Here is a 230,686-nt window from a genome sequence, read left to right as displayed (position 1 = left end):
AACTATAATGATATGCAGGCAACAAAACTGACAGCTGAGCATCAAATATTCCGAGAAACTCTACGTTCTTTTATTCAAAAAGAAATAATTCCCCATATTGATACCTGGGAAAAAGAAGGAGAGATAGACCGATCTATATGGAAAAAAATGGGCGACATGGGGTTCATGGGTCTTAATTATCCGGAACAATACGGCGGTATGAATCTCGACTTTTATTATTCCCTCATATTCTGTGAAGAACTGTCCCAATGTTTTTCTGGCGGCTTTACAATATCGGCGCTGGTTATACAATATATGTCTGCGCCCTATCTTCTTAAATATGCATCAGAAGAGCTCAAACAAAACTACTTAACAAAAGTTATCTCTGGCGACTTAGTCAGCGCCGTTGCTATTACCGAACCCGGCGCAGGTTCAGATGTACAGCAAATAAAAACCACAGCCGTAAAACAAGGGGACTACTATATTGTCAATGGTTCAAAAACCTTTATCACCAATGGTTATTATGGCGATTTTTTTATTACCGCTGTTAAAACCGATCCGACAAAAAAAAGCAAAGGCATCAGTCTTTTACTTATTGACCGTCATGCCGAAGGTGTCACGGCTTCAAAACTCAACAAGATAGGCTGGCGAGCCTCTGATACAGCAGAAATAGGCTTCAACCAAGTCAAGGTTCCTGCCACACACCTGATAGGTGAAGAAAACGAAGGTTTTAAATACCTCATGGCAGGCCTACAGTTAGAACGACTTACAGCTGCCATACATAGCTTAGCAACCGCTGAGTCAGCCATTGCATACACAATGGAATACATGAAGCAGCGTGAAGCTTTCGGGAAAAAGCTACAAGAATTTCAAGCATTACGCCACCGGGTAGCACAGATGCTTGCCAATATCGCCACTGTCAAAGCATTTGTATACCATTGCTGCGACTTACAAGCTCAAGAAGAATACGCCGTACAGGAGTGCTCTATCGCCAAATTACAGGCAAGCGAACTCGCCTGTGAAGTCGTCAATCAATGCATGCAACTATTTGGTGGTTATGGTTTTACCGAAGATTACAAAATAGCCACACTCTACCGGGATGTACGTGTAGGCACCATCATCGGCGGGACTTCCGAAATCATGCTGGAAATCATCGCCAAGATAGCTATTGACAACATTCAATATCAACCAAAAGAAAATATATAAACGATGAGAAATTTTGATGAAAAAGCTCCTTTTCAGACGCATATTCATGAAAATGGAATTGCGGTTGTCGAACCTAACGACGACGATCGTGAAACTAGTATTGGCTTTATACAGCATGCGTCCTCGTTTGTCGACCATATCAACACCTTACTAGCACAAGAGCAGGTGAAAGCCGTTATGTATTATTCGCTCTTCCCACATATACGGATGCGGTTTAAACGCCTTTTTGAAGAAGAAAAACGACACGACAACTATGAGGAACAGCTACATACCTTACTTCGAAAAATAAATGAGCTCCAAAAACAAAACAAACCACTGATCTCTGTTATCAGATATGTGTGTTCTGGAATTGATTTATCTGTGCATCTTTGGGCACATTACCGAATCATAGAAGAAAGGGTTTCCGTTAGATTTCCAGAGTCTCAACTGGGGTTATTTCCCAATTTAGGCGCAATTGGCAATACATTATCTTCCATGCCTTTGGCTGATGCCTATAGTTTTCTGACACAAAGCAACTACCTTACCGCTTCAGAAGCAGTAGCTAAGGGTTTATTTGATATTGTTATGGACAACTATACAGATCCTATGCCCATAGCCGAGCAGTTTGTCCGAAGCTATGAACCACACGTTAAAACTCCGACCTTCTCAAATGAAGATTTAGCATTATTTGAATCATTGGCTGCCAGCACAAGGAAAAGAACTCGAGGATTAATAGCGGGGACAAATGCTTCCTTAGAAATCATGGAAGCCGTACTTAAAAATACTAAAGATGACCTCTCCTCTAAAGAAGCACAATGTTATAGCAGGGTAGTTGGCGATAAGAAAACAGAGGCTATGGTCCGCACGGGGTACTATCATATGATTGACATCCGTCGTTTAGGAACTTTCCCCATATTTGAGCCAAAGCGCATAGGCATAATCGGTGCAGGTATGATGGGTGCAGGGATTGCTTATGAAGCTGCTAGGGCAGGAATGAAAGTTTTATTGAAAGATACAACGCTAGAGCATGCCGAGCGCGGAAAAACTTACGCAGAGCGTGCAGCTGAAAAACTTGAACAGCAAGGGCTGATTGAGAAAGGGACAGTAAACAAAATACTTGCTCATATTACACCTGTGGCTGATTATGACAAATTCCAGGACTTAGATGTGATCATTGAAGCTGTATTCGAAGATTTAAACCTCAAAAAATCAGTACTCCAAGAAGTTAATACCGCATTAAATGAAGATGGCATTTTAGCGACCAACACCACATCTTTACTGATCAGCGAGTTGGCCAAAGCCAGTAAGCACAAAAAAGACTTTGTAGGCATGCACTTCTTCTCTCCCGTAGAACGTATGAAACTTGTAGAAATCGTACGGGGTAAGCACAGCAGCAACGCAACGATAGAAAAAGCGATGCATGTAGCCAATAAACTGCAAAAAACAGTAATTGTTGTTAACGACGGACCTGCCTTCTATACCTCTCGCGTTTTTTTCAATTATCTGCTCGAAGCCATTACGATGCTTCTCGAAGGTATACCGGCTGCGGTGATAGAAGATGAAGCAAAAAAAGCAGGTTTTGGTCTTGGACCATTGGCTGTTTTGGACGAGATCTCCCTACCTCTTATGCTTCATGTTTATGATCAGTTGCCAACACTTCATAGCAGCCAGCAACGGGCTTATCAGTACCTTAGCACCTTAATTGCAGCTGGACGCAGTGGGCGCAAAACAAAGCAGGGTTTCTATAATTACGAAGAACCTAAAGAGATATGGCAAGATCCTTCCTTACCCCTATTACCAATAAGCGATTTAGCAGTAGAAAGAGGAAATATTTCTAAAAGACTTTTGCATATTATGGCCCTTGATAGCTATCGCTGCCTGGATGAAGGAATATTGGAAGACCCTAGTGACGGTGATATAGGCTCTACTTTAGGCATTGGCTACCCTAAACATACAGGCGGAGTGTTCAGCCATATGGAACAAGTAGGTCTATCGCTTTTTGTACAAGAATGTGAACAATTTGCAGATAAAGGCCAGCAGTGGGAAATACCAGATTCTTTGCGCAAACTTGCCGAGAACAATTTCACATTTTACAAAGGAACTAAATCAAATTGGAAGTAGCCCAGAGGGCTACTTCATCATTTTATCGACCAATGTATTCACGTTCATAGCTATGAATGTATCATAATCCATTGTTGCATCCAACACCTCTTGTTGCTGCTTTTCAGCAAAAACACGTGTTAGGTTAAGTTTATATTTTTCGATCAATTTCGGAATCCCTTCCGTTCTGCGACGGGGGTGCCCGATTGGGTAATCCACAGCTACTTCTTGCAAAGTTGTTCCATCTTTCAGCTTCACAGTCAATCCATTTGCAATCGACCTTTTCTGAGGATCGTGGTAATCTTTGGTAAATGACAAATCTTCCACACAGGTCATTTTCTCACGAAGTGCATCAATTCTCGGATCTTTTGCTACCGCATCTTCATAATCTTCGGCTGTCAAACGTCCATAAATAAGAGGCACAGCAATCATGTATTGCAAACAGTGATCTCTATCTGCCGGGTTGTGCAATGGTCCTTTCTTATCAATAATGCGTATAGCAGCTTCATGTGTTCGGATCGTGATATGCTCAATATCGTCGCTTGATTTACCTGCCTCCAGCAATAACTTATGTAAAGTCATGGCTGCTTCCACAGCTGTTTGTGAGTGAAATTCTGCTGGAAAAGAAATTTTAAACAAGATATTTTCCATCACATAAGTGCCATACGGTCTTTGGAATTTAAACTCCTGTCCTTTAAAAGACACATCATAAAAGCCCCATACCGGAGCTGTCAACACTGAAGGATAACCCATTTCTCCCTTTTGTGCTAACAACGCTAGGCGCACTGCCCTTGCTGTCGCATCTCCTGCTGCCCAAGATTTTCGGCTGCCAGTATTAGGCGCATGACGATAGGTACGTAAAGACTGTCCATCTACAAAAGCTAGTGAAACCGCATTAATCAGCTCCTCCCTAGTCAGTCCGATCAATTTACCCACCACTGCTGTAGAGGCTATTTTTACCAGAATAACGTGATCCAGCCCGACTTTATTAAAAGAGTTCTCTAATGCCAGTACACCTTGCACTTCATGCGCCATAATCATCGCTTCCAGCACATCTTTCATTTTCAGAGGCTTCGCCCCATTTGCTATTGCCGTACGGCTCAACCAATCTGCTGTTGCTAATATACCGCCTAAATTATCGGAAGGATGTCCCCATTCGGCTGCCAACCACGTATCATTAAAGTCCAACCAGCGCACTAAAGCACCGATATCAAAGGCTGCCTGTACCGGATCGAGCTGATAATTTGTTCCCGGTACTTTAGCTCCATTAGGCACAGTAGTGCCGGGTAGCAATGGGCCCAACATTTTTGTACAGGCCGGGTAAGTCAATGCTTCGAAAGCACAGCCTATACTATCTAAAAAACAATAATGTGCAGTCTTCCAAGCAAGATCACTTTCAACTTTGTAAGTTAACACATAATCCACTATATCCACCAGCACCTTATCCGGCTGCGGCCTGTCATTCGAAATCTTTAATGTCATTTTCTATTTAATAAATTTCAAAAACCTTATCTTATTTACTTCTTGAATAAACACAACAAATTAACGTTGAGACAAAGGCACATAAGGCCTGTTCTCCGGGCCTACATAATGGGCACTTGGTCTAATAATCTTTCCATCCTGCCTTTGTTCAAAAACATGAGCCGACCAGCCCGTTATACGCGCTAAAACAAAGAGCGGCGTAAACATCTCTGTTGGTATCCCCATTAAATGATAAGATACCGCAGAATACCAATCCAAATTCGGGAACATCCGTTTTTCTTCCCACATCACTTTTTCCAATCGCTCGGCTATCAGGTAAAGGCTCATATCGCCTGCCTCTTCCGAAAGTTCTCTAGCTATCCGTTTAATAACTTCATTCCTAGGGTCAGAAACTGTATATACGGGATGTCCAAAACCGATTATCACCTCTTTTGCTGCGAGCCTACGGCGGATATCTGCCTCTGCTTCGTCTGCATCTGCATAACGGCTTTGAATTTCAAAAGCCACTTCATTTGCCCCGCCGTGCTTTGGACCCCGTAATGCACCAATTGCTCCTGCAACACAGGAGTAAATATCCGAGCCTGTACCTGCTATAACCCGCGCAGTAAACGTTGAAGCATTAAATTCATGTTCCGCATATAGGTTCAACGATACTTCCATCGCTTTTACCCAGGATGCCCGAGGCGGTACGCCATGCAACAGATGTAAAAAATGTCCACCTATTGTGCTATCTTTTGTATCTACTTTAACCTCCCGCCCATGTTGACTGAAATGATACCAATACAGCAAAGCGGAACCCATTGACGCCAGCAACCTACTGGCTATATCCTTGGCCCCTGCTAAAGGCTGACTCTCTTTCTCGGGCTGCATACTACCGAATACCGACACATACGTGCGTAGCACATCCATAGCATGTGTTGTGGGCGGAAGCTGCTGCAATATCTGCTGTACAGCAGTGGGTATTCCCCGTTGACTGACCAACTGTGTCCGGTATGTTATTAATTGTGCTTCTGTTGGCAAGGCTCCATAAATAAGTAAATAGGCTACCTCTTCAAAGGAAGCATTATCAGCCAGTTCCAGAATATCATAGCCCCGATAATGTAAATCGTTACCACTTTTCCCAACTGTACTTAAGGAAGTATTTCCTGCCGCAACACCGGAAAGTGCTACACTTTTTTTGGGCTTAAAACCTGTTTCATTTGTTTGACTCATCATACTTGGTATTAAACAATTGATCCAATTTATTTTCATAAGCATAATAGTTTATGCTTTGATATAATTCTTCTCTGGTTTGCATAGTGTCTATAACAGCAGCTTGACCTCCATCCTTACGGATGTGACGATAGACATTTAAAGCTGCTTTATTTGCGGCACGAAATGCAGATAGAGGATAAAGAGCTATAGCTACATCAGCTTCTTGCAGCTGCTTGTCTGTAAACAAAGGTGTCTGGCCAAACTCTGTAATATTAGCCAGTACAGGTAATCCTGTGGCCTCGCTAAATCGCTTATAATCCTCTAGGCTATGCACAGCTTCTGCGAAAATAAAGTCTGCACCGGCTTCCTTATAGGCTACAGCACGCTCCAATGCTCTTTCTATACCTTCCGAAGCCAAAGCATCTGTTCGAGCTCCTAGCACAAAATTTTCATCTATCCGTGCATCCACTGCTGCTTTAATGCGGTCTGCCATTTCTTTTAAAGAAACCAGTTCTTTACCCGGTCTATGCCCGCAGCGCTTTGCTCCTACTTGATCTTCCATGTGTACAGCCGCCGCTCCTGCCTTCACCAATGATTTGATCGTTCGTCCAACATTAAATGCCGATGGCCCGAACCCTGTATCAATATCCACCATAAGTGGCAGTGCACATACATTTGTTATACGTTCCACATCAATCAATACATCCTGTAAATTGGTAATACCTAAATCAGGAATACCTAACGAGCCCGCCGCAACCCCACCCCCCGAAAGATAGATAGCCTTAAACCCTGCCTGCTCTGCTAACAAGGCATGGTTGGCATTCGTAGCGCCTACAACCTGCAATGGTTTTTCCTTTTTCATTGCTTCCCGAAAGAGAAGTCCTGGAGAGTTCATCATAAAATTGGGTTTAACTATTCAAAAGCCCGTCAAAAGAGCTTATGAAATTATTTTTCTAAGTATATAGTAGAATAACAGCTAAGTCACTGATATTATTACTTCTACAATATACAAATAATAATCACACGAGCAACCCCTACAAAACCATTATTAACAAATAAAGGGGGAAAACAAACAATAAAACAAACAAATGATATTATATCAGAATTATATTTAGACAAAAACCATCATTATGAATAAAAGTCAAAACGACCTCAATCAAGATAGAGACGTAGAATTGTGATTAATTTCCTGTATCTCTTACCTGTTCTACTCAAGCAATAATATGCGATAAAAAATACTGTTTTAGGACCTCGCCCACAAATCGGCATCATTCAGAACGCCACGTGAGGTTATCGGAAATAATATTCTATGACAAATGTTAGGATAAAATAATAGCAGTGTTAGAGCATGCTTTATATTTTATCTGAAGAGCTCAGGAAACCCTCCTGTTCCAATACTTGCTGTAACTCATTGGACTTTCTTGTTCCTATCAATAGTTTTTTCCCTCTCTTAAAAACAAGTTGTAGTCCCTTATTTCCCGACATGTTATAAGCAGTGCCATTTTTCACGCCTCCTATTCTCAATCCCCACCCCCCGTACTCCGTGATTGGTTTATATTTACGCACATAGACTTTTTCTAGCTCGCTCCACGGAAAATATCTCATCTTTATATGAAAGGGATAAAAACGTACATATACCCCATCTTCTTTTATAATCGTTTGCAAACGAAATAGTGCAAAAAGCAACGTGATACCCAATAACAATACTGTTGCAAACAACAAGCCAACATCACTGGCGGGCTTATCACCAAAAGGTTTACCCAAAATTAACTGTACGTATACACCGTATAAAAGCAAAATATCCAGACCAAATAAAATAACCCACACCCACCATACTGACCAATGAGTAAAACACTGATCTTCTTTAAAAAATATTCTTTGGTTCATGTCTTTTCAATTTAAGTTAAGCATCTAAAATTAACAATTATCGAAGTAAAACCAACATACTTCTATCACAGCACTACCTTCAATTTATAGCACTGCTTTAAACTGCAAAAAAACTCGCCACATGATTATAAATCGGATAAATGTTAAAAAACTGTTAAAAAGAAAGCCTATAGTAGCGAATTTCCTTCACCATACGTATTGTTTACAATTCATAATTTAGGTTAATAATTGGTTAGTTAGTTTAGAATCCTGGAGCTCCCCGCTTCAGGATTTTTTAATTTTAAAACATTCGCCTAAATGACATAAAAAGTGACAACTTAGATATAAAATTGCCATATTGACAATGTTAAATTCGGCAACAAACCATTCATACCGTCAATTATTCTAGAAGACACTCCTTATTATCGTTAAAAAAAGTTAAAAGAAATGGCAAAGCACGAATTCAATCATCTTGGCACAACCTTTGTAATTATATCAGTAATTCATAATTTAGGTTAATAATTGGTTAGTTAGTAAAATCCTGGAGCTCCCCGCTTCAGGATTTTCAATTTACACCCCTTTTTAAAGCTTCTAAGTGTATTATTTAGTACTTGAAAACCAATATTTGTCCTTAAAAGATATTATTTTATCATCAGCCTATAATTTGATATACCTCAATAGTATTTCCACAGTATATTTTTATTAAGCCTGTAGACGTTTGTTAAAAAAGTGTTAAAAATATATGTACAAACAACCTTGGCACAGGCTTTGCGATAATATCAGTAATTCATAATTAGGTTAATAATTGGTTAGTTAGTAAAATCCTGAAGCTCCCCGCTTCAGGATTTTTTTTATAAACTATATGTCCATTACTTTGCTGTTACGCCTGCCCCAGCCACAGTAGGCCAGCCTGGGTTTTGGTATATCACAGACTGTTCAATACTACCATCAGATGATGTTAATTGAAAATGTTCTACCGCTATAGGAGCCAAATAATGTGGCATTACGAAACGTGCGCCATTATACGATAAAGCATTGCTTCGAATTTCTTGAGGTCTTAAATACTCTCCCAATGCGGGGTCAGAAACAACTGCTTTTTCGTTGGTCGCACCATAAACCAACTGATCTTTTGTATACCAGTCTTTCATCGGCCCCCACAATTTAAAGCCTTCAAAATGCACAGCTGCATTAATTAACTGATCCATTGCTCTCCATCTTTTTAAATCCATTAATCGTAAGCCTTCTGCCATCAGTTCACTTCTACGCTCACGACGGATGTTATATAGAGTAGGAGAAACAAAATTTCCTGCTGAATACACTCCCCAATCTCTCTTTTCTTTGTTTATATCTGTTGCTGCAATCGTTTTATTAAAGTCCTCGGATACTGCTGCGCGTTTTCTTATCGCTATCCAATAATTCTGGGCCTTATTATCTAAACTACCATGCAGTTCATAGCAAGCCTCCATATAATTCAAATAAGCTTCAACGGCTCTATATGCTATACTCCCCGTGAACCCACTTCCATTATTTGTCTGTGCGCCATCGTAGGATATGCCTTTACGGATTGTATATCCTGAAGAATACATTTTCTCCACATTTGTTTCAAAAATACGAGGCTTAGGCTCTATAGGTGTTCCGTGTGTGCCCAAGCCCAAGTTAACTAAAATATTTTTCTGTCCTGGCTCTTTCAAGAATAAGACAAGACGACCGTCCCTATCCTTACGCACATCAGAAATGTAATCATCTCCATGATAACCAGAGCCAGCAGCATAAATAGGTAGTCCATTCTTCATCAGAAAGCTCTCCACCATACTGCGTGTTAAGCCTACGCCATAGTTTCCAAGTTGTGCATACACAGGAACGTTATGTGTACTTAGGCTTTCATTGTACTGTCTCCACAGCAAGACTTCACTATATCCTGACATATCCAAAGCGCCAAACATACTGAAATAAGGGTTTTCATTATTATGTGATTCTATAATTCCTGTATTATTCACTAAAGGCACATTATCAGCTACTACTTGACTAGCCGTCATCGCTTCTTTTAAGAAAAACTCGATTTCTGACTCTATACTACCCGATTGAAATTGATACCCTTTATTATACTCTTTAGAAGCTCCTGGCCAGTTTGTCCCATTCGGAACATAAGCCGTTCCTTTAAAGTACTTTAGCCATGTTCCTTCGTACAGTGCTACACGTGACTTCAATAAGTAAGCTACATTTTTTGAAATACGCTGTTTTGCTCCATCGGGAGACACCGTTTTTAAGAGTGTAATTGCCGAATCTAAATCCGACAGTATAAACCTTGCCACCTCCGTTCTTGGCGCTCTCTTACTTGTTTCGACTAATAATTGCGGATCTTTATCAGACATAGCCGTCCTGACAATCGGAAAATCGCCTAAAGACTGTAGCTTATTAAAGTATTCCACAGCCCTTAAGAAATACATCTCTCCAATATAATGAGCTATTCCTTCTGCAGAGCCCGTAATTTTATTCTCTTTCCATAAAGGTAACACACGGTTGAAGAAATAATTCATCTGATAAATATTACCAAAACTCCAATCGCCCCCCGATGTCCCAACACGCCATTCGCCAGGAATAAATCGATTATTCAAATCTGGCACTACCATATTATCTGTATTGGCATCAATTCCAAAAATACCAAAGCCCCAACCACCGTGGGAAGGAAGTAAGTCTGGATATCTTCCAACAGCATAGGCCGCAAGCTGAGACTCTTCTGTTAAGTAATCTTCTGGAGTAATCTGCGAAGGCGGCGAAATATCCATGTTTTTATTACATGACGTTACTATAAATATACCTAAAAGACCTGCTAAGCCGTAGGTAAACAAATTATATCTAATTTTCATCTGTTTAATTTTTAAAATGTTACACTTAAACCTGCCGACCATACCTTTGTCAATGGATAAACCGTACCATTTGAACCGCCATCAATGGTTTCCGGGTCGAACATTTTTGCTACACTGGATCCTTGCCACAAGTTTTCTCCAGACAAAAAGAAACGCACCTTAGATACCCCTTGGCTTAATTTGCCTGCTGGTACCCAAGTATATCCTAATTGTACGTTTTTCAATCGCACATAAGCAGCATTTTGCAAGTAACGTGTCTGTTCCACTTGATTTTTGCCACTTTCAAAAATAGGCCTAGCATAATAAGCGTTTAAGTTTTCTCCTAATGCATTATCAGCTGTTCTGAAGAAATCCTCATGATAAACTAAACCTGCTGACGCCCATTTATTAGATGTTGCTCCCCAAAAATAATAGCCGCCCTGCCAAATATCCCTCTTCATAACACCTTGCAAGAACACATTAAAATCAAAGTTTTTATACGAACCATTGAAATTAAAACCAAAATTATAACGTGGGGTTGTATTCCCGATTACTCTTCTATCACCGGGGTCTGACTCTGTTCCCGCTCCGCTATCTACTTTGCCATCTCCATCTAAATCACGGTACATAATATCACCTGCATCCCATTGACTTCCTAGCGCTGTTTGCCCACCATTTGGTAATGAAGCTAAATGTGCGTCCATTTCTTCTGTGGACTTTGCTATACCGATCGTTTCATAACCCCAAATTTCACCCAATCTTTGTCCTTTTCTATATACATCCAAAGACCCAAGTTCATTAGGATATTTTGTCACTGTTGTTCTGTAGTCTGATAACAATAACTTTACAGCATAGGAGAAACCGCCAGCAGTTTGATCATTCCATCCCAATGTTGCTTCAAAACCATTCGTTTTTAAGTCCGTATTATTTGCCTCAGGCACAGCTGTTCCTAATATTACTGGTAGTTGTGGTGCAGGGCCTACCATATCCTCTGTTTTTCTTTCAAAGACTTCAAAAGATCCGGTCAAACGGTTATCAAAAAGTGCAAAATCAGCGCCTATATTTAATGTTTTTATAGTCTCCCAGGTTAAAGCTGCACTCACCAAGCCTGGGGCGCCAGCAGTATTCGGTCTCGCATTTCCAATTAACCATGCTCCATCTGCCGTACCTGTTGGTTGCACAACATACGTGGGATACCACATATCGGTATTCTGATTACCCAGTTCTCCGTATGAAGCTCGTAGTTTGAACATATTTACAGTGGCCGAAATAGGTTCAAAAAAACTTTCTTTAGCTATATTCCAGCCCGCCGATACGGATGGAAAAAAGCCCCATCGAGTATCCGATCTAAAACGTGATGATCCGTCGTAACGCATATTTACCTCCAACAGGTACTTTTGATCATAATCATAATTAAAACGTCCAAAGAAACCCGCAGTTGCCCAATTTTGGTACTGTCCAGTTACTAAAGGCGAAACCGGCTTTCCATTCACATCGGTTCCCGAAGTTAAATCCAACACTGGCTGGCTTGGCATCATTATACCTTCCCGTTGCGCACTTAAGCTACGATAAGATGTTTCTTCAATCTGAAACCCAGCCATAGCCTTCATAGTATGTAAGCCTAACGTCTTCTCATATTCTGAATACAAATTGATATTGTAGTAATTTTCTTTCAATCCATACTCATGTACATTCGATGTGTTTTTATATAAGTAAGGGTTACCAGCAACATCATAATTATACAATTTATGCGAATCCCAATGTCTAAATTCAGTCTTCGTTCTATAATTAAAGTTTCCATAGGTTTTCCACCCTTTTATGGGTTCTAAAACTAACTGTAACTGCTGTGTAACAAAATCTTTTGTTGAATTATCATTTCCTCCCTCTTTCATGCCCAATACTGGGCTGGGGGAGCTAAAAAGATAACCGTTAGGATCGTACAAAGGCAATGTTGGCCAGCCTTGTCTTCCTAAATTGTCGTAAAAAGAATTTGTTAAATCTGCAGGCCTTTCATAATCTTCTCTTACTAATCGAGCTGTATACCCAACTGTAAAAATATCAGAAAGCTTAGAGTTGATCTTAGCAGCGATTGAATAACGGTCGTAATGGTCTGTATTGAAAGCCATCATTCCCTGTTGCTTCATGAAGTTACCTGACAAATAATATGTTGTTTTTTCAGTTCCACCGTTTAAGCTCAGATTATGTTCATGTGCAAATGCCTGATCACGGTACATTAACTTAAAGAAATCATTATTATCATTTCCATGATCGTAACCATCTGCCCATTTTTCCGGATTACTGGGATTAGGAATAATACTTGTCGTAATTTTTCCAGTTTGATAATCTAAAATACGCTGTAAATGCTCTTCTGAAAAATGAGGCGATCCGCCACCATTTACTTGTGCTTGGTTAAAATATTGTGCAAAAGTATACGAATCCATCATTTTAGGCATCAACGCTGGTTTATTTAATCGCATACTATTATTATAGTTAACCGTTGTTCGACCTGCCTTACCCGATTTTGTTGTTACTAAAATAACTCCAAAAGCCGCTCTCGACCCGTAAATGGAAGATGCACCAGCATCTTTTAAAATTGATACTGATTCTATATCCTGTGGGTTTAAAGCTGTTAAAGAACCTTCAGCGCCGTCTATTAAAATTAAAGGTGAAGATGACGACGTTCCGATTGTTCCTGTTCCGCGCACATTAATAGATGGATTACTTTCTAAAGATCCATTATTCTGTGAAATGTTCAGCCCAGGTGCTAATCCTTGTAGAGCCTGAATTGCATTTCGCACAGGGCGGCTTTCTAGTGATTTACTATCCACGATAGCTACCGAACCTGTTAAGTTTGATTTTTTTTGCGTACCAAAGCCTACCACAACCAAATCATCCAGGTAGCTGACAGCCTGTTGCATCACAATATTAACCAATGATCCAGTCAATGTTACTACTTGCGTTTCATAACCAAGCATATCTATCTGTATACGATCGCCGGCATTGGCTTTAATTTTAAAAACACCTTCTCGATCCGTACTGACTGCCAAAGCGTCCCTTCCCATCAACCGAACGGTCGCGCCTACAATTGCTTCACCTAAAGAGTCACGTATTGTACCTGTAAATTCTGTTTGCAGTTGTTCGGCAGGTTCTTCCCTTGTTTTTAATTTGTTTATTGGGCTTGAAGAAACTATTGTTGCACTTTTTGTGTTGCTTTCCTTTATCAGAATAGTTTTTTCTTTTAACTCATAAGTTAGTGGCAAGCCTTCAATAATTTTGCTAACTGCCTGGTCCAGGCTCACTCCTTCAATAGCTAAATCAATCTTTTTCTGACCATTTACAGACTTGGCCGCCCATAAATAGTTATAACCTGTTTGTTGTTTTATTGTTCTAAAAGCGTCTATCAATGTTACATTCTTTTGTTTAATTGTAACATTTTGAGCGATTCCCATTGCCGAAAACAAGCAAACTAAGAGAAACAACACACAAAAGTGCATTGTCTTGTATAATCTGGCAAGAATACGCCCTTGCCATGTTCGTACATGCGTATAATTTTTATACATTTGATTACAGTTTAATTTTTGGTTTAGTAAAAACCCTATATGGGTTAATTTCAATTTAATTGAGGTATTACTGAACTATCATATAATCAGGGGTGTTCCAGCACCCTTGATTTATTTCAACCTCCTAATTTTTCAATCTCTCATAGGCATCATATTTTAGTTTTACTTTCTGGTTATTTTCTTTTAACAATTATACTTTTACCATTTCTAACGAAGCCTACAGTGCCGCTTGTTGCTTCCAACATCTCCAATAATTTATCAATATTTTCAAACCGCCCGACTATCCCCACAAAACTCTCTTGCTTAAGGCTTTCATCTTCATAAACCACATCTACCTGATACCACCTCACCAACTGCTTCATTATTTGTTCTAAAACTTCATTATTAAACACAAATTCATCATATATCCAGGCAATTTCTTCATTTGCCAATACTATACGTTCTTGTAGATTTCCCTCTTTAATTATCGCCTGTCTATTAGGTTTTAAACGAATCGCATCTTTACTCGTCGCAACCTCAACTTCACCTTCCAGCAATGTGGTTTTCTCTATCGCATCATCTTCATAAGCACTCACCATAAATTTTGTTCCCAGAACTTGCACTCGTTGTCCCAAAGTTTTCACAATAAAAGGTTGGTCTTCATTTTTTGTAACAGCAAAAAAAGCTTCTCCTTTAAGCTCCACTTCTCTGCTATCCATCCCTCCAAAATGCATAGGATAACTTAATGAGGATGCTGCGTTCAACATCACTTCTGTGCCATCTGCCAGTTTTATTTTATACTGCCCACCGATAGGTGTTTCCAACACTACCCATTCAGCCGCATCGATCACGCCCCTTTCGACCACTTTTGTACCATCTGTATAATGAACCCCATTATCCCCCCACTCAATACCATCCTTATCACTATTAAGCTCCACTCTTTCACCATTTGCTAAGGTCAAAAAAGCACGGTTTGCTCCTGGCTCAACCCCTGACGCAGCATTATATTTCCAATAAAAAACAGATATGGCAATAAAACAAAGAACTGCTGCTGCAGCAACTTGATACTTCCAGATATACGATTTCTTTTTAACAGTTTTATGCAAGACAGTTGATCTAATATTCTCAGCAGATATATCAGACATCTCGCTTTTTGTTAGCTCATCGATCTTATGCCAATCCTCATCCAATAAAAATTCCAGCTCATGCCTGACAGATTGGTCATTGAGAAAAAGAAACCATTCTCTCTGCTCATCCGCTGTTAGCTTTTTTGCCTTATACTTTTCAAATAAATAGTGTAAACGTTCCGTTTTCATATTTTAAGAATGGTCGCTGTCTTAGTAATAAGACGTTTGTATTTCCCCATTTGGGTAATGGGTTTTAAAAAAAAAATTAAATAAACAACAACAACAGTAAACAAATAGTCTTATCGCTATACTTAAGCAGATAAGCCCGCAATTTACGTCTAGCCAATTTTAGATGTGTTTGCACCGTGGCAGGCGTTAACCCCAGTTCATTAGCCACCTCTTTATTATTAAACCCCTCCACTTCAATCAGCTGATAAACACGTTGCTGTTGTATCGGTAATCCAGCTATTGCTCTATTTAAAATATGCTGTAAATCTTTATATAAAATTTGCTCTTGGGTGGTATTATCTCTTAACTGTTCTTCACAAGAAAAATAACTCAGTTGATCGGACATATGCTTCTTCGAGCGCAAAATATCAATTGTTCGATTCCGAGTCATTACCCGCAGCCATTGGTCCAAATTTTTCACCTCCAACAAACGCTCCTCCATTTGCCATAATTTTATCATAACGTCCTGAACCACATCTTGTGCAAGAGCAGGCTCATGTAATATAGAAACACTAAATGTATATATCTTGTGCCTGTACTTTTCGAATACAATATCAAACGCGCGCTCATTTTTCTGAGACAACAAGACTAACAATTGACTATCTTCTAATTTATTATAGGTCATAAAAAAAACAACATCACGCTTGGAGGTTTATTACAATCAAATACAAATATTACAGCACATAATTAGTTTATACCTACGGTCACCGGTATATAATCTTTGCTTGTATTACCTAAAATATCCCAAACATAGAGAATTAACTGTAAAACTATTGACATTATATTATAACATATTGACACTAAATTATCAAAAACATGGACTATTAGCCGATTTACCAGGAAAATCAAGAGAAATAGGACCATTAAACACCTGACTTCAGGACAATCCGTTAAAAAGCGTTAAAAAACAAGATACATTGTACCAAAAGCCCAACAGCCGCCGTTTATATAGTAATTCATAATTTAGGTTAATAATTGGTTAGTTAGTAAAATCCTGGAGCTCCCCGCTTCAGGATTTTTTATTTCCAACGCTGTTCAATTAAATTGTAACGAGATCTTTAATTTTGATAGGCTTTCCCTGTTCAATACTTCTACGCGCTGCAATACCCACCATAATAGAAAGTACACCATCTTTTAATCCTGCTGCATGATTTAATGGATCGGGAGCTTCTGGATGCAAAAACAATTTGTCCTGCAGGCGCTTATCTCCGCCACCATGCCCTGCTCTTTCGCTCATTACATTTACTACCTTATAATCTTCCCAACTCTTGAATAAAATGACGGGTTCTACTACTTGGTCGGCAGACGCCACCTGATTCATCTCACTGGCGTGCAATGCTGATTGATCCAGGTTTTCATTATTCATCCAAGGAATATCCAACCAAGCTTCTATACGGCCTTTATGCCCATTAAATGCAATTTTCCACCCTTCAAATGGCGAATATGTAGTGAGGCTATAATTTACCACCGTATTTTTTCTATATTTTATTTGTGCCGACATTTTATCATAAATATCTATTTCTTCTCTAAACAAACAATTATCCCTCACATAGCCATCATACTGTTCGTTGTTCACATAAAGATTCATATCCATCTTACTCTTGGTAATATCCCAATAATAATTACAGGTCGTCTTGTGTACACATGTTCTGCAATTCTCCCCTCTAAAGGGTCCATTACTACCGTAGTGCTCCAATGCACCATACGCAAAGACTTCTTCCGGTTCATCAGCCAGCCACCAGTTTAACAGATCAAAATGGTGCGTTGCTTTATGCACCCATAACGAGCCTCCCTCCTCCATCAGTCCATGCCAGCGTCTAAAATAGGATGCTCCATGATGGACATTGAGATACCAATTAAAGTCGACCGAAGTTACCTCACCTATGATACCTTCATTTAGTAGTTCTTTAATTTTTGTGACATAAGGCCCCCACCGATAATTAAACCCGACAATCAAACGACGGTCTGATTTTTTCTCTGCGTCAATTATTTGCTGACATTTTTCTTCATCTGTCGTTAATGGTTTTTCAGTGAGTACATCACAACCATAATTCAAGCCTTTAATTATAAATTCGTGATGTGTAGAATCTTTGGTACATACAATAACTAAATCAACCTTATTCGCCCTCATCATTTCATCAAAATCTGTATAAAGCGGACAATCTACCCCCATATATTCCTTAGCATATTGCAACCTTCCTTTATTATGGTCGCATAAGCCTACAAATTGCAGCTTACTGGCATATTGATCAACCAGCCGTTTACCCCAAAATGTTATGCCGCGGACTCCTGTCCCGACCAATACTACCCGAAGCCTGTTGTTTAGGTCGAAACCTTTTAAGGGACTTGTAACAGCCAGTCCTCCCGCCAGCATACTCAAATTAAATAAAAAGCTACGCCGATCTTGATGTGCATTCTCTCTCTTCATATTGTTTTGGTTTAAAATGATTACTACAGCAGTGTATTGCCCGACCTATCAGGCGATAAACACACTGATGCAAACCTCTTATTTACAAAAGGATAAGTTTATAATTAAAGCTACAAAATCTATTTCATACTGCGTAATATATTTCCATCCACCCAAGGAAAGCGCATCGCATTAAAAACAAAAAAGGGGCATCAAGACCCCTTTTCAACGTTGATCTCTCAACGTTTGCAACCAACCTACTACCTATTATCGTGCCTGTGCCTGTCTAAAGGCTTCATAGCTTGATTTACTCTCAAAATAAGCAACTTCCCCACCCTTAGCGATCATAACAATATATGCCGTCGCTTTATCTACTTTTTGCATCGTATGTGGATCTATTGCATACCTTACACTCGCATCTTTAGGGATACGCTCTTTGCACATATCGCAACAACCATAATACATCTTACCGTCAACAGTTACTTCGATCTGTTCTTTTCCCATATACGCATCGTTCACCATACATACTAAATTGTTAGGCACCTGATCACCTTTCTGCGGCGATGCCTTAGAGCCAGTGAGCACATTATTATGTTGTTCTTTTTGCTCTTCAACTTTACTAACAGTTGTTTGGGCTGACTGTCCACAACCGATAAACAGTATGATGCCCAGTATAAAGACTGTTTTAATTATTTTATTAGTCATTGATAAATAATTTATTGCTGTATTCTTATTTCTAATGAAACTCATAAATACTTCTTTTTTCTTCCTGAGTTTCTATTCTCTTACATCTTCGTTTTAGGTATTTCCGTACCTTCCATGACCTCTTCATTTGCCATTTTCAATAGCATATCGCCCTCATTCAGTTCGCCAAATACTTCAAACTGCTCGGGCATCATTCTTCCTTTTCGAACTGATACATTCTTCGTTTTCCCTTGCTCCACACGGATGACATACACCCCCATCCCACTTTCCACAACAGCCGTCTTAGGTACAAAGAAAGTAGCTTCTGTATGCTGCAAAGGTATCTTGGCCTCAGCTATCATATAAGGTTTCAAACTCTTATCGGCATTCAGCACATCCGCCTCTAGACGCTCCGACCTTAACTGCACATCCATACTTCCTGTTTTACGACTTACCTGCGCTTTAAAGACTGTCTGCGGCTGCGATCTAACCTGAAAACTAATTGTATCTCCTATGCTTACGTATGACGCATTTGCCTCAGGTATGGACAAGTTCAAACGCAGCTTATCATTATCTTCCAGCACCAGTAGAGGTACTTTTATCATCGGACCGACATAGGCTCCTAAGTCCACCTGACGATCTGTAACCCTACCGCTGAATGGAGCACGTATTACCAGGTAGGCATCCATATCCTTCACTTCTCGGTACGTTGCTTCTGCCGCCTGCAGCTGTGCTTCATCAGCCAGTTTTCGCGCAGTTATCTGATCTATTGCATCTTTTGCAATTGCCCCTTTTGTTTCATTGGCCTTCATCATGCGGTCATAGGTTGCTGCTGTCGCTATATATGTAGCACGTTGCGCCGCTACCTTACCTTTCGCATTAGCCAGTTGCGCCTGCAATTCAGGCGCTTCCAATAATACGAGCACCTGGCCCTTCGTGACATAATCACCGATATCCACCCGCAATTCCTTGACATAACTGTTCACCTTTGCAAATAATTCAGTCTGTTGATCGGGTTTCAACTCACCAGCCAACTGTAGCATCACCTGCGGATTGCTTTTAACTATAGCCACTGTTTCGAAAGGATTCATCATCATCATTGCCGGCTTATCCTCCTTCATCTTTTCTTTATTTTCTTCTTTTGTATTGTCACAGGCGGTCAATAAAAACGCAACAGCAACAAGTATATATGTCCAATTCATATGTAATTAATTTATTTTTCTCATTTACTCTTCCATACTTCTATAGCGAAGTTTATCATCAGATTAACTCTTTGCTGGGTTATAGTATACACTTTCTTCATCTTCAGGATCCAATGACGGCGAAACGATACTTGTATTTTTCTGCACCCATGCATATAACAAAGGCAATATTAGCAATACTGATCCTGTCGAAAACACCAACCCTCCGATTACAGCACGTGCTAAAGGCGACACCTGATCAGCCCCCTCACCAAACCCTATTGCCATGGGAAGCATGCCTGCCATCATCGCTAACGTAGTCATAATAATAGGGCGTATCCGCAATCGCGCAGCTTCCATGGCAGCAAACACCGCATCGTTTGTCTCTTTACGCACCGTTTCTGCATTATTCACTAAAAGCACAGCATTAGCAATAGACACACCGATGGACATAATCAGCCCCATATATGACTGCAAGTTCAACGTGGAACCTGTCAGATTAAGCAAAATCAATGCACCAACAGCTACAAAGGGTACGGTTGTCAAAATAACCAGCGAAGCACGAAACGACTGAAATGTAGCTGCCAACATTAAGAAAATAACAACAATAGCGATCAAAAGACCGGAAGCTAAACTTGACATCGTTTCATCCAATACGGGAGCCATCCCTGCCACAGCGACGTTAATGCCTTTTGGCAGCTCGCCAAGCGAAGCGATTGCTGCGTTTACATCTTTCGTCGCACGTTCTAAATCGGTCTGATGTATATTTGCCGTTACAGTGGTGTATCCCATTGTTCCTAAGTTGTAACTCTCACCCAACTCTTTAACGGGTGTAACGGTAGCGACATCTCCTAATACAGTACGTTCGCCATTTTTGGCGATGGGCAGGTTAATGAGCTCCTCTTTACTATTCAGCTGGTGCTGCGGCGTCTGTACCTGCACATCGTAGGCAATGCCCATCATTCCTCCTACCCAAAAGTTCTTATTGGTATACCGTGTGGATGCAGTTGCTGGCACCAATGAGTGGGCAATATCCTGTGCGTCCAGGCCTAGTTGTGCCGCACGTGCACGGTCTATTTCAATCTGCAACGCAGGGTAGTCCATAGACTGCGGTATCTGCTGATCGCGCATATAATCAAATTCTTTCAGTTTTGCTAAAAGCTTATTGGCATACATGCGGTTCATTTTTTTCATCATCCCCGATACTCTGATCTCAATTGGTGTATTCGAGCCCTGGCTCAAAATCTTTTCGGTCAATTCTATGGGCTCAAACGACAATTGTAAATCAGGCATCTTTTCTTTATAAAATGCTCTTAGTTCGTCCTTCAGCTGATCCGAATTGCCACTAAATTCGTGCAAAGCCACTTGCATCAATGCCTCGTGAGGACCTGCATTGTATAAATATATCGGACTGACTGCAAAGGTGGACGGGTGCTGACCTATATAAGCCGATGTAATAGCTACATTCCCCTCTCCTACTTTTTCTTCTAGGTGTTGTAAAAACTTTTTCACCTTCATTTCTGTCACCTCAATACGTGTTCCTTCTGCTGCCTTCAGCCGCACTTGAAACTGACGAGAATTTGACGTAGGTAAGACATCCTTACCTGTCATTTGGTAAAGCGCAAATGCAGCCCCAAAAATGGCAAGCAGACTGACACCTACAATTAGCTTTCTACCTTTCATCAGATTATCCAACACCCGTACAAAACCATCCCTTATGCCATCAAACCAATGTTTTTTCTCTTCCTCGACTCTATGCTCTTTTCGTTTCATCATCCAATTGGCCATCACGGGCACAAATGTTTGCGACAAAAGGAAGGAAAATATCATCGAAAAACCGATGGCCATCGCTAAGGGCATAAACAGTGACCCTGGTATACCTGTCATCATAAATGCGGGAGCAAAAACCGCTAAAATACAAAGCATGATTAAAAGTTTGGGAAAGGCTATTTCCTTACAAGCATCCCATATGGCTTGTGTTTTAGTTTTATTCATGTCAAAGTGCTGGTGTATATTCTCTATAGTAACCGTACTTTCATCCACCAAAATACCAATGGCCAAAGCTAGTCCCGAGAGAGACATGATATTTATACTTTGCCCAAAGAGTTTTAGGAATAAAACGCCGGATATGATGGAAATGGGGATTGTCATAATAACAATCAGCGCAGCTCTTCTATCGTTTAAGAATAGCATCACCATCAGCCCCGTCAACAAAGCCCCCAACACGCCCTCTATAATCAGACTTTTCAATGCTGTGGAAATATATACCGATTGATCAAACTCATACGAAATTGTTACGTCATCCGGCATATTACGCTGAATATTGGGCAAGGAAGCTTTCAACTGGTTTACCACATCAAGCGTTGATGCGTTGCTTGCTTTCGCAATATTAATATACACTGACCGCCTGCCATCAATCAGAGCGTAACCTGTTGCTATATCTGCTCCGTCTTTCACGGTTGCAACATCCCGTATATATACATTATCTACCTGTCCTTTTAACAAAGGCACATCTCCCAGCTCTTCTACCGTCTTTACCGTATTATTTGTAGGTGTTAAATAATTGGTATCGCCGATATAAACATTACCAGAAGGCGATGTAATATTATTTCTACTGATTGCTTCCACGACCTGCTCGGCAGACATATTATGTGCACGCAGTTTTGCAGGGTCGACATTAATTTCGATCGTGCGCGGACTGCCGCCAAATGGTGGCGCTGTTGTCAGCCCCGGTATAGCAATTAAAAACGGGCGGGCGCCAAAATTGGCAATATCCTGCAACTGGTTATTTGTCTTTGTAGCACTACGGAACACCAACTGCCCTACGGGCTGTGAGGATGAATCAAAGCGGATAATAAATGGCGGTGGTGCTCCCGGCGGTAAGAAAACCTGCGAACGGGTCGATAAAGCATTAATCTGTGCAATCGCCTCCCCCATATTTGTCCCTTCATAAAAATTCACTTTCATGAGGGTCAGTCCCTGTGTATTTTTAGATTCAATACTTTTAATACCATTGGTAAACAAAAGCATATTCACATACATCTTTGTAAAATAGCCTTCCATTTGCTGCGGTGTATACCCGTTAAACGAGTGCGCTACATACACGACAGGTAAATCCATCTCCGGCAAAATATCTACCTTCACTTCTTTTGTGGCTTTTATTCCGAAGAATAACAAACCCAGCACCAACACCATAACCGATATAGGCTTGCGCAGTGCAAATCTTATTAAGTCCATATAGAATTTTAGTTTTTAATAGCCTCTAACAAAATGTCAATATCCCCTTGTGCAGCTGCCCATAAGAGCAAACTTTGCCAAACATTATTCTGTGCGATTTCAAAATCAATCTCTGCACGATTTAGGCTGTATAAAGCCTGTGTATAATCCACCAATGTGGTTAAACCATTTTCGTACAGGGCAGTGTGTTGTTTATAAGCCAACTCTGCCGCCGATAGTTGCACATTAGTTTCTTCCCAATTATCAAAGGCATTACGCACTTGCTGTTTTGCAAGCATACTTTGGGCTTGCAATTCTTTATCCGCTTCTTGGTAAGCGTGCTGCAAGCCTTGTGTATAATACTGCTGTTCTTTTGTTTTGATTGTCGATCGGAATAAACTTGTTATGTTCCAGCGCACAGAAAAACCCAGCAAATAATTTCCTCTATCGATCCCTACCCCTTTGAGGTAAGATCCAGAATAGGCCGTCGGGTCTTGCATATAGTTCCAATCGAAGCCTGAGCCACGCCCTTGAATGACCCCAAAAGCTGATACTGTAGGGAGCTTACCTGTTTCCATCAGTTTTTCTGTTTCTTGGCTTTCCAGAATGCGGCTTTGCTGCCATTTTAATAAAGGGTGCACCTCATCTGCCGAAGTCGTTCTTAGATCCCCGTTTGGCAACAGGGGTATAGTTGTAGTCAGACGGCTATCTAACGTATATTTCTGAAAATCATGATCCAGTAATACGGCCAACTGTTTGGACAGTTCCAACTCTTTATCGTCTGCTTTGATTAATAATGATTTTGCATTTGACATTTCTGCCTCTGCCAGCGAAGCATCTACCTCGGCAATCAAGCCACTTTTAGCCCGGCTATCCGTCATTTCATAAAAGATAGATGCTCTATAATGGTTCTGTTCCTGCACATATTTAATCCGCTGGCTCGCCAAAAGGTTTAAATATGCTGCGCCGACCTTCACCTGGAGCTTAAAGCGTTCGTGTAATAAATCGCTATCTGCTGTTGTCTCTTTTGCCGTTGCACGTTTGACCTGCTGTTTTAGCCTACCGAACGTAAACACATCCCAATTGATATTTGCAAAATATAAAGAGCCAAATGCGGCATCCCAGCTTTGTTTTTCGCCGGGCATAGATGTCGCAGCCGACCCTAAACCTCCAAAAGCATACATGGGGCCATGTTGTGCATTGATCGTGCCATAGCTTTGTTGCGCGGAGAGTGTAAGATCAGGCAAATACTCTTGTCTTTGGTAAATGGTATTTTGTGCTGTAGCCCGCACGATGTTCTCTTTTATTTTGATTCCATCGTAATTGTCAACAGCCTGTTGCAAAGCATCTGCCAAGTGTAATACTTGTGTCTGCCCAGTATAGGAAAGTCCAAATATTAAACTTACAGAAGCAATGAATTTTAGATTCATTGTATAAAAATTTAGAATAATAAAACTTAAAAAACTAAAGGTTCGGTTGGTCTATATACATAGCCAACGAACGCAATATAAATTAAGCTCAATCCTAAATTCTATAGACGCAATGAAAGATATAGAGCGGGTTTTGCTCTATGAGGGCAAGAGGGGTTGAAGTACTGTAAAGATGTTTCGATGCACGCTCTGCTACTGGGTCAAATACAGCACCCAACATACGGTTGGGAATAATGCCTCCCCACACTTTAACGGTAAAGTCAAAATTGGGGTTTGTCTTTGCCAATTCATCTGTCCGCAGCTGCGTAATTTCGAGCTTACAGCAGTCGTCTTTCTGCTGTGCCAGACCTTGTTCTAGGTTTGTACAAAGCGGACAAGGCTCGTCGCTACTAATCTGCAGACCTGTTAAACTATACTGCTGTACATCCGTCGTCATGCAGAGGTGCATGTACTGGCTGAAGCCAGTAGACAGCATCAGGTACATAACAGACAGACTTAGTATAAACAGTTTTTTCATACGTAGCAGAGCAAAAACAAGCAGTTCAACGTGTGTAATTTTATATATTTTTTGTTTCTACTGACATAAATTAACCGTATGTCCGTAAAACGATACAAAGCTAAATAAAATCACCTTTCTATCGTGGTGTTTTTCGTAGATACATTGGTATTATTCAATTATAGAGCTACGACCAGTGCATCAAAAAGACAGATCAGCCATTACCTTAATGCTCCGACATCGACTCTGTAATTTTCTGGATATTCAAACTATTCGCCATTGCACTAAAAATCTTATGGTATACGTTCTTTTTCTCGTACAACTCCTCGTGCGTCCCGGCTTCCACAACCTCCCCTTTTTCCATTACAATAATATGCGAGGCATCTATAATCTGCGATATACTGTGCGAGACGATAATCACCGTACGCCCTACTTTAATCGCATCCAGACTTTTTTTAATCTGCTCGGTAGCGATCGCATCTAAATTGGCAGTTGGTTCATCCAAGAATATGATCGGTGGATTTTTCAAAAACAATCGGGCAATAGCTATACGTTGCTGCTGTCCGCCCGAAAGCAGATTAGCTGCTGATTCGTATTGCTCGGGCAACTCCATTACCTGCTCATGTATATAGGCTTTTTTTGCTGCATTTATCACCTCTTCCATGCTTGCATCTGTCTTTCCGTAGCGGATATTTTCGGCAATCGAGCCTTTAAAAATATGGTTACTTTGCAATACCAGACCTATATTTTGCCTCAAAAAGTGTGTATCATACTCTTTCAGATCAACGCCGTCCAGATAGATTGCTCCTGCTGTAGGGTCATAAAACTTATCGAGCAGGTTTATCATCGTGCTTTTTCCGGCACCGCTAAGCCCAACTAATGCCGTAATATCGTTGGGCTTTATCGTCATACTGACATTTTTGATAGCTTTCGTTCCATTCGGGTATTCAAAATCTATGTTTTTAACTTCAATCAATCCTTTTATATCCGTTGGTCTATAAGTTCCAGAGCCTTCAACCTGTTGATCCGATTCTAATATCTCAAAGAACCCCTCTGAATAAATCAACGCATCATTAACCTCATCATAAATTCGATGCAATTGCCTGATCGGTGCCGACACATTATTAAACAACATCACATGAAACATAATAGCACCTAAAGTAATCTGATTGCTCATCACGAGGTAAGCAGTCAGGATGATAACTATAACCACGCCAATCTGCTCGACAAAACTTTTTATACTATCAAACGTAAAGCTTGTCTTACGGGTTGTCATTTGGTTTTCCGTCATATCATACTGTATCTGCCTATGCTTTTCAGCTTCTAGATCTTCCCGCACGAAAGACTTGATCACGGTAATCGAGCTGATCAGGTTAATGATCTGATTACTTTTATTCTCTCTATAATTTCGCATCTTGCGACGAAAGCCCGACAATTTCTGTGCTTGCCTTTGCGAAACATAAAAATAGATAGGTATCACTAATAGACCGACCAAGCCTACATAAAAATTGGCCATAAACATAAACACCAAAGCCACTATAGCATTAGCGAATAAAGGTAAAATATCGATAAAGAAATTTTGCACCAACCTGGTTAAGCTACTTATCCCGGCATCGATGCGTGTTTGCAACTTGCCGGACTCGTTGGTCGACGAAGTATAAAAAGCCAACCTATAGGTTAATATCTTTTCTACTATATCCTGTGCAAAGTCGCGGGCTATAAAAATCCTTAACTTTTCGCCAAAATACTTCTGTCCGAACTGCACAAAAGAATAAATAACTTCTTTAGTCAAGAGTATGACGGTGATAAAACCCAACAGGTGAAAGCCTGCTGAGAGCGGACTTTGCGCTACCAGCAAATCGCTAATTGAATCTACCGTATACTTTAAAATAAAAGCATTAACCTGTGCAGCAAACGAACCAACGACTGTCAATAATAAAGTGTAAAATATAAGGTGTCTATAAGGTTTAATGAAAGGAGTCAGCTTGCGCAGCAGTTGTGGTAAAGTCATATGCAATGATTTTGAGAAAAGCCAAATGGGCTCTTACTTTCTCTTAATAAAGGCCTGTACTAAGGTATATTAAGTACAGGCCCTTGATCAGTTGAACTATCTGCTTTACAATTTAGCGTAAATAAATTATACTTTACGAATAAAATATATTTTATTTTCATACGAGGACAAAGTATTACTTATCAAAAACACCATCCGGAAGGCTTTAATGGCCTATATGATAACATTATAAACAGGCTACTAATGCTTGATAATAATTATCTAATAAGTTCTCATCATTATTCAAAAACAAGTAAGGTTCTATCAATTCCAGCTCCATCAACCAAAATTTATTATCTATAATAACTCCATCTATTTAGAGCTAAAAAATGAAACTATGTACAGGCATTTTTTATATTTCGAATGTCATATAGATTGCTTTTTCAATGCCATCTTTGTTATATAAATTCGTCTTCAAACCTGTTATTTTAAAACCTTGCTTTTGGTAAAATTTGATTGCAGGAACATTTGTGTTTTGAGTTTCCAATTCGATAAGTCTGAAGTTTCTATTTTTTGCATGTTCAATTATATTTTGAATTAAGAGTTTACCAATACCTTTTTGTCGATCTTTTTGAGATACTATTAAATTTGAAAGATAAAGACTATTGTTCCACTTATGTTCCTCACAAATTGCAACTCCGACAAGTTCATTATTATAAGCTCCAAACGAATTTCCTTCAAGCACAATATTGTTATATTCATCAATATCCTCGAAGGTTGTTTCGTAATCTTTCACATACTTCTCCTTCAAATTTTCGAGTGCAATTTTAAATAAAAAAGAATTCTCATCACTATTTAATGTCAGATTGTAAATTTGATCTGATTCATATCCATCGTGACCCAAATTTTCAAATTGCTCTATAGTCAAACTGTATAAAATCTCTATTTTCATTCTTTATCTCTATTTTCTTATATCGGTTTACACTTCTTAATTACCTTATTTTTTTCAAAACTAGATACAAACACTCAGAAACATTCTAATAAAATCAAAAGACAGATGCAGAAAATCAAACTTACTCTGGCAACAAAGCGTCTCATACTTCAATATAAAAAGAGGCTATAATACTTAACCGCAACCTGTTACCATGTGAATCAAAAGACTATAAACATAAATATAAACCTTTGATCAGTATGCTAAATATAATACTTCCAATAATTATAGTTTACATAGTTTATTTTAATGTGTGTCCGCTTCCATTATTTCAACTTCTTCTGGAACAATAAATAAAATCTGACAGCCTGTTTCTGATTTAACTGAGTGCTTAAAGTTTTTAGGTGTAAAAAAGTAATCTCCCTTCACTAGTTTTAATTCATTAAAATAGACTTCGCCTTCTAAAATAAAAGCTTCTTCTCCACCAGGATGATTATGTAATGGATATGATGCGCCTTTTTCAAACTTCAAGATAAAACTAGATGGTCTTTGCTGTTTTTCATTATAATGCAAAACTTTATAAAAGATTCCCCTTGTATCAACATTGTCCTCTACCAAAGGTTTCCAATCAATTGATGATGTAGAAACTCTATATTTACTGAAATTACTTGATCCCATAATAATTCAATCTAAAATCTATAAAACTTATTTTTCGAAATTTAACTCTTCAAAATTCACAAAAAATTAATTGAATGAACCGTGACAAATGTCACAAACTAAATCTTAACCCCTATATAAGCTATACCCTCTACTCAACAACCTATAGTTACCTATCACCAACCCAATGTGGATAAATAAGTTTAGGAGCTGTAATCGCATTAAGTTCTGCAAGATTTGCTTCTGATAATGACCAACCGACACTACCTAAATTCTCGATCAGTTGTTGCTCATTTCTTGCACCGATCACAATATTGGAAACAGTATCCTGCTGTACCAACCAGTTTATTGCTACCTGCGAAATAGTCTTACCTGTTTCGTTTGCTATTCTTTCCAAAACATCTACAAGCATATACAGCTCTTCATCCTCTACAGGAGGAGAGCCTACTGCACCACCAGATTGTATCCGCCCATCCGCAATCGGTTGGTTTCTTCTTATTTTTCCCGTAAGCCTGCCCCAACCGAGCGGACTCCACACCATCAATCCCATACCCTGATCCTTTATCAAAGGCATCAGTTCCTGCTCATAATCACGGCCGATCAAGGAATAATAACCTTGGTAGATAACATATTTTTCGAAGTTGTACTTTTCTGAAATGGACAACGACTTCATCAGTTGCCAGGCCGCAAAGTTGGAACAGCCAATATACCTTACTTTACCGCTTGACACTAGATCGTCCAATGTCCGCAGCGTTTCCTCAATGGGGGTACTACTGTCAAAACCATGCATAAAATATATATCAACATAATCTGTTTTCAAACGCTTCAAACTATCATTGATCGCATTTGTGATATGAAAACGAGAGCCCCCTCTTTCGTTCACCCCTGTTCCCATAGTATAAGTGCCTTTGGTTGAAACGATTGTCTCGTTTCTTTTTCCTTTTAGGACCTGACCTAATATTTCTTCAGATACTCCCTGCGAATAAACATTGGCGGTATCAAAGAAGTTTACCCCATTCTCTAAACAGATATCAATCAACCGTGAAGCTTCTTTTACATCCGTCTGGCCCCAACGCTTAAAGAACTCATCCGTACCGCCAAAGGTACCTGTACCTAAGCTTAACACCGGTACTTTTAATCCCGAATTGCCTAATTTTCTATATTCCATCTTTTTTTGTTATTTAAAACCGTTTTTATTTGATAATGTCCAATCTCCTAAAGAAATCGCTTATGGCCGCCAATCTAGTAGCCTTCAAGCATAAATTGCTCCCACTCGACTATTTGATTCTAGAGCACTTCTTGCCCAATCATTTTTTATAAGAACATTATGAGACAAATTTCAGGAATGTTTTATTATCACCAAAATAACTTAAATTGTATATTTGTATTATAAAAATAATAGTTATGCAGTGGAATTTGGAATGGCTAAGGACTTTTAGAGCCATATATGAAACCGGTACATTATCATCTGCCGCTAAAGAATTATTTATCTCACAGCCGGGCGTTAGCCTTCACCTGAATTCTTTGGAGGCGTATGCGGGGTATAAGTTATTCGACCGTTCTCCTCGTAAAGTGGTGCCGACGGAAAAAGGCAAGATACTTTACAACTTCATCTTACAACCACTCCAAAAATTGGAAAGTGCGGAACAGTATTTCCATCGTCGTTCCAAACCCGAAAGAGCTACCATAAGTATCGGTATGTGCTTCGAAACGTTCCAATACACTTTAGAGGAACATGTTGCAAGCCTACCTTTCAATTTAATTATCAAATTCGGGCTTTATCCGCAAATGCAGGCTGACTTGGAAAATGGATTGCTGGATATGATCATTACACCACAAAAGGGCAACCAATCAAACCTTATATATAGACCGTTTTCCAAAGAACGTATTGTACTGATTGCCGGGAGCAAAACAGATACTTCCGAATTGAAATCCTTATTAGAAAATGGTGATGTTCTAGGTGTAAAAGACTTTCTCAAACAACAGCTATGGTACAGCACGGCAGGAGATATGGAACATCTCAAAAACTTCTGGTCAAAGAATTTCAATGAACATCCTGATTTCAGCCCAAATTATATTGTACCCAATATCAGTTCCATTATACGCTGCTTAAGTAACAATGACGGGTTTTCAATTGTCCCAGATTTCCTTTGTCAGGAAGCATTGGAAGTAGGAAAAATTAAATTGGTCTGGGAGGGTAACATCCCGTGGGAAAACACGCTATACTTCGGTACAAGGAAAAACACAATATACCATAACGAATTGGCCGAACTGAAAAAACTGTTTGAGGAAAAATGGGAACGGGAAATGGCTTGAAGTATCCCTTTCTCACTTGTATCTTCTCCTAAATTGGGATTGCTTTTATACTTGTCTGTCTGACCTCGATGCAAGCTTTAATCGGAATCAAATGATGGCTATTATGAAATCCATGATATTTTACAATTTCATTTAAACCCCGTTAGTTTGTTACAGACTGATTTCTTTAAAACGAAATCAAAATACGGTTAAAAATAATAAGTATGGTAAAGGTATATAAAACAAGCATTAATGATCCTCGTTTAGCTAAAAATATTCAAGCCGAACTGTCCGAGCTGATTCTAGACTCCATGGTTACTATCGATTTAGAAGACTGTGATAAGGTACTGAGAGTGCAGGCAAATAGATTTTGTTCTTCCACTGTTATTGAGCTTTTAGAAAAGAAAAGAATTAAAGTAGAAATAATGGACTGGTAATCACAAAATGGATAATAACAATCTTCTAATCAGCAATCAAAAGATAACTTGCAGCTGCATGACTAACCGAAGGCTAGTCTGCACTGGAAAGTTTCAAAGTTATACATCACGTTATAATATTTTCACCACATTTCCATAAGCATCTAACTACAAGGACATTAATCGATGACGGAAAATAAAATATCTTTTTTTGAGCACGACCTAAAAAATAGCAAAAGAAAAGAACTTAGGTTTTTACCTCACAAATTGCTCAAACCTTTCATTAAGGAGTATATGATCGTCCAGTGTACGAGCGAAATGGAAATGCATCTCTTTCCAAATCCTTCTATATCTTTTAATCATATCATCAATGGAAACATAGCGATGATAAAAAATGACGGTTCTAAGGTTGACCTACCGAAAGCTACAGTTTTCGGTATCTCCCAAAAACACCTTCAATTTAGTTTCACGGCGCAAACCAGCTTACTTACTACCATAGTCAACCCAGGCTTTGCTTCCTTTTTTATAAGAAAGCCCATCCACAATTTTTCTGGCACTTTTCTTCCATTAGATTATTTTTTTAGTCGTCAAAAAGTTTTGTCCTTAAATCAGCAGCTTTCAAATCAATCTTCTTACATAAAAATGCTTCAGCTATTAGAGGATTTCTTGATTTCAGAAAAAGAACCCAAGGTTATGGACACCCGAATTAAAGATGCTATCCACCGGATTAAAGAAAAAAAAGGGCTCGTTTCCATCAACGACCTTTCAAAAGAAATCAGTATAAGCCGAGATTCTTTCGAAAAAAACTTCAGAGCCAATGTAGGGACTACACCCAAACAATATTGTAAAATTATACGTTTCAGAAGTCTATTTGAAGAAGCACATTTGCAAAATAACCTCACAGATCTTGGTTTAAATGGAGGATATTATGATCAGTCCCATTTTATCCGTGATTTTAAGTCTTTCACCGGCGTACTTCCTTCTGATTTTTTTTGAACCATTTCTATGTTTACGAAAAAAAACATAGTTTATGTTCGAGTTTTTATGCGACGGAGTCAAATCATTATTTTATCTGTTATTTTCTGACTATATAGACTGATTTAACAATTTTAAGAGAAGTATCAATCTTAATAAAGAAAAATGAGTTAATATAATGGGTTACATTTTTAGTAGAAACGAATTAATCTTTGAAGTACTTAAGCGATAATATTAGCTCTATGGAAGATTTTGTTTCTAAACTTCTTAGTCAATCTTAATAAAAAAGTGAACTATGCAGATACCAAATAAAGATGAAAAATTTCCGATAGTAAACCACCGTACGCTATGTTTTCTTAAGAACATAATCAAGAATCCGAATATTATTGTGGGTGAATATACCTACTACGATGATTATGAAAATGTGGAAAATTTTGAGAAAAATGTAAAGTACCATTATGATTTTATTGGTGACAAACTGATTATAGGCAAGTTCTGTATGATTGCGTCAGGAATTACTTTTATTATGAATGGAGCAAATCATAAAATGGACGGAATTACCACTTATCCTTTTAATATTTTTGGCAAGGATTGGAAACGGATAGAACCTGAGATCGAAGAATTACCTTATAAGGGTGATACGGTTATCGGTAATGACGTCTGGATAGGAGCCAATGTCACTATCATGCCCGGAATAAAAATAGGTGACGGTGCAATTATTGCGACGAATGCTACTGTTACAAAAGATGTCGAACCATATGCGATTGTAGGCGGAAATCCAGCTACTCTTCTTAGAAAGAGGTTTCCCGAGCAAGAGATTGAAAGACTTTTAGATTTACAATGGTGGAATTGGGAAATTGAAAAAATAACAGAAAATTTGGAGTACCTTACAGGTAAAATATTTTAGTATGATAAAAGAACTTGAGATAGCGAAAGATAGTTCACCATACGGTATAGCCTTTGGAGATGACGACGCTTTTTGGTTCACTCAAAACAAGGCGAATAAAATTGGAAGGATAACATCAAAAGGAGAAGTTGTTGAATTTCCTGTGCCTACTGAAAACGCGGGGCTTTCGACCATTGTGAAGGGGGCAAACGAGCTGTGGTTTACAGAATCTTTGGGCAATAAAATCGGTAAAATTGATTACAAAGGTAATATCCAAGAATATGATCTAGAACATGAGAATTCTGGCGTATTTGGCATAGCCCATAACCCAAAAAATAATTCTGTTTGGTTCACCTTAATGAATGCCAACAGAATCGGACGACTTGATGCATCCAATAGGTATTCCGAGTTTGTAATTCCATTTGAAAGATCCTACCCTAGCTATATTACCATTGATAGAAATGAAAATGTTTGGTTTACGCTGAACCAAAACAATTCAATTGGAAGATTAGATAATAAAGGACGCTTTAAAAACATACCAATACCTACAGAGAATTCTGGACCAGTTGGGATTTGCGCAGGACCACAAGATTCTGTTTGGTTTGTGGAAATATTGGGAAATAAAATTGGAAAAGTCAATTCGGATGATACGATCGAAGAATATAAACTTCAAACACCCGATGCCAAACCACATGCCATAACCTATAATCGAAAAGACAAACTTTGGTTTACGCAGTGGGGAGCAAATAAAATTGCAAATATCGATCTGGATGGCAATATTCATGAATTTGATCTTCCAACAAAAAACTCTGAACCACATGGAATTGCAATAGGTCATGGTGAAATTTATGTGGCTCTTGAATGCGGGAAAATTGCAATTTTGAAAATTTTGTAATAGATGATAGGAAACGTTTTTAAAATCAATTTTTACAAATCACAATTAAAGTTAAAAACAGAATATATTTCTGCTGAGAGTACAATGTTTTCTGATGCCATTGTTGTGACGACCGCCCAGCTCGCTAAAGAGCTAGAATTTGACAGACTGATGTTCCCTTCGTCAATAAACCTAATTATAAGAGGGAGATAGATAGAAGTATCTTATATATAGCCTGTACGAGAGCAATGCAATAAATAATAATCCACAATGACCAACCTTCTAATTCTATAAACAATGTCATCAAGGACACATAGGAAATTAGATAATATTTTGGGTAACAGCATTTGTTAATTTCTCATAAAAACTATCTTTTTCATCAGTAATAGCTTGGGCTGATAAGACAAGGTTGGTCTCTCCCCACTTATCCATAAGGTATAATATTTCTTGTAGAGATGTACCCAGCTCGGTCAATTCATACTCCACTTTTGGAGGCACTTGCTGATGAACTATCCTATTTACGAGCCCATCTTTCTCTAACTCTTTTAATTTAGCTATTAACATCCTTTCAGAGATGCCTACCAGACGTTTTCTTAATTCATTATATCGGAGTTTATTTTCATTCAACAGGTAAGATAGAATATTAATTTTCCATCTGCCTCCAATTAAAGACAATGTATGAGCAATACCACAGTTCTTGTTCCAATATGCTTCATTTATACTGTTTGTGGAGCTTTCTTTTCTGTTTTCCATACACACTTACTTTTAAGTCAGTATCATACAATTTTGTAGGTTCTTTTATAAACACAAGTTAAGAAAGATATTTGTACAGTAACTAATTAAAATAGAAAAATGGAAAAAATCACAGCAATCATTCATTGGTTAAGTTTTACGTATTACCTCTATGTTTTTGGCTACGCATCGTTATTTAAAGTTTTTCAAAAAAAATCAATGATGGAGAGCATGCAAAATTTAGGTTTCAATAAAACATGGACTATACTTATAGGCATTGGAGAGTTGATAGGTGTTATCTTACTTATCATTGGATTATTTAAACCCCAATACAAAAACCTGGCTGTTTTGTTCTTATTACCTTTTGCAGTTGGAGCATTAACGGCCCATATGGCTCATCAGGAATATCACCACTTCTATAATTCACTAATAATGTGCATACTCACAATTGTATTACTATTAACGGATCAGAATTTTAAGATTATTTTGTAGATGGTATATTTAGAAATTAATTCCTATAAAATTGAAAGAGAACAAAAAAAACTCATGCATCTCAATACTGTAATTAACTGTGATAACCATGGTAGAAAAAAATGTTTTAAATTATCTTCGTTCGATTAGTCCATTTTCAGATAAAAGCTGGAAGTTACTTCAGCCTGCATTAAAGGAAGCAAGATTCGAAAAGGGAGATTTTCTTCTTAAGCAAGGTGAAATATGCAATTCATTGTTTTACATCGTGGGCGGCTATTGTAGATCATATTATGAAATTGATGGTGAAATTAAAAATACAGGCTTTTTTATGGAAAATGAAATTACTACCAATGTTCAAAGTTTTGGTACAGAGAAAAAATCCGATTATAATATTATAGCTTGTGAATCTTTAACTGCGGTTGTTTTCGCAAAAGAAAAGTTGTTTGAGATTGCGAAGCAGTCTTCAGAGATTGAGGCATTAGGAAGAATTTGTATTCGTCTGTTTGCAATCAGACAAGAAGAGCTTTCCAGTATTTTTCAACTCTATTCGGCGCAACAACGCTTAGAATATCTAGAGAACACAAGGCCAGAAATAATGCAAAGAGTACCACTCTCCCAAATAGCCTCATTTCTCGGTGTCAAAAGAGAAACATTAAGTCGCATTAGAAAACGTCGAACTTTACGTTAACTCAAAATTATGTGACAATTGTCACGGCCAAATCACACTATAATTGTCGTTTTTTGTATAAAACAATGTAAATACAAAATGCAAAAACTACGAAAAATTGATAAACAGACAAATGTTTTAACTTGGTTTGAAATCCCTGTATCAGATATTGATAGGGCAAAAAAGTTCTACGAAACAATTTTAGATATAGAAATGATTAAACGGGGAGATGGGGAAGATGAAGGCGTTTTCTTTCCTTTCGACCCAGATGTCGTACAAGCTACATCTGGCAGGGTTACAGGCGTACTCGCTAAATCAAACAAAAACAGACCATCTGGTGAAGGAACTGTGATTTACATAAATGCTAGCCCAAGTATTCAGGCTGTGCTTGATAAAGTAGTGCTTGCAGGTGGAAAAATTATCGAGCCCAAACAGTTGTTTGGTCCTGTAGGATTTATTGCGACAATTCTGGATAGTGAGGGAAATAAGATTGGTCTCCATTCGGAAAGGTGAATTAATTTTTTATCCTGATCTCAATAAAGGATCAGCCTTATGATAATTTGATAACATTAAAAAGAATCAGTATTAAAACAAAAAGAGATGACGATAAACCACTTAAATCTTATTGTTACAGATGTAATAAATAACGTAAAATTATTTGAAACTTATTTTGACTTCAATTGTGAGTTCATACAAGGAGAAAACGGGATTGCAGTATTAAAAAACATGAATAATTTTACGCTTGTTATAATGAATAATAAACAAAATGATATTATTTACCCTAAAGACTTTCATTTTGGATTTATAACTGATAATGCCGAACAAGTAGATAGTCTTTATAAAAAACTAGTTGATGGGGGACTTGAAATCATACATCCACCAAGAAAGATAAGAGACAGTTATACTTTTTATTTTCACTTTGACAAATTGTTTATAGAAATTGGACATTACTTGTAATAAAAATACTATAAACATTTAACACCACCACATCATGATTAAGCTACTCATCTTTATCACCTTATCCCTTACCTTACAGTCGACACTCGCCCAAATATCATCAGATACGCTCTATGATAAAAGCAAGGCCATCATTGCCGATTTGGATTCCATAGTGACACCTGAGGGAATCCAAGAAAACTTCCTACTGGATATCGGAGCGGTAAATCAATGGGTATTTACCAGAGGGAAGAGTAAAAAGAACCCTGTTATCCTTATGGTTCACGGTGGCCCCGCATCCCCCTTAGCTCCATTAGCATGGACATTTCAACGCCCTATTGAAGAATACTTTACCGTAGTCAATTATGATCAGCGGGGAGCGGGAAAAACCTATCACGATAATGATACTATTCAACTTGATAAATCCATTCATATCGATCAATACGTGGAAGACTGCATCGAGATCACGGAGCTGATACGGAAAAGGTACGATAAAGAAAAGGTATTCCTACTGGGGCATAGTTGGGGAAGCATCGTTGCCATGACAGCAGCACTTCGCCGCCCTGATCTGTTCTATGCTTACATCGGTGTGGGGCAAGTAATAAAAACTTTGGAAAACGAAAAATTGAGCTTTGAACATGGGTTAAGTAAGGCAAAAGAAAATAATAACCAAGAAGCCATCACAGAATTGATGTCTATCGCGCCATACCCGGGAACGGAGCCCTTGACCAGAGATCGAATTATCACTGCCAGAAAATGGGCTCAATATTATGGGGGACTAGCCGCCTATCGCAATGAATTCGACTTTTTTTTTAAGAGTCCCCTACTTTCTCCAGAATACAACATCAATGATGTCAGAGCAATCCACCAAGGCAATATTTTCACCTTGGAAAAACTTCTTGATGAGTTTCTTTCTGTAGACTTCACTCAAGTTACCACCTTCCCCATACCCGTTTTCCAATTCATGGGTAAACACGATTATTCAAGTCCAACCCAACCCACTGTGGAATGGATCGATCAGGTTAATGCCCCCTATAAAAAAGCCGTCTGGTTCCACGACTCGTCTCACTTATTGCCCATTGAGGAGCCTGGCAAATTTTTGTTGGAACTGGTTTCATCGGTCAGGCCCTTAGCTAAATAATGCAAAGGATGATAAGTACTGTGGAGTTATTTGAAACTTATTTTGACTTCAATTGTGAGTTCATAAAAGGAGAAAACGGAATTACAGCACTAAAAAAAGTTACACATAGTTTATTTTCACATTTTATAGAAATCAAAAATGATCAAATCGTATTGCAAATTGAGACAGGCTTCTGCATATAGAATTCATATTATAAATTTTTCTCTTCTTCACAACAGAAGAGTTAGAACGATCTAAAGAATAATACTAATCTACCTACAGCACTTCCAAATACCGTTTCATTTTTAAGCGATATCCATATAGCGTACCAGATAATATAAAGCCCAAGCCACAAAAACGATAACCGTAATCCATACCCATACAGGGATACTTTGAGGCGTTTCGCTACCGGCTATTAAAAACGATTTTTGATCACCTTTCCCGTAGGCATTTACCATCAGCGGAACGATACCATCCAACACAGCATTTTCTTTAATTCCTTCGACTGCTATCGCAGGGCCATTTCTCACTTCGAAAGGTATGATCCTTATCCCCTCTTTACCTACAGGATCTTTGCTTACAATTTTCAAAGTATGTTTACCGTCTATCAATTTTCGGGTATCCAGCTGCAATTTTACGGGCGTGTTCAATTCAGCTATGGGCTCTTGCTCATCATCTATAAAAATAAGCACTTTACTTTTAGCTTCCATATCTCTGTCTTTTTATTCGTCCAAAAATGTTCTTTTAATATGTTGTTCGCCTTTTTCGCCAGGTTTCACCAGATATTTAACACTCAAATATATGGTTATCACAACAATGACTGCGACAGCACCAATAATCAGATAATCCCACTGACTGTCCGGTCCTTGCCCATGCACGATTCCTCTGAGCATTTTAGGCTGATTACGCTCGCATACTTCACAACTCAGGACACTACCTATGCCGGCAATCCAAGCGAGTACACTGGCAATTATTATCTTCTTTGTCATAAGCTTATTATTTAATAGACTCAATATAATCCATCACTTTTTTCACTTCCTCCTCGGTGACGGGTACTGCTTTATTTCCCCAACTGCTCTTTTCATAGTTGATAATAGCGGTAACTTCTTTTTCTGTCCATCCTAGTACACTTCCTATAGGAGCCATCGGGCCATATTCTGGTCTCGAATCGTAGCCATTCATTATAATATCAACATACAGTTGCAGATCATCTCCCTCGACAATGCGGCTGCCTTTAAGAGGCGGAAACGCACCAAGCAAACCTTCACCGTTAGATTGGTGGCAAGCCTGACAATTGGCTACATAGAGTGCTTCACCATCGACGGTTGGCGCTGCGCCAACGGCATCCAGTGCTTTACGGGCTTTTTCCATCTTATAGAGAAAAGTCGGGGCCACCGTTGTCTCGGGCAGCGGATGTTGCTTCAATGCTTTAAGATAGGCTACCAAATCTAACGCATCTTGCGTAGCGACTACTTTCCCTTGCCGTCCTTTTAAATAATCGGCTGGCACATTCACCACAACATCCTCAGTAGCGGGATTTTCTTTCAGTTCAAACATCCAAGAATAGGCGGGCATAATCGACTCTTTGACCACAATACGTGGGTTAAAAAGATGCACCAAATGCCAGTCTGTACTGGGTTGCCTACTACCTACATCAATTAAGTCGGGCCCGGTGCGCTCTGTCCCCATGAGGGTTGCGGTATTCCGCCATATATCTACACGTGTTTGCGTAGCATAATCTGCCGCCATAGACGGCCTGCTGCCCCAAGGTCTGTCCATTTCAACATTCCTTACCTGCTGGGTATGGCAAGCCACACAGCCATTGGCAATAAACAAGTTTCTACCTCTTATTTCCTCCTCTGTAAAAGCCTTCACTCCCGGCAAGGGATGATTGTTCAACTGATTATCTATGGCCGGCAATATGGCAATCACAATAGTCAATACTACAAACAGTAGAGAAGCCAGTACAAATAGTTTTTTATGATTATTAAAAAGTTCCATCGTATATGCAGCTATTATCTTTTAATTACTCGTATTGAATTTATCTTCCAGTTTTTTCAATGCTATATGCGTGGTATCCACCTGTCCGCTTGGTTTTTGCAGCATTTTATACATATTGTAAGCAAAAAACAGATGGGAAGCCCACATTAACGATCCGCCAATTGCTCTCCACAACCAATAGGGCATCATCATGGTTATGGTTTCGACAAATGGTACATTATCCATCCAAGCCAGGCCACGCATTGTTCCGCCGTACATCAAGGGAATAGAATAAAACAATAAGCCTATCAGCGCCAGCCAGAAATGTGCGCCTACGGTAGATTGCGGTGCTTCCTGTCCGCTAAGCCGAGGCAGGAGTGCATAAATACCGCCCCAAAGTAGGAAGGTAATAATACCGTACATCGTCATGTGCGAATGCGCCACTGTAAAATCGGTAAAATGCCACAGGAGGTTGGTGTAACGAAAAGCCTCTGCTGTCCCCTGCAAAGAACCTGTAAAGTAAAAAATGATCCCGACGAGAAAGAAAGGCAATGTGTAGCTATCTTTTATCTTGTACCATGCTCCCTTAAAAGTAAGCAAGAAGTTTGTTGTACCAGCGACTACAGGAATAACCATGCCCACACTGGCTACTATCGCTACAGTCTGTAACCACCAGGGGATAGCACTAAATACAAAGTGGTGTGTGCCGATCAATGTATAGAATAAAATCTGTGTCCAGAACGCCATGATCCCTAGACTATAGGAGTAAATAGGGCGGTTAAGCTGTTGCGGCAAGAAGTAATAAACTATACCGAGCGTGAAGAGCATAAACCACATGCCTACTGCTTGGTGCATATAATAACCCTGCACGATAGTTTCGCCGAGACCATCCTGCCAAGTGGGAATATAACCTACAATAGCGGTTACGCTAATAAATATTGCGGCTGAGAGTATGTACCAATTCGATATATATATTTCGCCAGTCTTGCGCTGCGCAATTGTTTTATAATAGCTACCAATAGAGAGCCCCACTCCCAGTCCGAACAACAGCATGATTGGCCATATATACTCCCGGTATTCTCCTCCGCCATTATTGATTCCCATCATAAGACTGATCGATCCCAAAAACACCGATGCGTTAATCAGACAGAGTGCCCACCAGCCCCAAGCTATCCGTGCTAAGGGAGCGTTGCTCACTCGGGGGACAATATAATAGCCTAAGCCCAACATGCCCAATGAAGCCCAACCCCAAAACACAGCATTCGTATGTACAGGTCTAAGCCTACCGAAGCTCAACCAGCTTACACTATCTAAATCGGGCGCTAGAAACTTAACACCAAGATATTCGCCCACCGTTGTGCCAAACAAAAGCCAAAAGGTGGCCGAAATCAGATACCATTTTATTAAAAGAGCAAGCTTTGGGTCTATATCCGGCCTAGGCAGAGCTTTTTTCTTTATAGGCACTACCGGCAGCTGTGTCAGTTCCTGAAAAGCCAACAGCCCACGCTCGTCTCTTACCTGCTGTTTACCGCCCAGTTCGTCATTGTTCAGCGTATAGTCTAGACGTTCTTTTTTCTCTATCAATTCCCGCTTTTCTTCTTCTGTTAATGTCTCTAGGTAGGCGGCCAATACCTCTGCATCTTTATTTCCCCATCCCTGACTGTGCTTGTTAATGAGTTTTTTGACTTTTACAACCATCAGCACTAAGCCTACAATAATGGGTATCATAACCAAAACAACCGTAATGATTATACCGCCTTGTTTCCATAAAGGGCCGGGTTTTAGAGCGACAGGACCTTGGGCATAGGCAATCTCGCTCAAATTTAGAGCAGCAAGAAAAGCAAAAACAAGGATAAGCTTTGCTGTTCTTCCCATTTTTTTCCATATCGAGAACGCACGTTCCAATTGCTTTTTGTCAAAAGCATGTGTCATGGACTTCAATTGATTTTTGTCTTTAAACCGACTCCTATTCTTAAACTCTTCGGACCAACGTCGTATACCTTTCTCCAATAAAAGGACGATAGCCAATAGCACCAAAGCTAATAGCAAGGGTAAAAAACTTAACAAATGATGCTGTTCAAGGGATAAAGAAAAGGGAAGCATAGTGTCTGCTTGAAGAGGTAAGGTAAATATGAAGAACAATCCGAAAAAAACAATAGTGAGATTTTTCATATGTATAAAATTATTTCATGAGCTCGCAAGCTCGGTTTGTTTTTCAACTGCTATATGAAATACTATCCGTATTTCTATTTATTTCTAATGGCACTCACGCTATTTGGTAGTCATAGGGTGATTTTTTTCGCCACACGTGATTATTTCACGCATACGGCATTGCCTTACAGGATTTTCACCCTGTTCATTTATATGAGCAATAAGTAGTTAAGAGGGCATAAACACACCCATTTTTACGATCGGCTTATAGCCTACAGCCTGCTTACCATTTGGCAATGGGCGTTACGCCTCCTTTGGGTTTGTCGCCCAATTGGACAAGTATCTCTGCATCTAGAGGCAGTAAGACATCCATTCTAGACCCAAATTTTATAAAACCCATTTCTTTCGACTGTTCTACCTCCTGCGAAACCGTCAGGTAGTTTACAATACGTTTGGCCAATGCTCCGGCTATTTGTTTTGCCAGCAACTCTTTGCCGTTCTTATGCCTATATACCGAAATATAACGTTCGTTATCTGTTGATGATTTTGGATGCCAGGCTACTAAAAATTTGCCAGGACAATATTTTTTATGAATTACTGTACCCGCTATGGGGTTGCGGTTCACATGCACATTAAACACGCTCATAAAGATAGAAACCTGTATACGCTTGGCATGGAAATATTCCTCGTCGTACACTTCTTCTATGGCCACTACTTTGCCGTCGCAGGGGGCAATAATCAGCTGATCCATACTCGTTAGTACCCTACTGGGTATTCTGAAAAAAGATATAACAAGCAACAGTACCGCTGAAGTAAGGATTAATAAAACCCACCAAATGAAAGGATACCGATCGGCTATCAGCACATAAACGTTTATATTAATAAACAAAAATAAGAGGATCGAGTAAATAATCGATGGTATTCCTTCCCGGTGGATCTTCATGGTGCCTGTTTCTAATTATATATGAATCGCCTAAGCAAATTAAAATCTACATTAATGAGGTCGGAAGTGGATTCGAACCACTGTATAGGATCTTGCAAACCCTAGCCTTCCAGTCAGCCATCCGACCTTTTTTTAAAAGAACTTACAAACTTATAGAGGTCGGAAGTGGATTCGAACCACTGTGTAGGATCTTGCAAACCCTAGCCTTCCAGTCAGCCATCCGACCTAGTTATTTCACATTTTAATCAAATACATATTACACCCAACCGCTGCAAAGCGTTCATTACCCCTTCTTCATCCACCGTATCAGTCACGTAGCGTGCTTTGGCTTTTACTTCTTCTGCAGCATTTCCCATTGCTATGCCATGCTCCACGTATTGCAACATTTTCACGTCATTTCCGCCATCACCAAACGCCATTGTATGCGCTTTATCTATCCCAAATCTATCTAGCATCAGTTGTACGCCTGTAGCTTTACTAAACAAACTGTTATTGACATCTGCAAACAATTCGTGCCAACGTGTAAACTCGCAGTTATGCATGATCTCCTCGGCCAACATTTGTTCCTTATCCTTATCTACGTATACTGTCATTTGATAAATCGCTGTTTCCAAAAGCTTTTCTAAAGGTGCTTTTTTAGGCCGTTCGACATTAATGAGGTCGAAATGGTTGCACAGTTTCTCGTCCCAGTGGTTGGCGTATATCCCGCTTTCAGTCATATAAGACAATGAAAACATGTCTTTCTCCTGTTGCAGATAATCTACCAGATTGGCGATATCTTGCTCTGGCAACGTAGCTTGCTCTAGCACTATACCATCTTTTGTTAGGCTTTTAGAGCCATTAGAGGTGATAAATCCGTCAAAAGGAAAATCTGTCACCTTGTTCACCTGCTCGAAAGACCGCCCTGTTGCTATAAAAACTTTTATTCCTTGCTTTTTCAGTTGATGCAATGCCTTCATTGTAGGTATAGAAATACTATGCGACTTAAAACTCAGAAGGGTACCATCTATATCAAAGAAAACAGCTTTTATCATGTTATTTTTTACGTATTAAAATGTTTGAATGAAAGAATATATAGCTACCTAGGGTAGCTATATAGGAACGCACTACCCTTTTACATCTTCTATAGAAGCACCAAAGTTAATATGCAACACATTGCCGTTTTCAAGCACTAATGCTGGCACAGATTTAACACCTGCTGCTTCAGCTGCTGCAATTTTATTTTTATCTTCTCCAAGATGTATAACTTCCACATTTGCGGGATTGATTAAGCTAAGGATGTCGTGCTCTGCACTTACACACACTGGACAGCCAGCGTGATAAAAAATTGATTTTGCCATGATTTCAACTATTAAACTGTTATTAACTACTACAAATGTAAAGCACATTTAGGTCTAGTAGCTGATACAGTTTCAAGTTATACAGCTAGTCCAGTTGTTTTAAGCTTTGCCCTGGACTAGTTACTTTTGACGGACACGGGCTATGAGCCGCAAAAGGTAGTCTCTGTTCTTGGCCGCACTCACCCATTTGGGCAGACGACTTGCTAAGCTATTGTTTTGATGAGGCAGGCCATTACGCTCCCGTAGAGGGGCAGCAATATAATGTTCAATTATGGACAGATGTTCTTTGTTATAGGCCCACAGAATGCCATCGTTTGCCTCAAGAATATACCACAAGGTAAATCCAAAAAAAGGATCGATCGCTGTGTTGAGGTGCAATAATCTGCTATATTTAGGCACTCCTTTACTATTTACATATACTGTAAGTTTAGGAGTATTGGCGTATTTAATATTATAACCACAGCTCAGACAGGAAAAACTTACTTTTTCTTCCAAGTCGGCCATTGGCAAATAGAGGTGCGCACCTTTAACAAGTGCTTTCTTATCGCAGCGCGGACAAACAACATCTATATGATGGGTAAAGTCGCTATTCGTTACAGTATATGGATTTGGAGTTTTCAACGCTATCTTAATTTATATTTCAATGGCTATGTAGCATATCCAAACGACATCATGCGTATTTCTAATGATATACATGCTCGTTCGACATCATTCATATTTGCACAATCTCTTTTACATTTATACGTTAACTGGATAATCCTTTAACAGTAATACAGTCTTTTATGTCTACGTATGATCCTAACTAGAAGTAAAGATGCCTCTTACTTGGGCACCTTTACTAGAAAAACAACATTACTCGCACTATTTTATGTACTAAAAGGTTAATAGTCTATGTATAAATCGATACCGTATGCTTTACCTGTAAATCACTTTTAAACCTAATGATTGACAACTGAAAGCTCACTAGCCAAAAGTATAGACTGTATTCTGTATATAAAATACCCAACTCTAGGTATTTTCACTAGTTTTCAAAAGCTTATCCAGCCCTTAAAAGCCTGTTATACTTTGGGAAGGTGACAAAAGAGTTGTATCTTAAGGTCGCTAACCCAAAAGCTTAATGCTATGATTCTTCGTCACTCACTCGCTCTTGCTCCTCCTAAGAAACAATCAGGCGCCGCTCATAAGCCGCCTAAAGTGCGTTTTTTCAATTTTCTGCAACAGGATGATTTCCTGATCTGTAACTCGGGCTACTACTTAGCCAAACGTACAATAGACGAAATCAGTTTTATAGAAATGAAATGCCAGCATGCGGATGAGTGGTATCTCAGGCTTCACAACACAGAGCAGACCTTTTGGCTAGCCTTTCAATTGCTAGGCGAATCAACTATAGGAGCACCGCAGAAACAGCAGTTGCTGACATTCGAATACATTGGTTTTTTCAACCGAGATAATGAAGTACAGTTCCAACTTACTCCCGGCAAAATGTGGTTGATATGGATAGGACTAGAAATTAGCGATTTATCGGGCTTACAGAAGGAATGGAAATTATTTGCGCATGACCAAGATAACACCTTCCATATACTGCCGCCCGTAAAAATACTTTACCGTATCCGTAAAGTATTAGAACAAATTCAACAGCTTAAAGAGTCTCCGTTTGCATTGCGTTATAAACTATCGGCTCCCGTCATCCAACTTTTAGAAACCTACCACGGAGACTTAGTAGAACAGTCAAAAGCTATAAAGCATGCCGATGTTTCTCTTTTTCACTTAGCTAAAGAGTATATACGGGCACATTATATGGACGAAGGAATTAATATTTCCACTATGGCAAAAGAACTTCTGACCAGTGATCGCACACTTTATCGCGTTTTCAAAGAAAATGGACTTACCGTAAATTCGGCCATTCAGTCAATCCGCATTTATAAAGGAAGAGAAATGCTGAGGCGCACAGATTTATCCGTCGATATGATTGCCTTTAGGCTACATTTTTCGACCGCAAAATATTTCATTAAGCAGTATGTTAAGTATTTTGGGCACACGCCTGCTGCGGAAAGACAACTAAAGGAAACTCAGGAATTAGCAAAGTTTGAAAAAAAAGGAGTAGAAGAAAGAGAGTAAGAACTTATACACTTATCAGGATAAGGCAAGATAGTACTCCGAATAGAGGAAGAATATGAGATATACAGATGGAGAAGGATAAAACCCAGACGGGAAAAAGCAAAACCCAGACGGGAAAAAGCAAAACCCAGACGGGAAAAAGGAAAACCTAGACGGGAAAAGATAAAACCCAGACGGGAAAAGATAAAACCCAGACGGAAAAAAGGAAAACCCAGACGGGAAAAAGGAAAACCTAGACGGGAAAAGATAAAACCCAGACGGAAAAAAGCATTAACCAAAAACAAGATATAAATACAAAAACGCTCTTAGACCTCTTAAAAGATCGATTTCCGTGCTACTTTTCTAGATAAACAGTTTGAAACAGGGGTAATATTCCGCCAAAAAGTTTTTCGAGCTTTCCGAATTTTGGCGGAATATTACCCCCTCCATGTCATGAACGCTGTCGTATGTTTGTATCGTTGCTAGCACAATAAATATTTTGTAAACATTAAATGAAAAGACATGAGCAAATTAAAATTGTCGGAAAAAGAACAAACCGACGTTCAGTTGATGCAAACCGCTGAACAAATCTTTACTAAGATGACTTCTGAGTCAACTTTATTCGCAAGTCCAAGCCCTGAATTATCAGAGCTTGAAACAGCACTGGCTGAATTTCGCAACTCGGCAACTGAAGCTGCCTACCGTGACACACGTGCGATTATGATACGTAAACAAAAGCGAAAGGAACTTGTCTATATCCTCAAAGAACTAAGCAAGTATGTAGACACCATCGCTAATGGGGATGGCACGATCATACTCGCGGCGGGTTTTATGTTATATAAGCCCAACCAGTCTTATAGCGGATTAGTCCCAAAAGCACAGCGACCAGTCGCCGAGCCGAGCCAAATCGGGAGTGGGCGAATAATACTGCGCACCAATCGTTGGGTTGGAGCACGTATGTATGACTTTCAGTACCGTTTAAAAAACAGTACCGACGAATGGGTATCGCAACTGAGTTCGAAAAGCAGTTGTATTGTCGAGGGGCTGGAAGCATTTAAAGAATATGAGTTCCGCGCAAGTTATGTGGGTATTGACCCTACGCCAAATTACAGCGCCAGCACGAGTAGTTATGTACTTTAAATAACTACCCATCATTTATGGATTAACAGCTAACTTCCTCCGGGAGGAAGTATTTGATAACAGCCTTACACAGGCAAATAGCGTATTGTAACGCATGAATAGATTTGAAAATAACACCGCCATTCTGTATCTTGAAGCATAAAGTAATTTCATTGCTCATAGATTGCATATGGCGGTTGTTTTTTCTCAACCATTAACAGCATAAAAAGATGAAAGAAATCGTTCGAGAACATCCATTAAGACCTATCATACTACGTTTCGATTTTGAAAAACCTCAGTTGGATTTTGAAAAGCAAGGGTTAGCTTCGCACTACCTTATGCATGACCTTACTTGGAGCATGCAACAAGAGTTGAAAGCACATTATCAGATTCTAGAAAAATTAGACATGGAAATCACTGCGTTGGAGTTTCAACTGCTACCTATAGAGCAAGAAATGGATATCGTAGAAGTGTTCTTAAATATAAAACCACCGTCGATATTACCTCTTGATGAAATAGATGAAGATTTTGAGCTTAATATAGAAATGGCTGATTTGTTCAAAAACATTATCGATCACGGTGATCTACTGGAAGAAGTAGAGATTGAGATCAATGCCGAAAACACGTGGTATCAGAAACATTTTGATATGATTTATGAAAAGGAAAGCTGGATTGACGAAGATCTGTGGGATAATATCCATCAGATATATCGCAATTTCACAGAAGCTCAGGTAGATATCGTATCGCTAGATAGAGATCAGGAGGAGTTTAGAGAGGTTTTATCTGATGTGTTTGATTACCAGGATTTATATGCAGAATATGGGGAGACTGTTTTTGAAATGTACAATAATCTAATCCGCCGAGCTGATAAAAACTATAGACGGGCCGAAGTTATTAATAAGCATATCAAAGAGCTGTAGCGTTATGATCTGTGCTATACCCTGCTCTTACTTTGTATATGAGACACAGCAAAAGTAGGGAGAGGTTGATAGCTGGCGCTATCCTTTTTTAATTTTGCAGCATACTCGAAATTTTTGAAGTAGTTTCTTGATTAGCAGTTGGTATTTCCCTCTTTCGATAATGGTATCCTACATGTTTATGCTTGTATATAGGTCGAGGACAACCTCTCTTTCACGAAGATCCACAGTCTACGCACGTAACCCTAACAACAACACACCTATTAATACAACTGTTGACAGCGTTCTTTGAACAACCTATTTCATAATATTCCAACTGTTCTATTTTAATTAAAATCCCACCCCGAATTGCACAACAGGCTTTTCTTTAAAAAATTGAACTCCTGCTTTCAACACTAACCACCTACCTATCAAACCCTTAAAACCGACCTCTGGATAAACTTGCCATGTTTTTTCGCCAGTAAGCTTATAAGAGTCTGTGCCGTCTTCATAGGTTTGGTATCTGACACCAGCACCGGCATAAGCCCACAGCGGATAGGCAACTTTCATAGTGAACCCAAAGCTGGAGGCAGCAAAAGATTTCTTCAGATCCTCATCTCCGCTATAGACATCAAGAGACTCCAATTCCATTGGAGAAGAAAAACCTGGCAAAGGAAAGCTATAATTCACCCCCCAATAAACAGACAAACCATGGGACACCTTTAGCCTCCCCACTTCTACACCAAAACTTTTGTTTGTCCCATAACTCAACATATAGTATGTTTTATTGCGTCTGGCCGCTATAGCCGCTGTACGTTTTAGTCCGGACTGAGCCTGATTGAGTTTAGCTTGCGCCACTTTTACCTGACTACCTTGAGGGAAAATGGCTATATACTTCTCATACAGCGTCTCTGCTCTCTTATAGTCTTTTAAAAGTAGAGCCTGCTGCCCCTCTGCATTCAGCGTATTTTCATAAACAGTCATCACCTCTACTTTATTTGCCCCAGTCGGATAAGTATTTAAATACGTTTCACATTCGACTACAGAATTCGCGCGAACAACCTTCTCATAAGCCTTTTTCTCTTTTGCTTTATTCAACCCATCTGTTATAAGATTTTTGTGTTTACCATCATAAAACGTTTTCAAATAGTCTTCATATACTCCAATATCGTCTTTTACAAGGGCATTATTATACGCTCGTTCTTCTTGGCTTTCCAACAAATTTAACGCATTTTGCTTTCCTTGATGATTAGGATAGCTTTTTAAAAATCTTCTTATTGCGCTTACATCACCGCTCATAGCATCAGCATAGCTTTTGGCTTCAGCTTGTTCTTGTTTAATCTTCTCGTTGGCAAGTCTTTGCTCTATGACCAGTAACTCCTGCTCCAACCTGCGTTTATCGGCTAGACGTTTCTCTTCGGCGGCTTTTTCTTTTTCTTCTATTTTAACCAGATACCCCAACGCTTCTTCTTTAAGTTCAGGCTGTGCGGGGAGGTTACTAAAGATTTCTATAGAGCTTTTCACTTTATCATATTCACCTAATTCGTAATAACTTTTGATGCGCAAATGCTCAATGCGCGCATTTGTAGTTTTTAACAAATCGGTTACTTGTCGACAGTAATCTAGCGCTTGTAGATAATTTTTAATTTCAAAAGCTTTTAAAGCCTCCTGGTAATAAGCCTTTGCTTTGTCATCGGCAGTCTGTGCTTGTGCCAACGTAAAGGCAAAAAATAATATAAATATGTATAGTAATTTTTTCATGTTATTTGATGTAGATTTTACTTCTTTAAGTTGTAGGTAAGTCCAATAAAAAATGCAGGTTTATATCGTTCTATATATTTTATTTCTACACTGGATGACGTAAAATTAAGATCATTGTCTAAATTGGACGGATTAATTCGCTTTATGTTGACAAAAGATACCCCACTTGTTAAAACCAGTCTATTTTCTTGCATAAACGCTATGGACAATCCTCCGTAAAAATTCACTCTAGCTTCTGCATTGAGACTTATTCCTGCAGATATTCCATAATCTAAGGCTGTTCCGAAATCGTAAAAAGCATGAGTTAAACCACCCAAAGCATGAGAAAATTTCTCATCTTCTAACTTTGTTACACCAATCACTGCATCATTTTCATAGCGGATTCCATATTCTTCATTTCCAATAAACGACAGTAGATAACCTGCACTAAAATTCACACGAAGCTTGTTGGTTGGGATAATTGTGAAGTCAGGAAATGTATGTAATAGTTTCTCTCCTGTTTTATCATAAATTTTAGGGGTTATAACAACTTTGTCATCTCGAATTTGCCTTGCATCATCAAGATAAAAAAACGATGCATTTTGGACAAAATCCGATCGTTGTTCCAAATATTGTTTAACATCGTTTATATTTTTGACAAATTCCTCACAATACACTTTTTCCTTTTTTGATTGAGCATCTTTCCATTCTTTAGCATAGTATTCTTTAGTTGTGCCATTAGCATCTCTTAAAAAACTATATTTGTCTTCTAATTCTAGATAATAAGATTTAATATTTTTAATTGGCTCAGTAAATTGAATAACTTGACTTTTAAAGCTAGCAGTATCTTTTATAATAAGGATACTGTTTACATAATTAGCTTGCTGTTCTTTTAGTAAAAGTAAATTAGTAAGGTTAGAATAAGCAGCAAAAAAATCGTTATAGTAGTATGGAAAATTCTTATCTATGGGAGCTTTAAGAGGAAAATTCCCTTTTTCGGATTCTCCTAGATACATTTCAGCCTTTAAATCTTCTAAATTTCCTTTAAGAGCATCAATAGTGTTTTTTAAATCATTAAAATCATTATTAGAAGTAGCTACATCTACATATCCTTTTCCCATAAAAGGGTTAATATTGTTAATCTTAATTTTGATAGTGGAGTTATATCTAACTTTAAAACCTTTTGGGTATTTATTTATCCCAAATGGATTTATCTCAATAAGAGAATCTACTGTTTGCCCACATACCACACCCGAAATCAGCAGGGATAAAAGTGCTACTATTATTGTTTTCATAATTTCTATATTAATTAGTTTTCTAATTTTAAGATTTCTATCAGCTCTTCTACAGCAGCTTTTAAACCCTTAGCATCTTCTTCTGTGGAAACGAGAGTAAATAGGTTACCATGAGAATGTTCCCCCGTCCATCTTACAAAATATTCACCACTGCCCAATGCAAAAGATTTGTCTATGGTAATGCTTTTGAACTTCATTATTTCTTTTTTTTCGACATGATATCCACCATGACAAATAATCAACACCTTTCCATCAAGTGTTACTGATTCTATTTTACCTTTTACGGTTTTCTGTTCTTTTGGTATATCTTCATAACTACCTCCTACATCATAATGGGTTTTAACGTATACATCATTGATGTATTTAACTAATTCTGCTTTTTTGTCAGGAGGAGTATTGGCACTATTCAGCTTCGTTGCTGTAATTTTCGATTTTTCTTCAACTCCATTCCAAAAATCATCCTTGCCTTTAGAAACCGTACTTTTTTCCGTACTCCCACTCCAAAAGTCGTCTTTGGCACCTCCACTATTCTCCTTGTCAGAAGAAATGCTTTTATTTGCACTTCCATTCCAAAAGTCATCGTTGCGCATTCCAGTATTCCCCTTATCGGAGGAATTACTTTTGTCTGCACCTCTTGCTGTGCCTGTGACAATAATCGTTGAAGCTTGACTCTTCTTCTCCAACGCTGTGATAGCGGCCTTGAAAGACTGACGCTTTTCTTCCAATTTTTGGATAAAATACCTCAGATTTTGCTGCTTTTTAAAGTGATCAGAGATTTGGGAAATGGATTCCTTGCTTTTTATTTCAGCAATCATATTGTCAATTGTCGTAATCGATTCCTCTAGACTTTGCTTGTTATCATAATTAGTGCTCTTCCCTATTGCATCTACTCTCTTGCTCATTGCATCATAGTATTTCAGATACTCCACATAATTGGTGGCAGGATAGCCGTCAACCATCACCTGACTATCATTCAATTTTAATCCTGCTGGAAAAGGATAATCTTTTCGTAGGAAACGTTGACTATTATAACCGGTCATAGTTACAGTAGTGCCTTTATAATTAAACGACACCTCTGCTTTAAACATAGTAGCTTTTACAAACATCCAGTCTCCTCCTCCTTCAGAACCTTCTGCGCGAATGAAAATGCCTATCTGCTCGTTTCGATACACCTCGTTAGGACTCTGAGCCTGCACCGCAGTAGCAATGCACATACAGACGATTCCGAATAAACTAATAAAAAAATCAACTGCTTTCTTCATATCTATAATTTAGGGCACTACCAATCAGTAATAATCTTTTACAAAACTAGACCACTTTTATCAATCAAAAAATACCTAGCTCTAGGTATTTTCATGAACGTTTTGATACTTTATAACATATTTTATTTATCTTCGAATTGATTTATAGCACATTATAACCGGTTTAAAGAGCAGATGAATTACCTGATCGATTGAATAATATAGTATATGGTCGATCATTAAGTGAACCAAACAATTATTACAAGAAAACTATAGATTAAACATAGACAGTATGGATACGTTGGGCACCCAATTACACGGGATATCCAAAGGGCTGAAATACGGCAACTTTAACATTCCCGATATAGGCGATATTGTACCAGCATCGCTTATGATTCAAGATTTGGAAGGTATGCGACCTATTGGCTGTAGCTATATGAACAACTGGGGGTGCGAACACTTAGGCTCATCTGTAGATGAAGTCAATCAACTGGGCGAAGCCTACTACGAGCGCTACTTTGTGAAAGAAGAAACATACGGCATATTTCAAGGAATGAGCAACTATCTAGCTGCAGGTGATTTCGATAAGCAATATAATTTTTTCCAACGAGTCAAACTTTACCGTGACGACCACTATACCTGGTTCTATACGGTGGTAAAAATAGCACAAGTAGAAATTAACAAAGCATTAGAAAACAAAATTATTTTACTTTCCTCGCCCGTAATAGGCATGGATAACCTCATATCTAAAGTAAACAAGACTTTGGACCAAGATCAATATATCCGTAACCATTATAAACGCTTTGCTGACCTTACCAGTCGGGAAAAAGAGATTATCATCATGCTTGCTAATGGAAAATCGACTAATGAAATAGCCGAACAACTGTTTATATCTACACATACGGTATCTACACACCGTAAAAATATCACCCGCAAAATTGAATGTAGCTCATTTGCGGACTTACTACGATTTGCGATGGCTTTTGACTTGGTTTAGCAACCAATTGGTACAGAGATATGGATCTATTGAAATATAATGAAGCAAAAGAAACTTGGCAGGAAATAGCACAAGGAGCTGAAGAGGCAAATATTCCTTACTCTTTTGAATTAGAGATATACAAAAAATTATTATCGCGCTTTCATTTAGGCTCTTACTATTATTACATTTTTAATGTCGGCACTGTCGAAATGGAGTTTGTCAGTAATGAAGTAGAGTCTGTAATGGGGTGGGATAAAAGTGTTTTTTCGGTAGAGTATGTCATGGCTAATATCCACCCGAAAGATAGAGCCCACTTTATCCTGTACGAGCAGGAAGTCACTTCATTTTTCGCTAAGCTTTCACCAGAAGAGGTGCTGAAATACAAAGTAAGTTATGACTATAGAGTACGGGGCAAAGACGGTGTTTATAAATGGATATTACAACAGGTGACAACTATTCAGACCAATGAAAAAGGAGCTGTAATTCGTGTGCTAGGCGTCCATACGGATATCACACACTTAAAAACAGAAGACAAACCCGCTGATCTTTCTTTCATAGGATTGGAAGGAGCCCCTTCATACTTCAAAGTACTATCTGCCAAGGGTAAACGCAACATTACGGCTCATTCGTTATTTTCCAATCGGGAAAGAGAGGTCATCAAATTGGCATTAGCCGGAAATAGTACCGCAGAAATAGCCGCTTTATTACACCTTTCGCACCATACAATCAGTGTTCACCGAAAGCATATATTACGAAAATCTGATTGTAAGACTTTTGTTGAGTTGGGGACAAAAGCATTACGAGAGGGTTGGGTTTAGAAAACGCCTTCCAAAGACATTTAGAAGGCGTGATTTTATAGATACTATTTAGAAAAGGCTTCTGTTACGGCCTTTCCTCTCCAAGCCTGAGGTTGTTCAAGCCCTAAGATGGTTGCAATAGTAGCTGCGGTATCGTAAGCAACAATGGTGCTCTTTAACTCAGTATTCTTTTTTATACCTGGCCCGCTAATAATCCACGGCACCTGTACCTCATCCAATGATTTCCCGCCATGGCCTTTATCTATACCGCCATGGTCAGAAGTAACGAGAATGATAGTTTCCTCTGCGATTCCAGCTTTATTTACTGCATCTACGATCTTTCCTATACGCGCATCTACCTCTTTTAACACTGCATAATAGGCAGCTGTCTTATGTCCTTCACTATGCCCCGTATGATCTGGTTCGTCAAAATGTACAAAAGTAAAGCTCGGTTTATCTTTTAAAATAACGTCAACTGCTTTATCCACACAAACATCTTCATTATCCTCCGCCGAAAAAACAGTAGTTATAGCTTCTTTTTCCAAGAGATAACCTATTCCCGGCCAGCTATATATTGCCGCAGTAACTGCTTTGGGTTTTTGATCTCTAATGACACTAAATATAGAAGGAAATTTATTATACTTTTCGTGCTTTACAGCAGAAGGAATTTCAGGTTCTTGGCTACCCCACTCTGTATAGCCATGTAATGTTGGTGAGGCTCCCATCAGCATGGAAGCCCAGTTTACTGCACTAGAGGATGGTAGCACAGATCTAGCCTGTAAACTCCAAGCACCTGTTTGCATAAGTTTTTTTACATTAGGCATATCAGCTTGAGGCAATGCATATCCTCCAAAACCATCACAACCTATCACCACTATATGTTTAACTTTTTTAAACTGGGCACTAGCAGCTAATGTACATAACATCAAAATCATTAAATGAATTACTATTTTTCTCATCTTTTTATTATTTATTTAGAAAAAGGAAACTGTCAAAAAGAAACCCCTTATATTATTCAATAAACCAACAGCAATAATCTCATTATTAAAAAGATCATTTATTTACTTAAATACTCCCTGAGGTACTCTCCCTATCCAAGCCCGTGGGGCTTTTGCATTGAACAATTTTAAAATTACAGCACCTGTATTAATAGTATTGTTGGGTTCTTCGATTTTATATCCAGCCCTAACACGAGGACCACTTATACTCCACGGCACTAACATTTCATCAACAGTTACACCACCATGCCCGTAGCCTATTCCACCGTGATCTGACAGAAACATAAAATGAATATTTTTGTCTAAACCTTCTTTCTTCAAGGCTCCTAAAAATTCGCCTATTACTTTATCTGCTTCCTCTATTGATTTCAAATATCCATCTGTCTTCCACTGATGTTTGTGGCCAGCATTATCTGTATGCCCACTGTATAAAAATATAAGAAAGGAATTCTTCTTATTATCTTTTATAAAGTTAAAAGCCTTATGATAGTTTTCCTTATAACCATCATTTTCTAAAAAACTGGTCTCATCCAAGTACTTTTTATTATATGTATTAATTAAATCACCCCAGTTATAATAAAAGGCTGTCCGAACATGAGGCATTTGTTTTTTTAAAACTGAAAATACCGAAGGATAGTAGCCGTCTTCATCTTTTTCTGCCGGGGGCAACACATATTTATCAATTTTCCATCCATTATCTACTACTCCATGTTGCTCTGGCCCACTGCCTGTCAACATACTTGTCCAGTTTGGAAGGGTAATAGAGGGCATAACAACTCGAGTATCGAGCGAAAAAGCGCCAGCTTTCATTAATGAGTCGATAACAGGTGCATTTGCTCTTTCCACGCCATCCACAGACACACCATCTAATGATATCAATACCAATTGTTTAGTCTTTTGGGCTACAGCAGGCTGTAAACCAAAACAAAACACGATGTATAACAGACTTAATTTTACAATTTTCTTAATCTCTACTTTAATCATTTATTTTTTCTTATTTGTTGTTTTTAACAAGTTGTTTTAATGGAATATCCATGTTTTTAAACTGGATATTCCATTTTAATTTGAACCTGAACCCTTTAAACAGTCCCTACTATTTAATCAACCACATTACGCCATTTTGTGTATCGGCACCGCCATACTGTGTTTCCAAGGCTGATTTCAGATTTTGTTCATTCACCGTATATTCAGATACCGGATATGCCCATCGTGTCGGAATTTCATTATTATTAGCATTAGCAGGCCCGATATCAAATTTTGGCCAACCTGTTCTTCTATATTGAAAATAAGCTTGCTTACCTGAGTTTTGAAACATGGCTACATACTTTTCTTCCAAGATTTGCTGTAAGCCTTCCTTATTATTTCCTTTATAAGGATTATCGGTCAAGTATTCTGCAATGCGTTGTTCAGCAATGCCGTACCAGCGCATAGAAGCCGTTATACCTTTCTTATAATAATCTGCGGCATCTGCAGAAGTTGTCCAACCTCTATTTATACCCTCCGCTATATTTAAATAGGCCTCAGCTACCCCTAATTGTACGACAGGTACACCAGATGCCGAAGCCATCCAATAATCAAAGTTTATCATAGATAATTTGCCTTCGATTGTTTGTTGTTGCAATACAGACTGTAACTCACCTGTTTTGCCCCCTTTAAAAGAAGTAAAGCGGGTGGCAAAATCTGGGTCTCCAGATTCTCTGGCCGAATCTGTGGGCCAAGCTACCACAAACAACCTCGGATCTTTTTTTGCTTTTACAATATCAACATAGGTTGAAGCTAAAGTTGTACGCTCATCATTTTTGATAACCACTCCATCTGCCGGCCACAGTGGATAATGTGTATTTCTATTCGCCCCATCATAAGAAAACTGAAAGTCATCGCCTTGACTCGCTAACTGAGGGTATTTAGTGGGGTTTTTCATCATTTCGTCGAAAAGATCTTTGATTTTAAGTTCTGGACTATCATCAGCCCTTTTACTTAAAGCAACCAAGGTTCTCACTTTATAACTATTTACCAATTTAAGCCACTTATTAAGATCGCCTTTATAAAACAGATCTCCATCAAGACGATCTCCCCGATCTATACAAGCCTGTAAATCAACACTTGCTTCACTAAGTAGTCCTAAAGCTGATTGATAAACTTCTTTTTGACTGTCATACTTTGGCTGATACAATTGTTCTGTTCTTCCTTTTAATGCATCCTTCATGGGAATATCACCAAACATTTCGCTTAGTCTAACGAAAAAATATGCTTTATAAAATTTGGCTAAAGCCTCGTAAGGTTTTCCCAATGTTCCTTCTTCCTTTGCAGCTTCTATTTCCATCTGTATAACATTCCTCAATTGGTCATAAAGACCAAACGAACCTGTTTTCCATCCATATGCCTGATTGCCATAAAAATCGAAATTTAATACAGCATACTGATTATGTCTTTGATCTGTTGTCCATGGCTCTTCGAAAGTGCTTTGCTGTATCCCAGTAAGGATTAACTGTGGTTTAGCATTATATATAGCCGCAGAGTCTTTTTGTAAATCATCTATTTTCATACACGAACTCACTAGCACAAGCACACTGAGCAACCCTGTTATTAATTTTATCAATGTTTTCATTCTTTTCCTATAATCTTAAAATGTGGCATTAATATTCAATCCGAAACTCTTTACGGATGGTGTCTGAAAGCTAGCGCCTCCGATAAACTGATCCAGGTCCATATTCTTAGTGCCTTTACCCGTAAAATAAAGCAGATTACGCCCAACTAGCGATACTCCTAAGGTTTGTATAAATTTTGTTTTAGCAATCCAATCTTTTGGAGCATTATAGGATAATACGACCTCTCTTAATTTGACAAATGTACGGCTACGTGCCAACTCATATCCAGAGGTGTAATAATCTCTTGCCCATGTTTGCCAAAGCACTGGTACATCATTTGGAGCATATTCTCGTGTATCGGAAATAACCAGCCCATCTTGATCAGTATTCAGTTGTCCTTTGACAACCATTTGTCCATTGGTCATCACCGAACCTTTCCAACTCGCATCATCTCTGTTCTCCCAATCTAAATATCTATAGGCATTTGCTGACTCAGGCGCCGTCCCGGCACTCCATTGATAGTTGTCTACATAGTTACTTATTTTACCTCCAAACCTTCCATCCAACTGAAAATTAAGAGCCCAGTTTTGATAACGAAAACTATTATTTAAACTCAACACAAAGTTATTATCATGATAACCAATCTTCGTTTGGTAAGGGTTATAAGCCGGTCTTCCGTTTGAACCAACTAGCATTTGTCCATTTTCATCACGTTGAAAATCAGTGATAAAATATCCATCCGCTCTATCCCCCACTTTCGTCATTCCATCTCTATCTAGCACTCCGTCAATTTCATCAAGCCAACGATGGTTCATAGACCAGTTTGCCAACACATTCCAACTAAAGTCTTCAGTCTTTATAGGCGTACCGTCTACTGTGACTTCCCATCCCTTCCGCACATAGGTATAAGCATTTTTTTGGATAGAACTTACACCTGAACTAGGCGATACTTCTACATTGACAATTCCAGGCCCTTCAATGTTTTGATAATAAGCGACGTCTACACCTGCTCGATTATTCCAAAAACGAAATTCCGTTCCTAGCTCAAAGGTTTTCACTCGACTTGGTAGAATATCGGGGTTATACATGACACCACTATAGTTCAGCCCTACTTTATTATCCCAACGTGTACCATATGCGCTATACTGAGGAAATAACTTATAAATATTATAGGGATCTCCCTCATTTACTAAATCTTGAGCTACGTTCGCATAAGACCCTCTTAACTTCCAAAAAGTCAATGCTTGCGGCAAAGATATAATCTCGGACATGACAACACTAAGTGAAGCTGATGGATAGAAATATGTATTGTTCTTTTTAGGCATAGTGCTCGACCGATCGAACCTCCCTGTTAGATTTAAATACAAAAAATTATCATAATCCAAATCTAGTAAACCGTAAGCACTCGCGACCTGCCTCATCGCCCTGTCATTAACAGGAATACTTTTTTCTACAGAATTAGATAAATCATATACACCAGGCACAATTAAGCCCCCCGTAGTCGTACCATGCAAGCTATTGACACCTAAAGTCCTTAAGTTAGCAAAACCCGAAGCTTTAAAACCCAACTTATCAAATTGATCGGTATAACTTAAACTGAGCTCTGTATTGTTTTCCCAAAATTTATCGAATGTTTCAGAATACCCACCAACACGTCTATAAGGATCATAAAAATCTCCAGATATTGGATATTGCACAGTGCGTATGCGGTTCCAGCTGCTCACGTTAGTTCTGAAATTAAACAGTAGCTTTTCATTGAACTGGTAGTTCATCTGTGCATAGCCAAATACATCTTCCTTATGGTAACTTCTTAGATTTTCATAACTCACCAGCCAAGGGTTATTGTAGATAGTATACTCTCTATTATATTGTTGAATATTTTCTCTTCCCAGCTGCCAGTAGTTACGTAGATCGTCAACATCATAATCAGCACCGCCCCAAACTTGCATTAAATAAATCACGTTGTTAGGACCATAACCCAACGAAGGATAATTAGGAGTATACTGTCGGTTATAGTTTATAGAGGCATCAAAAGTCAACTTCTCGCCTGCTTTTAACGTCCCATTCATAGAAAAATTAGTACTTCCTATTTTCGTGTTAGGCATTTGCCCTTTTTGATTCATTTGTGATAACGACATACGCACACCTCCACGCTCACTCGAGGTAGCAATAGCTATGTTCGTTGTGCTCAATAGACCATCTCTCAAAAACTTTTTCAAGTTGTCTTTACCTCGGGCTTCCCAAGGAAGCGGAACTAATTCACCCGATGCGGGGTCTAGAGGGCTATTATATTGCGGTATGAGCTGTCCCTCAAAACGAGGCCCCCAGATATAATAATCATGATCATTGACTCCCCCACCTTTTCCGTCTTTAAAAGCATATTTATAATTGCTGCCCGGTCCATATTCTGTTTGCGCTTCGGGAATCGCATTAAACCCCGTTTGCAATTGTGTGCTTGAGTTGAATTCGACCGAAAAGCCTCTTTCTTTATCCTTACTTCCTTTTTTCGTCGTAATAACAAGCGCACCATTAATACCTCGTTGGCCATATAAAGCAGCTGCGTTAGCTCCCTTTAATACAGAGTAAGATTCAATATCATCTGGGCTCAGATTCCAGCTATCCGAGCTTATAGGCACTCCATCTACAACTATTAACACACCACTTCTACCACGTAGGTAAATTCCAGGATCTCCAAATAAATCTGCAGATGGGGTAATCGTTAAACCCGCCACCTTTCCGGTCAAAGAATTAATAGCATTAGGTTCACGAGCTTTTACTAAGTCTTCCCCTTTCACTTCCTGAACAGAGTAGCCTAATGATTTCCGTTCTTTTTTAATGCCTAACGCCGTAACCACTACTTCTTCAACTTCTTCTAATGTGGGTGTTAATAGGATCTGTATTTCACGCTGATCGCCCACTAGGAACTCTCTTTCTTCGTATCCTACCGAAGAAAATACTAAAACAGGACGATCGCCTATCAGGGGCATATTAAATACTCCTTTCTCGTCCGACATTGCCCTATTTGCCGTTCCTTTTTCCGTAATCGAAATATGCGCAAGTGCCTGCCCCCTAGTATCAGTTATTTGCCCTTTTATCATTTTTTGTTGCGCTTGTACAGTTTCCTGCTGTATTACGTTCTGTTTATCAGAAGATAAGGGACTAAGTATTACATTTTTATCGACAATTTTAAACCCTACTCCATGGTGTTTTAACAAATGGTTTAAAGTGACAGTCAGGTTAGTTTTGTTGAAATCTACGTCTACCTTTTTATCTTTAGATATCAATGATGCATCATAAAATATATTATAACCAGTCTGTTTCTGGATTTCCTTTAAAACAGATGTTAACTTTACACTATTCTTTTTAAGTGTAACTGTTTGAGCAAAAGTATTGGCAGAACTATATAAAGTCGCACAAAGAATTAAAACTATTATCAATGGCATGAATAATAAATTAATATACGTAGGGCAGCTCAGCCCCTTTAAAAAAAAGTACCTAGATTTTTTATACATTTGTGGTTCGGTTGATTTGTTTATAATTACGTTACAATCAGTCGAAAATTAAACTCTTTTCTATCGGGAACTCTCGAACAGTTCCTGATAGATCTTTATTATACGAACGTACTTTCCCCGTTAGCTTCTCACAATAACCCTCCTTCCTTCTATTTTAAACTTCAATGACTTCGTTAGTTCTATCAATTCAAGCACTTTTTCTATGTTTTCATAACGAGAAATTGTTCCTGTAAAACGTATATCATGTACATTAGCTGTATAAGAAATATCCACATCATACCACCGTGCCAATGTTTCCATAACAGTTGTAAGGGGGATATCTTCAAAAGCAAACACCCCAGTTTTCCAAGCTATAGTATAAAAAGGATCGACATCGTTAATATCCACGTTGGCTTTATTCTTATTGTAATAGGCCTGTTGGTTAGGCTTCAAATAATAGGTTTTATTATCCTTATAGGCTAGTTTTACAGAGCCTTCCACTAGGGTTGTTTGAATATTTTGGCCATAGCTATTCACATTAAATATTGTCCCTAGTACTTCAAGCTCTTGTCCTTCCGTATAAACACTAAAAGGTATTCGATTTTGTCCTAGAACAGCTTTTTTAACATCAAAAAAAGCTTCCCCCTCCAAGTCCACTTTTCTACCAGACTTATCAAATCCCAAAGGGTATTTGAGCGTAGAAGCTGCATTTAAGAAAATTTGTGTGCCATCAGGTAAATTAACAGCATATTCGCCACCTCTTGGCGTAACAAGTGTATTGTAAATGATTACATCAGACGCCTGTTTTTCGGATAAGGTGTAGGTTAATAATCCTTCTTTTTCTTTTTTTATTGTGTAGCCTGCTAAAATTAGAGTGGAATCAGTTGCTATCTTTTCTAAATCAATCACACTACCGTCATCTAACAATACGACAGCCTTTGAACTGCCTGGCATAATACTCTGATTGACAGCATCATTTTCGGCTACAACAACACTTTCATCAGGGCTTTGATTGTACAAAAAAGTTAATACGCATAACAAAACTGCTGCAGCTGCGCCTGCATACCAGAATTTTATTCTATGATTTGTTTTGCTAACTTTTTCGACATGATGTATTTTACTTTCTATCTTTGTAAAAATACGTTCGGAAACAGCAGAAGGGACAGCGCTTTTATCTCTTTCTTCGAAAAAATTTTCAAAAACATCTCCCAGAAGATTATCAGAAGGATCATTTGTATTTACATATTTCTGTAAAATATGTAATTCTTCTTCAGTAATAGTACCTTCTCGAAATTGTTTTATTAAATATGTCAGTCGTTCTTTAGTCAAGATTTATATAGTTTTATACTTATATAAATGTCTCAGAAATAAAAACGGACTAGTCTAGTAGAAAAAAAACAATAAAAAAGTTAAATAATATTTTTCGATCTTAGGTTTTATCTTTTTTGATGCGGCTATCAATTGATTCTTAACTGTATGAATAGAAACCCCTGTTAACCTAGCAATCTCTTTGTAAGACATACCATTGGTTTTATTGAGTTTATATATTTCTTTCTGTTTTTCGGGTAGCTGATCGACACATTTATCTACAAATTCTTGTAAGTCATTATAGATTATTTTTTCTTCAGTACTATAACAGCCTTCATCCCAACTGACCTCTAAGTGCTTGTTAAAACGAGCTTTAACAACCCGACTTCTAAAGCGCATTATAAGTAATCGCTTAGTTAAGGTAAAAAGATAAGGATATATTCCAGCAGGTTCATTAATTTTGTTTCTGTTATTAAAAAAAGCAATAAAGACTTCCTGTACAACCTCTTCTGCTTCAAAATCATCATTTGAAATCGTCTGCGCATACCTGTACAATATCTGATGATAAGAATCATAAATAACCCGAAAGGAAGATGCACACCCCTCCCTGAATGATTCAAATTCTTCCATACTAATATCGTAACAATGGCCTTGCATTTCTCTTTAAACCGATCTTTCTTTTTTACAAACTTAGCCTATATATGTAATCTATAAATTAATGTTAGGTCAAGTTATTGATAAATTAAAAATATGCCGAATACATCTATAATTGCGTTTGCCAAATTAGCAATTTTTAAATAATATCAGAAACCTCTTTCATAAAAAGTAACACAAAATCAGCGAAATAGCATCATTTTTCATTCCTTTAAACCGTAAAGCGATAATAAAATCTAAATCAGCCCCCACCGTTATACATATGTCTCAATGGACGCAATCGTTTGCAATTCAAGATAGCTCATAATATTACAGAAACTTTAAAAAAAACTTGCTTAGTGTACATATTACACTTATATTTGTGGTATCATAATTTAGGTTTATAATTGGTTAGCAAAGGTTTTCATTCTCCCCGTTTGAAAACCTTTCTTTTTTATTGAAAACGAACCAAAATAAAGAGCTGTAAATAACAAATTAAAATCATATCAACATCTAGACTTTCAAATACATAGTAATAACAAAATAAAAAAAAGCTGGGTTATACTATATAAACCCAGCTGTGTATTTAAATATGACCTTATTAGAAATATTAAATCGGACGTATTTTATAAGTCAAGAAGAAAACTTGCCATAACCGCCTTATGATCCGATGGCCATATGTTTTCAGGCACTAAAAAGACATCTTTACTATCTTTATCTTTTACTTCTCCTTTAACTATTGTCTCTACAGGACCTACCAGAAATACTTCTTTCAATCTGACACTTTTATCCGACCGATAGTAGATATAATCAATACGGTCCCTCTCATCGGCCAAAGGTGCCCAGGTCAACTTATTTATATCTACATCTTTATTGTAAGAAGGAAAAGTAAAACCCGGATGCGTAACAGGATTTGGGTAAGCAGATCGGAAAGAATCCACAAAGCCTGCTTTTTGCAATAGCACTGAGCAATCCCAAGGTACTACTACGCCTTGATGATCGAACAAAAACTTCGTTTCTTCAACCCAATCCAAATGAGAGGGCTCGTTAAAATCGCCCGCAATGATAACTAAAGTAGAGAGAGCAACGTTTTCGGTATCCAGAATAATATCTTGTATAGCATCATCCCGTAAACTTTGTCTATTTGCTAAAATAATCTCATCAGCATCTACAATAGGGTTTTCTAACCGTTTCCACGTCACCCCGCTATAACCTCTCGGTAGATAACAGGCATAATGTGTGTAATCTAAATGGACTGAATAGAATAAAACATTCTTTCCTGCTACAGTTAGTTCTGTTTTCAGAACCCCTCCCATCTTACTTTCGGATGAATATAATGGCGATTGTTGCACAATAGGATACTTAGCTATCAAGCCTACATCCAATGAACTATGGCTTGACTCGCCATAGTACTTTCTTCCTTTTTCTTCTAAATAGGACTTGATACGTGCAATAAAATCCGTCCCTTTATAATTCCTTACCTCTGAAAAAGTAACAATATCCGGATCTTTATCAATAATCTCTTGACCAATGGCTTCAAAACCTCCTGGCACCATCGTACCTTCTTGCCAAATATTGATCTGCAATACTTTTAGTTCTGTAGGGTCTTTTCTAAGATCAAAGGATGAAAACAAAAGACACAATAACAAACAAAGTCCTGAAATAATAAATGCCTGTGGTTTAAACTTTCTTAAAACAGATTTATAATGCATAATATATAATTAAACCTCTATTTTACTTGTTGAGTGTTTTTTTTACTTCTGTAATATCCACATCACCTGATTAACATCATCTATACCATTCCACTGATTTTTAACGGCTTGATTCACATTTTGTGAATTATGACCATATTCGGACTCAGGATACATCCATCTCACTGGCATCTTAGTATTTATAGTATTTTGATTTGTACTCGGGTTAATAGGAAATTTTGGATATCCTGTCCTTCTATAATCATAATAAGCATCCCACTCTCTTTGCATGAAAGAGGAAACATATTTTTGATATATAATGAGTTCTAAATCTTTTTCAAATTCACCAGTTAGTTTATTATTAACATGTTCAACAGCTGTAACAATATTGCCTTCTGTTATCTTTCTCCCATGGTGAAATTTCACATCATCTACAGTATTATCATCTATAAACTTCATAGAGGCACGTATCCCTTCACTATAATAATCCTTTGCAGCACCACTTATCCATCCTCTTAGAGCTGCTTCTGCTAATATGAATTGCTGCTCTGAATAACCTACCTTAACTACAGGCTCCCCGCTTGGATGATGTGTATATCTACTATTTATTCCAGAAAAATCTCCTGCTCCCCAGCGATCTTTGATTTCATCAAACGAAATAGATGGGTTGATACCCACATAAGCTTCAAAATCATCTTCAGTAACACCCTGAGCTAATTTAGCTGTAGAAGGCTTCCCGTAATAGAACAGCCTAACATCTTCTGTCTCTTTTAACTTATCTATTAAAAGGTCGCTAAGCATTGCATAAGGATTATGATTTAAACGTGTGTAATAAATTGGATAATATTCTTTTGCTACAGAAGAATAAGTACGCTGAAAATTATCTGCATTTGAAGTCATTAGATCCGTTGCTGCATATTGCTTAAAACGCTCAGCAATCTTCAAATCAGTATCATTTTCCTTAATAGACAGTTGCATAAGAATTTTCAACTGCATGGCACGAGTTAACACTCTCCATTTATTAACATCACCTTGATAAACAGGATCACCCTCCAACTTCCCACTTTTAGAAAATTCTGCGTAAGCCTTATCCAAATTATCCAATACAGCTATTAGTACCTCTTTTTGTGTATCATACTTCGGTTTTGTTAACCCCTCTTCCGCTCGAAAAGCCTCACTATAAGGAATATCACCTAACGACATAGTCAAATAGAACATTTTATAAGCTTTTGCGAAAAAATATAACCCTTCATATGCTGAACGATTTGACTCAATTGTCATTTCTAACATTTTCTCACCGTTGATTATAACAGCATAGTCGCCAAACCCTGTTCGCCCAAAAGAATTATATTGATTGCCATCTGCATTTTCAGCCCAGGCTAAATACTTACTAACAAGCTGATTACTATAGAATGTCTTACCACTGCTGCTGGAGGTCAAATTTAATATAACATTTGTAGCCAATAAGGATCGAGATGCTTTCGTAGAACCATCGGGATCTGTATTCAAGTCATCAAAATCACTACAGCTTATTAAGCTTAATAGCAATATAGACAACAGAACTTTTTTTATATAAAAAATAATAATATTCATGATGAAATAGGTTTAAAATTGAAGTTTAATATTCGCACCAATGTACCGGATAGACGCAGAGTTTAAATTATCAGATCCAACATCAGGATCAGAATATTTAAAATCTTTTGCCCACATCCACAAATTCTGCCCGATAAAAGAAACCGATGCATTTCTAGCTTTAAACTTTGAAGCAACTGCACTCGGAAGACTATATGTTAAAGAGATATCACGTAGTTTAATAAAAGTTTGCGAAAACATAAACTGCGAAGAAGGGCTACCAATATACGGCGCCATCTGTACAGCATAGGTTTCATAAGAAACAGGTGTGTCGTTGGACTCAAAAACACGGTCATCACGAACAATATTACCATATGAGTCATAATCAACAGATCCTGACACGACTTTCACACCATTACCAACATAGTTTTTCTTACCATTTACTACCATATCATAACGGTGTTCATTGTCACTATCCGGATGACTTCCCGAATTCCACATAGCTTGATCTGTAACCGAATGTGCGGTACCTCCAACACGTCCGTCAAATGACAAATTAAGCTCTAACATTTTATACTTAAAACTGTTAGACCACCCCCAAATAAAATTAGCTCCACTAAACCCAGCTACTGTTTCATATGAACTTCTACGTGGTAGGCCACCATAATGAATAATATTTCCTTGCGGATCTCGCTCCCAATCATAAACACCTACCCAATCCCATCGAGCTCCATTTGTCACCCAGGGTTTATCGGTAGAATAATCAGAATCAATCTTATCATATGTATATCTACTTCTAGACCAGTTAATACGTGACTTCCAAGAAAAATCGTCTTTCTTAATGATTTCACCGCCAACCATTATTTCGACACCCCTACGTCTTAAATCTTCATTAATATTAATTTGCGTTTTATTAAATCCAGAAGCTGAACTTATCGTTGCATCTCTCTGCTGATTATACGTAAGCATATCATAATAAGTGAAATCAATATCCATGCGATTTCCAAACAAATTCCAACCGGTTCCGATTTCCCATGAATCTGTCGTTACGGGTTTAATCGAACTATTACGCATAATATCTGGATAACTTGCAGTTCCGTAACCCTGCCAAACATCACTTGTAATTATATACTGTTGATTAATAGAATAGATTCCTGGAGCAAACTTAGTCTGAGTCCACGAACCACGCACTTTCCACATACTTATCTCTTCAGGCAGGGTTATCAAATCAGAAAGTACAACGCTTGAGGAAACAGAAGGATAAAAGAATGATCTATTATTCTTATCTAAAGTGGAGCTCCAATCATTTCTGCCAGTAACTTCTAAAAACACTGCATTCTTCCAAGATGCAGAAAAACGCCCGTAAATACTATTATCCTGTCTACGTGTTAAGCTCGAACTAGTTAAAGCTGGACTAACAGACGCTTTTAATGAATAAAACCCAGGAACACTCAATCCTCCCTGAGTAGTTCCTGACTGACTATCATTATTACGATAATTAAGCCCTGCCCCTACAAAACCTTCTAAATAAAAATCGCCCACATTTTTTTTAGCAGTAGCCATAAAGTCACCATTCACACTATAACCACCTTGTCTCTGTGTACTAAAGTACCCCAGCTTATTCCAACCTCCTATTGCACCTACAGGATTGCGCCATTTATCAAGCTGCGAAAACATATCAGCCCCCACCCGAACATTAAGTGTTAACCAGTCTGTAGTTTCAAAAGCAGTATTAAAATATCCATTTAACACGTTGTAATCATTGGAATGACGAATTTCGTTAACAATAAAATAGGGATTATCATACCAGGAGTTGTCCATCCAATTTTGTTTTTCATCAACAAGCTCCCAATAGTTTTTATAATCACGTATGTCATATTCTGTTCCAGACCACACATTTAAGTTATACAATATACCGCCGCCACCATAACCTGTAGCACCCATATTAGGATAAAAACGTTTATTGTAATTTATTCCCCCATCAAAACTAAATTTTCCTGCTTTCATATCTCCATTAATAGCATAGGTCAATTTGTTCAACTTATTACCTTCGTACTGTCCTTGATTAAATACATGCGTTAGCGATGCACGGACCCCACCATTTTCCCCCCTTTGAGAAATACTGATATTGTTATTAGTAATTAAACTTGATCTTTGAAAGTTCTTTAAATTATCCTTTCCTTTAGAAACAAGTACAGTCTCTTTTTTTTCAAAAGTAAAAGGATCATGAATTATCGCAGTTCTCCCGATATCAAGCTTATCTCCCCATACATAACTACCAGCCTGATATATTCCTCCTTGCCCAGTACTGTACGAGCTTTGAACTTCAGGTTTAACTAAATAACCGGCATCTGTCATCGTACTACTATTGATTTGCACATCTAACCCCTTACTTTTACTTTTTTTCGTCGTAATCATAATGGCACCAGCCCCTCCTCTAGAACCATACAATGCAGAAGCAGTAGCGCCTTTCAGAACCGTAATATCTTCGATATCATCTGCTGGAATATCTCTTAATGAAACAAATTGCGTAGCCACACCATCAATCACTATTAAAGGACTTTGACCACGTAATTCAATAGATGGCGTTGTATTAAACTCGGTACTATTTTTAATATTCAGACCTGCAACTTTACCAGTCAATGAAGTAGCGAAGTCGACTCCCTTAGCTGTAGAAAGTTCTGTTCCTCCGACTTTTTGTACAGCATATCCTAATGCTTTCTGCTCTCTTTTAATACCTAATGCAGTAACAACAACCTCATCTAACCCACCATAAGCAGTTTCTAAAATCACTTCAATTCGAAAGTTAGTACCTATAGAAATTTCTTTAGAAACAAAACCTAGCGAGCTAAAAATGAGAGTAGCATTCTCCTTCTGAACATCAATTGAGAACATCCCTTGTTCACTTGAACTAACTCCTATATTAGTACCTTTTAGGCGGACACTTACTCCCGAGAGGAGTTCACCATTTATGTCCTTAATAACTCCTGTAATGGTTCTAGCTTGCTGTTCAACTTCTGGTTGAGTCTGGCTTTTTGTTGCCGTTTTCTTCACTTCTTTACGAAAAATAGCGATAGATTTATCTCTTATCTGATAATCTAATGGCAAATTTGATAATAGCGCATCGAGAGCTTCTGTTATATTTGCTTGTCTTTTTTGGATAGAAATTGAATGACTGACATTTAAGTCTCTATCATCATAGGTAAAAGTATATCCCGACTGCTTACTAATATCAATTAGCACTCTCTTCAAAGGAACATTCACCTGATTAAGATTAATAAGCTGGGCATTGACATTTCCCAATGAAACAGCAACAGATGCAAAAAATATGACTAGAGTGAGTTTCATCTCCAAGCTGATTTTTGAATAATTTAGACACCACAAAAAATGTCTTACTTTCTTTAAATTCATTTTTCAATTTATTCTCTCAATACATACCTAAAAACCTATCTCTGTCTAGCATAGTAAATAGACAAAAATATTCAAGAATATTCTTAAGTTTGTATTGCTGGGTTAACACTGTTTTTTTAGTTAGTACTTACATAAACGATACTCAGCTTACTGCTCGAGGTGTTACGAGCACCTCGACAGTCTTTACTAAAAGCCGATATACCAAAACCTACAAGTCTAGTTTATCGCCATAACCCTCCTCTCTTCAATAAAGAATTTAACCCCTGTTTTTAACTCTATAGCCTGTAAAACTTCAGATAATTTAGCATTACGTGGGATGATAGCAGACAAACTTTCGTCAGCATAACTCCCCATATCTATTTGTACATCATACCAACGTTCAATCTTTTTCGCATACTGCGCTAAAGATGCATCATGTACTATATACAATCCGTCTTTCCATGAGCTTTCTTCGTCGACGTTTACTTTCTTAACTACAATCTTATGATCAGTTGAAACAATAGACTGTTCGCCTGGCTTTAATAACACATTACTCCTTATATCGTTCCTCTCCACTATAAGGCTACCCTCAACTAGGGTCGTTAATGTATTTCCATTGTCTCCATATGCATCTAAATTAAAACTAGTACCTATTACCTCTATACGCTGCTCAGTTGTTTCCACTATAAAGGGTTTGTTTTTATCAGGAGACACCTCGAAATACACTTCACCAGTAACAGTAACTCTACGTTCATCTTCTGCAAAAACTGTTGGGTAAGAAATTGATGACAAAGCATTTAACCAAACGACTGTATTATCAGGCAATTGCACTTTATACTGCCCTGCAACTGGCGTTGACAACTTAACTTGTCTTACACTCTCTAAGGCCTTAATTGAAGTACCATCACTATAACTTAAAAGATCACCGTCAGACACCAAAGCCTCCTGCCCCCCACTTAAGGAAATATCCGCCTCACCTTCAATAGAAAGTATTGCCTTATTACTCCCTGGTGCAAAATCCTGTGTTAATGTCACCTCTTCTTCTTTAATATTCCCATCCACCTTCCATTGCCAAAGTAAAACTGTCATAAATAAAACAGCAATAGCTGCAGCTGATGGTAATAAAAAACGCAACTTATTATAAGTCTTTATAGGTGCAATTGAAATTTCCCGTAGCTCAGCAAAATCTTCTAAGAGAGCAGATTCAGTCAAATCAATTGGTTCCGTACCTAAAGTAAGGTACCATTGCTCTATCAGAGCCTGTTCCTCCTCCGAACAATTTCCGTTCAGGTACTTTTCCAGTAAAACCTTTGCTTTATCATTAGCAGATTGATCCGTCATAATTATCCTTCTTATTATAGTTAGGACGGTTAAAGTGAGTGCAGGGGGGGTAAATTTTAAAAATATTTACAATATAGAACAAGCAACACCCAAGGAAGTACACCAAACTTAGCGCGTAATACGCGTAGAACACTTTTAATATAGCTTCGGACACTTTGTTCTGATAAATTCAACTTTTCAGAAATTTCTTTATGTGTTAAATAATGAACTCGACTCAGTTCGAAAACCTCTCTAAGTCGAGGCGACAAAGTGTTCAAAACACTATCAATTTGTTCTTGTAGCATTTTCTCCCTTACCTTATGATCGGTTAAGGAGTGATGTGTTTCTATATAATTACCTAAGGACGCTAAGTAACGATCTTTAGATTTTTCACGAGCAATATAATCGAGGACTTTATTACGGATACTAACATTTAAATAATGAGAAAATTTAGATTTTATTTCCAATGTTTCACGTCTGTCCCAAATAGTAACGAACAAATCTTGAACGATATCTTTTGCTACTTCACGATCACGCAAGATGCTATAAGCATGCAAGTACAAAACTTTATGATACATAGTATAAAGACGCTCAAATGCAGTATGATCACCGTTCTGCAACAAGCTAAGCAAACCAACGTCGTCTGTTATATTGACACTATGCATTAAGTAAAAATTATTATTCTAGCGAAAGTTAGTGAAATATGTGTAAAAGAAAAAAACCTCTTTTAAAATCAAAAGAATTTAAAGATAAGTTAACATTAATGTAACATTGTTTTTAAAAACTAAAAGACCTCCCACTCTTAACTTCCAATAAAAGACATAAGTAATGAACATCATTTCAAAGTATTATATATAAAAGTTAACATATGCTGATAAATTAAGCTTCATTATCTTACAGCCGAAGGCTGTAAATGAGCGATGGACACTAGAATAAAAAAATGGCACAATATTTGTAATAATATAAGTATTCATAATTTAGGTTAATAATTGGTTAATTGAAAAATACCTGAAGCTCCCCGCTTCAGGTATTTTTTCATACATTATTCAGAATCTTCTTAACCTACTATAAACTAGCCGAGAAGCAAATAACAACTTACTTTCCTAAGCGGCTAAGAATAGCTTCCATCTCGCTCATTACTTTATTAATTTTTGAAATCGTTAAATCAAAAGGTTCAGAAGTATTCATATCTACCCCCGCATCAACAAGCAAATCAACAGGATATTTTGTACTCCCTGCTGCTAAAAAATCAAGATAACGCTTACGATCAGTTGCTGTACCTCGCAATACTTTCTCGGACAACGCCGTAGAAGCTGTGAAAGATGTAGCATATTGATAGACGTAAAAGTTGTAGTAAAAATGAGGAATATAAGACCACTCAGATTTGACATAATCATCAACTATACAAACATTCTTATCATGCCCGTAATATTTTCTGGTAAGATCAAGATACATTGCATCAAAATCCTCACCTGTAAGTGCCTCGCCATTTGCTACCTTATCATGGATCATAAATTCAAATTCGGCAAACTGTGTCTGTCGAAACAATGTCCCCTTTGCTCCTTCTAGGTAATTACCAAGAATAGCAAGCCGCACATTATCATCCTTAATTTGTCTAAGCATATGATCATTTAAAAGTTCTTCATTCAGCGTAGAAGCTACCTCAGCAACAAAAATAGAATAATTCGCATTGGCAAAATGTTGTTTGCTATTCGTCAGGTAGCTATGCATAGTGTGCCCCAGTTCGTGGGTCAAAGTAGACATGTCGTTATATTGACCATTATAATTCATTAATATATATGGATGCACATCATATGCCGAACCATTGGAATAAGCGCCTGATCGTTTACCTTCGTTAGGGTACATATCTATCCATCGCTCATTAAATGCTTTTTTTGAAACCTCGACATAATCAGTACCTAGCGGATGCAAAGATTCCAAAATATTATCAACGGCTTCTTCAACCGTATACTCCAGATCGACCTCTGCTACCAACGGGGCATAAAGATCGTAATAATGTAAAGTGTCCACCCCCATCATACGCTTACGTAAATTCAAATAACGATGAAAGGTCTCCAGATTTCCATTTACATTTTTAACAAGATTATGAAATACATCCGTTGGAATATGATCGTCATCCAAAGCACGGGCTAATGTACTTTCATAGTTTCTTGCTTTTGTAGTAAATAAAGCGGCGTTGATATTGCCATAAAGCTGTGCTCCAAAAGTACGTTGGAATTCATTCAACTTTTCAAAATAGGTAGAAAACACCTTACTACGAATTGACCTATCTTCGCTTGTTCTATATAATGCAAAATTAGCAGCATTAAGTTTTACAGACTCCCCATTCAGTTCGATTTCAGGATAAGGGAACTCGGCATTCGAAAAGGTGCTGTAAATATTAGCTGCATTACCTGACATAAGCCCTGCATAAGCCATTACTTTTTCGACCTCTTCAGAACCTCTATGAGCACGTTTTCTCAAAAGATCCTTAAGATAGAACTCATAAACACGCAATCGGCTCTCCTGTTCAAGGAATGTATTAAGTTGACTTTCCTCTAATGTTAGAAGCTCTGGCTCTACAAATGAAGTTAAGGCACCATAGGTAGCAAAAAGCTGCTGCATTTCTTGAGTCAAACCTGCATATTTCGTAACCCGAGTATCCTGATCGGATTTCATAGAGGCATACGAAGAAAGCCTAACCATCTCTTTAATAAGGTCGCTATTTAGCTCCAGACCTTCGAGAAGCATACTGGCAGAGCCTGTAAGCTTACCTTTATATGAGGATAGCTGCTGTATTTCCTTTTGGATACGATTTTTTTCATCCTTCCAACTGTCGTCACTTGCATATAAAGGAGTTAAGTCCCATTTATATGTATCATCCAATTCTTCACGAACCTTCATCTGACTTACGGCGACCGTTGTTGAAAATAGCATCATAACGGTCATCAATTGTGTTGTTCTGCGCATAATCTATTACATATTTAGATACTGCTCACAATTTACTAAAAATATCGTTTTGATTTGTTCAGTAAAAAATTGAAAACATGTGTAATAACATGTAGTTAAAAAAATATAACTTTACACATGACTAATACCAATTGGACTTTCTCTCAAAAAACAAGTTTCAGATTTGCCTCTATTTTTATCATAACGTTTATTATACTTTTTAATAACGGCGCATATCCTTTATTCAATTATGTTATTCAGCCTATAGAACAAGAAATTTATAAATGCTTAACATGGTTCGCCAAAAATATAATAAGCTACTCTGGAGCAATAGAGACACAGAATACAGGAAGTGGAGATAGTACCTATGCATGGTTTACTTTAATTAGTATCCTGATAGTAGCCATTATCGGTAGTATCATCTGGTCTATTTTAGATCGCAACAGAAAAAATTATGATGTTTTTTATTATTGGTTAATTACATTTATTCGTTATTATATAGCCTTTATGCTGATAAACTACGGCACGATTAAACTTACACACTCACAAATGCTCCCTCCTGGTTTGAATAGATTGATGCAACCTTTGGGAGAATTTTCACCAATGGGGCTAGCTTGGACTTATTTCGGATACTCGTATGGTTATAATATTTTTGTTGGAATTGCCGAAATATTAGCAGGCCTTTTACTCTTCAGAAAAACAATTGTCTTAGGTGCTTTGGTCACAGCGGCAGTGAGCATAAATATAATGAGCACTAATTATTTCTTCGATGTCCCAGTTAAAATTACATCAACCGCACTTTTACTACTTTCAATCTTCATATTATTGCCTTATATACAATCTTTATATGATTTTTTCATTCGGGAGAAACCAGCGCAGATAATAAGTTATAAGCGACCGAAATATGATAAAAAGTGGAAAAACAAGTTAATATTGATCGTTAAAATAAGTGTTCTTGTTATTTTTGGTATACAACAAATAAATGGTCTGTTGAATAGACACAAATTCATTGAACATTATTTAAAAAAGTCTCCCCTTTATGGTATTTATCATATTGAGAAAGAAGGGACCGCGCCCCTTCCCAACGGATGGCAATCAATAATTTTTGAATACGAAGGAAATGCATCAGTCCGGGACACATACTATAAAAGCATCACAATAGCCCCAACAATTGATACCGTAGAAAAGAAACTATCTCTAAACAACCATACTTATAATTACGAAAAACTTAAAAACGGCGATATCCGACTCACGAAAACGATCGATAACCGCATCGAGGAAATAAAGTTCATTCGAAAAAAAGAACAAGACTTTGAATTAATGAAGCGCAAGTTTAACTGGGTACAGGATTATCCTTACAACCGCTAGGGAAAACCAATACAGACATCACCCTATAAGTTTATTCGCAAAGGTTAGATATGCATGGAGAGCGCTTTGTATAAATTGGCCATAAGATTCATTGATCAATACACCATTTTCGTCAAAACACTCTTGAATATTAGCTAAATAAACTTCCGGTTGCTGAAGTGTTGGCATATTTAGAAAAGTTAGCACCTGGCGCAAATGGTGATTGGCGCCAAAACCTGACAAACCACTGATCGAAGAAGAAATAATCATGGCGGGCTTACCGTCCCAGACATTCTGTCCATAAGGCCGGGAACCAACATCTAGGGCGTTTTTTAATGCTGCAGGTATGGATCTGTTATGTTCAGGTGTAATAAAAATAACAGCATCCAATGCCTTAATTTTTTCTCGAAAAGGCTTATAACTACCAGGTAGCCCTTCCTTATCATAATCTTGGTTGTAAATAGGAAGATCTGCTATAAATATACGTTCAAAATCGTATCCCGAAGGAGTTTGCTGCATCAAATAATCAGCAACCATACCTGTATAAGCTTTTTTACGAATAGAGCCTACAACTATACCTATCTTTCTATTAGCCATAATATTAGTTTTTTTAATTAGATGTTTATTAGATGTGTAACATCGATATAAAAAGAAACAACTAATTGACTCAAAATGTTTTGAATTTATTTTAATGCTTTTAATTTAAGCATTAAAATAAATTTAAAATCTACTACACAGCTTTATTCGTACTGATGGCTATTCTATTCCAGGTATTGATGGTAGCAATGCTCATGATGATGAGAGCTATATATTCAGCATCGAACAACCTTTCAGCTGCTTTATAAGTTTCATCACTTAATCCATTCTTACTGATTAAAGTAATCTCTTCGGTCATCGCTAAAACAACACGTTCTTCTTCCGAAAACAGAGTTGTTTCTCTCCAAGCGTTTAACAAAAAAATACGCTGCGCTGTTTCCCCCTGTTTTAATGCATCTTGCGTATGCATATTGATACAAAAAGCACAACCATTGATTTGTGAAGCTCGTATTTTTATAAGCTCAAGATGTGTTTTTGATAGTTTAGAGTTCTGAATAAAATCCTCCAGTGCCATCACTTTTTTATAAGCCCCAGAAGCTGCAGTAGAAATATCAATCCGCTTTTGCATACCCATATAATTTTAATAAACCTAAAGTACAAAAAAAGCCCCACTACTTGGGAAGAGGTTCCAATACACACATGGCCTCCATAAGCATACAGCCTGACAAATGAGCTGTTAGACTGACACCCCTACGTGATGTAGGAGCTGACCACCAGTTGCCACCGTACAACATACTTTCTTGATTCACTCCGTTTTCCCACATCACCTTAGCAGATAAGCTGATATAATCATGAAATTTTTTGCGCGTTTTAAGATCCAAATTAGGCTCATTAACCAACTTCACAAAATAACGAAAGAATATACCATTAAATAGCCCTCCATCACCTGAAGAAGCATCCTTCAAAACCCCGCTATTAGTTGACATTTGATCTACTACGTAGCTTGCAGCTTTCACCGCCTCCGATAAGTAAGCCTCATCCCCAGTAATTTTGTATAGCTCGTGGGCAGCGCCAATAAATGTACCCTGATTATAAGTGAAAACCATAGGACTAACCTCTCCTTTTAAGTTCATGTTATCATAAACCTTGCCTGTTTTTGCATTATACAAATTGTCCCGTAACCATTTATATATTTTTAGAGCCTCCTCTAGATAGGCATGCTTTGGTTTCTCACTCACATGAATGATGGCATCATACATGTTATAGATACGAGCAGCAATAATAGCCGCTGGCCCGTTAGAACATGCATTTTTTGATTTGCTTACATCAGTTTTCCAAGTAATACCTCCATTCCATGGTTTTTCATCTTCTGGTCCCCACGTCGTCCAAATCCAATCATCATATAGTTGCCTAGCTTTTAGCAAGTACTGTTCACGCTGTGTACTCTCATACATTCTTAATTGTGCTAAAGCAATCCATTCCATATCATCTACGAACTCATTCCACCAAGGGTCAGTATCTTTACCTGAAAAATTGAACTTCGGAGCACCTTCCCACCATAATGGATAAAAGTTAAGGTACTGTTGATTCGATGTCCGTAAATAAGCATCAACAATTACGTCCATTGCATGAGCTTGTGGCCAATAATGATTAGTGGACATATTAGAAAGATCACTCTCATAGTTAAAGTAATAACGATTTGGATAAGCTTCAAAACTTGCACCCCAAAAATGTTTAACCAAAGCATTTACCATTCCCTCGGCAACAGCATTCCAATTTACGACAGTATCACTAGTTGCCTCTTCAGCATGATATGTTGGTTGAGAAGTCTTCCATACCTCTCCCTTAGATACACCAAGAGGAAAAAGCAACCATATACATACTAGTACAAAAAATATTTTCTTCATTTATGCTCCTATTTACTCTCCTCCCATTAAAGGGTCTGTTTGACTTCCCCTTCCTGTCTCCACGTGACCTGCATAGCGTTGGTAAAAGGCTTTTTCAGTTTCATTTTTCACTTCAATATCATACCATCCATGCGAACTGTCTAAGCTGACTAATATCTCTTTACCTGCTGAAAGTTTATACGAATGGTTTTTACCTCCATAGGAAAGGGTTCGTACGGTCACTTCCGGTGAATTACTAGATAACTTTAATAGAATTGCTTGTTTTTTATTAGCAATCCTATGTTCCAGTATAAGTGAAGACCGCTTTGAGTTAATGACTTTAGCTCCCCTAAACTCTCTAAAAAAACCATTAGGGCCATAAACCTCTAGGTGATAATTATCTCCATTAAATTGATCAAGCGGCCAATGGTATTCTAATGGTTCCTGCTCTCTGACAGCAAAATTCCATACACGGCCAACTTCTTTGTCTGCACCGTAAGCTGTGCGGCTTATCACAATAAAAGGAATGCCTACTGTTTTAGTTTTTGGTAGCTTACCAGCGAGCTCAAACCTCACACACAACTCACTTTTATCGCCACGTGTCTTTATAAAAACATCAGCCTGAGCATCGTAAGGAATAGCACAAGCCGGCTTAGTTCCCGGCTCTTGCTTCGGCAACAAATGCTGGTATGCTGCCCCGCTTTTGATAGTTTCTAATTCTTGCGCATTGAGCAAATGAAAATTACCAGGAAGATCTTTATCTTTTGCTGCATGGATGCGTTCTACATAACTGTTTCGGTTGACTGCTTCCAAAACAGGCGAACTACTTTCTTCAACCGGCCGGAATATAGATGTTAAATTACCGCATACCAAACGGCGCCATGGGCTCACATTTGTTTCTATAATTTTCTTTCCTGTCTTTTTTTCCAAAAAATGCTCCAAAAACATTAAGGGTGAAGTAAGGTCGCAAACCTCAGAATTTACCCAGCCACCTTTAGACCAAGGCGATGCAACAACCAACGGCACCCGATATCCAAGGCCAATAGGACTATCAATTGTGGCGTCTGGATTGTTCGTGCGCTTTTTCTCCTGTTCAGCAGTAACGTATTCATCTCGAGTATCAATACCGCTTGCTACTGCTCCACTTTCAGGCCTAGTACTTAAAGGAGGAACAAAAGGCGAAATATGATCGAAATAACCATCATTCTCATCATAATTAAGAATAAATATCGTTTTTTTCCATACCTCAGGATTGTTAGTCAAAATATCTAAGGCTTCTGAAACATACCAAGCACCGTACCAAGGGTAGCCCGGGTGATCAGAGAAATATCCAGGAGCCACTAACCAAGAAACCGTAGGAAGATTACCATCATTTACATCTTTACGAAATTGATACAACACATCTCCCTTAGGCACTTTAACTTCATTTTTAACGCCTTGATTTTGGTAAGATATCGTCTCTAAACTGTGATAATCAGGATCACCTATATTCGTCAACAAAGCTCTTTCATGAATTTGCTTTTCGAAATCGGTTAACTTATCATAGTTTTCTTTACTAAATTGCAAGTGCTCTGTTTGCAAGACTGTCAATTCTTTCATCAACTTTTGACGGGTTTCGTCTGCTATATTTTCATCCTTTAACAAATCTTGTATTTCAGGAATTCTTTTTGCCCTAAACTGTCTCCTTGCCGGGTGAAAACGCACGCCATACTGCTTATAAAACTCTAAGTTATTATTTGTGAAGTTGGCCAACCAACCGTCCTCCTCTCCTTCAAAACCAATATCAATGCTTAATTCATTTTGATATACTTTCCAGTCTATACCTGCTTTTTGCAGACGTTCAGGATAGGTTGTCCAACTGACATCTCTATAGTTAATTTGTCCGTTATCTACATGGGCTGTAGAGTCGCCATTTCTCGGTTCTTCTCGTATTGCGCCACTCCAAAAGTAAGAACGATTGGCACTGGTTCCTGTAAGAGAAGAACAAAAATGTTGGTCACATACGGTAAATGCATCTCCAAATGCATAATAAAACGGAATATCTTGACGACTGTGGTAGCCCATAGTTAGAGGTAAGTGCTCATAGGCTTTATTGCGGGGCCGTTTCGCTTCAAGCCAGGTATCCATTTTACCATTATTACGAGCTTCCACCATATCTCTCCAACCATGTGGCAGTGACCCCATCCATGTTGTCTTTGTATTTTCTATATCTAAGCGAAAAGGGCCATAACTCTTATTTTCTGCATCCGTTTGAAACCAAACAGGAAAGCCATTTGGTAGTTTCATGGCTCGAGGGTCATTGAACCCCCTAACACCGCGCATTGTGCCATAGCAATGATCAAAAGAACGATTTTCCTGCATTAAAAAAACAACATGTTCTGCATCTAAATAAGTACTACCCACTGGCGCGTTAATAGCTAAAGCACGTTGTATAGATTCAGGCAGTAAATTACTCATCGTAGTCACTCCGGCTAAAAGTGACGCTTTCTTTAAAAATTCTCTCCTTGTATTCATAGAGTGGTTAATTTTAAATTAGGTCTAGAAAATTTATATTCTGAGTATGAAAGTACAAAGAATATACATCAGGATGAAATAATATATTATTTCATATCGACTCTACCTTTCAACAAGTTATAACCGAAAAGACTCTCCAACTGCCATTAATTACCAAATCTCTAACTACAGAGTGGCATATCCTGTATTTAATGCGAATTATCAACAAAACACAATTATTCTTATACAAAGCCACGATATACCTTGACTAATTTCTGACCTTCTTACCTTTGTAGTCAACAAAAAATTACCGTACCTTTGTACCACTTTGAACTTAGAATGCTTTACATTATAAAATAAGCTATTTATATACTCTAAGTAACACTCAAAGAAGTAAAGCTAGAAGAAAGTTTTAGTCTATGTAATATCCACTACACGAGATATGAAAACAAAATATTTATTATCTATATGCAGTATTTTCGTACTGTTCTTTCATACGACAGCAAACGCACAAAAAACAACAGAAAATCGTATTAAAAAGCAAGATACCACTGAACTTTCTTTAGTGGCAGATAGTATATCAGCTCTGCCTGATAGTAGCATCATCCTAAAAAAAGGTTTTTTCAAACGTGTAGCTCATTATTTTGAGGAAGCTAAAAAAGACAAGTCACAAAGTAAATTTGACGTTTCTTTTATTGGAGGGCCTAGCTACTCCGTAGATACAAAATTTGGTATAGGGCTTATTGCCTCTGGACTTTATAGAATAGATAAAGAAGATTTAAGCCTTGCGCCTTCGGATGTAGCTGTGTATACAAACTTCACAACAAGTGGATTTCTAGCTATTGGCATACAGAATACTACCATTTTTCCTAATGATAAGTATAGACTTAATTATGACATGAGCTTCAGGTACATGCCTAGTAAATTTTATGGTATTGGCTATGAAGCCGGCGCAAGAGATAACCCGACCGACTACGATGAGTATTACGTAGGGTTGCAAATGGATATCCGTAGAAAGATCTTACCCAATACTTACATAGGCTTTGCTTTTTCAGCACAAAATAACAAAGCAAAAAAATTTGAAGATATCGCCTTAAAACCCGATGGACCATCGAATAACACGGCCGTCGGAGCTGGTTTTATTTTATCGTATGACTCTAGAGATTTTATTCCAAACGCAAGTAAAGGTTTATTCATCCAATACGATCAGATGTTTTTCCCTACAGTGTTAGGGAGCAAAAACTACTTTGGGAACATCAACTTCACAGCTCGGGCCTATCAAGAAGTATGGCAAAATGGTCTTCTAGCATTTGATCTGAATGGAGAATTTAAAAATGGGGATGTTCCATGGACTATGCTGTCAAAATTAGGAGGCGCACGGCAGATGCGTGGTTATTTCAACGGACAATACAGAGATAGAAAGCAAATCAATAGCCAAATTGAGCTGAGGCAAAAAATAAAAGGCCGGCATGGAGTAGCTGCTTGGGCCGGTGCCGGGAATATTTTTGAAACAATTAACAAATTTGACTGGTCTCAAACCTTACCCACTTATGGTATAGGCTATAGATGGGAGTTTAAAAACAGAGTCAATGTACGCTTAGATTATGGGTTTGGGAAGCGACAAAACGGCTTCTACTTCAATATCTACGAATCATTTTAATGGATTTTCATGCCTAAGAATATACACATAACAAAAAAATACACAAAAGTAATAGACAATCCCATTGCTCTGTTTTGGTTTTATATTCTAGTGAATATGGCTCCAAGCCTATATTTTGCAATAACACAACCCATTGATATTATTGGCAAATTAGTCATAATCCTATTCCCTTTGGGACTATACATGACCATATTCTCTTTATTTAAAAACTCTGGTGCTTGGCTTCTTCTGTGTTTTCCTTTAATTTTTCTACATGCATTCCAAATCGTACTCTTCTACTTATATGGTGAAGATGTCATAGCGGCTGATATGTTCTTGAATGTTGCAACGACCAACACTTCAGAAATAAACGAACTATTAGGTAGTTTACTTCCTTCGATTGTGCTAGTTTGCGCTTTATATATACCACCCCTAGTATTGGCTATATTGCAATGGAAGAAAAAAAACTATTTGGACCGCTTCTTTAGAAGACAGACATTACGCCCCGCCCTATTATTGTTAATGGCATCTTTATTATTATCATTTTTTAGTGTGAATAAAAACACAGGTTCATTTGCGTTTAAACATGAAGTATATCCTATTAACACATTATATAATCTGCAATTCGCAGTAAATAAATGGAATAGGATAAAACAATACCCAGAGACATCAAAAGATTTTTATTTTCAGGCACATAGAAAAGATACACAACATACAGAAAGACAAATTTATGTGTTAGTAATTGGCGAAACAAGCAGAGCTGACAATTGGCAACTCTACGGCTATAATCGAAAAACTACACCCAATCTCCGGAACCAGAATAATCTTTATGTTTTTGAAGATGCTTTAACGCAGTCTAACACCACCCATAAAAGTGTTTCCATTATCCTGTCAGATGTTGAGGCTAAAGACTATAATAATATCTATCAGAAAAAGGGAATAATACAAGCATTTAAAGAGGCTGGCTTTAAAACAATATGCCTCTCCAATCAAGCAGAAAACGCCTCTTTTATCGAATTTTTCACTAAAGATGCAGATATTTACAAGACTATCCGGACAACAGATACCAAAACAGGCATAACAGTAAACCATTATGATGAAGAACTAGTAGCTTTAATGGAAGAAGAAATTGAACAAAATTCTGGTGATTTATTTATTCTATTACATACTTACGGTTCACACTTCAATTATATGGAACGCTACCCATCGGAGTTTAAGAATTTTGTTCCAGACCAAGTAAATAGCGTTAGCAGATCATATCGTAAAGAGCTGGTAAATGCATATGATAATACCATCTTATATACGGATTTCTTTTTATCAAAAACGATTAAAAGCCTAGAACAGACTCAGGCAAAAGTTGCTTTATTATATACGTCAGATCATGGAGAAGATTTATTTGACGATAATAGAAATAAATTTTTACATGCTTCTCCCACACCAACTTATTATCAACTTCGCATACCTTTTATCATGTGGTTTTCGGATGGATATATAAATCAAAATACGAGCCGGATGCATGCTGTAGGACAGAACAGAAAGAAACCCATATCTACCAACACTGTTTTCCACACCATGCTCCATGCCGCTCATATACAAACTGACTATCTGAAGCAAGAACTATCACTGGTAAGTGAAACGCTCGTAACAGAACCCCGCATGTATTTAAACGACCATGATATTGCGGTTCCTTATCTAAAAATGAATCTTAAAAAAGAAGACTTCGATATGCTCGAAAAAAACAATATACAAGAATAAAAAACATAGGCATGAAAACACAATTCAACATATTACTATTTATTACATGCTTGGCGCCGTTATTTGGTGTAGCACAAAGTGAACGAGTAGAACCCATACAATTAGGAAATATGAATCACTGGATGGTACGCGAAATAAAAGAGTCATTCGTCATTGGGGGAAAAACACAATATTTATACGAAATAACAGAAACAAAAGACACCCTCAAAAACAATACACCCTATAAAAACATGTCATCTCCCTGGGCTACATCCTCAGTACTAGCTACTGTGAACGGTGTTACTAAAGGTAGTGTAACTGTTTTTCCTGAAAAAAGAGACAACGGATATGCAGCACGATTGGAAACTCGCATTGAAAAAGTAAAAGTTTTGGGGGTAATTAACATCAATGTGCTGGCCAGTGGCACTATATTCCTAGGGGAAATGGTAGAACCTATCACAAATACTAAAAATGCACAAAGCAAATTAGTAACAGGAATTCCATTTACAAAAAAGCCTACAGCCTTACAGTTTGATTATAAAGTCACAACCGGGGGACCTTCTAAACGGGTAAACGGAATGGGAAGTGGATCTAATGCCAATCGAAATGATAAAGCAGAAGTTCAGATCCTACTACAAAAAAGGTGGGAAGATAAAGATGGAAATGTTTATGCTAAACGCATAGGTACAGGCTGGGAACTTATGGAGAAAACAGTAAGCAACTGGCAAAACAAGCACCGCTTAAAGGTAAATTATGGCGATATCAGCAAACAAAGCTTTTACAACAATACCATGGCGCTTAAAAACGGGGATAATGCATATTACACAAGAAACAGTAGAGGAAAAATGGTACCTATACAAGAGCAGAGCTGGGGCACTCAGGATGAAGAAGTCACTCATTTAATCGTGCAGTTCTCTTCCAGCAACGGGGGCGCCTTTATTGGAAATACGGACAGTCGCCTTTGGGTAGATAATGTAGGCTTGGTATACTAAATAAGACACAGCTTATTTACGAACTTCGTATTCTAGAATAAGCTGTGCATCAATATAATTATAAGCTGCGTTTAGATATTCATTTTTTGCTTGCTGGAGCATAAAATCAGCCTGATAAACTTCACTGATAAGGAGACGACCTTCCTTAAACTGCTGTTCTATCAACTCCTTATTATCTTTTACCAGGTTATAATTATCTTTCAAAAAAACATACTGTTCATAGGTAAAATCAACATCTTTTTTAGCCTGTAAAAAGCTTAGAGCTAACTGTCGTTGTTTATCCATATAAGCTGTTTGATTCGCCTGATGTTGATAAGAAATAATACTTCGTTGCTTTTTACTATGCAGCCAATCTGTAATAGGAACCACAACACCAGTTTTGATGTAAGAGTTTCCGTAAAAGTTTTGATCTTTGAAAGGGTCAAATGCGTTATTAAAATAGCTAGTCCCGTAATAACCTCCCAAAATAACCCGAGGCAAGTTCTTGGCTTTCTCTTCTTTTATTTTATACTGCAATACCTCACCCTGCTGCTCAATAGCTCGCAAAGACAAACTCATCTCTGATTTTTCTAAATCATTAAAAGAGAGAAACAGACTTTCTATGCTATCCTCAAATATAATATCAAAATGATCGTGCGGATTATGTCCCAACTCATACAACAGGCTCGAGATGGCCTTGTCAAAAATATTGTGCGCTTCTGCGGTTCGTGACTTTGCCAAATTATAATCACTCTGCCCCTCATTAAATGTTATTTTCGTAATTCTACCCGCTTCAAACCGCTCAGTTAAAACTCCTAGTACTTGTTTTTTAGCTATTAACTCCCGCTCATATAAAGCTACTTGCTCCTTGGCTAACAAAGCTGCGACATAAGCTTTACTAGCTTGGAAATACGCTTCATTTTCTGCAACCTTTTGATTTGTATTCGCAATATCAACTTCTAAACTTTTTATCTTTAGTTCACTTTTAGAACTGGGTTTAAAAAGTTCGTAATTTAAGTTTAATCCTGTATTTCCCGTCCATCTTGTCGAGAATTTCAAAGGTAATATGTCGTTCTCACCCGCGTGTTGGTTAAATGCTTTTGCTGGCACCGGTGTTACGGGGATAATAAGGTTTCGCTGCAAATTAAAGTCGCCAAATACTTCGGGATATCTTTTTGTTTTTTCTAAAGAAAGTTGTTCTTCTGCCTCCCAAAATTCATACTGTCTGATTTTTACTTCAGCATTATTACTAAGAGCTTTTTCTCTTACTTTGTCCAAACTCAGAACTAGTGTACCCTGCTGAGCCGAAAGTATATTTACGACTAATAATAGGACTATGATCAATATATAATTAATGTATTTCATTAATATGTCTTCTAAAAAGAATTATGTTTTGAGCACCTCTCCCCGTTTACTTTCATTTAATACGTACAGTTAAAAGACTGAGGCTGGTTCTACCTTCCTGATTTTAAAAACTGCAAATAGCGAACCTCCCACACTCATGAAAAGAGTAATAATAAATAATCCTAAACTAAATGGCCCATTGAAATCCAAGGTCATACCTACATTTTCTAAGCCTTTTTGAAATAAAATCAATAGTGCATAAGCAATAGCAAAACCTATACAAGCAAATAAAACAGCCTGCATAAGTATTAACCTACTGACGTAACTATTAGTAGCTCCGATAGCTTTCAACGTTCCATAATCTTGTAATCGATCTAAAGCAGATGAGTACAAGGTAAGTCCAATAATAAAAAAACCACTTATAATAGCAAAAACAACCAAAGAGCCAAAACTAACGCCTGTATTTGTCCTAACCAATATCTCATTTATAGTAATATCCCGTATATCTTTTGATCGCCAGGCACTAAGCCCCATAAATGTTCCATTGATTGTATCAATTACCTGCTGTATATCTACTCCTTTCGCAGGCCGGACAATAACCAAATTAATCTGGAAAGGAGGGTAATTACTATAAAAACGAGCATTATCTATATTAGTATACACATAGTTCCCGCCATAGCCCTGCGCATATTTTGTCTTTACTTTTACCGTTGCTGCTTTTTTATTTATTTCAATCGTCTCATTGATAGAAAGTTCAGTTTTCCAACTTCTTTCATTAAAATATTCTATCGATATATTCCCCGTACTGTTCAGTTCATCCCGGTTTCCTTCAAAAACCACATCAGATTTAGGGCCGGCAACAAATGAAGGTCCTTGACTTCCTATCAATAATACAGTCGCTGTCTTACCATCTTTAAACGTAGCTGGTGCGGAAGCAATAATAACAGGAAATGCCTCGAGTACACCTTCGATGCTTTTCACCTCTTGAACAAGCCTTTCATCAATTGGATTTAGCGCATTAATATTCTTAGACAATTCATCTACTATCCAAATATCATCTTCATTTGAATTCGAGTGGATTTCTATTCCTCCCATCAAATTTGTAAGAAAAAAGAGTGTAGATAGTTGTTGTCCAATGAGAAAAACACTAATGATTATACCCACTATTACCCCAATACTTTTAGGCTTATCATAACGCATAAACTTCAAGGCTGTTTTAATCATAACACTGTTTTTAGTTATACTAATACACCTTATGGTTTAATCTTGTAAATAAATCTCGCACTCAACCTTCTGATTAATCAATAGGTTCTCCTCACTTTTTAATGATGCTTTGAAACGCCGTACCCGCCGGTCGGATTGCTCGCCCGACTTTTCATAGAATAAAGATTTATCATCTAAAATTGCGGATAAATAATAAACTTTGGCCTGGGCAATAATCTTCTGAGTACCTGCAATCTTCACTACAACACTATCTCCTACATGAACACGATTGGCAAATATTTCGTCAATCTCACCATGCACGATAAGTTCGTCCGAAGGAATTAATGTGGCAAAAGACACAAGAGGAGAAATTGCGGTTCCTTCCTTGACATCCATTCGGATTAATCTTCCCTCCCAATCCGAGCGAATGCGTCTTGAAATGATTTCCTTTTGTGCCTTTCCCCGTTGTGACGCTAAAACAGAAAGATCAGCGCGCCCTGCCTCAACATTCTTACGAGCAGTGTTTAACTGCGCTAATAGTAAGTCATGATCACGCTTTTTATTATAGACCGCATACTGCGTTTCAGCTCCTGTTTCGGCTAATCTTTGACTAACCTCAAGATCACGTTTGAGCTCTGCTATTTCGACTTCATACTGTTTCATAGCTGCTAAATCAGCTTCTACTTTCAATCGTTGCACTTCGACCTGATTGGAAGCTATCTTTTCATCAACTTCTTTGCTATCCGACTTCAATTCAAAAATCACTTCTCCAACTGCAACTACATCTCCTTCTTCTTTAAAAAGCTTAGAGACAACACCACTTTCGTCAGTAGCTAAATCAACAAATCCACGTTGAGGTTCAATCTTCCCTAAGGCAGAGACTTTAGCTACATTTTCTGGAACAGAAAGGTCTTTAGCCTTAATACGATGTAACCTTTCTTCTGCTTTTTTATTGCCACAGGACAACAAGAAGAAAAGTCCAATAATTACGACTGGTAACCTAAGTATATTTTTTATAACCCACATAAACTTATTCGATCTGTTTAGGATTGCTATTTATTTAACACTTCACTATTAGAACTGCACGACACCTTCCCCTCTTCGACATAAATTATTTCATCAGCATATTGCTTAAGCCTAAGGTCATGGGTCACGACAATCACCGCTTTCCCTTCCTGGCTTAAAACTTTTAGATCACTCATTATTATGCCTGCACTTTTTGCATCTAACGAAGCCGTCGGTTCATCACATAACAAAATTGGCGCATCCGTCACCAGCGCGCGTGCAATAGCAACACGCTGTTTTTGTCCACCACTTAATTTTCGGGGCAACATCTGCTTACGATCCAGCATATTTACTCTTTTCAGCACATCTTCAGCCCGTAGTTTGGCTTGTTTTGCATCATCACCCTTTAAAAGAAGAGGCTGCATTACATTCTCTAACGCTGTAAGTGGCTGCAACAAATTAAAATGCTGGAATACAAATCCCACTTTATCGAGACGGACCAACGCCAATTGCTTTTCATTTAGACCGGTAACCTCTTGGCCATCGATAAAAATTCTTCCCGATGTTGGATACACCACACAACCTATTAACGATATTAATGTTGTTTTTCCAGAGCCCGATGGCCCAACTATTAGTGTCAATTTATTACTATAAATATCCAAGCTTGTACTATCCAGCGCAACAATCGAAGTATCACCTGTTTGGTATACTTTATTCACCTCCCTTAAACTAACAATTATAGACATTTATGTTTCTTTTACCCCTACTCAATTAAACTTTTTAACACAACTTAGCTCACATACCAGACCAGTACTGAATAGCATGCGAATAAAATTACTACAAATTGGTTTCAAAAAGAAAACGATCAAGTATATTGTACTATACTTGATCGTTTATCTAGCAATTTAACACATAAAGTGTTTACTTCACCTCCACTCCTCTTATTATCTTACGGCCATACGGAATACTTCAACTATCATTATGCATATTCCATCATTAGCAATAAAATAATACATTTAGTCAGTCTTAAATCTAAGATAATATTCCAGGTCACATCTTTGCATCCATCAACCGATCGCTTTTTGAATTTGGAGCTCCCATCTTGATTTTAATAACAAAAGCTCTATCCGACTGAAAGCTCTTAGGAAGAGTGATGTCATAATATGTATTCTTATCCAGATCAAGCCCTATATCGGCATGTTTAACGCCTAATGACTGTAGTCCATCCAATAAGAGCGCCGCTACCGGCACCTCTGTTGCTACCTTCGGAACGGTAATACGAACGTTATTATTAACCGGCCTATTAATAACAGTTAAATATAAATCTTCTCCCTTTTGTGTATAGTATCCCAACTTTGAGACGGGTAGATCTGAATGACGTACACCATAAACTGCTTCACCATTAATTTTCATCCAATCGCCCAGCTCCTTCGCAATAATATCTTCCCCTGGATGCATTAATCCGTTTCCGTCTGGCCCGAAATTCAATACAAGGTTTCCATTCATGGAGACAGATTGCATCATTAAATCGATAATGTCATCAGTCGTTTTAGTATATAAACCTGTCCAATCTTTCATATACCCCCAGCCGTTTGGCGGGATTGTCATAACCGCATCCCAATCATTGCCATCAAGCCAAGCATAATCCTGAGGAAATTTTCGTTCCCAGCCTTGTTCATAATCACCTAAAAGCGCACCATTACTATCAAAATGTCTAGCGCCATTTTCATCATTTCTAAAGCGTGATCCTATCACCAAATCTTTATGTTTATCCCTAAGTTCTTTTTCCAGCTGATAAGTAAAATCATAAGCAGATTTCCACGAAGCATCCCATGTACCATCAAACCAAAGCCCTTTTACCTGAGGATAGTTATCTAAAAGCTCAAGCAACTGATTTCGTGTATACTTTAAAAAACGATTGAACTTTTCGTTTTCCTCTGTAGTTTTTGGTTCAGCATAGAGGTAATCCGGATTATTCCATTCTAAAACAGAAAAATAAAGGTAAACATCAATGCCTTCTGCAGTGTAAGCGTCGACCACTTCTTTAACGATATCTTTTTTATACGGAGATTTTGTGATATTATAATCCGAATATTTGGTTGGCCATAATGCAAAACCGTCGTGGTGCTTAGTGGTAAAAATCAAATACTTTGCCCCCATTTCTTTTGCTTGCTTTGCCCATTTTTTTGCATCAAAATCTTTCGCCTCAAACTGCTTATAAAGATTATCGTAAATGTTCTGCCAACCTTTTGGAGCAGTAGGCCCTCTCCAAGTACGAATCCACTCAGAAGCTGCAGCACCACCACGCGCGCTTACCCCCTCCCACTCATTGCCCGGTATCGCATAAACACCCCAGTGTATAAACTGACCCAAACCATAATCTCTGAAAGCTTCCATATTGGCATCCTTACGATTTGTAGGCGTTATAGGACCATATTTTAATTCTACCTGCTCTGCAGGTTTCTTTTTAGGTCCGGTCCATTGAGCCCAAACACACGAACATGTGCTTATAAAAAGTGTCGATAAGGCTATACGTTTAATTATGTTTCTCATATACATTTACTAATACTTTTTTTAATAGTTCATTCCTTTCTAGGTACATATATAATACATCTCCATTTTCTCGTAGAAAAAAAGAAACACTACTTATAAAAAATAGAGCTATAGATTTATAATCACCCAAATGAAGTGTACATAAAGGTATAGATATAATTGAAAAATGGGTTTAACAATCGTTTGTTTCAAAAACGAAATCGTTTTCGAAATAAACGATATCAATATACATTTCTTAAAATATAACCTTAAGACCAAAATTACCGAGCAGATGCAGAGCACGATCCATAAGGTTAAAAATAAACGATTCGCTATTTAACCTTTAGAGAGCTCTTAAAATATCTAGGAAAATTATATAAACATAATATCAAACTAATTAAAGCTAAACTACCGGCCAACAAGAAAGGCATACCAGGGAAATAAAAAGTAGCATCATCATTTGTAAAATAAGAAAAAATGCTAGTCATTATGGGAGGAGCAATAAATGTTGTAAGCCCAAGCAAACAACCTAATGCACCCTGTAAAGCTCCTTGCTCACGAGCTGATACTGCAGATGAAATTATGCTTTGCATAGCAGTTCCCTGTATTCCACCTAGAATAAAAATAATAATGCCTATGTAAATCAATATCGGGAACGAAGCCAATGCAAATAAAAAGAAACCTACGCAGGTAAGAAACAACCCGAGAAGCAACATTTTATACTCGCCTATTAATTTAATTACATACCCAACTCCCCATATCTGTACGAAAATAGACAATGCGCCAATGACAGCTAAAGAATAACCCACATCTATGTTACTCCAATTAAATTTTTCGATTGTGAAAAACGCCCATACACTCTCCATACTATGATTGGCAATAGAAACAAAAACCATAGAGAGTATGAGTTTCCATACTATAGGAAATTTCTTCAATTGCCCTAATGCTCCCAACGGATGCACTCGCTTCCATTCAAATTTTCGTCTATTTTCTTTAGCTAAAGACTCTGAAAAGAGAAAATAGCCAAATATGAAGTTCAATAAACTGAGTATAGCTGAAAAAATAAAAGGAACTTGGCTTCCCCATTGCCCTAGAACACCACCAATCGCTGGTCCTAAAATAAAGCCAGCACCAAATGCGGCATTAATAAATCCAAAATTTTTCGTTCGGTTATCGTCTGTGCTAATATCACCTATACACGCCGAAGCAACTGAAAAACTAGCACCCGTTACCCCCGCAATGATCCGACCAATAAAAAGCCAAAAGATACTAGGGGCAAAAGCCATGAAAACACAATCAATACTAAACCCCAACAAAGAGCTCAATAACACAGGGCGCCGACCATATCTATCACTTAAATTACCTAAAAGTGGCGCACATATAAACTGCATGAATGCATAACTAAAAGCAAGCCAGCCCCCGTATTTTGCGGCAGTGCTCATACTAGAAGATAGTAAAGTGGACAATAATTGAGGCAAAACTGGAAAAATAACACCAAAACTCATGGTGTCAATAGTAACTACTATTATAATAAAAAAAAGTGTATATCTCTGTTTCGGTTTCATCTTATGAGACAGTTTTGGTTGCACAGGTCTATAACCTATACAGCTTTGATAAAAAATAAAAAAACATGCAAAATTTTCCGATAGGAACTATCGAAAAATATAATTTTCTAGAAATGAAAATTTACTATTGCCTCATAATGCTACAAATATAGAAATATTTGAAGCATACCCAATGATATAACGAAGAAATTAACTAAAAAAACAATTGTATTAGATCATTTTAAACGAAAAACGCCCTTTATTTATCCATACTGGATAGTAATTAAGCCCCCTTTTTATTAATAGTTCTTAATGCCTTTTTTACAATATATTGTGTTTCTTTTGTATCACTTTCATTAAGCCAACGATCACACAACTCTTGCACAAAATGAGGTTGTGTTTTGCTAGCATCATTTAACCAATTTGCCACACTATCTTGAACATATTTTGCAGGATCGGACCTTAATGGTTCTAGAATAGCTAGCGCTTGTCTAGGGTTTTCTTTTAACGCATCAATATGCACCGACCATACACCTCGAGGTCTTGTTGCTTCTGTTGCGAAACGCCTAATATTTTCATCATGACTTTCGGTCCATTCGGCGAGTATCATTATGCTCTGTTTCAGATTATCAATGATTTTCTTACGAATGGCCATCCAACTGATTTCTCGTACACCGAAATGCTTATCGGCAGCAAAATCCTTTATTTGTTCAAGACTATCGAAAATACCCAAGCTTTCATCCTTACCTATAATATAAGTAGCCCAACAACGCACAAGATCTGCAGTATGTCCAGATATAGTAGCTAAAAAGTCCTTATCGTTATGTGCAATAGCTAATTTAAAAAGTGTTTCACCAATTGTTTGATTTATACTATTTATAGTAGGCTTACTTAATATATCAATCTGATTCAAAACTGGCTGCAAATAAGCTATGCGCTGACTTTCTATAAGGAGGTTTTCTAACAACATTTTTTGATCTACAGCAAGCCATTCCACTAAATTCACTGTTTCTATCTCACCTCTATTTAGTTTTTCTAATACATCAGCAGGAATATCTTTTATACGTCGGGCACCTTTTCTTTTTACTTCAGACATGATTACATAAACTTAAAAAACACTCTATTCAGAAGTTAATATATGCCTCAGTTTACGACTATACATAATAACTCCACTCATTACAATTTATTTCAACTATAAAACCATATAAACGTACAATAAACCTTTGCTAACAGAGCCCAGTATAAAACTCTCACTTTTTGCACATTGCAAAGTTTAAAAAGTAAAAACACAATTACAATACCGCATAAATTTATCCCTATACATTACAACAAACAATAATTAACCTGTCCACAAATAAAACTTCGGTCGAAGTATGTAGACAATCTGTATGCTGCCTTACATACACAACTATTTACTACATAATATTGCACAGATATATTAGATTATAAAACCGAATAACAGCTCTATCTTTCACACACTAAGTTGGCGATTAACCTCCGATACCTAAATTTATTTATTATTTTTACCTCGCTCTTGTCTTTCACAGGAGTTAATAGATTTTTTTAGCTTATGGTTTTTGGATTATTTGAAACGCTGACATTTGCTTGTTTAGTATTACTTTTAGGTTTTTACATCGTAAAAAAAATTAAGTTTTTTCAAGAATTTAATATTCCTGAGCCAGTAGTAGGTGGTTTTTTAGTTGCCATATTACTCTATCTTGCTTACCATTTTTATGGTTTAGGTTTTGAGTTCGAAACTTCTCTACAAACCTCAATGATGTTGATATTTTTCTCTTCAATAGGCTTAAGTGCTGATTTTGCTAAATTAAAAAAAGGGGGGAAACCGCTGCTTATATTCATTGGAGTTACAGGAACTTTTATTTTTTTTCAAAATGTTTTTGGAGTGTCACTCGCAAAGTTAGTGGGCTTAGATCCCAGCTATGGTCTCATTGCCGGATCTATTACTTTAACCGGAGGGCATGGCACTGGGGCCGCATGGGCAGAAGATTTAACAAAAATATTCAAAATTGAAGGTGCCATGGAGTTGGCTTTAGCTTGTGCTACGTATGGCCTAGTGATGGGAGGACTAATAGGTGGCCCTGTAGCTAAGTTTCTTCTAAAAAGAAAGCAACTCGTATCCACAGAAGCACCTACCGAAAAAGCGCCAATTGAAGCTTTTGAATATCCTTTCTCTAAGCGTCGTATGAATGTCCGTAACGTTATCGAGACTTTGACTATGCTAGCCATCTGTGTCACAGTAGGTCAGCTATTATATGAAAATATGAAAGGGACTTCTTTTGAACTCCCGAACTTTGTATGGAGTTTACTTATTGGTGTTATCATCCGAAATACGCTGGCGCACACAACTTCCTATATTGTCAACGACCATGCTGTCGACGTACTGGGAAATACTGGTTTATATCTCTTTTTAACAGTCGCCTTAATGTCTTTACAACTCTGGCAATTATCCGGGCTAGCCAGTCAGATTCTTGTAATCTTAGTTTTACAGACCGTTATGATGATTTTATTTGCCATTTTTGTCACATACCGAGTAATGGGTAAAGACTATGACGCGATTGTACTCAGTGCTGGACACTGTGGCTTTGGCTTGGGAGCAACGCCTACAGCTATCGCAAACATGCAGGCCGTCACAGATCGATATGGTCCCTCACATAAAGCATTTCTTATCGTACCTATGGTTGGTGCTTTTTTTGTCGATATAATAAACAATATTTTCATCAAACTATTTGTTAGCTTTTTGACTATGTAATTTCATTATCGCTTATAGTGAATTATCTAAATAAGGCTATGTTTAATCTGATAACTCTAATGCTCAAGATTTAACGTACTCCACTATATTTGCCCAGTAAAAAATCAGCATAATAGTCGGGAATTTCACTATTATATATTCCTTCAACGACCTTTTCGATCGGATAATTCAATCGACGTATTTCTGCTAAGACACCTGTAGCACAAATTTCTAAAATCACATAACTGGCCGTTCTCTCTTCCTCTCGGCTCCGACCGACAGCTCCACTATTAACGATTAACTTTCCTGATACTTGCTGCACATAAGGCAGATGTGTATGCCCCATAACTATGACATCTGCAGCTCTCCTATCCAAATAAGCAATTAAATCAGATTTGCTATCTTTTTCATAGATATATACTTTATTACTATCCGGAGTAGCATGTACCAACAAAATACGTCTGTATCCGCCCGACAATTTATAGGTTAATTCGATTTGAAAAGGCAATTCGCCCAACCAGCGTTTATTATCAGCCGTAATTGTCCGTTTAGCATAAGCTACAGCTTGTGCGCGCCAATTGTTTTCATCTTGTGTAAGATAATCGAAAGAGGTAACTGCTTGATCGAATGCAATACGTTCGTCGTGGTTACCCATAATGCAAGGAATATTTTTATCACGGATACAGGTAATCACCTCATTATCCCAAGGAGCATAATCGACCAAATCACCCAAACAATAAATCTGTTCAATCCCGTTTTCTTTAATATCTTTCAACACATGCTCCAAAGCAATTATATTGCCATGGATATCACTTATAATTGCTATTTTCACAATACTAACTCTTCAATTTTAAACAAGGCTACTCCACCTTCATATACCCCCTACGAGATCCAAGGACTACCCCATCCCACACCGTTCCAATATATGCTGGGTTACTATATAGCGAAATTTTAAAATAGTTCAAAATGTCTTACGAGAAACTTGTTAGCCTTTTTTAATTACCCCAGGACTTCCCTAATTGAGTAGCTTTATCATAAATGGCTGATGTTTCTTCAATTTTTGCCAATGTAGACTTAGCTGTTTCTATTTCTTTCAATCTATAATGACATATTGCTTTATAATATAATCCTTCATCTTTAAAAACTGACTCTCCAGCCGCCAGCGGTATCAACTCACTTATTGCTCTTTGCCAATCCTCTTCTTCATAAAAAGTAATCGCTTTATAAAACTGATATTGTAAATTATCTGGCTCTGCCTCAAGCAATACATCTAACTGCTTCCTTGCACTTTTAAAGTCTTTATTTTTATAATAATCTCGAGCTTGTTCATAATGACTTTCTATTAACTGACCACCTCTAACCACTTCGCTAAGCATATCTGGAGCATTATACAAATCATCGACAGACTGTCGTTTATATATATTGAAAACTAATAGTAATAAGGCCGCACCTAGTAATGGCAACCATATCATCCAGCTTTTTTGTTTCTTCTTCTTTCCTCTCCTATAATTATCTTCGGTTGCTGCAATAGTAATTTGTAACTCTTCTGTCTGGCTTCCTAAACGTTTCTTTAGCACCTTATTTAAAAACATCTGTTCCCGAAAGTCAGTTTGTAAGTCAGAGTCTACCTTCAACTGCTCTTCAAAAGCTAATTTTTCATCAGCAGGTAATACCCCGTCAATATAATCTTGAATACGTTGATCTGAATTATTCATTATTTTTAAAATAAGGGTGTTCTTTAACCATGCTCGATAAAATCTTCATACACTCACTTTTTTTCTTACGCAAATACGCATAAGTGATTCCTAAGGCTTCAGCTATCTCTTCCTGACCAATTCCATCCTTCATACAACTTTTAATTATTTCTTTACAGCGATCACCCATAGTTTCCAATATACCCATCACCATATTTTCCTCGTCATTCGCTCGCAAAGCAGCATGATAATCCTCAATACAGGTATCTTCAAAAAGATATAAACTATCGTCAATATTTGTTACCTGCCTATTTTTCCTCTTCTTCAAAACATTTAACCACTTTCGTTTACAAACCAGTAATAAGAAATTAGAAAATGTGGTCGTCAACTTAAAATCACCCCGTAAGGACATATGATAAATATCGACCAACGATTCTTGTAATATATCATATGCCTCTTCTTCCGAACCACTATTTTTTAATATAAGATTAACAACAGCAGGCGCAAAACGATTATAAATTTCCTCTACACCCAACGAATCATTATTTTTAAGAAATAAGATATACCTTTGATCAATATGCATTTAAGTCACAATAGATTATTGTAAATTTAAATAAAATTGACTTAATTTACATAAGCAACCAATAAATTAATGTAAACATTTATATGCGCCACCTATTCTCTACCCTCTTTTTCTCCATCATTCTGTTAGCAACAGTTAATGCTAATACAAAGCTACAAGCGGATACCTTAGCAGAGGTAATAGATGATTATGACTCAAAAATAAATTATGATATTAATGGACAGGCTTTTCACTTTAAGCCTGACATAAGACCTCTGCAACAAATACCAGGCGGAAGACAAGCATTTTACACATACTTATGGGATTTTGGTGATGGAAACTTTAGTACGGAAGAGAAACCAGTACATACATACGAAAAACCTGGTGACTACGAGGTAAAACTATATGCTACAAACAATTATGACAATGGACCTCCACCTAAACGCCCGAAAAGGAAAACTACAGTAAGTAGCCAATTAGCAAGCAACACAAAAAGTACATCAAATTTTCAAAAGCTTTTTTTTGCTTCCAATGGGGTCTTACAACTTTACAAAAATTCGGATGCTCTTCCCGGACAAGATATGGCTCTCATTGTAGGGGTGAAACCCCGTTCCGAAAAAGGTAAAGTAATCATTCTAACGAACGAGAAAGATATTAACCCCCATGGCTTCGAATTTGCGCATCAATCAACTTACAATAACGAAACTATAGATAGCACGTCTTTTCAAGAGAAACACAAGTTGAAAAGCATGTGGGCACAGGTTAAAGAAGTCACCAAAACACAAAGTGGGAGCCCTGACTATGGTAATAAAGAAATTTATCACTTCTCTGAAAAAGAAGCCTTAAGCTATTTTTCGAACCTACACAACTCTTATACAACGATATCTACTTATGATATTTCTTCACCAAATTTTAGCGAGCAGTTTTCGATCATAAATTTAAATGTAACGCCAGAAATGCTTGCAGACACCAATACTATAGTTACCGTAACTGGCATATATTTATCTGAGGACGGACTAGCAACAGTGCACAAACTAGACATTCCTGTTGTTACTTCTCATGATCCGAATAAAATGAGTACAAAACCTGCACGATTAAATTACCGTATGCAATTCAAAAAAAGAAACCTAACTTATAAAGTACAATTTCAAAATGACGGCGAAGGTGACGCCAAAAATATAAGATTAGAAATAAATCTACCAAAAGAAGTAGACCCAAAAACTTTTCAACTATTAAATTTATATCCTGCATGTGATAGCTGTGCAACCGCATCGAGCAAAGGTTGCTACACCATAAATTATACGGGCGAAAATACAATAGAATTTTTATTTAAAGATATAGCACTCCCTGGCACGGCGGCCCCTGATGTAGCAGATGTAGACAGCACCAAAGGTTTTATTAGATTTAATGTACAGACCTATAAAAAGCTTAAAAATAAATCACTTACCGCATATACAAATATTTTCTTCGATAAAAATGATCCGATTCGCACAAATAATTCTGTTGCCAGGTTTAGAAAAGGTTTATCACCATTAATTCTGGCCGGAATCAATCAAACATTGCAAAACAACAATGCGGCAAGTAAAAATACAGGAGTGGCATTTTCTTTAGGTCTAGCTCCTATAGCTCCCTATAAGAAACTTTATTGGCAAATAGAGTTGGGCGGGTTTTCACATACGAATACCAAGAAGAATTTCACTCAAAAAAGAGGTGAGATTAATATTCCAGATCTCGAAGGCAAAGAGCAATACAAAGTATATGATGGAATAGATAGCATATCAAAAATGCAAAATATTAGACTACATATTCCATTACAAATCAGATATAATTTCAACAGTTTAGTTTCTCTAGGTGGCGGCGCTACTATAGGTACAGATATAAATCTATCCAATAAACGAGAGACGAACTATCATATTATAGAACGGAGTGGAGAGCAAGGCATCTATACAATTAAAGACGACAATGACAAAAGCTCTCTTTCCCCCATCCGTTATGCACCTTTTATTGATTTGAATATAGGAAGAGCTTATTTAGGCCCTGCGCTAGGATTTCGCTATCATTTTGACAATAGCATTAAACATAATGGACAAGTATATTTTATCTGGAGATTATAATTTCAAATTCGGTCTTCTGTTAACGATATCCTGTATTCTCTTTTGCAATTGCTCAAGGCCAACTATTCAAGCTGAAAATTCTCCCGTTCTTAAAGTCCTCACGGTAACTGAATGGGATTCTATACAAGACGTCGTATACAATAATCCGGAGGTATACCTTGATTCTTTAGCAGAATTTAAAAGTACACTCAATAACTATAGCGTTCCAAAGATACTGGAAGAAGAGTATGCATGGTTACTTATAGAAATGGCTTACAACTTTTTCATACACAAAGCCAAATTGCAAATAGCAGCAGACCTCTATGAAGAAGCGCTCAATTATATTCACGAAAAAGAATTATCAAATAATATAGATGTGCATACCTACATTTATAAACCCCTTGGTAATTGTTATACCATGATGAAAAATTATGAAAAATCACAACGATTAATTGAGCACGCAATAGAAACAACAGATAACCCTAAAAGTAGATCAGCGTTGCTCAACAATTTAGGTATTTCCTATCTCTACAGTGAAAAATATGATTTAGCGATTTCTACAATTAAATCGAGAATAAAACAACAGCAATTTGTCGGATATGATTATGCACTGGCCAGCAATATCTTATCTGAAGCCTACTTCCATAAAAAGGAATTAGATAGTTCTTCTTATTACAATAAACAAGCGCTTGATATTTTCAAGAATAAAATAATGACAGGCGACACATTAATATGGAAAACTGCAAGCTATGAAATGCATGCAAACTTAGCTCTTACCAGAAAAGACTCTATCACGGCTTACTCAAGTGCTTTAAAAATAATCGATATCCTTGAGAAAAACTTTCCTGACTCAAGAATTCGAGAGAAAGCTAAGATATATAATTTGATGGCATCATTGACAACTGAGCAAAAGTCTATGGAATATGCCAACACAGCACTGGCTTTGTTATCAAACAATAATGAAGAACGTTATGCTCCCGACTTCACGTTTACGGCGGCACTCATAAACAAAGCAAAAGCTTATACAAATTTAGATTCCTCTATAAATTACTATATACATGCTATCGAGAATGACTTTCGCGCACAACAACTAATCACCAGTTCAGAAGCTGATCTAACCAATAAAACAAACAATGAAATAGTAAATAAAACCCTAACATTACTCCACTATAAGTATAGCCAAGCTACTTTAGAAGCACGACCAGCAATTGCTTTATCTGCACTTTGGATTACAGAATTAGGAAAAAGCAGGCAACTGATCAATGATATTCACAGATCCCGAAATTGGCTATCACAGAACAACCCTCAGATATCAGAAGCATTAAAACAGCTACAGGTACTTTACCAAGAAGAAGCATACGCGAACGAAAAAGAGAAACAGGGATTAACGAAGGAAATTGATAAACTTTTACTCACTATAGATTTAAATGAGGAATATTTCGACAAAATCTTTGAAGCTCCAAACAAAAACAACTTTATAAATAGTCTCAAGGAAAAAGACGCTTATTACCTTAGTGTTTTCAAGCACCCTGATAGTACGTATACAATAATAACATTATACAACAATGAAGTTGACCTTTCAAAAATTGAAGACAAAAACTTTCCTGTTATCTTAAACCAATTTAAACAAGACTACTTTTCAGACAATCCCAAAGCATACAATAAAAACCCTAAACAATACAGCTTACAATCTGAAGGTATAAAAAATACGATTCTAAAAAATATACCTGATCATATTAAAACTATATATGTTTCAGCAGATGCCGAGTTAAATGGACTTCCTTTTGACGCCTTATGGCACAATGGGGCTTTTATGGTCAAATCTTATGATATAGCGAACTTAAATAGTTTTTTAATGTTCAATATATTAACACAAAAAAACACAAAAGCAAAAATATCAACAATATACAAAGCTAATTATAATTCTCCCCTTCCAAATTTACCTTACGTAATAAAAGAAGCTGAGATGTTAAAATCAAAATTCAATAGTAAGATTTATAGCCCCGACCAACAAAACCTAGAAGATCTGAACAAGATATTAAGTCGGGGAGATATTATTCATATCGCAGCACACGCCACGTTAGATAACAACGGGTCTGCAATATTACAGTTAAACGAAAGTATACCAACAGACGCCTTATCATTTTTCGAGGTCCAATCACCCTTAGTATTTTTAGCAGCATGTAATACGGCACAAGGCAAAAACCTGTCCTCAGAAGGAATTGCCGGTTTAAATCGTTCTTTCCTTAGTAAAGGAGTACCATCTGTATTATCGACCTATTGGACCGCTAATGACGAAATTACTATGAAATTAACACAGCTATTTTATGAAAAACTAGAACATAGTAATAACCCCATTACTGCTCTTGCTGATAGCAAAAGAGACTTTCTAAAAGGAGCTTCAAGCAATTTGAACAACCCTTGGTATTGGTCAAATATAAACTACTATGGTATAGATAGCAGTATACGGTTAGACTCCTCAAATAAAACAATCCTAGTGCTGATCACGATGCTTATTAGTTTTTTAATCTTGTTTTTTTTATATAAAAAACTAAGATCCTAAAGGTTTCATCGCACGCTGATATAAAAAAATGAAAAAGCAGATTATGAATTTCAATACTGTAAGTTTTTTTACTGTACCACCTTCTTCTGCCGATGACACTTGATGCGCTGTTTTAGATACTTTTAGTAAACCCATGATAATATTTTAATTGATTATATATATATATCAGGGCTATCGACTTTTTGTTACCTTATTTCTTCGTCATTAATAGAAAAAAGAGCAACTTCAACTATCGCTTCATTTTATTCTCGCACGTTTGTTGAACAACACCTCTCAGCATTTTTATTCGATGGATAATTTTTTCTAATTCATCAGCTGTTATATCATAATCCATTTTATAGCGAGCATCAATATAACCACGTTTTAATAAGTCGAACAGTCTTGACTCCTTTTCACGACTTAGTTGTTCAAGAAATAATTGATATAAATCTTTAGATAAACGTTTCAAATAAACTCGCAATTTGTATAAGTTATGAGTTTTGGGTTTATAGCCTGTAAATACCAAGAAAACAGTATTAAAAAAACATTCCACTGCTTGATGGGCAAGAAATGCACCTACACGTAAATTATCTTTTTGTAAACTAAACTCTGCCGTTTCCAAGAACCCTTCTCCTTGAGGAAACCAAATATCATAGTAATTTCGAGCCTTTTCCCGCTCTTGATCCACTGATAATGAAAGAGGCGTCGCAAATTTTAAATCATGACTTTCATCATATAATAAAATGCCTTCTTTAAGAATATCTGTAAAAAAATACTGTCCAAAACTCAATCCATTATTAATATAACCTATACTATGTAAAAGTGGACTTACAACACCTCGTATATGAGAACATCGCTCCTCTATCCGATTAATAATAGCATACTCATCATTTTGACTTATACCTTGACTGGTTACAACCAAAAAATCATAATCAGAAACATATGAATAATTCACTCCATCTTCTACATATTCCTCATCAACCCATTGACCTGTTGCATGAGAACCAAATAATATAATTTTTATAGGCGTTGCCTCCTCTCTAATAACCCCCAGAATTTCAGCAATATCCCTGCATTTAGCATCGGGCAAATGAGTCAATTGATACATAGGTTAAAGATAATTATTTTTAAAGTCGCGAACAAAACTTAGAACTAGGAGTATAACACCTATATACCTAACAAAAGCCGGAACAAACTCCTTATGAATAAACAAACAAATTTTTCACCTAATATAAGATAAGCATAGCTTACTGTAAGCGGTTTTTTGCAGAGAGTTGTTCATGCAAAAATATAACAACAGCCAAATTAATAGTATGTACCTCTATAAAAACTGACTCCTTATCACATTACTTTCTTAACACCAAATAATTAATTATTTTTGCATCCAATAATTACATAAAATTGATGGTTATCGACAAATCCATCCAACTGCTCCTAAGAAGCTAAGAAATGTACTCTTTAAAACATGACAAACAGTTTTTTAAGCAACTTGCTGAAGGTTCTTCAGAAGCATTTGAGCAGCTTTTTGAAGTTTATTGGATGCATGTATATACAGTGGTCGAGCAACTTGTCAAAACAAAGCAGCAAGCGGAAGATATCAGCCAAGAAGTTTTTATAAAACTATGGAATAAAAAAGAAGAATTGTACGATATTCAAAATATCGAAGCCTACCTCTATACGATAGCACGCAACAGCACCTTAGATCATCTGCGAAAAAAAATATTGGTTACGGAGAACCTGGAACAAATGATCCAATATTTTGCAGACAACAACTTAGATCCCATAAAAAAGTTAGAGTATAAGGAACTTGAAGTTTTTATTAATACAGCTATAAATAACCTCCCAGATAAAGTTAAAGAAGTGTTTATACTGAGCCGTATAGATGGATTATCACACGAACAAATTGCAGCACAACTTAATATCTCCGTCACATCTTCCAAAACATATATTGTACGGGCTCTGAAATCATTACGTCAATCTATTGCAAAAAACACAAAAATAGAGCTGCTCATTTTAGCCTCCATATTGCTCGAACAAATACTTTCCGAAACAAGATAATACACGCAAATGTCAGCTACAACATGTTTTTTTAATACTTACACTATTTACAATTTCACCTCTTCCCAGTTCTCTTAAAAATTAATTTCAACAAAAACATTCTAAGGTGTCTTCCCCCAAAGACTTTTTACGTCTATCTATTTTGGAAGGCTCATTAACTACTTTTCAAATGCAAGATAATAAAGCAATAGAAAAACTATACTACAAATATATTGAAGGATCCCTATCCGCAGAGGAATTATTGGAATGGATTGAAGCATTTCAAAACCCCAAGAACGAAGAACTCATCAATAAATTGATCGAGCAAAACTTCAATAGTAAAATCACAAAAAAAAATAGTAAAAAAGCACAACTTGCATTCAATAGATTTAAAAAAACAATAGGATTACAAAAGACAAAAACATGGCGGGTGCGATTGTCCTATTGGAAATCCGCAGCTGCAGTATTGCTTATAGGCACGCTTAGCACCGTAAGTTACAAATACTACAACAAAACACAAAAACAACACAGTTTTACTACAGAAGTACTTCATGATATACCACCGGGATCTAACAAAGCAATACTTCATCTAATAGATGGCCAACAGATTGAGTTAAATGCAAGCGGTGAACTTATTATTGGAGCGACAGAAATGCAAGATGGAAATGGCAACCTTATCACTGCGACTAATAATGAGTTAACAGCCCAAACTATTGAGGTACCTCTAGGTGGACAATACCAGATACGCTTAACTGACGGTACAAAAATATGGCTTAACGCACTATCTAAACTAAGCTTTCCGACAGTTTTCAAAGATAATAAGCGAGAAGTAAGCCTAGAGGGAGAAGCCTATTTCGAGGTCGCCGAAAACAAAACAAAACCATTTTTTGTACATACTGACATACAAAAAGTAGCAGTATTAGGTACAAGTTTTAATATAAACAGCTACGACCGACAAAACCATATTACAACACTAATAAGTGGTTCACTTGCAGTTTCATCCTATGGTCAACAGCTCCTATTAACACCTGGAACCCAAAGCCAAATACAAGGTACCAAACTATTAAAACAAACTGTAGACACTGAAGCAATCAGCGCATGGAAAGACGGACTCTTTGTTTTCACAAAAGAACCATTAGAGAGTATTATCAAAAAATTGGAGCGCTGGTATGATGCGGAGTTTATTTTCCAACCTGGTGCTGAAAATTTGAAAACAAAAACATTCAGTGGATCGCTATCACGCGACAGCAATCTTTCAGAAATCATCAACTTATTTAGAATAACAGAGAGTATCAATTTTGAAATTAAGGGAAGGAGGATTTTCATAAACAAATAGATAATAAAAACACAAGCTGTGTTGTACAAACTTCTATGAACACTGCTTAATAATGCGCTCCCACAGCGGATAAAGCGCTATAAAAATGACTAGAAACTTATTACTTAAAATGAATCGAAATACGAAAACGACAGTTAGAAACCGTTCTGTCGGAAAATTACTCTGGAGCTTTAGCTCTAACATAGCTTTATTTGCCTTACTATTTTCTCTTAACTCATTTGAAATTGTAGGTCAAACCGTAACCCTATCGGGAAACAACATAAAGATTGACAACCTAATAAAAGAAATTCAGAAACAGACAGGATATCACTTTCTATTTGACGATCAGCTCATTTACCAAACACAAGTAAAAAGCATCCGTATTACTAACGCCTCTATCGAAAAAGCGCTAGAGGCTATCTTCGAAGGTACCGAGATCACCTACGTACTATCAGGAAAAAACATTGTCTTAAAAAAGGCTAATTCAAAAGAGAAACCTACATCTGTTACTACTAAACAACAACAAAATGTTACCGGTAGTATACGTAACGATCAAAATATTTCCCTACGAGGAGCTACTATAAGAAATCAGCGTACTAATATAATCGTAACAACCAATAGCGATGGTCAATTCACAATTGCAGCAAATACAGGTGATATTTTAGAAATAACTTTTCTTGGTTATCAGAGAAGTGAATACAAAATTAAGAGCAATGATGATGCACCAACAATAGTTTTATCTAAGGCTCTAACAGAACTTAATGATATTGTTGTTGTTGGCTACGGTGCTCAACAGAAAAAATTAGTTACAGGAGCTATTAATACACTAAAAGGTGAAGAACTAAGTAAATCTCCTTCCGTGAACTTATCAAATACATTGATGGGCCGTGCACCAGGGCTAACATCTACTATGACATCAGGAGCTCCTGATCGGGATCGTGCGGGGATAAGAATTAGAGGTATGAATAACGATGCTCTTATCGTTATCGATGGTGTTGCGCGTGAAGGTCAAGGATTAATCGGTATGGAGATTGACAAGTTAGACCCAAACTCTATAGAAAGTATCACTGTATTAAAAGATGCTTCTGCAGCAGTTTATGGAACAAGGGGTGCCAATGGTGTCATCCTAATTACGACTAAAAAAGGAAATAAAGAAAAAATTGAGCTTCAATATAATGGTCAAATTGGTTTTCAAGAGAGCACCAAACTTCCTCGATTTTTAAATTCTTATCAATATGCATTATTAAATAACGAAATGTATGATAATGATATTGCCGATAAAAACTCTTCGCCTAGGAGTAGATATACTGATGAGGAACTCCAGAAATTCTTAGATGGCTCTGACCCGGACCGTTACCCAAACACAAACTGGTATGACGAGGTTCTCAATAAAACCGCGATGCTACAAAAGCATAATGTAAATCTACGCGGAGGCAGTAAAAATGCACGTTATTTTTTAAGTGGCTCTTTCACCGATCAAAACGGGCTAATGAAAACCGCAGGCCTTAAAAGATATGGCCTTATCAGCAATACAGATTATGACATCACGCCTAATACAAATTTAGCCGTCAGCTTGAATTATATTAGTGAAACTGCTGAAAACCCTGCTGCTTATGCTGAAACTATTTTTAGCAGACTTGCCTCTTTAGGAGCTGTTTCTCCAGCAAAGTTTTCAAATGGTTACTATGCTTACTCAGGTTTTTCAGGCAACCCACTTACAGATGTTATGCCTGAAAGCGGATACAACAGAACCACAAGAAATGTATTTACAGGTTCTTTCCAACTCACACAACAAATCCCATTTGTCCCGGGGCTATCAGCTGGTGCAAGTGTAGCGATAGATCGTAACAACTCCTTCCAAAAAGGCTTTACGATTCCTTTCCCACAGTATACTTTAGCCTATGATTCAGAAGACTACACCCTACAGAATGGTACCGAGAAGCCTTACTTAAGTCAAGCTTATAATCAGAATAATAACATCAACGTACAGTTAAAACTAAATTATAAACAGAAATTTGGTTTACACAATGTAGATGCCATGGCGCTTTACGAACAAAATGAATTCAAAAGTGAAATGATGTCCGCAGATCGTAGCAACTTTCCAGTTTCAAGCTTAGATCAACTTTTTCTTGGCCATGCTAGCACACAAAAAAACCTTGGTTCTTCAACAGAAAGTGCTAGACAAAGTGTTGTTGGAAGACTACAGTACAATTATAACCAAAGATATATCGTAGAAGGAAGCTTTAGATATGATAGTTCTCCCTACTACCCTAAAGGTAAAAGAAATGGTTTTTTCCCGGCTTTATCTGCCGCTTGGGTTATTTCTGAAGAAGATTTCTTCAAGGAACGTTTCCAATTTATTGACAACCTAAAACTACGCTCTTCATTCGGTCGTTTAGGTAACGACGGAGGCTCGTTATATACCTATTATTACAACTATGCTATAATGCCAGCTGGTTACGTATTCGGTACAGCTGATAACATTAGCCCATTAGCTAGAATCTCGAACCTCAGTGTTCCAAACACTAATATTACTTGGGAAAAAGTCGATGCATTTGATATAGGTTTAGATGCTATACTATGGCGAGGAAAATTAGGATTTGAAGTAGATTACTATAATAAAAATAAATTTGACATACTACGGTCTAGATCTTACGATGTTCCGTTAACATTCGGTATTAACCCAGCCTTACAAAACTTTGCAAAAGAACGCTACTATGGGTATGAAGTTGCTTTATCCCACCGTAGTAAAATCAATAAAGTAAGCATAAACGCACGCGTTAATATGACTTACACAAAAAGTCAAGCTGTAGACTATGGAGAAAATGAAGCGCTTCTACCAGGATTAAGACAAGAGGGTTCTCCGATCGGCATGGTTCGCATATTGCAAGCGGATGGTATTTTTAAAGACGAAGCAGACGTTGCAGGTTGGGCAAAATATATAGACAGTCCGAACGGTGAACCAATCACACCAAAACCTGGTGATATTAAATACCGCGACATGAACGGAGACGGCATTGTAGAGCTATATAGTGGAAGTCCCGATCGTGCATTTGAAGCCAGATACATCTATCCACCTACAGTATATGGTGTTAACGTATCTGCTGCTTGGAAAGGATTATCAGTTGATGCATTTTTCCAAGCTTCAACTGATGTTTATATAAATTATTCAGCCAATAACGATATAGCAAATTTCTATGATTTACACTTAGATCGTTGGACACCTGAAAATTTAAACGCAAGCTACCCACGCCTACTCTCTGATCATAAGTTCAACAAACTACCGTCAACATTTTACGTGAAAAATGGTAATTATTTAAAATTGAGAACAGCGCAGATCAGTTACATTATACCATCGGAATGGATTAAAAAGGCAGGATTAAGATCAATGACGTTAAACTTACAGGGTCAAAACTTATTTACTATTACAAAAAACAAACGTTTTGACCCCGAATCAACAGGAGCGACCGCAAATCTTTACCCTCCTCAGCGAATTTTCACATTTGGTGTTCGCATAGGTATCTAAATAAAACAATTGAATACATCTAATGAAATATCCATATCGCGTAAACTGTACAATATCATTCACTGCCATAACACATGGTAACGAAATCGTGCGTAACTAAACACCGATATGCCATCCGATAGATGAGAATCAAAACGAGCTTACGAGCTCAAGCAGTAATTTTATACACATGAAATTTAATAAAAATATATTTTTTGGATTAGCGCTGGCGGGAACATTAATTTCAGTTTCTTGTCAAAAAGACTTTCTTGATCGTAAACCACTTAATTTAGTTTCTGAAGAAACAGTTTGGAACGACCCGAACTTGATAAAACTATCTGTCAATGAGTTTTATACTTTTCTTCATACAGGATTTGCTACTACTTATTTACCTGCAGGAATTACTGATGACCTTCAACTTATTGGTCCAGAAGAAAGAAAAGTAAGCACTTATTTAACAGGTGATTTTTTAAGCACTGCATTTCCCGAAAGAAACCTTTGGAAAGATAGTTATGCACAGATACGCAAAATAAATTACTTTATAAATCGTGCTGAAACAGCTTCGGTTCTTAACGAAGACGACAAAAAGCTTGTCATCGGGCAGGCTCGCTTTATGCGTGCTTACCTTTATTTTCGTCTATTCTCTTCATTTAAAGATGTGCCGCTAATTCTTAAAGCACAACCAATTGAAGAAGCAGAAGAAAAACCTGAAAAAGTAACACACAAAGACGGAATGACTTTTATATCGTCCGAATTAGAAAAAGCTGCACAAGAACTTCCTAGCACCTATAGTAAAGAAGAATGGGGGCGTATAACAAAAGAAGCTGCACTGGCTTTTCGTACTCGGGTATTGCTTTGGAATGCAAGCCCTTTAAACAATGTCGACAACGATAAAAACGCTTGGGTAGAAGCAGCCAATGCGGCTGAGGGAGTAATTAAGACAGGTAAATTTGCATTACAAAAAGAGTACGAAAACGTATTTCTAGCAAAGAACATCATGAATACGCCGGAGGTTATCTTAGAGTTTCGTTACAATGGTCTTAAAGGGGAGAGACAACATAACTTTGACAAAAATAACAGTCCCACGGGTTATGGCGGACGCGGGATGAACTGTCCTACACAAGATCTAGTTGATAGTTATGAAATGGCAAATGGTAAAACTATTCATGAAGCAGGCTCGGGTTACGATAAAAACAACCCTTATACAGATCGCGATCCACGCTTCAAAAAGTCGATTCTTTACAATGGTGTAGTTTTTAAAGATCGTCCGATTGAGACCTACAATAACGGGAAAGATATGCCTCGATTAAACCCAACTCCAACAGGCTATTATATGCGAAAATTCATTGATGAAAATTTCGACTATAATAAAGACGCTAGTATAGCGAGTAGCACAAATTGGGTCATTATGCGGTATGCAGAAGTATTATTAAACTTTGCAGAAGCTAAAAATGAAGCCGAAGGTCCAATAGCCTCTGTATACGACGCTGTCAATGCAATACGTAAGCGAGTAGGTATGCCTGAATTACCAGAAGGGTTAAGTCAAAACCAAATGAGAGAACGCATATACCGCGAACGTCGTGTGGAACTTGCCTTTGAAGACCATATTAGATATAATGATCTAAAACGTTGGAAAACTGCTGAGAAAAATCTGAACAAATCAGTTCGTGGCGTAACAGTCATCAAAAACACCGATGGGAGTTTTGCATATAACGAAAAACTAGCTGGTCAGCGTACTTTTATAGAGCGCAACTACTGGCTACCAATACCATTAGTCGAGTTAGGAGTCAACAGTAATCTTAACCCTCAAAATCCAGGATGGTAAAGCAATGTTTCTCTACCTAATGAAGAGTTGAACTCTTGGACTTATTCGTTAGGTAGAGGAATAATTATAATCAAAGATTAAAACAGGAAATACTAAAAAAATGAACGGTATAAGAAAAAAAGTAATTACCCTAGCTTTCTGTAGTTTGGTTTTCCATTCTATTCAAGCGCAATCCAGTAAATGGTCAGACTTAGTGTCAATTCCTACAAAAACAGACACGTTGAAAAAGGAAGAAACTAAGGATAAAAAAGAAAAAATTAAAAGTTTCGAGGAGTTAATTGGCAAAAATGCGTTAGCGACAAAAGGTTTATTCAACAGCTATAAAGTTGATAATAAATACTACCTTGAGATCCCCGACAGCCTCCTCAACAAAGACATGTTAGTAGTTTCCCGCTTCACACAAACTCCAGTAGGCTTACGTGAATTCAGAGCACAATATGGGGGAGAAATGATCAATGAACAACTATGGCAATGGCAACGTCGGGACAAGAGCATATATATACGAGTACCAAGCTATGTATATATGGCTTCCGGTGATTCGGATATTCATCAGGCTTTAGAAAACTCTAATGCTATGCCTATTTTAGCTGCCTTTGATATAAAAGCCTTCAATAATAACGGAAAGAATGTATTAATTGACGTTACTGAATTTTACAACGGAGATATTCCAGGTATGCCTCTTCCTGAAAAATTGAAAAAAACTTACAAAATCACCAGTATTGACGCTTCACGTTCATACATCGATACAGTTAAGACTTTCCCAACAAATATTGAAGTTGGGACTGTAAAAACCTATCGTTCTACAGAACTTCCAGCTGATAAAACGGTGGGTGCTATGACCTTTGGCATAAACACATCAATGATACTATTACCGGAAACCCCAATGAAGCCCCGTTTTGAAAATGCTCGTATCGGTTATTTTTCCAATCGTAAAGTTGACTTCGGTGCTAACGATCAAAAAGTAACGTGGAAAGCGTTCATACAACGCTGGAGATTGGAACCAAGTGATCCCGAAGCTTATGCACGAGGCGAATTAGTAACACCAAAAAAACAAATTGTATATTATATTGACCCAGCTACACCAAAGAAATGGGTTCCATATCTAATACAAGGAGTTAACGACTGGAACACCGCTTTCGAAGCCGCTGGATTTAAAGATGCAATTGTAGGAAAAGAAGCTCCTACAAAGGAAGAAGATCCGGACTTTAGTACCGAAGATGCTCGCTATTCTGTTATCCGTTATTTTGCATCTGAAATTGAAAATGCTTACGGACCTCGTATTTCAGACCCCCGTTCTGGTGAGATTATAGAAAGTCATATCGGCTGGTACCATAATGTTATGTCGATACTTAGAAATTGGTTTTTTGTACAAACAGCAGCTATTCACAATGGCGCACGCGGAGCAAAACTAAGTGACGAACAAATGGGACAGTTGATACGTTTTGTTTCTTCACACGAAGTTGGTCATACTATTGGGTTACTACATAACTTTGGTTCAAGTGCAGCTTTTGATGTAGACTCCTTACGCTCTCCAACATTTACCGAAAAATATGGAACTGCCCCATCAATTATGGACTATGCCCGTTTTAATTACATAGCCCAACCTGGTGATGGTGTCAAAAACATATATCCTAAAATTGGAGAATACGATCGTTATGCAATAAACTTTGGCTATCGATATTTAGGAAATCAAACCCCAGAACAAGAACAAAGCTACTGGGAGTCCTATATACAAGAAAAGGCAAACAACCCTTTGTATTATTATGGTCAGCAAGGATCAATGGATCCTAGAGCACAAAGTGAAGACTTAGGAAATGATGCTGTAAAGGCCAGTGAATATGGAATAGCTAATTTAAAATATATTCTTCCTAATTTACAAGAGTGGATTTACAAGCCTAACGGCGAGCTTAGCGAAGTTAAGGACATGCACATTGAAATTTTACGTCAATATCGCCGCTATGTAAATCATGTGGTAGCAAATATCGGAGCAATGACAGAGAACTATAAAACACAAAGTGAACAAGGCTCTGTATTTGAATATTTACCAAAAGAAAAACAACGTCAAGCCATTCAATTTGTTGGCGATCAAGTTTTCAATACGCCAACATGGTTATTAGACTCTACTTTAATGTCGAGAACTGATTATGGTACAATAGTAAACCGTATAGTAGAAATGCAAAATCAAGTTCTGACATCTGTTCTAGAGACCTATACTTTTGCTCGTATGCTAGACAATGAGTTTAAGAACGGAGATCGTGCTTATACCGTAACTAATCTATTAACTGATGTTGAAAAACAATTATTCTCAACAAAAGACCTAGATGTATTTAGCAGAGGATTGCAACGCGCCTACATTGACCGTCTTGGTGTATTAATGAAATTGGATAAGCCAGTTCAAGAAACAAGATATGCAGCTGCAGGATTAACTCCTTACAATCCTAATCTATCAGATATGCGCGTAATTATGCAGAATGCATTATTAAAAGTCGAAACCGTAATCACTAAGTTGAGTAAAAAGAGTAAAGGCTTTGATCAAATCCACTATGAAGAATTACTGAAGCGCATTACAACTATTAAAGATCAGAGAAAGGGCTAGTTGAATTTGATACTAATGAAATCTATATAAGGTAAAAGGTAGTTAAAATAATATTTGTTTCAAGTGTATAGTGTAAACGTCGCATCTACAAGGTGCGGCGTTTTTTTATTATCAACAACTTTTCCTACTTTCCCAGCAAATAGAGTTCCCTAATTCTGGCAAGATGACGATAATCGGCAAGGTATTCCATTTTTTTGTATGGGAATATCTGCTTAGCTGCAAGCAGCTCACTAGATTTTACAAAGTTCATAAAATCTTTATAGTATGCTTGCCGCTGATTGCTATCCGACTGACTTTGCTCCCCAATATAACGCACTTGATTTTCACTAACATTAATTTTCACCTGAATATCATCTACTGCTTCAAACATAATCATAGGGTTTTTAAAGCCATCCAAGAAAATACCAAAACCGATTTTATCCTCTTCCTTATGAGAAAAAATATAAGCAGTATAAAGAAAAGGACCAATGGCGATTTCATTTACTTTAATAAGTAGTTTCATAGTTTATACGTAATTGGTGAATTTTCATTAAAAATAACACAATAAAAAGCAAAACAACGAGTTGAAACCATAATTTTAATAAAAGTAAATTACTTTAAATAATAAAATCAGGAAAATTGTACAAATATAAGTCTCACAAAAATAAACTCTCTTTTTTTAAGTACTTTTAAATTGCAAACAGAAATCTAAAAATAAACGCTAATTAAAATATGAGTACTTCTTTAAATTTTATAAACATTGGAATACAGGAGCTTATTATTCTCTTTATGTTCATTATTCCAATTGTCATCATTATCGTTATATCTGTGTTTCACGTGGTGTCAAACCAAAATATTTCTAGGCAAAACCGTCTTTTATGGCTTGTTCTTATAGTGTTAGCTCCTTTAATAGGTAGCTTGATTTATTGGCTAGTTGGAAAAAATAGATATATTGAGAAAAATAAATAATTGATGAACTGTCACATGTATGAAATTATACTTATAGGAAGCTGTTTTGCTTTAACAGTATTGTTTGGAATAATGTGGATAAAACAAAAAAAAGCTAGCAAAAAGTTACAAGAACAAGTAGCCAAACTTGAAAACACAGTACATTCTCAACAACTTATAGATATCGATTACAAGCTTAATCCACATTTATTTAAAAATGTATTGAATACTATTCAATCACACGCCTATCAAACATATCATAGCTTAAATTCTCTCTCAAATGTATTAGATTATATTTTATATGAAAGTGACAAAAAATACGTATCACCAGAGCAAGAAATCAATTTTGCACTTAATCTTATCGAGATTTACAAGGTAAAGTTAAGCCCTTTGTTTGATCTAAAAATCAAAAAGAACATACATGAAGGTGAATTACTGTATAAGCAAAATTTAATAGCTCCATTTCTTTGCATAGACCTCATAGAGAATGCATTCAAACACGCTGATATCCAAAGCCAAAATTCGTTCATAGTTATATCATTTGAATTTCAAAACAATATTTTTTCTTTAACGGTTGCTAATAAAATATCAAAAAAAGCACCTCTAAAAAAAGAAAAACAGGGCTTTGGTTCTAAAACCATCACACAAAGATTAGACATTATCTATAAAGACAGTTATAAATTGGATAAATTTACTGAAAATGATGTTTATATTGCTCATTTAAAAATCGACTTACTTGAACACAAAACTAAAATGCTTGCTACTAGACGATGAACTCCATAGTCTAACCTATTTAAAGCTTCTTTGCGAACAAATACCTAATATAGAGGTGGTAAAAGCATTTAATAATCCTAACGATTTTTTAAAACAACAGATGAATATCGAATACGACATCGTTATTATGGACATTGAAATGCCAGAAATCACGGGCATCCAACTGGCTGATTTCATTAAGGGCAAAGGTATAATTTTCACAACGGCCTATAGTGAATATGCAGCTGACGCATTCGACTTACAAGCAATCGATTATATTAGAAAGCCGCTAAAATTAGATCGTTTAAAGTTAGCTATAAATAAGGCTACACATAAAGTACAAGTGCCATTAAAAAAGACTTTCATCCAGCTCAATAGCGATATAGGAAAGTTTATACTTCACTTTGACCAGATACGTTATATAAAAACCTCTACTGATAGTCGTGACAAAATTGTCTCTTTGGCAAATGGCAATGAAGTAACGCTCAAAAACATTTCTTTTCGTAACCTTGAGGCATTACTCCCGCCATCTTCTTTTTGCCGAGTCAACAAAAAAGAATTGATTGCTCTCAATATCGTACATGCTTTTTCATATGATGAAATTACAAGTACTATACAAGAGGAAAATAACACTTTTAAAACCTTTATATTAAGCGATCGCTATAAATCTAACTTTATAGAAAAAATAAATTTGTAATCCACAGGGACTAATTTCACTTTCGTTACAAAAAACATCAACATTATCACATATTATTCCTCACTTGTTACATAAGCAAAAATTAAGCTCCTTTCAATCCTTAATTTCACGTTATTAATTTACAAAAAGGTATTCATTAGCCTCACTGAAACAGAATTAAAGATGAAAAAAATAAAAAGTACATTCTTTTACGTTGGCATAATTGGAGTGTTTTCAATACTGATTTATTGGATTATTATTCAGGGAAAGAATATGGAAATAGGTCGAGATATCGTTATTGAGTCTTATGGAAACTCGCAATGGGAAGAGTTTCTAACTACAATGTCACACAATTTACAACACCCTCTAGCCATATTATTGGCTCAAATATTTATAATTATACTAGTGGCTAGATTGTTTGGCTGGTTATTTAAGAAAATAGGACAACCAACGGTTATCGGCGAAATAGTAGCAGGTATAGCTTTAGGCCCTTCACTTTTGGGCATGTATTATCCAGAGTTTTCTGCTGTACTATTCCCTATAGAATCACTTAACAACCTACAGTTTTTGAGTCAGATTGGTCTAGTATTATTTATGTTCGTGATAGGAATGGAACTTGATTTAAAAGTTTTACAAAACAAAGCACACGATGCCATTGTAATTAGTCATGCCAGTATCATTTTCCCTTTTGCCCTAGGTGTTACTTTAGCCTACTTTATTTACACAAACTTTGCTCCCGTAGGTATAGCTTTTTCGTCTTTTGCTCTATTTATAGGAATTTCAATGAGTATTACAGCCTTCCCCGTCCTCGCAAGAATAGTGCAGGAACGTAACCTTCAAAAAACTAAATTAGGCACAATAGTTATTACTTGTGCTGCAGCTGATGACATTACAGCTTGGTGCATACTAGCGGCAGTCATTGCTATTGTAAAGGCCGGTTCATTTTTAAGCGCATTATATATCATAGTATTAGCGTTAGCTTATGTTTTTATAATGATAAAATTAGTACGCCCTTTTCTAAAGCGCGTAGGTGATATGCATAGCTCACGGGAAAACCTTACAAAGCCCATTGTCGCTATATTTTTTATTACTCTGATTATATCTTCATATCTAACAGAGGTTATTGGCATACACGCTTTGTTCGGAGCATTTATTGCTGGAGCAATTATGCCAGAGAACACCAAATTTCGAGCCCTTTTTATCGAAAAAGTTGAAGATGTAGCTTTAGTTTTACTACTCCCTTTATTTTTTGTTTATACTGGTCTACGTACACAAATAGGACTTCTTGACCAACCATACCTCTGGAAAGTAACAGGTTTAATAATTTTAGTGGCTGTTGTGGGAAAGTTTTTAGGAAGTGCTCTGGCAGCTCGTTTTGTTGGTCAAAACTGGAAAGACAGCCTCACCATAGGAGCACTTATGAACACAAGAGGACTTATGGAACTCGTTGTCTTAAACATAGGTTATGATTTAGGTATACTTACTCCAGAGATATTTGCTATGATGGTTATTATGGCGTTGATAACTACGTTTATGACGGGACCGGCAATTGATTTAATTAATAAAGTTTTTAAAGGAAAATCATCTATTATACCAGGCGAAATAAGTACGCACGGAAAATACAATCTATTAATATCTTTTGGTGCACCTGAACGAGGTAAAACCCTCTTGCGACTTGCACAAAATATGATTAAAAAAATGGATAAAAGTACGACGATCACCGCAGTGCATTTAACCCCGACTAATGATTTACACAAATATAATGCTGATCAATATGAACAGGAAAGTTTTGCACCTATCGTTAACGAATCTCTATTAATTGATCAACAAATAACGACCTTATTCAAAGCCTCTAATAATATAGAGCGTGATATTGTAGAAATAACCAACGAAGGGCCGTACGATTTACTCTTAATCGGTGTAGGACAATCTATCTTCGAAGGTAGTTTATTGGGTCGTCTTTTTGGCTTTACAACCAGAATAATCAATCCTGAAAAGATCATGTTTCAAGTTTTAGAACGTGACAACTTACTCGAAAACTCGATCTTCTCCTACAGCACACAACAAATTTTGCATAAAACCAAAATATCCGTTGGTGTTTTCATAGATAACGACTTCGAAATTGCAAATAAAATAGTTTTGCTCATATATCATATAAATGACTTAAAACTGATTAAATATATCCGAAAATTTATCCATAACGTACAATCTCAAGTCATAATTATTGACAATAAAAATATCATACAACAAGATACAACAGCACTGGAACTCATCCGTTCTATTGAACATGTTGCTCCCAACCACATAACACGTTATACTGATTTCGAGATTAATAACGACTTTATTAAAGAGCAAGATCTTATTATACTAAGTACAGAAAGCTGGAAAGAGTTATTTAATGATCAAAACCGTTGGATTTCGGATATTCCATCTACATTGTTAATAAAAGATCGAGACTAACTAAAATAGCCCCATATTATTTAGGGGCTATCATTATTTTAATAAAGGGAATAATATTACTGATTAGAAATGAGTTCCCGGGCATGTTGTAAGGCAGATTCTCTGGGATTTGCTCCACTTAGCATTTGAGCAATTTCTACGACTCTATCCTCTCGATTTAACAACACAATTGATGTTGTTGTACGATTACCATCATCTTGCTTAAACACCTTAAAATGAGCATTTCCTTTCGACGCAATTTGCGGCAAATGAGATATGGCCAATACCTGCATATTCATAGAAAGACGTTCCATAATCTCCCCTACTTTTAATGCTACTTCTCCCGAAATTCCAGTATCTATTTCATCAAATATAATTGTGGGCAATGAGGACGTTTCTGCTACCAAAGATTTCATAGCTAACATGACACGGGACAACTCTCCTCCCGAGGCAACCTTATCAATAGATTGGAGCTCTTGTCCTTTATTAGCTGAAAATAAAAAAGCCACATGATCAGCACCATTCGTCTTAAACTTATCTATAGATACTGTATTTAATTGTATCTTTAGCTTTGCGTTTTCCATCCCTACTTCGCTTAACACACCCTCTACATGTTTTTCGACTCTCTCAACTACAGACTCACGAGATTCTGTTAGGGTTTTAGCTGCTAGCTGTAGTGTTTGCTTATTTCTATTAACCGTCTCTTTTAGTTCGAAAAGAAGCCCCTCTTGATTGCTTACAGCTAAAATCTTCTTTTCCAACTCATCTCGTAAAACAATAAGTTCAGAGACGCTCTCAACTTTATGCTTTTTCTGTAAATTATAAAATGTACTTAAACGTTCATTGAGAAAACTTAATCGACTTTCATCCATCTGCACTTCATCTCCCATGTGTTCTACCTCCGCAGCAATATCCTTCACTTCTATCCAAACACTATTTAAACGTTCAGACAACTCCTTGGCATCTACCAAATAGTGCGCTACATTTTGCAAATGCCCTGTAACTTCTTTTAACCTTTCTACGATTGGCTGCTCCTGTCCATCGAGGAGAGATGTAGCAGCTAAAAGCCCTCTTTTTATTTCCTCTGCGTTTTCTAGTTTCTTTAGTTCTTCTTCCAAATCATCCTGTTCATCAGCAACAAGGTTTGCCTGTGCTAATTCATCATACTGAAATTGATTAAAATCAAGCTCTAAATTACTTTGCTGAATAGTTTCTTCTAAAGTATGCAAAGCCTGTAAACTTTTCTTATAGTCTTTCAGCCTTGCATTATAATCTGTATGAATATGTGCATTTTTAGCAACGCTATCCAAAAGTAACAACTGAAACTGTTCCGTACTGATCTGTAAAGTAGCGTGCTGAGAATGTATATCGATTAGTTTCTCACCTAAACTTCGCAATACATTTAAAGTAACAGGTGAGTCATTAATAAAAGAGCGGGATTTTCCTTCAACAGAAAGCTCTCGCCGAATAATGGTCTCGGATTCATAATCCAAATCATGCTCTTGAAAATAACTTTTAAGATCGTAAGCTGCAATTTCAAAATGCCCTTCAATTACACATTTCTGATCATTCCTAAAAAAATGACGCCCCTCCGCTCTATTGCCTAAAATAAGACCTAAAGCACCCATTATAATTGATTTACCGGCTCCAGTCTCCCCTGTTATTATGTTTAAACCTGCATCAAATTGAATATCTAAGTTTTCAATCAATGCATAATTTTTAATAAACAATCTGTTAAGCATATTATAAAAGCTATAGTTTTCTATCTTCTTATTTTCATGTACATCATCTAGCGCAAAGCTTCATATTTAGCTGTATTACTAGGATCTAATGCCACCAATGTGTTAAAAACTTTATTTCCCTCATTACCTGGCAACTTACTGAACACACCTACAAACTCATTAGACTTAGCTGAAAAAAGAACAGATGTGACAACATTACCAGTTTGATTTCTATCGACCTCTTTCAATTTATCTAACTGAGCTAACATCACAGACCGTCCTTTAAGCTGATCCTGGCTCATTATATCTAAGCCCTCTCTATGGTAATTATAAGAAAAGTCACGATAAGACTGATATCGGCGATCTAATAAATTAGTAATTAACCAATACCTATTTTCTAATGATTCCATAGATCGCCAACCTTGTTCACTACTATTTTGAGCTGCATTTAAAATTGTACGTGCACTCGTCAAATACTGATTCCCTCCATACAGTTTAAATGTATCAGCATCCATACCAATTATGATATTAGCATAAAATGCTAACAGGGAAGTCAGACTACTACGGCTTTCATTTTCATTAAAATCAAGTTGCTCACCTTCTACATAAGAGAAATCAAAATTCCGATCATGATAAGCTAATATTGTAGAATTATAGTTTGTACCATAAACAGGCCTATAAGAAAACACTTGTGCAGAAGCTTTAAAATTCTTAGACCCATCCCATTCAGATACTGTAACTAATAAAGCTGCATCAATCCTTTCAGAAATATTTGTTTTAAGTGTTGTCCAAGAGCGATTATTCAAGAAATCTTGCATAACTTTTTGCAACATGTCTAAAGCCCTTTTATTAGTATTCTGCACTTGAGGGGATTGAATTTCTACACGGACATTAAGCTCCTGCCCCATCAATTCTACCGCACAAAAAAATTGCACAAAAAACAGCAATAATAGACTTCTAATTTTTATCACCTTCATACTTCAAAGATAAATATTTATGCCTGTTTAGGAAAACTCATTGAATAAACAATCTCAACAAAAAACAATATGTTTGTAAATATGCTCAACAACTATTCAAAACAATTAAGCAAGTATATACCACAGCAAGCTGCACCTATCATTGCTGCTTGGATAATAGACTCTGGTTGCCTTTTTAGAATAGCCCGTAGTCGAAAAACTAAATTAGGAGATTATACAGCACCTTTTAAAGGTGAACCTCATAAAATATCAGTAAATCATGACTTAAACCCTTATGCTTTTTTAATTACTACAATACATGAATTTGCTCATTTAAAGACTTGGCAACAGTTCAAAAACAAGGTAAAACCTCACGGAATGGAATGGAAAACTCATTTCAAAATTCTTATGGAACCCTTTTTAAAGCTTCAAATATTTCCGGAAGACATACATTTTGCCATAACAAAATACATGGATAACCCAGCGGCCTCGAGCTGCACAGATTTAAACTTATATCGGGTATTACGTAACCACGATAAAAATGCTCAACAAATAGAAACAATAGAGTCAATACCCGAAGAAGCTTATTTTAAAATCAAAGATGGACGGGTATTTCAAAAAAAAGAAAAATTGCGTAAACGCTATAAATGCATAGAAATTAACACAAATAAAACATATCTATTTCATCCTATTGCGGAGGTTACAACAATAAAGGAGTGAAAAAATTGCTGCCTCGTCTGTTTATTATTCAACCTGTATTAACCAGAAAGTGTAGTACAAACAAAATCACCCCATAATAGAATACTTTCTAATAATAAACTCGTACTTTTAACAACAGAACTTTTTACCTTATTACACAAATGAAAAAAATGTTTCTCGTTACTGTATTAATATCTACATTATTCTCATGTAAACAGACAGTAAACTCAACAAACACAAACGGACTAGACTCCTCAGCTCTCTCCGCTATCACGATAGAGACCTACAAAAATTATGTTACACAATTGTCTTCCGACGAATTTATGGGAAGAATGCCATTTACCAAAGGCGATACATTAACAGTAGAGTATATAAAAAAACAATTTGAAGATTTAAAATTGACTCCTGGGAATCAGGATTCATATTTTCAAGAGGTTCCAATGGTCGAAACTACTTCGACTCCAACTAATAAGAAATTAACTTTCAAAGGAAAGAGTGGAGAAGTTACCATAAATCACTTAGATGATTATGTTATTGGAAGTAGAAAATTAAAAGAAAAAATTAACGTTGATAACTCAGAACTCGTATTTGTAGGTTTTGGTATAGTAGCTCCCGAATTTAACTGGAATGATTATGAAGGGATCGATGTTAAAGGAAAAACAGTAGTAGCGATGGTCAATGACCCTGGTATGTACAATAAAAACCTTTTCAAAGCAGATACGATGACCTATTATGGCCGTTGGACTTATAAGTATGAAGAGGCTGCACGACAAGGAGCAGCCGGGGTTCTATTAATACATGATACAAAAGCAGCAAGCTATGGTTGGAATGTAGTACGTTCTGGCTGGACCGGCCCACAATTAAACCTCGTAAATGATGATCTTCTCACCGAAATTGAAGGCTGGATAACTACCGAAACAGCAAATAAAATATTTTCCTTAGCCGGTATTTCTAGCGACATCCAAGAAACGGCTAAAAAAACTGGTTTTAAAGCCATTCCACTTGACATCAAAGTGAGCACAGAATTGAACAATGATTACAGAACATCTCAATCTAACAATGTTATTGCAAAACTTGAAGGAACAAGCAGGCCAGACGAAGTAATTATATACACTGCACACTGGGATCACTTAGGCATTGGTGAAGCTGTAAATGGCGACTCTATTTATAACGGCGCTATAGACAATGCTGCCGGTGTAGCTGCATTATTTGAAATAGCAAAAGCATTTCAAGCTGCAGATAAAAAACCAGAGAGAACTATAGTTTTTCTTGCAGTAACTGCCGAGGAACAAGGTTTACTAGGCTCTGCTTATTACGCTGAAAACCCTATTTTCCCATTGAATAAAACTGTAGCAAACATTAATATGGATGCTTTTAATGCAATTGGCGCAACTAGAGATGTATCCGTAGTTGGAATTGGACAAACAGAAATAGAAGATTATGTAGAAAAGTCCGCTGCTAAGTTCGATCGCGTAATGAAAGGCGAAAGCAATCCCTCTTCCGGTGGGTTTTACCGGTCAGACCATTTTAACTTTGTAAAAGTTGGGATACCGGGTCTTTTTATGGGCAGCGGTAGCGATTATATAGAAAAAGGATCAGAGGCTTTAGAACAAAGAAAAAAAGCCATGGCTGGTCGCTATCATGCGCCTAGCGATCAAGTGGACGAAAACTGGGACTTTACTGGGATTATAGAAGATATAAAACTTTTTTTTGACATAGGCCATACCTTAAGCCTGGAAAAAACATTTCCGAATTTTAAAGAAAAATCAGAGTTTAGAGAGCTAGGGAACAAGCGACTAAGCCAATAATTTCTTTTTCAATTTAAAACAACAAAAACACAACAAATAAAAACTATGTTAACTGGAATGAAACACTTACACTCAACACTAGCAATTGTATTACTAATTGCACTAGTTATCTCTATCATCGTAACGTTGATGAATTACTTAAACAATAAGCCTTACAATAGAAAAATAGCTTTGATAGGCTTCATTTCATCACATTTACAATTACTGATCGGTTTAATTATCTACTTTGTATCCCCACTGGGAATTCAAGCATTTTCTGGAGAAAATATGAAAAACAGTTTATCTCGTTTATATTTTCTTGAACACCCTTTAATGATGATTATTGCAATCATACTGATAACAATAGGCTACTCAAAAGCAAAGAAAATAACAGATGCTAAAAAAGCCAATCAAACCGTATTAATCATGTATACCATTGGTTTGATTTTAATCCTTTCTCGTATTCCTTGGAGTACTTGGTCTATACTTGCTTAAATAGATAAGCAAGCTTTACATATATAAAGAAAAGCACCTTGATTTTAATTTGTCAAGGTGCTTTTTTATATAAATTTTTCTCATACTAGATTTACACTTTACGCGAATAACAGATTGTACATCCAAAGCAGATAATGAAAACTTATAAGTGACATTTCTTCTCCCCAGTATGCCAAACAACTTAAAGTATTATTACAAAAAAAGAGATGCTCTTTATAAAGAGCATCTCTTTTTTTGTAATATAAAATATAATTAATACTCGTATTAATCTCTATGTTTTCCGAAACCTAAAATGTTAAAAACGACTCTAAAAGCAATTATGGTCGCAATAATTAAAGCAATATTAGCAATCGCAGAGAACATAAAAGTCATTTGATCTAAAGCAGGGATCACATCAGGGATAAATCTTCCAAATACACCCACTAAACCGATTATAATAGCAACAGTTAAAGTCACGTAGTGCTCGGTACGATTTGCATAATTATCCGTCTTCTTTGCCGGTCTTGGAGATACTGTATTTTCCATATCAGTTTAATCTTTTTTAATTAACACAAATGTACAAAAGTAAAATTGGGAAATGAAATATTTTGACCTTATTTAAAAGTATCTTCACGTAGAACCTTCTTTTGTCCAAACAAATTATGCTTTTTTTAGTAATATTGCATCTCATAATATATTGCAGTGAAAAAAACATACTTTCTTACACTAATCTTATTGCTTATTAATCTACTCTGCTTTTCGCAAAAACAACAGATTAATAACTTTATAATTAAAGAAAACCTTACGCAGAATGGTAAATTAGCTATTATCGCTGTAGATAGTACAGAAACTCCTTTGGAGCATATAAATGGAACTTTTATTTTCAATATCAATGGTTTTCAACAAGACCTAGCTTTTCACGATGGAATTGCAGTTGTAAAACAAACAATGGAATCCTCTAATTTCGTATTCTTTAAACATAACAACCAACAAAAGTCATACGGAAAACTATACTATATCTATAAATCGAAAACCGGGTTAAAGCCTATAAAAATATACGGACTATTACTCATCATAATACCCGCAGTCGTACTACTAATAGCCTATGCTTTTAAACGCTTTATAGGTACATTTATCATTCTAGCCTTGATTTACGGATACTTCCATTTTAGCAAAGGGCTTGATCTTTCAAAGATTTTCGAAAGTATATTACTGGGGTTAAAAGACTTAATCTAAAAAGGTAAGCCCACACTAAAATTGTACTGTAAAAAGCTATATCGATCTGGTTTATGTGTTTCATAAAAAGCCTCTTTAAAGCTACGTGATTTAAAGAAGTCTTTAATAACCCATTGATTTGCTCCTTCAAATTGAGGGTCTTTGAGTTTAAGCCCCGTATCTAAACGAATTACAAAATAATCCATATCCAGACGTAAACCAAAACCTGTCCCTATAGCAATTTGGGATAAAAACTTATCTGCCTCAAATTTCCCTGCTTTAGTTATACCATTATCTCGAAGTAACCACACGTTCCCCATATCAATAAAAGTAGCCCCGTTGAGCTTCGCACCTAGAAACCTATTTAATAAGCGAAATCTATATTCCACATTTGTTTCAATTTTTATCTCACCAAGCTGATCCAAGTTTCTCAGATTCAATCTTAAACTCTCAGGTAATTCGGCACGATTATATTTACCTGGGCCTAATGTGCGTGCTTGCCAAGCGCGCATACCATTCATCCCTCCAGCATAAAAGCTCTTCTCAAAAACCAATAACTTAGAATTATTTCCATAAGGCACAGCAATACCACCATTGAAACGAAATACCAATTGCCGATTTCCTCCTAAATATTTATAATGCCGAAAATCAACTTCTGTCTTAGCATACTGTAAGTAAGGAACACCTAATAGTAAATTCTCTCCGATACTATTCTTTTTTGCATTCGATAAACTACTAAAAACACTAAGCAAATTACCACTACTCTCCAACGACAATCGAAAATAATTGAAATTCTCTAATCTTAACAGCTTTCTTGAATTATAGGTATAAGCATATTGGGCACTTAATCCGAAATACTGTCTATCATTGCTTTCAACATAAAGCCAATAACCTTGATCTAACAATTGCTGCTTAAAATCAGTGTTAAAACGCCCTGTCCTATAATCAAGTAATAATGGAGTTAAACTATGCTGACCTTTTTCTGAGCTATACCACATATAATTTAAAGAGGTGGTCAGGTATCGGTTAGAGTATGTATTATCTTGCTGAAACAACTGTAAGTTTGTAGCATAGGTTGTACGTGGCAAACCATAAGTCCCTGTATTAGCACTCTCAAAAGGTGTCATTAACCTTGGAAAAGAAATATTAACTCCCACCTGAAAGTCATTATTAAACACCTTATTCTTTAAACTTCCTGGGAGTCTTGGATCGAACATAATACCATACCCCAACTTTAAATCAAGCTGTTCAGCACCTCCAAATAAATTTCTATGGGAAAATGTATTTCCAACATTCAATCCGCTCATCCCCGAACTGAATGCAAATTCTCCTTCCACTTGGTTAGCCATCAAAGGGCGAGGTGTTAATTGATAATGTGCATGTAAATTTTGATCCTTTATTTTTTCATAGTTTATTTTAACATTTCTAAAGCCATTTGTCTCATAAAGACGATCATAAGATTGATTTTCTTTCAAGAGATTATAATGATCTCCCTCTTTCACATACATATATCTTGCTAAAGGTCTCAACCTAAACAATCCTGTCTGATCGTTATAACTTATTTTTAGAACAGAATCACGATATACCCGAGGCTGCCTGCTCGAAGCTTGCTTGTCTACTTTGACAATACTTACACTAACGCTATCGATATGATACACCTGATGTGAAGTACTATCCGTTGGGTTTTGTATTTCAATCTGTAGTGCAGCTTTATCAGCTATGGTGTTTGTATCAACTGCAACACGCATATATTGCCTCAAATACTCATAATATCCGTTGCTTTTAAGTTTTAAATAGAGGGCTTCTCTTTCATTTAACAAATTGCCACTATCAAATTGTTCACCTGCCTTAGCTAATGAAAAAGGGCGTATATGCCTTTCATAGATTTCACGAATCAGCGGATCATCAACATTATAATTTATATCGCTCAGGATATATGGCTTTCCTAATGCAACATCAAACCTAACTTTGGCTTTCTTATTACTGTTCGTACTTACTACCGGACGCACATATGCATTAAAATACCCCTTAGTCTGCAAAAAACCTGATATTTGTGTAGCCGAGAATTCTAATAATGATGAGTCAAGCAGATGCGGTGGTTCTCCTACATTCCGAATACGTTTTGTTTTATAACGTCCTCCCGTAGTATTAAATAAATTATAAATAGTTAGGTTAAGCTTAGAATTGGGCTTAATTTCATTAGAAATATAAGAGGAAGCCCGTTCTTTTAAATCTGTAGGTACCCCTTCTATATCAACAGCTGTAACCAAAAATTGATTGTCTTCAATATATTTTGCTGACCTACATGATGCGAAAAATAGCGACAAAAGCGTTATACTTGCAAAAGTAAAAATACTAATTTTCTTAATCATCAGTTCATGTTATCAAAAGCGCAAATAAGTTTTATAACGTCTTTGCAGCATAAAAAATTTCGCAAACAGCACGGTCTTTTTATAGTGGAAGGCATCAAATCCGTATTAGAGTTTATTCATTCCGCTTACGTTATAGACACTGTATACACAACGGCAGAGACGCTCACAAAAATGAGCAATTTACCGCATAAAATAAAATGTATTACAACAAGTGAAAGCGACTTTAAGAAAATATCTAGCTTAACCTCTCCGCAAGGCATATTAGCCTTGATAAAGATACCGACAGACGATGCCGTGAATTGGGAAGAAATTCGCCAACAACATATTATAGCTTTAGATAATATACAAGATCCCGGGAATCTAGGAACTATCATAAGAACAGCAGAGTGGTTTGGAATAAAACATATCTTTTGCTCAATAGGCACTGTGGACGCATACAATACAAAAGTCGTACAAGCTACCATGGGCTCTCTATCCCGTGTACAGCTACATTATACAGATTTAATTCCTTTTATAAAGCAGTCAAAAATGACCTTATATGGGGCACTATTAGAAGGCAAATCAATCTATCAAACGAATTTTCAAAAGACAGGAGTTATTATCATGGGGAATGAAGGTAATGGAATCAGCAAGGAAATAATTGAACAAATAAACCATGCGGTAACAATACCCCGCATAGGCGAGGCTGAATCCTTGAATGTAGCCGTAGCGACCACTATATTCTGTTCGGAAATAGCTAGACAGAAATTAACAAATAACATTTAAGTGGACGATAATAAATCCATATATACGCTTCCCTTCGCACTATTGTGTCTAAGCTCGCTATTATTTTCTGCAAGCTTTAATATGATTATTCCCGAACTTCCCAATTATTTAAGTCAATTAGGTGGAGCTGAACATAAAGGATTAATCATTGCCTTATTCACTTTAACAGCGGGGATATCCAGACCTTTTAGTGGAAAATTGACGGATAAATGGGGTAGGGTTCCCGTTATGGCAGTAGGATCTATTGTGTGTTTTTTATGTGGTTTTCTCTATCCTATTATTAGTTCTGTAGCAGGTTTTTTTATGTTGCGCCTTGTACATGGTTTTTCTACGGGCTTTAAACCTACATCCACTTCGGCGTATATTGCCGATATAATTCCTCATAATAGATGGGGAGAGGCATTGGGGATGCACGGTTTATGCTTTAGCATTGGTGGCGCAGTAGGACCTGCAATCGGCAGCTATATAGCAGAAGATTTTGGCATCAATACTATGTTTTATAGTTCTTCAGTGTTTGCGCTACTATCCATTGTAATAGTACTCAACATGAAAGAAACCTTAAAGAATAAAGAAAGGTTCAATCTTTCTATGTTAAAAATCCGACGTGATGAAATAGTAGAATTACGTGTAATCCCCGCAGGAATCGTCACCTTACTTTCTTATACTGGCTATGGTGTTATTCTAACATTAATCCCCGATTGGAGCGAACATTTAGGTATTGGAAATAAAGGTTTATTTTTCACGGCATACACTCTTTCTTCTATTGCTATACGCTTCGTATCCGGTAAAGTAGCAGATCGTTACGGTCGAATTCCTGTCATGATCGTAGGCTTATTTATCATTGCTGTCGCCGTGCTCCTATTGGGCTTAGGCAACAGTATCAATGGACTCATTTTAGGCGCCGTCATTTATGGAATTGGAACAGGTATTCTCTCCCCAGCTGTTAATGCCTGGACGATAGACCTTAGCCTGCCGCAACATCGAGGCAAAGCTATGGCCACTATGTATATTGCATTGGAAGCCGGTATAGGTGGCGGAGCATTATTGGCAGGCTATGCATACCACGACGATATCTCAAGAATACCTGCTATTTTTATAGTAAATAGTATCGTTATTTTATTAGCTTTCTTTTATATACTTTTTTGGAACCATAAAAATAAACGCCATACGCCACAAGAACGAGAGTGAAGAAAACAAGAAGATTCTATTCTTAAACAGGCAAGCCAGTCCCCTGATTACGTAGATCATTTACGACAGGTCGAGAAGTACTTTCATACAAAACAATAAAACAATTAAAACGTTATAAAATTAATATTTAGCGTCCATACCAATGCAGAACAGCAACAAACTCCCCTACTCAGTAAGCTTAGCAGCTAGCTTATTTGCCACGACTTTAATATTAGCTTTTATGTATGCGACACAAAGTCTACTGGTACCGCTTCTTTTCTCTATTTTAATAGCGATTTCTTTATTCCCCTTAGCTAGTTTTTTAGAAAGAATACGTCTCCCTAGGGCTGTTGCTGCAATAGTTTCAGTAGTTGTAGCTATAGCTATAATAACTCTACTTGGCTGGTTTATTATTCACCAAAGTATTATTATCGGGAAAAATGCATCTTCAATAACATATAAAGTTCTATCTGTTATTGAGCGTGGTATAGTATGGGCTGAACAAACATTCAATGTTCAGCGAAATGATTTGGTCGCACAAGTTCAAGAACAGGGTGAGAAAATTATGTCCAATGCAGGAACAGTACTTACGAATACCTTTGGATCAATCAGCGGTCTGATAGCTGGTATGGTTATGGTACCCATATTTACATTTTTCTTATTATACTATAGGGATTTTTTTAGAGAATTTTTCTTCAAAGCCTTCAAAAGCTCTTCAAATAAAAAAGTAAATGACACCTTAAACAAAGTATACGATGTTGTTCAGAACTACCTTTTGGGTCTAATTACAGTTATGGGGATAGTCGCCATACTAAACACCCTAGGACTCATTATTCTTGGGATAGAGTATGCATGGTTTTTTGGTACACTAGCATCGTTGCTTATGCTACTCCCCTATATTGGTATAGCTATTGGGTCTATATTGCCTGCACTATTTGCTTTAGCTGTTAAGGATAATGCGTGGTATGCCATTGGAGTAGTTGCTTGGTTTCAAGTAGTGCAATTCTTGGAAGGGAACATTATCACCCCAAATATTGTTGGAGGAAAAGTAAGTATAAACCCATTAATGGCTTTAATAACCCTTTTACTAGGAGGTATGCTTTTTGGTCTATCCGGTTTAATATTAGCATTACCACTAACAGCCACTATCAAAGTTATTTTCGATGCAATCCCCTCTATGGAAGCTTTTGGTTTTCTAATTGGCGAACCAGAGAAACAACATCTCAAACGAAACGCAACACAAGAACTCTTAACAAAATGGGGGATTGTAAAAAAGCCCAAAATAAAAAGCAAAATACAAGTAGATATAAATGTCGAAACTGATGCAAAAGCGGCCGACACCACTATCAGTTATAAAGAAATAAACGAATCGGAAGAGGTACCTTATACTGATGTAACATCAAATAAAACAAACCAAAAACTAGATGATAAGTAAAACTATCACTTAAACATAATGCCAAGCGACAGCCCTAAATGCTGATGGTTAAAGTTCTTTCCATAATTATTTTTAGTCAACTGCTGATAACCATAAGCTGCCGACACAAAAAAATCAATAGACCCAGGGTTGTCTAACAAGTAGTAAAGACCGCTCTTAAATAAGAATCCTTTATCGTACCGCTGTCCTACTTTAGGCGCATAACCTGCATTAGCTAGTACACCGACACTTGATTTAAAACCAAATTGTTTAATCGGCAATCGCCCGTCAACAAAAATAGGGAGTAAGCTATAATCATACTTCATCATTTTCACATTTGTTCCCACAAGATCGTTAGCTAGATAATCACCTTTAAAAATCTCATTCCCTAGTCCTAGCCCCAAATAAGCTCGTTCATTATAATTCTGTCCGAAAATAAAATGTGCAGCAAAACCACCAAAACTTCCATTATAACCTTTATTCGCTATACCAATATTCCCCCCAGCTTGTATAATCGAATAACCACTTTGCGCAAAAGTCGCCCATGTTGTAAGACAGAAAATAAAAAGTAAAAAAAACGTTAGTAACCTCATTTAATTTAAAATTTTAAAAACTAGCTCCCGTAAAATATCACCACTTCCCGTATGAGGACCTACATCAAGGCCCTTTGTTTTCAAATCATAGACACTTAATTGATTTATAATATCAAAAGTTTTACGTCTATTAAAATTACGAGCAGCTAATTCATACTCTTTTAAGAAAAAAGTATGCACCCCGAGTTGCTTAGCAGCGCTCTGCGGTGACTTATCGGGTAGATAGTGATACTTTAAAATTTTCGTAAAATAACTCCCTAATGTTCCAATAACCATTGGTAAGGGATTAGATTTCGGATTTTCTGCAAAGTAATTTACTATCTGAACAGCTTTCAATGTATTCCGTTTTGCTAAAGCAGATTGTAGTTCAAAAACATTGTAATCCTTGCTAATACCAATATTCTGTTCAATATGCTTAGGCAATATTTCCTCGCCTTTGGGAACATTCAATAATAGTTTTTCAACTTCATTAGCGATTTTAGACAAATCTGTTCCTAAATATTCTGCCATCATGGATGATGCCTGTGGATGTATAGTATATCCTTCCATTCGAAACTGGTCACCAATCCACTCAGCTACCTTATTATCATATAGTTTAGCAGACTCTACAACGACGCCAGCCTTATCAAAGGCTTTATATATCTTTTTTCGTTTATCAAACTTACCGTACTTAAATGCTAAAACGAGAATAGTAGTCGGGGTTAGGTTTTCGATATACTTTAACAGAAAATCTTCTTCGGCTTTCCACTTGAGTTCCTGCGCCTCTTTAATCACAATAAGCTGATAGTCGCTCATCATAGGATAACGCTTTGCTGTATTAACAATGGTCGTTATACTCGTATCTTTGCCATAAAGTAATGTCTGATCAAATCCTTTTTGTGCATCGGTCAGCACCGTATTTTCCAATGCATCGCTAATCAAATCAATATAATAGGACTCATCTCCATGTAATAAATATACAGGGCTAAATTTGCGCTTTTTAATGTCGGAAAGTATAGTGTTAACGTTCATACCTTGCGAAAATACAACTTTAAATACAAAATTGTATCTACTGTTTGTTTCAACTATTGACGTTGTAAAATTATAGCAATTAACTTCTAATATCATACACACCTTTTAATACCAAATTCACCCCTTCTTCGGACCTTTACCTCATGTTTACCACACCTAACCCACTCATTAGCTACAATTCACCTACTCTTTAAGTAGGAAAAAACCAGATAAAATAGAACCAAACACAAGGAAATTCCCGAAAAAGGTGTGAAGGAAGTCCGCTGAACACCCAAAGTAATTGCGAAAACATAGCTTTTTATCTGTTTTGCACGACCACATAAAAAGCTTATTTTTGTACTATGTTTGAACCGATCGTACTTAATTTACCACCTTATCCGTCAAAAATATCTCGGAAACTCGGCAAACTATATATATTTGATGATCTTCGAAAAAAAGATCTGGTCTTAACTCCAGAAGAATGGGTACGGCAGCATTGGGTAAATTATTTACATAAGTTCAAGAAATATCCCAAGTCGTTGATGCAGATAGAAGGAGGATTATCCTTAAATACGTTACAAAAAAGAAGTGACTTATTAATTTTTAATAATCAAGGTGAAAAGATACTTTTGGCAGAATTTAAAGCACCGACTGTCAAAATTACCGAAAAAACCTTTAGTCAGATCGCAAATTACAATACGATTCACAAAATTCCACTACTTTTAGTCAGTAATGGAATTCAGCACTATTATTGTAAAATAGATTTTGAATTACAACGCTTTGACTTTATAGAGGAATTACCTGATTATAATACACAAGTTGATTTGTAAATTAGAATTAAAAATATAATTTTATATTAGTCAGTTAGAAAAGAAAAAAAACATGAATATAGATAAAAACGAATTTAGAAAGTATGCTATCAAACATCACCGCATTGGCAGTCAGCATGTCGATAGCTTCATTTCACGCGTTCAAACTAATATGCCCACTAATTTGACTCCTTATATCATTGAGGAACGTCAATTAAATGTGGCACAAATGGATGTTTTCTCTCGCTTAATGATGGATCGTATTATTTTTTTAGGCGATGCCATTAATGATCAGGTTGCCAATATCGTACAGGCTCAGCTTTTATTCTTGCAGTCAACCGACGCACAGCGCGATATTCAAATCTACATTAATTCACCTGGAGGTAGTGTATATGCAGGCTTAGGTATATACGACACTATGCAATATATTGCTCCAGACGTTGCAACTATCTGTACTGGTATTGCAGCTTCGATGGGTGCAGTTCTATTGGTTGCTGGTGCAAAAGGAAAGCGTGCGGCACTTAGACACTCTCGAGTGATGATACACCAACCATCTGGTGGAGCACAAGGTGTTGCTGCTGATATGGAGATCAACCTACGCGAAATGATGAAATTAAAAGAAGAGCTTTATACCATTATTGCTGATCACTCGGGCCAAACGTACGAATGGGTTGAAAAGTCGTCAGACCGTGATTACTGGATGAAGGCAGCAGAGGCAAAAGATTTTGGTATGATTGATGAAGTATTATTACCAAAAAAAGAAGTAAAATAAGCCATGGGCAAAACTAATAACAGAGATACACGGTGTTCATTTTGTGGAATAGGCAAAGGTGACACACAGATGCTAATCGCTGGAGACGGCGCCCATATCTGTGACCGTTGCATTACACAAGCAAGTGAAATTCTTAACGAGGAGCTCAAGCAACGTAAAAGCAAGCATCTACAAACGGCATTAAAATTAATTCGCCCTGCAGAAATAAAAGAACACCTAGATCAATATGTCATTGGTCAGGATGATGCAAAAAAGGTGATTTCCGTAGCTGTTTATAATCACTACAAACGTCTTAACCAAAAAGTAGACAAAGATGAGATTGAATTAGAAAAATCCAACCTTATCGTTGTAGGAGAAACAGGTACAGGAAAAACATTGCTCGCTAAGACAGTCGCAAAAATATTAAATGTACCTTTCTGTATCGTAGATGCCACGGTACTAACAGAAGCAGGCTATGTAGGTGAAGATGTGGAAAGTATATTAACACGGCTTCTTCAAGCTGCTGATTATGATGTAGCAGCAGCAGAACGTGGAATTATATATATTGACGAGATTGATAAAATTGCACGCAAGAGTGACAACCCTTCCATTACACGCGACGTCTCTGGAGAAGGAGTACAGCAAGCCCTTTTAAAAATATTAGAAGGAACAAATGTCAATGTTCCCCCCCAAGGTGGTCGTAAACACCCTGACCAGAAAATGATCACTGTAAATACGAGCAACATCTTATTTATTTGTGGTGGTGCATTTGATGGTATACAGAAGAAAATCGCAAACCGCCTTCGTACGCAAACAGTAGGGTACAAAATGAAAGACGATAGCGATGATATTGATTTGAACAACCTATACAAATATATCACGCCGCAAGATTTAAAAAACTTCGGTTTAATTCCAGAGCTAATCGGTCGTTTACCAGTATTAACTTATCTTAATCCTTTAGATAAAGAAACATTGTTAAACATATTGACAAAACCGAAAAATGCATTAATTAAGCAATATGAAAAGCTTTTTGAATACGAAGATATTGAAATCACATTTGACCCTGAAGTATACAACTTAGTCGTTGACAAAGCTTGGGAATTTAAACTCGGAGCAAGAGGCTTAAGAAGTATATGTGAAGCAATTATGCTGGATGCCATGTTTGAAATTCCATCTATAAAAGATCAGATGGAACATAAAAAACTACATATAACCGTCGCATATGCTAACGATAAGCTGGATAAGTCCGATATGAAAAAACTGTTAGTTGCATAATAATAAAAAACCCTCACCCAAAAACACGTGAGGGTTTTTATTTAGACACCTTGTCTACTGCGATTATTTTATCATTGAATACTTAAAAAGCTAAAAAAACATTCCTATACACTTTGTTGTTTAACTAAAACAATAGAAGATGAAAAAAGTAAAAAAAACAGTTGAATCTGCAATTACACCGGGGTTAAAAACAAAGGAAGAAATTGTGGAAAATTGGTTACCAAGATATACAGGCTGCCCACTAGATGTGTTTGAGCCTTATGTGCTCTTAACGAACTTCTCGAGCTATGTGACTATGTTCTCCGAAATGCATGACAATGCTTTTATCTATGGACAGGGTAAAGCGATGCAAGCCTGTACAGCTGATGGGATCACAATCATCAACTTCGGAATGGGAAGCCCTATGGCTGCAACCATTATGGATTTATTAACAGCAATAAATCCCAAAGCTGTACTTTTTTTAGGTAAAACGGGGGGGCTGAAAAAGAAAATACCTGTTGGGGAACTCATATTACCTATTGCCGCAATACGTGGAGAAGGTACGTCAAATGACTACTTCCCGAGCGAAGTCCCTTCACTACCATCTTTCGCTTTACAAAAAGCAATATCAACTACTATACGGGATTACTCAAGAGATTATTGGACAGGAACTGTGTATACTACAAACCGCAGAGTTTGGGAACATGACAAAGCATTTAAAAAGTACTTAAAAGCTATCCGTGCAATGGCTGTCGACATGGAAACGGCCACAATATTTAGTGTAGGGTTTCATAATAAAATATCCACTGGTGCTTTACTATTAGTATCTGATCAACCTATGGCGCCCGAAGGTGTAAAAACAGCAGAAAGCGACCTGACTGTTACAGCACAATATGTAGAGACACACTTAGAAATAGGCATTGATGCTTTAAAACAACTTATCAACAATGGTCTAACTGTTAAACACTTAAAGTTTTAGAAAGCTATAATAAATTAATTAAGGTAATAAACTAGGTAACCGAACATCTTTTAGATAAAACTAAAGAGCTACTTTTTTGTGGGCTCTACTTCTTCAATAACAAAAATATCTTCATTATCTTTTTTCATTTTATAACGTTCTCGAGCAATACGTTGAATCTCATTAGGATTATATTGTACATCCTTGACAGCTTTTTCTATCGTTAAGATTTCCTCCTCGTAGAAGGCTTTCTGTTCCTCTAGCTTATTCTTTTCTTGCTGGTAAGCATATTGTGTCCCCAGATCGTAACGGTCAAAGAAACTCATCCACACGATAAAAATCAATCCGCTGAGAAAATACCTATTTTTAATTAACCTAAACAATCTTTCCATTACAAAACAAATGTAAATAAATAGTTCTTAAAAAAACTAATGTTCACAAGCAAAAAACAAAATGTCTAGTCGCTAAGCTACAAAAAAGGTCGTCTAAAGTTTACATTAGACGACCTTTTCAACTTATACAGTATGTAAAAAACTACTTTTTAGGAGCATATTTAAATGCCTTACCTATAAAACGTGCGTTTTTACCCAATTCTTCCTCTATACGCAACAATTGGTTGTACTTAGCCATACGGTCAGAACGAGATGCTGACCCAGTCTTAATCTGACCACAATTTAAAGCCACAGCTAAGTCAGCAATTGTAGCATCTTCTGTTTCGCCAGAACGATGAGACATAACCGAAGTATAACCCGAATTCTGAGCTAAAGTAACAGCATTAATAGTTTCTGTTAATGATCCGATTTGATTTACTTTAACCAAAATGGAATTCGCAGTATCATTGTCAATACCTTGCTGTAAACGTTTGGTATTTGTAACAAACAAATCATCTCCTACTAACTGAACACGGTCTCCGATCTTCTCAGTCAATGTTTTCCATCCAGTCCAATCATCTTCATCCATACCATCTTCAATAGAGATAATTGGATATTTAGCTGTTAATTCGGCAAGATACGCCGCTTGCTCTTCACTTGAACGAACAGCCCCTTTATCACCTTCAAACTTAGCGTAATTATATTTACCGTCTACATAAAACTCCGCTGCAGCACAGTCTAGAGCTAGACAAATTTCTTCACCTGCTTTATATCCGGCCTTCTCAATAGCTTTGATAATAGTCTCTAAAGCATCCTCTGTGCCATCAAGAGTCGGTGCAAAACCACCTTCATCACCTACCGCAGTTGACAAGTTACGATCATGTAAGATGCTTTTCAAACTATGAAACACCTCGGTACCCCAACGCAAAGCCTCTGAGAAGCTAGGTGCACCAATAGGCATAATCATAAACTCTTGAAATGCTATAGGCGCATCAGAGTGAGAACCGCCATTAATAATGTTCATCATCGGGATAGGTAATGTGTTTGCATTAACACCTCCAATATAACGATACAATGGCTGATGCGACTCCTGAGCAGCAGCTTTAGCAACCGCTAATGAAACTCCTAAAATTGCGTTAGCTCCTAAATTACCTTTATTCTCTGAACCATCCAGATTAATCATAATCTGATCGATCGCATTCTGTTCAAATACATCAACACCATTAAGCGCCTCAGCGATCTTTGTATTTACATTTTCAACAGCTTTCAAAACACCTTTCCCTAGATATTTTGTCTTATCACCATCACGCAATTCAACAGCTTCATGAACACCTGTTGAAGCTCCTGAAGGAACTGCAGCACGACCAACAAAACCATTTTGAGTAGTGACATCTACTTCAATAGTAGGATTACCTCGCGAATCAAGAATCTGACGCGCATGAACATCAATTATTAAACTCATTTCTTTCTTATTGTCTATTATGAAAAAACACTTAGTGTATAACGGACACTAATATACCGTTTTTTGTTAGTAAATTCAAATATAACAATTCGATTTTCTTACAGCAATATTTCACAATGAAAAAGGCTAAATATTAAGTATTTAGCCTTTTTTACTATTTTTTTATCATTGCAATAAAATCATCAAATAAATAGCGAGAGTCATGAGGCCCTGGCGAAGACTCTGGGTGATATTGCACAGAAAAAGCTCTTTGCCCCTCTCCTTTTAACCGAATACCCTCGATAGTATTGTCATTCAGGTTAACATGAGTTACCTCGACCAAATCAGACTTCAAAACATCGTCTGCTACAAGTCCGAAGCCATGGTTCTGCGAAGTTATTTCACAACGATTAACAATTATATTCTTCACTGGGTGATTAATACCTCGGTGTCCGTTATGCATTTTCTCCGTACGAATACCATTCGCTAAAGCCAACATTTGATGACCTAAACAGATTCCAAACATAGGTTTACGAGCTTCAATGATTTTCTTTATAGTTTCTACAGCATAATCCATAGCCGCTGGGTCACCTGGCCCATTCGATATAAAGTAACCATCTGGATTCCAAGATTCCATTTCTTCAAAAGTAGTTTTTGCCGGAAAAACTTTAGCATAAACCTGACGAGAATCAAAATTCCTCAATATGTTTTTTTTGATTCCTAAATCTAAAACAGCAATACGGGTAGAGGCGCCTTCATCACCATAAAAATATGGCTCTTTTGTGCATACAACTGAAGAAAGCTCAAGTCCTTCCATAGAAGGCGCCTTCGCTAAAATACCTTTCAAAGACTCTACATCTAAATTTTCAGATGAAATTATAGCATTCATAGCCCCTTTACTACGTATATGACGAACAAGTGAGCGTGTATCTATATCGGATATACCTACTAAATTTTGCTCTTCAAAATAAGTTTGAATAGACTTATCAGCCATTTGTCTACTATAATCGATATTATAGTTTTTACAAACTAAACCAGCAATTTGAACTTTTGAAGACTCTGAATCTTCTTCATCAATTCCATAATTACCAATGTGCGAATTGGTGGTTACCATTATTTGCCCGTAGTAGGAAGGGTCTGTAAAGACTTCCTGATAACCTGTTGTACCTGTATTGAAACAGATTTCACCTGTAGTTGTTCCAATTTTTCCGGCAGCCTTGCCATGATAAACAGTTCCATCTGCAAGCACCAAAATTGCCGGTAATTTACTGTAGTTGGTCATTCTTTATATACTCTATTAAATTAACTTTTATTATTAATCTGGCTCTGTAAAATATCCTTTACGAGGATCCAAATCCTTTTATTTTTTGGATATAAAAAAAGCCCTTATGGGCCTAACAAAATTAACAGAAGAAGACACAATGTTTACATTGCAATCTTTCGAATTATTAATGGAATATTTTACATAAATTTTCACTGAGGACAAAGGTAGATAATAAAATGTAAATTATAAAAGTTAAAATAAATAAAATAATATTCTTTTATACCAAGCAAAAACGGTTCATTCGATGATCTCCTTTACACGCCCTATTTGTCCGTCCTCCAGACGCACTTTAATACCTCTATGATGAAATGCAGCCGAAGTTAACAGATCCTTTACAATGCCTTCTGTTAAGTTACCACTGCGCTGATCTTTCTTCAAGACAATATTAACCACTGTGCCAGGCTTGATATTTGCTCTTGTTTTTCCGTCCATCTTATACAATAAAAATATGCTATTATAAATATTACAAGCTATCTGTTATTTGCTGTAATGTACAGCAAATAACAGATAGCTTCTTGTTACCATTTTATGATATCATTGGCGAATGTAAATAAAATCAACGCAATGAGGATAAAAAAGCCTACCATTTGTGCCTTCTCTAAGAAGTTATCACTAAGTGGCTTTCCTTGGATCATTTCAATCAATAAAAAGACCACATGTCCACCATCTAGTGCTGGAATAGGAAGAAGGTTCATAAATGCCAGCGCCATCGATAACATACCAACTAAACTCCAAAACTTCAACCAATCCACCTCTGTTCCAAACAGCTTGGCGATACCGACAGGACCTGATAACGCTTTATCTGCCTGAACATCTCCTTTAAATATTTTACTAAATCCTTTAATATTATCAGTAATTACTGAAAATGCTTTGAGCGTACCAATAGGCAATGATTCAACTAAACCATATTCATATTTAATAACAGGCAAATCAAGCGTGCTAAGCACAAATCCTAAAGTTGCTGTAGAATCAACATTTCCTGAAAGCGCCACTGCTTCACCATTACGCACAACACTCACCTCTATATCTTTACCAACACGGCTCTTCATTACATCAGTAAATTCATCAAAAAACAAGGTGTTTTTACCATTTACAGCAACAATACTGTCTCCAACTTGTAAATTCATCCGTTCTGCTTCAGAGCCTTTCTGTATTTCGCCTACGCTGGCCATCTTGCGACGCGGTTGCACAAATTCGTTTCTTTTATGTTCAGCAACTTCATTAAATATCGTTGAAGGTACGGTCAATGTTTCCTTTATACCTGCTCGCTCAATGGTCAATACCGCATCACCCATCAAAACATCCGAACTCAGGACATCACCTAAAAACTTAACTGCTGGTTTACCATTAACTTCTAAAATTTTATCTCCAGCCTGAATCCCTATGTTTTTCCCAATAATACCCGGTACAACACCATATTCAAGTTTGGAGTTATCTATATCCGTTTCACCGTACTTAAATGTCAACATCCAAAAAACAAAAATTCCAACAATCACATTTACGATTATACCTCCCAACATCACAATCAAACGCTGCCAAGCCGGTTTAGACCGAAACTCCCAGGGTTGAGGCTCTTGCTTAAGCTGTTCGGTATCCATGGATTCATCAATCATCCCCGCAATCTTCACATAACCTCCTAAGGGCAACCAACCAATACCATACTCACAGCCTTTAAAATTAAATTTAAAAAGCTTAACACCCCAAGCATCAAAGAAGAGATAAAACTTCTCTACTTTAATACCAAATGCCCGGGCCGCTAAAAAATGCCCCAGTTCGTGCAAGATGATTAATATAGACAATCCTAAAACTACTTGCCCGATCATTATTAAAGTACCCATGTATTTCTTTTTTTATTTTCGTTCGTTATAGACATGAAGACAAAGTACAATTTTACAATAAACCTCACCTATTATCTTTTATTTTTATTTATTAAATCCCGTGCCATGATACGACTTTCCCTATCAATTTCAATTAAATCGTCTAAATTAGGTTCCTTTACAACATTCAACTGACACATTGTCGCTTCGATTAAATCACTCATTCCTAAAAAGGATAGTTGGTCATGAAGAAAAGCATCTACAGCTACTTCGTTTGCCGCATTTAAAACACATGGACGATCTCCCCCTTCCCTTAGCGCTTGATAAGCCAAGTCTAGGTTTCGAAAAGTACCAGTATCTGCAGGTTCAAATGTTAATGATGGATATTTGAGAAAATCAAAGCGCTCGAAACTGTTTTGTTGCCGATAAGGATAGGTTAATGCATTTTGTATAGGTAACTTCATATCCGGCAGCCCCATTTGAGCCTTAATAGAACCATCTTGAAACTGGACCATAGAATGTATAACCGATTGCGGATGGACAACAACCTCAACTTGATCAACACTTAAATCAAATAACCATTTTGCTTCAATCACCTCTAAACCTTTATTCATCAGTGATGCTGAGTCTATCGTAATCTTGGCTCCCATCACCCAATTTGGGTGCTTTAAAGCTTCTTTTTTCGTTACCTTTTCTAAAAAACTTCTTTTTTTACCCCGAAAAGGTCCTCCCGACGCTGTCAAAATTACTTTCTCAATAGGATTCGCTTGTTCTCCTACCAGACATTGAAAAATAGCGGAATGCTCAGAGTCAACGGGCAGCATCTTAACATCGTACTTCTTCACCATATCCATCATCAAGGCTCCCGCTACTACTAAGGTTTCCTTATTTGCTAAGGCGATGTCTCTTTTCTTTTGAATGGCTTCAATTGTTGGTCTCAAACCAGCTGCGCCAACAATAGCATTTAGTACAACATCTATTTCATCATACTGTACAACCTCCACAAGACCTGCTTCACTGGTATAAACTGTAATACCCAAACTATTGAGGGCTAATTTAACCTGTTCAAAACATCGTTCATCAGTAATGGCAACGGCTTTAGGTTTAAACTCAATCGCCTGTGCAATAAGCGCTTCAGCATTTGATGCAGCAGTTAAAACACTTACTTCTAAAAGTTCAGGAAAAGCTCTAATTACTTCTAAAGCCTGAGTACCAACACTTCCAGTAGAGCCTAAAATGGCAACTTTTCTTATACTCAATGTACTACTATATTATATTTTCCAATAACTTTGGGTCTTCCTCCCCACTATATTCGTCCATCATATCATTATAGGCCATCGCCATAACTATACTCACAGATGGAATAACTACAAAGGTATTGATAAAGCTGAATATCTTAGCAAGAATAAAGTAACTCAAATATTCCGATAACACCTGTAGTAGATATGTGGTACCTAAAGCCAAAACTAACAAAAATATTTTCATAACATTACCTCTTGTCAAGGCCAAACTCATCCGAAAAGAACGAAATAAATTAAATTCCTTATCTACTATAAAGTAGGGAAAAAAAGTAATCCGCATGAGTACAAACAACATAAACATCCCTGTCAAAAAAGGATTTACTTCATAACTAACCGTATCAACACTCGCCCCCATATACACTAAAGGGAAGGTTAATATCGAGGTCACAAAATAGACTATTCCTAGCAAAAGAGAATACACAACAAAGCCCAACAAAAAACTTATAAATTGTCGTGTACTAGGTATATAATTTTTAAGATAACTATGCTCTATTCCCCGTGCAAGTAAAATAGCTCGTTTTATCAGCACGAGCTGTGTGCCAAAAAAAAGTGTTAAGAATAACAAACACAATAAAACGCGGAAGGAAAAATCTAACGTTTCTTGCGTTGTAAAGGCCAAATAAGAAGATAAATTTGACGTAACAAACAACAAGAAACATAGTCCTGCAATAGAAAAATAGTGTTTCCTCAGAACAAAAACTGCTCGCAAAAAAACTTCATTCGCCTTAAAAGTACTATTCTTCAAATCTTGAAACATGTCATTTATTTAATTATGCAAATATGTAATAATTTTTAATATACAACAATGAAATCCATTTATTTTAAACTTTTTACACGTCAAGTAACTAAAAAAACACAGTATAATAACAATTACTTTTCTGTTTTTTACACATTTCAATATTATTTTATAAAAAAATCGCAAGCTATAATTATAGCCTGCGATTTTTAAAATTATTATACTGTCGCTGAACTAGCGTTTAAAACTAGCTGGAACCGGCTTATTAAGTAGATACTGGTAATAAAAACGAACCCGTTCTCCAAAATCATATTCCGATTTTGAACGCGCAAAGCCATGTCTACTTCCTGGATATATCATTAATTCAAAAGGCACAGACCTATCGGTAAGAGCATCCACCAACTGCATCGTGTTTTGCAAATGCACATTATCATCTAAATCGCCGTGCATAAGGCGCAAACCACCCTTATAGCCGTCAACATATGTCAGAACAGACCCTTCTTTATAACCGTTAGGATTATCTTGCGGGCGATCCATCCAACGCTCTGTGTAGTGCGTATCATAAAGCTCCCACCCTGTCACAGGGGCGCCAGCAATACCATAATCAAAATATTCAGAAGATTTTGTCAACGCCAGACATGTGATATAGCCTCCATAACTGTGTCCTGTAATTAGCAGCTTATCCTTAGCCGCCCAAGGTTTAGCTTTCAACCATTTTGCAACGGTAACATAATCTATCATTTCCCACTTACCTAAACTCCTATGCATCCATGCAACTCCTTCCTTTCCGAAATGCCCTGATGCTCTATGATCTGCCGCTATTTGAATAATCCCCTCTTGTGCCCAAAATTGATTAGCTGTTCCCTTCCACGTGTTGCGAACAGTTCCTGCGTCAGGCCCACCATATATACTCATCACCATAGGGTAAACTTTTGTTTCATCAAAATCTACTGGATAGGTAATAATTATTGGCAAGTCAAACTTTCCGTCTTCTGAAGGAATTGTAAAATATTCTGTTTTACCTATTTTAAAGCTTGTAGCATCTTCGGCACGACTATCTGCCAGTTCTTTTAATAGATTACCCTTATTATCCAATAAAGCTACTTTATTAGGCGTTGATACATTCGAATAATTTGTAATAAAATATTTTCCATTGGGTGACACTTGTACTTGATGTGTATAATTGCCAAAAGTAAGTCGTTTAAAGTTCTTGCCCGAATAATCAACTTTATACAAGTCTTGGGTAGCAGAATTTTCACGCCTTGCTGTAAAGTAAATGACCCTTTCCTTCTCATCAATATATTGAAGAGAAGAAACCTGCCATTTTCCTTCTGTAATAGCATTTAATAGTTCTCCTTTTAAATTATATAAATAATAATGAGCCCAACCACTTTTATCAGATTTAAGTATGTAGTGTTTATTATCTGCCAAATAGGTAATCCGTTCGTCATGATCTAAATTGATCCAACTCTCTTGTTTTTCGTCATATATTTCCACTTTACTTCCGTCAATAGGATTTACTGCGTAAAATTTCAAATTTTTCTGATCTCTATCCATCCATTGAACCATAATAGACTCACTATCATAACTCCAGTAGGGTTCTCCAAAATATTGATCAGTATTTTCGTCAAAATCAGCCCAGATGACAGGAGCTTTCCCCTCTACCTCTACAAAGCCTACCCGCACCTTAGGGTTGGCGTCCCCTGCTTTAGGATAACGGGTTTCTTCTAGACTTCCATATTGACCCTTCGAAACATAAATCGGGAACATAGGCACCTCTGTATCATCAAACCGCATAAATGCAAGCTGCTTACTATCAGGAGACCACCAAAACGCTTTATAATTTGTAGCTCTGCCTAAAATCTCTTCATAGTAAACCCACGACGACCATCCATTATAGATAACATCAGTTGCATCCTGTGTGTATCTGACTTCTTTACCATCACGTACATCTACACTATACAAATCATTAGCACGCGTAAATGCAACATGATTACCATCAGGAGATAGTGTCGGATTTTTCTCTTCAACGTCTGCGGTATATGTTAATTGCTTAGCTGCCTCACTTCCATACTGTATAAAAACATCCTTATCCTTAATAAATACGCGCACATCAGCCTTAGGTAAAGGAACATATTTACTACGCTCTCCGGTTTTAACATGAACTTTATAGGCTTGTTTCTCCAAGGCATCATATTCAATAAAGTGATTTTCATCTGCCCAACCTCTATATTGATTGATAGACTTTGTAACAGAATTTTCTCTTCCCCAGGCTTGTTCAAAATTTAAGTCTTTTTGCTGAGCACCTAATGTAAAGACATAAAGAACTACAGAAAAGATTAAAATAATTTTCTTACTCATATGTATAAAGTTTGATTTTTTGAAGAACTAACAATATATCCAATTATTAATTTCATTAAGTCCTCTAGAGTTATATACTCTCTAATCCCCCTTGGTATTTATTAGCTTTCTTTTAATCCGCTAATTTAAGAATATTAACGTAGGAAAAAACTTAAACCCATTTATAATGATATAAAAAAAGCCACTTAAAAGTGGCTTAATTCTGTTTTTTTGTAAAGTAGCTTTAAAAAGAAAAATCATCTTTCTGCGCATACTCTGTACCGTTGTATGCTGAATCTTCTTGATTTGGCTCGTATCGTTTTTCAACTACTTCTTGGTTGGCTTTAATATACTCAACCACATCTGTTAAACCTTCAGCGAACTTCTCAAAATCTTCTTTATACAAGAATATTTTGTGCTTGATAAACTGACCATCTTCAAACCGTTTTTTACTCTCCGTTATGGTTACGTAGTAATCATTAGAACGGGTCGCTTTTACATCAAAAAAATAAGTACGTTTTCCAGCTCTCACCTTTTTTGAAAATACTTCTTCGCGCTCTTTGTTTTCAAAATCTCCCATTAGTATTGCAAGTATTTAATTTTAAATCCTTATTTATTTTTATAAATATATAATAATTACTTTCAATCAACCAAATTTTAAGCAAAAAAAATAATTTATTTATCTTTGATCACATACAATTTGTCAAAAATCAACGAAAATTAAAGCTATCATTATTTTTTACCGACAAAAAAGTACCACTTACCGAAAAACTTCACCGTATTGCCTATTTTAGCTACGCGATCAAAAAGTATTATTCTACTTTTGGGATAGTTAATTAAAACAAAGAGATGATGGAAAGAGATAAAATAACACCACCGCCATTACCACCTAGTAATAACAGGAGCTCTAATATTATTGGAACAATTATTATTTTCCTTGGTATTGTACTGCTTTTGAAAACAATGGATTTTGGCTTGTGGTTTCCACGTTGGCTATTTGGTTGGGAAATAATACTTATCATCATTGGATTAGTGATTGGAGTAAATTCAAAATTTGAAAAAAAATCATCAATTATATTAGTAGCTATAGGAGGTTTATTTCTATTAAAGAAAGCATTACATCTACCTTTTGGAGGTGTACTTATTCCTTTAGCAGCAATAATTTTGGGTATTTATCTAATAATGCGAAATAGGCAAGCAGCCCCTCCTCCTATTTACCCCCCACAACCACCTTTAAAAGAAGAAGATAATTTCGACTGGGATAAGAGAGTACATATAGCCGAAGATATTTCCACAGAGTATCAATCACCCTTTGAAACGAAAGAAAATACCATTAATAAACAAAAGACAGAGTCATATACAAATCAATATTATGCTGGAGAAAATTATATAAAAGTTGATTCAGTTTTTGGTAATGCGAAGAAAATAATTTTTTCAAAAAATTTCTTAGGAGGTACATTAACAAATGTTTTTGGTAGCACAGAAATCAATTTACTACAAGCTGACTTACAGCAACCAATAGCATTAGACGTTTTTCAATTATTTGGAAGCACTAAAATAATTGTTCCACCACATTGGGTTATTGTTACTACTGTTTCTTCGATATTAAGTGAAAATGACGACCGTCGAGTAATACTCACCCATGCAATAGACCCAAACAAAAGCTTATACATTACGGGGACATCCATTTTCGGGAATATAACCATAAAAAATAGCTAATTAAGAAGTGTAAAAATGGCTTTTATCTTGACATCTAAAAACCGCTTGATCCACGTTAGTTCTTGGACTGTTTTTATATTATACTTTTTAGTTTCTTACTTTTTACTTTGGTGGGATAATATGCCACTACACGTGTTACCTTACGAACCATTAATTGGAGCGCTGTCAATCACGACCTGCTGCTATCTTATTTATAGCACTTTACAGTTTTACTTACCAAAAGAGAGACAATACCTAAAAATCACCTTAATATGTTTGGTGTTAACTACTCTTAGTGTCGGCCTTACCTATTTTATTATCAATCAGCTTTTTGATGATTTTTCGAACAATCATTTTTATGAGGTATTGCCCTACCGGTTCGTCATCAACTTTTTGCTCTTACTATGTGTTATCATCATCAACATATTTTGGAATATACAAGAAGAATACGAAGCCAATAAGAAAAGAAAAGAAGAATCGGAACGCATACTTCGTGATGCAGAACTTTACAACTTACGCCAACAATTACAACCACACTTTTTATTTAATAGCCTAAATTCGATAATCGCACTAATCGCTTGTAAACCCGAAGAGGCTAAAAACATGACGTTTCAACTTTCTGACTTCTTGCGAGGGACAATGCGTAAAGATGATAAACAATTAATACCTCTTGCAGACGAGATAACACATCTAAAATTATACTTAGATATTGAAAAAGTTCGATTTGGACATAGATTAACTACCACTTTTAGCGTACAAGAAGACGCCATGCAGACACAGCTTCCACCAATGATTATACAACCTTTACTAGAGAATGCTATCAAATTTGGCTTGTATAATGTAATTGGAGATGTTGAGATAACGGTAGACATAGAGTTAAAGAATCATCTACTCTATATCTCTATTACAAACCCTTTCGATAACGACCAGTTCGAGAGCAATAAAGGGACAGGTTTTGGTTTATCAGGTATAAACCGACGTTTATTTCTCCTATACAGCCGTACAGACTTATTAGAAACTAGTATTAAAAATAATATATTCACATCTACCATAAAAATACCTCAATATGATTAAGGCTATTATTATTGACGACGAACCTTTAGCAAGGCTTATTATAGCCGATTATTTGAAAGAATACGATGACATATCTGTTATCACAGAGTGTAGCGATGGTTTTGAAGGTGCAAAAGCTATACAACAACATGATCCTGACCTAGTGTTCCTAGACATTCAGATGCCAAAGCTTACCGGCTTCGAAATGCTTGAACTGCTAGATAAAATTCCTAATGTCATATTTACAACTGCGTTTGATGAGTTCGCGATCAAAGCGTTTGAAAAAAGTGCTATTGACTATCTTTTAAAACCCATCAGTAAAGATCGTTTTGAGCAAGCTATCATTAAATTCAAAAATAACTACAACACGCTTTCTGCTCCCACTAATACAGATAAACTAAACTCAATAATGGAGGAAGAAATTCTCGAAAGAATAGTTGTTAAAAATGGTACCCAAATAAAAATAATTCCCGTACAACAAATCTCACACTTAGAAGCATACGACGATTATGTAAAAATACATACCAAAGAAGGCGTATTTCTAAAAAACAAAACAATGACTTCTTTTGAAAAACAATTAGACCCTAAGCAGTTTGTGCGTGTACACCGATCGTTCATCGCAAAAGTAGACCAGCTTGCTAAAATTGAATTATTAGAAAAAGAAAGCTATATAGCAACACTTATTAATGGAGAAAAAATAAACATTAGCAAATCTGGTTATGCCCGGCTTAAACAAATAATTGGTTTGTAAATAATTGTTTACGTAATTTTGTTGCTATGAGGCAACTAATACATATTACTTTTCTATTGTTCATCACAATAACTGTATTTGCACAAGACAAAGCAGAACAGATAAACAAAGGGGTCTTTAATAAAATTGAGTACTTTATCAATACACAGATGACAGACTCAATTTATAATTTAGCATCTGATAGCTTTAAAAAACAAATTAGTGTAGAACACCTCGGCTTCGTCCTTAGCAACCTTTATCAATTAGGTAAAATAACAGATTCTAAACCATTATCTTTTGACCAGGATATTGCAACTTACGAATTACAATTTGATCAAAATTATCTTCACCTAAAACTAGGGCTAGACAAGGACATACGATTTCACACATTATTATTCGAGCCAAGTGCACGTCCTAAGCCCATTTTACAGCAACAGTTCGAATCGACCAACAAAATAGAGAAAGTAGCGACACTTGACATGTATATTGACTCTCTTGCGAATAGTTATTTAAAGAAAAATAGTACGCAATCATTATCAATCGCTTTATTTCACCAAAACAAGTACAAAACTTATTTTTACGGCGAGACCGAGAAAAACAACCAGACACTGCCTACTGAAGAAAGTATTTACGAAATTGGTTCGATTACAAAATTATTCACCTCTGTTTTATTGGCAGAGCTTGTAAATAAAAAAACAATAGTTTTAGAAGGTTCCATAGCTAAATATCTTCCTGACTCGGTCAGTGCAAATCCGGACATAAAAGAGATAACCTTTAAAAGCTTAGCCAACCATACCTCTGGCCTACCACGTCTTCCAAGCAACTGGAACACAGACGCTAAATTTAACGATAAAGATCCGTACGCAAATTATACGACACAAGATTTATATAGCTTTCTAAAAAACTACAAAGCAGATCCAGAGAATGTTGACACCTACAATTATAGTAATCTAGGTTTCGGTTTACTAGGTGAATTGATTTCTACGATAACCGGCAAACCATATATGGAATACTTGCATGAAGTAATCTTAACACCATTATCACTTAGCAACACTTCTGATAAAGTAGATCAAAAAAACGCAGCCTTTTTCAGCAAAGTATATGATCAAAGTGGTCTGGAAGTGCCTGTTTGGTCATGGCAATCCATGTTAGCAGCAGGCGGTTTGAAATCTACTATAAAAGATCTTATGATCTTTTCTCTTGAACAATTCAAAATGACAGAAACCGATCTTCAATACGCAATGGCACTAACTCGTCAATTTACTGCTTTTGGACCGAATTCTATCGATGTGGGACTAGGCTGGCACATGAGTATGTTTGACGGTTTAATATATTTCCATCATGCAGGCGGTACTGGAGGCAGCAGCTCTTACATTGCTATATCTCCAGACACAAAAACTGCTTTGGTTGTTTTATCAAATTCTGCAACTTCGGTAGATTTCACCAGTAGTCAACTCATGGAAAAGCTGCTATCCAGTGACAACTAATTTAAAATAGGAGTCATTTTCTCTATTTTACTTTCTCCTTGAAAGCTCTTTATTAACTTTTTTGTTCTGGCATCAAATAAATAAGTTGCGGGGTAATTTGTGGGTTTCATTTTCTCGATAAATTCTGTACCTGGGTCTTTCCAGAAGGAAACATTCTTCATATTTTTCAAATTCTTTGCATGCATATTGATATAGCCATCAACCAAATCATTATCATGCATACTAATAAAAAAAATTTGTGTGTTTTTTATTTTAGAATCACTTTTAGCTATACCCGCACCTAGCTCCTGGCAACTACCGCATCCTGGGTCATAAAACACAAAAAGGATACGCCCAGACTTCGGCAAAGCATCTTCTAAAGACTTTGCCTTATCCGTCCAATGATGTATACTACTCAAAGTCGGAAGTTGTTCGTTTGCTACTTGTCCAAACAGCCTAAAACCAACTATAAAAAAAAGAACTAATAAAAATCCCCTCAAACGTAAATAATAACGCATAATTACAAATATTAAAACCAACTACTGAACACTATATTAATTTAATAAGTCAAACAATTATATACAGTAAAAATAAGAGCACTTGTTTATATTGTCTTCGACTCTCTATTTTCCTTCTACTAAATCATTCGAAACGACGCAAATTCGCCATTTTGTGCAAAATTTACCATATATTTGGGTAAAAATCAATATTCACGGTTTAAAAATTTCATATTGTGAAGAAACGTATCGCTATTTTTGCTTCAGGCTCTGGTTCCAATGCCCAAAAAATAATGGAACATTTCAAATATTCTACAATTGGTGAAGTATCATTAATCTTAAGCAACAATATGGATGCCTATGTACTTCAACGCGCTGACAATTTCGAAATTCCCTCACATACATTTGATAAAACAGCATTTTATAAATCTGATGAAATATTAGATATACTTAAAAGATTAGACATAGATATTATTGTTTTAGCAGGCTTTTTATGGCTTGTTCCTGAAAACCTCTTAAAAGCATTTCCCAATAAAATAATTAATATTCACCCTGCATTATTGCCAAAGTTTGGAGGAAAAGGAATGTATGGCGATAAAGTTCATCAAGCAGTGCTGGAAGCAAAAGAAGAAGAGCATGGAATAACAATTCATTTTGTTAATGAAAATTTTGATGAAGGAGAAGTGATACACCAAGCTAGATTTAAAGTTGAGCCGGAAGACACTCTTGAAATTCTTAAATTCAAAGGACAACAGCTAGAGCATCAATATTATCCGCGCATCATAGAAAATTTGCTAAAAAAATACAATTAGCCCCCTCTAATTAGCCATTCCGTCTAATTGAAGTGAGATGGGATGGCCACTACCAAGAAAATATTCCCTAAAAGCCCCCACTAATCGCAAATCTAAAATATATAAACAAATATTAGCCAATATTTGTATCTTTGCGGATTCCAAACATATAATAATGAATCATCCTGTTAAGATTAAAAACGCTTTGGTTTCAGTTTATTACAAAGATAACCTAGCACCCCTAATTCAACTTTTAAATAAATACGGAGTTACTTTGTACTCTACAGGCGGTACGGAGGCTTTTATCCGTGAACAAGGAGTTGACGTTGTACCTGTTGAAGATTTAACAAGTTATCCTTCAATCCTAGGGGGACGTGTTAAAACACTTCACCCTAAAATATTTGGAGGTATTCTTGCCCGTCGCCCGCTCGACACAGATCAAAAACAACTTGTAGAATACGACATTCCTGAAATAGACCTTGTTATTGTTGACCTTTATCCTTTTGAAGAAACTGTTGCTTCTGGAGCGTCAGAGCAAGACATTATAGAGAAAATTGATATAGGTGGAATATCACTCATTCGTGCTGCAGCTAAAAACTTTAACGATGTTGTTATCATTTCATCAAAAGACGATTATAAAGTTTTAGAAAATATCTTAGCAACACAAGAAGGCACAACCAATTTACAGCAGCGTAAAGAATTTGCGAAACGTGCGTTTAATACATCATCACATTACGACACAGCTATATTCAACTACTTCAACCAAGAAAATCCTTTACCAGTATTTAAACAATCGTTACAGCAGGCTCAAACTTTACGCTACGGAGAAAATCCGCACCAAAAAGGAACCTTCTTTGGTGAATTAGGCGCCATGTTCGACAAACTAAACGGAAAAGAGCTATCGTACAACAACTTAGTAGATATTGATGCAGCAGTTGCTATCATTGATGAATTTCAAGACCCAACATTCGCTATTTTAAAGCACACCAATGCGTGTGGTGTTGCATCAAGACCAACAGTTAAACAAGCTTGGTTAGATGCCCTAGCGTGCGACCCTGTTTCTGCCTTTGGAGGAGTTCTAATTACGAATACAGAAGTAGATAAAGAAACAGCAGAGGAAATTAACGACCTTTTCTTTGAAGTTCTAATTGCTCCTTCTTATTCTGCTGACGCAATACAAGTACTAACAGCAAAAAAGAATCGTATTATCTTAAAGCGTAAACCTATAGCACTAGCTAAAGATCAGTTTAAGACATTACTAAACGGTGTGATCTTACAGGATAAAGACAATACGATTGAGGGGCCTGAAAAGATGACAACTGTCACTACAGTAGAACCTACAGAAGCACAGTTGGCTGACTTATATTTTGCTAATAAAATTGTAAAACACACTAAATCCAATACTATTGTCTTTGCAAAAGACAATACTTTAATTGCTTCAGGAGTAGGTCAAACATCACGTGTGGACGCCCTAAAGCAAGCTATTGAAAAAGCACAATCTTTTGGTTTCGATATCAAAGGAAGTGTTATGGCATCAGATGCTTTTTTCCCATTCCCCGACTGTGTTGAAATAGCTGGAGACGCAGGAGTCGTTGCAGTATTGCAACCTGGAGGATCGATAAAAGATCAACTATCAATTGATATGTCCAACGAAAAAGGAATTGCAATGGTTACCACTGGAGTAAGACATTTTAAACATTAAAAACAATACAATTTATTATAGAGAGGAGAATAATAAACATTCTCCTCTCTATCGCAATCAATAATTTGACTGAAAATTCCTATTCATTTTTCTTCAATCTTTGAGCTTAACCACTACATCAACAGTAACTTTCATCTCACCGCTAGTCACAACGATAACAGTTTGTCCCAATCCGACCAATTTCACCTTGCCCTCTCCGTCAACCTCAACAATGTTAAGATCCTCACTAGCCCAGGTATAAACATTTGAACCTGATGTAGGGCTAGCAATCAATTGATCACTATGACCTATCTCTCCCTCAATTTTCTTTTTATTAACATAAAAAGATTCCTCAACAGACCTTCTATCAAAGCTATCACTACACCCCATATTAATCACAATATATAGCAGTGTAAAAAAAACACCTAATAAATATTTATTTTTCATAGTTTAAAACAATTAATCATCCTCTCCTTCTTTATACTCCAGTCTTAACTCTTCTTTTATCTCTGTCGTTTTACCAGATACCGTATAGTTATACCGTAATAAAAATGTTTTATATTTTTTAAATCCATCATCTTCCAACTTAAAGACATTTGGAAAACGCTCATCTCCTTCAACTTGCTGAATATCTACATTTTTATATGGTTTAATAATTACATTATTATTTTCATCAACTTCTAAAATAATTGCCAATTTCTCAAATCTATCTACTTCAGATACAAAATTCTCATTACTAACCATAACACGAACACTATTCTTAGTTAATGGATGCATTATTTTTGTACCGGGCATTTCCAGTTCTGTTGAACTCCCTTCTGTTCGATGTTTAGCCCGCATATTATACCTCGTATTCCCATCTGCTTTAGCATAAAAATTTTTCATACGAGCACTATATAAAACATAACTTTTAAGTTGATTTGCTTCATATAGATCATGCGTTTGTATACGCAAAGGAATAAAATAAACGGAGTCAGGAGAGAGTCCATCTGGCCTAATTTTAATCGGTACGCTCGCTCCTATACTACCTGCTGGAATAGTAAATGTGTAAGACTCCAAACTGTAATTATTAGAAGACATGCGTCTAGCATATTTAGATACATCATTATCAAAATTTGTTATATTATAACTTTCGACTAGATAGCTATCTTCCACTAGGTTAACAGTGACATCCCTTGTAATATTTCTTGTTCCTCCCATTGAGGCTGTCACATAGCCTATTGACTCCTCTCCCAAATCATGAAATTTTTCTGAAACATTATCAATTCCAGTGCTTATTAATGCAAAAACATTTTTATACTGCTCATTTTCAAAAACCTTATCATTATTACAAGAAGTAAAAAATAATAACACAGTACTCAATGTTATACATTTAAGAGTCAAAACAAGAATATCCATTTTTTTATATTGATTTTTCATTTCCAGATCTATTAATTACTTTAATACTCCCAACCAGGATTTTGATCCAATGATGGCAAAATACGCACCTCTCTCAGTGGAATCGGAAGAAATACTAATCGTTTATTAACCACTCTTCCTCCTATCCTCGCAGTATTGGGAATGACCTTATTAAAGAACACAGATTTTCCTCCTTCTATATTCATCCCCTGTATAGGCTCGCTTTCTGTTTTTTCCATTATCCCCCATCTCCTAACATCATAGAATCTTCTATTCTCGAACAGAAACTCTGACATACGCTCTTTTTCAAGTAATCTCTGAAAAGTAATCGCATCTTCTGTTCCCCTAATTCCTGGTATGCCAGCTCTATATCGAATTAAATTAAAATACTTACGTATCTCGTCCATGTTTCTAAAAAACACCTTACTTTCACCATCCATTTTAATTGTATGATTACCTGTAAGGTTATTTAATGCTTCGGTATAAGAAAGTAATATTTCTGCATAACGAATAATCGGAAAAGCTTTATCCATGCGCATTGCATTAGTCCCCCCCCATGCATCAGTTGGGTGGATAAATTTTTTAATCACATAACCTGTTATTGGGAAATCTACAGGACTACTAACACTCCCTTTACCATTTGGTGCATCAAAGTGATATTCTATTGTTTGATTATAATAACCTGAAGAAGTCGAAGATGACATCGACCAAAATGCCCCGCTAAAACCAATAGAAGCATAAAATCTAGACTCTCTATTAACATACATATTACTAACATCAGCATTCAATCTATAACCAGAGAAAACCTTTGCAGAACCAGAGAATCCAACTTCTGTATAGGGATATACTTCGCTAGAGTTATCTATTTCACGGCCGTCTACCATGCGGTAGTTATCAATAATTTTTTGTGTAACACTTGCTCCATTCCAACCATCAAGTTTCTGAGGAAAAGAGTTTCTAGTTTCACTTACTAAAGCTCCACTCTTTCTCGCCCAAACAAATTCAGGGTTTACTGGGATAACCGCTTCCCCATTGAACATTTCTGAATAAGATCGATAATGATCGATACCATTTGCTCCGAAAGGCCATTGATCGTAATAATTAGGATCACTAGTTACACCCTCAGGCAATACGGGAGTCTCAGAATCTGCTGGTACAACATGTAGTCCATAGTTTACAACACTTGCCATATCAATCACTCTCTTCGCAGCAGCAGCAGCAATAGCCCACCGATTTTCATTGTAGTTTTGCGACACATAATGTACATTATCCGTTGAACGTTTCCAATTTCCAAAATAAGTACGTGCACTCTCTCCTCCATTAAACAACGGACTTGCGTGTATTAAGCGTAACCTCGCTACCAAACCATAGGCTGCCCCCTTAGTTGGAAGTCCAAAATTGGCAAGTGAAGTACTTGCTGGTAATAACTTTGCAGCTTCTTCCAACTCACTTACTATATACTCAACAGCTTCATCATATGTACTTCTACTTCGATCATATGCATCAATTGAAGCATTTGACTCTACTATATCATCGCCTAAAATAATAGGAGGACCGAAATCGACTAGGATGTTGTAATAGGCATATCCTCTTAAGAAGCGTGCATTCGCTAATATGTTGGCTCTATCTTTGGTTGTTAAATCTTCAACTTCATCAATACGTGTTAAAATTGTATTCGCCTTACGGATAATCTTATAATACGTTCCCCAAGTATTAAGCGAGTAAAGATTATTTGCCGTAATTTCACCAAGGACAAAGCGTATCCCATTATATCCAGATGAAGTTAAAAAACTAGTAAATCCCTCATCTGTAGCGTATGGCCCCGGTGTATGACTATTATTCTGCAGACTACCTTCGTCAGGAAACAAAGCTGCCGTCCCCCATAAATACGCCTCTAAATATCGAGTTTCTTTAAATACAGAATCTAATTTAAGCTCATCACTAAAATAATCATCTACACTTAGAAAATCCTTACAAGAGATACTTAATAAAGTAGTCAAGAATAAAATCAAAACTGTTTTGGTTATTCGTTTATACATAATCATAGCAATCATATTTTTTATAAATGAAGATAAAGTTGGAATATAAAGGTCCTCGGAATAGGATATACCTCTCCATTTTTATGAGCTAATTCAGGGTCAGTTAACTTCACCTTATCAAATAAAAAAAGGTTATTAGCTACAAACTGAAGGTCAATTGAAGCTACTTTCATTCGCTGTAGAAATGGAGCTCGCAAATTGTAATTAAGGTTAACTTCCTGTAATCGTAAATACCGTGCATCTCCTTGCCAAAAGTCAGATAACTGTGAATTGTTCTCATTATATCCATACGTCAATCGAGGAAATTTAGCATTCGGATTTTCTGCTTTAGAAGGATTAACACCAATTTCTGCCGCGTATTCTTTAGGTATCCATCGATTACTTGGCTCATTCGCAATGGTTAAAACATTGCCATTTACCCCACTATAAAAAGGCACATAACCGGTTCCCATGCCATCCCCTACATAAAAAAAATCAGTTTTACCTGTGCCTTTAAATAAAAACCCAAGTGTAAACTTCTTGTAGGTAACCTCGCCCCCAAAACCGAACATAACCAAAGGGTAAGTGCCATAACTCAATGGTACTTTATCATCTGAATTTATTACACCATCACCATTAACATCTCGATACTTAATATCTCCTGGCATTACTTTACCAAATTGTGCAGGACTATTATTTACATCATCCCAATCTTTAAATAACCCTAAAGAACGATATCCTCGACGAATTCCATAGGGATAACCCGATACATCTTGATAAGGATATTTAGGATTAGCTTCTTCCCAATTCTGTACATTATTCTTGGAATAAGTAAAATTACCACGTACTGTAAATCCCCATTTTTCATTTACTGTATGTCTATAACTTGCATTTCCATCTGCCCCACTACTTTTCATCCTTCCAACATTACCATATGGCATATTTACTAAACCAGCATAATCTGGAACTTGAACCCTTTGCATGAAAATGCCGTTACGTTGATCATTGAAGAAGTCGACAATTAATTGAAATCTATCTTCCAACATATTTAACTCCATACCTAAGTTTGTCTTCAATGCCTTTTCCCACTCTAAGTTATCTGCTCCCATGACCTGTTCATTCACAGCCTCTAATGAATTAGATATCCCCCATGGGTTTACCCAATATTGATTAACTAATGTTAAATAAGGAAACCGCCTATCATTAGTAATTCGATCATTACCGACAGCACCGTATGACCCTCTAAATTTCAAAAAGCTAATCCATGGAAGATTTTTTTCTACAAATTCATAGTTAGATGGAACCCAGCCACCCGCTATTGATGGAAAAAAACCATACTGTTTACCTGGTTGAAAATTTTCTGATCCCGTATATCCAAAATTAACATCCAACATATAGGTGTCCTTAAAACCATAAGTTATTCGGCTAGAAACACCCTGATAACGAACAGGAACTGCTGTCAAGTTAGAGTTTCCCTTGTGCGCCCATTTTTCATCACTCAAATAATAGTAAATCAAGCCAGATGTTCGATGATTTTCTCCGATTCTTTTATCATAATTTAAGGTGCTTTCAAGATGATACTTTCGAAATTGATTTGTCCCTTTAGCATATGAAACAGCTTGAGCAGGAACTCTTTCTATAGTAATTAATTTTCCTTGTTGATCACGTCCCACCGCTTGAAATAGAGATGGTGCTACCAAACGACTTTCATTAAATTCACTTGTTAAATCATATGCACCCTGCAATCTTAATCGTAAACCATCTAGTATAAAAGGTAGTTTCTGATCAAGTGCCAAGGTGAATTTACCTTTATACGCCTGTGATGTCTTTCTTCCCATATTATTAATCATGACAAGAGGCGAACGCAATGAATTTGTAGTAGAACTAGCTGGCAACTGTCCATTAGAGTATTTCAAAGGCAATAGTAAAGGGTTTAAATTAGATTGCGAATACCATATAATATCAGTATTAGCAATACCTGGGGTATTATGAACAGAAAGAAACCCATCTGTACCAAAATATAATGTTGATGTAGGAGCTAATTCTAAATCAATATTTGCTCTATAATTATATGTTTTATACCCAGTATTCCCAGAGTAAACACTCTTTTTATCGTATTTATATGCGGCATCCTCTGCACTTCCTCCTAAACTTAAAAAATACCTTGCTAACTGAGCTCCCCCCCGTGCACTAGCGTAGTAACTTTGTCTTAGTGAAACAGGTTTTAATATCTCATCTTGCCAACTTACATCAGGATACATATCAGGATCAGTACCATCCTCTATTATATCTAATTCAACATCTGAATAAATAGGTGTTTCATCACGTACCACCCTAGCTTCATTTGCCATTTTCGCATAATCTAAAGCTCGGAGATACTTAGGCAAACGAGTCATCTTAGAAAGGGTGTAATTAGATCTACCTGTAATACTTAACTTTCCAACTTGCCCTTTTTTCGTCGTTACTAAAACAACTCCATTTGCGCCCCTAACTCCATAAACAGCAGTCGCAGAGGCGTCTTTTAATATTGAAAAGCTCTCTATATCTGCTGGATCTAAAGAATTTAAGTCACCTTCTAATCCATCTACTAAAACTAAAGCACTTGAGTTCGCTCCAAAAGTACCAATCCCTCTAATCCAAAATTCAGAAATATTTTTACCTGGTTCCCCACTGGCTTGTAAAGAAATAACACCAGCAGCGCGGCCGCCTAGTAAATTAGCAATTGATACAGCAGGAGTTTGTAATTCTTTAACATCCACACTAGTAACAGCCCCAACATTAGATATTTTTCGTTGTGTTCCAAGACCAACAACAATAACTTCATCAATTTTCTCTTCTTCTTCAAAAAAAAATATTTCTAGATCATTTTTTGCATCAGTAACCAAATATTCTATTTGTTTATATCCAATCGCTTTAAAAACAACCATATCCCCTCGACTAACGCGCAATTCAAATTTTCCTTGATCATTTGATGATGTGCCAATACTTATTTTATCTCTCAAATATATAGTTACACCAGAAAGAGGTTCTTTATTAGCATCATAAACAAATCCCTGAATCTGAAAACTCTTTTGATCTTGAGCTAGTAAGAATAAAGGAACATAAATTAGAAACATTAATATATAGCCTATTTTTTTCATTTCACACCCCCTTATTAATTTATAGATAATTTTCGAACTCTATTATTATCAAAATCCGCGACGTAGACAGATCCATCACTAGCAATACCAATACCTGTAGGATACCGAAACAAAGCTTCTTCTTTCCCTCCATCCTTCCATCCCGGGGTACCCGGCATCCCTAAAACAGTCTCAACCATCCCATCTGTAGTAATTCTGCGAATACAATGATTACCAGCATCAGCTACATATATACTTCCTTCCGCATCGCAAAAGATTTGCTGAGGGTCCTTAAATTGTGCTACTTCAAGTTCACCATCCCGATGGCCTCCGTTAGTAGGGCCAGTAAGCTTTTTAAAGCTATTTTCTGGATTCGTTACATCTATACTACAAATACTATGTGCATTAACTCCCGCATTACCAATAAAAGATATATAGAGAACATTGGGTGTCATCGGGTTGAAAGTTAAGCCAAAACTATCCCCCTGTTGGGTTTTAAAGATAGGTGTTACCTCAAAAGTTCTTGGATTAATTTTGACAATATGCCCATGATAATAGCGAGTATATATATATCCATCATCAGGGTTGAAAACCATACTGTGCTTATAGCCTTGTCCTGGTCTATCCCCCCCCTCTGGCCACCTCATTTCTCTAATACGTGGCCCCCAAAATTCCAACGGATCCAAGGTATAATAAGAGCCCACTGTGGTTTCAGTAGGAAATGTAATTAATCCAGTTATGGGGTCTGCAGCTGGAACATTAGCTATAACATTCCGTGCTAAAGTTATCAGCTCATTCGCTTCTTCATCAATACGGGCTACGTGATACTGATCAGGAACACGATTTATCATAAAAAGGTTATCCTCCTTATCAACACAAAGATATTTAGGCCCAACAATAGACTGGGTTAAATCTCCGTCCCTATAAGTATCCCGGCTTCCATTTCCTGCAATAGTAGTCACTGTAACAGAAGTATTATAATAAAAATCACTCGAGTACACAACTGAGTCCTTTCCAACCACAACAGATATTTTACAGGTATCACCTGGCAAACGTGGTGCTAATACATACACCCTCTCTCCGGTCGAACCAACAACTGCTGCTCGTTTATTATTAAACCATACTCGAATCTTATCTACATCGGTTCCAAAATTATCTCCGCTAATCATAACTTTCTCCAAATATATTCCGGAATCAGGATAAATTTTCGTTATTTCTATAGGCTTATTAGGATCATGAGGCTTATCCGCTTTTTCCAAACCATCGTCACTACACGAATAAAAAAAAGTTAGAAAGCACAACATTACTATTGCTGATAGAGCACTGGCTAAAGCATTGTTCTTAAACATAAATTTAATAGTTAATCAGTTAATAATTGATTTGTATATATTACAACTGTAGCAAAGATGTTTTTTGTCTATTTCTTCGCAAGTATGAACTACTTGAAACAAGAGTTACATCACTTTTTACATCAAAATCAAAAAATAGTATAAAAAGTAACGAAATATACCTTTCAACTTCATTTTATAAGAGCTAACAATAAAACAAGGCTACACACTCATTGCCACAGAGATACAAATCACAATAATAACCGACCGCTCACTATTCAAGTTTGTTAAGAAGACACATTTGGTACAACAGAAAAAGAATATTAATTTTAAAGTGCGAATAGAAAATTGCTATCCAATCTGTGAATCCACGCATGTATACTTATGCAGAAGAATAAATCACGGTCGGAGCAAACAAATTAGGTGCGTTTCAAAATATTCATAAATACTTCGTCTTCTATTTTAATGACGATGATACAATTACTAGTAAATTGTATTCATTTTAAAATATTTCGAAACGCCCTTCTTTGCTTGTATTTTATTAAGACATTTAATCAGGTCCCCTGGCATTTTCTTTCCCAAGAAACAAAGCATAAGAATAAACAATACAAATTAGCTTTAATTCATACTGCTTTTTGATTAGAAATAACGAATTCTTCATCATATAATTAAGGTTTATGTAAATAAATTATAATCTAATTACAATTAACAAAATCTAATTGCACCTGTAATCAGTCAATTACATGTACAAAACACCAACTAATTTATGTATTAGCAGATAAAAACTATTGTTATATGGTCTACTTAACAAACAATTGTTAATCAAATAAATAAGCATATTTTGACAAGTTATTGTTTCGATTTCTCATCATTTATACAATTAGTTAGCCCTCCCAAACAGGGTTAGTTTAAGTTAGTAATACAAGTCTACAAAACAATATAGACATAAGCAAATAAAATTAAATCTATTTTAAATGGCCAATGAAGAATTTGCTTTTGCACTCAAGTCGCTAAGACTTCTTTTTAACTTAAGTCAAGAGAAAGTTGCAACTATAGCTGGAATCATTCAATCTGATTATAGTGCGTTTGAAAGGCAGAAGAGAGAATTAACACTCAATAATGCAGACTTACTTGCTCAAAAAATATGGGGGGTCTCTTATCGTGAATTAATATCCCTTTACAAAAATGGAGTTGTTTTACAAAATCTTCCCAAAGAAACTCAAATTGCTATTGAAACCTCTGCAAACAAAAAACTGCAAAATCAAACAAATTTTTTGGCTTTAGAATTAGATCGCCTTATATCAGAAGGGCTGCTAAACCAACCTATTACATCCAAACAAATTCTCAAAAAAATGGATTCAAACCTATGGAATAAAAACTCTATAGAGATTACCAATCTATTCAATAAAGCACCAAGAAAACATTACATAATTAAATTAGATATAAAAATAAACAAGCAACTTGTTTATGTTCATAAAGATTACGCAGAACTGTTTTGTAATCTATCTTCAAATGATTTAATAGAATTAGTCACTAATAGTCAAGAAGAATAACTAAGTTTATATAAGTCTTATTATTTTTTTCACAAAAAACCTAATAGCAAATAAATAGTAGTAAACACAAATAAAAAGACAAGAATTCCCTTAATTACTCCTTTTTTTCCGAACCAATAAAAAGTCTCTTTAAAAAACATCATATCTTTAAAATATCTCTAACAGGCAATACTCCTTTAAAATGTTGTTTCAGCTTGCTTCCATCACCGTGTATTGTCCAAATCTCTTTTGGCCTAATTTCATTTATAAAAAACAACAAGTCATTCCAGTCCACATGGTCGGATATATAAAGTTCTATATCATTCTGTTGCTGCAATCTTGCCCAACCTGATGCAAACGCGCGCAATACATTTTTAGCCTTAAAATAGCTGTTGAAGGTTAAAGGCGGCACTAAATAAATTTTATCAACGCGTCCATCTTTCATCGCCTTTCGGTTATACAACTCATACTTTAAGCGCCTAGGCCCTAAATCATCATAAACTTTATGCACCGGATACATGCGATGATGTACTAAAACTTGTCTTTCGGGCAGCAAATCGTTTATTAGAGCGGTTAATCGTTGTGCTTTACCCAGAGTATAACAACCTAGCATGATATTCGAAGCTCGGTCTTTCATTTTCAAAATCTCAGTCTCTGCATTCGGATGCACGACCATTGGATCTGCAAAAGTAGACTCTGTAATGAGTACATCCGTTTCAACAAAAGTAAAAGGCTCACAAGTAGGGTCATCCTGTAGTTTATAATCGCCAGTATACAGATAACGAACGCCTTTATATTTCATTAAGATTTGAGCTGAACCTAAAATATGTCCTGCGGGGAACAGTTTCAATTCAATATCTCCTATTCGAAATTCTTCCTCAAACCCCACAATTGTTAAAGAATTACTTAGCATTTTTGAAAAACGATTTTTCATAAACGCAAAAGTAGCTAGTGTAGCAAACATTTGCCGGTGACCTGGAGTAGCATGATCACCGTGTGCGTGCGAAATAACATTTACATAAACAGGCTGCATAGCATCAATATAAAAGTTGCCGTAACGACAAAAATACCCTTCTTCTTTCTTAACCAGAAAGTCTTCCAATATAAGGCCCATCTACTTAACTATACTACTTGATTTACTCATAAATTTCTCATGTAAAGCCAAAACTTGAGATAATAATGCTGTCTTCTCGTCATTAATAAGTACAAAATCTGCTAATAAGTGTTTGTCTTCATCACTCATTTGCTTACTTATTCTATCCTCAACCTGCTCTCTACTTACACCGTCCCGCAGCATGACCCTTTGCAATCGTAATTCCAAAGGTGCAAGCACTAAAACAGTATAGTCTAACTGCTTATAAGAACCTGACTCAAACAACAAAGCAGCTTCTCTCAAAGAGTATGCAAAAGTCTGTTTTTCAGCCCACTCTTCACCATGTTGTATAACAACAGGATGAACAATTTCATTTAACATCTTCAGTTTCGCTGTATCTTTAAAGACTATTTCGCCTAAAAACTTTCTATCCAATTGTCCCTCTGCAGTATATACTTGATGCCCAAAAGCATCTATCAGTTCATTTGCTATAATATGGCTATTATTCATAATCAACTTAGCCTCTTTATCTGCATCATAAAAAGGAACGCCCAAAGCTTTAAATACCTTAGCAACATAACTTTTCCCAGAACCGATTCCACCGGTTATGCCAACTTTTAACCCCATTTTATCTCCTAAGAAAAAAATCTACATTCTGCGGTTCTACAGCCACAATCTCACAATAATCGGGACTCTTAGTAATAATTACGGGCAGACTCTTTACCTTATTTTCTTCCCAATTATCCATATCAACAACTGCTTCAAAATCACGAGAGGACCATGTATTAAAATCTTTCAATGACACTAAAAAAGTTATCTTCACTTTGCTTGGAATAGTACGTACTGATGTGTAACGTTTACTATTTTCAATCTTCAAAGGTACCTCTACAACCTTTTCTGTAATTTCTCCTACTGGTATCGTTACCTCTGAGAAAGTAGGATAAATCGAAATATTAGCTTTCTGATTATTTTTTAAATAAGTCACCATTCGTACATCACTATTAACCTGAACTCCACGAATCGTGTCTGTTTCTAAATATTCGATATTAGCCACATCTTCTAATGGCCCAGTTACAGTTACATATTCAGGATTCAAACTTGTACTCCCTATAACTCCATACTGTTTTTTAAACTGTAAACCTAGAATCGGCTTAACAGGAACTTTACGTTGTGTTTGCTTAGAAAAATCAAAGAAAAGCGTATCTGGACTAACAGAAACAACTTGATTATCAACGGGAAACTGACGATTAACATAACCTATCTGATTCGTAAATAAGATATAATTCCGAGTTTTCAAACCACTCAAATCAACCTTTATATGTGGAGTATCGGGGTGAAGTTTTTTTATCAAGATTTTCCAGCCACTCATCCGCATTCGTATACTTACCGTATCAGACTGTAAAGAATGGAAAGCTTTATTTTCAGGTATATTAACATATGATATTCCTGCTTTGATGGTATAAATCTGCTCTGTAGATACAGCAAACAACAACCAAGCTACAAAAGAAATAATAAGACAACGTATAAAAATCGAAATCTTTCTTCTTGTAACTTTACTTATACGAGGTTGAGCCATATGAACAAAGGTAAGAAATAGCCACTTAAATCAATAATGCGAAATAAATCCTCAGGCCAAGTATAACCAAAAAAAAATAGCTATCCATTCGCAGATGGATAGCTACCTTTTTGTCTTGATGACCTATAGAATCCTTTTTTCTACTCTTTATTAGCAGCCTTAGAAGCATCCAATGCTACGGCAGATTTATCAAATCGCATCTTAACCCCTGAACCAACATCAATTAAAAAAGTTGTTTCACTTACTTCAACAATACGCCCGTGTATCCCCGCTGTAGTAACTACTTTAGAATTAACGCCTAGTTCTTCTATGTATTTCTTATGCTCTTTTTGCTTTTTCATTTGTGGTCTAATCATGAAAAAGTAAAAAACAACAACGATTGCAATCATGGGCAAAAAGCTCATAATTCCACCACCCGCAGGTGCTGCTTGTAATAATGTTGTAATCATATTTTAATGTTAAAAATTTACTATTTAAAAATTACTCGATCCCACTCCCTTATTAGACTTAATTGTTCTTCTCTCTAAAAAAACACTGGACTATTTAGCTACTACCTCACCTCTAAGCTGCACAGTAGTTACATTGTTTTCTGCATTAGAAACAACAGTAATTATTTTCTGTTGTTTTCCTACTTGTCCATTACTGTCAAAAACTACTTTTACCTCTCCCTGTTTACCTGGTAGTATTGGTGTCTGGGTATATGAAGGGGTAGTACAACCACAAGATGCTGACACCTGTGATAATATAATAGGCGCTGTACCTTTGTTTTCAAATATGTACATATGTTCAACTACTTCACCTTCTTTTATTTCACCAAAATCAAATACAGATTCGACAAATTCAAGCTTCCCCAAAGCAGCATCACCTGAATTATTTGTTTTAATCTCGGTAACATCACTTTCTTTAGTCTCAGAAGATGATGATCCACAAGAGACTAGTGTTGTTAACCCTACACTTAGAATACCTATCTTAAAAAAATTCATAGTTATTGTTTATTTAATTTCACGTCTATAACTAATAAAACGTAAAAAACCTATTCATCGTACTACCTGCTTAAAAACAGTTAATTCTTTAGACCCCGTCCCTCTTTTTCTATTCGCCCTTGCTCGGTCAAATCAGCCAATATTTTATCCAAGACACCATTTATAAAAGTATTACTTTTCGAGGTACTAAACGACTTCGATAACTCAATATACTCATTTATTGTCACTTTCACAGGGATAGTCGGAAAATTCACCAGCTCACATACGGCCATTGCCATTAGCAAATTATCAACTAAAGCTATACGATCTGATTCCCAGTTTTTTGTTTTTTGCGCAATGAGTTCTTGATATTCATCCCGATATCTTATGGTTTTTTTCAATAAATCCACAATAAACTCCGAATCCTCATCCCAGTTAGGCGTTAAATCCGCCAACTTATTCTGAACAGGATTTTCACTGGAAAAATTTTTAAAAGTTTTTGCAATCATTGCCTGAAGAACTTCTCTATCAACAGACCAATTTATAAACTTTGTATCAAAAATTTGATCTATGTGAGGCGACTTTAATATTATTTTCTTAAAAATATGTTTAATAATATCTTTTTCCACAGCAATAGAACGATCCTCCAACGCCAGATACTCTAAGTAGGCCTCAGACTCTTTCAATTCAGCAAAAACAGAACGAGCCACTTCGGGGTCAAAAGACCAAGATACATTATACTTTTTTACATATTCTAAATAAGATCTATTTTGTCTTAACGACTCAATAAACGTATTATCATTTAACTTTGTAGTATAAACCTTATCTTTTTCTGTAGGAAGAAACTTATTGGCTCTACCCTCAGCATCTATAAGCACGTATTCAGCGACCTCATCCAAGAGATTTAATGTCCAAATATACATTTGGTTGACTTCATCAACACTTCTAAGAAGTGCTTTCTCAAAATCCTTAACTTGTTTATCTTCTGACAAACTGTACGCATATAGCGTTTGCATAACCTTTACACGAAGGTGTCTTCTATTAAGCATAATTATTTTTAAAGAACGATTGCATAAATAAAGAACGAAATTATACTTGTATATAAAAACTATCTTTTTATTTTTTTGACGTCAAATATACGTTTTTCCGCCAACTTTTTAGCAGCTTCAAAGGTAGTTATTTCATCTTCCCGAGAAGTTTGGATAACATGACGGGTAGCACTATAAATATTTTTTATTAAAGACTCCGTGCGTTCACTACCATATCCCTCGATTTCAGAATAACAGCTTATTAAAGCGCCAGAATTGATTAGAAAATCAGGAGCATATAAAATATTGTGTTCTTTTAACAAATGATTGGTAATCTCTTCATCTTTCAATTGATTATTTGCTGAACCTGCTATAATCTTACACCTCATACGGGGAACAGTAGTTGGATTCACTGTACCGCCCAATGCACAAGGAGCATAAACATCAGCCTCTAATTCAAAACTTGTTGCATAAGTAATAGGCTCCGCCTTATATTTAGCAGCAATCTTCATTTTATGTTCTTCCGTCATATCAGAAACATACACTCGTGCATTTTCAGCACGCAACATAGCTACTAATTGCTCTCCTACACTTCCTACCCCTTGCACTGCCACTTTACGTCCTGCCAAGCTATCATCACCATACAACTCCTTAATGGCAGCCTTAATACCATAGAAGACGCCTCGTGCTGCAAAAACTGTCGTGTCCCCTCCCCCATTCAAGGAAGCAGGTAACCCAGCCACATAATCGGTTTCAGACAACATGTATCCTAAATCTTTCTGATTGGTTCCTACATCAGTTGATGCAATAAAGTTCCCGTTCAATCCTTCTATAAACTGACCGAAACGACGCATCAGCACCTCTGTTTTGTCTGTACGATGGTTACCTATAATAACTGCACTTCCCCCACCTAAGTTTAACCCAGCTAGAGAAGCTTTATAAGTAATAGCTTCAGATAAACGTAGAGCATCATCGATAGCCTCTGCTACAGAATCATAAGGTAGCATGCGTACACCTCCTATCGCTGGTCCGAGAGTCATATCGTGTATAGCAACAATAGCCTGAAGTCCGATCGACGGATCATTACAGAAGAATAAATTTTCATGACCTGCAAGGTTCATTTTCTCAAAAACAGAAGATTCTTTTGCTCCCATAAGATGAATATTAGTCTAAAAATTGACATTTTATTGATACAAAAGTAGGAAATATTTCTCGCTACATCTTCGATTAAGAGGAATAATTAGCTAAACGGTACATGATAAGGATGTAGCTATAATTAGTCATTATTATTTAATTTTTTAGCCCTACATTTGTTAATAATGAAAGAACTGGCTTATCTTAATAAATACTTCTATAAATACCGTTGGAAACTCATTCCAGGAGTATTATTTGTAATAATATCAAACTACTTTGGTATCCTACCTGCAAAAGTTATTAGAGAAGCTTTTGACCTCGTAAAAGATAACATTGATCTCTACAGACTATATGACGGCTTTGAACGTCAAGAACTTGTATACAAAGTGTTCGGAAGTAGTCTTTTTTTATTCGGCGCTATTGTACTGATACTTGCGTTATTACGAGGAGTTTTCTTATTCTTCATGCGGCAAACCATTATTTTAACATCTCGTCATATCGAATATGATTTAAAAAATGAGATATACAATCACTATCAGGAATTAGATTTTGCATTTTTTCGTAAAAATAACACGGGAGATATGATGAATCGAGCAACTGAAGACGTCAACCAAGTTCGTAACTATCTTGGTCCAGCCATTATGTACGCCATCAACACCGTTGTCTTATCGATAATGATTATATACGCTATGTATGCAGTAAACCCTAAATTAGCTACCTACTCTTTATTACCTATACCTATTCTATCGGTAGTCATCCTCTTCATCAACAAAATAATAAATAAACGTAGCGAAAAAATACAGCGACAACTCTCTACTTTATCATCTTTCGTTCAAGAAACTTTTTCTGGAATAAGAGTCATAAAAACATACGCTCGCGAACAGGACAAAATGAAATCCTTCGCAGAAGAAAGCAACCTCTACAATAAAGTCTCACTCGACCTGGTACGTATACAAGCCGTTTTTTTTCCATTGATTATTTTTCTGATTAGCTTTAGTACAATAATAACTGTTTATATTGGAGGTATTGAGGTCAGCAACGGGACTATTACAGCAGGAAACATTGCTGAATTCATTATATATGTGAATCAACTAACATTTCCGGCCATGTCTCTGGCCTGGGTAACATCTTTATTTCAAAGGGCTGCAGCATCACAAAAACGTATAAACGAATTCTTAAAAACACAGTCCAATATTAAAGATGGCTCGCAGGCTTCCATTCTAAATGGAAGTATAAAAGTGGAGAATATATCCTTCACTTATCCTGACACTGGAATTAAAGCTATTACCAACTTATCCTTTGAAATAGCTCCAGGAAAAACACTTGCAATTATAGGTAAAACAGGATCTGGAAAATCTACGCTTGCGAATCTACTTCTTCGCATGTATGACGTGGATAAAGGAACAATTACTTATGACAACACAAATATTAAAAACATAAAAACCAATAGCTTACGTTCTCAAATAGGTCTTGTCCCACAACAGGTTTTTTTATTCTCAGACACTATAGCTAGTAATATTTCTTTTGGATTAGACACCATAGACTACCCCCGTGTTGAACAAGCTGCGAAAGACGCTGCTGTCTATGATAATATCATCAACTTTGAAGATGGATTTGAAACATCTATAGGAGAACGTGGAATCACTTTATCTGGAGGACAAAAGCAACGAGTTTCAATTGCAAGAGCATTAATTAAAGATCCTCAAATTCTTATTTTTGATGATTGTCTATCAGCCGTTGACACAAAAACAGAAGAAGAAATACTACGGAATCTAAGTAAGATAATGGCTGGTAAAACTACCGTATTCATTGCGCACCGCATATCTACAATAAAGAATGCTGATCATATTATTGTTTTAGATGAAGGTCGCATTATAGAACAAGGTACACACAATGAGTTAATGACTTTAAAAGGAGAATACTTTGAACTTCACGAAAAACAACTACTAGAAGCTAACTAACATATTAAAATCATCAACCTCTAAATGCCATGCGTAGCTATCTCATTGTCTTTATTTTCCTAGTAACGGTCTATTATACAAATGCATCACAAGTAACACCAACAGACACGTTAAATATTCAAAAAAAAGACAGCCTTACTTCAATAACACCACTTTACGATATAAGTGATGGTTTTAAAGATATTAGCCGACTTATACGTGGTGATAAATCGCCTAAAGTAAATAAAAAACGTTCAGGTATTTCTATTCTTCCCAATCCCAATTACAACCCGAGCATAGGTCTACAAATAGGTGCAAAAGTAGTTGGTGGGATGTATTTAGGCGATAAAGATAACACCTCAATGTCGATATTTGCTTCTGCGATAAGTTACACAACAAGAGGAATTATATTTGGCTATATCATGCACGACACCTACACATCCAAAAACAAATGGAACGTAAAAGGTGGAGTTATGCTTGCCAAAATGGTTGGTTTGGATTATGGAATAGGAATGGGAAATAAAATAAATCCTCAAAATGAAGATGATCAAATTTTAAATAACCCCGAGAGGAACCGTTATGTCAATCATTTTATCACTTATGGATTAAATGAACGAGTTTATAAAAAATTAGCACCAGGCACTTTCGTAGGAGCAGGCGTTTTTTTTGAGATAAAAAGAAAAGTTAAAACGCTCGGAGATTATGAAAAAACTCCCTTACAACTGTATAGTGAAAGGTACGGCTACGACCCTCAGAACTACAACAACAATGGCCTTATGTTTAATATCCAATATATGACCAGAGACAACCCAAACAGTGCATATAAAGGGATTTACACAGATGTTGTTTTACGCATGGGGCAAAAATGGATGGTCGGTGCACAAAACTACTATCAATTAATCACTGATTTTCGCAAGTATTTTCAACTTTCACAAAACCGTCCGAACCATGTATTAGCATTATGGTATTGGGGTTCGTATAGACTAGGCGGGAATATGGCCTATCTAGACATGCCTGGAACGGGAAAAGACACCTTCGCAAGATTAGGACGCGGCTATACAAATGGGTATTTCAAAGGAAGCTCTTTCGCCTATACAGAAGCAGAATACCGTTTTCCTATACTTAGAAATCAATTTCTAAGTGGTGTAGTATTTGCAAATATACAGACGGGAAACGACCGTATAGGAACAAAATTATTTGAACAATTTCAGCCAGCTGGAGGAGCGGGTCTCCGACTATTGTTCAATAAAGCGACCCGAACAAATCTATGTATTGATTACGCTGTAGGTAAATTTGGACAAAAGGGACTGTTTTTAGGTTTAAATGAAGCATTTTGATGCGCAGCAAAAAACTTTCTATTTCAAAGACAATAATAATAAAACATGGTTGCCACTATGCTGTAAATATACCTCCAACATTTTAGATCAAAAAACAGTTCCCGGACGGCGTATTTCTCAATTCTATTGGATATGATTTTGCTTTTACGTAAGTTTGAGATTCATTTTTTTATGAAATCATTACATGCGACTTTTACTAAACCTATTTTTTGCAATCTTATTATTATTTATTACCAAGAATACATTCGGACAATCTCCAACAGATACAACATCCCTTGTTCCTATTAAAATACACGCTTATTTTAATGAGCAACCTTTACTAGGACTTACATCATCTGCACAAGTTATAGGAAAAAAAGAAATAGAAAGTCAAAATACTAATACCTTATTACCTGCTATGAATCAGGTAAGTGGCATCCGAATGGAAGAGCGTTCACCGGGAAGCTACCGTATAGCTATGCGAGGCAGTTTAATCCGCTCACCGTTTGGTATACGGAATACCAAAATATATATAGACGACTTCCCGATGACCGATGCTGGCGGAAACACCTACCTTAACCTGATTGACCCGGCATCCATTCAAGCTATACAAGTATTAAAAGGTCCTGATGGTTCTCTTTACGGTTCAAATTCAGGAGGTGTCATACAAATAGCTCCTAACGGCTTTGGAAAAGCAAACGATCATACACAATTATTATTAGCTGGAGGTTCTTATGGGCTTTTTCAAGAGCAGCTCTCTGTACAAAGAAATATCAATGATAAATATAGCTTTGCCTTCGATCAGTCTTTTACTCGCTCAGATGGGTATAGAGAAAATACTGCACTCAATAAAAAAACATTCCAAACAGCATACCAATGGCACTATAATCCGAAAAACTCATTAAGTGTGTTTTTACTCTATAGTGATTTAGGTTACCGTACTCCCGGCGGGCTAACGCAGGTACAAATGGATGAAAACAGAAGACAAGCACGCCCCGCAGGTGGTCCCAACCCAGGTGCCTCAGAACAAAGAGCTGGAATATACAATAAAACAATTTATGGGGGTGTAAAACATCAGGCTCAGTTATCCAAAAATCTAAGTCATACATTGACCATTTTTGGGTCAAAAACAGACTTTGAAAATCCTTTTATCACCAACTATGAGTTTAGAGATGAAAAAAACTTAGGTATACGTACTTACTTTTCCTACGAAAACAATAAGACTCCTAGCTTTCAGTGGCACATGCAACTCGGGTTTGAAGGACAAAAAGGATGGAGCTCCATAGATAATTACGATAACCATAAAGGGGTAATAGGGAGTGCACAAGCCAAAGACAATTTGGACAATAATAACAGCACAATCTTCTATAGACTTATGACGAGAATAAATACACGTTTAACGCTTGAAGGGTCTATCGGATTAAATACCGCAACAGTAAAGTATAAACAACGTTATCCTATAATTGAAGATCCGCAAGGGAAAATAGGCTTTGGTAGTATATGGATGCCAAGGATTGCAGCTTCCTACCTAATTAATGACAATTGGGCATGGCGAACTTCTATCTCTAAAGGATATTCCTCACCTACTTTAGCAGAAGTTCGATCATCTGACAATATAATCAACCATGATTTACAAGCTGAGAAGGGAACTAACTATGAAATAGGAGTCAGATGGAATACAAAAAACCGCCGTTTAATAGCTGACTTTGGGACTTACAATTACGCAATGAAAAATGGTATAATACGTCAACTAAGAGAAAATGGAGCTGAATACTATGTTAATGCCGGCGCTATGAAACAAAGAGGCGTAGAGTTTGATTTATGGACACATCTTTTACAACCAAAAAAACATGGCTTCCTTAGAGCGCTTAGCCTCCATAGTAGCTTATCATATAATTACTACCGGTTTAGTGATTATATTAGCAAAGATGGTGATTATACCAACAATAAGATGACTGCTGTACCAGATTGGGTTTGGACAAACAGCATTTCTATGCAGCTAGCCCATGATTTAGGTCTAAACATTTCGCACAACCACACATCATCCATGCCTCTCAATGATGCAAATAGCGTATATGCCAAAGGCTACAATTTAATACAGCTTAAAACGTCTTGGAACACAAATTTCATAAAAAAATCAAGTTTACAAATTTTTATTGGAGTAGATAATCTTTTAAATGAAAAGTACAGTTTAGGAAATGACATAAACGCTTTTGGAAATCGTTTTTTCAACCCTGCACCGCTAAGGAATTATTATGCAGGAATCAAAATGGCACTCTAATCGCTTAAAGGTTCATCAACTTCTCCAAATAATGATACTCCAATCCGAAATAAGCCTTGGTAGTCTTTATCTTTTCTAAAATTTTTAATCTACGAACATCATCTATTTCCTTTCTTACACCTACCACTAACACATTTTTCGGGGTATGTGCATCGGAGACGAATTGAAAAACCTTAGTCTGGTAACCAAAGTACTCCATAATCAATGCGCGCATACCATCAGTCACCATTTCAGCCTGTCTCTCCATAAAAATACCGTGCCTTGTTAAAAAGTCGAGTTCATTTTTCACTTTACCGATCTCCATCTGCTTACGCACTTGTTTATGACAACAAGGAGCTACAACAATTAACTCAGCATGATTTTCAATTCCCTTACTTATCGCATCATCCGTAGCCGTGTCACAAGCATGCAATGCAATCAAAATATCAATCTGATCTTTCGGTTTAAAAGCTTCGATTGTTCCTTCAACAAAGTTCAAATCCATAAACCCCGATCGCAATGCTATTGAATTACAAAGATCCACTAAGTCTAATCGATACTCTACCCCAATTACCTCAGCCGGCTTTTGCAAAATATTATTCAAATAATCATACAACGCAAAAGTTAAATATCCCTTACCAGCTCCCATATCAACAACACTTAACTTCTCCTTATCAGGTAAATTACCCAACATACTACTCAAAATATCTATATAATGATTTATCTGCTTCCACTTATCTTGTGCATTTTTATATACCTTTCCGTTTTCATCAGTTAACCGAAGCTCCTTCAAATAGTTTTTCTCAGAACTTCCCAGTTTACGTTGTTTTAGCCTATCATGGTTCAACGAGTCTGTCTTCTTTGCTGTTGCAGCAATAGATTTCACAGACCAATCACCTCTATTGTAAGACAATATCAAGTCTTCATTGATTTTAAACATCGTAGCAACTCGAAATTCATTAGCCTTTAAAGTACCTACTATTTCACTTATCCCGTCTTCTATAGTAAAATTCTTAACGACATCCTTGGTTTGAAAACGGTAGGTAAATGATAGTTTAAGAACACGTTTAATAATTACCGGTTTTACATAAATCTTCTTCAGTTCAGAAACTGCTCCCTTATAATTTCCTAATGATAATTTAATGAAACTATTATCAGCTAGACTTATATTTAACTGCGCTATAAATGAAGAAACTTTATCCATAATTCTTAAAAAATTAAACGTGCAAAGATAACAAATACTTACATAGCCCGAGAGAATTAACCGTTTCTATTTAATGCTATAAACGCAGCATAGGTTGCCTTGGTTTGCCCATATCCCAAAGTAAGACTACATTTGCCTTATGCAAAATTCTTCAATAAAAGCCGTTTTCTTTGATGTAGATGGCACACTAGTAAGTTTCAAAACACATCAAGTACCCAAATCTACACAAGAAGCGATTAAACAGCTCCAAGAAAAAGGAATTAAAGTAATAGTATCTACAGGCCGGTCCATTAATAGTTTAGATCATATAAAATATTTAAATTTTGATGGGTTTATTACTTTTAATGGGGGCTATTGTGTTACAGATAAAAACGAAATTCTCTTCAAAAAAGCCATCGCTGCAGAAGATATACAAGCAGTATTAAACTATAAAGGTGAGATACCTTTAAGTTTTTCATTTATGTCAGAAAAAGCAATCAGTATTCATAATGTAAGCCCAGACGTTGAATCAATGTATGCTCAACTCAACCTACCTGTTCCAAATCTAATGGATGTAAACAATGTTGATATACATAGTATTTTACAAACGAATATTTTCATTGGCCCTGAAGAGGAGGAAGCTTTCATGCGAAACGTTATGCCCAATTCAATAGCAACACGTTGGACGCCTCTTTTTGCAGATGTAAACCCTCTCGGACAAAGTAAACAAGTAGGAATTGATATTTTCTGCAAACACTTCAATATTCCCATAGAAAGCACATTAGCATTTGGCGATGGTGGGAATGATATTACAATGCTCAAACACGTTGGAATAGGCGTAGCTATGGGCAATGCTAATCCAGAAGTTAAAAACATTGCCGATTACATTACGGAAGAGGTTGACAGTCATGGTATCGAAAATGCATTAAAATACTTCAAGATAATTTCATAATATTCTTATACGTATTATTCATTTCCTGTCTCAAGCAGATCGTCCAATGTTGATTTGATCTGTTTGAGATAACGCCCGTATAATAAATTTACTATAAAATATGTACCAATCCACATCAAAACAATAATGGCAGCTAAAACCAAAAGACCAACTCCACCAACCCATTCCCCCCATTGACTAAATACTGTCTCCTGTCCTCTATCTAGCTTCATAGATCCAGCTATAAAACCTATTGCCAAACCACATCCCATCCCCAAAGTAAAAGAAACATATGTAAATGCATGGTAAAAATCTACAAAATACCTCAGCTCATAATAAAACCACATTAAATTGTGATATGAATCGTATTCCAAATGATAGGACTGCCTATAAAAACGGATAAAACGAACAACAAAAAATAAACTAATAGCCAAGTATACTACATAAAACAATCCCAGTATGATCTGAAATATTAAGGGAATATCTAAATATATAGGCGCAATAATTTGTGCCCCTAAAATAAGAAGCATTAAAGTAGCCCAACCCCAAAAATCACTTCGCATATTTTTACGCACCTTATCTATTGCTGTATTCGTCCTTTTCATCCATCGAGTAATTGACAACTCTGAAGTCAAATCGACTGGATGTATATCTTGCTTAGCCCATCTACTTTTTAAATCCTCAAAATTCATAGCCTATTCTTTTGACAATCAACTGTAACTTATTTTTGGTTCTCATCAACCTAATTCGAGCATTACCTTCAGAAACCCCCAAATGTTCACCAATCTGTTGATGACTTTGTCCTTCTAAAAACAAAAAAATCAATGCTTTTTCTATAGTGTTTAATTCTTGAACAGCCTTATACAAAACAGCAATCTGCTCATCCTCTTTTCCAGAATATTGCTCATCTACCTGCTCAAAGCGACCTTCAATACTATAGCGGTCTGTTCTCCGCTTATCACGTTTCACAAAGACTAGAGCAGTATTTAGTGCAACACGGTACATCCAGGTAGAAAACTTACTTTTCCCCTTAAAGCTACTATATGACTGCCATAACTGAATACAGATTTCTTGGTACAAATCATCTTGATCCTCTTTAGCATCCATATACATACGAGCAATCTTATAAATTATCCCTTTATTCTCTTCAATCTGACTTAAAAATTCCTGCTGCTTGTCAAACACAATGTTCTAACGTAATATTCATCAAACTTTACCCAAATTAGTGTATCAACTCTTAATTTCGTTACAAACTAGAAGTAATTAATATTTTTAAACAAAAAACGGAGTGATAATTTATTACCGCTCCGCCTTTCATCTATCTATAAAAGAAGATTATTCTCCGCTATTTCTAGCGGCTAAATATCGTTCTGCTTCCAAAGCAGCCATACATCCTGTTCCAGCAGCAGTAACAGCTTGACGGTACACATGATCTTGAACATCTCCACACGCAAACACCCCCTCGATATTAGTTGCTGTACTATCTGGCTTTGTTATCAAATACCCTGTTTCATCCATATCCAATATCCCTTGAAAAAGTTCGGTATTCGGCTTATGACCAATAGCAACAAAAAAACCTGTGATATCAAGCTCTTTAGTTTCCTTTGTTTGATTATTTACAATACGCACTCCATTCACTCCTAAATCATTCCCTAATATTTCTTCAGCTTCAGTATTATAAAGTATCTCTATATTAGGAGTCTTCATTACACGATGCACCATTGCTTTGGAAGCTCTAAATTCATCTCTTCGCACGAGCATATATACTTTTTTACACAACTTGGCCAAGTAAGTAGCTTCTTCAGCAGCTGTGTCACCTGCTCCAACAATAGCAACATCTTGCCCTTTATAGAAAAACCCATCACATACCGCACAGGCTGAAACTCCAAAACCATTAAACTTCTCTTCCGATGGCAGCCCTAAATATTTAGCAGTAGCTCCAGTAGCAATAATAACAGTATCAGCCGTAATAGTTTTACTTCCGTCAATCTCTACCTCATGCGCAATACCACTATCTTTAGAGAAATTAACTTTTGTAGCATATCCAAAACGAACTTCCGTACCGAAACGCTCTGCTTGTGTCTTCAAATCTTCCATCATGATCGGCCCCGTCACTCCTTGTGGATACCCCGGAAAATTATCAACCTCTGTCGTAGTGGTTAATTGCCCCCCCGGAACGATACCCGTATACAAAACAGGATTTAAATCAGCTCTAGATGCATATATAGCAGCAGTATAGCCTGCCGGCCCCGAACCGATAATTAAACATTGTACATGTTCATTTTCTTGTATAGCACTCATATCTTATTTATTATATCTATTTGCCAAACTTCCCCTGCAATTGTTGCAACATATCATTTGTGATAGGTTTGTCAGGTTCGTTAGATTTTGGTTTTCGATTTGTATTTAAATCTCTTTTAGGAAAATTACTTCCCTGTTCTTCTTCTCGCTTTACCTTTTTCGTATTACGATACTCATTCCACAATTTTTCTAATACCTTTTTCGTATACAATGGAAAATCACCATTCTGCATCCAGGCATAATAACTAGGTTCTGTTTCAAAAACATTTAACACCTTTTTACCTTTGTGCTTACCAAAATTTATACAAGGATCTCCATCTTCATCATATACTAAACGACCGGCAAAGTCTACGGGGTTGCTTAAATTAGTGAATTTATGTAATGCTTCGACATCATTGACAACAGGTCGAGAAATCGCTCCATATTTATCCTCATACTCCACTCCATCATACTTACTAAGTTGCGCTTTCAATACTTCATAAGTTGCACGCACATCTGCTTCCGCAGTATGCGCATTATCTAAATTTTCATGACAATAAAATTTATAAGCTGCCTTTAGGGTACGTTGTTCCATTTGATGAAAGATATTTTGAACATCTACAAATGCTCGATCTTCCAATGAGAAATCAACGCTAGCACGAATAAATTCTTCCATTAACATAGGCACATCAAATTTATTTGAATTATAGCCTGCCAAATCAGCATCTCCTAAAAACTCCTTGACCTCAAGAGCCCGCTCTTTAAAAGAAGGTAAATCTTTAACATCTTCATCAAAAATGCCATGAAACAAAGATGACTCCGCAGGGATAGGCATCAATGGATTAATACGCATCGCAAGAACCTCTTCTTTTCCACCCGGATAAATTTTTAAAATTGCAATCTCAACGATACGATCTACCGCTATATTTACTCCCGTGGTTTCGAGATCAAAAAAAGCCAAAGGCCGTTTTAAATGTAATTCCATGAAATTAAAGTTTGTTTGTAAACTTAATCTTCAAAAATACAAAACTCTTTCGTTCTTACGACCTATCTACCTAATTAATGACACTAATCACAGGTTTTAAATAAAATAGAAATAACTAAGTAACAAATAATCCCACATTCTAAAGCACATAGGTTCTAAATAACACGAGCTCAGCATAAATACTGAGCTCGCCTTATATATAATTAATATACTTTTAATTCTTATCCTAATGCTTCTTTCAAAGCACTGACCTGATGTTCAACCAACTTTTTTAATGGGCCAGATGCTAGCATCTTCATCATCATATTCAATTCGGCCTCAATCACAAAAGTAGCCTCAGTCTCTTCTTCTGACTTCTCTTCAAGCTTCCATCTCAAAGTAACCGAAAAGGGTGCCTCTTCGGATGGCACACAAACAATTTCTTTATTTTCTACCCTTTCATTTACCTTCAAAGCTAACTTAGCCATGTTTTGTATAGTAAACCGAGCTTCGTCAGTAGTCGATGACCAATTATAAATATTCGTCGGCATCAATTGTTCATGATTGTTCAAATCAGCTAAAAATTCATAAACTTCATTAATTGGTTTATGAATAACGTTTTGATCTTGAATAATAGTCATAAGCTAAGTTTATTTATTGATTACTCACCTGACCAGTTCGCCGGATCTCTACGCCATTGCTCTAACAGAGAAACCTCTGATTCTAAAACATAACTATTCTTTACAGCAACCTTGATAAGTGACTCATAATCACACAAACTGTATATAGGACACTTAGCTTCTGCAAAGTTCTCTGCTGCGACATCAAAGCCATAGGTGAAAATGCAAACTAACCCTACTACTGTACAACCCGCCTCACGAAGAGCTTCAACAGCCTGTAAACTACTTTTTCCAGTAGAAACTAAATCCTCAATAACAACCACACGTTGACCACTGATAACCTCCCCTTCAATTAAGTTTTGACGCCCATGCCCTTTTGCACTACTGCGAACATAAGTAAACGGCAAGCCTAAATCTTGCGCAACCAATACACCTTGAGGAATTCCAGCCGTTGCTACACCAGATATCATTTCAACTGAACCGAACTCGTCATGAATCAACTCTGCAAGATTTTGACGAATATACGTACGGATAGCTGGATGCGATAAGGTAATACGATTATCACAATAAATCGGAGACTTCCAACCCGACGCCCAAGTAAAAGGGTTTTTAGGTTGTAATTTTATTGCTTTAATTTGCAATAAAGATTCAGCAATTTTTTGTTCAACCTCATTTAAATTATTCATGCCACAAATTTATAAAATTTATATGAACGAATCTCAGCTTATTTTAGCAGATTTCATCATTAAAAACACACAAAACGTACAAACAATTGGTTTACAAGACCTTGATCTGTATAAACTTTTTAAAGCTTCTCAACAGAAAGTTACCAAAGAAATAATCCACCTATATATACACCCAGAAGTGGATAAAGTTTTTGATTCCCTAATACAAAACAGCCATATTATCAAAGCCGCAGGAGGCCTTGTCAAAAACGGGGATGGCGATTATCTTTTTATCGAAAGGCTGGGAAAATGGGACTTACCAAAAGGTAAAGTAGAAAATGGAGAAAAAATGCGTGAAGCTGCTATACGAGAGGTAGAGGAAGAATGTGGACTTAAAATTAATTATTTAGGTCCTAAACTTACCACCACCTATCACACATACCAAGTTGGTGACAAATTAGTTTTGAAACAAACAAATTGGTATGAAATGGGGGTCAATGATGCTCCTAAACTCATTCCACAATTGGAAGAAGATATTACAAAAGCTAAATGGTTAAAAAAATCAGACTTCCAAAAAGTACTAAAAAACACTTACCCATTAATCGCTGATATATTAAAAAAAGTATAGTTCCTTAAGAAGGAAGGGATTCATCCCTTCCTTTAAACTAAACATAATAAACAAACTATTAGTATAAACTCCAGCTTATCAGCAGTAATTATATTGTTGATTTTCCCTATTTCTATTCTATAAAAAACATTCAATGTACGCAATCACAAAACATAGAACAACAAGCAGCACAAAAGTTTAATAAACAAGCAGTTAAATAGTGTTAAACTAATTTTAGGATAAAGATATGATTAAAGAGTAGACATTTTATAAGTCTTGTATAAAAAATTAAAACACCTAAAAATCAGTCTATTCAAAAAAACATTGATTTTATTTTTGAAAAAGATTAAACTACTCCTATATTTGCATCGTCAACAATGACGCAACAGCATGCCCAGCTGGCGGAACTGGTAGACGCGTTGGTCTCAAACACCAATATCTTCGGATGTGCCGGTTCGATTCCGGCGCTGGGTACTAGACGAGGTTTTGTTCATACAAAACCTCGTTTTTTTGGCACACCAATAGAACTTAACGACAATTCAAAAACATCTAGAGGATCAATCTGAAAGTTTTGGGGGGGTATTTAAATAAATACCTATTTTAGCGATCTAAATTCATACTATTTTGCAAGACGCTTAACGCCGACTACTTTCCTTATTGATGCCCGAGGGGCTGTTAGACTATTTTGATATCATCGAGGTTCTCCAGGAGCAACAAGAGCTCCACATCCACCTGGAGGAGAAAAACAAGCACGCTTAGCAAGCTCCTTATAAATTAAATATTTTCACCATCTCAAAACCTTGTGTTCTGAATACGTACAGCGTTTAATATAGCTAATAGTGCAACCCCAAAATCTGCAAACACAGCTTCCCACATCGTAGCCAACCCTCCCGCACCTAAAACTAAAACAATCGTCTTCACTACAAAAGCTAGTATAATATTTTGCCATACTATACTTTTTGTTTTCTTGCCTATCAAAATTGCACTTGCGATTTTAGCAGGATTATCATCTTGAATCACGACATCTGCAGTTTCTATAGTAGCATCACTCCCTAATCCTCCCATAGCAATACCCATATCAGAAAGTGCAACAACTGGCGCATCATTCACACCATCACCTACAAATATCACATTAACAGATCAATCAGTATTTTGTTCACCAAAAAAACATAGTATACTAATCGATAAAAAGTCTCTAAATAGTTTTGCCACGAAAAGGAACACAAATAAAAAATGCTTATCACCGCAAAGGTAATAAGCATTTCTACTTGATATATAAAACTAATTAATCTAACTCAAACTTATACCCCACACCTTTAACTGTGTAGACATAATTTTCCCCTATTTTTTCTCGCAGTTTACGAATATGTACATCAATGGTTCTATTCGTAACCACAACAGAATCTTCCCAAATTGCTTTTAATATCTGCTCTCTAGTAAATACCTTATTAGGTCGAGATGCTAACAAATATAAAAGTTCAAATTCCTTCTTCGCCAAAGTTATTTTCTCATCTCCTCTATAAACTAAAAAAGAGTCACGACATATAACTAGATCTAAAATTTCTAATTTATCTTCAACAGGAACCTCACTTTCAACAACATTCCTTCTTAATATAGCATTAATCCTACTCATTAATGCTCGAGGTTTGATAGGCTTAGCAATGTAATCGTCAGCTCCAACGTTAAAACCAGCTATTTCAGAATACTCTTCACTTCTTGCGGTAAGAAAAACCATAAAGGTACTCTTAAACTCAGGCATAGCTCTCATCAAACGACAAGCTTCAATACCATCCATTTGCGGCATCATAACATCTAAAATGATCAAATCAGGATTAACCTGTTTAGCCATTTCAATACCTTCTTTACCATTAAAGGCCTGATATACTTGATAACCTTCTTTAGTCAGGTTATAAGATATCAATTCTACAATATCACGTTCGTCATCAACTACTAGTATCTTTTGTTTAGCACTCATGTCTGTTTTTTTGCTAAATTATGCACTTAATAGTAATTTGAAGTTAAATTTATGTTACTATATCATTAACACTTAACAATACCTAAACATAAATTTTAATTAAAAATTTTATTTAAAAAGTGCTCCAATTCTTTCCCACGCAAGTTTTTTGCTAGTATTTTACCGTCGGGATCAAGCAAGTAAGAAGTAGGAATGGCTTTAATGCGGTAAGATGCAACTAAATCTGAGCTCCAGGCCTGCAAATCGGAAACTTGAGTCCAGTCTAATTTATCATCTTCTATGGCACGCATCCAACTACCCGGATTATTATCCAGTGAAACACCTAGAACCGTAAACCCTTTGTCTCTAAAACGTTGGTATTGCTTTACAATATTAGGATTCTCCTGCCGACAAGGTCCACACCATGATGCCCAAAAATCAACGAGCGTATATTTCCCTTTAAAGTCCGATAATTTTACTGTCTGATTACTTGGAGTGAAAGAAATTATTTCAGGAGCTTCCTGGCCGACAGCAAGCTTTTTGAGTTTCCCTATCTCCTCCTTAAATTGAGTAACGTATTGATTTTCCAAAAACTTGTTACTAATCTCTTCTGCATAAAAAATAAGCTCTTGTTCAGCAACCTCAGGATCTAAAGTGCTCATGGCATAAAAACCTGCCAAATTTTTATGTTTATCTGCAAAAGAAACAGCCTGTTCTGTATACAATGATAATTTAGACTTATATTCAGTCAAAAAATCAAACCGTAAGCTCTCAACCTCTTCTGCAGTCTTATCCCTTGTAGCCCTTGCAAACTCTCCTTGTAAAGAATCACTTACCGCTTCTTCCCGTCTTTTAAAAGGAGCGAATTCCTGTAAAGCTTTAGACAGGTCCGAGCCATTAACAACATACGCCTCCGGTTCAAACATATCAGCTACAAAACTCAACTTCTCTCCCGGAGAAAGTATTAAGGGATAACTATTATTACCAACTCGCATGGATAATAAGCGTGGTTGTGTCGCAACACGTTCAAACTTAAACCTGTTTCCATCAGCAAGGTAAACAGAGTCTAATTTTCTATCTCCCTCATAAAATGAAACAACTTTAATATTTCCTGGGTTTTCAATCTCTCCAGAAATATGAATCACTTCTTTATTTGAACAGCTTGCAAACGACAACAAACTTAATATGAATATTGTACTAAATAACTTCCTCATGATTCTTTATTTAAGAAACCCTTAGCTCTTCCAAGAGCTTTTGATAAACCAGCACTCAACTTACCTCCTGCCGTTGCGAAAAAGGGCTGCCCCCCCCCTCCACCTTGAATGTCTTTAGCAAGATCTTTCACTATAGCACCAGCATTCAAACCTTTGTTTTTAGCCAATTCATCTGAAATAGCTACCGTCAAACTTGGTTTACCAGCAAAATCAGCACCTAAAACAATAAACATATTGCTTCCAGCTCCTTTTAAAGCATAAGCTAAAGTTTTTACTGCATCAGCATGGGGTAAATCAACCTTCATTGCTAAAAAACTAATATCCCCGACCTGCTCAATTTTAGACATCAGTTCATTTTTCAAAGCTAGCGATTGCTGCTGTATACTATGCTCAACCTCTTTTCTCAACTCACTATTTTCTTCGATAAGCTTACCAACTGATGAGACAAAGTCTTTCGGATTGTTCATCAAATCTCGCAGTTTATCAACAACCTCAAATTGCTCCCTAACAACCGCATACGCTTGTCTGCCAGTAATAGCTTCTATTCTACGTACACCTGCCGCAACAGCGGACTCAGCCGTAATTTTAAAAAATCCTATCTCACTGGTAGATCGTACATGCGTACCCCCACAAAGCTCTTTAGAAAACGTGTCATCGAAGGTGACAACACGAACAAAATCACCATATTTCTCTCCAAAAAGAGCTGTAACCCCTGATTCGATAGCAACATCATAAGGTATATCTCGCTCGTCCTTCAATAACACACCAGCCCTAATTTTGGCATTAACAATATCTTCCACCTCTTTAATCTCATCGTATGTTATCTTTGAGAAATGAGAGACATCAAATCTCAAAAGATTAGGACTAACTAGCGACCCCTTTTGATTAACATGCTCTCCTAATACTTGTTTTAAAGCTGCATGTAAAAGATGCGTTGCCGAATGGTTACACGCTGTATCAGTACGTTTATTACCATCAACAACAGCTTTGAACTCACCAATTAATACAGGAGGTAATTCTTGAACAAAATGAACGATCAACCCATTTTCTTTCTTCGTATCTGTTATATACACTTTTTCATTAGCCTCAGATATTAATTGACCGACATCTCCAACCTGCCCTCCTCCTTCTGCATAAAATGGAGTCACAGACAACACCAGCTGATACTGATCTTTACCTTTAGCACTAACTTTTCTATATTTAACTATTCGTGTATTGGCTTCTAAAAAATCATACCCCACAAACGTTGTTTCTTCATCTTCTCCAACTAGGACCCAATCACCTGTGTCTATAGCTGTTGCAGCTCTCGAACGTTCTTTTTGGATATCTAGAGCGTCTTGAAAACCGCTCATATCAACACTTAATCCTTTCTCTCTCGACAAAAGTGCCGTTAAATCAATTGGAAAACCATAAGTATCAAACAGTTCAAATGCAAAATCGCCACTGATTTCCTTATGCTCCAACGCATAATTTTCAAATCGTTGAATACCCGTAGTAAGTGTCCGTAAAAAAGAAACCTCTTCCTCCAAAACAACTTTTTGAACAAAACTCTGCTGTTTAATCAGTTCATCAAATATACCTTCAAACTGTTTAGCTAAAAGCGGAACCAACTCGTTAATAAATGGTGTTTTAAATCCTAAAAAGGTATAAGCATAACGAACCGCTCTTCGCAAAATACGACGAATAACATATCCAGCTTTATTATTAGATGGAAGCTGTCCATCCGCAATAGTAAAACTTACTGCACGAATATGATCTGCTAAAACTCGCATTGCTATATCAGTTTTTTCGTCTGCACCGTACTCAATTCCACATCGTTCCGAAATGAATGCAATAATCGGCTGAAATACATCTGTATCATAGTTCGATGTCTTTCCCTGTACAGCACGCACTAATCGCTCGAACCCCATCCCTGTATCCACATGCTTAGCTGGTAAAGATTCTAACTTACCACTCTTAAGTCGATTAAACTGCATAAATACCAAATTCCAGACTTCTACAACCTGTGGATGGTCAGCATTAACAAGGCTATCACCAGACACCTCCTTACGCTCCTCTTCCGATCTCATATCATAATGGATTTCAGAGCACGGGCCGCAAGGGCCTGTCTCTCCCATCTCCCAAAAGTTATCAGCTTTATTACCTAAAAGAATACGACCTTCAGCGATATGCTTTTTCCAAAAATCAAAAGCTTCCATATCACGCTCCAACCCTTCATCATTATCTCCCTCAAATATGGTCACATAAAGACGGTCTGGATCTAACTTATAAACCTCAGTTAACAACTCCCAAGCCCACGCTATAGCTTCTTCTTTAAAATAATCACCAAAAGACCAGTTCCCCAACATCTCAAACAAAGTATGATGATAAGTATCAATTCCGACTTCATCCAAATCATTATGCTTTCCCGAAACTCGTAAACATCGCTGGGTATCGGCAACTCGAGAATATTTCGCTTCTGTCTCACCTAAGAATAAATCTTTAAATTGATTCATTCCCGCATTTGTAAACATAAGTGTAGGGTCATTCTTCACTACAACTGGTGCAGAAGGAACTATTTGATGGGACTTATTCTTAAAGAAAGTTAAAAAAGCGTCACGTATATCTTTACTAGTCATGGATTTTATACTATTTTTCGAATTGCAAACTTACTCAAAAATGTAATTTCAAACAATTAAAAACCGAATACCAGTTCAGCTAAAACTCTAAAACAGTACATTAAAAAAGACATTATGACATTAGTAAAGCTTTTTACACACAAAAAGAATAGATTCTCAGTAAAAACACCCTAACCTTTTCACCAAAAAGTATAACAACCCAGACAATTAATGATTAAAAAATCAAAATATCTTAAACTTAAATATAAATACATGTTCTATTACAACAAATATTTTGTAATTTTAAACAACAATCATTGTGCTTTATGAAAAAAATATTAGTGCCTACCGATTTTTCGGAAAATGCACTCCTAGCAGCAAAATATGCTGCCGATTTATGTCAAAGACAAGGGTATACCTTACATATATTACACTACTACACAGTTAACTCTTCAGGGTTCAGCGAAAACGATTTAAAAATCGAAACAACACAGCCCGATATATTAAAAGCTGATTTAACGATTTTAAAATGGGTTGAGCTATTAAAACAAGAATACCCTACCGTTAATATTACACAAGAAAACAAACGAGGTTTGATTTCAGAGAGATTAGTGCATGAAGCGAAAGAAACACAATATCTCGCAATCGTTATGGGTACCACGGGTAGTTCTGCAAATAAAAACATCTTCTGGGGTAGCAACACGTCATCAGTTATCGCTAAATCACCCATACCTGTTATAGCAGTCCCCAACACACGTCAATATGCAGAAATTAAAAATGTAGGTCTATTAACCAATTTTAAAGAAGAAGAACTTCTTACATTGCGTGAGTTTTTAAACATCTATCAAGAAGCAATTGCATTACATTTAATTCATGTTCATGAAAACAATGAGGATATACAATCAAGACTAAAAAGTTGGTTGTTTAATATTCAGGAGTTCCCATTAGTTACCAATACAAATATACTAACAGCACCTCTTGTAAAAGACGATAAAAATAAAGACAGTATTCCAGAGGTAATCAAGCATCTCACAGAAACAAATGAGTTAAATATGATTTTAGTTTCGAAAAGCAGAAAAACTTTTTTCCAACGACTATTTTCAAATTCAGTTTCTAAAGCAATGGCGCTAGAATTAAAAAAACCTGCCTTTTTCGGCAAGTCGATTTAAATTAGCAATATAGCATAAAGTAATATTAGATATTTCTGTTCGGCATAAAATAAAATGAGTTTCTAAACTCACGAATAACACAAGACTATGAAAAAAATTCTTATCCCAATTGATTTTTCCGAATATTCTCAATGCGCTACTAACTATGCGTGCCAAATGATCCAAAAAAACAACAGCAAACACGAAATAGATTTGCTGTACGTTTTTATAAATCATTCTAACCTCTATGCAAATCACCAGGTCAGCTCTGAAATATTAGGGCCTGAAATAAAAAAAATAGAGACAAAAATGTTAATCCTTCAAGAAGATTTGAAACTTCGCTACCCAGAAATAAAAACAAATACATACTATCAACATGGTAACCTATACGAGGAGGTGAGTAAAGCAACAGCATCATTCCCATACGATGCTGTATTAATGGGCACAAAAGGGGCATCTGGCTTAGAAGCTATATTTATAGGAAGTAATACATATGATGTAATTGCAAATGCAAAAACACCAGTTCTTGCTATACCTGGAGAAACAGAAAATTTCAAAAAAGATCGTGTAGCTCTATTATGTAATTTTAAAATCGCAGAAATAGATGCCCTTCAACAAGCAATTACACTTATAGGAAATGACTTTGAACTCGTCCTAATACATGTAAATAAAGACGATCGTGACATCCAAGACATAGACACCGAGTTTAGGGCATGGATTGAAACTATCATTGAGAAAACAGGTATAGACAACATCTCATATACTGTTAAATCTCAAATGCTATATAATCGCTCTGCCGAAAACGTATCTCATGCTATTTCAAATGTGTTAATTGACGAACAAATAGACATTCTACTTATTACTAAAAGTAGAAAAAGTATATTTAGAAAACTTATAGAAGAAAATATCGTAAAAAAAGTGGCTTACAACCTATTTGTTCCTACACTATTTGCCCGAGTTTATCCAAAAAAATAATCATGAATCACAATAACCTTTGCATCATTTTTTTAAACAATCGATGTAAAGCAACTCTAGTAAAACGAAAAAAAGAACTTTAATAAAAAGAATAAGACACAATTTGTTAATAAAAAGCCATAAAAACACTTTAGCAATTATGTAGCTCAAGTACTACAGGGTACATTTTAACAATAGTCTAACTTTGGCATCAAATTATTTTCGAAAACAAAACATTCAAAAATGAGAAGTTTCAACAAATTTACGTTCATAGTAGCAGCTGGCCTACTGACAACCTCCTTAAATGCACAAGACAAATCAAGCATTCAAGGAACCACTCCTTTTGGTAGCGAAACACAATATCGCACATGGTCTATCGGAGTAAACGCTGGGGTATTAAATCAAACTAATATTTTCGGATTCAATAGAGATGGTTTTAATAAATTAGATCATAATCTAGGATACAGTGCTTACGTAAAAAAACAAGTTGCTCCTTCTTTTGGTATTAAAGCACAATACCTAGGTGGCAAAGTTGGAGGAAAATACAGGAACCCTTCCGATACGCAAATTAGTGCATTTGAAACTAAAGTTCCTTGGTCTCTTGCATTATCGGCCGAATGGACTATGGCAAACGCCAACTGGCGATTCTTCAATAGTGTCATAAAACCGTATGCTGCATTAGGTTTAGGGGCTATGAATTTCGAAACTACCACAACAATAAACAACACGAATAACAAAGCTGATAAGAAAACAAAACTATATGTCCCTCTTGATTTTGGCTTAAAATTCGCTGTTACCAATGACATTAATATTGATTTAGGCTACCAGCTTAACTGGGCAAATCAAGATTTTGACGGAAAACCTCAAGGACAATACAAAAACGACCTTTTCTCTTACGCACACGCTGGTATTGAGTTTGCTTTAGGTAATAAAACAAAACCTGCGTTAGCCAACTCTAACCCTGTTGCAACATTGGTAAATGACTACACAGCTAAATACGATGAGCTAAAAGCAGAAAGAGATCGACTAGTTGCTGCAAATCAAGCTTTAAAGTCAGATATCGACAATCTTTACGAAGAGCTAAAAGACGATGATGGAGATGGTGTAGCCAATAAATATGATAAATGCCCGGACACACCCGCAGGAACAAAAGTTGACGGTTCAGGCTGTCCATTACCAGAAGTGAAAGTAGAAACTAAAGTTATCGAAAAAATCGTCGTAACAGAAGAAGATAAAAAGGTAGTAGATGAAGCAATTAAAAATCTAGAATTCGATTTAGGAAAAGCAACAATTCGTTCATCCTCATTTACATCTTTAGATCGTGTAGCAGCTTTATTAATTGAGAAAAACTTCAGCCTAAAACTAGCAGGTCATACAGACAATACGGGATCGATGTCAACAAATCTACGCCTCTCTAAAGAACGTGCAGAATCTGTAAAATCTTACTTAGTATCTAAAGGAGCTAATGCATCCCGCATCGAAGCCACAGGCTACGGACCCAACCAGCCCATCGCTACAAATGGCACGGCAGAGGGACGTCAGGCCAACCGCCGCGTAGAATTTACTTTGTATTAATAAAACTAATATCCTAGCCTCCGAGTAGTAATCAACAAATACTCGTATTGCGAAAAAAGGTTCGAATTAAAATTAATTCGAACCTTTTTATGTTTTCCACTACATTACCACACTATATATACGAACTAATAAGAAATAATAAATGACCTATTGCTTCCACACTAAGCTATATATTGTAACAAACTCACAGTTTCTAAAAAAAACACCCAGAAACTTTAATTATCCATATCTTTTACTTACCTTTGCATCGCCTTAGGCAATAGAGCCTATTGTATATATTATTTCATGAACCCATTTTTAGAACTGGGAATCCGTCATGAAGTTGTTAATGCCATCTCTGAGTTAGGTTTTGAAAAACCTTCTCCTATTCAGGAAAAAGCCATTCCTGTTTTACTGACTGGTAACGACGATTTTGTCGGATTAGCCCAAACTGGCACAGGAAAGACCGCGGCATTTGGTCTTCCATTATTTGAACTCTTAGACTTTTCTCAAAAACATCCTCAAGCGTTGATCTTATGTCCAACACGTGAATTGTGTTTGCAAATTGCAAGAGACATTGAAAAATATGCTAAAAACATCGACAATGTACAGGTCGTAGCAGTTTATGGTGGAGCTAACATCTCCGATCAATTGCGTCAAATACGTCGTGGTGTACAAATCGTGGTAGCGACCCCAGGTCGTATGCTCGACATCATTAACCGTAAAGCTATTGATTTCTCGAATGTTAAATACGTAGTATTAGACGAAGCTGATGAAATGTTGAATATGGGCTTCCAAGAAGACATCAACAACATATTATCAGAAACGCCTGAAGAGAAAAAAACTTGGTTATTCTCAGCAACAATGCCTAGAGAGGTACGTCGTATTGCTCAAAAGTATATGACTGACCCTGTAGAGATGACTGTTGGCACGAAAAATACAGGAAATGCAAATATAGAACACAATTACTACTTAATCAGGGCTAAGGATAAGTATGCTGCGTTCAAACGCATCGTTGATTCTACACCTGATATCTTCGGTATTGTTTTCTGTCGCACAAAAATAGAAACACAAGAGATAGCAGAATCTTTAATTAAAGACGGATACAACGCCGATGCGCTACACGGGGATCTATCTCAACAGCAACGTGACAAAGTAATGAAACGCTACCGTGACCGTAGTCTCCAGTTACTTATTGCAACGGATGTAGCAGCTCGTGGTATTGACGTAAATGATGTGACCCATGTGATTAACTTCTCTTTACCAGATGAGGTTGAAAACTACACACACCGATCAGGCCGTACAGCACGTGCTGGAAAAACTGGCGTTTCTCTTTCTTTGGTTAACATCAAAGAACTGAGCAAGATTCGTCACATCGAAAAAATAATCGGTAAACCGTTTGAGAAAAAAGATGTTCCACAAGGATCTGAAGTATGTGAAACAAAACTTCTGTCTATTGTCAACAAAATTCAGAATGTAGAGGTAAACGATAAACAAATCGACCCTTTCCTACCTGCAATTTTAGGACACTTACAGGATTTATCTAAAGAAGATATTATCAAAAGATTTGCATCTTTAGAATTTAACAAATTCTTAGAGTATTACAAACATGCTCCTGACCTAAATATCAATGCGAAGGATATTCGCGGAGATCGTCCAGAGCGCGGCGAACGAGGAGACAGACGTGAAAGAGCTGGTTCCAAAGGATATACCAGATTATTCATGAACCTGGGGTCAGTAGATGAATTCTCACGCGGAGATATGCTGGGTTTTATATGTAACACTACCAAAATATCAGGAAAATCAATCGGAAAGATCGATCTAAAAGGAGTATTTACATTCTTTGAAGTTGAAGACGCTGAAGTAAACAAAGTTTTTGAAGGCTTTAAAGATGTAGACTTTAATGGTAGACAAGTACGTGTTGAAGTTTCTGGCGATGGAGGAAACCGTGGAGGAGAAAGAAGGGGGAGGTCATACGGTGGTGATAGAAGAAGCAGTGGAGACAGAAATGGACGTGGAGGTGATAGAAGAACTTCAGGAGGAAGAGATAGAAGAAGTGGAGGAGATTCAGGATTCAGAGATTTTTCTGGAAAAAGACAAGCTTCCAAAGCGAGATACTAACAACATAGAGTTAATAAATTAAAGGCCGTATTATCAAGAAGATAATACGGCCTTTAATTTATAGCATAATTATTTAAGACAATATTATTCTCAGCAATTTCTTTTCTTATGCACGTCTCCTCCGTTCGATTTGCTGCCGTCGCGATCGACGCAAACGAGATGATCGAATCGGATAATGCCTGTTTTTAGTAATATTATTAAAAATTAACGCAACAATAAACAAAATCAATGCTCCTGATAAAACAGGACTTAAAACATACCAATATCCTAAACTCTCGACTTTTGTCCCCCCAATAACGGCAATAAGCGCAATTGCTCCGCCTGGAGGATGCAAACAACGCGTAATCTGCATGGCAACTATAGACAGCGCTACTGCAGTAGGCGCTGTCAACCAAATAATATCAGGCAAAAACTGACCAACAGTAACACCAACTATAGCCGAAACAACATGGCCACCTATCAAATTTCTAGGTTGTGCTAAAGGACTTTGAATAGCCCCGTACACTAAAACAGCAGAAGCTCCAAAAGATCCGATTAAAAAAACATTCTCTAAACTGGGGAAACTCAATGATTGTAGGTAGGCTATAACAAAAATGCCCATAAAAGCACCTACAAATGACCAAAAATGCTCACGTGGATCGATTAAGGTTTCCCGATAAAAAACATAACGATAAACCCGAAACTGCCGTCGTATACTACTTTTCAAACTGAATAATCCCTCCCGTCCTATTTACCTCGTTGCCTTATAGCCTCATACATAACGACCGCAGCCGACACCGAAACATTCAACGAACCAATTTCACCGTACATCGGTATTTTAGCTAATTTATCCGAAATACGTATTAAGTCGTCTGAGACACCTACATCTTCAGCCCCCATTATTAAACAGATAGGCCCTGTATAATCTACATCATAAATAGAATCTTTTGTTTTCTCTGTACTCACCACCAACTGCACACCCGATTCAATCAAAAATCGACCAACTTTTCCTAAAGAATCCTCCCTACAAACAGGTATTTTATATAGAGCTCCTGCAGAAGTTTTTATCGCATCGGGATTAATCTCTGCAGACCCTCTTTTAGGCACAATAATAGCATGAACGCCAGCACACTCAGCAGTACGTGCGATAGCCCCCATATTACGTACATCAGTAACACCATCAAGCATCAGTAAAAAAGGCACTTCACCACGCTCATAAATAAGAGGTAAAATATCTTCTATATGCTCATAAACTATAGGAGATATAACAGCAATAACACCTTGGTGATTCTTACGTGTTATCCGGTTTAGCTTTTCTACGGGAACTTGTTGAAAACCAATATTATGATCCTTCAGCAAGGATTTCAACTCTAAAAACAAGCTACCACTCAGTCCTCGCTGTATAAATAACGATTCAATCTCTTTGCCACTGTCTATTGCCTCTATAACGGCACGTATACCGAAAACCATCTGATTAGATTCTCTTTTCTCGTTTCGCTCTCGGCGTTGATGAGATTGTTGCATATATGAAATATTATATATAAAAGAAGACTATAAAAGTCTATACTAAATAAACACTACTAACTTAACCCTAAATTAAATGCTTTACGTAAAGTCTCCAATGCTGGATTCTTATCCGCCATAGCTTGATACTTCTCTTGAGATGTATAAGGCTTACGCACTCGAGTAACTTCCACCTGCACACCTTCTAAATCCAAAGAAAAATTCTTTAATTCTACACGTAAATAATTCAAAATATCAATCTTTCCAAGCTTTAACTCATCCAATTGGACCGCATTCTCTACATCTACTTCGATTTTAGATCCGTCAAATCGTGGCATATTGGCCGTCATAATAGTATACAAAGTAATACGACTCTTCTCTCTAAAAAGCTCTGCCAATGTATTCCATGCACTTAAAAAAGCATTTAAAGTAACTTCCCTAAACTCACTCCCTTCTACAAGGTCTGGCTCTAAATCTTCATCACTGCTCTTATCATCAAAAATAGTATTAAGATTTGGAACTTGGACAGATGAAGTGATTTTACCCCACCCCTTTTTTTCTACAGGCTTCTCAACAACAGCATTCTGTTCTATTGTTTTTGAAAATGGTAATGAAGTAGAACTTTGGACACTAACCTGTTTAGGGACATCAGGCGTAGAAGACACTTTATTTACGATCTCTCGTCTTAATTCGCTCGGATATTCAGGCGGTTTTACAGATTCAGGTTGTTTTTTTTTTTGTTCAGTCGCTGCTGAAAATGTTAAAGTACCTTGTTTGCTTAACAAAATAGCAGAAGAAACATGGCACATTTTCAACAAAGCAAGCTCCACCTGTAAACGCTGATTTTTACTACTTCTATAATTCACTTCACATTGATTGGCAATATTCAAAATAGACAGCAATAATCCAGAACTCAGTGCTTGTGATTGATCGATATATTTCCGTTTTATATTATCACTTACGTCCAGCAGTTTAGTAGTGACAGGCTCTTTAGAAACCAATAGATTACGAATATGAGAAGATAATCCACTAATAAAATGACCTCCATCAAAACCACTGTTTAATACATGATCTAAAACTAAAAGTGCCTGTGCTGCATCTTCTTTGGCTATATTATCAACAATACGAAAATAGTAATCGTAGTCAAGAATATTTAAATTATCAATAACAGACTGATAAGAAATGTTTTTATTCGAAAAACTAACAATCTGATCAAACATAGACAAAGCGTCTCGCAATCCACCGTCTGCTTTTTGAGCAATAATATGCAAGCCATCGGGTTCATACAAAACACCCTCTTTATCTGCAATCTGCGATAAATGATTTGCCATATCCTCAACTTTAATACGATTAAAATCAAAAATCTGACAACGCGATAAAATAGTAGGAAGTATCTTATGCTTTTCTGTTGTTGCAAGAATAAAAATAGCATAAGAAGGAGGTTCCTCTAAAGTTTTTAAAAATGCATTAAACGCAGCCTGCGAAAGCATATGAACCTCATCAATAATATATATTTTATACTTACCTGATTGTGGTGGGATACGAACCTGCTCAATAAGACTACGGATGTCGTCAACCGAATTATTAGATGCAGCATCAAGTTCATGAATACTAAACGAACTCCCTGCCTGAAACGATTTACATCCAGCACATGTCCCGCAAGCCTCAACATTAGCTGTAATTTGTTCACAGTTTATAGTTTTTGCTAAAATACGCGCACAAGTCGTCTTGCCCACACCACGAGGTCCACAAAATAAAAATGCTTGAGCTAATTGATTATGATGTATAGCATTTTTTAGAGTACTCGTAATATGTTGCTGTCCGACTACCGAGTCAAATGTATCCGGTCGATATTTACGTGCAGAAACAATAAAATTATCCATTGCACGAAGATACACATTTTGCAAAACTACAGCAATTATTCTTTACATAGAAAAACTAGACCATTCCAAACAAGTTTCAATAAAATCAGGGGATCCTCGCACGAGTATCCCCTGATTTTATTTATGTATATAACGTAATATATTATTGTGACAATTTATCATTAGACATCACCTCTACCAAAGGAATAGGGTAGAAATTATGCTTCTGTGGGTCAAAGCCCGTACGACCTATAGCATGAAGAGCTTCTTTCGTTTTCCCCCATCTACGTAAATCATAAAATCTCGTATTTTCAAGTGGAAACTCAACAATCCGTTCATGTTCGATACGTTCACGAACCTCTTGTTTATTCAAACCTAAAGGTAAACTTGGCATATCAGCACGTTTACGCACCTCATTAATTAATGGAATAGCATCCCCTGTTTTACCCTGCTCGTTCAAAGTCTCTGCCAACAGCAACAATACATCAGCATAGCGCATCAATGGCAAATTTATAGCCGTACGCGATTTATATAAATCTTCAATAGTAGCTGGCAGATACTTACGAAAACTTGAACGTTCAGATCCATTACTAAACCATTCATCGTAAGTATAGCCGTAAATCCTAGGAGTAGATGGATCGTTAAAATAAGGATCCTCTAAGAACAATGTATGATATAACCTTGAGTCATAGCGCCCTGTAGTCGAAACCTTACCTTCCTTCTTAAACTCTGCTATCAACATCTTACTAGGCAAAATTTCGTCCCAACCATCCAACTCCCACGTCGAAATCCATTTATGCAATGCTGTCCGGTAACTAGCTCCATTAGCTGTATTTTCAGTAAACTGAAGCTCAAAAATCGATTCTTGACTATTACTATTCGTTCCATCAAACATAGAAATAAAATCATTTTCTAAGCTGTATCCCGTCACATTGCGCAATGCTTTCTCTGCTTTATCCAGCATTTCTTCTTTTCGAGCAGATTCCTCATAAGCGCGAGTCAAATAAACATAACCTAAATAAGCATATCCAGCTCCTTTACTCGCTCTGCCTACATTTGTTGCTGAATGCTTTAGCTCTAAGTCAATAACGGCATCCTCCAAATCCTTAACAATAAAGTCCCAAGTTACTACACGCTCTGATAACTCTTTATTAATCTGATCTTCTCCGGTAATATAACTATCACGAATAATAATCTTCTCCCAATTCAACAACAACTTCATATGATAATAAGCCCGTAGAAATTTAGCTTCAGCCACAATCATTGAACGCTGCTTAGCATCCATATCAATACCTGGCACCTTCTCTATTACCTGATTTGCATAAGAGATTCCCTGATAATAATTACGCCAATACGTACTAAACTGGCTATTCCCATTTGTATAAGTAAAATTATAGAGCTCTACCCATGTTTGATAGTTCAACGCATCCGCACCAATTTCACAAATATCCTCACGATAAGCTTCCACGGGAAACTTAACTTCTGCAAACTCCCAAGTATCGATAGCCACCTCAAGTTTAGAGTACACAGATGCTAAACCAGCCTCAGCGTCGGAAGCATTCCGCCAAAAATTACTACTTGTCAATCGATCCGGTGCCATTAAATCTAACTTATCACTACAAGATAATACACCAAAAGAAAGAGATAGACCAATAACTATTTTATATAATATTTTTGTTTTCATTTTGTAAGCTTTTAAAATACACACTATACCTTTTTTAATCAGAATGTAAATTGTAATCCCAATGAATACGACTTCGTAAATGGAAATATATACCGATCTACTCCAGGGCTTAACACACCTGACGATGCAAACTCAGGATCGATACCATTATATTTAGTCCATGTAAAAAGGTTCTGTCCACTAACATAGAAGCGTAAATTTTCCGAACGGATAGCTCCTAATGCATTCTTGGGTAAGCTATAACCTATCTGTATTTGTCTCAAGCGAATAAAATCGCCTGATTCTAAAAAACGTGTCGATTCACGACTATTCCCATTCGCATCCTGCAAAACTGCTCTTGGAACGTCTGTATTACGATTATTTTCTGTCCATGCATTTAAAGAGCTAGTCAAAAAATTTGAACCTGAACTCATTGCCTCAAAGAAATAGCGATTCCCATTGTATAACTTATGCCCCCAACCACTACTTAGCAAAGCGGAAAAGTCAAAACCCATATAAGAAGCTCCTAATTTCAATCCTACCTCAAGCTTCGGCAAACCAGTACCACTATATATTTTATCATCCTCATCGATCCCTCCCTTACCATCTAAATCCAAGAAACGAATATCTCCAGGCTTGGCATCGGGTTGCAATAAATTACCATGCGCATCCACATGCTTATTAACTTCATCCATATTCTGAAATATACCATCAGCTTGGTATAAAAAATATCCACCGATTGGGTATCCAACACGAGTTTGATTAGCAAAATGTTCAGTCCCAAACTTCAAACCCGCTCCATAAAGTATTTGATCTTCATTAGCCAAGCTGATTACCTTGTTTTTCAAAGTAGATAAGTTTAACCCTATGTCATACTGAAATGGCTTCTCCCGATTAGTATAATTAAGCTCTAACTCGAATCCACTATTTCTGATCTCTCCTACGTTTAAAATAGGGTTATTAATTCCAGCAGAGGGCGCGATGCTTTTTGTTATCAACAAATCCTCCGTTGTATTTGAATAATAGTTTATAGCACCTTTTAATTGGTTATTGAATAAACCAAAATCAACACCCACGTTTTTGGAAACCGTTGTTTCCCAACTTAATGCTCTATTTTCCAATTCTTCCGCTATACTCCCCGGCCATGGGTTACCGCTTCCACGCACATACCCTCTCCACAAATTATTATATGTAGAAATCAAGGCTTGATGTCCATAATAACCCAATGCAACCTCATTTCCCAACTTACCCCAACTACCTCTTAACTTTAATTGATTTACAAAACTATTATCAGGAAAGAAACTCTCTCTATCAATATTCCAGCCTAACGCTACAGAAGGAAAGGTTCCGTAACGACTATCCTGTCCAAACTTAGACGAGCCATCACGACGTACTGTAACTTGCAACAAATAACGACTATCATAAGCATAATTTAAACGCCCAAAATAAGACATACGATTATACTCATACTTAGATCCGTTTGCCGAAAAAGTACCACCTACTCCAGCATTCATAGTCATGAAATAAGGATCCAAAAAACCTTGCGCACTCTCTTTAGTAACCAAAGCGCCATTCTCTACCGAATAGACTACGTTTTTTCCTTCAACCCCCACACCATTCCAATTTGACTGCTGCATGTTTAAGGAAGTCCCTAAAAGCGCATTAACACTATGTTTCTCAATATCAGCTTGATAATTCAATAAATTATCAAACACTTGCTCCTGCCAATAGCTTCTTTCTTCACTGTAGTATGGATACTCATAAGGATTTTTCTCATCAGCTGTAAAAGGCGGGTTATGGTAATATTGTTGTCCATTCACACCATTAAAAGCATAACTGGTTTTGAACGTTAAACCCTTGTATAAATCCACGGTAACCGCAGCATTACCCACAAAATCCTGTCTTTTTGTCCAGCTTGTCACAGCGTCCTCAAAAGCAATAACGTTTACGTTATTTGGAATCCCTCCCCAATTCGTTAAACCATAACCACCTTTCTGTGCTTCATCATAAACAGGCACTAAAGGAGAAATCATATAAGCTTCTTTCAAATCAAAATTAGGCCCATGATATTTTGAATTCGTATAAGCCATATTTCCCTCTACTGTGAAAATACTCTTCTTCGTATTCAACTTCATCCTAACATTCTCAGTCTTATAATCATTAGCTATGACAATTCCTTTATCATTCTTCAAGTTCGCCGATAATGAAAAACGCATATCTTCCTGACCACCTCTGATTGCCAAACTATTAGCAGTTGCTAAACCGGTACGAAAAACCTCATCCTGCCAATTGGTATTATGCTCTCCAGGATTATTAATGTACGATGGTAAAGGAATTGGAGTCGCAGCGTACTTATTGTATTCGTCATACATTTGCTTATGCATTTGCACATAACCTTTTGCATCAAGAACATCTAATCGCTTTGAGGTCTCCGTAATATTGGCAAAACTATTAATATCCACCAAAATCTTTCCTTCCTTACCTGCTTTTGTTGTCACAATAACAACGCCATTAGCTGCCACCGAACCATAAATAGCCGCAGCAGCACCGTCCTTCAATACTTCCATACTCGCAATATCATTAGGATTCACAGTGCTGATAGAGCCGGGAAATCCGTCAATAATGTAAAGTGGTTCATTGCTCCCGAACGTGTTAATACCGCGAATTTTAACCTGAACCCCTGCCCCAGCAATACCACTATTTTGTTGTACGTTAACACCTGCTGCAACACCCTGTAACGCTTCTGCTGGGTTAGTCGTAACACGCTTCGCCAGCTCCTTCGCATCAATACTTGTAATTGCCCCCGTCACGTCAGACTTTTTTAACGTACCATAACCAATAACAACCACCTCTTCTAATTCCTCATTGCTGGGCAATAATGCCAATTCAAAACTGGCCCCACTAACAACTTCTACATCTTGGGGAGAGTAACCAACGAAACGTACTTCAAGAATATCCTTAGAGTCAACCTCTATAGTAAAATATCCAGACTGATCAGTAATAACAGCTTTTCGAGTGCCTTTAGCGTAAACACTAACCCCTGCCATTGCTTTACCATCTTCGTCCACAATTCGCCCTACAGCATTTTTTTCTTGGATACCATCTACGTAAACGCGCTTCTTTAATAGAATATGATTACCCGATATCTCATAAGAGACTCCACTACGCACAAATGCCTCCCTCAGAAAAAGATCTAAATCAGCAATATTACTATTATACGATATTGGTGTATTCACATCGATATCATTGTTAGTAAACATAAAGGAATAGCCGTATTTCTTTTCCACCACATCAATTAACGACTTAAGATTAGTAGCCTTTCCATCTCCTTTCACCAAATCCTGTGCACTTACGGCAAAAAGAGTCTGGCTAAAGAGCAAAAAGCTCATTAGAATTGGTTTTGTTTTCATGTTAAATTATTTTATAATTAGTTTTTCATATTCATTAAGATACTTCATCGGAAATTCACACGAACATCACTGCCCTGTATAACATAATCTATTGGAGTAATAACATTTATTAACTGTAAAATCTCCCGTAAACTCTCTGTTTTTATTCTAAAAGTATAATTCTTCTTCACTCCATCGTAAGGCCAATCAATTTTAACTCCATACCAACGCTCCATTTTCTTTATAACAACAGCTAAAGATTCATTTTCAAAAACTAACTCTTCAGCTGTCCAAGTACTATACTGTTCAGCATTTCCGCCACGTAACAAGGCATAACTGGACTTCAACTTATCATATCGCAATAAATCATTTGGTTTGAGTGCTTTAACCAGTACTCCATCTTTCCCATAAACCTCTACCATACCTTCTAACAAAGAAACTTCAGTAAAAGTATCATCCTTATAGGCAGAGACGTCAAAAGCTGTCCCTTTAACGACTACATCAATATCCGTGGTGTTTACAGTAAAAGGCAAGTTTTCATAATGAACAACATCAAAAAAAGCTTCTCCTTCTAAAAACACCTCTCTATTATACTGATTAAAATTATTCGAATAAGAAATTTTCGTCCCCGAATTAAGCCAAACTTTTGTGCCATCAGGCAAAATAACATGAGACTTCTGGCCGGTATTTGTCTTTACTACACTCAATTGCTGCCCCCCTATTTGTCTCCAGGATTCTCGTTCCACTAAAAAAGTTGCACCAATGCCCACCAATAACATAATGCTTGCTATAGCTAAAGCAGATATCCATAAACGAGTACGACTCATCTCAATCATAGTAACGGCAGGACGAATATGGCTACGAATAACACGCCAAACCTGCTTACGCTCTCGACTGTTTAAAACTAAAGACTTAGCATCAAAATGAACCCACTCTTTCTCTAACCCCTCCAAATAGAGATAATTCCCCTCGTCTTCCGACAGCCAAGCTTCTACAAAACTACACTCGGTAGCCGTACACTCTTTTTGTAGATAACGAACAAGTAAATCTAATGGTGGTTTATAATCCATACTCATTTATCCGGGTTTATGTACAATAGACACATCATACGACAAAAACCCCTAAGAGTTTTTAAATTAATTTAAAAACTCAAAACAAAACACTATATATCAACCATTTAAAAAACAGCAAGATTCTAAGAAAGCTATAAATAACAATATAAGAGGTTTAGAATATACGTTTTGGTAACGTCCAACGATATGACTTGTGATTTTTTTATAGGCAATAGACATCTGATTTTCTACAGTCTTAATCGATAAGTTAAGTTCATCAGCAACTTGTTTATAAGTTTTCTTATTATCCTTACAGTTTTGAAAAATAAGCCGACAACGATCAGGCAAGCTTAACACCGCTTCATCGTATAACAACGAAAATTGCTCATAGTCTACAACTTCTCGTGCATAAGCTTTATCCATCTCTTCAGTGAACCATAACTCTTCATGGTTTTGCCGAGTTTTACTATTTCGCAAAGCGTTTAATATCCGATTTCTAGCAGCCCGATAAAGATAAGTTTTAACATGAAATATATTAATCTTAGCACGGTCTTCCCATAGCTTAATAAACACATCTTGCAAACAATCTTCAACAAGCTGTATATCACGTGAATAATACCCTAAAAAACGGCACAGATCGGCAAAATGAAGGTTGAACAACTCTTCTACAACTTCCTCACTTATCACAAGTGATTTCAACAACCTCGCTTCAATCATAATTAGATATAATACCGATACAAATTCAAATCGTTAGCAGATCAGCAATAATATACCACAAAAATAGTGAAAACAAATAGACTACGAAATAATTATCGCTGTGTTATATCCCGTATAATAGCAGGATAATATGCTCCCAGCGCCAAAGCTCTGCAGATAACATAACCAATAAAAGCAATCCACAACCCCGCATTTCCATAATAAATAGTTAATAGCAATCCTGAGCTAATAAAAACAGATAAAGCTATCAAAGTAGCATTTCTCATTTCACGACTTCTGGTTACCCCGATAAAAACACCATCCAATTGAAAAGCTACAAAAGAAAAAAGCACATATACTGCGGCAAACCCGCTATGTTGGGAAGCCAAGGCTCGCACCTCTTTATCTACAGTTAACAAAGAAATGAATACATCACTGAACATCCAGATAATTGACGCTAAGACAACAGAAGTTAAACCTGCTAAAACTGTCGATTGCTTGACTTCCCGCAAAAACAATGTTTTATTACGTGCACCATAAGCTTGCCCCGTTAACATCTCCCCGACATGCGCATATCCATCAAGAAAAAATGCAGAGAGAGAAACAAACTGTAATAACACATGATTGGCAGCCAAAACTTCATCTCCAAATTTAGCTCCTTGATTAGCAAACCAAGCAAAACCACTCAGTAATGCAAGCGTTCGTATCATGATATCACCATTCACCCGGAATAAAGCTATTAGCTTTCCCCTTTCTACGATACGATTAAAAAGAACCTTACAACGTTGAAGCGGACTCTTCAAGTCCATCCGCTTAAATAGTAAAAACAAAGCTAAAAACAACGTAAACACCTCTGAAAGAACAGTCCCAAGAGCGATACCCTCCACCCCCATATTTAGACCTACTACAAAAACAATATTTAACAGAACATTCAGTCCGTTTAAAAAGAGCTGAATAAACAAAAGATCCTTCGTCCATCCCATTCCAATCAAAGTACCAAGAATAGAAAAAGTGATCAAAGTTGCCGGTGCCCCCCATATACGGATGTAAAAGTATTGCTCCACTAAAATCTTAATTTCATCGCTCGCACTCATAAGGTGTAAAGCTCCAATCCCTATGATTTTCTGCAAACACACGAGTAGTACTCCTATTAAAAGTCCCAGTAGAATAGATCGAAAAACGATAGCCTCGACTTCATCTTTATCTTTAGCACCCACAGACTGTGCAATAAACCCCGTAGTCCCTTGCCGTAAAAAACCAAAACCCCAATAAACAAAATTAAAAACCAAAGAAGACAATGCTATTGCTCCCAAATCTACAGCTGACCCCGTATGCCCTATAGCAGCTGTATCCGCTAAACCCAACAGCGGTACAGAAGCATTAGCTAAAACAATAGGAAACGCTAGCTTAATAATACGATAATAGTTTTTATCTAACATATATGAGGCTACAAACTTAATAAACAAGGATCAATCAAACCAATATTTTAAGCACACCCACACCTACTCTTAAAAATACAATCTACCTTATCGCGAGCAAGAGATTTATTGTTTACTGTGATAATACTGATTAAATAGAACAGAAGAAAGTGACTAAGAAAGGTACACTAAGATCCACAACGATTCCATGCGTAATTGCTATCAGCACATAATCCCTACCTGAAAATTGCGTAATTATCGGCAATGCTGTATCCATACTTGTTGCCCCTGCCACGGAAATAGGTGCCAAACGTCCAAACCACTTCAACAACAATGGCGTCGCTAATAATGCTATAATTTCCCTTATAATATTCGACATTAGCGCAATAGTTCCTAAAGAAGCTCCTTTATATTCCGTAATAAAAATGCTCGACAATGAATAGTAACCAAATCCCGCCCCTACTGCCATGCTTTCAAAAACAGTCCAATCTTCCAAAAAAACTCCTACTAAAGCGGTTCCTCCCAATGTGCCGATAATAGTAGCAAACGGCACCCATAAAATCCTTAAGTTCGTACGCCTTAATGCCTGCATCAATTCCTTATCATAACCGATCGATAACCCGACTAAAAACATAAGTACATACAGCACATAACTACTTATATGATCAGAAAAAAAGTCTTCAGGTATCAATTTCCACACCCCAACCAATACTCCTACAATAAAAAAGCCTATAATAATCAGACTACCTTTCATCCCTATTGAAAAAATATTGATAAACAAATTTAGCACACAATGCACTACCTAATACCGCTCCTAGTGTAATGATCAATGCTTGCACACCTAAAGTACTTAAACTAGAAAGCACACGCTCATCAGCTCCCACCTCCTTACCTAATAAAAAAAGAAGTACATAAATAACAAGAGTTATTATTCTATTCGTCCGTTTAAAAACCGGCAACTTACGAACAAACACACCTATCCCCACACCTAGCAACATAATAAAAAAAACCGTTAACATGCAGTAGAAAATTTAAGTTATTAAACAGCAAAGGTAATTCATAATAGGGCAAATATTGTAAAACCCACCAAAATTAATAAGGAGAGTAACAATATTGCCACTCTCCTTATTAATTATTAGCACCGTAATACTTAAAAAAACGATGATAAGTTACTAAAGACTAACTATCTCCTCCATTTGCTCTGCAACCTTCTTTAGATAAACTCGATCTCCTCCTCCTAACTCACTAGTTATCCACCCTCCTTTGTACCCCACATCACGCACAGTTTTCATAACGAGTTTCCAATCAATATCACCTTTTAAAAGATCTACGTCAAAGCCTTTCCAAAGTCCCTCATTATTCATTTTCTCTCTACTAAACTCCTTTGCATGCAATTTAAAGATTCTATTACCCAGCGTTTCAATCCAATGCTCAGGCCAACCATAACGTAAGATATTGCCAATATCAAAATACCAGCCAATTAAAGGATGATCGATCGCATCAACAAAAGCTTTAGCTTCAATAGGACTCAAAATAAAATTATTCCAAACATTCTCTAGTCCGATTTTCATTCCTGTTCGTTCAGCGTGCGGAATAAGTTTACGTACAGATTCCAATGCATTTTTATAAGCTACTTCATAAGAAACTTTCTCATTTACCACACCCGGAACAACTAATACAGTATCTCCTCCTAAATCTTTAACATCTTGCAAAGATTGAGCGACTGAGTCTATCGTAAACTGCCTAACAGAAGAGTCAGGATCAGATAAAGGCTTTGCCCAGTGGTCTTTATTTACAACACTAGGTATCTCTATCCCTGTCTTATCCTTCGCATCTAACAGCTCCTTAATACTAAAATCTACAGGACTATTAAATTCTACGCCATCAAAACCCAAGTCTTTAACAAGTTTAAGCTTATCAATTAAAGAGAGCTCCTCTTTAATCATATAAAAACTAACACCCTTCTTCAATTTAATAGCTGCCTGTCCACTTTTAGCGATCGGCATTCCATGAACGCTAGGCGTAACAAGTGCTCCTCCAAGCAAAAGTGATGACGTTCTAATAAAATCTTTTCTATCCATAAATCTAAATTTTAGTTGTAATACCTGGTACTGCTACAGGTAGGCTATATTTTAAATCCCAAGAAACATTCGTTGGGAATAAAACTTCATTCGAAGCCAACACATCGTCAAGTGTAACCCTCTGCCCCGTATACCCTGCCATTCTTCCTGCCAAAGCAACTAAATTTGATTTAAACATCCAAGCACCATCGTGTTTTGGTTTATTATTTCTTATCCCAGCAAATAGCTCATCATGTTCCTGCTGGTACATGCTACGTGAGCTACTTTCTTTATAAGCATTTTCGTCCGTAAATTTAGTTTCATCTGCATAACTCCAGGGTTGTTTACCCAAAATAGAATGCTCTCCAGTCCTACAATCTACAATACAACGTCCTTGATCTCCTACAAGTTCTACTGCATAAGATGGTGCAGTATCATTTTGTTGCCTACAAGAGAAAAAACTCTTCTTACCGCCTTCATATTCATAAACTACAGAAAAATGATCGTATACGTTACCAAACTTTGGATCTGTTCTCTTCTGTCTTCCCCCGCTAGCTATAGCAGCTATAGGCAGCTCATCACCTAGAGCCCACTGCATCATATCTAAACTATGAATAGCCTGCTCGATAATATGGTCTCCAGATAGCCAACTATAATACAGCCAATTTCTCAATTGGTATTCGAAATCTGACCAGTTTTTCTGACGTTCTTTATACCAAAGCTCCCCGGTATTATATGAACTTTCTGCATTAAGCACATTACCAATCTGCCCCTGTAAAACTCGCCCAAAGGTTTCTCTCTTTGGTGTATGGTAACGCCAGCAGAAACCAGACACTAACGATAAATTTTTAGTCTTTGCAAGATCTGCTGCTGCCATCGCTCTTCGTAAACCAGGTGCATCTACAGCAAAAGGCTTCTCACAAAAAATATGCTTACCACCCGCTACCGATGCCTCTAAATGAGCTGGCCGAAACCCCGGAGGAGCTGCCAGTAGAACTACATCAACATCTAAATCTATCAATTTCTGATAAGCATCCAGCCCTACAAACTTATGTGCATCACTAACCTGGACTTTGTCACCAAAAGCTTTTTTTAAACTATCATAAGAACTCGACAGATGATCTGAAAAAGCATCAGCCATTGCATAAAGTATCACATTAGAATCAGCATTAAGCGCTTCCATTGCTGCTGCTGTACCACGCCCACCGCAACCAATAAGACCAACTTTTAATGTTTTCGTGTTTAGACTCCAATTGGGCTTTGATGCCATAACATAATCAGCAGCAACAAAACTTGCTGCAGCGGTCAAGCCTGCAGTCTTTAAAAATTTTCTTCTTGAATAACTCATATTTATAATTATTTAGTCGTAACTATTTACTTTTTAAAGGTTTAAAAAACTACAAGTGATATAAAGCACAAAAGCTTCATATCACCTGTGTGAAAAATAAAATTATTATAAAAACACTTATGGGTTTTGATCTAGATTATTATTTTTATTAATCTCGGCTTGAGGAACAAAAAACACAACCCGTTTATCTGTAGGCTTAATCTCCTGATGAACATCTGTAGTTGGTGTGTTAGATAAACTATGTGTTCCAGGGTAATTTCGAACAACTGAACGATTGTTCCGAAAAAGATCATAAGCTCGATGTCCTTCAAAAGCCAGTTCTAAAAAGCGCTCTTCCAAAACAACATCCAAAGCTGTCTTATTTGCTGCCGCTATATTCTGTAAACTATGCAGTTCTGCACCTTTTAACCCTGCTCTCTCACGGATCCTGTTTACATCTGCTAACGCATCTCCTACATTCCCTTCTTTAGCATAAGCTTCTGCGCGTATCAGATACATTTCGGCTAATCGGAAATACACGGGAGAACTTAAATTGACAACATCTTCCTGAAAAGAATATTTATTAACATAATACATAGGAACAGTCGGTGTCAATTTCTGATTATTCTGCAAAACACCGCCTATAGTATAGGGTACGACAAACGAATTCCTTAAATCATGAGGATACTTGCTCAAAAAGTCATAATACTTAATAGAAGCATAAATCTCTGCCCATCCCGTTACTCCTTGCCCTACAGCATTACCCGAAGCGTCAGCGCTGATATACATAGAACCGATTGAATTCATTCCCCTGTCTTCTACTTTCGTATGTCTGATTCCGAATATAGTTTCTTTATTATTCTCTGGCACAGTTCTAAAGTAACCCACATAATCACTTCCTTGCAACAGTGTATACCTAGGAGATGAAATGACCATATTAGCGTATTTTATTGCGTTAATATTATCCTCTTTATATAGATATGTTCTAGCAAGCAAAGCATAAGCTACCTCCTTAGAAGCAAAAGAATTACTTTTATTCTCAGTCAGCAAATCTGCTGCTTTCAATAAATCAGCTATAATAAAATCATAAACAGCCTTAACCGAACTACGGCTTATATTATCAATTTCTTCTTCCGACAGGCCTTCGTGTAAAATTGGAACACCTAAATTTTCGCCTTTACCTTGTGGATAAGGACGCCCAAATATGCGAACCAAATTAAAATGCATCAAAGCCCGTAAAAAAAGATTCTCTCCTTTAAGCTGTAGCATCCCTTGAGAGGCATCATCCTGCACATAGCCAATAACCTTATTAGCTGCTGCGATTACTTTATAGCTTTGTGTCCAAAAGTTGGTACTATGTGCCGAAGTATTAATGTGGGTATATCTATAAGCTCTTGTTAAGTCATCGCCCGAAGCCTGCCCCTGTGCCACCGCATCGCCTGGATATTCCATTAAAAAATGTCCACTCCGCACATATGCTTCATTCTTTAAAACAGCATATGTTCCAATAGTCGCCGTTTCTACATCAGCCTCATTCGTCAACGCAGACTCTTCTTCTATAAATTCATGAGGTAGATAATGTTTTTGACATGATTGATGAAGCATAGCTACCAATACCAGCAAAATAGTCGTATGTATGATCGATATTTTCATTTTCTTCTTTTTTGTTAAAATGTTAAATTGACACCAAAAAGGAACTTCTTAGAAATAGGATATTTAAAGCTCGATCTCCCCGAGCTTTGATCTATCTGAGTTAACGAAACCTCAGGATCTGGTCCGGAAAACTTAGTACCCGTCCATAAATTGTCCCCACTAACGAAAATATGCACCCTACTTAACCCAGTCCCGCGTAAAGCGTTTTGAGGCAAATTGTAACCTAACCTCACATTTCTCAGCCTGATGTAGCTACCACTTTCTAAAAAGCGAGATGAAGTTTGGCTAGACTCTTTATTACCTCCCACTACAGCTTTAGGATGTGTTGCAATATCACCTTCTTTTTCCCAACGTGTCCAATTATTCATCGGAACCATAGAATTAAAAGCCTCATAAAGACCATCACTATCAAAATATACCCGGGTATCATTGTAAACATAGTTTCCATAAACAAAATTGAAGAAAGCAGACAGAGTAAAGTCTCCATACTTCAAGGTATTACTCACACCCCCTGTAAATTTTGGAGCCGCAGATTTACCCGTAAATTGACGAGAATCGGCAGTAGCAGCCTCACTATATATATTTGTGGTGGTCTTAGTGATTACCCCATTAGCATCCTTCTCTATCTTTTCCCACAATGGGTCTCCATTTTTTGGATCTACCCCCACCCATATTGGCATATGGAATTCATCCATATCATGCCCTACTGCTATAGGTTGGCTGGCTCCAGGGTTAAAAACATCTGCACCATCACTTAATTCTAATACTTTATTCCTATTAAACGCCATATTAAAGCCCGTCTCCCAACTAAACTTCTCCTTCGTAACATTCTGCGATGTAATATTAAACTCCAAGCCTCTATTACGAACCGAACCCGCATTCACCCAAACGTAACTATAACCTGTTGTAGCAGCTAGCGGCTTTTGGTACAAAAGCTCACTTGCTTTTTTCTCATAAACATCAACACTAACCTGAATACGATTCCACAATGTCAAATCCACACCTAAGTTTGCAGATTTAATTTTCTCCCAGCTTAAATCAGGATTCCCCTTCTGATAAGGTGCAGCCCCTGGTAACCCAGCATAGCTCGCGTCTTGTGTAATACTATACAAACCAAGAGCTGCAAAATTTGATATACCATCTGCATTCCCTACAGTTCCATAGCTACCTCTTAATTTAGCATAAGATAAAGTTGTGTTATCTTTCAAAAAGTCCTCATTGGTAATATTCCACGAAGCACCTAATTGAAAGAAATTCGCTGTCGAATTATTTTTTCCAAACTTAGAGGAGAATTCATTAACAAGTGATCCCACTAAGAAGTACTTATCAGCATAGTTATAATCTGCTTGCATCAAATATTTCCTAAAAGAAACCTGTTCTCTAGAACCTCCCGGATTTTGCAACACATTAGTCGCAACAGACATAACATCTCTTCCCGGAGGCAGTCCCTTTCCTGACATTGAGGTCCAATCTGAAACTGTAGTTTCTGCCTCTGCGACTCCTAAAACAACAAGATTATGCGCTCCAAAATTATCGCTATAACGGATTCTATTCGAAGTCAAATAACGCTCAGAACTCGATGTTCCATTATAAAGTTCCCCCTCATTTGCCCCACCTTGCTTTGTACGACGATCAAAATACCGAGCTGTCTTACCATTGTAAAGCTGTGCTCGATTATAAGTCGAAAGTGTAAACTTATTACTAAGCTTATAATCCAAATTCAAATCTCCATTAACAGCGAAATCTTTACTATTATTATAGTTATACTGCAATGAATGCAAAAAGTTTTCTCTTTCTCTACCATACCAAACCGGATGAAAACGTCCATCTATGGGCAGTCCATCACTGTCAAAAGCCGGATCAAACGGAAGGTTAGTATAAGCATCATAGATAGTATTGCTATTCTCTAAATTGTTCTTTTGCACACCTCCATTAATATAAAACGCCGCAGTCAGTCGATCAGAGAGTTTAGCATTGATATTATTTCTAAAATTATAACCAGTAAAATCAGTGCTCTTTAACGTTCCAGTCTCACGAAAGAAAACCCCTGAAGTATAGAACTGAACCTTTTCTCCCCCTCCTGCTACAGAAACATTATGGTTATTAACCCGTCCTGTACCAAAAGCTAATTTCCACCAATCAGTATCATTGTCCAAAACAGATGCATCACGGTTATAGAATTTGGTCTGATAATCATATAGCTGTTGAGAATTCATCAACTTAAAACTACCCATTGTAGGGTTACCAAAACCATAAGAATTATTAAGTTCTACTTTAGTTCGGCCAGCCTGCCCACGTTTCGTATTCACAAGAATAACGCCATTTGCTGCACGAGAACCATATAAACCAGTAGCAGCAACATCACGTAAAACAGTTACAGACTCGATATCTGCAGGGTTATATTCTCCACCAATATTTCCATCTACAACAATTAGCGGAGACGTACTTGCACTAATAGTCCCTGCACCTCTTATTAAGACATTAGGTTTACTTGTAGGCGCTCCCGAACCGGATGACACCACAACACCTGGAGCCTTACCTTGTAACATAGCCGATAAATCATTAGAAGTAACATCTTTCAGCTTCTCTGCATTTAAAGTTGTTATCGCACTGGAAAGATAGCGGACTCTTTGTGTAGAATAACCAACGACAACAACCTCATCTAAGTCGTCTATATTTTCCTCTAAAACAACATCAATAACAGAACGTCCATTGACATCTACACTTTGAGGTGTATAACCAACAATAGAGTACGATAATGTCTTATGTGTATTACTAACCTGCAATGAATATGCCCCATCAGTATCTGTCGTCGTTCCTGTAGTCGTTCCAACAACACTAACAGTCACACCTGCTACAGGTTGTCCATTAACATCCCTAACCACACCGCTCACAACTCTACTCTGAACAACGGTGTTTTCAACCTTGTCACTGTTCACAAGAGCATCTGCAGAACGTTTAATAAGCACTACTTTTTTATCAATCTCAAAATCTAATTTTTGTTCCTTTAAAATTGATTCTAATACGTCAGAAAGATTTTGATTCTTAACATTAACAGATATTTTTTTCTTTACATCTACAGAAGCACTATTGTATAAGAAGTCTACCCCCGCCTGCTTTTGAATCTCATTCAGCACAGTGCTTAAAGTAGCTCCAGATAAACGTAAAGATATTTTTTGACCATAAGTCGATCCGTGCACGTGCACGAACATTACCAGCATGAAAAAAGCGGTTATTTTCATCTTGATTAGGCATTTAACCATAGGGGTTCGCCAGAAGCCCCGATTAGTTGTATGGATTTTGTACATTTGCAATCGTTTGGTTGAAATATGATTTATAATTTCTCGAAAAAATTTGTCTATCACTAAACATCTTGAGCGGAAGTGTTGGTAGCGCTTCCGTTCTTATATTTCTAAGTAGCCTTTTAATACATAACGATAACCCTCCCCTCTATAATTTTAAACTTATAACTAGATATTTTCTCAAGTTGCTCAAGTAGTTCTGATAACTTTTGAGTTCGCTTCACAGCCCCAGTAAAACGATCATTTGTAATCGCCAAAATTTCAAACTCCTCTATAGCATACCAGCTTTTAATTTTATTCAAAACAGAACGAATATCATCTTCATTAAAACGGAAATAGCCTTCTTTCCAAGCCAGTACATCTTGAATTTCGACAGATTTATGCTGCAATTCACCAGAGATCTGATCCGATACAGATTGCATTCCTGGTTTAATCAAACCTCTTGCTTTTGGGGTAAATACTTCAACGCTACCCGATACTAATGTCGTTAAGACTTTATTAGCTACTGCATCCGTAGCAATATTAAAAGTTGTCCCCAATACTTTAATAAGCGTATTATCCACCTTAACCAAAAAAGGATGCTGATCACGGTGTGTTACATCAAAAAATGCTTCACCAATAATAGCGACTTCTCTATGTTCAGCAGAAAAGCGAGAAGGATACGTGAGGCTAGCTCCTGAATTTAACAACACAACAGTCTCATCACTAAGCACTATCTTTGAAGAAACACCTTTAGGTGAGTTAAATGTTCTGTACACAACATGTTCTTCACTTGTCTCAACGACCTTAAAAAACAGTTCACCGTTAGTAGTCTTTACGAGTTGTAACCCCTCTTCCGCTAGCACATCTTCACTAGTATGAAGTAATGAATAACTTTTACCATTCTGCAAAGTCACAGTTGCTTGATTATCCTCAGGAAGAGATATATCCGCCTGAACAAGCTTACCTGCAAGAGTCGAACTTTGCATCTGATAAAAAAAACAACCAACAACTAAAAGAAGAGCTGCAACAATCGCTAAGCTAAACTTGTAGGTAAAAATAACATGACGCTTATTTTTCGAAACGACCTCCTCATCCTTAAGTTTTTCTAAAAAATTTTTATCTCCCGCCAGTACATAGTCCTCGTTATTAAAAAGAGCATCTAACTCCTCAGCTTCAAAATCCACTAATTCCGCTACATCATCAACCTCAATATCCGATAACCCTGCCAGAAACTCTGCCAATTCAGACTTTGAAATAGTATTATCTACATATTTCGACATAAGATATTTAAGCCTAACTTGATTCATAAACGGTTATTAAAAAATCTTTATAGATGCCTCTTTATATATAGAACACAAAAAAAGCAAGAAGGGACTAGTCATTCATATTTTTTTTAACAGAAATCATGAATGACTTTTAACAATAAAGCCACAACTATATAAATAGAAAGTCAAAACGAAATCATAGACTCCAAACAATAGGACAAAAAACGCTAAGAAAAATAAGACTCAGTTTCCTGGGTATACTTGCGTATAACTTTTAGCGCCTGTACAATATGGTTTTTCACCGTATTCGGAGATATCCCTAATTGCACCGCTATTTGTTGGTGTGTATACCCTTGTTCTCGACTTAGTTTAAAAATTTCACGCTGACGTTCCGGGAGCTGATCTAAAAAGAAATCTAAACGATCTGATAGTTCTTTCGCAATAAATTCTTCATGTACACTATCACTTACATAAGAAATATTAGCCCATATCTTTTCAAAATTCGAATTAGACTTACCTATATCCCGTAACTTATTTAAAGCAGTACGCTTAGTAATTACATAGAGAAGGCTCCAAACATTGCCATCTGGATCTAGAGTTTGCCTATTATTCCAGAACTTAATAAAAACTTCCTGAACAACATCCTGGCTCCAGCCCGTATCTTTTAACAAAACAAGAGACAATTTATAAACTCGATTAGAATAACGCTCATAAATTATTCGGATTGCAAGTTCATTACCCGATATAATGGCTCTTAGCAATGCTATATCCTCCCCAGATGATATCATGAATTTGGTTTTACTTATTATTTAGTTTTGACCAATATAATGATTTTTTTGTATTCTTAACATATTCGCAAATATATTTAAGACACAGAAACCTGTTTGTCGAGTAGCAATAAAAAATAACATATCCATTATCATAAAACCAACCCAATGTTAATATTACAATAACTTTTTATTAAATTTAGATTATGAAAATCGTTTTAATCACCGTATTTATAATATTTGCACCCTATCTTACGGTGACAAATGCCAATACTGTGACTGATACAATAAACATATTCAACACCCCTTTACAAATTAACATTGAGCCATCTTTTAAATTCCAATTTACAACAAAACCTTCGGGAAACACAGTAGAAGCCTTTTATGACCGAATAAGTGCAACAAATTATCAACCATTAATAGAAACAATACAAGATTATAAAGCAGAACAACAATTAAATGACTGGTTATTCTACCAAACTGTGCGTGCTGTTGCTGAAAGAATAAGTCCGAAAAAAGAGAATTACTTACGGTATACTCTTTTTAAATGGTTCCTACTTAATAAATCGGGCTACGATGCTCGTTTAGCAAGCCGCGATGAACAAATCATCATGTATGTCCGCACAAACGATGACATTTCAGACCTTCCATTTTTCAATCTAGGAAATGACATCTTTATATGCCTAAACCACCATGATTACAACGAATTGTTTAAAATCAATGAGCCTTATTCGTTAATCAACTTTGAAATTCCAGAAGCAAAAAATGCTTTTAGTTATAAAATAACCAACATGCCTACCCTAAAGGCGGATAAGTATGAAGAAAAGAAAGTAGCTTTCAACTATAAAGGAAAAACATACAAATTCAACTTACAAATAAACCAAGACATTAACACTCTTTTTAAAAACTACCCTATAGTCGATTTCGAAACCTATTTCAATATTCCTATGAGTGAACGGACCTATCAATCATTGATACCGCAACTCGTAGAGAAGGTAAAAAACCTAAGTATAGAAAAAGGTGTTGATTACCTCATGCGTTTCACAAGAAAAGCATTCCTCTACGAAGATGATTGGATAACCTTTGGAAAAGAAAAACGTTTTTCTCCAGAAGCAACTCTAAGTGCTGAAGCTAGTGACTGTGATGACCGCGTAGCATTATTCTTTTATCTGGTCAAAGAGATTTACAACCTCCCCATGATAACACTGCGTTACCCAACACATGTCACCATGGCCATACAGTTTGATAAACCAATAGGTCAAAGTATATTTTACGAAGGTCAATACTTCACTGTTTGCGAGCCGACGCCCCAAGCGGAGAATCTTAATATAGGACAGTTATCCAAACAACACAAAGACCAATTATATGAAGTAGTATATCACTACGTACCATAACAAACAAATAATATGTAAATCATTTACTGTTTATATCAATAAAATAAATAGTAAAAAAAGCCGTAACATTTTAAGTGCTACGGCTTTTTTTTCTTGAAAAATCTAAACTTAAAAATTAAAGCTATACCCTACAGTAAACCGACGCCCGTAAAGGCGTTCCGAATAAATTTGATCAGCTGCACCAAAAGATTCGTATACACTCTGCCGTTTACTATCTAACAAATTATCTACTTTAACACTAACGGTACCTGCTCTAAAATTAGCACCTAACTTTTTAGCTAAATTCAAATTCAAACTATGAAAAGGCTTAGCAAAAACATCCGAGTTCTTCGAAAAACCAATAATTTCCAATGTCTTACCTTGAACATTATAGAACATTCCGGCTTCAAAGCCTTTCTCGGAAGAATTATACATTAAACCTGTATTAATTAAATAGGGTGATTGACCTTGTAAATCACGTTTATTCTCAATTTCTTCACCAGGACGAGCAAATGACTTTCTTGCGTTAAATTCGTTATCACTCATTTCAATTTCCGATTTCACAACTGTGACATTTAAATTAAAACTTAGATCCTGCAAACCTTCGGAGATAAAACCAAAGTGTTTACGACCTTCCACTTCCACGCCGTACACATTTGCCGAAGGCGTATTTCTTGCCGTAATATTTGTCGGCGCAGCATCTGAATAAGATTGTAACTCAATCGGATCTTTAAATTTTTTATAAAAACCACTTACAGCAAACATTTGAGCACGATCAGCAAATATTTCATAACGAATATCAGCATTATTGATATAGGTTGATTTCAAATCCAAATTCCCCAAAAATCTTGTATCCGTTAATGGATCATAAATTTGAACAACCGACAACTCCTTAAATGACGGGCGAGCAACCGTTCTGGAATAAGAAGCACGTAAATTGTGATTATTAATAGGCGTATAAATCAGGTTCAACGATGGGAAAAAGTCCAGATCATCTATAGTCTTCACATTATCGTAAACATCTCTAGCGACGTTCTGCCCCGTAAAAAATGAAGTATATTGCTCTGCACGAACACCAATAATTGCCTTTACCTGCTCCCAAGGCTTCAATTCCACAGATGCGTACGCTGCGGCAGTATGTTGCTTTGCATCAAACGTATTTGCTGCTTCGTATTCCCCTTGTATATAAAAACCCTGATCAGCATTTGCCGAGTAGATATTCTCCTCATTTAAAATCTTATTTGGATCACCATTTGGCGCGCCTGTATCGTTTTCACGGAAGTTAATCGTATAATTATGAATTCCATAATCACGTTGCTTGTAGCTATACAAACCACCAAACTTCAAAGAAGCGTCACGTTCAAATAGGTTCCATTTCTTAGTAAAATCTACCTTTGCAACCGCATTCACCTCATCTAGATTTCTCCAAATACGCATTGGAAGACCTGCATCTGTATTCATAACAAACTTATCTCCTTCACGAACAAATGTAGTTTGACGAACATCCTTATCTTTTACCTTAGCCCATGACGGAGAAATTTTCCACTCCGTAATAAAATCTGTATTCTCATTACTGTGCTTTCCTCCCAACATCAAGTTTGTAATTGAACGTTGACTATAATCCAAAGTATGCTTGTAAGTAGTGTTCGAGTTTTGAATTCTAGTAACTTGGTCATAAATCGCAGCACTAGACTCTCCATTCTGTATATGCAATGCATTAAACGTATACTTTGATCGGTCTGTTTTATAATTTAATCCCAACATTCCTGACAAAAGCACTTCTTCTTCCCCCAAATCACCCACCGTTGTACGGTCTGCGCGAAGTTCAGAACTCTCATCTGTTTGATTAGGCTTTTGATAAATTCCGTTACGGAAACCCTCATAAAAACGAGTCTCTTTTTTATAATTCAATACACCTATCACACCTAATTTGTTACCTCCAACATTATATTGATTGCTGAAATCAAACGAAAGACTCATATCAGGTGAATTATTTTTCTTACGTTCTGCTCCCATTGTTGGGTCAAAAGAACGAGTCACATATTCGACGGCTGGTCTATTGCTCTCTAACACAGGAGAAGGAATATTATAATCTTTTGTAACGGGCATAGATCGTTTCCCCTTGTCATACCCAAAAAAATCTGTACCACTACCTTTGTAGCCCACATAATTATCTTTAAAATGCATGTCAGGATTATAGCCTAAAGATAATGATATGCCCATCTGTTTTTGTGTAGGAATATCTTTCGTAACAATATCCACAACACCACCTGTAAAGTCAGCAGGAAGATCAGCAGATGCTGATTTCATCACGATGATATTCTCCAACACACCTGTAGGAAAAATATCCATCTGTACTGTATTCTTGTCGGGGTCCAAACCTGGAAGGTCCATACCATTCAAAATAGACTTCGTGTAACGGTCGCCTAACCCACGAACATATACATATTTACCTTCCTGAATAGATACGCCTGGAACAATTTTCACAGCTGATGCAATATCACTTGCGCCCGAACGTTTAATCGCTTGTGAAGAAAGACCGTCCATCACGACGCCTGAGTTCTTCTGCATATTTAAAATAGATTGTTCTGTATTTTTACGTGCGGACACAGAAACGACCACCTCATCCAATTCATCAAATGAAGATGACAAAGTAACATCAACAGAAGCAGCTTTTCCTCCATCAACTTTAATCGTTGTAATCTCCTGACTTACATAACCTACATAGCTAAATAAAAGAGTGTAGGTGCCTGTGGGTAAGTCAAAACTATAAGCTCCCTCAAAATCAGTACTGGTAGCCTGTGCACCTCCTACTACAGCAACACTTACTCCTGATAAAGAAGCATTAGAACCGGCATCTTTAACAACACCTGTGATACGTCCTGTTTGTCCAAATAACATAACAGGCGCTATAAAAAAGAATAATAACCAAAAAGAATAATACTTATTCATTTATGAAAAGATTTTGTTTGTGTTTCGTGTTAGATTATCGTAGTAAGTGATTGGTTATTCGCTTAGTTCGTAATAAGGAATATAAAGCAACCACTTCAAAAAACCATCACCCAAATCAAACGATAGGTACAATTTGGATGATGGATATATGGTTATGTATGATTATTAAATTCTCCAGTATTAAAATACTCTTAAACTTTTTGCAAAAGTCCAGTCAAAAACCTTAACATCAGCACCCAAAGCACTTTCTTTCACACCTTTTGCATGGTTAGTAAACTTAGTAGCGTCAGCTTTAACCTGTGTTTCTTTATGTACTGTAAACAACTGCTCAACAGTTTTTCCTTCTGGCAAAACAAGCTCCCAGTTTTTAAATATCAACTCATCTGAATTTAAAGTTTCAATAGATTTGTCATCATTCATGCGAACAACATTTCCATCAACAATGTTTTTAACGTAGATATTCTCTAACATACCGGTTGCACCGTCACGGAAGTCAGCAATACGCTTGCCTGGTAGATTGTTCATATCAATTGTGATGTTTTTTAATGTAAATGCTCCTTTAGCATTTCCTTCTGGTCCATCAATTTCAAGTGCACTATCAGACTCTTTAGTTTGGATAACCAACGCATTGTCAATAGTACCTGAATAACCCTGATCAATGTCTAGACCATCATCCTCCTGACCATAAATCAATACATTTTTCACATTTACAGTACCTCCAAACCACTCGATTCCATCATCTTTATTAGAAAAAATTTCGATATTTTCGATCGTAGTACCACTACCAACTCCCCCTAAGGTCAAACCTTGGATTTCGCTGTTATTTTCTAAAGCTACACCGCTAAAACGAATAGAAACATACTTTAATGATCCAGAATTATCTGTTGGATTCTTACCTCCATATTCACCATAAGACTGTCCTGCCGGAATTCCCTCGATATAAGCAATACCTTCAGCGTTTGCTACAGAAATAGGCGCATTACCTAACATAATAACCCCTCCCCATTGGCCTGCATCTGTTACTTTAAGTGTACTAGCTTTCTCACCACGTTTGATTCCGTCAAGTTTAGCCGTAAAAATAATTGGCTTATCTGCAGTACCATTAGCAATTAACTTAGCACCACGATCGACGATTAATGCAGTAGCATTAGAACCTTGTCCGTTTTCAGCTTTAATAATAGTTCCAGGCTCAATAGTTAAAGTAACCCCCTCATCAACAACAACACGACCATCTAAAAGATAAACCTTGTCTGCTGTCCACGTTTCGTTACTTTTGATAATACCTTTTTTAACAACTAATCCGTCTTCATTTGGAATTTCAGTGTCAGGACCGATTGGATCTTTTTTGTCAGAACAGCTTACAGAAGTAATACTGATGACAACTGCACTTAAAACGGGTAGAAATAATTTTTTCATGATGTTATGTTTAATTTTATCTAATGCAAAGAAACCGAGTACATGTTAACCTAGCATTGAACCTATATTATATAATCATTAAAAATCAATGAACATACACCCTTTTTTAACGGCAAAACTTAACACATAATTAACATAAGCCAACTAAAAACAACCATACGATTAAAGAATGGCTATGTAGATAATAATCAATCTATTTCTTCCATCTTATAATAATAGTTGGTATTTTGCAACAAAAGGAATTTCAATGTCAAACACGGTATTATCTGCACAAGATTTAACCTATCAGTATACTAATGCTGCACAGCTAACCTTCCCTGAAATAAATCTGGAAAAAGGGCAACATAGTTTGCTATTGGGCGATTCGGGGACAGGAAAAACAACACTACTGAATTTACTAAGTGGCCTATCAAAACCAACGACAGGGCAAGTCACTCTATTAGGTGAAAATCTATACAAACTTAAAGACTCTGCTCTAGATGCCTTTAGAGCTAAAAATATGGGTATGATTTTTCAAGAAGCACACTTATTGAAAAATCTAACGGTTATCGAAAACATCAAACTCGCTCAAAGTTTGGCTAAAAATGCAATAGATGAAACCCACATTACACAAGTCTTAAATGATTTACAGCTCGCTGATAAAGGGAAAAGCTTACCCAATCAATTAAGTCGAGGTCAAAAACAACGTGTAGCAATAGCCCGTGCAGTTATTAATCGGCCTGCCCTATTAATAGCCGATGAACCAACAGCATCTTTAGACGACACAAATACAAGTCTAGTTATAAAAATGCTATTTGAAATCGCAGATAACTACGGTTCTACACTTTTTATTGCCACGCATGACAAGCGCTTAAAAGATCAGTTCAATACCTTTTATCAATTATAAAATATGAATACCATACAGCTCGTTTGGAAAAACATAACACAACAAATTGGTTCCACCCTATTAAGCATACTATTAACAGCTTTTGGTGTCGCTATACTATGTGTAATATATATTACTGGAGATACGTTTGAAAAGCAACTAACAAACAACACAAAAAATATTGATCTTGTTGTCGGTGCTAAAGGAAGTCCTCTACAACTTATTCTAAGCTCTCTTTACCATGTAGATAACCCTACTGGAAATATTACTTTGGCGGAGGCCAACCAACTAGCCAACAACCCATTCATAGACTTAGCTGTCCCTATTTCATTGGGAGATAACTATAAAGGGCATCGTTTAATAGGAACCGACTCATCTTATTTAAACTTATATGAATTACATATAGCAGAAGGTCAATTTTGGAATAAAAATTATGAAGCCTTAATAGGAAGTGAAGTAGCCCGAAAAAGAAAACTAAAAATTGGCGACGAATTTCATACAGCTCATGGGCTTTCTGCCGAAGGACACATACACGACGAACATCCATTTAAAGTTGTTGGTATTTTAGAAAACGCTAACTCTGTTGTTGATAATTTAATCCTCTGCAATCTTCAAAGCGTTTGGGACGTACATGGCATCCATGAAGATCACAACCATGATCATAACCATAATGAAGAACATAATCATAACTCTAATCATCCGCCTCACGATGAGCACCATCATCATAATGATCACCAACATAACCACCATGAAGATCAACATGAAGAATATGTAAGTGAAAAACCAAATGATATTTTTGTTAAAAATATAGGAGATGATATACTAGGAGCCAGAGGAAACGAAATAACAGCACTGCTTATCAAGTATGCTTCCCCTGCAGCAATGGGCATCATACCCCGCCTTGTCAACCAATCTACAGACATGCAAGCTGCATCACCAGCTATTGAAAGCACCCGCCTATTCTCGCTAATGGGAGTCGGTTTGGACTCTTTAAGCGCATTAGCTTATATTATCATGTTTATTGCAGGATTTAGTGTATTCATTAGTTTATACAATGCATTAAAAGAACGCAAATATGACTTAGCTATCATGCGATCTATGGGCGCATCGAAAACAAAATTATTTACCTTAGTTCTATTAGAAGGATTGTTTATTACTGCAATAGGCGCTATAATCGGATTAATAATTGGTCATACTGCTCTATACCTAATTAACCAGCAAACAAGTGAAACCGCAGATTTCATCGAGGCCTTATCCTGGAATACAAAAGAAATATTTATTATTTTAGCTGCATGCATAATCGGCATTTTGGCGGCATTGCTACCCGCATTAAAGGCATATAGCACAACAATATCGACAATATTAGCAGATAAATAAAATGAAAAATAAAATTTTAATATTCATCATAGCTCTATTTACTATAGGACAAGCAAAAGCACAAATAGGTCAATTCCCTGAAATGGACGTACCTGATCATACACCAATGATGAACAGCACTTGGGAAGCTATTGACAAAATGATGTACAAGGTAACTGTAGAAGGAAATAAAAAAGTATATACCCCAACCTACCCACCTGTCCTAAAGGCCTTGGAAAATAAAGAAGTCGAACTCCCAGGGTATTTAGTCCCCTTAAATAGCGGACGTACGCACAGTACATTCATGCTATCCGTACTCCCTGTAATGCAGTGCATGTTCTGTGGAAGTAACGGCATTCCGCCCATGGTCGAAATTTTCATGAAAAACGGATCCATAAAGTTCACAGAAGAACCTATTAAAGTTAAAGGGAAAATGAAGTTTAATCCAGAACCACTAAAGGGAAATGCTGAAATACAGATTATAGACGCAGTATTAATAAAATAAAAAGCTTACGACCTATTAACAAGAGACAACTCTATACAAGAGGCTAAAGCAGCTGTCTCTGTGCGTAAACGACTCTCGCCAAGAGAAACAGGCAAATACCCCATTGCTAAAGCTTTGCTTACCTCTGCTGTCGAAAAGTCTCCCTCAGGGCCAATAAGCACCAGATACTTCCCGCCTGCCGGACAAACTTTATTCAAAAATTTTTTCTCTCCTTCGGCACAATGTGTAATAACTTTAACAGCAGATGTTGTTTCCTGCTGTACTAAAAATTCAGAAAAAGAGATAAGCGGATTAATTTTCGGTAAATAAGCTTTCAATGATTGTTTCATCGCAGAAACCACCACCTTATTAAGGCGATCTAACTTCACTTCTTTACGTTCCGAATGTTCAACCAACAATGGGGTAATCTCAGAAATACCAACCTCTGTTGCTTTTTCTAAAAACCACTCTATCCGATCGATACTCTTTGTTGGTGCTATTGCGATATGTAAATCATAATTTAACTTATTAAAAGATTCTTTAACAGTCAAAATCTTGAGCACTGTTCGCTTAGGATGCGGATCAATGATCTCTGCTGTATACCAGCCCCCACGTCCATCAACCAATCCCACAATATCACCAGTTACGAGTCTTAAAACGCGAATCGCATGCTTGCTTTCATCCTCGCAAAGAATAAAGTCTTTATGTTGCGGCTCAATAGCAGCGGTATAAAACAAATGCATATAATTAAAGGGCTAAGATATTCTTTGAAATATAATAACTATACTATTCATCCAAATCGTCAATTGGCGATTCGATCAATTCCAGTTTTACATATTCAATATTCTGTTGCGTCTTTTTTATAATGGTAAAAGAGTAACCTTCAAACTCCTTAACCTCACCAACATTAGGTATTTTTTCAAAATAATGCCCTACCAAACCGGCAATCGTATCGTAATCAGAACTCTCTGGCAAGGCTAAAGGCAAGAAGCTATTCGTATCATGCACACTAGCCCCCGCATCAACCATATATTCAGTTTCAGAAATTCGTTCTACAACAGGATTTTCCTCATCATATTCGTCCTGTATTTCTCCCACCAACTCCTCAACAATATCTTCCAAAGTGACCATACCTGCCGTGCCACCAAATTCATCCAACACAACGGCAATCTGTATACGCTTTTGCTGAAACTCCGTCATCAGGTCATTGATCTTTTTGGTTTCCGGAATAAAATAAGGCTTACGCATAATATCTTTCAGTACCACCTCTTTCCCTTTAACCACAATAGGCAAAATATCTTTCGTATGCACAACACCTACAATCTGGTCGATATTATCATCATAAATAAGAATACGGGAATACCCCTCTTCAGTAACTGTATTAATAAAGTCTTCTGCGGTATCAGTAACCTCTATTGCAACAATCTTTGTACGAGGAACCATAATATTTTTAACGATCCGTTCATTAAAATCAAAAACGTTTTTAATCAACTCATGTTCCGCATTATTCAAAGCACCGCTTTCTTTTCCTTTCTCAAGCAAATACTGCAATTCCTCTGAAGAGTGGCTGATTTCATGATCTCTAACTTGAATACCTATTAACTTAAGTAAAAAGTTTGCAAAACCATTTAAAACCCAAATAATAGGTTTAAAAATAAAATAGAAAAAATGTAAAGGAGCAGCAATCTGCATCGTCGTTGCTACCGGTCGGTGGATAGCGATTGATTTTGGCGCTAACTCACCAAATACAATATGTAAAAAAGTAATAATAGCAAAGGCAAGAACATGTCCCATATTTTTAGCTACTACACTTGTCAATTCAACGTTAAATAACCAAAAAAAACGATGAACAACCTCTGTCATCACCGCTTCCCCAACCCAACCCAAGGCCAAAGAAGCTAAAGTGATACCTAGCTGCGTAGCAGCCAAATAGCCATCGAGATTCTCGGTAATATTTTTCGCCATTTTAGCGACATTACTTCCCGATTTTGCCTGTAACTCAATTTGAGAAGCACGTACTTTAACAATGGCAAATTCGGCAGCAACGAAAAAACCGTTAGCTAATACCAAAAATATTGTCCAAAATAAATCGATGGCCATCGTTTCAGCTTATTTACTACCAAATTCCTTTTTGTACAACTCAATACTTTCTAAAAGTATCTCCTGTGCTTTTTCACGTCCATGAATTCCATCTACAATCACCGTTTTTTCTTCAAGAGCTTTATAACTTTGAAAGAACTGAACAATCTCTTTCATCATATGGGGAGCCAGCTCATCCATATCATTGATATAATTGTAAATAGGATCATTCTTAGCAACAGCAATGACCTTATCATCCTGTTCACCCCCATCAACCATAGTCATTACTCCTATAACCTTAGCCTCAACCAAAGTAAGTGGAATAATATCAACAGAACATATTACAAGAATATCCAAAGGATCCTTATCATCACAATAAGTCTGTGGAATAAAACCATAGTTTGCCGGATAGACAACGGAAGAGCTTAAAACACGGTCTAGAATCAAAAGACCTGTCTCTTTATCAATTTCGTACTTACCTTTTGAACCGCTCGTAATTTCAATAATTGCGTTTACTGAAGTTGGCACATCACTCCCAGGAGTTATCTGGTGCCAAGGATGTTGTTTAATCATTAATTATTTTACTGTTTGTTTGCTTTTTTATTTTTCAACCATCTTCTTAGCAATGCAATAGCAATCGGTAAAAATGCTATAACAATCAATGCAACGATGATATATTCTACATAATTAATAATTTCCGGAAATTTCACCCCCAAAAAATAGCCTGTTAATGTCAACAAAGTAGCCCATAAAAAAGCCCCTGTAACATTATAAATGACAAATTTTCTAAAATTAAGTTTGACAACTCCCGCAAATATAGGGGCAAATGTACGAATAATAGGAACAAACCTCCCTATCACTAAGGCTGTTCCTCCATATTTTTGAAAAAACTCTTCCGCCATAATGACGTATTTGCGTTTAAACAATAAAGAATCCTTCCGTTTAAACAACATCGGCCCCGTTCGATAACCAAACCAATAACCGGTAAAATTGCCCAAAATACCCGCTATTAATATCCCAGAATACATAGTTGTAATATCGACATCTATCTTACCTAGCGCACAAAAAAGACCTGCCAAAAACAAAAGATAATCTCCTGGCAAAAAGAAACCAAAAAACAATCCTGTTTCAGCAAAAACAATAAGCACAACAATATAGAACCCCCCGTGACTTAACAAATACTCGGGATCCATTATTTGCTGAAAAAACAGCCACAAATCTTGCATATTTTACTTTAATAAGTTAGCTAAACTAACCAGCATCTCTATTTCTTTATCTATTCTAAGAATGTGTCACAGCTGAAATAGCAGTACGAATATCTTCAGCTATCTCACTCATACGTTCTGGAGAAAGACTTAATTTGGGCTTAGAGAAGTTCATATCATCAACAGCATCAATAGGAATAAGATGAATATGCGCATGCGCAACCTCTAAACCTACAACAGCAACCCCTACTTTAGGACAAGGAAATACTTTCTTTATACCTTGTGATACGATCTTCGCAAATACCCACATCCCCATATATTCATCGTCATTGATATCAAAAATATAATCAGTCTCTTTTTTCGGAATAACCAAAACATGCCCTTCACGAAGTGGATTTACATCTAAAAAAGCTAAGTAATCATTACTCTCCGCCACCTTATAGGCAGGAATTTCACCGGAAACAATCTTTGAAAATATTGTTGACATATCTATCTATTTATAAGAAATCAAAACAAATATAAAAAAAACGGTTGCAAGATAAAGCAACCGTCTCAATTTATATTAATTTAAGTTATGTTGCGGTTATGGCAAAACCGCACATAACCTAAAACATTTCTACCTTGAAATCTCTAATATTTCAAACTCCATTATACCAGCCGGCACATTTACCTCTGCAATATCACCAACAGATTTACCCAATAAACCTTGAGCAATAGGTGATTTGACAGATATTTTCCCCGATTTCAAGTCAGCTTCCGTTTCAGAAACCAGCTGATACGTCATCACAGCATTATTCTTCTTGTTCTTTATCTTAACATAAGACAATGCCAGTACCTTAGAGGTGTCTAATGTAGATTCATCAATCAAACGTGCCGATGCTAGTACATTTTCAAGCTTTGCAATCTTAGCCTCATGCAAGCCCTGTGCTTCTTTTGCAGCATCATACTCGGCATTCTCCGATAAATCACCTTTATCCCTAGCTTCGGAAATAGCCTTAGCCATTGCAGCTCTTCCTTCTGTCTTTAATTGATGCAACTCCTGCTTCAATTTATCCAACCCTTCTTGCGTATAATAAGTAACTTCTGCCATATTTTCTTTACTTTATTTTAATATAAAAAACCTAAAAAAAATACAAGACCACACTATCCTCAATGGACAATATGGTCTTGTACGTTGATTGCTAAGTTAACAATCAACTTTCAAAAAAACAAATTTTATTTGGCTAAATACCCTCTTCTATATCAACAAATTTGTATCCTAATCCTCTTACTGTCTGTAAATAATGCGGCTTATCCGGATTAGTCTCTATTTTCTTACGCAGCCTAACCACGTGCATATCTAAGGTGCGTGTATTTACATTCGAACTATATCCCCAAACAACCTCCATCAGCTCTTCCCTCGTAATCTCTTTACCTACATTCTGTAAAAAATAAAGCAAAATTCTATTCTCCAATATTGTTAATTCGATCTTTTTACCATCTCTTACTAAAGAATGAATATTCGGATGATGCTCTGTAGTGCCAAACGAATAAACATCATTGTTTTTAGGTAGAAAAAAACGCACCTTATTCTCAATCATAGCTACAAGCACGTCCATATTAAAAGGCTTCGTAATATAATCCGTCACACCATAACTATAAGCATCAATCTTATCAACATCCTGTGACTTAGCTGTCATCATGATGATAATATTTTCAAATGACGCTTCGCGGACAGCTTCGCAAACTTCTATCCCTTCTTTCCCTGGCAACATCCAATCCAATAAAACAACCTCAGGCTTCTGTTCTAGTATCAAATCCTCCGCTTCTACACCATTAGAAGCTTGAATAACCTTATATCCCTCTGTTAGTAAACGATGTGCGACTAAAAACCGTAAGTTTTCATCATCTTCAACTACTGCAATTGTGATATCTTTATTCATAACATTAGTTTAATTCTTTTTCGGTCCCAAGGGAAGAAGCAACGTAAAAGTAGTCCCTTCATTAACTGTACTATCGACTTTTATTTCTCCCCCCATAAAATCTATAATCTCTTTACAAAAAGCTAATCCTAGTCCAATACTACCCTGTTGATTAAACTGATTCTTAACTCTATAAAATTTTTTAAAAATACTATTAAATTCTTTCTTATTTATACCAATTCCTTGATCTTTAAATTTAACAACAAAATTCTTCTTATTTTGTTGTATATCAACATGCAATATTTTACGATTAGGCTCTGAATATTTATAAGCATTATCTATTAAATTCTGAAACACGCTTGCTAATAATGTTTTATCAACAAACATATCATTTTGCACGTCAATATCGTAGGTAAATTGAAAATCAGGATATTTTAATTTTACTGCTGAAAATATTGGCTCACAAAACTCCAACACATCCACCTCTTGCCTATTGGGTTTTATAGATTTATTCTCAATTTGTGCAAATGACAACAATTTGTTCATCAGACTATTGAGCTTATCAGCCTCCTGATCTAAAATTCTACCGTACATGCGCTGCTCATCAACAGAAAGTTTATCACCACTTTGTATATTATTACCTGCAATTTTAATAACACTTACTGGAGTTTTAAACTCATGTGTAAGATTATTAATAAAATCATATTGCAAACGAAACAACTTGTCATTGATAATTACGTTTCGATAGATAAGATACGCAATTAAAATTAAAATAAGATAAACCACAGAAACTGCTAAGCTCACAGGTAAAAAGCGACGCCCCACCTCCTTATTAATAAAGCGCTCTGAACTAACAAATTGCAACTTATAATCTGACAAAGCACCAGGAAGCAAAAGTTCTGTTTCCATATAATTTGACTCGTCGCTCACACTACCCGATACAATCGGTAATATATCTATAGTTTCATACAAATTAGGCTGAACATTATTTATTTTAATCTTTGAAGGGTTGATAAAAAACATAAATAAATCCTGATCATAAAATGCTACCGGACTATCTGCATTAGACATCATGCCTTTATAGGAAAGCAAATCAGCAATACGCGGAATATTCATATAACTAACCTTACCTGCATTCATCGTATAGAACACCTTGTATATCTCATCATCTGATAGACTTGTCGTTTCAGTAACACGGTCTAAAAAACCGATAAACTTCAAAACCATACTATTAAAGTCTTCGATATTATAACGCCTTTCATCAGAGTGAACACGCTCCGTGATAAGTCGATTATCAGCATCTAAACGAAAAGAAGTCACACTCTTCGGATATACAAGCAAATTATTATATTTAATCCCCGCTTCAATAGAATCTGAATTAGTGATAGTAATGTCATAAAACAAAATCTTTTCCACAAATGGGTTCTTACGAATTACATCATTAACATAAGAAAGCGCTTTAACTGAATCTAAAAAACCTTGGTAATAAGATATTTCCGGTATTTTTTCATTAAAAAAAACATGAAATGGCTCCACCGACTTATCAAACACTTCAACCTTCTTATTATTAAACTCTGTTTCTATAAGATTGACAATAGTTGTTCTGCCCGCTGACATAGCAATAACGAACAAAATGGTAACCAGAATAACATAGGCAACCAATAGTCCAAAATTCTTACGGTATTTTAGTTGGTTATATGCCATAGTTACTTTAAATATGCTTTCAAGAAAGCCTCCACCTCTTGATAATAATGTATAAGGTTTCCTTCATCTCTAAACCTCCTACCCTCATCCTCCTTATAAAGATACTTAATAGGTATATTATTGTTTTTTACCTTCTGCACAAATTGATTTGCATCCGTTAAAGAGCTATACCGATCACTTCCCCCTTGAGCAAAAAGAATAGGAACACGAACACGGTCGGCATGAAACAGTGGTGAAATAGCTTTAAAGAGTTCATGCTCACGGTCAGGGTTACCAATGGTGTGATAAAACAACTTGATAAATTGCTGCCTATAAGGTGGAATCTCTTTAAAATAGGTAAACAGATTTGTATAACCTGACATCGATATAGCACACCGGTAAAAAGAAGAA

At 36.7% G+C, this 230,686-nt stretch carries 187 protein-coding genes, 3 tRNA genes and 1 pseudogene (1 of these 191 running past the window's edge); 65 read left to right on the top strand and 126 right to left on the bottom strand.

Annotation, left to right across the window (positions count from 1 at the left end; genetic code table 11):
- The first annotated feature begins 12 nt into the window (after positions 1-12).
- Both ORI89_RS11685 and ORI89_RS11680 read left to right on the top strand, forming a co-directional pair.
- Entirely contained in the window at positions 13-1,185 is a 1,173-nt protein-coding gene (locus ORI89_RS11685; RefSeq protein WP_268230664.1) for an acyl-CoA dehydrogenase family protein, read from the top strand.
- Positions 1,186-1,188: 3 nt separating this feature from the next.
- The gene (locus tag ORI89_RS11680) at positions 1,189-3,285 is read left to right on the top strand and encodes a 3-hydroxyacyl-CoA dehydrogenase NAD-binding domain-containing protein (RefSeq protein ID WP_268230663.1); all 2,097 of its coding nucleotides are present in this window, start codon (positions 1,189-1,191) and stop codon (positions 3,283-3,285) included.
- A gap of 9 nt (positions 3,286-3,294) precedes the next feature.
- Here ORI89_RS11680 and ORI89_RS11675 read toward each other — a convergent pair whose 3' ends face one another.
- From ORI89_RS11675 to ORI89_RS11590, 18 genes are all read right to left on the bottom strand, one after another.
- Positions 3,295-4,746 carry a bifunctional 2-methylcitrate dehydratase/aconitate hydratase gene (locus ORI89_RS11675; RefSeq protein WP_268230662.1) on the bottom strand — a complete coding sequence of 484 codons (1,452 nt, stop codon included), beginning with the start codon at positions 4,744-4,746 and terminating at the stop codon, positions 3,295-3,297.
- Positions 4,747-4,806: 60 nt separating this feature from the next.
- On the bottom strand, positions 4,807-5,961 hold the full coding sequence (prpC, locus tag ORI89_RS11670) for a bifunctional 2-methylcitrate synthase/citrate synthase (protein WP_268230661.1): 1,155 nt from the start codon (positions 5,959-5,961) through the stop codon (positions 4,807-4,809).
- A complete protein-coding gene (gene prpB / locus ORI89_RS11665) occupies positions 5,942-6,838 on the bottom strand; it encodes a methylisocitrate lyase (protein WP_268230660.1) in 897 nt (298 codons plus the stop codon). Before prpB ends, prpC begins: the two co-directional genes overlap by 20 nt.
- A 455-nt stretch (positions 6,839-7,293) precedes the next feature.
- Positions 7,294-7,827, bottom strand: coding sequence for a DUF6141 family protein (locus tag ORI89_RS11660; RefSeq protein WP_268230659.1), 534 nt, complete (start codon positions 7,825-7,827; stop codon positions 7,294-7,296).
- Positions 7,828-8,675: 848 nt separating this feature from the next.
- Positions 8,676-10,673, bottom strand: a complete 1,998-nt coding sequence (locus ORI89_RS11655; protein ID WP_268230658.1) for a RagB/SusD family nutrient uptake outer membrane protein — start codon at positions 10,671-10,673, stop codon at positions 8,676-8,678.
- Positions 10,674-10,684: 11 nt separating this feature from the next.
- Positions 10,685-14,212, bottom strand: coding sequence for a TonB-dependent receptor (locus ORI89_RS11650; protein ID WP_268230657.1), 3,528 nt, complete (start codon positions 14,210-14,212; stop codon positions 10,685-10,687).
- 173 nt (positions 14,213-14,385) lie between these two features.
- A complete protein-coding gene (locus ORI89_RS11645) occupies positions 14,386-15,507 on the bottom strand; it encodes a FecR family protein (protein WP_268230656.1) in 1,122 nt (373 codons plus the stop codon).
- A gap of 76 nt (positions 15,508-15,583) precedes the next feature.
- Complete coding sequence (locus ORI89_RS11640) at positions 15,584-16,171, bottom strand: RNA polymerase sigma factor (protein ID WP_268230655.1); 588 nt, start codon at positions 16,169-16,171, stop codon at positions 15,584-15,586.
- A 414-nt stretch (positions 16,172-16,585) separates the two neighbouring features.
- Entirely contained in the window at positions 16,586-17,974 is a 1,389-nt protein-coding gene (locus ORI89_RS11635; RefSeq protein WP_268230654.1) for a Gfo/Idh/MocA family protein, read from the bottom strand.
- Between the two features lie 246 nt (positions 17,975-18,220).
- Positions 18,221-18,658 (bottom strand): hypothetical protein, encoded by a 438-nt coding sequence (locus ORI89_RS11630; RefSeq protein ID WP_268230653.1) that lies wholly within the window; start codon positions 18,656-18,658, stop codon positions 18,221-18,223.
- Positions 18,659-18,738: 80 nt separating this feature from the next.
- The gene (locus ORI89_RS11625; RefSeq protein WP_268230652.1) at positions 18,739-19,839 is read right to left on the bottom strand and encodes an efflux RND transporter periplasmic adaptor subunit; all 1,101 of its coding nucleotides are present in this window, start codon (positions 19,837-19,839) and stop codon (positions 18,739-18,741) included.
- A gap of 63 nt (positions 19,840-19,902) precedes the next feature.
- Positions 19,903-23,055: an efflux RND transporter permease subunit gene (locus tag ORI89_RS11620; protein WP_268230651.1), complete on the bottom strand. Its 3,153-nt coding sequence runs from the start codon at positions 23,053-23,055 to the stop codon at positions 19,903-19,905.
- Between the two features lie 8 nt (positions 23,056-23,063).
- Positions 23,064-24,464, bottom strand: a complete 1,401-nt coding sequence (locus ORI89_RS11615; RefSeq protein WP_268230650.1) for a TolC family protein — start codon at positions 24,462-24,464, stop codon at positions 23,064-23,066.
- A 94-nt stretch (positions 24,465-24,558) separates the two neighbouring features.
- Positions 24,559-24,981: a hypothetical protein gene (locus ORI89_RS11610; RefSeq protein ID WP_268230649.1), complete on the bottom strand. Its 423-nt coding sequence runs from the start codon at positions 24,979-24,981 to the stop codon at positions 24,559-24,561.
- A 205-nt stretch (positions 24,982-25,186) separates the two neighbouring features.
- On the bottom strand, positions 25,187-26,971 hold the full coding sequence (locus ORI89_RS11605) for an ABC transporter ATP-binding protein (protein ID WP_268230648.1): 1,785 nt from the start codon (positions 26,969-26,971) through the stop codon (positions 25,187-25,189).
- 391 nt (positions 26,972-27,362) lie between these two features.
- A complete protein-coding gene (locus ORI89_RS11600; RefSeq protein WP_268230647.1) occupies positions 27,363-27,902 on the bottom strand; it encodes a GNAT family N-acetyltransferase in 540 nt (179 codons plus the stop codon).
- Positions 27,903-28,187: 285 nt separating this feature from the next.
- Positions 28,188-28,559: a cupin domain-containing protein gene (locus ORI89_RS11595; protein ID WP_268230646.1), complete on the bottom strand. Its 372-nt coding sequence runs from the start codon at positions 28,557-28,559 to the stop codon at positions 28,188-28,190.
- Positions 28,560-28,707: 148 nt separating this feature from the next.
- A complete protein-coding gene (locus ORI89_RS11590; protein ID WP_268230645.1) occupies positions 28,708-29,706 on the bottom strand; it encodes an aldo/keto reductase in 999 nt (332 codons plus the stop codon).
- Between the two features lie 236 nt (positions 29,707-29,942).
- Here ORI89_RS11590 and ORI89_RS11585 point away from each other — a divergent pair, with 236 nt between their 5' ends.
- The 5 genes from ORI89_RS11585 to ORI89_RS11565 all read left to right on the top strand — a co-directional run bounded on the left by ORI89_RS11585 (position 29,943) and on the right by ORI89_RS11565 (position 34,005).
- The gene (locus ORI89_RS11585) at positions 29,943-30,854 is read left to right on the top strand and encodes a LysR family transcriptional regulator (protein ID WP_268230644.1); all 912 of its coding nucleotides are present in this window, start codon (positions 29,943-29,945) and stop codon (positions 30,852-30,854) included.
- 203 nt (positions 30,855-31,057) lie between these two features.
- Entirely contained in the window at positions 31,058-31,270 is a 213-nt protein-coding gene (locus tag ORI89_RS11580) for a hypothetical protein (RefSeq protein WP_268230643.1), read from the top strand.
- A gap of 165 nt (positions 31,271-31,435) precedes the next feature.
- A complete protein-coding gene (locus tag ORI89_RS11575; protein WP_326494312.1) occupies positions 31,436-32,245 on the top strand; it encodes a helix-turn-helix domain-containing protein in 810 nt (269 codons plus the stop codon).
- Between the two features lie 274 nt (positions 32,246-32,519).
- Positions 32,520-33,131 carry a Vat family streptogramin A O-acetyltransferase gene (locus ORI89_RS11570; RefSeq protein WP_268230641.1) on the top strand — a complete coding sequence of 204 codons (612 nt, stop codon included), beginning with the start codon at positions 32,520-32,522 and terminating at the stop codon, positions 33,129-33,131.
- A gap of 1 nt (position 33,132) precedes the next feature.
- Positions 33,133-34,005, top strand: coding sequence for a Vgb family protein (locus tag ORI89_RS11565; RefSeq protein ID WP_268230640.1), 873 nt, complete (start codon positions 33,133-33,135; stop codon positions 34,003-34,005).
- Between the two features lie 300 nt (positions 34,006-34,305).
- Here the strand turns inward: ORI89_RS11565 and ORI89_RS11560 are convergent, their stop codons facing one another.
- Complete coding sequence (locus tag ORI89_RS11560; RefSeq protein ID WP_268230639.1) at positions 34,306-34,737, bottom strand: winged helix-turn-helix transcriptional regulator; 432 nt, start codon at positions 34,735-34,737, stop codon at positions 34,306-34,308.
- 99 nt (positions 34,738-34,836) lie between these two features.
- Between ORI89_RS11560 and ORI89_RS11555 the strand changes: the two genes are divergently transcribed.
- From ORI89_RS11555 to ORI89_RS11535, 5 genes are all read left to right on the top strand, one after another.
- Positions 34,837-35,208, top strand: a complete 372-nt coding sequence (locus tag ORI89_RS11555; protein ID WP_268230638.1) for a DoxX family protein — start codon at positions 34,837-34,839, stop codon at positions 35,206-35,208.
- 88 nt (positions 35,209-35,296) lie between these two features.
- A complete protein-coding gene (locus ORI89_RS11550; RefSeq protein WP_268230637.1) occupies positions 35,297-35,875 on the top strand; it encodes a Crp/Fnr family transcriptional regulator in 579 nt (192 codons plus the stop codon).
- A gap of 78 nt (positions 35,876-35,953) precedes the next feature.
- Positions 35,954-36,367 carry a VOC family protein gene (locus ORI89_RS11545; RefSeq protein WP_268230636.1) on the top strand — a complete coding sequence of 138 codons (414 nt, stop codon included), beginning with the start codon at positions 35,954-35,956 and terminating at the stop codon, positions 36,365-36,367.
- 87 nt (positions 36,368-36,454) lie between these two features.
- Positions 36,455-36,811 (top strand): VOC family protein, encoded by a 357-nt coding sequence (locus ORI89_RS11540; RefSeq protein WP_268230635.1) that lies wholly within the window; start codon positions 36,455-36,457, stop codon positions 36,809-36,811.
- Positions 36,812-36,845: 34 nt separating this feature from the next.
- The gene (locus ORI89_RS11535; protein ID WP_268230634.1) at positions 36,846-37,931 is read left to right on the top strand and encodes an alpha/beta hydrolase; all 1,086 of its coding nucleotides are present in this window, start codon (positions 36,846-36,848) and stop codon (positions 37,929-37,931) included.
- A 284-nt stretch (positions 37,932-38,215) separates the two neighbouring features.
- Here the strand turns inward: ORI89_RS11535 and ORI89_RS11530 are convergent, their stop codons facing one another.
- From ORI89_RS11530 to ORI89_RS11485, 10 genes are all read right to left on the bottom strand, one after another.
- On the bottom strand, positions 38,216-38,620 hold the full coding sequence (locus tag ORI89_RS11530; protein ID WP_268230633.1) for a cytochrome C: 405 nt from the start codon (positions 38,618-38,620) through the stop codon (positions 38,216-38,218).
- Positions 38,621-38,632: 12 nt separating this feature from the next.
- A complete protein-coding gene (locus tag ORI89_RS11525; protein WP_268230632.1) occupies positions 38,633-38,899 on the bottom strand; it encodes a hypothetical protein in 267 nt (88 codons plus the stop codon).
- Between the two features lie 7 nt (positions 38,900-38,906).
- Entirely contained in the window at positions 38,907-39,911 is a 1,005-nt protein-coding gene (locus ORI89_RS11520; protein WP_268230631.1) for a cbb3-type cytochrome c oxidase subunit II, read from the bottom strand.
- A 21-nt stretch (positions 39,912-39,932) separates the two neighbouring features.
- Positions 39,933-42,062, bottom strand: coding sequence for a cbb3-type cytochrome c oxidase subunit I (locus tag ORI89_RS11515; protein WP_268230630.1), 2,130 nt, complete (start codon positions 42,060-42,062; stop codon positions 39,933-39,935).
- 262 nt (positions 42,063-42,324) lie between these two features.
- Positions 42,325-42,984: a phosphatidylserine decarboxylase family protein gene (locus ORI89_RS11510; protein WP_268230629.1), complete on the bottom strand. Its 660-nt coding sequence runs from the start codon at positions 42,982-42,984 to the stop codon at positions 42,325-42,327.
- 57 nt (positions 42,985-43,041) lie between these two features.
- Positions 43,042-43,111 (bottom strand) — tRNA-Cys (locus ORI89_RS11505).
- Between the two features lie 29 nt (positions 43,112-43,140).
- A tRNA-Cys gene (locus tag ORI89_RS11500) sits at positions 43,141-43,210 on the bottom strand.
- A gap of 19 nt (positions 43,211-43,229) precedes the next feature.
- Positions 43,230-44,018: a Cof-type HAD-IIB family hydrolase gene (locus ORI89_RS11495; protein WP_268230628.1), complete on the bottom strand. Its 789-nt coding sequence runs from the start codon at positions 44,016-44,018 to the stop codon at positions 43,230-43,232.
- 72 nt (positions 44,019-44,090) lie between these two features.
- The gene (locus ORI89_RS11490; RefSeq protein WP_268230627.1) at positions 44,091-44,324 is read right to left on the bottom strand and encodes a thioredoxin family protein; all 234 of its coding nucleotides are present in this window, start codon (positions 44,322-44,324) and stop codon (positions 44,091-44,093) included.
- Between the two features lie 120 nt (positions 44,325-44,444).
- Positions 44,445-44,945: a hypothetical protein gene (locus ORI89_RS11485; protein ID WP_268230626.1), complete on the bottom strand. Its 501-nt coding sequence runs from the start codon at positions 44,943-44,945 to the stop codon at positions 44,445-44,447.
- 501 nt (positions 44,946-45,446) lie between these two features.
- Between ORI89_RS11485 and ORI89_RS11480 the strand changes: the two genes are divergently transcribed.
- The 3 genes from ORI89_RS11480 to ORI89_RS11470 all read left to right on the top strand — a co-directional run bounded on the left by ORI89_RS11480 (position 45,447) and on the right by ORI89_RS11470 (position 48,460).
- Positions 45,447-46,442, top strand: a complete 996-nt coding sequence (locus ORI89_RS11480) for an AraC family transcriptional regulator (protein ID WP_268230625.1) — start codon at positions 45,447-45,449, stop codon at positions 46,440-46,442.
- Between the two features lie 579 nt (positions 46,443-47,021).
- Positions 47,022-47,561: a hypothetical protein gene (locus tag ORI89_RS11475; RefSeq protein WP_268230624.1), complete on the top strand. Its 540-nt coding sequence runs from the start codon at positions 47,022-47,024 to the stop codon at positions 47,559-47,561.
- 209 nt (positions 47,562-47,770) lie between these two features.
- Positions 47,771-48,460 (top strand): hypothetical protein, encoded by a 690-nt coding sequence (locus tag ORI89_RS11470; protein WP_268230623.1) that lies wholly within the window; start codon positions 47,771-47,773, stop codon positions 48,458-48,460.
- Positions 48,461-48,787: 327 nt separating this feature from the next.
- Here the strand turns inward: ORI89_RS11470 and ORI89_RS11465 are convergent, their stop codons facing one another.
- From ORI89_RS11465 to ORI89_RS11455, 3 genes are read right to left on the bottom strand one after another with little or no spacing between them, the layout of a single operon-like run.
- Positions 48,788-50,197 (bottom strand): hypothetical protein, encoded by a 1,410-nt coding sequence (locus ORI89_RS11465; protein ID WP_268230622.1) that lies wholly within the window; start codon positions 50,195-50,197, stop codon positions 48,788-48,790.
- 17 nt (positions 50,198-50,214) lie between these two features.
- Positions 50,215-51,471, bottom strand: coding sequence for a hypothetical protein (locus ORI89_RS11460; RefSeq protein WP_268230621.1), 1,257 nt, complete (start codon positions 51,469-51,471; stop codon positions 50,215-50,217).
- A 14-nt stretch (positions 51,472-51,485) separates the two neighbouring features.
- Entirely contained in the window at positions 51,486-52,733 is a 1,248-nt protein-coding gene (locus tag ORI89_RS11455) for a hypothetical protein (protein ID WP_268230620.1), read from the bottom strand.
- A gap of 271 nt (positions 52,734-53,004) precedes the next feature.
- On the opposite strand from ORI89_RS11455, the gene ORI89_RS11450 reads away from it, so the two are divergent.
- Complete coding sequence (locus tag ORI89_RS11450) at positions 53,005-53,709, top strand: LuxR C-terminal-related transcriptional regulator (RefSeq protein WP_268230619.1); 705 nt, start codon at positions 53,005-53,007, stop codon at positions 53,707-53,709.
- Positions 53,710-53,729: 20 nt separating this feature from the next.
- On the top strand, positions 53,730-54,509 hold the full coding sequence (locus ORI89_RS11445) for a LuxR C-terminal-related transcriptional regulator (RefSeq protein ID WP_268230618.1): 780 nt from the start codon (positions 53,730-53,732) through the stop codon (positions 54,507-54,509).
- A 44-nt stretch (positions 54,510-54,553) separates the two neighbouring features.
- On the opposite strand, the gene ORI89_RS11440 is transcribed toward ORI89_RS11445, so the two are convergent.
- From ORI89_RS11440 to pepF, 12 genes are all read right to left on the bottom strand, one after another.
- A complete protein-coding gene (locus ORI89_RS11440; RefSeq protein WP_268230617.1) occupies positions 54,554-55,447 on the bottom strand; it encodes an alkaline phosphatase in 894 nt (297 codons plus the stop codon).
- A gap of 102 nt (positions 55,448-55,549) precedes the next feature.
- Positions 55,550-56,470, bottom strand: coding sequence for an alkaline phosphatase family protein (locus ORI89_RS11435; protein WP_268230616.1), 921 nt, complete (start codon positions 56,468-56,470; stop codon positions 55,550-55,552).
- Between the two features lie 109 nt (positions 56,471-56,579).
- A complete protein-coding gene (locus tag ORI89_RS11430) occupies positions 56,580-58,094 on the bottom strand; it encodes a SusD/RagB family nutrient-binding outer membrane lipoprotein (RefSeq protein WP_268230615.1) in 1,515 nt (504 codons plus the stop codon).
- Positions 58,095-58,109: 15 nt separating this feature from the next.
- Positions 58,110-61,517, bottom strand: coding sequence for a SusC/RagA family TonB-linked outer membrane protein (locus tag ORI89_RS11425; protein ID WP_268230614.1), 3,408 nt, complete (start codon positions 61,515-61,517; stop codon positions 58,110-58,112).
- A gap of 189 nt (positions 61,518-61,706) precedes the next feature.
- Positions 61,707-62,894, bottom strand: coding sequence for a FecR family protein (locus ORI89_RS11420; RefSeq protein ID WP_268230613.1), 1,188 nt, complete (start codon positions 62,892-62,894; stop codon positions 61,707-61,709).
- 54 nt (positions 62,895-62,948) lie between these two features.
- Positions 62,949-63,503, bottom strand: a complete 555-nt coding sequence (locus ORI89_RS11415; RefSeq protein WP_268230612.1) for an RNA polymerase sigma factor — start codon at positions 63,501-63,503, stop codon at positions 62,949-62,951.
- 629 nt (positions 63,504-64,132) lie between these two features.
- Positions 64,133-65,218: an endonuclease/exonuclease/phosphatase family protein gene (locus tag ORI89_RS11410; RefSeq protein ID WP_268230611.1), complete on the bottom strand. Its 1,086-nt coding sequence runs from the start codon at positions 65,216-65,218 to the stop codon at positions 64,133-64,135.
- A 42-nt stretch (positions 65,219-65,260) separates the two neighbouring features.
- On the bottom strand, positions 65,261-66,790 hold the full coding sequence (locus ORI89_RS11405; RefSeq protein WP_268230610.1) for a SusD/RagB family nutrient-binding outer membrane lipoprotein: 1,530 nt from the start codon (positions 66,788-66,790) through the stop codon (positions 65,261-65,263).
- Between the two features lie 12 nt (positions 66,791-66,802).
- The gene (locus ORI89_RS11400; RefSeq protein WP_268230609.1) at positions 66,803-70,117 is read right to left on the bottom strand and encodes a SusC/RagA family TonB-linked outer membrane protein; all 3,315 of its coding nucleotides are present in this window, start codon (positions 70,115-70,117) and stop codon (positions 66,803-66,805) included.
- Between the two features lie 279 nt (positions 70,118-70,396).
- Entirely contained in the window at positions 70,397-71,500 is a 1,104-nt protein-coding gene (locus ORI89_RS11395) for a FecR family protein (protein ID WP_268230608.1), read from the bottom strand.
- A 56-nt stretch (positions 71,501-71,556) separates the two neighbouring features.
- Positions 71,557-72,144, bottom strand: a complete 588-nt coding sequence (locus tag ORI89_RS11390; RefSeq protein WP_268230607.1) for an RNA polymerase sigma-70 factor — start codon at positions 72,142-72,144, stop codon at positions 71,557-71,559.
- Between the two features lie 430 nt (positions 72,145-72,574).
- On the bottom strand, positions 72,575-74,449 hold the full coding sequence (gene pepF, locus ORI89_RS11385) for an oligoendopeptidase F (protein WP_268230606.1): 1,875 nt from the start codon (positions 74,447-74,449) through the stop codon (positions 72,575-72,577).
- A 117-nt stretch (positions 74,450-74,566) separates the two neighbouring features.
- Here pepF and ORI89_RS11380 point away from each other — a divergent pair, with 117 nt between their 5' ends.
- Positions 74,567-75,796, top strand: coding sequence for a DoxX family protein (locus ORI89_RS11380; RefSeq protein WP_268230605.1), 1,230 nt, complete (start codon positions 74,567-74,569; stop codon positions 75,794-75,796).
- A gap of 18 nt (positions 75,797-75,814) precedes the next feature.
- Here the strand turns inward: ORI89_RS11380 and ORI89_RS11375 are convergent, their stop codons facing one another.
- The 4 genes from ORI89_RS11375 to ORI89_RS11360 form a co-directional block, all read right to left on the bottom strand.
- The gene (locus ORI89_RS11375; protein WP_268230604.1) at positions 75,815-76,372 is read right to left on the bottom strand and encodes an NADPH-dependent FMN reductase; all 558 of its coding nucleotides are present in this window, start codon (positions 76,370-76,372) and stop codon (positions 75,815-75,817) included.
- Between the two features lie 133 nt (positions 76,373-76,505).
- Positions 76,506-76,940 carry a carboxymuconolactone decarboxylase family protein gene (locus tag ORI89_RS11370; RefSeq protein WP_268230603.1) on the bottom strand — a complete coding sequence of 145 codons (435 nt, stop codon included), beginning with the start codon at positions 76,938-76,940 and terminating at the stop codon, positions 76,506-76,508.
- Between the two features lie 43 nt (positions 76,941-76,983).
- Positions 76,984-78,219, bottom strand: coding sequence for a glycoside hydrolase family 76 protein (locus ORI89_RS11365; RefSeq protein WP_268230602.1), 1,236 nt, complete (start codon positions 78,217-78,219; stop codon positions 76,984-76,986).
- 12 nt (positions 78,220-78,231) lie between these two features.
- Positions 78,232-80,712 carry a phosphocholine-specific phospholipase C gene (locus tag ORI89_RS11360; RefSeq protein ID WP_268230601.1) on the bottom strand — a complete coding sequence of 827 codons (2,481 nt, stop codon included), beginning with the start codon at positions 80,710-80,712 and terminating at the stop codon, positions 78,232-78,234.
- A gap of 421 nt (positions 80,713-81,133) precedes the next feature.
- Between ORI89_RS11360 and ORI89_RS11355 the strand changes: the two genes are divergently transcribed.
- The 3 genes from ORI89_RS11355 to ORI89_RS11345 are packed head-to-tail and all read left to right on the top strand — an operon-like array spanning position 81,134 to position 85,056.
- Positions 81,134-82,351 carry a BamA/TamA family outer membrane protein gene (locus ORI89_RS11355; protein WP_268230600.1) on the top strand — a complete coding sequence of 406 codons (1,218 nt, stop codon included), beginning with the start codon at positions 81,134-81,136 and terminating at the stop codon, positions 82,349-82,351.
- A gap of 9 nt (positions 82,352-82,360) precedes the next feature.
- Positions 82,361-84,085: a phosphoethanolamine transferase gene (locus ORI89_RS11350; RefSeq protein ID WP_268230599.1), complete on the top strand. Its 1,725-nt coding sequence runs from the start codon at positions 82,361-82,363 to the stop codon at positions 84,083-84,085.
- Between the two features lie 11 nt (positions 84,086-84,096).
- The gene (locus ORI89_RS11345) at positions 84,097-85,056 is read left to right on the top strand and encodes a PCMD domain-containing protein (RefSeq protein ID WP_268230598.1); all 960 of its coding nucleotides are present in this window, start codon (positions 84,097-84,099) and stop codon (positions 85,054-85,056) included.
- 12 nt (positions 85,057-85,068) lie between these two features.
- Here the strand turns inward: ORI89_RS11345 and ORI89_RS11340 are convergent, their stop codons facing one another.
- The 7 genes from ORI89_RS11340 to ORI89_RS11310 form a co-directional block, all read right to left on the bottom strand.
- A complete protein-coding gene (locus ORI89_RS11340; protein ID WP_268230597.1) occupies positions 85,069-86,400 on the bottom strand; it encodes a TolC family protein in 1,332 nt (443 codons plus the stop codon).
- Positions 86,401-86,469: 69 nt separating this feature from the next.
- A complete protein-coding gene (locus ORI89_RS11335) occupies positions 86,470-87,603 on the bottom strand; it encodes an ABC transporter permease (RefSeq protein WP_268230596.1) in 1,134 nt (377 codons plus the stop codon).
- Positions 87,604-87,639: 36 nt separating this feature from the next.
- The gene (locus tag ORI89_RS11330; RefSeq protein WP_268230595.1) at positions 87,640-88,608 is read right to left on the bottom strand and encodes an efflux RND transporter periplasmic adaptor subunit; all 969 of its coding nucleotides are present in this window, start codon (positions 88,606-88,608) and stop codon (positions 87,640-87,642) included.
- A gap of 26 nt (positions 88,609-88,634) precedes the next feature.
- Complete coding sequence (locus ORI89_RS11325; RefSeq protein WP_268230594.1) at positions 88,635-89,333, bottom strand: ABC transporter ATP-binding protein; 699 nt, start codon at positions 89,331-89,333, stop codon at positions 88,635-88,637.
- A 304-nt stretch (positions 89,334-89,637) separates the two neighbouring features.
- On the bottom strand, positions 89,638-91,140 hold the full coding sequence (locus ORI89_RS11320) for an alpha-L-fucosidase (RefSeq protein WP_268230593.1): 1,503 nt from the start codon (positions 91,138-91,140) through the stop codon (positions 89,638-89,640).
- A 311-nt stretch (positions 91,141-91,451) separates the two neighbouring features.
- Entirely contained in the window at positions 91,452-92,684 is a 1,233-nt protein-coding gene (locus tag ORI89_RS11315; RefSeq protein ID WP_268230592.1) for a TCR/Tet family MFS transporter, read from the bottom strand.
- Between the two features lie 262 nt (positions 92,685-92,946).
- The gene (locus tag ORI89_RS11310; protein ID WP_268230591.1) at positions 92,947-93,759 is read right to left on the bottom strand and encodes a DNA alkylation repair protein; all 813 of its coding nucleotides are present in this window, start codon (positions 93,757-93,759) and stop codon (positions 92,947-92,949) included.
- A gap of 474 nt (positions 93,760-94,233) precedes the next feature.
- Here ORI89_RS11310 and gltS point away from each other — a divergent pair, with 474 nt between their 5' ends.
- Positions 94,234-95,433 (top strand): sodium/glutamate symporter, encoded by a 1,200-nt coding sequence (gene gltS, locus ORI89_RS11305; RefSeq protein WP_268230590.1) that lies wholly within the window; start codon positions 94,234-94,236, stop codon positions 95,431-95,433.
- Between the two features lie 70 nt (positions 95,434-95,503).
- On the opposite strand, the gene ORI89_RS11300 is transcribed toward gltS, so the two are convergent.
- From ORI89_RS11300 to ORI89_RS11290, 3 genes are all read right to left on the bottom strand, one after another.
- Positions 95,504-96,244, bottom strand: coding sequence for a metallophosphoesterase family protein (locus ORI89_RS11300; protein WP_268230589.1), 741 nt, complete (start codon positions 96,242-96,244; stop codon positions 95,504-95,506).
- 163 nt (positions 96,245-96,407) lie between these two features.
- On the bottom strand, positions 96,408-97,127 hold the full coding sequence (locus ORI89_RS11295; RefSeq protein WP_268230588.1) for a tetratricopeptide repeat protein: 720 nt from the start codon (positions 97,125-97,127) through the stop codon (positions 96,408-96,410).
- Complete coding sequence (locus ORI89_RS11290) at positions 97,120-97,689, bottom strand: RNA polymerase sigma factor (RefSeq protein WP_268230587.1); 570 nt, start codon at positions 97,687-97,689, stop codon at positions 97,120-97,122. The genes ORI89_RS11295 and ORI89_RS11290 overlap by 8 nt, the downstream gene beginning before the upstream one ends.
- An 83-nt stretch (positions 97,690-97,772) precedes the next feature.
- Here ORI89_RS11290 and ORI89_RS19215 point away from each other — a divergent pair, with 83 nt between their 5' ends.
- Both ORI89_RS19215 and ORI89_RS11280 read left to right on the top strand, forming a co-directional pair.
- Positions 97,773-99,782 carry a PKD domain-containing protein gene (locus ORI89_RS19215; protein WP_326494311.1) on the top strand — a complete coding sequence of 670 codons (2,010 nt, stop codon included), beginning with the start codon at positions 97,773-97,775 and terminating at the stop codon, positions 99,780-99,782.
- Positions 99,751-102,324, top strand: a complete 2,574-nt coding sequence (locus ORI89_RS11280) for a CHAT domain-containing protein (protein ID WP_268230586.1) — start codon at positions 99,751-99,753, stop codon at positions 102,322-102,324. The genes ORI89_RS19215 and ORI89_RS11280 overlap by 32 nt, the downstream gene beginning before the upstream one ends.
- 229 nt (positions 102,325-102,553) lie before the next feature.
- Here the strand turns inward: ORI89_RS11280 and ORI89_RS11275 are convergent, their stop codons facing one another.
- Positions 102,554-103,411, bottom strand: a complete 858-nt coding sequence (locus tag ORI89_RS11275) for a HEPN domain-containing protein (RefSeq protein WP_268230585.1) — start codon at positions 103,409-103,411, stop codon at positions 102,554-102,556.
- 341 nt (positions 103,412-103,752) lie between these two features.
- Between ORI89_RS11275 and ORI89_RS11270 the strand changes: the two genes are divergently transcribed.
- The 5 genes from ORI89_RS11270 (at position 103,753) to ORI89_RS11250 (ending at position 113,581) form a co-directional block, all read left to right on the top strand.
- On the top strand, positions 103,753-104,361 hold the full coding sequence (locus ORI89_RS11270; RefSeq protein ID WP_268230584.1) for an RNA polymerase sigma factor: 609 nt from the start codon (positions 103,753-103,755) through the stop codon (positions 104,359-104,361).
- 169 nt (positions 104,362-104,530) lie between these two features.
- Positions 104,531-105,676 (top strand): FecR family protein, encoded by a 1,146-nt coding sequence (locus tag ORI89_RS11265; protein WP_268230583.1) that lies wholly within the window; start codon positions 104,531-104,533, stop codon positions 105,674-105,676.
- Positions 105,677-105,761: 85 nt separating this feature from the next.
- Positions 105,762-109,181 (top strand): TonB-dependent receptor, encoded by a 3,420-nt coding sequence (locus ORI89_RS11260; RefSeq protein ID WP_268230582.1) that lies wholly within the window; start codon positions 105,762-105,764, stop codon positions 109,179-109,181.
- Positions 109,182-109,350: 169 nt separating this feature from the next.
- Positions 109,351-110,985, top strand: coding sequence for a RagB/SusD family nutrient uptake outer membrane protein (locus ORI89_RS11255; protein ID WP_268230581.1), 1,635 nt, complete (start codon positions 109,351-109,353; stop codon positions 110,983-110,985).
- A gap of 100 nt (positions 110,986-111,085) precedes the next feature.
- Positions 111,086-113,581: a zinc-dependent metalloprotease gene (locus ORI89_RS11250; RefSeq protein WP_268230580.1), complete on the top strand. Its 2,496-nt coding sequence runs from the start codon at positions 111,086-111,088 to the stop codon at positions 113,579-113,581.
- 124 nt (positions 113,582-113,705) lie between these two features.
- Here the strand turns inward: ORI89_RS11250 and ORI89_RS11245 are convergent, their stop codons facing one another.
- Positions 113,706-114,083 carry a hypothetical protein gene (locus tag ORI89_RS11245; RefSeq protein ID WP_268230579.1) on the bottom strand — a complete coding sequence of 126 codons (378 nt, stop codon included), beginning with the start codon at positions 114,081-114,083 and terminating at the stop codon, positions 113,706-113,708.
- 209 nt (positions 114,084-114,292) lie between these two features.
- Between ORI89_RS11245 and ORI89_RS19275 the strand changes: the two genes are divergently transcribed.
- The 4 genes from ORI89_RS19275 (at position 114,293) to ORI89_RS11230 (ending at position 118,397) form a co-directional block, all read left to right on the top strand.
- Positions 114,293-114,529: a PLDc N-terminal domain-containing protein gene (locus ORI89_RS19275; RefSeq protein WP_442800882.1), complete on the top strand. Its 237-nt coding sequence runs from the start codon at positions 114,293-114,295 to the stop codon at positions 114,527-114,529.
- Positions 114,530-114,544: 15 nt separating this feature from the next.
- A complete protein-coding gene (locus ORI89_RS11240; protein WP_268230578.1) occupies positions 114,545-115,282 on the top strand; it encodes a histidine kinase in 738 nt (245 codons plus the stop codon).
- Positions 115,245-115,958, top strand: coding sequence for a LytR/AlgR family response regulator transcription factor (locus ORI89_RS11235; protein WP_268230577.1), 714 nt, complete (start codon positions 115,245-115,247; stop codon positions 115,956-115,958). Before ORI89_RS11240 ends, ORI89_RS11235 begins: the two co-directional genes overlap by 38 nt.
- A 162-nt stretch (positions 115,959-116,120) precedes the next feature.
- Positions 116,121-118,397 carry a cation:proton antiporter gene (locus ORI89_RS11230; RefSeq protein ID WP_268230576.1) on the top strand — a complete coding sequence of 759 codons (2,277 nt, stop codon included), beginning with the start codon at positions 116,121-116,123 and terminating at the stop codon, positions 118,395-118,397.
- 56 nt (positions 118,398-118,453) lie between these two features.
- Here the strand turns inward: ORI89_RS11230 and recN are convergent, their stop codons facing one another.
- Together recN and porD are read right to left on the bottom strand one after the other, a co-directional pair.
- Positions 118,454-120,118, bottom strand: a complete 1,665-nt coding sequence (gene recN, locus ORI89_RS11225; protein WP_268230575.1) for a DNA repair protein RecN — start codon at positions 120,116-120,118, stop codon at positions 118,454-118,456.
- 47 nt (positions 120,119-120,165) lie between these two features.
- On the bottom strand, positions 120,166-121,074 hold the full coding sequence (porD, locus tag ORI89_RS11220) for a type IX secretion system protein PorD (protein ID WP_268230574.1): 909 nt from the start codon (positions 121,072-121,074) through the stop codon (positions 120,166-120,168).
- A gap of 81 nt (positions 121,075-121,155) precedes the next feature.
- Between porD and ORI89_RS11215 the strand changes: the two genes are divergently transcribed.
- From ORI89_RS11215 to ORI89_RS11205, 3 genes are all read left to right on the top strand, one after another.
- Complete coding sequence (locus tag ORI89_RS11215; RefSeq protein ID WP_268230573.1) at positions 121,156-121,773, top strand: SprT-like domain-containing protein; 618 nt, start codon at positions 121,156-121,158, stop codon at positions 121,771-121,773.
- Positions 121,774-121,913: 140 nt separating this feature from the next.
- Positions 121,914-123,560: a M28 family metallopeptidase gene (locus ORI89_RS11210; RefSeq protein WP_268230572.1), complete on the top strand. Its 1,647-nt coding sequence runs from the start codon at positions 121,914-121,916 to the stop codon at positions 123,558-123,560.
- Positions 123,561-123,617: 57 nt separating this feature from the next.
- Complete coding sequence (locus tag ORI89_RS11205) at positions 123,618-124,034, top strand: hypothetical protein (RefSeq protein ID WP_268230571.1); 417 nt, start codon at positions 123,618-123,620, stop codon at positions 124,032-124,034.
- Between the two features lie 264 nt (positions 124,035-124,298).
- On the opposite strand, the gene ORI89_RS11200 is transcribed toward ORI89_RS11205, so the two are convergent.
- Complete coding sequence (locus ORI89_RS11200; protein ID WP_268230570.1) at positions 124,299-124,559, bottom strand: hypothetical protein; 261 nt, start codon at positions 124,557-124,559, stop codon at positions 124,299-124,301.
- A gap of 156 nt (positions 124,560-124,715) precedes the next feature.
- Here ORI89_RS11200 and ORI89_RS11195 point away from each other — a divergent pair, with 156 nt between their 5' ends.
- On the top strand, positions 124,716-125,249 hold the full coding sequence (locus ORI89_RS11195; RefSeq protein WP_268230568.1) for a hypothetical protein: 534 nt from the start codon (positions 124,716-124,718) through the stop codon (positions 125,247-125,249).
- On the opposite strand, the gene tamL is transcribed toward ORI89_RS11195, so the two are convergent.
- On the bottom strand, positions 125,246-127,600 hold the full coding sequence (tamL, locus tag ORI89_RS11190; protein ID WP_268230567.1) for a translocation and assembly module lipoprotein TamL: 2,355 nt from the start codon (positions 127,598-127,600) through the stop codon (positions 125,246-125,248). The two genes, ORI89_RS11195 and tamL, sit on opposite strands and share 4 nt — an antisense overlap.
- 6 nt (positions 127,601-127,606) lie before the next feature.
- Here tamL and ORI89_RS11185 point away from each other — a divergent pair, with 6 nt between their 5' ends.
- The 3 genes from ORI89_RS11185 (at position 127,607) to ORI89_RS11175 (ending at position 130,967) form a co-directional block, all read left to right on the top strand.
- Positions 127,607-128,365 (top strand): TrmH family RNA methyltransferase, encoded by a 759-nt coding sequence (locus ORI89_RS11185; RefSeq protein WP_268230566.1) that lies wholly within the window; start codon positions 127,607-127,609, stop codon positions 128,363-128,365.
- A complete protein-coding gene (locus ORI89_RS11180) occupies positions 128,366-129,553 on the top strand; it encodes an MFS transporter (RefSeq protein ID WP_268230565.1) in 1,188 nt (395 codons plus the stop codon).
- 142 nt (positions 129,554-129,695) lie between these two features.
- Positions 129,696-130,967, top strand: coding sequence for an AI-2E family transporter (locus ORI89_RS11175; RefSeq protein WP_268230564.1), 1,272 nt, complete (start codon positions 129,696-129,698; stop codon positions 130,965-130,967).
- A 5-nt stretch (positions 130,968-130,972) separates the two neighbouring features.
- Here ORI89_RS11175 and ORI89_RS11170 read toward each other — a convergent pair whose 3' ends face one another.
- Positions 130,973-131,539 carry a hypothetical protein gene (locus ORI89_RS11170; RefSeq protein WP_268230563.1) on the bottom strand — a complete coding sequence of 189 codons (567 nt, stop codon included), beginning with the start codon at positions 131,537-131,539 and terminating at the stop codon, positions 130,973-130,975.
- Positions 131,540-132,550 carry a DNA polymerase III subunit delta gene (gene holA / locus ORI89_RS11165; protein ID WP_268230684.1) on the bottom strand — a complete coding sequence of 337 codons (1,011 nt, stop codon included), beginning with the start codon at positions 132,548-132,550 and terminating at the stop codon, positions 131,540-131,542.
- A gap of 341 nt (positions 132,551-132,891) precedes the next feature.
- Here holA and ORI89_RS11160 point away from each other — a divergent pair, with 341 nt between their 5' ends.
- The 4 genes from ORI89_RS11160 to ORI89_RS11145 all read left to right on the top strand — a co-directional run bounded on the left by ORI89_RS11160 (position 132,892) and on the right by ORI89_RS11145 (position 136,322).
- Entirely contained in the window at positions 132,892-133,359 is a 468-nt protein-coding gene (locus ORI89_RS11160; RefSeq protein ID WP_268230562.1) for a type I restriction enzyme HsdR N-terminal domain-containing protein, read from the top strand.
- 52 nt (positions 133,360-133,411) lie between these two features.
- Positions 133,412-134,110 (top strand): ATP-dependent Clp endopeptidase proteolytic subunit ClpP, encoded by a 699-nt coding sequence (gene clpP / locus ORI89_RS11155; protein ID WP_268230561.1) that lies wholly within the window; start codon positions 133,412-133,414, stop codon positions 134,108-134,110.
- Between the two features lie 3 nt (positions 134,111-134,113).
- Positions 134,114-135,364: an ATP-dependent Clp protease ATP-binding subunit ClpX gene (gene clpX, locus ORI89_RS11150; protein ID WP_268230560.1), complete on the top strand. Its 1,251-nt coding sequence runs from the start codon at positions 134,114-134,116 to the stop codon at positions 135,362-135,364.
- Between the two features lie 139 nt (positions 135,365-135,503).
- Positions 135,504-136,322 (top strand): AMP nucleosidase, encoded by an 819-nt coding sequence (locus ORI89_RS11145; protein WP_268230559.1) that lies wholly within the window; start codon positions 135,504-135,506, stop codon positions 136,320-136,322.
- Positions 136,323-136,390: 68 nt separating this feature from the next.
- Here ORI89_RS11145 and ORI89_RS11140 read toward each other — a convergent pair whose 3' ends face one another.
- From ORI89_RS11140 to ORI89_RS11100, 9 genes are all read right to left on the bottom strand, one after another.
- The gene (locus ORI89_RS11140; RefSeq protein ID WP_268230558.1) at positions 136,391-136,693 is read right to left on the bottom strand and encodes an FtsB family cell division protein; all 303 of its coding nucleotides are present in this window, start codon (positions 136,691-136,693) and stop codon (positions 136,391-136,393) included.
- Positions 136,694-136,835: 142 nt separating this feature from the next.
- Positions 136,836-138,134 (bottom strand): phosphopyruvate hydratase, encoded by a 1,299-nt coding sequence (gene eno / locus ORI89_RS11135; RefSeq protein ID WP_268230557.1) that lies wholly within the window; start codon positions 138,132-138,134, stop codon positions 136,836-136,838.
- Between the two features lie 154 nt (positions 138,135-138,288).
- Positions 138,289-139,395 carry a glutamine-hydrolyzing carbamoyl-phosphate synthase small subunit gene (carA, locus tag ORI89_RS11130; RefSeq protein ID WP_268230556.1) on the bottom strand — a complete coding sequence of 369 codons (1,107 nt, stop codon included), beginning with the start codon at positions 139,393-139,395 and terminating at the stop codon, positions 138,289-138,291.
- A 279-nt stretch (positions 139,396-139,674) separates the two neighbouring features.
- Positions 139,675-139,869, bottom strand: a complete 195-nt coding sequence (locus tag ORI89_RS11125; protein ID WP_268230555.1) for a YwbE family protein — start codon at positions 139,867-139,869, stop codon at positions 139,675-139,677.
- Positions 139,870-139,955: 86 nt separating this feature from the next.
- Positions 139,956-141,275, bottom strand: a complete 1,320-nt coding sequence (rseP, locus tag ORI89_RS11120; RefSeq protein WP_268230554.1) for an RIP metalloprotease RseP — start codon at positions 141,273-141,275, stop codon at positions 139,956-139,958.
- Positions 141,276-141,346: 71 nt separating this feature from the next.
- Positions 141,347-142,513, bottom strand: coding sequence for a 1-deoxy-D-xylulose-5-phosphate reductoisomerase (locus ORI89_RS11115; protein ID WP_268230553.1), 1,167 nt, complete (start codon positions 142,511-142,513; stop codon positions 141,347-141,349).
- A gap of 7 nt (positions 142,514-142,520) precedes the next feature.
- Positions 142,521-143,312: a hypothetical protein gene (locus ORI89_RS11110; protein ID WP_268230552.1), complete on the bottom strand. Its 792-nt coding sequence runs from the start codon at positions 143,310-143,312 to the stop codon at positions 142,521-142,523.
- A gap of 213 nt (positions 143,313-143,525) precedes the next feature.
- Entirely contained in the window at positions 143,526-145,652 is a 2,127-nt protein-coding gene (locus tag ORI89_RS11105; RefSeq protein WP_268230551.1) for a S9 family peptidase, read from the bottom strand.
- 223 nt (positions 145,653-145,875) lie between these two features.
- A complete protein-coding gene (locus tag ORI89_RS11100) occupies positions 145,876-146,211 on the bottom strand; it encodes a DUF3276 family protein (protein WP_268230550.1) in 336 nt (111 codons plus the stop codon).
- A 269-nt stretch (positions 146,212-146,480) separates the two neighbouring features.
- On the opposite strand from ORI89_RS11100, the gene ORI89_RS11095 reads away from it, so the two are divergent.
- Genes ORI89_RS11095 through ORI89_RS11080 form a run of 4 tightly spaced genes read left to right on the top strand, consistent with a single transcriptional unit; the run spans position 146,481 to position 150,599 of the window.
- Positions 146,481-147,350, top strand: a complete 870-nt coding sequence (locus tag ORI89_RS11095) for a LiaF transmembrane domain-containing protein (RefSeq protein WP_268230549.1) — start codon at positions 146,481-146,483, stop codon at positions 147,348-147,350.
- A gap of 15 nt (positions 147,351-147,365) precedes the next feature.
- Positions 147,366-148,403, top strand: a complete 1,038-nt coding sequence (locus ORI89_RS11090) for a sensor histidine kinase (RefSeq protein ID WP_268230548.1) — start codon at positions 147,366-147,368, stop codon at positions 148,401-148,403.
- Positions 148,396-149,133 carry a LytR/AlgR family response regulator transcription factor gene (locus tag ORI89_RS11085; protein ID WP_268230547.1) on the top strand — a complete coding sequence of 246 codons (738 nt, stop codon included), beginning with the start codon at positions 148,396-148,398 and terminating at the stop codon, positions 149,131-149,133. The genes ORI89_RS11090 and ORI89_RS11085 overlap by 8 nt, the downstream gene beginning before the upstream one ends.
- A 26-nt stretch (positions 149,134-149,159) precedes the next feature.
- Positions 149,160-150,599 carry a serine hydrolase domain-containing protein gene (locus ORI89_RS11080; RefSeq protein WP_268230546.1) on the top strand — a complete coding sequence of 480 codons (1,440 nt, stop codon included), beginning with the start codon at positions 149,160-149,162 and terminating at the stop codon, positions 150,597-150,599.
- On the opposite strand, the gene ORI89_RS11075 is transcribed toward ORI89_RS11080, so the two are convergent.
- Positions 150,596-151,096, bottom strand: coding sequence for a redoxin (locus tag ORI89_RS11075; protein ID WP_268230545.1), 501 nt, complete (start codon positions 151,094-151,096; stop codon positions 150,596-150,598). The genes ORI89_RS11080 and ORI89_RS11075 overlap by 4 nt on opposite strands.
- A gap of 215 nt (positions 151,097-151,311) precedes the next feature.
- Between ORI89_RS11075 and purN the strand changes: the two genes are divergently transcribed.
- On the top strand, positions 151,312-151,887 hold the full coding sequence (gene purN, locus ORI89_RS11070; protein WP_268230544.1) for a phosphoribosylglycinamide formyltransferase: 576 nt from the start codon (positions 151,312-151,314) through the stop codon (positions 151,885-151,887).
- A 154-nt stretch (positions 151,888-152,041) separates the two neighbouring features.
- On the top strand, positions 152,042-153,568 hold the full coding sequence (purH, locus tag ORI89_RS11065; RefSeq protein WP_268230543.1) for a bifunctional phosphoribosylaminoimidazolecarboxamide formyltransferase/IMP cyclohydrolase: 1,527 nt from the start codon (positions 152,042-152,044) through the stop codon (positions 153,566-153,568).
- A gap of 93 nt (positions 153,569-153,661) precedes the next feature.
- Here the strand turns inward: purH and ORI89_RS11060 are convergent, their stop codons facing one another.
- From ORI89_RS11060 to ORI89_RS11040, 5 genes are all read right to left on the bottom strand, one after another.
- On the bottom strand, positions 153,662-153,994 hold the full coding sequence (locus ORI89_RS11060) for an Ig-like domain-containing protein (RefSeq protein WP_268230542.1): 333 nt from the start codon (positions 153,992-153,994) through the stop codon (positions 153,662-153,664).
- A 12-nt stretch (positions 153,995-154,006) separates the two neighbouring features.
- The gene (locus ORI89_RS11055) at positions 154,007-154,900 is read right to left on the bottom strand and encodes a BT_3987 domain-containing protein (RefSeq protein ID WP_268230541.1); all 894 of its coding nucleotides are present in this window, start codon (positions 154,898-154,900) and stop codon (positions 154,007-154,009) included.
- Between the two features lie 86 nt (positions 154,901-154,986).
- A complete protein-coding gene (locus ORI89_RS11050; RefSeq protein WP_268230540.1) occupies positions 154,987-156,990 on the bottom strand; it encodes a RagB/SusD family nutrient uptake outer membrane protein in 2,004 nt (667 codons plus the stop codon).
- 14 nt (positions 156,991-157,004) lie between these two features.
- A complete protein-coding gene (locus ORI89_RS11045) occupies positions 157,005-160,103 on the bottom strand; it encodes a SusC/RagA family TonB-linked outer membrane protein (protein WP_268230539.1) in 3,099 nt (1,032 codons plus the stop codon).
- Between the two features lie 14 nt (positions 160,104-160,117).
- Entirely contained in the window at positions 160,118-161,431 is a 1,314-nt protein-coding gene (locus ORI89_RS11040; RefSeq protein ID WP_268230538.1) for an IPT/TIG domain-containing protein, read from the bottom strand.
- A 953-nt stretch (positions 161,432-162,384) separates the two neighbouring features.
- On the opposite strand from ORI89_RS11040, the gene ORI89_RS11035 reads away from it, so the two are divergent.
- Positions 162,385-162,963, top strand: a complete 579-nt coding sequence (locus tag ORI89_RS11035; RefSeq protein WP_268230537.1) for a helix-turn-helix domain-containing protein — start codon at positions 162,385-162,387, stop codon at positions 162,961-162,963.
- Positions 162,964-163,102: 139 nt separating this feature from the next.
- On the opposite strand, the gene ORI89_RS11030 is transcribed toward ORI89_RS11035, so the two are convergent.
- The 7 genes from ORI89_RS11030 to ORI89_RS11000 form a co-directional block, all read right to left on the bottom strand.
- A complete protein-coding gene (locus ORI89_RS11030) occupies positions 163,103-164,056 on the bottom strand; it encodes an MBL fold metallo-hydrolase RNA specificity domain-containing protein (RefSeq protein WP_268230536.1) in 954 nt (317 codons plus the stop codon).
- On the bottom strand, positions 164,057-164,662 hold the full coding sequence (gene coaE / locus ORI89_RS11025) for a dephospho-CoA kinase (RefSeq protein ID WP_268230535.1): 606 nt from the start codon (positions 164,660-164,662) through the stop codon (positions 164,057-164,059).
- A 1-nt stretch (position 164,663) separates the two neighbouring features.
- A complete protein-coding gene (locus ORI89_RS11020; protein WP_268230534.1) occupies positions 164,664-165,611 on the bottom strand; it encodes a CdaR family protein in 948 nt (315 codons plus the stop codon).
- Positions 165,612-165,751: 140 nt separating this feature from the next.
- The gene (yajC, locus tag ORI89_RS11015; protein ID WP_268230533.1) at positions 165,752-166,060 is read right to left on the bottom strand and encodes a preprotein translocase subunit YajC; all 309 of its coding nucleotides are present in this window, start codon (positions 166,058-166,060) and stop codon (positions 165,752-165,754) included.
- A 90-nt stretch (positions 166,061-166,150) separates the two neighbouring features.
- Positions 166,151-166,594: a DUF1573 domain-containing protein gene (locus ORI89_RS11010; protein WP_268230532.1), complete on the bottom strand. Its 444-nt coding sequence runs from the start codon at positions 166,592-166,594 to the stop codon at positions 166,151-166,153.
- A gap of 80 nt (positions 166,595-166,674) precedes the next feature.
- Positions 166,675-167,622 (bottom strand): transcription antitermination factor NusB, encoded by a 948-nt coding sequence (nusB, locus tag ORI89_RS11005; RefSeq protein WP_268230531.1) that lies wholly within the window; start codon positions 167,620-167,622, stop codon positions 166,675-166,677.
- 59 nt (positions 167,623-167,681) lie between these two features.
- Positions 167,682-168,755 (bottom strand): Glu/Leu/Phe/Val family dehydrogenase, encoded by a 1,074-nt coding sequence (locus ORI89_RS11000; protein WP_268230530.1) that lies wholly within the window; start codon positions 168,753-168,755, stop codon positions 167,682-167,684.
- 165 nt (positions 168,756-168,920) lie between these two features.
- Here ORI89_RS11000 and ORI89_RS10995 point away from each other — a divergent pair, with 165 nt between their 5' ends.
- The 3 genes from ORI89_RS10995 (at position 168,921) to ORI89_RS10985 (ending at position 174,272) form a co-directional block, all read left to right on the top strand.
- Positions 168,921-170,696, top strand: coding sequence for an ABC transporter ATP-binding protein (locus tag ORI89_RS10995; RefSeq protein ID WP_268230529.1), 1,776 nt, complete (start codon positions 168,921-168,923; stop codon positions 170,694-170,696).
- Between the two features lie 29 nt (positions 170,697-170,725).
- Complete coding sequence (locus tag ORI89_RS10990; RefSeq protein WP_268230528.1) at positions 170,726-172,012, top strand: BamA/TamA family outer membrane protein; 1,287 nt, start codon at positions 170,726-170,728, stop codon at positions 172,010-172,012.
- 184 nt (positions 172,013-172,196) lie between these two features.
- Positions 172,197-174,272 carry a TonB-dependent receptor gene (locus ORI89_RS10985; protein WP_268230527.1) on the top strand — a complete coding sequence of 692 codons (2,076 nt, stop codon included), beginning with the start codon at positions 172,197-172,199 and terminating at the stop codon, positions 174,270-174,272.
- Positions 174,273-174,276: 4 nt separating this feature from the next.
- Here ORI89_RS10985 and ORI89_RS10980 read toward each other — a convergent pair whose 3' ends face one another.
- Positions 174,277-175,455, bottom strand: a complete 1,179-nt coding sequence (locus ORI89_RS10980; RefSeq protein WP_268230526.1) for a class I SAM-dependent methyltransferase — start codon at positions 175,453-175,455, stop codon at positions 174,277-174,279.
- A gap of 139 nt (positions 175,456-175,594) precedes the next feature.
- On the opposite strand from ORI89_RS10980, the gene ORI89_RS10975 reads away from it, so the two are divergent.
- Positions 175,595-176,386, top strand: coding sequence for a Cof-type HAD-IIB family hydrolase (locus ORI89_RS10975; protein ID WP_268230525.1), 792 nt, complete (start codon positions 175,595-175,597; stop codon positions 176,384-176,386).
- 14 nt (positions 176,387-176,400) lie between these two features.
- Here ORI89_RS10975 and ORI89_RS10970 read toward each other — a convergent pair whose 3' ends face one another.
- The 6 genes from ORI89_RS10970 to pyrE form a co-directional block, all read right to left on the bottom strand.
- Positions 176,401-177,057 carry a hypothetical protein gene (locus ORI89_RS10970; RefSeq protein WP_268230524.1) on the bottom strand — a complete coding sequence of 219 codons (657 nt, stop codon included), beginning with the start codon at positions 177,055-177,057 and terminating at the stop codon, positions 176,401-176,403.
- On the bottom strand, positions 177,047-177,550 hold the full coding sequence (locus ORI89_RS10965; protein WP_268230523.1) for an RNA polymerase sigma factor: 504 nt from the start codon (positions 177,548-177,550) through the stop codon (positions 177,047-177,049). The genes ORI89_RS10970 and ORI89_RS10965 overlap by 11 nt, the downstream gene beginning before the upstream one ends.
- 150 nt (positions 177,551-177,700) lie before the next feature.
- Positions 177,701-178,666, bottom strand: a complete 966-nt coding sequence (trxB, locus tag ORI89_RS10960) for a thioredoxin-disulfide reductase (RefSeq protein ID WP_268230522.1) — start codon at positions 178,664-178,666, stop codon at positions 177,701-177,703.
- A 16-nt stretch (positions 178,667-178,682) separates the two neighbouring features.
- Entirely contained in the window at positions 178,683-179,630 is a 948-nt protein-coding gene (locus ORI89_RS10955; RefSeq protein WP_268230521.1) for a 3'-5' exonuclease, read from the bottom strand.
- Positions 179,631-179,851: 221 nt separating this feature from the next.
- Positions 179,852-180,250, bottom strand: coding sequence for an SRPBCC family protein (locus ORI89_RS10950; RefSeq protein WP_268230520.1), 399 nt, complete (start codon positions 180,248-180,250; stop codon positions 179,852-179,854).
- A 20-nt stretch (positions 180,251-180,270) separates the two neighbouring features.
- The gene (gene pyrE / locus ORI89_RS10945; protein ID WP_268230519.1) at positions 180,271-180,915 is read right to left on the bottom strand and encodes an orotate phosphoribosyltransferase; all 645 of its coding nucleotides are present in this window, start codon (positions 180,913-180,915) and stop codon (positions 180,271-180,273) included.
- 22 nt (positions 180,916-180,937) lie between these two features.
- On the opposite strand from pyrE, the gene ORI89_RS10940 reads away from it, so the two are divergent.
- Positions 180,938-181,522, top strand: a complete 585-nt coding sequence (locus tag ORI89_RS10940) for an NUDIX hydrolase (RefSeq protein ID WP_268230518.1) — start codon at positions 180,938-180,940, stop codon at positions 181,520-181,522.
- 371 nt (positions 181,523-181,893) lie between these two features.
- Positions 181,894-181,975 (top strand) — tRNA-Leu (locus ORI89_RS10935).
- 318 nt (positions 181,976-182,293) lie between these two features.
- Here the strand turns inward: ORI89_RS10935 and ORI89_RS10930 are convergent.
- From ORI89_RS10930 to alaS, 4 genes and pseudogenes are all read right to left on the bottom strand, one after another.
- Positions 182,294-182,632, bottom strand: a pseudogene (locus tag ORI89_RS10930) (heavy metal translocating P-type ATPase); the annotation flags it as partial.
- A 154-nt stretch (positions 182,633-182,786) separates the two neighbouring features.
- On the bottom strand, positions 182,787-183,476 hold the full coding sequence (locus ORI89_RS10925) for a response regulator transcription factor (protein ID WP_268230517.1): 690 nt from the start codon (positions 183,474-183,476) through the stop codon (positions 182,787-182,789).
- A gap of 95 nt (positions 183,477-183,571) precedes the next feature.
- Positions 183,572-184,669 (bottom strand): TlpA disulfide reductase family protein, encoded by a 1,098-nt coding sequence (locus tag ORI89_RS10920; protein ID WP_268230516.1) that lies wholly within the window; start codon positions 184,667-184,669, stop codon positions 183,572-183,574.
- Positions 184,666-187,287, bottom strand: coding sequence for an alanine--tRNA ligase (gene alaS / locus ORI89_RS10915; RefSeq protein ID WP_268230515.1), 2,622 nt, complete (start codon positions 187,285-187,287; stop codon positions 184,666-184,668). The genes ORI89_RS10920 and alaS overlap by 4 nt, the downstream gene beginning before the upstream one ends.
- Positions 187,288-187,592: 305 nt before the next feature.
- On the opposite strand from alaS, the gene ORI89_RS10910 reads away from it, so the two are divergent.
- The 4 genes from ORI89_RS10910 to ORI89_RS10895 all read left to right on the top strand — a co-directional run bounded on the left by ORI89_RS10910 (position 187,593) and on the right by ORI89_RS10895 (position 193,043).
- Positions 187,593-188,435 carry a universal stress protein gene (locus tag ORI89_RS10910; RefSeq protein WP_268230514.1) on the top strand — a complete coding sequence of 281 codons (843 nt, stop codon included), beginning with the start codon at positions 187,593-187,595 and terminating at the stop codon, positions 188,433-188,435.
- A gap of 87 nt (positions 188,436-188,522) precedes the next feature.
- Positions 188,523-189,389, top strand: coding sequence for a universal stress protein (locus tag ORI89_RS10905; RefSeq protein ID WP_268230513.1), 867 nt, complete (start codon positions 188,523-188,525; stop codon positions 189,387-189,389).
- Positions 189,390-189,611: 222 nt separating this feature from the next.
- Positions 189,612-190,943: an OmpA family protein gene (locus tag ORI89_RS10900; RefSeq protein ID WP_268230512.1), complete on the top strand. Its 1,332-nt coding sequence runs from the start codon at positions 189,612-189,614 to the stop codon at positions 190,941-190,943.
- Positions 190,944-191,228: 285 nt separating this feature from the next.
- Entirely contained in the window at positions 191,229-193,043 is a 1,815-nt protein-coding gene (locus ORI89_RS10895; RefSeq protein WP_268230511.1) for a DEAD/DEAH box helicase, read from the top strand.
- Positions 193,044-193,149: 106 nt separating this feature from the next.
- Here ORI89_RS10895 and ORI89_RS10890 read toward each other — a convergent pair whose 3' ends face one another.
- The 16 genes from ORI89_RS10890 to ORI89_RS10815 all read right to left on the bottom strand — a co-directional run bounded on the left by ORI89_RS10890 (position 193,150) and on the right by ORI89_RS10815 (position 214,982).
- Positions 193,150-193,749: an HPP family protein gene (locus tag ORI89_RS10890; protein WP_268230510.1), complete on the bottom strand. Its 600-nt coding sequence runs from the start codon at positions 193,747-193,749 to the stop codon at positions 193,150-193,152.
- Positions 193,750-193,769: 20 nt separating this feature from the next.
- Positions 193,770-194,546 (bottom strand): 23S rRNA (guanosine(2251)-2'-O)-methyltransferase RlmB, encoded by a 777-nt coding sequence (gene rlmB / locus ORI89_RS10885; RefSeq protein ID WP_268230509.1) that lies wholly within the window; start codon positions 194,544-194,546, stop codon positions 193,770-193,772.
- Positions 194,547-194,602: 56 nt separating this feature from the next.
- On the bottom strand, positions 194,603-196,408 hold the full coding sequence (locus ORI89_RS10880; protein WP_268230508.1) for a DNA polymerase III subunit gamma/tau: 1,806 nt from the start codon (positions 196,406-196,408) through the stop codon (positions 194,603-194,605).
- Between the two features lie 142 nt (positions 196,409-196,550).
- On the bottom strand, positions 196,551-198,071 hold the full coding sequence (locus ORI89_RS10875; RefSeq protein ID WP_268230507.1) for a RagB/SusD family nutrient uptake outer membrane protein: 1,521 nt from the start codon (positions 198,069-198,071) through the stop codon (positions 196,551-196,553).
- A gap of 38 nt (positions 198,072-198,109) precedes the next feature.
- Positions 198,110-201,460 (bottom strand): SusC/RagA family TonB-linked outer membrane protein, encoded by a 3,351-nt coding sequence (locus tag ORI89_RS10870; protein WP_268230506.1) that lies wholly within the window; start codon positions 201,458-201,460, stop codon positions 198,110-198,112.
- Positions 201,461-201,504: 44 nt separating this feature from the next.
- Entirely contained in the window at positions 201,505-202,509 is a 1,005-nt protein-coding gene (locus ORI89_RS10865; RefSeq protein WP_268230505.1) for a FecR family protein, read from the bottom strand.
- 99 nt (positions 202,510-202,608) lie between these two features.
- The gene (locus tag ORI89_RS10860) at positions 202,609-203,208 is read right to left on the bottom strand and encodes a sigma-70 family RNA polymerase sigma factor (RefSeq protein WP_268230504.1); all 600 of its coding nucleotides are present in this window, start codon (positions 203,206-203,208) and stop codon (positions 202,609-202,611) included.
- A gap of 92 nt (positions 203,209-203,300) precedes the next feature.
- Positions 203,301-204,626 carry an MATE family efflux transporter gene (locus ORI89_RS10855; protein ID WP_268230503.1) on the bottom strand — a complete coding sequence of 442 codons (1,326 nt, stop codon included), beginning with the start codon at positions 204,624-204,626 and terminating at the stop codon, positions 203,301-203,303.
- A 130-nt stretch (positions 204,627-204,756) separates the two neighbouring features.
- Complete coding sequence (locus ORI89_RS10850) at positions 204,757-205,359, bottom strand: lysine exporter LysO family protein (protein WP_268230502.1); 603 nt, start codon at positions 205,357-205,359, stop codon at positions 204,757-204,759.
- Entirely contained in the window at positions 205,349-205,624 is a 276-nt protein-coding gene (locus ORI89_RS10845; protein ID WP_268230501.1) for a LysO family transporter, read from the bottom strand. Before ORI89_RS10845 ends, ORI89_RS10850 begins: the two co-directional genes overlap by 11 nt.
- 153 nt (positions 205,625-205,777) lie before the next feature.
- Complete coding sequence (locus ORI89_RS10840; protein WP_268230500.1) at positions 205,778-206,686, bottom strand: sugar phosphate isomerase/epimerase family protein; 909 nt, start codon at positions 206,684-206,686, stop codon at positions 205,778-205,780.
- A 4-nt stretch (positions 206,687-206,690) separates the two neighbouring features.
- Positions 206,691-208,013 (bottom strand): Gfo/Idh/MocA family protein, encoded by a 1,323-nt coding sequence (locus ORI89_RS10835; RefSeq protein WP_268230499.1) that lies wholly within the window; start codon positions 208,011-208,013, stop codon positions 206,691-206,693.
- Between the two features lie 117 nt (positions 208,014-208,130).
- The gene (locus ORI89_RS10830; protein WP_268230498.1) at positions 208,131-209,645 is read right to left on the bottom strand and encodes a RagB/SusD family nutrient uptake outer membrane protein; all 1,515 of its coding nucleotides are present in this window, start codon (positions 209,643-209,645) and stop codon (positions 208,131-208,133) included.
- A 14-nt stretch (positions 209,646-209,659) separates the two neighbouring features.
- Positions 209,660-212,887, bottom strand: coding sequence for a SusC/RagA family TonB-linked outer membrane protein (locus ORI89_RS10825; RefSeq protein WP_268230497.1), 3,228 nt, complete (start codon positions 212,885-212,887; stop codon positions 209,660-209,662).
- Positions 212,888-213,069: 182 nt separating this feature from the next.
- Entirely contained in the window at positions 213,070-214,236 is a 1,167-nt protein-coding gene (locus ORI89_RS10820) for a FecR family protein (RefSeq protein ID WP_268230496.1), read from the bottom strand.
- Between the two features lie 185 nt (positions 214,237-214,421).
- Positions 214,422-214,982 carry an RNA polymerase sigma factor gene (locus ORI89_RS10815; RefSeq protein ID WP_268230495.1) on the bottom strand — a complete coding sequence of 187 codons (561 nt, stop codon included), beginning with the start codon at positions 214,980-214,982 and terminating at the stop codon, positions 214,422-214,424.
- Between the two features lie 185 nt (positions 214,983-215,167).
- On the opposite strand from ORI89_RS10815, the gene ORI89_RS10810 reads away from it, so the two are divergent.
- Positions 215,168-216,355 (top strand): hypothetical protein, encoded by a 1,188-nt coding sequence (locus ORI89_RS10810; RefSeq protein ID WP_268230494.1) that lies wholly within the window; start codon positions 215,168-215,170, stop codon positions 216,353-216,355.
- Between the two features lie 108 nt (positions 216,356-216,463).
- On the opposite strand, the gene ORI89_RS10805 is transcribed toward ORI89_RS10810, so the two are convergent.
- The gene (locus ORI89_RS10805; RefSeq protein WP_268230493.1) at positions 216,464-219,286 is read right to left on the bottom strand and encodes a TonB-dependent receptor; all 2,823 of its coding nucleotides are present in this window, start codon (positions 219,284-219,286) and stop codon (positions 216,464-216,466) included.
- Positions 219,287-219,466: 180 nt separating this feature from the next.
- The gene (locus ORI89_RS10800; RefSeq protein WP_268230492.1) at positions 219,467-220,702 is read right to left on the bottom strand and encodes a hypothetical protein; all 1,236 of its coding nucleotides are present in this window, start codon (positions 220,700-220,702) and stop codon (positions 219,467-219,469) included.
- 247 nt (positions 220,703-220,949) lie between these two features.
- Here ORI89_RS10800 and ORI89_RS10795 point away from each other — a divergent pair, with 247 nt between their 5' ends.
- The 3 genes from ORI89_RS10795 to ORI89_RS10785 are packed head-to-tail and all read left to right on the top strand — an operon-like array spanning position 220,950 to position 223,428.
- Positions 220,950-221,588 carry an ABC transporter ATP-binding protein gene (locus ORI89_RS10795; protein ID WP_268230491.1) on the top strand — a complete coding sequence of 213 codons (639 nt, stop codon included), beginning with the start codon at positions 220,950-220,952 and terminating at the stop codon, positions 221,586-221,588.
- A gap of 3 nt (positions 221,589-221,591) precedes the next feature.
- Positions 221,592-222,944, top strand: coding sequence for an ABC transporter permease (locus ORI89_RS10790; protein WP_268230490.1), 1,353 nt, complete (start codon positions 221,592-221,594; stop codon positions 222,942-222,944).
- Between the two features lies 1 nt (position 222,945).
- A complete protein-coding gene (locus ORI89_RS10785; protein ID WP_268230489.1) occupies positions 222,946-223,428 on the top strand; it encodes a hypothetical protein in 483 nt (160 codons plus the stop codon).
- Positions 223,429-223,433: 5 nt separating this feature from the next.
- Here the strand turns inward: ORI89_RS10785 and ORI89_RS10780 are convergent, their stop codons facing one another.
- From ORI89_RS10780 to ORI89_RS10740, 9 genes are all read right to left on the bottom strand, one after another.
- On the bottom strand, positions 223,434-224,150 hold the full coding sequence (locus ORI89_RS10780) for a 16S rRNA (uracil(1498)-N(3))-methyltransferase (protein WP_268230488.1): 717 nt from the start codon (positions 224,148-224,150) through the stop codon (positions 223,434-223,436).
- 43 nt (positions 224,151-224,193) lie between these two features.
- Positions 224,194-225,507 carry a hemolysin family protein gene (locus ORI89_RS10775; RefSeq protein WP_268230487.1) on the bottom strand — a complete coding sequence of 438 codons (1,314 nt, stop codon included), beginning with the start codon at positions 225,505-225,507 and terminating at the stop codon, positions 224,194-224,196.
- A 9-nt stretch (positions 225,508-225,516) separates the two neighbouring features.
- The gene (locus ORI89_RS10770; protein ID WP_268230486.1) at positions 225,517-226,059 is read right to left on the bottom strand and encodes an inorganic diphosphatase; all 543 of its coding nucleotides are present in this window, start codon (positions 226,057-226,059) and stop codon (positions 225,517-225,519) included.
- Between the two features lie 8 nt (positions 226,060-226,067).
- On the bottom strand, positions 226,068-226,712 hold the full coding sequence (locus ORI89_RS10765) for a DedA family protein (protein ID WP_268230485.1): 645 nt from the start codon (positions 226,710-226,712) through the stop codon (positions 226,068-226,070).
- A 55-nt stretch (positions 226,713-226,767) separates the two neighbouring features.
- The gene (locus ORI89_RS10760; RefSeq protein WP_268230484.1) at positions 226,768-227,178 is read right to left on the bottom strand and encodes an HIT family protein; all 411 of its coding nucleotides are present in this window, start codon (positions 227,176-227,178) and stop codon (positions 226,768-226,770) included.
- Between the two features lie 129 nt (positions 227,179-227,307).
- Positions 227,308-227,781, bottom strand: a complete 474-nt coding sequence (gene greA, locus ORI89_RS10755) for a transcription elongation factor GreA (protein ID WP_268230483.1) — start codon at positions 227,779-227,781, stop codon at positions 227,308-227,310.
- A gap of 133 nt (positions 227,782-227,914) precedes the next feature.
- Complete coding sequence (locus tag ORI89_RS10750; protein ID WP_268230482.1) at positions 227,915-228,613, bottom strand: response regulator transcription factor; 699 nt, start codon at positions 228,611-228,613, stop codon at positions 227,915-227,917.
- Between the two features lie 9 nt (positions 228,614-228,622).
- Complete coding sequence (locus ORI89_RS10745; protein ID WP_268230481.1) at positions 228,623-230,296, bottom strand: sensor histidine kinase; 1,674 nt, start codon at positions 230,294-230,296, stop codon at positions 228,623-228,625.
- 2 nt (positions 230,297-230,298) lie between these two features.
- A protein-coding gene (locus ORI89_RS10740) for an alpha/beta hydrolase family protein (protein ID WP_268230480.1) crosses the window boundary here: on the bottom strand, positions 230,299-230,686 show its 3' end. It continues 1,505 nt past the right edge of the window; only the last 388 of its 1,893 coding nucleotides appear in the window; the start codon falls outside the window, past its right edge — the gene reads right to left on this strand; the stop codon is at positions 230,299-230,301.

It is taken from the genome of Sphingobacterium sp. UT-1RO-CII-1, from assembly GCF_026711005.1.
Lineage (GTDB): Bacteria > Bacteroidota > Bacteroidia > Sphingobacteriales > Sphingobacteriaceae > Sphingobacterium.
This window is presented reverse-complemented; position numbering and strand designations above follow the sequence as displayed.

Coding starts and splice junctions, on each gene's coding strand:
- trxB (WP_268230522.1), bottom strand. CDS start 178,666: ATGAGTGCTATACAAGAAAATGAACATGTACAATGTTTAATTATCGGT.
- ORI89_RS11250 (WP_268230580.1), top strand. CDS start 111,086: ATGAACGGTATAAGAAAAAAAGTAATTACCCTAGCTTTCTGTAGTTTG.
- nusB (WP_268230531.1), bottom strand. CDS start 167,622: ATGCTTAATAGAAGACACCTTCGTGTAAAGGTTATGCAAACGCTATAT.
- ORI89_RS11325 (WP_268230594.1), bottom strand. CDS start 89,333: ATGTCTATAATTGTTAGTTTAAGGGAGGTGAATAAAGTATACCAAACA.
- ORI89_RS10830 (WP_268230498.1), bottom strand. CDS start 209,645: ATGAAAATATCGATCATACATACGACTATTTTGCTGGTATTGGTAGCT.
- ORI89_RS11290 (WP_268230587.1), bottom strand. CDS start 97,689: ATGCATATTGATCAAAGGTATATCTTATTTCTTAAAAATAATGATTCG.
- ORI89_RS11360 (WP_268230601.1), bottom strand. CDS start 80,712: ATGAATACAAGGAGAGAATTTTTAAAGAAAGCGTCACTTTTAGCCGGA.
- ORI89_RS10985 (WP_268230527.1), top strand. CDS start 172,197: ATGCGACTTTTACTAAACCTATTTTTTGCAATCTTATTATTATTTATT.
- ORI89_RS10895 (WP_268230511.1), top strand. CDS start 191,229: ATGAACCCATTTTTAGAACTGGGAATCCGTCATGAAGTTGTTAATGCC.
- ORI89_RS11230 (WP_268230576.1), top strand. CDS start 116,121: ATGAAAAAAATAAAAAGTACATTCTTTTACGTTGGCATAATTGGAGTG.
- ORI89_RS11645 (WP_268230656.1), bottom strand. CDS start 15,507: ATGAAAACGGAACGTTTACACTATTTATTTGAAAAGTATAAGGCAAAA.
- ORI89_RS11040 (WP_268230538.1), bottom strand. CDS start 161,431: ATGTTTAAGAACAATGCTTTAGCCAGTGCTCTATCAGCAATAGTAATG.
- ORI89_RS11435 (WP_268230616.1), bottom strand. CDS start 56,470: ATGATTAAAGTAGAGATTAAGAAAATTGTAAAATTAAGTCTGTTATAC.
- ORI89_RS10900 (WP_268230512.1), top strand. CDS start 189,612: ATGAGAAGTTTCAACAAATTTACGTTCATAGTAGCAGCTGGCCTACTG.
- ORI89_RS11610 (WP_268230649.1), bottom strand. CDS start 24,981: ATGAAAAAACTGTTTATACTAAGTCTGTCTGTTATGTACCTGATGCTG.
- ORI89_RS11615 (WP_268230650.1), bottom strand. CDS start 24,464: ATGAATCTAAAATTCATTGCTTCTGTAAGTTTAATATTTGGACTTTCC.
- ORI89_RS11350 (WP_268230599.1), top strand. CDS start 82,361: ATGCCTAAGAATATACACATAACAAAAAAATACACAAAAGTAATAGAC.
- ORI89_RS11405 (WP_268230610.1), bottom strand. CDS start 66,790: ATGAATATTATTATTTTTTATATAAAAAAAGTTCTGTTGTCTATATTG.
- ORI89_RS11370 (WP_268230603.1), bottom strand. CDS start 76,940: ATGCAAAAGCGGATTGATATTTCTACTGCAGCTTCTGGGGCTTATAAA.
- ORI89_RS11265 (WP_268230583.1), top strand. CDS start 104,531: ATGCAAGATAATAAAGCAATAGAAAAACTATACTACAAATATATTGAA.
- ORI89_RS11210 (WP_268230572.1), top strand. CDS start 121,914: ATGAAAAAAATGTTTCTCGTTACTGTATTAATATCTACATTATTCTCA.
- yajC (WP_268230533.1), bottom strand. CDS start 166,060: ATGATTACAACATTATTACAAGCAGCACCTGCGGGTGGTGGAATTATG.
- ORI89_RS11630 (WP_268230653.1), bottom strand. CDS start 18,658: ATGACTAATAAAATAATTAAAACAGTCTTTATACTGGGCATCATACTG.
- ORI89_RS10975 (WP_268230525.1), top strand. CDS start 175,595: ATGCAAAATTCTTCAATAAAAGCCGTTTTCTTTGATGTAGATGGCACA.
- ORI89_RS10990 (WP_268230528.1), top strand. CDS start 170,726: ATGCGTAGCTATCTCATTGTCTTTATTTTCCTAGTAACGGTCTATTAT.
- ORI89_RS11555 (WP_268230638.1), top strand. CDS start 34,837: ATGGAAAAAATCACAGCAATCATTCATTGGTTAAGTTTTACGTATTAC.
- ORI89_RS11335 (WP_268230596.1), bottom strand. CDS start 87,603: ATGATTAAAACAGCCTTGAAGTTTATGCGTTATGATAAGCCTAAAAGT.
- ORI89_RS11445 (WP_268230618.1), top strand. CDS start 53,730: ATGGATCTATTGAAATATAATGAAGCAAAAGAAACTTGGCAGGAAATA.
- ORI89_RS11280 (WP_268230586.1), top strand. CDS start 99,751: ATGGACAAGTATATTTTATCTGGAGATTATAATTTCAAATTCGGTCTT.
- ORI89_RS11255 (WP_268230581.1), top strand. CDS start 109,351: ATGAAATTTAATAAAAATATATTTTTTGGATTAGCGCTGGCGGGAACA.
- ORI89_RS11520 (WP_268230631.1), bottom strand. CDS start 39,911: ATGGAACTTTTTAATAATCATAAAAAACTATTTGTACTGGCTTCTCTA.
- ORI89_RS10955 (WP_268230521.1), bottom strand. CDS start 179,630: ATGGAATTACATTTAAAACGGCCTTTGGCTTTTTTTGATCTCGAAACC.
- ORI89_RS11495 (WP_268230628.1), bottom strand. CDS start 44,018: ATGATAAAAGCTGTTTTCTTTGATATAGATGGTACCCTTCTGAGTTTT.
- prpB (WP_268230660.1), bottom strand. CDS start 6,838: ATGATGAACTCTCCAGGACTTCTCTTTCGGGAAGCAATGAAAAAGGAA.
- ORI89_RS10825 (WP_268230497.1), bottom strand. CDS start 212,887: ATGAAAATAACCGCTTTTTTCATGCTGGTAATGTTCGTGCACGTGCAC.
- ORI89_RS10880 (WP_268230508.1), bottom strand. CDS start 196,408: ATGGATAATTTTATTGTTTCTGCACGTAAATATCGACCGGATACATTT.
- ORI89_RS11270 (WP_268230584.1), top strand. CDS start 103,753: ATGTACTCTTTAAAACATGACAAACAGTTTTTTAAGCAACTTGCTGAA.
- ORI89_RS11545 (WP_268230636.1), top strand. CDS start 35,954: ATGCAAAAACTACGAAAAATTGATAAACAGACAAATGTTTTAACTTGG.
- ORI89_RS11085 (WP_268230547.1), top strand. CDS start 148,396: ATGATTAAGGCTATTATTATTGACGACGAACCTTTAGCAAGGCTTATT.
- ORI89_RS11585 (WP_268230644.1), top strand. CDS start 29,943: ATGCAGTGGAATTTGGAATGGCTAAGGACTTTTAGAGCCATATATGAA.
- eno (WP_268230557.1), bottom strand. CDS start 138,134: ATGAGTTTAATAATTGATGTTCATGCGCGTCAGATTCTTGATTCGCGA.
- ORI89_RS11470 (WP_268230623.1), top strand. CDS start 47,771: ATGAAAGAAATCGTTCGAGAACATCCATTAAGACCTATCATACTACGT.
- ORI89_RS10855 (WP_268230503.1), bottom strand. CDS start 204,626: ATGTTAGATAAAAACTATTATCGTATTATTAAGCTAGCGTTTCCTATT.
- ORI89_RS11010 (WP_268230532.1), bottom strand. CDS start 166,594: ATGAATTTTTTTAAGATAGGTATTCTAAGTGTAGGGTTAACAACACTA.
- ORI89_RS11375 (WP_268230604.1), bottom strand. CDS start 76,372: ATGGCTAATAGAAAGATAGGTATAGTTGTAGGCTCTATTCGTAAAAAA.
- ORI89_RS10910 (WP_268230514.1), top strand. CDS start 187,593: ATGAAAAAAATATTAGTGCCTACCGATTTTTCGGAAAATGCACTCCTA.
- ORI89_RS11340 (WP_268230597.1), bottom strand. CDS start 86,400: ATGAAATACATTAATTATATATTGATCATAGTCCTATTATTAGTCGTA.
- ORI89_RS11050 (WP_268230540.1), bottom strand. CDS start 156,990: ATGATTATGTATAAACGAATAACCAAAACAGTTTTGATTTTATTCTTG.
- prpC (WP_268230661.1), bottom strand. CDS start 5,961: ATGATGAGTCAAACAAATGAAACAGGTTTTAAGCCCAAAAAAAGTGTA.
- ORI89_RS11680 (WP_268230663.1), top strand. CDS start 1,189: ATGAGAAATTTTGATGAAAAAGCTCCTTTTCAGACGCATATTCATGAA.
- ORI89_RS11060 (WP_268230542.1), bottom strand. CDS start 153,994: ATGAAAAATAAATATTTATTAGGTGTTTTTTTTACACTGCTATATATT.
- ORI89_RS11455 (WP_268230620.1), bottom strand. CDS start 52,733: ATGAAGAAAGCAGTTGATTTTTTTATTAGTTTATTCGGAATCGTCTGT.
- ORI89_RS11110 (WP_268230552.1), bottom strand. CDS start 143,312: ATGTTTCAAGATTTGAAGAATAGTACTTTTAAGGCGAATGAAGTTTTT.
- ORI89_RS11595 (WP_268230646.1), bottom strand. CDS start 28,559: ATGGGATCAAGTAATTTCAGTAAATATAGAGTTTCTACATCATCAATT.
- ORI89_RS11140 (WP_268230558.1), bottom strand. CDS start 136,693: ATGGAAAGATTGTTTAGGTTAATTAAAAATAGGTATTTTCTCAGCGGA.
- ORI89_RS11075 (WP_268230545.1), bottom strand. CDS start 151,096: ATGCGTTATTATTTACGTTTGAGGGGATTTTTATTAGTTCTTTTTTTT.
- ORI89_RS10750 (WP_268230482.1), bottom strand. CDS start 228,613: ATGAATAAAGATATCACAATTGCAGTAGTTGAAGATGATGAAAACTTA.
- ORI89_RS11620 (WP_268230651.1), bottom strand. CDS start 23,055: ATGGACTTAATAAGATTTGCACTGCGCAAGCCTATATCGGTTATGGTG.
- ORI89_RS10775 (WP_268230487.1), bottom strand. CDS start 225,507: ATGGCCATCGATTTATTTTGGACAATATTTTTGGTATTAGCTAACGGT.
- ORI89_RS11105 (WP_268230551.1), bottom strand. CDS start 145,652: ATGAGTAAGAAAATTATTTTAATCTTTTCTGTAGTTCTTTATGTCTTT.
- ORI89_RS11430 (WP_268230615.1), bottom strand. CDS start 58,094: ATGAAAACATTGATAAAATTAATAACAGGGTTGCTCAGTGTGCTTGTG.
- ORI89_RS11415 (WP_268230612.1), bottom strand. CDS start 63,503: ATGGAAGAATTTGAATCATTCAGGGAGGGGTGTGCATCTTCCTTTCGG.
- ORI89_RS11590 (WP_268230645.1), bottom strand. CDS start 29,706: ATGGAATATAGAAAATTAGGCAATTCGGGATTAAAAGTACCGGTGTTA.
- ORI89_RS11020 (WP_268230534.1), bottom strand. CDS start 165,611: ATGGCTCAACCTCGTATAAGTAAAGTTACAAGAAGAAAGATTTCGATT.
- ORI89_RS10920 (WP_268230516.1), bottom strand. CDS start 184,669: ATGAGGAAGTTATTTAGTACAATATTCATATTAAGTTTGTTGTCGTTT.
- ORI89_RS11655 (WP_268230658.1), bottom strand. CDS start 10,673: ATGAAAATTAGATATAATTTGTTTACCTACGGCTTAGCAGGTCTTTTA.
- clpX (WP_268230560.1), top strand. CDS start 134,114: ATGGGCAAAACTAATAACAGAGATACACGGTGTTCATTTTGTGGAATA.
- coaE (WP_268230535.1), bottom strand. CDS start 164,662: ATGGGGTTAAAAGTTGGCATAACCGGTGGAATCGGTTCTGGGAAAAGT.
- ORI89_RS11170 (WP_268230563.1), bottom strand. CDS start 131,539: ATGAGGTTACTAACGTTTTTTTTACTTTTTATTTTCTGTCTTACAACA.
- ORI89_RS11125 (WP_268230555.1), bottom strand. CDS start 139,869: ATGGACGGAAAAACAAGAGCAAATATCAAGCCTGGCACAGTGGTTAAT.
- ORI89_RS19275 (WP_442800882.1), top strand. CDS start 114,293: ATGAGTACTTCTTTAAATTTTATAAACATTGGAATACAGGAGCTTATT.
- ORI89_RS11560 (WP_268230639.1), bottom strand. CDS start 34,737: ATGGAAAACAGAAAAGAAAGCTCCACAAACAGTATAAATGAAGCATAT.
- carA (WP_268230556.1), bottom strand. CDS start 139,395: ATGACCAACTACAGTAAATTACCGGCAATTTTGGTGCTTGCAGATGGA.
- ORI89_RS11635 (WP_268230654.1), bottom strand. CDS start 17,974: ATGAAGAGAGAGAATGCACATCAAGATCGGCGTAGCTTTTTATTTAAT.
- tamL (WP_268230567.1), bottom strand. CDS start 127,600: ATGATTAAGAAAATTAGTATTTTTACTTTTGCAAGTATAACGCTTTTG.
- ORI89_RS11480 (WP_268230625.1), top strand. CDS start 45,447: ATGATTCTTCGTCACTCACTCGCTCTTGCTCCTCCTAAGAAACAATCA.
- ORI89_RS11380 (WP_268230605.1), top strand. CDS start 74,567: ATGACTAATACCAATTGGACTTTCTCTCAAAAAACAAGTTTCAGATTT.
- ORI89_RS10800 (WP_268230492.1), bottom strand. CDS start 220,702: ATGAAAAAATTATTTCTACCCGTTTTAAGTGCAGTTGTCATCAGTATT.
- porD (WP_268230574.1), bottom strand. CDS start 121,074: ATGAAGGTGATAAAAATTAGAAGTCTATTATTGCTGTTTTTTGTGCAA.
- ORI89_RS10860 (WP_268230504.1), bottom strand. CDS start 203,208: ATGATTGAAGCGAGGTTGTTGAAATCACTTGTGATAAGTGAGGAAGTT.
- ORI89_RS11160 (WP_268230562.1), top strand. CDS start 132,892: ATGTTTGAACCGATCGTACTTAATTTACCACCTTATCCGTCAAAAATA.
- ORI89_RS10795 (WP_268230491.1), top strand. CDS start 220,950: ATGTCAAACACGGTATTATCTGCACAAGATTTAACCTATCAGTATACT.
- ORI89_RS11100 (WP_268230550.1), bottom strand. CDS start 146,211: ATGGGAGATTTTGAAAACAAAGAGCGCGAAGAAGTATTTTCAAAAAAG.
- greA (WP_268230483.1), bottom strand. CDS start 227,781: ATGGCAGAAGTTACTTATTATACGCAAGAAGGGTTGGATAAATTGAAG.
- ORI89_RS10770 (WP_268230486.1), bottom strand. CDS start 226,059: ATGATTAAACAACATCCTTGGCACCAGATAACTCCTGGGAGTGATGTG.
- ORI89_RS10905 (WP_268230513.1), top strand. CDS start 188,523: ATGAAAAAAATTCTTATCCCAATTGATTTTTCCGAATATTCTCAATGC.
- ORI89_RS11080 (WP_268230546.1), top strand. CDS start 149,160: ATGAGGCAACTAATACATATTACTTTTCTATTGTTCATCACAATAACT.
- ORI89_RS10870 (WP_268230506.1), bottom strand. CDS start 201,460: ATGAAAACAAAACCAATTCTAATGAGCTTTTTGCTCTTTAGCCAGACT.
- ORI89_RS10875 (WP_268230507.1), bottom strand. CDS start 198,071: ATGAAAACAAAAATATTATATAAAATAGTTATTGGTCTATCTCTTTCT.
- ORI89_RS10790 (WP_268230490.1), top strand. CDS start 221,592: ATGAATACCATACAGCTCGTTTGGAAAAACATAACACAACAAATTGGT.
- ORI89_RS10835 (WP_268230499.1), bottom strand. CDS start 208,013: ATGAGTTATTCAAGAAGAAAATTTTTAAAGACTGCAGGCTTGACCGCT.
- ORI89_RS10780 (WP_268230488.1), bottom strand. CDS start 224,150: ATGCATTTGTTTTATACCGCTGCTATTGAGCCGCAACATAAAGACTTT.
- ORI89_RS11000 (WP_268230530.1), bottom strand. CDS start 168,755: ATGGGAGCAAAAGAATCTTCTGTTTTTGAGAAAATGAACCTTGCAGGT.
- ORI89_RS10940 (WP_268230518.1), top strand. CDS start 180,938: ATGAACGAATCTCAGCTTATTTTAGCAGATTTCATCATTAAAAACACA.
- ORI89_RS11565 (WP_268230640.1), top strand. CDS start 33,133: ATGATAAAAGAACTTGAGATAGCGAAAGATAGTTCACCATACGGTATA.
- ORI89_RS11260 (WP_268230582.1), top strand. CDS start 105,762: ATGACTAGAAACTTATTACTTAAAATGAATCGAAATACGAAAACGACA.
- ORI89_RS11440 (WP_268230617.1), bottom strand. CDS start 55,447: ATGAGAAAAATAGTAATTCATTTAATGATTTTGATGTTATGTACATTA.
- ORI89_RS11410 (WP_268230611.1), bottom strand. CDS start 65,218: ATGCATTATAAATCTGTTTTAAGAAAGTTTAAACCACAGGCATTTATT.
- ORI89_RS11345 (WP_268230598.1), top strand. CDS start 84,097: ATGAAAACACAATTCAACATATTACTATTTATTACATGCTTGGCGCCG.
- ORI89_RS11460 (WP_268230621.1), bottom strand. CDS start 51,471: ATGAAAACAATAATAGTAGCACTTTTATCCCTGCTGATTTCGGGTGTG.
- ORI89_RS11395 (WP_268230608.1), bottom strand. CDS start 71,500: ATGACGGATCAATCTGCTAATGATAAAGCAAAGGTTTTACTGGAAAAG.
- ORI89_RS11030 (WP_268230536.1), bottom strand. CDS start 164,056: ATGGGCCTTATATTGGAAGACTTTCTGGTTAAGAAAGAAGAAGGGTAT.
- gltS (WP_268230590.1), top strand. CDS start 94,234: ATGGTTTTTGGATTATTTGAAACGCTGACATTTGCTTGTTTAGTATTA.
- ORI89_RS10745 (WP_268230481.1), bottom strand. CDS start 230,296: ATGGCATATAACCAACTAAAATACCGTAAGAATTTTGGACTATTGGTT.
- ORI89_RS11275 (WP_268230585.1), bottom strand. CDS start 103,411: ATGTATCAATTGACTCATTTGCCCGATGCTAAATGCAGGGATATTGCT.
- ORI89_RS11600 (WP_268230647.1), bottom strand. CDS start 27,902: ATGAAAATAGAGATTTTATACAGTTTGACTATAGAGCAATTTGAAAAT.
- ORI89_RS19215 (WP_326494311.1), top strand. CDS start 97,773: ATGCGCCACCTATTCTCTACCCTCTTTTTCTCCATCATTCTGTTAGCA.
- rseP (WP_268230554.1), bottom strand. CDS start 141,275: ATGGGTACTTTAATAATGATCGGGCAAGTAGTTTTAGGATTGTCTATA.
- ORI89_RS11475 (WP_268230624.1), top strand. CDS start 47,022: ATGACTTCTGAGTCAACTTTATTCGCAAGTCCAAGCCCTGAATTATCA.
- ORI89_RS11320 (WP_268230593.1), bottom strand. CDS start 91,140: ATGAGAAACATAATTAAACGTATAGCCTTATCGACACTTTTTATAAGC.
- ORI89_RS10840 (WP_268230500.1), bottom strand. CDS start 206,686: ATGGATAGAAAAGATTTTATTAGAACGTCATCACTTTTGCTTGGAGGA.
- ORI89_RS11510 (WP_268230629.1), bottom strand. CDS start 42,984: ATGAAGATCCACCGGGAAGGAATACCATCGATTATTTACTCGATCCTC.
- ORI89_RS11570 (WP_268230641.1), top strand. CDS start 32,520: ATGCAGATACCAAATAAAGATGAAAAATTTCCGATAGTAAACCACCGT.
- ORI89_RS10815 (WP_268230495.1), bottom strand. CDS start 214,982: ATGATATCATCTGGGGAGGATATAGCATTGCTAAGAGCCATTATATCG.
- ORI89_RS11525 (WP_268230632.1), bottom strand. CDS start 38,899: ATGACAAAGAAGATAATAATTGCCAGTGTACTCGCTTGGATTGCCGGC.
- holA (WP_268230684.1), bottom strand. CDS start 132,550: ATGAACGTTAACACTATACTTTCCGACATTAAAAAGCGCAAATTTAGC.
- ORI89_RS11240 (WP_268230578.1), top strand. CDS start 114,545: ATGTATGAAATTATACTTATAGGAAGCTGTTTTGCTTTAACAGTATTG.
- ORI89_RS11145 (WP_268230559.1), top strand. CDS start 135,504: ATGAAAAAAGTAAAAAAAACAGTTGAATCTGCAATTACACCGGGGTTA.
- ORI89_RS11185 (WP_268230566.1), top strand. CDS start 127,607: ATGTTATCAAAAGCGCAAATAAGTTTTATAACGTCTTTGCAGCATAAA.
- ORI89_RS11530 (WP_268230633.1), bottom strand. CDS start 38,620: ATGGAAGCTAAAAGTAAAGTGCTTATTTTTATAGATGATGAGCAAGAG.
- ORI89_RS11330 (WP_268230595.1), bottom strand. CDS start 88,608: ATGTGGGTTATAAAAAATATACTTAGGTTACCAGTCGTAATTATTGGA.
- ORI89_RS11575 (WP_326494312.1), top strand. CDS start 31,436: ATGACGGAAAATAAAATATCTTTTTTTGAGCACGACCTAAAAAATAGC.
- ORI89_RS10925 (WP_268230517.1), bottom strand. CDS start 183,476: ATGAGTGCTAAACAAAAGATACTAGTAGTTGATGACGAACGTGATATT.
- ORI89_RS11315 (WP_268230592.1), bottom strand. CDS start 92,684: ATGAAACCGAAACAGAGATATACACTTTTTTTTATTATAATAGTAGTT.
- ORI89_RS11550 (WP_268230637.1), top strand. CDS start 35,297: ATGGTAGAAAAAAATGTTTTAAATTATCTTCGTTCGATTAGTCCATTT.
- ORI89_RS11465 (WP_268230622.1), bottom strand. CDS start 50,197: ATGAAAAAATTACTATACATATTTATATTATTTTTTGCCTTTACGTTG.
- ORI89_RS11580 (WP_268230643.1), top strand. CDS start 31,058: ATGGTAAAGGTATATAAAACAAGCATTAATGATCCTCGTTTAGCTAAA.
- ORI89_RS10820 (WP_268230496.1), bottom strand. CDS start 214,236: ATGAATCAAGTTAGGCTTAAATATCTTATGTCGAAATATGTAGATAAT.
- ORI89_RS11215 (WP_268230573.1), top strand. CDS start 121,156: ATGCTCAACAACTATTCAAAACAATTAAGCAAGTATATACCACAGCAA.
- ORI89_RS11450 (WP_268230619.1), top strand. CDS start 53,005: ATGGATACGTTGGGCACCCAATTACACGGGATATCCAAAGGGCTGAAA.
- ORI89_RS11675 (WP_268230662.1), bottom strand. CDS start 4,746: ATGACATTAAAGATTTCGAATGACAGGCCGCAGCCGGATAAGGTGCTG.
- ORI89_RS11365 (WP_268230602.1), bottom strand. CDS start 78,219: ATGAAGAAAATATTTTTTGTACTAGTATGTATATGGTTGCTTTTTCCT.
- ORI89_RS10845 (WP_268230501.1), bottom strand. CDS start 205,624: ATGTTAACGGTTTTTTTTATTATGTTGCTAGGTGTGGGGATAGGTGTG.
- ORI89_RS11390 (WP_268230607.1), bottom strand. CDS start 72,144: ATGCATAGTGTCAATATAACAGACGACGTTGGTTTGCTTAGCTTGTTG.
- ORI89_RS11535 (WP_268230634.1), top strand. CDS start 36,846: ATGATTAAGCTACTCATCTTTATCACCTTATCCCTTACCTTACAGTCG.
- ORI89_RS11400 (WP_268230609.1), bottom strand. CDS start 70,117: ATGAAACTCACTCTAGTCATATTTTTTGCATCTGTTGCTGTTTCATTG.
- ORI89_RS11425 (WP_268230614.1), bottom strand. CDS start 61,517: ATGCCATTGATAATAGTTTTAATTCTTTGTGCGACTTTATATAGTTCT.
- ORI89_RS11605 (WP_268230648.1), bottom strand. CDS start 26,971: ATGACTTTACCACAACTGCTGCGCAAGCTGACTCCTTTCATTAAACCT.
- pyrE (WP_268230519.1), bottom strand. CDS start 180,915: ATGAATAATTTAAATGAGGTTGAACAAAAAATTGCTGAATCTTTATTG.
- ORI89_RS11625 (WP_268230652.1), bottom strand. CDS start 19,839: ATGAATTGGACATATATACTTGTTGCTGTTGCGTTTTTATTGACCGCC.
- ORI89_RS10865 (WP_268230505.1), bottom strand. CDS start 202,509: ATGGATTATAAACCACCATTAGATTTACTTGTTCGTTATCTACAAAAA.
- ORI89_RS11355 (WP_268230600.1), top strand. CDS start 81,134: ATGAAAACAAAATATTTATTATCTATATGCAGTATTTTCGTACTGTTC.
- ORI89_RS10760 (WP_268230484.1), bottom strand. CDS start 227,178: ATGTCAACAATATTTTCAAAGATTGTTTCCGGTGAAATTCCTGCCTAT.
- ORI89_RS10995 (WP_268230529.1), top strand. CDS start 168,921: ATGAAAGAACTGGCTTATCTTAATAAATACTTCTATAAATACCGTTGG.
- ORI89_RS11660 (WP_268230659.1), bottom strand. CDS start 7,827: ATGAACCAAAGAATATTTTTTAAAGAAGATCAGTGTTTTACTCATTGG.
- ORI89_RS10805 (WP_268230493.1), bottom strand. CDS start 219,286: ATGAATAAGTATTATTCTTTTTGGTTATTATTCTTTTTTATAGCGCCT.
- ORI89_RS10970 (WP_268230524.1), bottom strand. CDS start 177,057: ATGAATTTTGAGGATTTAAAAAGTAGATGGGCTAAGCAAGATATACAT.
- ORI89_RS11685 (WP_268230664.1), top strand. CDS start 13: ATGCAGGCAACAAAACTGACAGCTGAGCATCAAATATTCCGAGAAACT.
- ORI89_RS10810 (WP_268230494.1), top strand. CDS start 215,168: ATGAAAATCGTTTTAATCACCGTATTTATAATATTTGCACCCTATCTT.
- ORI89_RS11490 (WP_268230627.1), bottom strand. CDS start 44,324: ATGGCAAAATCAATTTTTTATCACGCTGGCTGTCCAGTGTGTGTAAGT.
- ORI89_RS10765 (WP_268230485.1), bottom strand. CDS start 226,712: ATGCAAGATTTGTGGCTGTTTTTTCAGCAAATAATGGATCCCGAGTAT.
- clpP (WP_268230561.1), top strand. CDS start 133,412: ATGAATATAGATAAAAACGAATTTAGAAAGTATGCTATCAAACATCAC.
- purH (WP_268230543.1), top strand. CDS start 152,042: ATGAATCATCCTGTTAAGATTAAAAACGCTTTGGTTTCAGTTTATTAC.
- ORI89_RS11245 (WP_268230579.1), bottom strand. CDS start 114,083: ATGAAACTACTTATTAAAGTAAATGAAATCGCCATTGGTCCTTTTCTT.
- ORI89_RS11310 (WP_268230591.1), bottom strand. CDS start 93,759: ATGTCTGAAGTAAAAAGAAAAGGTGCCCGACGTATAAAAGATATTCCT.
- rlmB (WP_268230509.1), bottom strand. CDS start 194,546: ATGCAACAATCTCATCAACGCCGAGAGCGAAACGAGAAAAGAGAATCT.
- ORI89_RS10950 (WP_268230520.1), bottom strand. CDS start 180,250: ATGACTATTATTCAAGATCAAAACGTTATTCATAAACCAATTAATGAA.
- ORI89_RS10785 (WP_268230489.1), top strand. CDS start 222,946: ATGAAAAATAAAATTTTAATATTCATCATAGCTCTATTTACTATAGGA.
- ORI89_RS11205 (WP_268230571.1), top strand. CDS start 123,618: ATGAAACACTTACACTCAACACTAGCAATTGTATTACTAATTGCACTA.
- ORI89_RS11095 (WP_268230549.1), top strand. CDS start 146,481: ATGATGGAAAGAGATAAAATAACACCACCGCCATTACCACCTAGTAAT.
- ORI89_RS11540 (WP_268230635.1), top strand. CDS start 36,455: ATGACGATAAACCACTTAAATCTTATTGTTACAGATGTAATAAATAAC.
- ORI89_RS11045 (WP_268230539.1), bottom strand. CDS start 160,103: ATGAAAAAAATAGGCTATATATTAATGTTTCTAATTTATGTTCCTTTA.
- ORI89_RS11090 (WP_268230548.1), top strand. CDS start 147,366: ATGGCTTTTATCTTGACATCTAAAAACCGCTTGATCCACGTTAGTTCT.
- ORI89_RS11295 (WP_268230588.1), bottom strand. CDS start 97,127: ATGAATAATTCAGATCAACGTATTCAAGATTATATTGACGGGGTATTA.
- ORI89_RS10980 (WP_268230526.1), bottom strand. CDS start 175,455: ATGGATAAAGTTTCTTCATTTATAGCGCAGTTAAATATAAGTCTAGCT.
- pepF (WP_268230606.1), bottom strand. CDS start 74,449: ATGCGCAGAACAACACAATTGATGACCGTTATGATGCTATTTTCAACA.
- ORI89_RS11640 (WP_268230655.1), bottom strand. CDS start 16,171: ATGACCTATAATAAATTAGAAGATAGTCAATTGTTAGTCTTGTTGTCT.
- ORI89_RS10850 (WP_268230502.1), bottom strand. CDS start 205,359: ATGAAAGGTAGTCTGATTATTATAGGCTTTTTTATTGTAGGAGTATTG.
- ORI89_RS11515 (WP_268230630.1), bottom strand. CDS start 42,062: ATGAAAAATCTCACTATTGTTTTTTTCGGATTGTTCTTCATATTTACC.
- ORI89_RS11200 (WP_268230570.1), bottom strand. CDS start 124,559: ATGGAAAATACAGTATCTCCAAGACCGGCAAAGAAGACGGATAATTAT.
- ORI89_RS11175 (WP_268230564.1), top strand. CDS start 129,696: ATGCAGAACAGCAACAAACTCCCCTACTCAGTAAGCTTAGCAGCTAGC.
- alaS (WP_268230515.1), bottom strand. CDS start 187,287: ATGACTAGTAAAGATATACGTGACGCTTTTTTAACTTTCTTTAAGAAT.
- ORI89_RS11035 (WP_268230537.1), top strand. CDS start 162,385: ATGGCCAATGAAGAATTTGCTTTTGCACTCAAGTCGCTAAGACTTCTT.
- recN (WP_268230575.1), bottom strand. CDS start 120,118: ATGCTTAACAGATTGTTTATTAAAAATTATGCATTGATTGAAAACTTA.
- ORI89_RS11650 (WP_268230657.1), bottom strand. CDS start 14,212: ATGTATAAAAATTATACGCATGTACGAACATGGCAAGGGCGTATTCTT.